The organism is Akkermansia muciniphila (genome assembly GCF_040616545.1).
Taxonomy (GTDB): domain Bacteria; phylum Verrucomicrobiota; class Verrucomicrobiia; order Verrucomicrobiales; family Akkermansiaceae; genus Akkermansia; species Akkermansia muciniphila_E.
In genome coordinates this window covers 2,073,828-2,304,513 of record NZ_CP156688.1, presented here as the reverse complement: position 1 = coordinate 2,304,513, position 230,686 = coordinate 2,073,828, and the positions used below count along the sequence as shown (strand labels likewise).

Genomic DNA, 230,686 nt, shown 5'->3' with positions numbered 1-230,686 from the left:
CGGACGTGGCAAAGGCACCTTCAAAAACGGCTTCAAGGGCGGCGTGCACGTCGTTGACTCCGTGGAAGAAGTGGAAGATGTGGCCGGCAAGATGCTGAACCAGGTTCTGGTTACCAAGCAGACCGGGGAAACCGGCAAGCTGGTCAGCAAGATCATGGTGGCGGAAGCCGTGGACCTGAAAAAGGAATGCTACTTCGCCATTCTCCAGGACCGCGCCCGTGAATGCCCCGTCATCGTAGCCAGCACGGAAGGCGGCATGGACATTGAAGAAGTGGCCGCCACCCGGCCGGAAGCCATCATCCGCGAACACATTGACCCGGCCCTGGGCATCCTACCCTTCCAGGCTCTCAAGATCGCCGTGGCCCTGGGCCTGACCGGCCCCCTGCTCCGCCAGGCCACCAAGCTCATCACCAACGTTTACAAGCTCTTCACCGCCCTGGACTGCTCCCTGGTGGAAATCAACCCCCTCGTGGTCACCACGGACGACCGCGTGTGCGCGCTGGACGCCAAATTCAACTTTGACGACAACGCCCTGTACCGCCACCCGGAAATCATGGAAATGCGGGATGAAACGGAAGAAGACCCCCGTGAAGTGGAAGCCGGCAAGTATGACCTGAACTACATCGGCCTGGATGGCAACATCGGCTGCATGGTGAACGGCGCCGGCCTGGCCATGGCCACGATGGACATCATCAAATACTACGGCGGGGAGCCCGCCAACTTCCTGGACGTAGGCGGTTCCGCCACGGAGGAAATGGTAACCAACGCGTTCCGCATCCTCACCAGCGACAAGAATGTGAAGGCCCTTCTGGTCAACATCTTCGGCGGCATCATGCGCTGTGACGTCATCGCCCAGGGCATTGTGGCCGCGGCGAAAAACATCGACATGAAAATCCCGCTCGTCGTCCGCCTGGAAGGCACCAACGTGGAAATCGGCAAGAAAATCCTCGCAGACAGCGGCATTGCCATCATCCCCGCCGACAACCTGGACGAAGCCGCCCAGAAAGCGGTGGCAGCAGTCAAATAACCCTCACCATTTATTACGACAATGACATCTCTCATTGACAAGAACACCCGTCTGGTCGTGCAAGGCATCACCGGCAGCGCCGGCGCATTCCACGCCAAAAACTGCATGGACTTCGGCACCAACGTCGTCGCCGGCGTAACCCCCGGCAAGGGCGGCCAGCTCTTTGAAGGCAAGGTCCCCGTCTTCGACACCGTGGCGGAAGCCAAAAAGGCCACGGACTGCAACGCCTCCATGATCTTCGTTCCCCCGCCCTTTGCTGCGGACGCCATCATGGAAGCCGCGGACGCGGGCGTGAAGCTCATCGTCTGCATCACGGAAGGCATCCCGGTACAGGACATGCAGAAGGTGAAAGCCTTCCTGAAGGACAAGGACGTGACCCTCATCGGCCCGAACTGCCCCGGCATCGTCAACCCCGCCGCCAACTGCAAGATCGGCATCATGCCGGCCTACATCTTCAAGCCCGGCAGAATCGGCATCGTCTCCCGTTCCGGCACGCTCACCTATGAAGCCGTCTGGCAAGTCACCAACATGGGCCTGGGCCAGAGCATGTGCATCGGCATCGGCGGCGACCCCGTCCACGGCATGACCCAGCAGCAGGCCGTTCAATTCTTCACGGAAGACCCGAACACGGACGCCTTCATCATGATCGGTGAAATCGGCGGTTCCGAAGAAGAAGAAGCCGCCGAATGGATCAAGAACAACTGCAAGAAGCCCGTCGCCGCCTTCATCGCAGGCGCCACGGCTCCCAAGGGACGCCGCATGGGCCACGCAGGAGCCATCGTGGCCGGAGGCAAAGGCACCGCCGCCGCCAAGCAGGAAGCCCTGAAGGAAGCCGGCATCGTGGTGGCCAAGACGCCCGCCCAGATGGGCGCCGCCCTGGCAGAAGCCATGAAGAACAAGGGCATGTAACCCATCCTCTTCATCAATTCACTAATTCACATCCAGGCGCCTTCCCTCACCGGAAGGCGCCTTTTTATGGAGGAATACGGCCATTGATCCCATAGCTCCGGTTTGACTTGGCCTCCAGCCGGAGCTATTCTCTCCGGTAAGGTTTTTTCAAAGAACAGTTATTCAAGCAGCCGTTATGAACATATCCGTTATTCTGGGGCATCCCTACAAGTACAGCTTCAATGCAGCGATTGCCGCAGCAGCGGCGGAGGCATTAAATAAACAGGGTCATCATGTCCTGTTTCACGACCTTTACGGGGAACAATTCAATCCCGTTCTTCCGGACACAGAACTGGTCAGCGACGTTCCGGAAGATACTCTCACGGCCCTCCACCAGCGGGAAATCAGGGAGGCAGACGGAATCGTCATCATCCACCCCAACTGGTGGGGGCAGCCTCCGGCCATCATGAAAGGCTGGATTGACCGCGTACTCCGGGAGGAAGTGGCCTATACCTTCCCCAAAGGAGACAACGGGGGAGGCGTGCCCATCGGCCTGTTAAAAGCAAAAGCGGCGCTCGTCTTCAATACCTCCAATACCCCTGCGGAAAGAGAGCGGCAAATCTTCGGTGATCCTCTGGAACACATCTGGAAAGACTGCGTCTTCAGTTTTTGCGGCGTCAACGTCTTTGAAAGAAAAATGTTCCGCATCATTGCCGACAGCACTCCGGACCTGCGCCGCAAATGGCTGGAAGAAGTCAAGGAAACCGTAGCTAAATATTTCCCGCATCATAAAGAATCTCCCAGCACTTAACCGGAGATCCCTGTAAAAAGTCAAAACTCCATTACGCCAGTCTTTCCATGTATGGAAACCGCCCTCACTGGAAGAAATAAGGGGAACAAAAGCGTTCATGCCCGGTCCCCGGGACATTGCCGATCATTAGAATTTCAACAAACCGGAGTGCTTCCTTATCGCAGCCATTAAACACGATTGCCGCTTCAGAATGCCGGGCTATCCGGAGAAACCTGAATTCCTGCATTGCAAGAAATAAAAAAACCTGATTTTATCAGGCTTTCAACGTTCAACATTATAAAAATAATGGCGGAGCGGGAGGGATTCGAACCCTCGGTACCGGTTTTGCCAGTACGTTCCTTTAGCAAAGGAGTGCTTTCAGCCTCTCAGCCACCGCTCCGTCTTGGGTAATGTGTGGAAAGGAAAGTACACACTTCTCAAAATGATGTCAATACATAAATAACACGGACAGGAATTACTCCAGGCAGTATACGGGTAAGCCAGTTTGTTTTCCTTCCCGGATTTGAGGACGGCTTTCCACTGGAATTTCCCATCCGGATTCATGGAACGCGCCCAGTTGGGGAGGCTGGTCATTTTCCCGCTTTCCGGCATGGAAACCGTACACAAACCGCCAAACAGGGAAAAGGAGGCTCCATCCCAACATGGCAGCCTACGCCGGACGCCCGCACTCCGTTACCACAGCTCAGCAAAAGCAGGGAGATGTTAAACCCCGCAATGCTCGGCAATCACTTCCAGGAAGTCATCCAGATACTTCGCGGCTTTTTGCTCCCCAATGCCATGTACGTTCATGGCCCCGCGACGCGTGGTGGGCTTCAGACGCGCCAACCCCTCCAGGGTGGAATTGTGGAATACGGCATAAGCGGGAATTCCCGCTTCACGGGCCAGTTCATTCCTGAGCTCCTTCAATTTCAAAAACAAGTCTTCGTCAAACTCGCCCAGGGACGTCAAATCCCCCGTGGAGCGCACCCTGGTCTGCCCTGAGGAGGCAGAATCTTTTCCCCTGCGGGCAAAAGGCCAAATCATGGAGGCTACCTTCCGCCCCATCATCACTTCATTACCTTTCGGACTCAGGGTAATCAGGGGACGGTCCGCCTCTCCGCTCATTTTGGTCAGCCCCGCCATCTGCATGGCGCGGAACAACTGGCGGATGTCGTCCTCGCTCCACCGGGCAAGAATCCCATAAGTGCTCAACCGGGACAGGGAGGTTTTCAAAAGTTCCTGGGTTTTCGATCCCTTGAGCATCTGGATGATTTTCGTCTTCCCCCATCTTCCCTGCCAGGAGCCGTCCCCCATGCGCACGGACGCGCGGGCAATTCCGCTCAAGGCCTGGCGGACTACCTTGTTTTCCTCCTCACCCAGGGACTGGCCCTCCTCCACACCCAGCGTCATGCACTGGTCACACCGGCCGCAGGGGGCGCTGTCCTCTTCTCCGAAGTAATTCAAAATCCACTGCTGGCGGCAGCCGGAGGAATAAGCGAATTCCGTCACCGCTTTCAATTTTTCCCGGTCCCTCACCTCCTTTTCCCGCAGGGACTGTTCGTCCAGAGGAATCTTCAAGCCGCTTACGGAGGGATCCGTCACTCTGGTAAGCTTCACCCGCTGTCCCGGAACGTCATGGCGGCTGATTACTCCATTGCGCATGAGAACGGACAAAGCCGCGCCCACCTGCATGGCATTCCGGCATTTAAGGCGTTCCGCCATTTCCTCCAGGGACCACGCCACATCATGGGTCTCCGCACTGCAATGCTTCCGCAGCAGTTCGTACAGCTCCACAATCAGCGGAACGCCGGGATTCACCCCTTCAATGAAAAACTCCTGGGTCCGCAAATCCGCATGGTTGAACAAAAGCTCGCAATAGGCGTCGTCTCCGTCACGGCCCGCACGGCCGGCTTCCTGGTAATAGGCCTCCACGCTGCCGGGAACCTCAAAATGGGCCACGAACCTGACGTCCGCACGGTCAATCCCCATGCCAAACGCATTCGTGGCAATGACAATGTCCGCGTGACGGTTCATGAAGGCGTTCTGGGCTTCTTCCCGCTGGGCATCCGTCATGCCCGCATGGTAGGCCGTCACATTCAGGCCAAGGTCGGAAAGGGCCTCATGCACCTGCTCCACCTTCTTGCGGGTGGAGCAATAAATAATTCCCGTCTTATGGAGCTTTACCAGCTCATACAGCCTCTTGTACTTATCCTTGTGCGTATCGCACGCCGTAATGCGGAAATGCAGGTTCTCCCGCGCAAACCCGCGCACGATCGTCACCGGATCATCCAGCCCCAGATGCACCAGAATATCCTCCCGCACACGGGGAGTGGCCGTGGCGGTCAGGGCCGCCACCTGGGGCTGTCCCATCGCTTCAATAGCCCGGCCCAGTTTCAGGTAATCCGGGCGGAAATCATGGCCCCACTGGCTCAGGCAATGCGCCTCGTCAACGGCCATCATATTGATATCCACCTCCGCCAGAGCGCGCATGAATCCCTCATGGCCGAAACGCTCCGGAGCCACGTACACCAGCTTGAACGCCCCCTCCTTCATGCCGGCAAGGCGCTCCTTCTGTTCCGGGAAGCTCAGGGAACTGTTAATCATGGTGGCGGGAATCCCCCTGGCCACAAGAGCGTCCACCTGGTCCTTCATCAGGGCGATCAACGGACTGACCACCAGGCAAACCCCGTCCCGGCAAAGGGCCGGAAGCTGGTAACACAGGGACTTGCCCCCGCCGGTGGGCATCACCACCAGTACATTGCGGCCTTCCATGATGGAGGAAACCACGCGGTCCTGCCCTTCCCTCAAGCCGGAAAAGCCGAAGTGCTCCTTTAATGCCTCCATCGGCGATCTGATCACCTTGAATCCACTCATTTTCTCCGTTCAGTGTGCCACAGGCCATTCCGGGACGCAACGCCTTTCCCTTTTTCCGGCCCCCGGAGTTAACGGACTGTGCATGAAAGGGTCATTTCCCGCGAAAAGAAAAAATGAGATTTTTTTCTCAAATCATCTTACAAACATCTTGACTTTCCCGAAGAAAAACCTATATTTCTTTCACCGCTTACGCGGTACACGACGCAAGTTAAAGCGCCCGTAGCTCAATTGGATAGAGCGTCTGACTACGGATCAGAAGGTTTGGGGTTCGAATCCCTACGGGCGTGCCACTTGCATCACCACCGGTAAATAAAATTGCTCCTGCCTGAACATCATGGCGGGATTTTTTGTCTCTACCGATACATACATATGGGGGCGCCATGGTTTCGACTGGAAGTCTGAGGTGCTGGCTGCATGTGAAGGTTAATCGGCTGGCCTTCTAAAAAGCCGATTAAAAAAATAAATGCAGAGTCTAACGACCTTGCTCTGGCTGCCTAATTAGTTCAGCCGCGTCAGAACCTCAACGCCTGCTAGAGGGGACGACGAATATTCAGCAGGCTGGTGCAATGCGGGGTTGCCGCGCAACGCACGAGACTTCCACAGGCAACTAGCGAGCTTGCCTAGTTGGCGCATGACGAAGCAGCCGCGAAAGCAGCAATATGCGTCTGAACATGGAGATGCCGGCATCAACGGCCTTCAGGACACGGGTTCGACTCCCGTCGCCTCCACCACTTCAAAACAACCGCAAGCGTTTGAAACAGAACGTTTGCGGTTTTTGTTTTTATGAAAGTGCAAGACATTAGGACGGCTTATTAGAAACAATGTCCTGCGGTAAATGGCTTTGTGCCGCGGGTGTGAAACAGCCATCCCCCGCGTAAGGAACCACATCACGAAGAGGACTTTCCACCCTCCAAAAACCGGTGATAAAAATATTTCATGTTTGCCGTATGGATTTTATATGGAAAGCAGCTCTCATGAAGTAAGCCGCCGGAGTTTCCTGAACCGTTTCGGCCTGGCGGCGGCAGGAGTGGCGGCGGCCAACACCGCCTTTTCCGCTACAGAACATGCGGCCGGTACTTTCCCGCATTCCGTCCCGGCGCTGGTTCGCGCCAAAAGAGCGCTCATGATCTCGCTGGACGGGATTTGCGTGGAGGGTTTTCAAAAGGCGCATGCACCCCATTTAAGGGAGTTGATGTCAGAGGGGGCGTTTTCCCTGGATACGCGAGTCGTGATGCCCTCCATCACCCTGCCCAACTGGACGAGCCACCTGACCGGAAGCGGACCGGAGCAGCACGGGGTTTTCGATAATAACTGGACACCGGCAAAGTCCGCCTACCCCGCCGTACGGAAAGACGGAGACGGCTATTACCCCTCCGTGTTCCAGGTTCTGAAGGAAAGCAACCCTTCCTGCAAAACGGCTTTTTATTATAATTGGAAACCTCTTTCCTATCCGTTCAATGAAAAATATCTGGATGAAACGGAGTTCCTGAAGAACGATGCCTATGCCTTCAATTACGAGCAGGCTTTCCGGTTCATGAAGAAACACCGTAACGCCCCTGCCGCTGTCTTTCTGTATTCCGTTCACACGGACCATGCCGGTCACAGGCACGGATGGATGTCCCCCGAATACCTTCAGGCCATTGAAGAGGCGGATCAGCAGATCGGAATCCTTTTTCAGAAATTGAAGCAGGAAGGGTTATACAGGGACACGCATTTTTTGTTTCTGACGGACCACGGAGGCATCGGAAAGGGACATGGAGGGACGAGCGCGGCGGAAATGATTGTTCCATGGGGAATCGCGGGACCGGGAATCAAGCGGAATTTCCAGATTTCCGAACCAAACAATACCACCAATACCGCTCCCATGCTTCTTCATTTATTCGGAGGGACGCCACGGCCGGAATGGACCGGAAAAGTCATTGAAAGCGTTTTTCTGCAGTAATCCCTTCCCACCGCCCGTGCCGGCCAGTGCTCCATGTTTCCAAACTGCATGCCGGCAATTCAGTTTTCCCGAGTTCCCACTCTCCCTTTTTGAATAGTGACGCCATTATCAACCCCAGTCCGTTATACAGGTTCCGGCAATCTTGAGGCGTCAGAAAAAACAGAAGGCGGTTAAAGACGGGGTTCATTCATGGAGACGGACCGGAGGGAACCTGCGGCAAACATTTCCTTTCCGCCACTCACCGGTTTTCTCCGCTTTTGGGCAAAGATCAGGTATTCCCAGCCGGGGTAATGCCGGACCACCTGCCGATGAAGAAAGAATGCTCCCGCAAATATCAGGACCGCCGCAATCATGGGGGAAGGAAGTGCTTCAGGAAGGATTCTCAAGAGGAGCGGCATCAACCAGGGAAGGATCAGGCAATGGACGGCATAAATGAAGAAGAAGAGGGGAGCGCATGCCCGCGCCACGTTACGAAAGAACTTCTTTTCCGCCAGCAGAACGCACAGGGAGCCCAGACCCAGAATCCCCGGAATCCAGCAAGGGATGGTGTGCAGGGTTTCCGTGGAAATGACGCCGCCATGGGTCATCCACGCTATTGCCGCCCACGCGGGGAGGGAAAGGCAACTTGTTTTTTTCAGGAACAGCTTGATTTCGCCCAGCGTCAGGGAGGAAAGGCAGAATCCCAGCATGAAAAAAGCCAGGGAGTCCGCCCAGGGAACCCGTGGAGGGTCGGAAAACAGCGCGTTAACCTCCGGGAACAGCACCACGGAGAAGAGAACGGCAATCGTCGCGGGAATCAGCAGCTTCCTTTTCCCGAGGGCGAATAAAAGCGGGGAGAGCAGGCTCAACGCCATCACATATTTCAGGAACCACAGGGGCCCGTCATAGGGAAAGGTAGTTCCCACCCCCGTCAGCTTCCAGGGGAGGCTGCTCCAGTCCCACGCGCTGGAATGGCCCAGTCTCAAATAAATCCAATGTCTGAAGAGAGCTTCCAAAAAAGCCGCGCCGTTCCACGCCAGATAAAATAGAACGTACCTGCACGGGGAATGGCGCCAGTCGAACATTTTCCTGCGTCCCACAAAGTAGGCTGCCGCCATGAACAGAAAAGGCACCCGCTGGAAGAAGAGAGGGAATTCCACACCGTTCCCGGCAGCATGAAAAAGGACAATGAAGAACAGGCCAACCACCCTGCCCAGGTCAAGCCAGCATTCCCTCGGCGGCGCCCCGGGAACGGGCGCCGGACGGAAAGCCTGCGCCCTTTCCGGTTCCCTGGCCAGACTGCATTCTTCAACCATGGACATTTTCTTTCCGAAAAAAGAATCAGAACGGGCTTTTACAATGCGGTTCCACGGCCCTCATGCCGTCATGCAGCCGCACCGCTCCGTCCCTGTCCTCCCGGGAATCGAACAGGTACAGGGCGTATCCGCCGAATCCGCCTCCCAGGTATTTCTTCGCCAGTTCATCCCCCATGACCGGGAGGGGGGCCATCCCCTCCCGGAGCTGCACGCTATGGTACAGCGCCACTCCCGCGGCCAGTTCATGAACGCTGCGCTCCATCACTCCGGCGCGGGCGATCAGGGAGGATTGGGCAATGCGGGCGTAGTCCCTGCACCCGTCAGCCATTCCCGGCGTATCATGGTCGTGTCCGGTGTGGAAGATCGCCATTTTTCCAGCCAGAAAATCGCCGGTGCTCTTGATGTCCAATACGGGAACGGCGCCGGAACGCCAGACGCACAGCCCCGTTTCCGCAATCACAGCCGGGTCCTGCCAGCCAACCCCCAGGGCCAGTTCAGACCGGACGGGGTCCCTGCCCTGCAGCATGGCCCAGGCTCCGCTGCCTCCCAGACCGGCCCGGAGTTCATAAGGCCAGTGGTCCAGGGAGACAAACGGACTGATGGCGCAGTTGACAATGTACGCCCCCTGCCGCGCATGCCTGGGAACGTCCAGCCAGCCTCCCGCAAAATCCACGCGCAGGGGCACGCTGAGCGGGGCCTTGATTCGGTTCACCAGCTGGGTGGTGGAAATCTGTTCGGAACAGGGAGGCGTCTTGGGGAGCACTACATACCGCGCACCAATCCTTGCGCACAGTTCCCTTTTAAGGTCACCGTAACAGTCATCTTCCGTAACGGCCAGGATGTCGGGCCGTTCTTTCAGAAAAACGTGCTTAAAATCCATTCCCGGTTCCGGATTTTCTCCGCAGACCACCTTGTCCACCATGCACAGGCTTTCCAGAATCACTTTTTTATGTTCGTCCGGAATGGACGGTTTTCTGCGCTTGCTCTTCCAGAGCACCTGCTCGGAGGCGAAGGAGACGATAAGGAAATCCCCCAGCGAACGCGCTTCGCGGAAGAACTGGATATGCCCGGCATGAATAATGTCGTAAAATCCGGAGACGAATATTTTGGTAGCCATCGTTGAAATGTATGAAGGTTGGGTTGTTGCTGTCTGGAGGGGGAAAAATATTAAAATGGAGCGGCGGGAACCGGTGCAGGGGAGGAACCGGCCTCCCTTTCCAGCGCCATTGTTTCCAGTTCCGGGCTCCCTTCCACATAGTCCTCAAACAGAACCGGATATTCCGGCAAAAGCGGCGGGAGGTCTTCCGGGACGTTGATTTTATGCCGTTTTCCCAGTTTTTTCCTTGCCAGGGACTGGAGTTCGCAAAAAGCCATCGGCACCAGGCTGGCGTTGGCGGGCAGGTTCCAGAACCTCGCATCGTCGCTGACAATGATGAATTTCCTGCCTTCTTCCCTGCCCCAGGCAGCCAGCAGGTCATCCATGTTGCCGGGAAGCCGGCCGAAACATGAAACCAGCGTGCAGGGAAGAGAGGGCGCCTTTTCTTCCCTTCCGGAGGCGGCAGCCGGCCTGGCCGCCTTCTGCCGTTGTTTCTCCCGGATAAAGATCCAGGGCAGAACAGAGATTATTTTCCAGCAGCGTTTCATTTGCTTGCGGGGTTCATTGAGAATGCGGTGGAGAAATTCCAGCCGGCACTCCACCATCCAGGCGGGGGCCCTTCTGATATGCCGCCCGGAGGCGAAGTTAAAGACGGCGCCCACGGCCACCATAATTCCCCGCTGAAGATGGGGGCACAGCCTGTTCATGAATATTTCCTGCTTGGGGGCGCCCAGGGAAACCCAGACGATGTCCGGCAGGTATTCATTAATGCGCCCGGCAATAGCCGCGTAGTCAAATTCATCCACGGAGCAGAACGGCAATTCCTCAAAAGGCATGTGCTTCACGCGGGGGTCTTCCCGTTCCAGGGTCCGGCGCAGGGCGTCCAGCGTCTCGCGGTTTCCTCCCAGGAACATCATTCTGTATTTTTTCATGCCGATGGCGTCGCTGAAAATCTGGGCGCCGCAGTATTGGGGCCTGTCCGCATGCAGCAGCCATTTCAGGTAGACGGGCACCCAGCCGCTGTCGCATATGGTCAGGAGCGCCCCGTTCAGCACATTCCTGTATTCCCGGTTGCGCTGCACCTCGGAAAGCACATGCCCGTCCGCCACGCAGATGTACCCCGCGCCTCCGGAACGGAGCACTTCATCCATGCGCCGGAAAACGCGTTCACGGTCAAATTCGTATCTGATGTTGAAGTAGGTCTCCATACGGTTTTCGCTCATGGCCGGTGTTGACGGTCCTTTAAAATTTCGCGGTAAATGCCGGCCATCCTTTCCGCCTTCCGGTTCCAGTCCAGCTCCCTCTGCCTGGCGTCAAACGCTTCATCCATATCCCGCAGAACCTGCCTGTGATGGAAAAAGAAGCGGATGCGTTCCGCAAAGTCCCGGGCGGACCGTCCGGGACGGGTCAGGGGTATCTTGCGTCCCACGGTTTCATCCACGATGGTTCCCATGCCGCAGGTATCAAAGCAGAGCACGGGCAGCCGGTTCATCAGGGCTTCCACAAGCACGGTTGAGGTAGCCTCCATGATGCTGGTAAAGAAAAAGAGATCGCTCTGCCGCATCATGGACAGGATTTCTGCATTGGGTACAATTCCATGCCATATGCACATATGGGAAACTCCCAGATTTTCAGCCTGTTTTATAAACCGTCTCCCCTCTTCAGAAGGGTTCACGCCACATATATGGAGACGCAATCCCTCACAGTCCTTCAACAGGGCAAGCGTAGAAACGGCCAGATGAAGCTGTTTCCGGAAATCTGCCTTGCCCACCCACAAAAGGCTGAACTCTCCCTTTTCATGCAGGATGCGCCGCCCGGAAAGATTGAGCCTGCAACCGGTCTCATTAATCACCACGGCCTGTTTCCCATAGACTTCTTCTATCCTGTTTTTCACCCCTTCCACTGCGGCAACAAGGACGGAGGACCTGGCAACCGCCCGCCTTACATGAGGCTGCCATCTTGACTGGAAGGAATTAATGGCATTTTTCACCCGCACGAAGATGCACTGCCTCCATCCCGCACAGCGTGCATAGGCGGCAGGCACATTTTCCATGCCTCCCACCGGTCCCCACACATAGGGCACGCCCTTGATTTTCCAGAGCAGGCCCGGCTCCCTGAACCCAATCATGTTCAGCTGGTGAATCAGATCAATACGGTTATCCTTCATGATTTGACGCGCCAGGCAGAGAGCTCTCTTCTGCCATTTTCTGTAATGGTAGTAAAAACGCCAGTCCCCCTGGTTCCAGCACATCCGGCGAACCTTTTCCGGCACGGGAAGATAATGGAACACGATGTTGCCCGCCTGGGGGAGGCGGACAAGCTCCCGTTCTATGTTTTCCCGCCATTCCCCTTCCGTAATCACCTGCACCTTGCAGTGCCTGGCCAGGTGGATGACCCAGTTCCACCCCATGCCGGGTTCGCTGCCCCAGTCCGGGTTGACGGCATAAGCGTTAATCAGAATTTGCATCATGGTCTGTCTATTTGATGGAATCAAGGTAGTTCCGGTGCCTTTCCTCTTCTTCCGGAGTGGGAAAGCGGCGGCGGATGACCCTGGCGGGATTGCCGCCCACCACGGTCATGGGCGGCACGTCTCCGGTCACGACGGCTCCCGCCGCGACAATGGCGCCGTCCCCCACGCGAACGCCTCCCAGGATGACGGCTCCGTGCCCAATCCACACGTCGCTGCCGATGACCGTCATGCCGTCCTCCCAGTTCCGGGGGGAATCCCAGACGGCGCATCCGGCCCGGTTAAAGGAATGGTCCCTTTTTCCGATGAATGAAACGCGGGCGGCGCACAACACGCTGTTCCCAAAACGTATATCGCAGGAGACATGGCAGTATGGCCCCAACTGCACCCTGTTCCCGAAAATGATCTGTTTGTGCGGGGAATTCAGATGCACATGCCTTCCTATCCTGGTCATTCCCTTCACGGTGACCCAGCGTTGAACCAGGCGGAACCGTATGAAACTGCGCACTCCGTTGGCCAGGGAACGCAGAAACAGGATGGGCCGGGACCTGCCCGGAGCTGCATTGGCGGAATCATTCATCATAAAATATGTTCCATGAGATGGTTGACGTATTCCCGGAATCCGGCAGGCATCAGGCATTCTTTCAGGCGCGGAGGGGACGGGCTGCCGCCGCGGTCCAGGCAGGTTTTCCGGAGAAGAGAGGCCAGCCCCTTTTCGTCTTCCGGATCAAACAATTCCCCGTTCCAGCCCCGGCGGATCAGGCAGGCGGAGCCGCAGCGCCCGGAAACCAGGCAGAAACACCCGGCAGCCAGCGCATCATTGACAACCGCCCCAAACGGTTCCACCAGGCTGGGCAGAACAAAGACGTCGGCCAGATTGTACCAGGCCGCCAGGCGTTCGCCTTCCAGCCAGCCGGTAAAAATGGCGCGGACCTTTAGCCGGACGGCCAGGTCCCGCAAGGCCGTTTCCAGGCTTCCCGACCCCGCAATCACCAGAACGGCGTCCTCCGGAAAGGCCGCAGCCGCCCTGACCAGGCATTCCAGATTCTTCTCCGGCGCCAGGCGCCCCACGTACAGGACCACCCGTTTACCGTGCAGACCGTATTCCCGCTGCATGGAAAGGCTCATGGGAAGCGCTTCGCGGCATTGTTCCCGGAATGCCCGTTCATCCCTGACAATCGGAAAAAAGACGCCCTTCCCATAATGTTCCCGGTACCAGCAGCAGGCCTCCATATCCGGGAGAATCACATCATCCACCACCGGCATCACCGCCTTCCGCGCCAGCGCATGCACGCGGGACAGTTCATTTCCGCGGATCATGTCCATGCTGTCGTCGCAAATGCTGATGATTTTGAATTTCCAGCGGCAGGCCGCGCGCAGCAGGCATACCTCCAGCGCCAGAATGGAAAACTCCGGAACGATCACCAGATCGGGCCGTCCCTGCCGCAGGATGCGCGCAAGGCCGGAGGGGATGCGCCTCCCCGCCACGCGAACATGGTTCAGGTAATGGGGGCGGAACGCGCAGCGGGCTTCCATTTCCGGCCTGTTGTAGTGGTGGTCCGGAGAATTTTCATATTCAAAAAACGCCTCCATCTCCCCCATCCGGGCCAGCGCATTGAAAAAATCAATGCGGTAAGGCGCCAGGTATTGATGAAAGACCATCAGTTTGCGTTTGTTGCCGTTCATGGTTCAGTGCCTTTTCCTGTAATGTTGCCACGCTTGCCTGAAGAAGCCGGAGGCCGTCTCCCGGACGCCCGCACACCGGAGGGAAAACCGCAAGGGATGTTGAACTGCGCCGCACAGCTCCAGCAGCTCTTGATCGGAACATTGGAAAAGACGGCTTAAACAGCATTTGAGGAAGGGAATTCCGTGGCGGCGGGAATGAAAGGGTATGACGTGCACTCCCTGGCAGCCGCCCAGAAGCTCCCTTTGCCTGCGGTCAATGGGAGAAAACAGGGAGTGGAAATAATAAACGGGGGTCTCCGCATGCAGAAAGGGGGCCAGGCGGTAAAAAGGCGCCCGTTCCGGGTCGTTCCCGTACCGTACCAGCAGGGGATTGATTCGGGCGGCGTCTTCCATTTCCGTTTCCGGAGCAAGGTCAAAATAGCCGTTGAAGGAGAAAACGCGTTCCGCATGCAGCAGGGAGCCGAAGAGAACGGCGGCATAGCCGCCCGAGGAACTGCCCACCATCGTTACCCGGCAGCCTTTCGTCTCGTTTTCAAGCCACCTCAGCACCTTTCCCGGAGAGTTCAGGCGGCTGTTGATGCCGCCCAGGTACCACTGCTTGAAAACGTCCCGGATGAAGATGTGCCTGCCGCAGCCCGGAACCCTGGTTCCGAACCATTCAAACGTATTCCGCAGGGTGACCCGTTCATGGAACCGGGCGCGGTTGTTGGGAAAGTACAGGTCGTTGCTGCTGAAATAAACGGCGCACCGCAAATCATCCCCCTCCGGAGAACGCTCCATGAGGTAATTGTCACGGGTCCGGTACGTCTCCAGCACCTCTTCGTCATCCGTCTGGAACACCCAGTCTATTTCGTTGCTGTCCATAAGAAAGGGAGGAAAACTCGTACATGCATGCAGATCATGGCCCTGCACGCGGCCAGAAGGCCGTCGTGCCTGCGGACGTAGTGGAAGTAATACCTGGGCTGGGCATTCCCCAGCGGGGAATACAAATTGCGGAGCCTGCGCATCAGGGGCACCTTCCGGTCCGTCCAGGCAACAGCCTTGTCATGCCGTTCGCAAGTCCCCATGTAAGCGGGAGCCACCCGCAGCTTTATTCCGCGTTCGCGCGCCGTACGGGAATAATCGTAATCCCCCAGCGCGTGCAGGTAGAACCCGTCCAGAATGCCTATGCGCTCCACCACCCGCCGCGGCACCCACAGAATGTTCCCGTGGCATAATTCGCATTCCCTCAAGGTTCCATCCGGAATAACGGGCTTCCCGCCCGCCGTGCCTCCATAAGTCCACTCATCCGTGCCGGGATGGCAGGTGGTACCGCAGATGACGGCAGCATGTTCCATCCAGCGGGAGGCTTCCAATAGATGGCTTACGGCAAACGGATGCAGCATGGTATCATCATTCAGCCAGAGGTAGAAATCCGCATCTTTCTTCAGGGCGTCCTCCCATGCCGTCCTCATTCCCCGGTTCCAGAACAGGGTTCCGTCCCCCGTGATGACGGAAACGGAGGGGTAAGCCCGCCGCACGGCGTCTCCGGTGCCGTCGGAGGAACCGTCATCCACCAAATGCACGGAGGACTCCAACCCCGCTTCCGGCAGTGCGGAGAACAGGGAGGCGAGGCAGCGGAGCGTTTTTTCCCTGCGGTTATGGCACGTCATCAGGACCGCAAGTTTTTTCCCGGAGGCAGCGTCAGTTTTCATGGAATGCGTATGGAAGGGAGGGGGTTGGAGGAACGGCGGCGGAAGATGCTTTGCACCCATTCGTGAAGCTCGCCGTCCGTCATGGCCCGGAAACGGCTGGAATAGCACATGGCGATCATCATCCACAGGGAGATGTTCATGATATCCAGATTGAAGTTGGTGTCCTCCAGCCATCCCCAGAGCCAGCGGAAGGCCACGAACACCCCCAGCAGCTTCATCCAGCGGTTGCCGGAGCGGTAAATGGCCAGGTAGGAGGCCTGCCAGTAAAATCCCGTGTAAAGGAAAAGCCCCGCCACCCCCGTCCAGGCGAAAATATTGAGGAGGACGGGCTCGCACCAGGCGCGGCGCTTCTGGTCATGGTAGGACTGGCGCTCATCCTGGGACATCTGGAAACTGGTTTCATAACCCTGCGCCGGGGTGCGCCCCAGCAAAATGCAGCCGTCCTTCAGGGAGGATGAGGCCACCTCTTCAAAGACGATGCTGCGGGAATCCGCCAGCAGATCGTCCTCCACGGAATTTCCCGCCGCTCCGGCGTAGGAGCCGACGTCCAGGACATTAAAGACACCGCCCAGCCCGAGGGCGAGAAAGAGGGAGGGAATGAAAAACAGGGCGTACCGCATCATCCTGTAAAAGCAGTCCTTGAGCAAATCCCTGCCGCAATAGACGGCCAGCAGGGACAAAGCCACCAGCGCCTTTAGAATCTGGCTCCTGGCCCCCATGCTGACGCACACCATCAGGCATGCCATGACCAGCACCACCAGCTTCCATTTCCGGGGCAGCAGGGGCAGCCACGGCACCAGCATCAGCAGGGGATTCAGCAGGGAGGCGTAAAAATCCGGATTGAGGGTGAACAGGAACAGGAAAAAAACGGGAATGAACACCTTGAACCAGACGGACAGGACCTGCCGCGTCACCTCCGGCAGGCTGAACACGTAAACCAGCACGGGAATGAAAAGCGTGGGGCCATTCGTCACGAGGGCCCGCGCGGACCAGTAGCCGTCCACGGCGAACACGCCCCGCACGCAGCAAATGAATACCCACAGGAAATAAATGGAGAAGAGGGGATAGACCGGAGCGTCCTCCCGCCGGAAGTACTTCCGCATGATCACGAAGGACACCGCCAGCAGGAGGGCTGAAGAAAGGGAAATGGCCTGTTCCGTACAAACCGGGTGAAGGACGGCGGCGGACGAGTACATGGACAACATGATCATGGCCTTCACCAGGATGACGAAGGGGAGCACCACCCGGATGCTTGAAGGAAGGCGGGATTTCCCGTCAAGGGGCCGGCCTTCATTCGCCTGACATGAAAGGTCCGTGTTACGCATGCGCGCTCCTTTCCATCACCGGGGAATCCTGGCCTTCCTCCGTCCTGCGGATGCGGCGCGCCGGATTTCCCGCCCATACTTCATTGGGAGGAATGGAACGCGTTACCACGGAACGGGCTCCTACAACGGCGTTGTCCCCGATGGAAACGCCTTTCAAAACGAAGGTTCCGGCCCCGAGGAATACGTTGTTCCCGATCCTGACGGGAGCGCACCGGCGCTGAAGCCTGTCCTCCGCCCCACGCCTGGCTTCCGGGTCCAATGCGTGGAAGTCCGTATCCATGATGTGGACGCCGAATCCGGCCTTTACATCGTCGCCGATGGTCACCGACTGCGTGCAGATGATCACGGTATTGCTGATGCCCACCCGGTCGCCGATGCGCAGCACGCCGTCCCGGTCCACGGAGATCAGGCACCGCTGGGAGGAGCGGGAGACGCCGTGGGAGCCGTTCCTCATGGTAAATTCCCTTCCTATGCGGCACGGAACGGAACGGCGGCGGCTTCCCCTGGATATCCTGACGTCCGGAATGCCGAACGAGCAGAGGCCGGGGCCGCAAACCGCGTTGCCGGCATATAGGAGCCACCTGGCATACCCATTGTGAAGCGGGTGCGCACAGACGGCCCAGCAGCGGAGCACGGCTTTTCTGGCCAGGTAAATCAGCTGCTGCATGCGGCGCCCTCCCTTCCCTTTTCTTCGTCCTCCTCCGTCCCGTTCCCGGCCTCTCCGGCGATGCTCCCGTAAATGCGCTTCAGTTGTTCCGCATTCACGGCACGGTCATGCCGCGCCAGGGAGGCCTGTCTTCCGCGGAAGGAAAGACGCCTGCACAGATCCATGTCCCCGAACAGGCGGCACACCAGCATGGCCAGCATTTCCGTCTCTTCAAACCGGTACAGGAAGCCCGTTTCCCCGTGGGACACGGAATCCATCATCCCCCCGGCATAGGACGCGATGCAGGGAGTGCCCACCATCTGGGCTTCCCCCAGGGAATTGGACTCATTTTCAATCATGGAGGGGCAAACGAAGACATGCGCCTTCCGGAACTGGCTGCACATCTGTTCCGCGTCCAGGCGTCCCAGCCAGCGGAAACGGTCCCGGACTCCAAGCCGTTCCATCAGGTTTCCCAAATAACGGGCGTAGCCGTTCCTGCGCCACGCAGGGACTGACAGGAAGTCCGGTCCGGCCACCTGCACCCTGGCGTCAGGATAATGCCGCAGAACCAGGGGAAGGGCTTCCACCACCTTGTGCAGCCCTTTCAGGGGATAGTGGGACTGGCTGAGAAAAATCGTATGCCTTTCGCACGTTCCGGCATCCCATTCATGAAGGTAAAAGGGCTCCCTGAGCGTAGGATGGAGAACATGGTACCGCGCCGCGGGATTCATGGCCCATGCGTGGGAACGGTCCCAGGCGGTACGCCCGATCACATGGCGCACCTTGCTGAACAGCTCCCGTTCATATCTTCCGCGCGCCTTGATCTTCCGCTGCTGGGCAAAAAGCGTGTCACGGCGCAGCAGATCCCGGAAGGCAACGGATTTCACGAGTTCCCGGGGAGGAATGCCGCCCAGATAGAACCCGGCGCAGACGGAAGACAGCCCCTGGATGGAAACGGCCGTGCGTTCCGCCCCGCAGGCATTCACCCAGGCCAGGGAATGCGGATATTCGGAACCGTGGATATGGACCACGTCCGGGCCGAATATGTCCCTGATTTCCCGGAAACAGGGTTCCAGCGCCTTCCTGTAAACTCCCATGTCGGCAGGGGCGGGAACCAGGTAATAGGTCATGGACTCCCCGTCCAGGCGGCGCAGGGTGCGGCCCGGATAAAACATGGCTGCGGCCAGCTTTAAATCCGGGGCGGCCTTCATCAGCTCCTGCGCCCCCGCGTACATCCAGCCCCCCAGGACCGGTTCCGGAAGTCCAAGCATCCGGCAGGGTTCAGGAAACAGGATATTGGACAGCCAGAGCGCTTTCATCCCTTTTTCCGGAGCGTTCATGTTCTTCACCAGTAGCACCCCCCCTCCACACGGCTGGCGTGGCTTACCGTCTCTTCCCTTCCCGGCCTGGCCCACGCGTCATTGAAAAGCCGGAAATAATCATATTTGGGAGCGCCGGGGTTCGCCCCGTAGGCCGGGTCTTCCCAGCGCCTGCCCCGCAAGCCGAACAGCAGTTGAAGGGCCCCGCCGAGATGCACGGCCTGCCTGCCGCGCCTTTTGACATGGGCCGCCAGATGAAAGCCGTAAGCCCCGCATCCGATGAGGCAGACGTCGTAATCCCGGCGGTCTACCTCCCCCTCCATCCATGCCAGGGCTTCAAACCAGTCGGAAAAACGGTCCGGCCCCGCGCCCATGCTCTGGACGGCGGCCAGCGTCTCCAGGGAGAAGGAAGGAAGAACCTCCGGGTTTTCAAAAATCCTTTCCCTGTTCCGTTCGTATTGGAGCGTGATGCTTTCCGCAAAAGGATGGGCCACCAGCACCTTCCTTCCCTCCAGGGCCCTGCTCCATGGCCGGGAAGACCAGTAAGGCTCCAGATTCAGCAGGCGCACGCGGGGAACGTCCCGGATCATGGGCATCACCTCCCGTTCGTACGGAAGCCAGCTTCCCAGGATATCCAGTTCCTTCATGTCGCGGAGCATCAGCTCGCAGAAGCGGGAGAGGCATTCCGGCGTGGCCGGGAAAAAGCCGGACCACTCCCGCATCTGCCTCATGATATTTTTATTCCACCACCACTGGTCCCTCCTGCCCGTGATGTAGTCCAGCGGATTCCTGCCCGCCTTTCCAATTTCCAGATAATTGTGCAGGCAGGACATTTCCGTGCAGCCAAACCGCCCCACCATGGCGGGACGGCCGGAGCGGAGAAGGCGCTCAATCATCGCGGATGCGGCATCCGCGTCCAGCTCGCAGGAAGGGGGGAGCATCTCCTCTCTCACGGAACAGCGGTCAAATACGCGGCGCAGCAAATGCAACCCCTGATACATCAGTGAAGTCATGGCATGAATGGGTTTAATTGCGTCCGCAGGGATTCTCTTCCCGGAGAAAGCGGCGTTTCATGGCCCGGAGTTCCAGCCGGCTGCGCCACGTCTTCCAATTCCTGGCGGCATTCCTGATTCTCGCGGAGCAAGGGAGCTTTTCCTCCGGATCAAAAAAACCCCTCCCGGAAAAATCCACGGATATGCCGTGCCGTTCAAACAGCTCCGCCACCGGCCCGTACCACTTGCCGTGAATAACGCCCGTGAAAATGTAGGGAATGATCTGGTATCCGTCCCGGGAAAACAGGGAGGGGTCCACCGTCAAGAACTCCATGCGGGAATACTTAGCCCTGCGGCTGCCGAAGCATTCGAACTTCCAGGCGGACTCCTCCTTCCTCAACAGGGAAAGCAGCGCCTCCCTGCGCCACAGGGCGCCCTGGCAGCACGCGTACCAGGGGTAATCCGGGTCACTGGTGTAAAGGCCTTCATACCGCGAAGGCTCGCGGGCCGGAATTCCCTCCGGCGTCAGCTGGATGCAGGGAATTTCCGGATGGGCGCGCATCAGCGCCGCGTACCTTTCCACCGCCTCGCCGTCCACCGGCCCCGTCAGGAAGTAATCCTCCTGCATGTACAGCACCGTGTCCGTTTCCAGGGCCTCCAGGGCCCATTTCAGGCATTCGCTCCACGTGGCCCTTCCGCGTCCCGGAATCATCCGGCCCGCGCAGCTCCTCAAGGAAACGACGTTCTTCTCCGGACCGGAGTAGGTCTTGTACTCCGTATTCAAGCAGACCCGGGCGGGGCAATCGGGCCAATAGAGGGACCAGAGCCTGAAAAAAGGCTCCCAGCAGTCCTCAAAGGAATCACAGGTATTGACGAGGATGGAATAGGATTTCATGGAATTATTTGGAAAACTGAATTTTCCTCCAGGCGCTTTTCAGGAAAAAAACAAAGGCGCCGCGTTCCCTGCCGCCCAGGGAAAAAACCCAGAGGAAAAGGAGGAAGACAACCAGGAGCGAGCAGGTGCGGAGCAATACCGGAACGGGAGAAAGCGACGCATCAAGCCGGGACAGGAGGATGCCCGCGGCAAACGTAGCCGCGCTGGGGACAAGGCACGGAGCCAGCACCTGGAAAGAAAAATCCCGCAGGCTGAGGCCAAGGCGCCGCACGCAGATGGAAAGGGCCAGCAGCCCTCCCGGCACGGTGACGAAAAGAATGGCGGCCACATACATCATGAAGGGAGGCCATCCCATCCGGTAGAAGCCCCACGTAGCGCCCAGGAAAAGAATTCCGGACCCGGTTTTCACCAGCGTGTACAGGCGGATGTTCCCCTCCGCGTAAATGGCGGACCCCAGGCTGAGGAAAAGCTGTTCCAGCAAGGTCCTGGCAAGCTGAAGCCTGCAGAACAGGACCGCCCAGGCGGGGACGGAATGAAGCCAGAGCGCCAGGAGCCCCGGAGCCTCCAGAATCAGGGGAATGGCGAAAACCGCCATGAGCAGGTAGGCGAATTTGCAGCCGGACAGGGAGGCCCGCAGCATGAGGCCGCGGTTGCCCGCCCCCTCGCTTTTTGAAATGACCGGATTCAGGGCCTTCAGCATGGTCCCGGAAAAAGCCATCGTTTGCCCGTTGATCTGCTGGGCGACGGCCTGCGCCGCATTGAGGGCAACGCCAAAAAAGTGGTTCAGCACGATGCCGACGCCGTATTCCGACAGCATGCTGCTGGCGGAAACCGTGAAATTCCACCCCGCAAAGCTGCCCATTTCCCGGAAAACGCCGCGTTTCCAGTAACGCCGCGGCGCAATCACGCACTCCGCATAGTTCCTGCGGCAATAAACAAGCATGGCCGTCATGGAAAGGATGGAAATTCCGGCCATCAACACCCCGTACAGAACCAGCTTGTCCGCCGGCACGTGAACGACCGCCAGGGCCGCCCCCAGTTTCAGGAAAGATTCCAGAACGCCTATGACGGCGAAATACAGCATGTTTTCATGGGCGTTCAGCATGGCTTCACAAGGAACGCCCAGGATGCCGAACACGGTGCTGGCGATCATGGCCCAGTAAACGCACCGGGCGGCAAAAACCCGGTCCTCCGGAATATTGAGAACATGCCCGAACAGGAAGGGTGCCGCCGCATACAGCAGGATTCCGACCGCCACGGCGATGGCAAGATGGAGCACCACGCTGATGTTGAACACGATTTTCTGCTTCTCCGGGTCCCCTTCCCCCTCCGCGTAGCTCATGAAGCGCTGGGTAGCCGCCGCCATGCTGGCGTTCAGAAAAGCCAGCATGGCGATCACGCCCGCCACCATGTTGAAAATACCGAAGTCGTCCACTCCCAGGGCATTCAGGACAAGGCGCGTCGCGTACAGGGAAATGAACAGGGTGATGCCCATTTTCATATACAGGAATCCTGTATTCCTGATCACTCTGGAGACGGTGTTCATGAGATGGGGGAAGAAGAAAAATACTGAAGGGCGAATGCCGGAGAAAAGGGGCGGATCAACGGCTCTATCCCTCAGTTTCGGAATACTCGCTGTAATAATGAAAACGGGAATTTTTGAAATTCTCCGCATTGAGGATAAGGGCGACGGCACGGAATTCTCCCTTGTCCGCCAGCCCCTGAATGGCGGGAACGTACTGCTTCTCGATCATTCCGCACCTGACGACATAAAGAACCAGGTCCGCATGGCGCGCCATGAGGGAGGCATCCGCCACGGCCTCATAGGGGCAGCCGTCCAGGATGATGCGGTCATACCGGGCGCGCCAGTACCGGAGCAGCTCTTCAAAACGGCCCTGGGTCAGCAGCGCAACGGGGTTGGGGGGAACGGGGCCTGCGGTCACCAGGTCAAATCCCGGGAACTTCCTGCCGGATTGCAGGACGGAATCCGGAGAAGCCTGCGGATTCATCAGCAGGTGCACGAGGCCCCTGCTGTTCTTCCCTCCGTAAATGGCGGAAAGGGAGGCCTTGCGCAGGTCCCCGTCAATGAGGAGGACTTTTTTTCCGGTCTGGGCATACGCGGCGGCCAGGTTCAGGGCCGTAAACGTCTTCCCCTCTCCCGTCCTTGTGGACGTCAGGAACAGCACCCGGGAAGCTTCCTCCGGGTTGGGCAGCAGCATCAGTTCCGCATTATTGCGGAGAATGTGAAAGCATTCTTCCATCAGGGAGCGGCCATTCATGACCACCAGGGGCAGCTTCGCCCGCTCTTTTCTGGAAAGCAGGGGCAGCGCTCCTGCCAGCGGCAGGTCCGTCAGTCCGGCAAGGTCCTTCTTGTCCCGCACCTTCGTATTCAGGGCGCTTCCGGCCAGCAGGGCCAACAGGCTCACCAAAGCGCCCCCGGCCATGCCGCCCACCGTCATCAGGAACAGTTTGGGCGCTACGGGGGCATTGGAGCCGAACGCAGGTTCCAGAATCCGGGCGCTTGGTTCCGTGGTGGCCAGGGCCAGGGCGTTCTCCTCCCGCTTTTTCAGCAGCATCAGGTAAAGCTCCTCCATGACCTTCTGTTCCCGCAGAAGGGGGACCAGGCCTTCGTCCTTGGAGGCCATGTCCGACAAAAGACGGTTGAGTTCATCCCGCTCCTTTTCCAGTTCGCCCATCCTCACTTCCAGCGCATTGCAGTAATTGGCGATGGAACGGCCAATGGACTCGCGCATCTCCTTCATGTTCTCCGCCAGGGAGGAGACCATGGGGTTCTGCCTTCCCGCGCTGGCGAACAACTTTTTATGCTGGAGGAAATTGTCGTTGAAAAGTTCAATCTGCTTGGCAATTCCCGCATCCTGAATGCCAATGTTGGCGGGAATCATGTCCTGCTCCCGGCTCCGGTCCGCCAGCAGGCCGGCAAGCACCTTCACCTGGATCAGCTCCGTCCTGGTGGAAAAAAGTTCCGTCCCTATCTCCTGCACCCTGTGGAACGTGGCATCCAGCGTCGTGTTCATGTCCTTGACGATCCGGCTGTGGCGCTTGTAGTCAATCACCCGCTTGTCTACGCCGCCGAGCTGGCCGCCGAGCTTTCCAATGCGCTTGACGATGAAATCCTCCGCCCGTGAGGCGGCCAATTGCTTCTCCCGCCGGGAATGGTCGTTGTACACCTCAATAAGGTAATTCAGGGCGTCTTCCGCCTTCTGGGGATGGGAAAGCTTCAACGTCAGCTCCAGCAGGCTGCTTTCCTTGGAATCAGGCCGCGTTACGTTCAGCCGGCCCAGCATTCCGGCGGTGGCTTCCTTCACGGAAACGCGCTCCACGAAAATGGTCCTTCCCACGCTGCCGGAAGAAAAATAAGAAGTAGGGGATACCTTCACCGTGGCGAAGGAAAGCTTCAGCGGGACGCCGAATTTTCCATGCATGACGTTGTCCGCGCCCTCCTTCTCCCGGCAGGACAGGGAAAATTCCCGGCCGTTCAGCGGAGTAACCGCCAGGGAACAGGGCTGAAACTCCCCCTCCCCGCTGAACTCCGCTTTCAGGGGAGTGGTATGGTAAAGTTCCACTTTCCGGATATTCCGCTTTTCCCAGTACGAGACGTCGAGCCCCAGCCCCTTCACCACACGGCCCATCACCTCCGAGGATTTGACCACATAGCTCTCATTCGCAAGATTGGCCTCCCCCGCCTTGAATCCCAGGTCGGAAAGGATGATTTCCGAAACCTGGGCGTTCTTCTGCTTGTCATCCCTCAGCATGATGCGGGCGGTCTTCTGGTACAAATACCCCTGACGGGCGGCGATGGAATAAGCCAGCCCCCCGCCCAGCAGGGCGCACGCCAGAATCCAGGGCCAGCGCCTCCTGGCCGTGGAAAAAATGAACCGGAAGGAAAAAATATCGTTATCCTCAGGCTGTACAACTGAAACGGGCATGGAAGGAAAAATCAGATGAAGCGGCTTACAGGCTGATGGCGATGACGGCAATAAGCAGGGACAGGCCGGAAAGGCCCCAGGCGTAATACTGGGCGCTTTCGCTCCTCATGTTGATCTTGCGGTCTGACGGAGTGACATAAATAATATCATTCTGCCGGATGTAGTAATAAGGGGAGGAGAAAATGGACTTGCTGCGCAGGTCCAGCTTGACGATCTTCCGGTCGTGCTCCATTTCCCGGATCAGCATGATGTCCCGGTTGCCGTCTATATTCAAATCTCCCGCCCGGCTGATGGCGTCAAAAATGGTGACGCGCTGGCCGTCCACCTGGTAGGAGCCGGGATGATTCACTTCCCCCAGCACGGAAAACTTGAAATTCATGATCTGGACATTGACGGAAGCGTCCTTGATGTAATCACTGTTGCGGAGCTTCGCGGAAATGTCGTGGGCAAGCTGGGAGCATGTCTTCCGGGCCGCTTTCATCCTGCCGATGACCGGCAGGACAATGTATCCCTCGTCGTCAACCAGATACCCTTTGGGCCTCGAGTTGCCGGCGTTGTTGGAAATGGAATTGCCCATTTCCGCCATGATGAAGGGAGTAGTGAGTTCCGGCTGCTTGCTGCTGACGGAAATGTAAAGCTGATCGTCCTTTTGAATAGTCGTCTGGTACCTGGTGACTATGTTTTGCCGGGTCTCGCCCGTAATGTCCTGGATATAGAGGACCTCTTTGGGATTAACGCAGGAGGCCAGCAGCACGGCGCACACAGCCAGGGAGGCCAGCCGGAAGATTCCGGAAGAAAAAAGGGAGAAACGGTTCATGATCATGAGGTGCAGGAATATGGATTTAAACAAAAGGGCAGTCAGGACTCTTCCAGCTTGGACGGAAAGAACACGGGCATGGAAGGATCGTTCCTGACGAGAATGTTGCCCGATATGTTCCTGAAAGCGTCCTCGCACTGCCGGATGTCCTTGTGTGCCAGCAACCGGACCACGGTTTGAAAAACGATCCTGGCATCCATGAGGAAGGATACATTCCGGGCATAAACGATGTCATAGCACAGCCGCCTGTAAAACGGGATTCCGTTCCTCCCGTATACCTGGGCCATGCCGGTCAATCCGGGCCGGACGGAACAGCGCGCCATGCGGCAGCGGCCGGTGAAAACATCCAGTTGCTCCGGGATCCAGGGCCGGGGGCCTACAAGGGACATGTCTCCCTTGAGAATATTGATCAATTGGGGCAGTTCATCCAGGGAATAGCGGCGTAAAAAAGTTCCCAGCGGAAAACACCTCAAGTCATCCGGAAGCAGGAGTCCTTCCGCATCACGGGCATCCGTCATTGTCTTGAATTTAAAAACCCGGAACAATTCTCCGCGGTACCCGACGCGCACCTGGGAAAAAAACGGAGACTTTCGCGTATGAGCCAGGAGTATTATGGATATAACGGCCAGAAGAGGCGATACGATTACCAATGCCCACAAGGAAATAATAATATCCAATACTCGTTTTCCAAAAAATTGATACATGGTTCCGGCCGCAAACTACCGGATTTCAAATCCGTTCTTTCCACGTCCCAGTCAAAACGTTATTCATCAATGGTTATAAAACACTTGCATGATGATAAAATTATCCTCCATGACTGCTTATGGAAGCCCTTTTACCTTTACATGCAGCCACAAGTAACTGATCCGCATGAAAAAGTATTAATTTGCCATTGACGGCGGATTTGAAATCCGCACTTTTCATGAACGCAACAACAACAAAACGGAAAAGAGAAAAATATCTCCGTTCTTGAAAAAGGAAGCCGTTTTCCACTCTTACAGGAACAACCAGAATATTCCGGCTCCATTATTCCGCAGTGGTACAGAAACGCAATGGCAAAACAGGAAAATTAAGGGAAAGTAAACCGGAATTTCCGCGAGCCGGGAAATTCTTCCGGAAAAGAATGGCCTTCCGAAGAAATGCATTTAACGCTTCTTCAGGACATGCACCAAAAAGGGTATTCCTTCACGGATCAGAAACCGCCTGAACAGGCCTCAAGACAAAAACCGCGCCTCTAATGGAGCCAGAGGCGGAATGGCATTCCCTGCCGGAGTTGAACCGAGCCTTTGCCGTTGGAGAGACGGCCTTCCTGACCGCTAGAAGAAGGGAACGTTACAGCCGGAATAAAACAGTCTGCTTTTCACAAGCCGCTGGAACTGGCATAGCACTTTCCCGGAAAGAGTCAATGATTTTACCGTATATTTCCTCTTTTTAATCAAACACGGGGTTCCAGCAGGGATCTTCCGCTGCCTTAAAACACAGAAGCGCCTGTTCCGGGGTATTCTTTTCCAGAGCCATGGGAGGAAGCTCATCCCGGCCGAACCAGCGGCTTTCAGAGGTTTCCAGATTGGGGCGGAAGGAACCTCCTTTCTCTTCACATAATACAAAGATTTTACAGACCCCGTAGGCATAGGGAGGCGGATTGTGCCTGTTGCGGTCATGCAGGGCTACCAACCGTACCGCTTCCACTTCCAGTCCGGCTTCTTCCCGTACTTCCTTGACCGTATTATCCCGTACGGACTGGTTCACATCCACCCAGCCGCCCGGCAGGGACCACAAGCCGGAACCTTTTTCCTTCACCATCAAAATTTTACCTTCCCGGAAAATGGCCGCACGGGTATCCATTTTCGGCGTTTGAAATCCGGTTTCACTGCAAAACAATCCCCGGACTGTATCCATATCCAGCCCGGATTTGGCGCTCATGATTTCCGCGGCAATTTCCCTCAATCGTTCGAAACGTTCCAGATCATAGGGGTCTTTCGCATACGTTATCCCCGCCTGGGCCAGGAACTGAAGTTCTACCGCCCATTCCAGCCATTTGGGCGGCAGCGCGTTACTAATCGTTTCACCAGCGTCATCCATGCGTCCACTTTATCACGGGGGGCTGTTCCGGCGAACCTTATTTTCCATCCGGCGCCTTTCCCTGGCGGATTGTTCAATTAAGCCCTCTGGACCATTCCCCGCCCCCATGGCAGATTTCCCCGCATCACCTGCATGATTGATTCATCCAGTCTTTCATGGACCAGGGTACGGGCATTTCCCAGGTTTGCCGTTCCGCATGAAAAAGGCGCCTCATGACGAACAAGACCGCATGGGGCGTTGATCATTTTTCCCCTTTGCTTCCGGCAGCGCCACGGGTTCCCCCAGGAACCGGGGTTCACGCCTCCACAGCCACAAATCCAGCGTCATCCAGATGCGCGCCGCACGCTCCCTGAACCAGCTTTTAATGCGTGAACGGCGGTTGGGAACATCCGGTGCGCTGACGGCCCACGCTTCCATTCCCTCATGTCCGGCAATCGCCAGGGCGCGTTCATTGTGAAAGCCCTGGGAAACGACGATCATGGTTGAAACGCCAAAGACTTCTTTCATTCTCACGACGGAATCCAGCGTCCGCAGTCCCGCAAAGTCACACACAATCCGGTCCTCCGGGACGCCGCGCTCCACCAGGGCCCGCTTCATCCATTCCGGTTCATTGTAGGCGTGGGAGCTGTTGTCCCCGGAAACGACGAAAACCGCCGCCTTCCCGGCCTTCCAAAGTTCCGCCGCCGTATCCATTCTATTATAAAAATATCCGTTGGGGCCTCCCATGAACGTAGGGGAGCACCCCAGCACCAGCGCAGGAGCGCGAACGGGTACGTCTGCGGAGCGCTCAAAAATCCTGCCTTCGGAAGCGGAAAAAATGTACCACTCCGCTGCGGCGGACAATAAAACCATTCCCACAAGAACGCCGCCCGTTATCTTCAACGCCAGCAAGACCGTTCTTTTTCCCCTTCGGCATGAACTGTCCGGCTTTCCAAACCGGCATCTATTGAAAAACTTCATAAGCAGCATTCAGATTTTCCAGCCAGGAATTACCTGCTTTTCCCACTTTCCATTCTTTGTCCGGGCACTCTTTTCACCCAGCGTCTTTCATTGTTTCCCGCATCATAAGCGGAACAATGGAACATAACCAACTTTATTTCTTCTTCAAAAGGGGGTTCAGAAGTTACTGGGGCAGCCACTCAAAAATCCTGATGGAATGCCATGAACAAAAAAGCCCGCTGGCAGCGGGCTTTTATCTACATAGATTTGTAATTTGTATTTAGCGGAGTACCCCCGACCGGACTCGAACCGGTACGTCCTTGCGGACAACAGATTTTAAGTCTGCAGCGTCTACCATTCCGCCACGAGGGCATTTACCGGACGGCACTCTACAGGAATGCCACAGGGATTCAAGCACGAATCCCTGTGGCCTTTAAATCCTAGCCGCAAACTTCCACGACCATGCTGATTTCCACCGCTACGTTGAGCGGAAGCGCGGACACACCTACGGCGGTGCGGCTGTGGCGCCCTATTTCACCGAAGGCTTCCACCAGCAGGTCGGACGCTCCGTTGAGCACCCTGGGATGGTCGTAAAAATCGGGGCCGGCATTCACAAAGCCATTCACGGCCACAATGCGGGAGACTTTTTCCAGGGAGCCCACCGCCTGGATAATGACCGCCAGGCGGTTCAGGATGGCGGCGCGCGCGGCGGCCTGCCCTTCTTCCACGGTTAAATCCTGCCCCACCTTGCCGAAGTATTTGTCCTCACCGTTGACGGAGATGCCGCCGGAGAGGTGAAGCAGGTTTCCCGTGTGCACGCACTGCACGTAGGAGCCTACGGGAGCGGGGGCATCATAGATGGCATAACCAAGGTCGGAAAGGCGTTGACGTATTTTATCCATAATCTAGAGAATTTGACAAAGGTTGGATTTGAAGAACGCACCGGGATTATTTGCATTTCCAGATGCATTTCATGACATTTTGAACAATTTTCAGCCTGTTTGCACGTAAAATGATTGCCATCTACCTCATTTAGTTGCTATTGAAACAACCCGTACATGATGACCGACGAAACTCCTTCCACAGACCCCAAGCAGCAAATTCCGGATCTTTCCGGCTTGGCCGATTTCCAATTCGGTCCGGCCTGGGCAAGACCGGGTGCCCGGCAGGAACGTGCCGCGTCTTATCCGGAACGCAGGTCCGGAGACAGGCAGGGAGGCGACCGCCGGCCGCGGCGGGACAGCCGTGAAGGAAGGCAGCCCCGCGGGGAACGCCGTTTTGACGGTCAGAGTGGCGAAAGAAGATTCAACCGGGATGACCGCACCCGCGGTTCCTTCCGCCCGCGGCGCGACGGAGACCGCCGGGAAGAAGCCCCCCGCCCCCCGATGCCGGAACCCGCAGAAGGCCTGCGCGTGGAGCTGCGCCCCGTGGATTCCGGCCTGGCCGCCCTGCACCAGGAAGTGCAGAAACACCGCCGCACCATCTCCCTGCTGGACCTGGCCAAGGTAGTCATGGGCGCCTATGACCGTTACGACCTGGTGTTCATGAAGCAGGAGAACGGCCCGGACCTGTACCACTGCAAGCACGGCGACGGAGCCTGCTTCATTTCCCGCCAGGAGGCCGTCAAGCATCTCTGGCAGTCTTCCTGGATGCCCAAGTATTATGAATCCGTGGAACAGGAAGTGGAAGCGCCCAAGGGAGATTTCAAGGCGATTGCCAAGTGCTCCCTGAATAATGAACTGGTGGGCCCCGTCAACTGGCACGGCTACCAGTCCGCCCTGATGAACCTGCACCGCACCAAGTTCGCCAACATGCCTTTTGAGGCGTTCCGCTCCAAGATCGTGACGGACAAGAGCGAAGAAGCCGTACAGGCCTGGCAGGACGCCGTCTCCAAGCGCACCGCCTGGAAGCCCGTGCGAGAAGGGGCCGCCGAGGTACTTCTGGAATCCCCCGCCGCCGTAGAGCAGGATTTTGAGTCCAACCATTTTGAGGATTGCTATGACGTCACGGACAAGGTGTTCGTCAACGGAGCCGTGAAGAAGAACCATCTTTCCCCCGGCCTGTGGGCGCACCTGGTCCAATTGTCCGGCACCACGCGCCGCCACCCCAGCATGCTGATCCCAAACCTCTGCCACGGGCTGGCGCGCCACCACATGCCCATTTTCAAATGGAAGGGCAACCATTACACCGGTCCGGCGCGTCCCAAGGCCATGGAGGAAGGCACCGTCCTGTCTGATTCCCTGATGTCCATCGCCACCTGGGCGGCCAGCAATCCGGGCAAGGGCGTGGACGCCATGCTGAAGGAGCTGGCTCCCGTTCCGGACCCGGAAAAAGCCACGGAAGAAGAAATGGCCCAGGCTACGGAAAAACAGCAGAATCTGGTCCGCGACCTGTTCTGGCTGTCCGAACAGGGGTACATTCTGGTTTTCTCCAACAACACCGTCAGCCGTCCGAAGGCCGTTCCGGCCCAGGCCCCCTCTCCCAAGAAGGCCGCCAAGGACAAGCAGAAAACGGAACAGAAACCGCAGGACAAGCCCGCGGAAGCCGCCGCAGAGCAGAAGGCCGATATTCCTTCTTCCGAACCTCCGGCAGCCAAGGAGGAACCGGCTGAACAAACTGACACAATAGCGGAACCCGCAGAAGCTCCCGCCGCTCCCGCGGAGGAAGAGGTTCCTGCGGAAAATGTTCCGGAGGCCGCCGCGGTAAAAGCCTGACGCGTTTCCCGAATTTCCCCGTCATACAGTCCGCAGGATTATCTTGATTCTGCGGACTTTGTCTTGTAGAAGAGAAGGAAATCAACAGGATTTTACATATGATCAGTACAACAATGGCAACCGCTCTTAATGAGCAAATCAAATGGGAAATGTATTCAGCCAACCTTTATCTGGCCATGTCCGCGTACCTGCAGGACGCCGGCCTGACGGGGTTTGCCCACTGGATGCGCGTCCAGTACCAGGAAGAAACCGCCCATGCCTTGAAATTTTACGATTTCCTGCTGGCTCGCGGAGGCCAGTTTACCATGCTGTCCATAGACGCTCCGGCCGCGAGCTGGTCCAACATTCTGGAAATGTTTGAAGAAACGCTGACCCACGAACAGGAAGTCACGCGCCGCATCAATGACCTGGTCCGCCTCGCCAAGGAGGAAAAGGACTTCGCTACGGATATTTTCCTTCACTGGTTTGTCAGTGAACAGGTGGAAGAAGAAGAAACCGTCAAGGACATCATCAGCAAACTGCGCATGATCAAGGGAGAAGGCCAGGGAATGCTGATGATGGACAAGGAGCTGGGCGCCCGCATCTTTACGCCTCCCCCCGCCAATTAACTCCTTCAGCCGCTTTCCCGGCCATTCTCCGGCATGTTTTTCCCATGAAAACGCTTTTCCGGAGAATGGCCGGCAGAATAGTCCGGTGATCAGGGGCGTATGGACATCAAGATAAGAGAGGATGCCGTTCCCGGGTTCATACATGTTGGAGAAAACGCGGCGCCCCCTATCCTTCCATATTTCCTCACGAATATGCCTGCGTCACGGCACAGGCTTTTTCGCCATAGGGTAGTACACGGGAAATGGAACAGGACGCCTGCTTTTGGATGAAGTCAAACGCTGGGCAGATCATGAAACCTGAAATACCCGGCACTCATGGTATTGGAGAATAACGGCATCGGCAGAAGGGTTTACGAGCGTAAACATTTGATAATAGCATCCCGGACAATGCGCCTGGGATATATACTGACTTTTTATTGTAAAAATGAATGATTTTGAAACAGCCCTGGTGAGCCCGGAGAAAAACAGCCTCATTCCGGAGGAGGACAACTGGTTCGGCCCCCTCGTCGGGACCTGGGATATTGAATGGGTGGACGGGCACGGCACGGAGCACGAACGCCACGTGAAAGGGGAATGGATTTTTTCATGGATTCTGGAAGGCATGGCCGTTCAGGATGTGTTCATCTGCCCTTCCCGGGAGGCCCGGAATATCAAAACATACCCGGACGCCGCCTACGGCACGACGATCAGAATTTACAATCCCCAGCACCGCACATGGGACATTTTTTACGGTGCGGCCGGAGAAGCCACGCGGCTGGAAGCGAGAAAGGAAGGCAGCCACATTGTCCTGACGGAAATTACCGGGCAAAAGATGAAATGGATTTTTTCCGAACTTACGGAAAATACGTTCCATTGGAGAAATATGGCCACGGAGGACGGGACGCATTGGTTCCTCCAAGGGGAAGCGTTCGCCTCCAGACGCATCTAGAACACGTTTGTTCACCGGGCATGATTCAATGCCGTCTTTCCCCTTTCCGCGCCCTTCCAGGCCCGTTTAAAGGGGGTTTTCGTCTTTACGCCTTGTCCACGGCACGTGAAGCGGTCCGCCGTAAAAACGTGCCATGGCCGCTGATGCCCGGCAGGCATCCATAAAAACTTCCCAGGAGGGAGATACTGCTCCCCTCTTTTCCGGCACTCCGGCACCGATGGAAAGGCCTCTTTCCAAAGGCGGCAGCATCCCTTTTTGCCTGCCGCCCAGCCTTATAAAACTTTCTTGAAACAGGGCGCCATTTCCCATGGAGAGCCCTTGCATGAGGCCTCTTTCCGGTCCGGGCTTGTCATACTGGCGCGCCCTTTTATGCCAGATTTATGCCGGTTTCCCGGCAGTTCCGGAAAAGACTTTCATTCATCAACAGCTTACGCCTATTTTTAACATGTTATTCACATTCTATCTTCAAAATACAACCATTCTATTAACAATCAACATATTGTATTCCAAATACCATCAAAAGGCTTATTATCTGCAAATGTAAAATTTTAATAAAAATTTATATTTTTGACTTGCCCGAGGAAGGTCCCGGCGGTAGGTTGGCCGAACCGCCGCCAAGCCTGCGGACGGCACCGTCATCAAACCTACCCCCCGACATTCACAACGACCATGAGCTCCATTTCCGAAGAAGCAAACAAGCTGGCGGATTTCATCCTGTTCACGCAGCGTTCCTGCATTCTGAATCTTTCTTCAGAATTGAATGAGGGCAAGGTTTCCTACCCCCAGTTTTTCCTGCTGACTTACCTGGCCAGCGAGGATTTTCTGAGCATGTCCAGCATTGCCCAGAAAATGGGGCATTCCACCGCGGCGGCCACCGGCATGGTGGACAAGCTTCAGGAGATGGGCTACCTGAAGCGCATGAGCGCGGCCAAGGACCGCCGCAAGATCATGGTCGCCATCACCCAGGAGGGGCGCGACCTGGTGGACCGCATGCGCCAGAACATCGTCCGGGACCTGGCCGCCCTGATGGCCGGAGCAGATCCGGACGCACGCCAGACGCTTGCCGATACCGGAAAGTCCATTAAAAAGCGCCGTCTGGCCTGATTTCAGGCTTTCATTGGTTCTTCACCGGGAAAAGGCAGCCGGTTTTTACTGGTTCAGGCGCCCTTTTTTATCAGTTCTCCGGCGTTTAATTGTTTTTTCCAGTTGCCGCAAGGACTTGCGGCGCTCCGGATGGTATCCGGTTCACGGTGTTTACACGGGCCGGGGTCCCTTGTTCCGACTGTGCTTCCATCAGAAGCTACGGCGGAAGGCCGGCATCCCGCGGCTTGAACAAAAACAGCCAGCCGGAAGCGGAGGCCCACGACCTTTGATGCCTGAATTTCTTCCGCAGCGCGGCAGAGGGAAAATTCACCCTTCCTAAAAAGACTTCCGGAGGAGATTGTTTTTGCCTGAATTGGGGCGGCATGCTAAATACTGTCAGTCACGAATGCAATAGACCATGGATCTCCATACTTATTTACGCAATTTTCCGGACGCCCAGGGCCGCTTTGGCGAATATGGCGGCGTTTACCTGCCGGACGAGCTTGTTCCCGCTTTTGAAGAAATTACGGAAGCCTACCAGACGATCGCCCATTCCGCGCAGTTTATTAATGAACTGCGCCGCATCCGCAAGCAGTTCCAGGGCCGTCCCACTCCGGTTTACCATTGCGAGCGCCTTTCCCGCCACCTGGGAACCTCCCAGATTTATCTGAAGCGGGAAGACCTGAACCATACGGGCGCCCACAAGCTGAACCACTGCATGGGGGAAGGCCTTCTTGCCAAGTACATGGGCAAGAAGCGCATTATTGCGGAAACGGGCGCCGGGCAGCACGGCGTGGCGCTGGCTACGGCCGCCGCCTTTTTCGGCCTGGAATGCGAGGTTCACATGGGCGCGGTGGATATTGCCAAGCAGGCTCCCAACGTCACGCGCATGAAGATTCTGGGCGCCAAGGTGGTGCCCGTCACGCACGGCCTCCAGAGCCTGAAGGAGGCCGTGGATTCCGCCTTTGATTCCTACCTGAACAATTACAAGGATTCCATTTACTGCATCGGTTCCGTGGTGGGTCCGCACCCCTTCCCTCAAATGGTGCGCGATTTCCAGATGTGCATTGGCGTGGAGGCCCGGGAACAGTTCCTGGAAATGACGGGACTTCTTCCGGACGCGGTGTGCGCCTGCGTGGGCGGCGGCAGCAATTCCATGGGCATGTTCACCGCCTTCCTGGGAGACCCGCTGGACATTTACGGCGTGGAACCGCTCGGCAAGGGGCCCACGCTCGGGGATCATTCCGCTTCCATTTCCTACGGGAGCAAGGGCGTCCTGCACGGGTTCGAGAGCATCATGCTTCAGGATGAGGACGGCAATCCCGGTCCGGTCCATTCCGTGGCCAGCGGGCTGGATTATCCTTCCGTGGGGCCGGAACACGCCTACCTGCACGACATCGGCCGCGTGAATTACGTCACCGCTACGGATGAAGAAGCCGTGGACGCCTTTTTCAAGCTTTCCCGTTATGAAGGGATTATTCCCGCTCTGGAAAGCTCCCATGCCATTGCCTACGCCATGAAGTGGGCCCGGGAAAACAGGGGAGGCGCCATCCTGGTCAACTGCTCCGGCCGCGGAGACAAGGACGTGGATTACGTCGTGGAGCATTACGGCTACGGGGAAGACCGCCAGTTCCCCGCCTGATTCCATCCCGTACCTCATTTTCAGCGGACGGAGAACGTCCCAACCCTCCGTCCGCTCCCTTCCGCAAGGCCCCACTGCCACGCCCTTTCATGAAAGAACTGTCCAGCCTGGTTCAACGGAGTTTTCACGCCGTTCCGCGGGAAGAAGATTTCCAGACCCTGGCTCTGGGGGCGTCCGGGCGCACCATTGTCCGCATCCGGCTTGACGGCCGCACCTGCATAGGCATCCGCTGGGGCAATGACCGCGCGGATAACGACTCCTTTATTCCCGCGGCCCGGCACCTGCGCGCCCATGGCGTCAGCGTGCCGGAGATTTACGATTATGAACCGCTCGGCCCCGGCTGCGGCGCCGCCCTGGTAGAGGACCTGGGGGATGCCAATCTTCTGGGCTTCCGGGGGGAACCCTGGCCCACCCTGCGCCTGCGCTACATCCGGGCCATGGAACAGCTCCATCTGCTTCATGACTGCCCGTTCCCGGAGGATTTTTCTCTTCAGCCCGCTTTTGACGAGGCCCTGTACCACTGGGAGCAGGCCTATTTTGCGGAACATTTGCTGGGAACCCATCTCGGAATGGAGACGGCCCCCTTCCTGAACCATCCGGCCCTGAAAGAACTGGCGCAGTTCCTGGCCTCCCTTCCTGCACGCCCCGTCCACCGGGACAGCCAGTCCCAGAACGTGCATATCCACGCCGGAAAGACGTGGCTGATTGATTTCCAGGGCATGCGCGGCGGCCGCCCGGAGTATGACCTGGCTTCCCTGGTTTATGACGGTTATGCCCATCTGTCCCCCGCACAGGCGCAGGAGCTGCTCCGGGAGTGGGAAAGGATTACCGGCCACCCCCTGGACGAGCGCATTTTCCGGGCATGCGCCCTGCAGCGGGTCATGCAGATGCTGGGGGCCTACGCCAACATCGGCCACAACCAGGGGAAAACCTGGTACCTCGCCCAGATTCCCGCCGGGCTGGAACACCTCCGGAGGCTTCTGCCCGGCTCCACGCTTGCAGAACCGCTGGCGGCCATGTTAGTATGATTTTTCATTCCGTACCCTGATGACGCTGACTCCCAGATTCCTGCTTGTTCTGTCCCTGTTCCAGATTTCCCTGGGCCTGGGCTGGATTCTGGGATACGTGTTTCTCCCCCCCACCGTTTTTTGTTATGAATGGGCGGCGGAACGTTCCCTGGCCGGAGAGTACCGGCATGTGCATCCGGAAGGACTGAATGCGGAAGACAGCATCGTCCTCCAGCCTTACGATTATTTCAACAACGGGCAGACGGCCCAGCTTCCCGTGGTTTCCCTTCACCGGGAATCCTCCCTGAACAGCTTTGCCACGTATCCGCCCAACCCCATGGATTACACGGTGCTGTTCCGCCACCTGTACGAGCAGGGGGCCAAGAATGTTTACGTGATGGCCCCCCTGGCCTGGGACGAGGAGCCGGACAGCATCGTGAAAGCCGCCGTGGGATATGAGCTGGACCGCTTTCCCCACAAGGCCCTGGGGCGGCAGATGAGCGAGTCCTCCCGCCACGCGCCGCTGCCGCCGGACTGGAAGAAGCTGGCCGTTCCCGCCGCCAACATTGTCGGGAAGGCGGACCGCTTTCCGCGTGCGGACAGACTGGTGGGAGAATCCCCCCAACTGGTGACGGCGGCACGCACCCTGGGCACCATTGTGGAAAATAATGAACTGTTTTCCCCTGCCCCGGAAGACCGGGTGTCTCCCCCTCTTTTTGTCCGCTGGGGCGGGGACATCATCCCCACCCTGCCGCTGGTCGCCGCCCTGAATGCGCTGGACCTGAAGCCCGGCGACGTGAAAATCATCCCGGGAGAAACCCTTTTCCTGGGCAATAAGCGCTCCATCCCACTGGACGAGTACGGCCGCATTCCGCTGGCGGAGCACAGCAGCCCCACCATGCTGGACACGAAGGAGGTGATCGTTCCCGTCATGTCCGGCCTGCGCCCGCCGGATACCACCGCCGTCAGAAAACTGCTTTCCTCCGCGGACGCGGTCATCGTTTCCGAGCCCTCCGCCCTTTCCGAGACTCCGGACGCGCAGGCCCTCCTGTCCGCCCAAACCATCCGCAGCATCATGGGCTCCCTGGCTCCGGCCCCTCCCGTCCTGATTCCGGCGGCTCCGGCCTGGGTGCAGTGGGTCATCGTGCTGGATGTCCTGCTCCTGGCCGTATGGGCCCTGCGTTTCCAGCGCCGCGGCCGCTTCATCATCTGGGGCCTCTGCATGCTGGCGGCTCCGGTTATCGCGTGGTACCTGTTCTCCGTGCATGATACCTGGTTCCCCGTCATGACACCCGTCACGGGGGTGCTGTGCGTAGCCCTGGCGGGGTGCCTGTTCCCGTGGCTCACGCCTCCCTCCGGTAATGCGGATGAAGAAGAGGAGGAAGACGGCGGAACGCCCCCCGCGGACGGCAGCGGAGCGGGCCACGTTCTCCCTCCGGACAACCTGTACCAGGAACCCAACGAGGTGCCTATCCCCCATCATTCCAAAAGATAACATCCCTCCCATGACACAGCGCAAACACATCCTTTTCATCTGCACCGGCAACACGTGCCGCAGCCCCATGGCGGAAGGCCTTTTCCGCAAGCTCTCCGCCGGCCACCCGGAATGGAAGGCCGGTTCCGCAGGAACCTCCGCATGGCACGGGCAGGAGGCCAGCCCGGAAACGCTCCACGTGCTGGAGGCGCACGGCGTCAACCTGTCCTGCCATGAAAGCCGCCCCGTCACGGATGAACTGATGGAGAACGCCACAGCCGTTTATGCCATGACGGAGAGCCACCTGGCCGCGCTGCTTGCCAATTTTCCCGAGCATGCGGATAAAATCAGGCTGGTCACCTGCTATACGGACAACCGCAACATTGCAGACCCGATCGGCTGCGGACAGGCCGCCTACAACAGCGTGGCGTGGCAGTTGACAGCCGCCATCCAGGCCATCATTGCCCGGATGGAGCAGGAGGCCTGACCATTCTTTCTCCTTTTTTCCGCCGTGTCCGCTCCTTCCATACGCATTGACCTGTCCCGGCAGGAGCTGGCGCTGGAAGCATCCGGAAAAGTGCTGTTCCGGTGCCCCGTTTCCAGCGGAAAAGCGGGAACGGGGTTTGAAGAGGGCTCCGGAAAAACGCCCACGGGCCGTTTCCGCATCTGCCGGAAAATAGGAGACGGGGAACCGGAGGATACCATTTTCCTCTCACGCCTTCCGGCCGGCCGCTACCCCGGCGCCATTCCGGAGGGCCTGGACGAACATTCTGACCTCATCCTGTCGCGCATCCTGTGGCTGGACGGCCTGGAGCCGGAAAACGCCAATACGCGGGAACGCTACATCTACATCCACGGCACCAACCATCCGGAACTTCTGGGAACGCCGGAATCCCACGGCTGCATCCGCCTTTCCCCCGCGGACATGCTGGCCCTTTTTGGCCTGGTGGAAGAGGGGACTCCCGTGTTCATCCTGCTCTAAACCATTCTTTTTTAGAGATAATCTAAAAAAGTTATTGGGCAAAACGGAAAATAATTGAACAAAGGAGCGTTTGGGATGTATAAATCATGAAGGTACCGGAATTTGGCTGCCGGCATCTTGTTCCATTAAAAACCACTCATCCCCAATCAATCATGGACGATCCGGTCTTATTATCCCGTATTCAATTCGCTCTCACCATCATGTTCCACTACATCTTTCCGCCGATGACCATCGGCCTGGGGGTGGTTCTGGTGGCTTTGGAAGGCCTCTGGCTGAAAACGAAGAACGAGCTTTACCACAAGCAGGCCAAGTTCTGGACCAAGATTTTCGGCATCATCTTCGCCCTGGGGGTGGCCTCCGGCATTGTGATGGAATTCCAGTTCGGCACCAACTGGGCGGATTATTCCCGCTGCGTGGGCGATATTTTCGGCAGCCCCCTCGCGGCGGAAGGCATTTTCGCCTTCTTCCTGGAATCCGGCTTCCTGGCCATCCTGCTCTTCGGCTGGGACAAGGTAGGGCCCAAAATGCACTTCTTCTCCTCCTGCATGGTCGCCCTGGGCGCCCATTTCAGCGCCATCTGGATCATCGTGGCCAATTCCTGGATGCAGACTCCCGCCGGGTACAAGCTGGTGGAGGTGAACGGAAAAATCCAGGCCCACATCACCAGCTTCTATGACGTGGTCTTCAACCCCTCCACCGTGGACCGCCTGACGCACGCGCTGGCCGGCTGCTGGCTGGCGGGGGCCACGCTCGTCCTCAGCGTTTCCGCCTGGTACATCCTGAAAAAACGTTTTACCGGAGGGGCTGAAAAGAGCTTCAAGGTAGCCCTGGTCATCGGCCTCATCGGCGTGGTGGGCATGGGCATCACGGGAGACTCCAGCGGTAGGGAAGTCGCCATCCACCAGCCCGCCAAATTCGCCGCCATGGAAGGCGTGATGGAAACGGGCGCCCCCCTGCCCCTCCACCTCGTCGGCTGGATGAACCCGTCCACCCATGAAGTCACGGGCATCTCCATCCCGTACCTGCTGACCTTCCTGACCCATCACGACCTGGATACGCCCATTACGGGCATGAATGACATTCCGCAGGACGAACGCCCGCCCATCCTGCCCGTCTTTTACTCCTTCCACATCATGATCCTGATCGGCTGCGCGCTGGCCGCGCTGTTCCTGGTGGGAATATGGGGCTGGAAAAAGGGCTGGCTTTTCCAGAAGCGCTGGCTTCTCTGGTGCTTCGTCTTCTCCGTGCTGGGCCCCCAGATCGCCAACCAGGTGGGCTGGGCCGTGGCTGAAATGGGCCGCCAGCCGTGGATTGTGTACGGCATCCTGAGGACGGAACATGCCGTCTCCCCCACCCTTACTCCGGCGGAAGCCCTTTCCTCCCTCGGCATGTTCGGCGTGATTTACACCCTGCTGCTGGCCCTCTTCCTCTATCAGATCACCCATAAAATCCGCAAGGGCCCGGACCAGGAAGCGGAAGAAGACGACGGAACCGGGGAAGGCAAGCTCCAGGTTCCCTTCATTAAAGACTAATCCCCCACCCCGTTAAAACCATGTTGGACAATCTCACTCTCACAGACCTGCAAATCATCTGGTTCATCCTCGTCGGCGTGCTCTTTTCCGGCTACGCCATCCTGGACGGCTTTGACCTGGGAACAGGAACCCTTCAGCTTTTCATCAAGGGAGATGAAAACAGAAGGCTCACGCTGAACGCCGTCGGCCCCGTGTGGGACGGCAATGAAGTCTGGCTCATCACGGGCGGGGGCGCCCTCTTCGCCGCCTTCCCGTACGTGTACGCCTCCGTTTTCTCCGGGTTTTACCTGGCCTTCATGCTTCTGCTGCTGACCCTGATCTTCCGGGCCGTCTCCATTGAATTCCGGAGCAAGCAGCCCATGAGGTGGTGGCGCAGGGGGTGGGACACCACCTTCTCCATCAGCAGCCTCCTGGCCGCCCTCCTCATCGGCGTAGCCATGGGGAACGTGACCAAGGGCATCCCGCTGGACGACCAGGGCAATTTCACGGGAACCTTCCTCAGCCTGCTGAACCCCTATGCCGTTCTCCTGGGGCTGACGACGGTGGCCCTGTTCGCCATGCACGGCGGCATTTTCCTGCTGATGAAAACGCAGGGGAATCTTCAGGATCAAATTAAAAAACTGCTCAAGCCCTGGATCATCATCTTCACGATTCTGATCATTCTTCACGGAGCGGCCACCCTGCTGTACGTGCCGCACGTAGCGGCGGCCCTGGAACGCTCCCCCTGGATTTACGGCATCGCGGCCCTGGCGGTCATTTCCATCACGGCCATCTGGATCTTCATCCACAGGAACCGTCCGGGCTGGGCCTTCATCGCCTCCTGCTCCACGATGGGCTGCATGATGGCCCTCTTCGGGGCGGCCATGTTCCCCAACCTGCTGTACTCCATGCCCAATCCGGAGAACTCCCTGACGCTCGTCAACGGCTCCTCCACGCGGGAAAGCCTGGTGGTGATGACGTACATCGCCATCCTGGGCGTACCGCTCGTGCTGGCCTACTCCGCCGCCATTTACTGGGTCTTCCGCGGGAAGGTCCAGCTTAACGAACACAGCTATTAATGCCCTGCGGGCAGAGAATAGCGGCCAGTGAACAGATAACAGTTTTAAATCCCGCCCTTCTACATGAACGCCTCCATCTTTTCCAGACTCGCGCCTGAAGAAATCACGGCGCTCCATGAAGCATGGAAGAATGATCCCCTGTCCGTAGATCCCCTGTGGGCAGCCTGGTTTGAGGGGTATGAACTGGGCAGCGGCGGCGCTCCGCAGGAACACGGAGGCGCAGGAAACGGCACGGACGCCTCTCCCTACACCGTGCCGCCGGAAAGCGCGGAATGCCGCGGGCGCGTCAACCAGCTCATCCGCGCGTACCGGGTCATGGGGCACCAGTGCTCCCACTTCAATCCCCTGGCCTCCCCGGACAAGGCGTGCACCCCCGTCAACCTGGAGGAGATGGGATTCCGGGAGGAGGACATGGACCAGCCCGCCAACATCGGCACGTTCATGGACGGCCGGACCTTCACCCTGCGTGAAATCATCAGCCACCTGCAAAAGACCTACTGCGGAGCCGTCGGGTTTGAGTACCACCACATCGACAATCTGGAAATCCGCTCCTGGATTGAAGAAAAGATCAAGCTCCGGGCGAACGGCGTGGATTACGGTCCGGAAGCCAGGCGGGACGCCTTCTTCCACCTCTGCAAGGCGGAACTGTTTGAGGAATTCCTTGGGAAGCGTTTCATCGGGGAAAAACGCTTCTCCCTGGAAGGGGGGGAAGGCGCCATCGTCCTGCTGGACGCGCTCGTCAAGCGGTGCCCCGCCGCCGGCGTCTCCCACATTGAAATGGGCATGGCCCACCGCGGGAGGCTGAACGTGCTGGCCAACATCCTCCACAAGCCGCTGAAAACCATCTTTCACGAATTCACGCCGGACTACCTGCCGGAATCCCCCATCGGCAGGAGCGACGTAAAGTACCACCTGGGCTACGCCACCAGGCGCCACGTGGACGGGCGGGAACTCCACGTGCGCCTCTCCTCCAATCCCAGCCACCTGGAAGCCGTCTATCCCGTGGTGGAAGGCAGGGCCAGAGCCATGCAGCACAATCTGGAAGACGCGGAGCGCAAGCATGTGCTGCCGCTGGTCCTGCATGGAGACGCCGCTTTTGCGGGACAGGGGCTCGTCGCGGAAGTGCTGAACCTCTCCCTGCTGAAAGGCTACCGGACGGGGGGCACCGTGCACCTCATTATCAATAACCAGATCGGCTTCACGACCGGCCCGGACGAGGCCCGCTCTTCCCGCTATGCCACGGACGTGGCGCAGATGCTCCAGTCCCCCATCCTCCATATCAACGGAGAAAGCCCGGAGGACCTGATCTGGGCGGCGGAATTCGCCCTCCAGTTCCGCCAGCAGTTCGGGCGGGACATCATTCTGGACATGTACTGCTACCGCCGCCTGGGACACAATGAAACGGACCAGGCCGCCTTTACCGCGCCCATGCAGACCAAACGGATTGAAGCGCGCCCCACCGCCGCCGCCCTGTACGGAAAGGAACTCAGGGAGCGCGGAGAACTGACGGAACAGCAGGAGCATGACATCCGGGAACACATCTGGAACGGGATGGAACAGGCCTTGCAGCAGATGAAGGAAAACCCGGCGGACTACATCCTTCCCGCCACCTCGCAGGATGCGGATGAAACGCCCATCCCGCGCACCAGCGTGCGCACGGGAATCAGCCCCGAACTGTTCCAAAACGTCGGAAACATCCTGACGGAACTGCCGGACGGATTCACGCCGCATCCCACGCTGGAAAAACGCTTCCTCTCACGCCGCCGGGAGGCCTTCCGCGAAGGCGGCCTGCTGGACTGGGGCATGGCGGAAGCCCTGGCCTGGGGCAGCCTGCTTACGGAAGACCACCCTATCCGCCTGTCCGGCCAGGACTGCCAGCGCGGCACCTTCTCCCACAGGCACGCCGTCCTGCATGATTTCAACGACGGCTCCCTGTACACGCCCCTGGAAAAGCTGAACCACGGCACCACCACGTTCCGCATTTACAACTCCTCCCTGTCGGAAGCCTCCGTCCTGGGCTTTGAATACGGCTACGCGCTGGACAGTCCGGACGCTCTGGTGATGTGGGAAGCCCAGTTCGGGGACTTCGCCAACGGGGCGCAGGTCATCGTGGACCAGTTCATTGCAGCCGCGGAGGCCAAATGGCACCAGAAGAACCGCATCGTGCTGCTGCTTCCCCACGGCTATGAGGGGGCGGGCTCAGAACATTCCAGCGCCCGGATGGAGCGCTATCTCCAGCTCTGTGCGGATGACAACATGCAGGTCATCAACCCCACCACCCCGGCGCAGTATTTCCACGCCCTGCGCCGCCAGGTTCACCAGAACGTGCACAAGCCGCTGGTCGTCTTCACGCCCAAAAGCCTGCTCTCCCGTGCGGAGGCCGTCTCCCCCCACCGGGAATTCCTGGCGCCGTCCCGCTTCCATGAAGTGCTTCCGGACCCGGACGCTCCCGCGCCGGACCAGGTGACGCGCGCCATTTTCTGCACCGGGAAAGTTTATTATGACCTGGCCGCCTACCGGAAGGAGCGGAACATTTCAGATACCGTCATCATCCGGCTGGAACAAATCTACCCGCTGGCCCAGGAACAGCTTACCTACCTGCTGGCCCCCTACCAGAAGGTGCGCGACTTCGTCTGGTGCCAGGAAGAACCTTCCAACATGGGAGCCTGGGGCCACCTGCGGAACAGGCTGGGGCGGCTCTTCGCCACCTCCTTCCGCTACGCGGGCCGCCCGCCCATGGCCTGTCCCGCGGAGGGAGCCAAGGCCCTGCATGCCGCCGCGCAAAAAAGACTTATCGCCACCGCTTTCGGGCCGCGGGCGCAATCCTGAACCATCCTTATCCCATGAGCGACATCCTGATCCCCAACTTCGGAGAATCCATCACCACCGCCACCGTAGCCGCGTGGCACAAGAATGCCGGAGACCCGGTAGCCAAAGGCGACACCCTGGTGACGCTGGAAACGGACAAGGTTTCCACGGACCTGGAAGCGGACGAAAGCGGCGTGCTGGAAATCCTGGTCCCGGAAGGAGCGGAAGCGCCCATCGGGGCGGCTCTGGGCCGCATCTCTCCAACAGCCGCGGCCCCTGCCGAACCGGAGAAGAAAGAAGCCCCCGCACCGCCGGAACCGGAGAAAACCGCCAGGCCGGATGCACGGGAGAAAACCGTTCCCCAGAAGCCCGCCCCCGCAACTGAATCCCCGGAACAAAAACCGGAAAAGGAACCCTCCGCCCCGGAACAGGCTCCCGCCGGGGAGAACAGGAGAGCTGAAAAGAAGGCTTCCCCGCGTTTCATCAGGAAACCCATGAGCCCGCTGCGCCGCACCATCGCGGCCCGGCTGGTGGAAGCCCAGCATCAGGCGGCCATCCTCACCACCTTCAACGAGTGCGACATGTCCGCCGTGATGGAGCTGCGCAAGCAATTCAATGCAAACTACCGGGAACAGTACGGAACCAAGCTGGGCTTCATGAGCTTCTTCATCAAGGCCGTGGTCAAAGCCCTCCAGGAGGTTCCCCAGGTCAACGCCAAAATTGACGGCACGGACATCGTGGAAAACCTGTACTACGATATTTCCGTGGCCATCGGCACGGACAAGGGCCTCGTGGTCCCCGTGCTGCGGGACTGCGACCGGAAAACGCTTCCGGAGCTGGAACTGGAGCTCGCCGCCCTGGCGGAAAAAGTGCGCCAGGGAAACCTGTCCATGCAGGACCTGCAAGGAGGCTGCTTCACCATCTCCAACGGGGGCACGTACGGTTCCCTGCTCTCCACCCCCATCCTGAACCCGCCGCAGAGCGGCATTCTGGGCATGCACGCCATCCAGGAACGCCCCGTTGTCCGGGATGGCCGGATCGTCGCCCGGCCCATGATGTACCTGGCCCTTTCCTACGACCACCGCCTGGTGGACGGCAAGCAGGCCGTGCAATTCCTCATTGCGGTAAAAAACGCCGTGGAGAATCCGGTGTTCGAGCTGTGAGGACCGGTGAGAAAAAGACTGAATACTAAAGAGGAAAGACTGAATGTCTTACCTGTTTTACAGGGGCTCTCCGGAATCAACATCCCTTCATTCCATGGAACGGGAGAACCACTCCTTGCCATAAGCATGGATATGACGCTCCAAATCAGGATTAGTGATTCTGTTACGAATAATCAAGTCCACCTCCACAGGCAGGTTCAACTCCGTGAGACGCGCCTGGAGAGTCAAAAGGAAGGATAAGTCCAGTTCCTCGCCCTCCAGGGCAAGATCAATGTCAGACGCAGGCTTCCACGTTCCCAGGGCGCGAGAACCGAATAAAACGGCTTTCCTAATCTGCGGAGACTGTGAAAGAACTTCCCGGATGCCTGAGCGCACCCTGGCCGTCAGGCCATCGCCCAGTTCCCTTTCTCCGCCGTCATGTTCAGATTTTCCGCACATTGGGCCAGCATGGGAAAGAATCGCTCCTTAATCAGGGAAACCGCCTCTTCCGCGATGGAATCATCATAAGTATGCACAAACAAGCTGCGGCTTTCCAACGCCTGAAGCCAACAATCAATATGACCTATCAAGCCTGCGCCGAACGCCTGCCTGATGGCTTCGCGGGGGCTGTTGACGCTGTAGCCGTCATAAACCAGCTTATCCTTCAGCGTTTTCCAGCACAGCGCAAACGTAAATTCATAAGTCTGCACCAGTCCGGCCATTTCCAGTTCATTGTATTCCGACAACGCGCAAGCATGGCGCAACCGGGAAAAAGCCTTATTCAGGTTTTGAAGCCTTTATTTCCAGCGCAGGTTATCGTTCATCTTTTTAACGGCACAGGAATGGAGAAAAAGAGCCCCGTTCCGGGGCTCTTCCCTTGAAAGCCGTTACATGTGGATGGCGATTCCCTCGGAAGCCAGCATGGATTCATGGATGGCCTCAGACAGCGTGGGATGGGCGAAGATAGTGGCGTGGATGTCCTCATCCGTCAGTTCCGCCTGGATGCCGACACCCAGCGTGGCGATCAGTTCCGTGGCTTCCGGCCCCACGATGTGGGCGCCCAGCAGTTCCCCGTTTTTGGCGCCGTACAGGGTTTTCACGAAGCCGTCCGTCTCTCCGGCGGCCACGGCCTTGCCGATGGCCTGGAAGGGGAACTTGCCCACCTTGTATTCCACGCCCGCTTCCTTGAGCGCGCGTTCCGTCTTGCCTACGGAAGCCACCTGCGGGTAACAGTACGTGCAACTGGGGAAGAAGCCGACCTGCCTGGGCTGGTAGTCCGGATTGAACATGCCTTCCACGGCCTGCACAGCTTCAAAGGTGGCCGTATGCGCCAGCAGCACGCCGCCAATCACGTCGCCCGCCGCGTAAACGCCGGGAATGGACGTGGCGTAGCGGTCATTTACCTTGATGAATCCCTTTTCCGTCAGCTCCAGGCCGGGAGCGGCGGGAACGACCGGCTTCACGCCGATGGCCACCAGGCAAACGTCCGCCGTGATTTCCTCTTCCTGCCCCTTGCTGTTTTTCACGTTGGCCTTGACCTTTCCGTCGCAGGTTTCCGTGACCGATTCCACGGAGGCTCCCGTCATGACCTTGATGCCCTGCTTCTTGAACGCGCGTTCCAGCGTCTGGCAGGAGTCGTCGTCTTCATTGGGAAGCATGCGCGGGAGCGCTTCAATGAGCGTCACCTTGGTGCCGAAAGAGTTGTAAATGTAGGCGAATTCCGTGCCGATGGCACCGGAACCGATGATGATCATGCTTTCAGGCCGCTTTTCCAGCACCATGGCTTCCCTGGAGCCGATGATGGTGGTGCCGTTCAGGGGCAGGCTGGGCACCGTGCGGGTAACGCAGCCGGTGCTGATCAGGATGTTCTTCCCTTCCAGGACGCTCGCCGTTCCATCGGCGGCTTTCACTTCCACCTTGCCGGGAGCGACGATGGAGGCTTCCCCCGCAACGGAGTCCACCTTGTTTTTCTTGAACAGGAAACCCACGCCTCCGGCCAGGCGGTCGCTGACCTTGCGGGAACGGCCGATCACTTCGCTCCAGTCCACGCTGACGCCTTCCACCGTCATGCCGAATTCCTTCGCCCGGCTCGTCACGGTCAGGTACGCTTCCGCGTTTTTCAGAAGCGCCTTGGTGGGAATGCAGCCCCAGTTCAGGCAGGTTCCCCCCACCCGGTCGCGTTCCACGCACACCACGGATTTTCCCAGCTGGGCGGCGCGGATGGCGCCCACATATCCGGCGGGGCCACCGCCAATGACGATGAGATCATATTGCATGAAGATACTATAAAGGCTTCCCCCCTTGCGGGTAAAGAAGGAATATGAACATGGGCCGACTCAAGGGACCGCCCCCAGAGAACAGTTAATAGGTAATAGTTAACTATTAACGGGCAACAGCACAACAACTATTAGCTAATCACTATTAACTCTTAACTATCATTGCTTCCCTTCACCCACTTCACCAGGTTCTGCATTTCTGCGGCAGTGTCCGCGTACAGGCCGTCTGCATAGGTTCCGTGGTCGTACAGGATTTTCCCGTCCACCATGGTGAACACGCAGTCCTTGCCGGAAGCGGCATAAACGGCATGGGACGCTTCGTTGAAGATCGGGCAGAGGTTCGGTTCATCCAGGTCCAGGGCAATCATGTCCGCGGGGGCTCCCGGAACCAGCGTTCCCAGCCCCGGCGTCCGGAAGATGCGGGCGCCCTCCGCCGTAGCCATCTTCAGCGCCTGCATGGCGGGCACCGCCGTGGCGTCCCCGCTATATCCCTTGGCAAGGATGGCAGCCAGCTTCATCGTTTCAAACATGTCCAGGCTGTTATTGCTGCACGCGCCATCCGTCCCCAGGGAGACGGGGATGCCGGCCCGCAGCATGTCCCGCACGCGGGCGAAGCCGGAAGCCAGTTTCAAATTGCTGACCGGGTTGTGGGCGATCGCCGCTCCGGAAGCGGCTACCAGTTCCAGTTCCCCGTCCGTCACATCCACCATGTGGGCCAGCACGGTGCGTTCATTCAGCAGCCCCATGTCCCGGGCATAGCCCACCGGGCGCCTGTCCCCGTGCAGGGAGCGGCACTGCTCCACTTCTCCGGCGGATTCGGACAGGTGGATGTGCAGCATCAAATCCAGTTCCTCCGCCAGCTTCATGGAACGCTTCAGCACGTCGTCACTGGTGGTGTACACGCTGTGCGGCATCAGGGCCACCTGCACCCGGCCACGGCCCGCAAAGCGCGCCGCCTGCTCCCGGTACAGGGCTTCCGCCGCATCCCAGCCGCCGTATGCCGGGGAAGGAAACGCAAAAAGAGCCTCCCCGCCCACACAGCGCATCCCCATGCGATCCGCCTCCTGAAGCACGTTGGTTTCCAGCAGGTAGGAGTCCACAAAAGCCGTCGTTCCCGTCCGCATCATTTCATACATGCCCAGCCGCGCCCCCAGGGAGACGATTCTGTCCGTCAGGCGGGCTTCCACCGGGAAAATATGCCCGGTCAGCCACTCCATCAGCGGCAGGTCATCCGCAAAACCGCGCAAAAAGGTCATCGGAACGTGCGTATGGGCATTGACCAGCCCCGGCATCAGCAGGGCGTTTCCCAGGTCCCTGCGGGAGGCCGGGCTCCATTTGGCTTCCAGCTCCGCGGCGCTTCCCGTTTCCAGAATTTTCCCGTCCCGGACGGCGACGGCCGCATTCCCCTCCGCCGCGGCCTGTTCCGCGCCTGTCAGCATACGGGAAGCGGTCACCAGCAAATCACACGCTTGTTGTTCCATGCCGCTGAATGTACTCCACCGGGTCCGTTCTGGCAACTTCATCTCCCGGTACAAGAGGATTTACCGCAATCAGGGCATTTCATGTTTGACTTCAAAACGGAAAACTGCCAAGAATGAGGGACCGTTAAATTCACCATTTATTCCATATGAACAAGACTATACTGTTAGGTCTGGCCCTTGCGGCCTCCGTGTCTGCCGCCAACGCCTACCACGCCGACAAATACGACGGCCAATTCGGCATGTCCCTGGAAGGAGCTTACGGCATCGCCACCAAGGATGCCATGCCCAACGTGGCCGGCGGCAATCTGAGCATTTTCAATTATATTGAAACCGGCAGCATTGTTCATCAGATTTCCCTGAACGGCGGCATTCTGGCAGGCTCCCACCATCCCAGCGTGCATGACCTGGGCATCAGCGGCCCTTATACCGCCAGCGTCCGCTCCACCTACGTTCCGATGATGGCCGGCTATACGCTGAACCTCCCCATCGGCGATTACACGATGTTCTATCTGGGCGGCAAGGCGGGCGCCACGTACGGAGACATTAAGACCACCATCCACGGCCTGGAAGACGGGAGCCGCTCCCACACCATTTCCACCACCAAGTTTTCCTGGGCGGCCCAGGCCGGCTTCAAGTTCAGCATCTCCAACAGCGCGGACTTCCTGATCGGCTACGAATACTACCAGATTCAGGGCTACAATGATCCCGGCTACCACACCATCAAGCTGGGCTTCTCCTGGAACTTCTAACAATCATTGAGTTCATCACTGCCTCACGGCGGCTCCGTTCACCACGGAGCCGCCTTTTTTTGCCGGGAACACCGTAGCCCGTGCGGCAACTGAATTCCCATGCGGACGGCGGGGCTCCGTGTTTTAAAGATTTTGGTTGCCGCAGGGCATGCGGCTCTCCAGACGCAAGAAGGCCGCTCCATCCTTTGGGAGGGAGCGGCCCCGGAAAGGTCAGGATTTCAGAGAATCCTTATTTGGCAGGCTTGAACGGCTTGGGCGAGGCATAGACTTCATAGTCCTTGATGCGGCCGTTTTCCCGGTTCTGGCGCGGCAGGTAGCGGAAGCCGGAGAGCTTCTGCACCTTGCCCAGGTCCAGCACGATCATGTGCGGGTGCGCGGGGTTGTCCCCCTGCCACTTGGTGTGCCAGTAGGTGGTGGGCTGGTTGTCCATCACCAGGCCCGCCTGGGCGGCTTCCCCCGCCGTCTCATGGGAGTCCGCATAGACCACGGACCACTGTTCACGGGGAAGCAGGTTGCCGGAGGCATCCAGGAAGTTCAGTTCCGCAATGGCGGCGTGGGGGCCGTTGTCATGGGCGTTTTTGCTGACGAGGGCGATGTAGCGCGCCTGGATGGGAGCGCGGAATTTGATTTCCTGCTGGTCCGCCCCCTTGGCGAAGGTTCCCTTGTGCACGAGCTGGCTGGCGGCGGGGGCCACGGGCTTGCCCACGCGGAAGACGTCCGCCATGGCGGGGTCCCTGTTGACTTCGTAAATGGCTTCCTTTACGCCTTTCACCGTGCCGGAACCGCCGTCCACGTCCAGCACCACGATTTCATTTTTCCCGGGTTTGAGGTATTCCCCGGGGCAGTAAAGGGCCTGCTGGGAGCCGATGAACCAGAAGCGGCCCAGATTGTGGCCGTTCACCCACACGACGCCCTTCTTCCAGCCGTCCCGCATGTCCAGGTAGGTATCCTTGGGGTTGGAGACGTTGAAATATCCACGGTGGAACACGGGCTGGTCGCCTCCCGGCTTCTTGCCGGAGAAGGACAGCAGTTCCACCCCCTTGCACGGGAGGTTGTAGATGAGGAAGTTTTCCAGCTTTTTCCCGTCCAGCGTGATGGGGCCGCGGATGCCCTTGCGTTCCCCCTGGATTTGTCCGCCGAAGTTGATGCGGCCCATGTTTTCCACAAAGATGTCCACCGTGTGGAGGCCGGCGGGAATGACCACGTCGCAGGCGTCCTGCTTGTAGCGGCGGTCGGCCGCCCCCTGCCTCTTGCCGTCCACGTAAACGATGGCGCGGTCCTGCATGTTGTTCATCTTCAGCTCGCCCTTCACCGGACCGTTCACCTTGGTCCGGTACAGGATGAAGCCCAGGCTCTGCCCCAGGGCTTCCATGTGCACGGGCTCCTTGCGGATGACGGGCTGCGGCAGGCGGTTGAACATCCCGGCCTTCTCCGTAAACGTGATGGGCGGCAGCTCCATCATTTCCGGCTGGGCGGGCGGTTCCGGGAGCTTGTACGTATCACCGTAATAGTCCTGAATGGTCTGGCGGAAGGTGCGGTAGCGGTCCGTCAGGGTGCCGTTTTCGGAGATGGGGGCGCCGTAGTCGTAATTGGTCACGTCCGGCGTGTAGGCCCCTTCCCAGTTCGCCCCGTTCATGAAGCCGAAGGAGGTGCCGCCGTGCGCCATGAAGAGGTTGGGGGAGACGTTGTTTTCCAGCATCCACTTCAGGTCGCGGTTGAAGCCTTCCGTACTGCCGCCGTTCTTGGGCTTGCCCCAGTGGTCAAACCAGCCCACCCAGAATTCGCCGTTAATGCGGGGCGTCTTGCCCTTGTGCTTTTCCAGGTTGGCAAAGGCGCCCTTGGCTCCGCCACCGAAGTTCATGGCGGGAACGATGCCGGGCAGCGTGCCGTTGTTGATCATCCAGTCGTTCGGGCCGTCCGAGGTGAAGGGCACCACGCCCGGAAGCTCCTTCTGGATGACTTCCAGGTGTTTTTTCACGTAGTCCTTGTCGGAGCCGTAGGAGCCGTATTCATTTTCCACCTGGGCCATGATGATGGGGCCGCCCTTGGTGATTTGCAGCGGTTCCAGCATGGAGCAGACTTTCTTGAGATAAGCCATGGCCGGTTCCAGGAAGCGGGGGTCCTGGGAACGGACCTTCAGGTCTTCATCTTTCAGCAGCCAGCCGGGGAATCCGCCGAATTCCCATTCCGCGCACACGTAGGGACCCGGGCGCACGATGACCCACAGGCCGGCTTTCTGCGCCTCCTTGATGAATTCCACAAAGTCCAGATTGCCGGAAAAGTCCCACTTGCCCGGTTCCGGTTCATGCACGTTCCAGAACAGATAGGTGCAGACGGTGTTCATGCCCATGGCCTTCATGCGCTGGAACCTGTCCTGCCAGTGTTCGCGCGGCACGCGCGGGTAGTGCATTTCCCCGGAGATGATTTTAACGGGTTTTCCGTCCATCAGGAAGTTTTCCTGGTTGGTGGCAAAGACATGCTTGGCGCCGTCATTGGATTCCGGCAGGGGCATGGGAGCGGCCATACACAGGTGGCCGGCCAGAAACAGGGCGGAAAAAAGTGATATTTTCATGATGATGGAGTCAATATACGGTTTTAGGGAATAATGAAGGGAATTATGATGAAAAAACCGCCTCCTTTCAATTTAAAAAGAGGCCGGAGAACTGGTTTTATTACGGGGCGGCGTCATCCGGTCTTTCAAGGCGTATCACCTGATGCCTTTCTTCAAACGGAACGCCGCGGCGCCGGGCCTCCTGCGTTTCCCTCTTCATTTTTTCATCCACCCAGTACAGGTGGGATTCCAGCGGATTGTAAATCCTGGGGGAACAAAACCGCGTGGGGGATTCCGGCCAGCGTATCCAGCGCCAGCAGGCGACGTATGTGTAGGGCTCCCGCCAGCCGGGAATCCAGACGCAGAGTTCATGGATGCGCTTTTGGGCGCGGTGAAGGGCTTTCTTCAAGGCAGCGTCATCCGGGGCATTCCGCTCCGCGTCCAGGGCCGCATCCAGTTCGGCGTCCGCCACGGCAAAGATATTGTTCGTGTTGCCCACGGGATTGCCGCGGGCATCGTACGCCAGTTCGGAAGCAAAGGTTTCATACAGCCGGGGAAACGGCGTCTGGAGCGGCCACGCCCACAGGGCGGCCTGGTACCGTTTTTCAAATACCTTCCGGGAACAGACATTATAGGTCAGGGGATCCAGGCGCAGGTCCACCCCGCATTTCAGGGCCTCCTGCCGGAGGATGGAACAAACGTTGGTCATCAGGGTGGAGGAGTCCGCGAAGGTCAGTTCCACCACCAGCCGTTCCCCCCGTTCATTTTTCAAAACACCGTCTTCCCCCATTGTCCGGTAGCCGGCGCGGGCAAAGTATTCCATGGCTTTTTTCTTGCCGTATTCCGGCGCTTTCAGCGGGAGCGTCAGATCGCCGTATCCCTCCATATAGGAGCCCAGCCTTCTCATATTCCCGCGGAACAGGGTGTCAATCACCATGCCCATATTCACGGAATGCGCCAGCCCGCGGCGGATGTCCGGATTTTTCAACAGCTTGTCCGAACAATTCAGGTACAGGCCGTACGGGGGGCAGGCATAGCCGGCTTCCAGGCTGTATTTGTCTATGTAGCCCTGGTGTACCTCCGGCAGTTCCAGCCTGGTTTCCCATACTTCCGGCTTGCGGACGTTCATCATGTCCAGCTCCCCGCGGCGGAACATTTCAACCGCCTTGTTTTCCAGGTTTACAAATACATGCTCCACCTGGTCCGCATTGCAGGAATGGCGGTAGTATTTCCTGTCCTTCGCCCACCAGTTCTTCACGCGGGCCAGGGTGATGCGCTCGCCTATGCGGATTTTTCCGGGAACCACCACGTAGCCCCCCGTATTCGGCGGCGCCTTCCACTGGTAGCGCTCCAGAAACAGGGAGTTGAAATCATGGTAAAAACCGGGATGGGCCGGATGGAAATCCACACAGGCCATGTAGGGCAACAGCGGCCCGGGGGACGGCAGCGCCAGGGCAATGACGGAATCCCCGTACACCGTAATCTGGTCGTACGTGGAGCGGAACAGAGTTGTCCAGAACGGGTCCCGGGCAAAGCCGGACGTGCGGAGGCAGATATTCAGAAGGAAGTCCTGCGCCTTCACGGGGCGGCCGTCCGAGTATGTGGCTTCCGGGTCCAGATGGTAAAAAACGGTTTTCCCGTCCGCGGATACGGCCCAGCGGTCCGCCAGCCCCGGAATGGGCCGGAAGGTTTCCGGATGCAGCCCCACGAGGGGAAGCCACACGTTGTCAATGGCGGAGTAGTTGAAAAAGTTTTCGCTTCCCGGCCCGAACGCCCGCAGGGTTCCGGGAAACGGCGTATTGATCCACAGCCGGACCTGCCCCCCTTTTACCGCGCGGGGGTCGCCCACGTCCGGCTCCTCCATGCCGGTCTGCCATTCCAATCCCGCCGGAACGTCTTCCAGCGGAAGCAGGCGGATATGGTCTTTCAATTCCAGCCTTTTCCTGATGCGTTCCACGGAACGCTCCTGTTCCGCCAAACGCCGCCCGTCCCCTGCCCCGCGGGAGACGGACAGCAGGCTTTTCTTCCGTTCGCCGCCTGCCAGTTCCCGAAGCAGTTCCCGCTCCACGGACCTGTTCCAACGTTCTACGAATCCGTCAAATACGGCAGGCATTCCCCTGCCGTCCGCCTGCGCGGAGGCTCCATGCCAAACGTCCGCCTCCCGCTGGGAGAAGTAGAATACCCCCCCCAGAAAGACGGCGAGGACCAACGCCCCCAGTATGGATACCCAGCGCAACACAGCTCAGATTACCGCCGCATGTTAACCGATTCCGGAACCTCCGGAAAACAAAAAGCCCATCTTCCGCCCGTGGCTGTTCCCTTCGCCTGAAACAGCCCGCAAGGCGGAAGATGGGGGTGCAATCAACAATTAGTCCTGAAAAGCAATTAGAATTCGACCGTCACGCCGCCAAAGACGCCCAGTCCCCGGGCCTGGCGGGGGCCGAAGTTATAGTCATTCGTGATGATGAAATTCTGGTCAAACAGGTTTTCCACCCGCACATGGAGGGCTACATTGTCCGTTACCTGGTAACGGGCGAACAAACGCGCCGTAAAGAAGTTGTCCAGCCGGGCATAGTTGTAGTCCGTGCGTCCCATGGCGGACGTTACGCCAAAGCCGACCGTCAGTTTTTCAACCGGAGAGGTATAAATCTCCGCGTTGATGGTGTGGCGGGCGGTATTGGCCATCTGGACGGTTTCATAGTTGCCGATGGAATCCCGCTTGGGCATCGTGAAGGTGTAGTTGGCATAATAGCCGCTGTTCCACGCATCCTTGAACTGCCCCTTGAACGCTACTTCCACGCCGTAGGAAGTGGCGTGGGAGAAGTTGTCGTAAGTCGTGTAGGAGTTGGGCCAGGTGCCTACGCTCTTGGTGCCGATTTCATCGTTGATGCGGGTCCAGAACCCGGTTACGGAAGCGTAATGGTTGTCCGCCAGGCGCTGTTCCACGCCCAGGTCTCCGCCCAGGGATTTGGATACGTCCAGGTCCGGATTGCCCACGTAGCCGTAATTGGCGGCGTACTGTTCAAAGTAGGTGGGGGCGCGGAAGCCGGAACCCACGGAACCGAAAATACGGGTGGGGGAGTCCTTGCCCGTCACCTTCCAGGAATTGGAATAACGCCACGTGAAGTGGTTGTTCCAGACGGAATCATGTTCCAGGCGCAGGGCCACGCTGGCGTCAAAGTTGTCCGTGGGCGCCCACATCTGTTCCGCAAAGAAGGCAAGCGTGCTCTGCCATTCATCCTTGGCCACGTAATTGTTTTCGCTCATGTAGTCGGAACGGTCCCAGGCCATGCCGGCGACTGTCTGCCACTTCTTGTTCCATGTCAGGGCATTGCGCCATTCCGTCTGGAAGCGGCGGTTGCGCATCACGTTGGGCTGGAAATCAAAGCCCGGCGTGTGCGTGGAATAATCCATGTTGTAATGCCCTACCATGAAGCTGGTGGACCACAACTTGGTAATTTCCGCATCCACGCGCCCCGTTACCAGGTTGCTGCGGTTCTTGTCTTCCGTGTTGTACAGGTGGGGGTCCGCCACGGCGGGCCACTGGTCGTAGTCCACATAGGGTGTGGGGTATTCAAAGTAGGAATCCAGGCGGCGGTAGGTAAAGCCCACCTTCACCTTGTCGTTGACGTCATAACCCAGGCGCACGGCTTCCTGCCACTGGCGGAAGTCGTTCATGCCTTTCCGGTTGTCATAAATGGCCGGATAAATGGTAGGATCATTTTCCGTGGATTCAAACCCCACGCCCACAAAGTAGGAAAGCTTCTTGATCTTGCCGGAGGAAGTCGCATAGCTGTTGAAGGAATGGAAAGAACCGGCTTCCGCAAAAATCCTGGTCACGGGATCGCCTTCCCCTTCCGGAGTATCCATGGCGACAACGCCGCCAATGGCGCCGGAACCGAAGACGGCGCCCTGCGCTCCCTTCACCACTTCCACATTGCCCACGGTAAAGAGGTTGGTGATGCCCAGCAGCTTGTTGCCGGACATGTTGACATCACTGATGCGCATGCCGTCAACCATGGTCAGGGTGTAGGTTTCCTTGTTCATCCCGCGGATGACGGTGTTGCTCACGGAACCGCGCTGCCAGGTGCCGCCGCCGTCCAGCGTGAAGACGCCGGGCGTCTGGGAAAGGGCTCCCGTCAGGGTTTCAATGCCCGCCTTCTGGAATTCTTCCGGATTGATGACGGAAACGGATACCCCGGACCGGTTGTACGGCACGCCCACAAAGTGGGACGCCATGGTCAGCTCCGGCATGACCTGCATGGTTTCCGTCCTGGTAGCGGGCGGGGAGTCTTCCTTTTTAGCGGACTCGGCAAGAGAGGACTGGCCTGCGAATGCGGCAAGGCCAACGGCAATAGCGCCCATCTGAAGGGCTTTTTTCGTATAAAGCATGGTTGTGGTGCCTTACGTTCGGTAACTCGCCGAACAGTTGGACAACCCCACAGGCTGGTCTTCTGGCTTGCGAGACAAGCTCGCTTACAGTGGCGGTACCGCTCCGGATTCTCACCGGTATTCCCCATCTATTTCCTGCCCGGCTACGGGCATCCCTGAGGTCTGTAACCCTTACCATAAGGGTTCATGGGACGGATGAAATACCAAAGGGGCCGGTATGACAAGCCAAAAAGAATTTTCTTTGAACATTCCGCGGCTTTGAGGGCGTTTCTTCTTTTCAGCCGCCGCGCGCCATCCCGTTTTTCCAAACGGAGCCTTCCATTTTTGTCTTGTCACCCCCGGCGCGTACAGGACATGATGCGCCCATGACGCGCCTTAACCCTTCCTTCCCGCAACGGGGAAGGATTGCCGTTTTCAGCGGAGGTTCCAACTTCCGGAAAAATCGTCCCTTCAAGGCGTTTCCTTCCTTTTCCCGGCACAGGCGCCATCCCGGAACGCCGGCCTCAATTACTACGGCATGAACAGTTTTTCACACGGAGGGGATTTAACATCCCTGGCGGCGGGCGCCGGACGGCCCGAACGGGAGATTCTGGATTTCAGCGTCAACCTGAGGCCGGAGGGAATGCCGGAGTTCATTACCTCCGCCCTGTGGAAGGCCATGGATGCGGCCGCACCCTACCCTTCTCCGGACATGGCGGAGCTGCGGGAACTGGCGGCGGACCATTACGGAGTGCCTTCCGGCTGCTTCGCGTTCGGAAACGGAGCCAACGAACTGATTCACGCCCTTCCGCGCGCGCTGGAGTTGAAACGGGCCGTCATTCCGGAACCCGCTTTTTCCGAATACAGGCTGGCCTGCCTGCGGCACGGCACGGACATTCTTTCTCCGCGGACGGAAGAACGGGATTCCTTCACGCCCTCTCCCTGCCGGCTGGCGGAACAGGCCGAAGATGGAAACGCCGTTTTCCTGGCGAATCCCTGCAATCCGTCCGGCAGCCTGCTGGACGTTCCGGCCCTGCGCCGGGCTGTGCAGTCCCGCCCCGGAGTCATCTGGATTATTGATGAATCCTTCATGGATTATGCGAACGGAACGGAATCACTCCTCCGTGAGGCGGCAGAGCTTCCCAATCTGGTGGTCCTGCGCTCCCTGACCAAATTTTACGGCATGGCCGGCGTCCGGTGCGGCTTTTCCGTCTGCGCCGCTCCGCTGGCGGAACGGCTGAGGCAGTCCCTGCCCGCGTGGAACGTGAATGCCTTTGCGGCGGCGGCTGTGCGGGCCGTGCTGGCACAGCCGGCTTCCTGGGCGGACGGGGAACGCGCCCTAAACCGGGAACGCCGGGAAGATCTGTTCCGCAGGCTTTCCGCCCTCCCGGGCGCCGCCGTGCTCCCGTCCGGAGCCAACTTCCTGCTCTTCCGCCTGGCGGAGGCGCCCTCCGGTCTGGCCGCCCGGCTCCTGAAAAACCACGGCGTCGCGCTGCGCGACTGCTCCAACTATCCGGGACTGGAATCAGGCGGCTGGTTCCGCTCCGGCGTCCGCACGCCGGAGGAACACGCCCTGCTGGAAAAGGCCCTGCGGGCCGAACTGAAGGGGGATAGCCCCGCCATTCTCCGCAAACTGCCCAAACCGGCCCTGATGGTTCAGGGCACCTGCTCCGATGCGGGAAAAAGCGTGCTCACCGCGGCCCTGTGCCGCATTTTTCTTCAGGACGGCTACCGCGTGGCCCCGTTCAAGGCGCAGAACATGGCTCTCAACTCCGGTGTGACCGCGCTGGGGGAGGAGATGGGCCGCGCCCAGATGGTCCAGGCCCAGGCTTGCCGCATTGACCCGGATGCCCGGATGAACCCCATTCTGCTCAAACCCCATTCCAACACCGGGTCCCAGGTGGTCGTGATGGGGCGCGCCGTGGGACACATGGAGGCGCGGGAATATTTTACGGCCAAAAGGCGCTTCTGGCCGGACGTGCGCAAGGCGTACGATTCCCTGGCGGAGGAGTACGACGTCCTCTGCCTGGAAGGGGCCGGCAGCCCCGGAGAAATCAACCTGAAATCCGCAGACGTGGTGAACATGAACATGGCCCGTTACGCGCGCGCCAAAGTTCTGCTGACCGGGGACATTGACCGGGGCGGCGTGTACGCCTCCTTCCTGGGAACGTGGATGACGTTCGCTCCCTGGGAAAAAGAGCTGCTGGCGGGCTTCGTGGTCAACAAATTCCGCGGAGATCCGGAACTGCTTTCCCCGGCGCACGACTACATGCTGGACCGTACGGGCAAGCCCGTGCTGGGCGTCATCCCGATGATACGGAACATCAACATTCCGGAAGAGGACCGGGCCGCGATGCCCTTTGAACAGGACGGGCATGCCAAGCACGCGGACTGCCTGGACGTGGCCGTGGTGATGCCCGCCCATGTCTCCAACTTCACAGACTTCGCCCCGCTGGCGGCGGAGCCGGACGTGCGCCTGCGCCAGGTGCGGACCCGGGAGGAATGGGGAAATCCGGACCTGGCCATCCTGCCCGGCACCAAGAGCGTGGCGGCGGACCTGGCCGGCCTGCGCGCCGCCGGGCTGGAAGAGCCTATCCGCCGGCACGCCGAACAGGGAAAGTGGATTCTGGGCGTTTGCGGCGGCCTGCAAATGCTGGGAATGGACATTCTGGACCCGCTGCACATGGAATCCGCAGAGGAACGAACGCCGGGACTGGGGCTGCTTGAGCTTTCCACCACCTTCGCCGCCGCCAAGACCCTGCTCAACGTGCGCCGGGCACGCACGCCGCTGGCCCCTCCCGCCGCTGGCTATGAAATCCACCACGGCGTTACCCGTCATCAAGGAAGCTGCGCCCCCATCATGTTCCGGGAGGACGGCTCCCCCTGCGGCTACGGCAAAGGCCGTATCTGGGCCACGTACCTGCACGGCGTGCTGGACGGGGACGAGTTCCGCCGCGCGTTCATCAACATGGTCAGGGAGGATTCCGGACTGCCCGCCAATCCCTCCCTGCACTTCTCCTATGACCTGGACGGCGCGCTGGACCGCCTGGCGGACGTGGTCCGGGAGCATCTGGACCTCAAGGCCATTTACCGTATTCTACAACTGAAACGCTGACCCATGCTCCCGTGCCCGTTCATCCTGCCTGCGGCCCTTCTGCTGGATATTCTGGCGGGAGACCCGCCCAACAGGTTTCATCCCGTCTGCCTGATCGGCTGGTGCGCGCGCCATATGGAACCCTTGGCGCGGCGGCTGTGGGGAGGAACGTTCACGGCGGGAATGGCGGCGGCTTTGGGAACCTGCGCCGCCGCATGGTGCGCCTGCGCGGCCTTCCTCCTTCCCTTTTCCTTCTTCCCTTCCCCGTGGATTCTCTGGATTCCCGCCGTTCTGGTCATTTACATCTGCATGGCCCCGAGCGGCCTGGCGGAGCATGCGCGGCTGGTGGCGAACGCCCTGCGGGCCGGGAACGACGGCGCGGCGCGGCACGCCGTCTCCATGATCGTGGGGCGGGACACGGAACGGCTGGACCGTCACGGCATCGCCAGGGCGGCCATTGAAAGCGTGGCGGAAAACCTGACGGACGGAGTCTTCTCCACCTTGTTCTGGGCCACAGCAGGCTGCCTGGCAGGGGGTGCCTCCGGGGCGGCCTTCGCCGCGCTCACGCACCGCGTTTTCAACATCCTGGATGCCATGTGGGGAAAGAAAAACGACCGGTACAGACACTTCGGCACTTTTGCCGCCCGTACGGACGATGCGCTCAACTTCATCCCCGCGCGCCTCATCCTGCCGTGTATTTCCCTGGCGGCCCTGCTGGTGAAAGGAGCCTCCGCCCGCAAGGCGCTCACCACGGGCTGGGCCTTCCGCCGCGCCCATGCCAGCCCAAACTCCGCCTGGAGCGAAGCGGCCTTTGCGGGCGCGCTGGGCCTCCGCATCGGCGGCCCGGTTTCCTACAAGGGGATTCCTGCGGATTACCCGTGGATAGGAACCGGGCGCACGGAAGCTGGCGTCAGTGACCTGGCCCTGGCCATACGGCTCATGTGGATGACCGCCGCCACGGGCACGCTGGTCTTCTCCCTCATTCTTTTCTTCATCCCACGCTTCTGACCATCATGAACAAACTGCATATCCCCCCGCTGGACGAACAGGCCGCCAAAGCCGCCCTGGAGCATCAGAAAATACTGGCCAAGCCCCCGCTCGCCCTGGGAAAACTGGAACCCGTGGCCATCCAGATTGCCGCCATGACCGGCAATCCTGCGCCGCGCCTGAAGGACAAGGCCGTGGTCCTCTTCGCCGCGGACCACCACATTGCCGACCACGGCCTCAGCCTGACGTCCACGGACGTCACCTACATCCAGACCCGCAACTTCCTTCAAGGCGGCGGCACCATCAACGCCTTTACGCGCAACGCGGGAGCCCGCCTTTCCGTGGTGGACGTGGGCGTGAATTACGACTTCGGCGACCTTCCGGGGCTGGTTAAAAGAAAAGTCATGCACGGCGCCAACGACTTCAGCAGGGGGCCGGCCATGACGCGGGAACAGGCGCTGGAATGCCTGCAAACAGGCATCGACATGGCCCGGGAGGAAAAAGCCAAAGGGCTGGACATCGTAGCCGCCGGAGAAATGGGCATCGGCAATACGACGCCCTCCTCCGCTATCGTGGCCGTGCTCACGGGCACCCCGGTGGAAACCGTGACGGGACGCGGTTCCGGCGTCAAGGGGGAAGTCATCCGTAAAAAAATAGAACTCATCGAACAGGGAATAGCCCTGAACAAGCCCGACCCTTCCGACGCCATCGACGTGCTGGCGAAGGTAGGAGGACCGGAAATAGGGGCCATGGCCGGGCTGATGCTGGGGGCGGCCTCACTGCGCGTCCCCATCGTCATTGACGGCTTCATTGCCGGGGCGGCGGCGGCCATCGCCCAGGGCATCCGCCCGGAAGCGGCGCAGTACTTCCTCGGCTCCCACAACTCCGCGGAACCGGGCCACAAGCTCATTATGGACCACATCGGCGTCACCATGTACATGGACCTGGGCCTCTGCCTGGGAGAAGGCACGGGGGCGGCCCTGTTCTTTCCGCTGCTGGACGCCGCCACGCGCGTACTCTCTGAAATGAAAACCCTGCCGGAGCTGGATATCACCGTTCCGCGCTGAATCCCCTCTTTCCTGCACCATGGCCGTCATCACCACCATCCGCTCCGCCTTCGGCTTCCTGACCCGGCTGCCCGTAGGGCCGTGGCCGCTGCAAAACGACCTGAACGGCATCTCCGCATGGCTCCCGCTGGTCGGCCTTGTCGTGGGGGGGCTGGCAGGTGGTCTGACCTGGGCGGCTACCCTGCTCTTCCCCCCGCTGGTCTGCGGCGTCATCGGCTGCGCCTGCTGGGTGGCCCTCACGGGCGGCCTTCATCTGGACGGAGTGGCGGACTGCGGGGACGGACTGCCTGTGGAAGTGCCCCGGGAGCGCAGGCTGGAAATCATGAAAGACTCTCGACTGGGCACCTTCGGCGGCACGGCCCTGTTCTTCAACCTGGCCTTCAAGGGCGCCGCGCTCGCGGCTCTGGCGGCCTGCGGTTCATGGGAGCTGCTGCTCACGGCGTGCGCGCTGGCCGGGCTGCTGGCCCGCAGCCAGATCTTCATCGCCATGCGCTTTCCGGGCGCGCGCCCCGGCGGCATGGGGGAAGCCTTCAAGCAGGGGACGCGCCCCGTTCATGCCCTGGCAGCCGCTGCCGTCACCCTGGCGGCCTGCGCTCTGGCCGGGTGGCACGGGCTGTACGCGCTGCTGGCCGCCCTGGCCGGCTCCACGGCCCTGCTCCTGTATGCCCGCCGCCGCCTGGGCGGCGTCACCGGGGACGTCTTCGGCTGTACCGTAGAATGCACGGAATGGATCGTCCTGCTCACCTTCTGCACCTTATGAAAATTCCGCAAAAATGCCGCGTTCCCGGCCTCAACATCGGCTGCACCTCCTTCATCATCCCGGACTACTACGTCCCCGCCATCAGGGAATGCGTCCATTACGCGGATGACATCGCCCTGCTCCTGCTGGAAGCCGGCGACCGCGGGGAGGGACTTATCACCCCCGCGGAAATACGGGAACTGGCCGCCATCGCCGCGGACGCGGGAGTCAAGTGGAACGTCCACCTGCCCACGGACGGAGGCTTCGCCACGGAGGAATCAGGCCGACGCTACACGGAAAACATCATCCGCGCCATTGACCTGACCCGGGAGCTGGAGCCGCACACCTGGGTCATGCACGTGGTTACGGACCACATTCCCGGTCCGGACATGCGCCCCCATCTTACGGAGCGGGAAACGGAACGCATCCTCCGCAGCCTGGAGCAAATCACGCCCCATTTGCCCGCGCCGGAATGCCTGGCCCTGGAAAATCTGGAACGCCACCCGGCCGACTATCTGGACAAGCTGGTCTCCGCCACGCCCCATTCCCGCTGCTTTGACATAGGCCATGTCTGGAAGGAAGGTCTAAGGCCGGAAAAACTGTTGCCGCTCTGGCTGCCGGACATACGCATGTGCCATCTGCACGGACTGGAAAAACGGGACCACAAATCCCTGCACCACATGCCCGCCGCCACGCTGGACGCCATCCTGCACCCCATGTGGGACATCCGGTTCTCCCCCACCATCACCCTGGAAGTCTTCAGCCTGGACGACTTCCTGAACTCCCACCAGGCCATGCTGGAATCCCATGAACGCTACATCTCCAAACACTGACGCCAACGCCGCACGCATGACGCTCGTCCTGGGCGGCATCAGAAGCGGCAAAAGCCAATACGCCGAACAAATAGCCGCCGGGTTCGGGGAAAAAATCCTGTACGTGGCCACGGCGGAGGTGTGGCCCGGAGCCGGCTCCCTGGAATACCGCGTGCGCAAGCACCGGGAACGGCGCCCAGCAAGCTGGCTTACGCTGGAATCCCCCCGCCATGTGGCCGCCGCCGTGCGGGAATCCGGCCTGCTGGACCAGGTGGACGGCGTCATTCTGGAATGCGTCACCCTGCTTGCCTCCAACACCCTGTACGCCCAGAAGGACCCCACGGACTACGAACCGTTCCAGGAAGCGCTGATTGAGGAAATAGAGGCCCTGAAAGAACTCATTTCCCGCTCACCCGCGCCCTGGGTGCTCGTCTCCTCTGAAACCGGCATGGGCATCAGCCAGGCGGACGCGGAAACGCGCCACTACTGTGACGGGCTGGGAATCGCCAACCAGCTGCTGGCCAAAAGCGCGGACGAAGTTTACTTCATGGTGGCAGGACTTCCCCTGGCCGTGAAAAAACGTTAGGACGTCGGGAGGCCAGCTTTTTCCATGCTTCCTGCGGTAAAAGGGGCCAGAAAATAATAGTTTGGCATTCAAGACCATGCGCATTTCCACATCAAGAAATGCGCCGGGGATTGACCGTGCCGTGCCCCTGTGGTAAGTTGGCCGGGCCTTCATGATTTACGGGAGGCGCTTCCGGGAAGCCCGTGGTGCGGGCAGGAAATAGATGGGGAATCCGGTGTGAATCCGGAGCGGTACCGCCACTGTATATTGCACGGCCTAAAAACCTGCAATGAGCCAGATCGCCAGCCTCGAAGTATTTTATGAACCGCCGGCGAGTATTCCGGCATTCAGACCATACACATGCATTCATCCAACACGCTCCGCTTGAACGGAGCAGACTATGATGGTCCGGCCTCCTTGCAGTCCGGAATGTTCAACACTCCTGAAAAAACACCGTGCCACGCCAGGCACTGGATGCAGGCAATCGCTATGACCCTGGCCTGCCTCGGCATGCTGGGAACGGTGCATGCCCAGGATACTCCCAAGGAAAACCTGGCTGGCGTTTATGACGCCACTGTAGCCAGAACCGCCTCAGATGCGGCCCTGGGAACGGTCTCCGCCACCTTCAGCGTGACGGGGTCCAGCAACGTGCGCGGAATATGGGGGAAATCCGGAACCCTCAGCATTGATGCCATTGGCGGGGATGCTGAATTCAACGTCTCATCCACGCGAAACAACGCCTTCGGCATTGACACCTCCTCCGGAGTCAATCTGGACATCGGCACCCTGGCAGGAACCTTCAACATCTCCGCAGCAAACACGAATGCCACAGGCATCCGGAGCTACGGCAAGATACTTTCCATCGGAACCATCACGGCAAATGCCCGTATCTCCATCACGGCCAATTTCTCCTCCAACGGCATCTATGCCTATCAGGGGCGGCTGGACATCGGCACGATGGCGGGCAACATCTCCGTAGAGCTGGGCACGGGAAATTTTGCCAGGGGCCTGTATGCCTACGGAAACACCATGGACTACCAGGGCCCGCGCTACAAGGACGTCAACATCGGCACCTTCTCCGCCACCGGCAGCATTTCCGCGGCGACGACCGGCGGCTACGGCGCCAGGGGCATCCAGTCCAACTACGGGCAGGTGAACATTACCCGGCTGGACGGTCAAATCACGGCAACCTCCGGTTCCAGTGATACAAGCGAGGACTTTTCCGCCATCGGCATTGAAGCCCGGGAAAACATCACGCTGGGCGACATGGGAGCAACAGGAAGCATTACCGCCACTACCAACGGCATGGATGCCTACGGCCTCTTTGCCGGAGAAGAAGGGGGTTACCAGACCCATTCCAACATCACCATCGGCCATGTGGACGGCGCCATCCGGGCGGAAGCCATGGCCGGAACGGCCGCCGGAGCACGTTCCACCGGTTCCCTGTCCGTGGGAGACATCAGAGGGACCATCTCCGCCTCCTCCACAGGAATTGCGGAAGCCTACGGGCTGCTGGCGGAATTCTCCCTGACCACAGGAATGATCAATGGAACCGTCAGCGCGGCGACTGCCGGGAACACGGCGGCAGCCCTGATGGGTGGCGCCGGCATTACGACGCTCATCGGTTCCACCGGCGTCATTGAAGCAACGGCAACGGGAGAGGGAGCAACGGCCTATGCCCTGTACAGCGGCTCCACGACGGGCTCCAGCTTTTATACGGAAAACACGGCGGACAACATCACCGTCCATGCCGGAGCTTCCATCAGCGGCATCTGGGAACTGGGCGGCTCCGGAGCGGAAGGTTCCGCGGACACCATCACACTGCTGTCCGGCACGGAAGCCGCACCGGGGCTGTTTGACTACACAGTCCGGACAACAGTTAACACCAACAAGTCTGATACGGCCACCCGCCATTCCTCCGTTACGCTCAACGTGGGCAGTGCGGACAACAAAGCCAACTGGACCATCTCCACGGAAAAAGCCGCAGTCCTGTTCAACCGGGTCAACGTGGGCTACGGCTCCACCGTCACCCTGACGGGCAATTCCCAGATTCTCCGTGACGGGGCCGTCATGAACAACATGGGCACCCTGTCCGGCAACGGCACGCTCACCATTGCGGAAGGCATGACGCTGCTCAACGGCACGCTGGTGCAGAACGCAGCGGGAACCGCCCTGGAAGTGGGCTTTGACGGCCTGAACGTGAATCTGGACCTGGCGCAAAACGCTACGGTGGGCACCACGGTGCTCAACACCACGGACTCCGCCTGGGTCGTCACGCTGGACCAGATCAAGGACGGCATCACCGCCATGTACGGAACTAGGGTGGACAACTTCCATCTGGAAAACTACCGCATGAGCTACCGCCTGCAAGGCCAGGTATTCCTGGGTGAAGGCACTCCCATCGTCGTCAAACCCGGAGAAAGCATCTATGTGGGTGAAGGTTCCAAGGTCATCATCGGGGAAAACCTGCCTGAGCACGGCATCGTGCTGGAAGGAGGGGAGGCTGACTTGAGCCAGTCGGACGCCGTCATTTCCTCCGGCGCCGTCAGAGGCGCTTCCGGCCAACTGACGCTGGCGGCCAAGGATGAAAAGGAACAGACCCTCAACTGGGAACACTCCGGCACGGTGGGCTACAACGCCTCCGCCGCTGACGGAGGCGCCTTCGCAAACCTCAACGTCACGGCACAGGATGTGAAGGTTGCCGCCAAGGGTTCCTATGCGGCGGAAAACGTTGTCATCAGCAACAACGCCACCCTCGTTCTGGATGGCAGGGACGCCAGCCTGGGCGTAGAAGGCGGAAGCATCCGCCTGGGTGAAGCCTTCGCTCATCCGGACAATCCGGGGCATCTGGTGCTGAACGGCTCCACTGTTCTGTCCGGCGTGGAAACCAACAGCGGCTCCACCGTCTCCGGTTCCGGCACCTTCAAGGGAGAGGTTACCTATTACGGTAGTGAAATCGTGATCGGCTCCGGCCCCTCCGCAGGCTACCACAACTATGAAGGCGGCCTGAACGCGTGGGGAGGAGTGCAGGAACTCACGTTCATCGTGAACGGCACGACCGCGGCTGACGCTACCAACGGAGGGTGGGACACCTACTCCCAGATGAACGTCTCTTCCTCCTACTATGTGGATGGGGCGCACGTCAATGTGGTCATCGGCGACAACCTGCTCTTCAGCAAGGAACAAAGCTTCTCCCTGTCCCTGGTCAACCTGGACCCGGACACCGTCATTGATCCGGACGGTTCCCTGTGGGACCTGACCAGCATCGACCCCACGCTGAAGGGCCGCACGGACCTGGTCACGGATACCGGCTTCACGGTTTCCGGCGACGGGCTGCACCTGATCTTCAACGGCAAGGTCAACATCAACGCCGTGAAAGCCCTGCGCGGAGAAGAAGCCTCCCGCATTGCCAACACGCTGTGGTCCTCGGTCCGGGTGGTGGACAGCTTCGCCCATACGGCAGCCTCCCAACTGGACTTCCGCGGACCGGGCAAGAGAAACCTCTGGTTTTCCGGACTGGGAGACTTCATGAACGTCTCCTCCGTGTCCGGAGCTTCCGGCTTTGACTACAAGGGCGGCGGTTACGCCGTGGGCGTGGACTATGCCTGGACGAAGAACTGGATATCCGGCGCGGCCTTCGGCCAGACCTTCGGCTCCTTCCACTCTGCGGACAAACAGTTCAAGGCGAACCAGGACGGTCTGATGCTAGCGCTCTACCAGCGTTACCACCACGGCCTGCGCAGCGGAAACAGCCTGGACATTGACGGCTACTTCACCTATGGCAACATGGACAACGATGCGGACGGCACGCTGGGCGGCAGCCCCACCACCGCCTCCTGGAACGATGACGTGTACGGCTTCGGCCTGAAGGGGACCTGGAATATCCGCCTGGGTAATACGGATGTGCTGAAACCCTTCGCAGGCATCGAATTCCTGCACGGTTCCCAGGGTTCCTTCGGAGAACATTCCGGTTCCGGCGCCGCCTGGTACCAGGATGGTTCCGTGCAAAACTGGAGCATCCCCGCCGGCGTCACCTGGCAGAAGCAGATCGCCGTCGGCAAGGGCCAGTACCTGCTGCCGCAGGTAACGGTAGCCTATGCCGGAGACGTCTCCCGCCGCAACGCTTCCGTGAAAACGGACGCCTTCGGCACGCCCTTCCGGGTAGACGGCGTCCATCCGGGACGCCACGCCCTGATTGTCCATGCGGGGCTGAACTGGATCATCTCCAGCGCCTGGAGCGCCGGAGCCTTCTATCATCTGGAACAGAGGGAACACATGACCAACCAGAGCGTTAACGCCACCGTGCGCTACTCGTTCTAAACGTTCTTCCCATTCGGAAACATTCCGGAGGGAATCCACTGCGGATTCCCTCCGTTTTTTTGCGAGGCCCTTATATTTCACAGTAAATTCTTGACTCCATGGCCCTCTTGACGCTTAATTTCACCACTTCACGTGCCGTCGTGGCGGAATGGTAGACGCGCTCGACTCAAAATCGAGTTCCAAAAGAGTGTGGGTTCGAGTCCCACCGGCGGTACCAATAAATAAACCCTGCAAGCTCAATGCTTACAGGGTTTTCTTTATACACTCGGTAGGAGGAAACTAAAATGCCTTTCCTTCCTTGCCATTAATCTTACCAAGCCGTACTCCATGGGATCTCAAGAAATATATTTCTCTTTAGCGTTGCTTCCCGTTTTTGTTCTCTTTTATTACGGTGGATTTTATCTTTCTTCACTTCTCCTCAGGATGCCATTGCCGTTTGCCCACAGAACAAAAAAGACTCGAGTGAAAATAGAAAAATTTTTCAGTTATTTTTTTATGATCACAGGATTTGCTGCTGCTCTGGATTCGTTTCTACTTTCAGTCTGGATGGGATGTTCCGTTAGCATGGCCATCTGTGTTGCAGCCTTTATCCGCCTCTTAATGGTGAAAAAAGAAGAAAAAACTATTTAATCTTTTTCTGCAAGGTAGCCAAGATTCCTATTCATCCTTGCGTGGATTACATCTTGCCACTAATTGCATCCCATTCTATTACCCAGTATACATACGGAAGTCATCCGGTTTCCAGAATCCTTCATTATTTCTCTTTTGACGCCGTAACACCCTTAGTATGATTTTTGAACATTCTTTTTTATGTTCAAAACTTTGTGTCGGTGAGAGTTAAACAAAACTTTCGTCTTTGTTTAACTCTAAAAAAAATACGGCAGTAGAATTACTCATTGTAACTATAGGTCTATTTGAATTCTCATAAATCTATTGTGATCTTTGCAAAATCTATGAAAAATATTGTTCTAATGCAACGTGCTATGCTCCCATAATTGAAAAGCCGCCTCTGGAAAATCAGAGGCGGCATAGATAAATCATTTTTTTTGAATAGTTTTAATGATATTCCTTATTAAAAATTTTATAACTAAACTTATAAGAAACAATATAACTATTAAAATAATAGATATAATGAAACCATTGAATATCCCCTCCATATCTATAATGGCCATTGATATAAAAAAGGAACCATTGAATACAGCTAATAGAGTGCAAAAGTAAGATATGATTTTATTTTTAACAAGTGCTGATATAATAGTAAAAATAAAGTATAAAAATATAATAACCATAATAAAGTTTAGTATGAAAAATAATATTTAGAAAAAACAATTAATAACAAGACATTTATGTCATAACGAAGGAATAGATCCAAAGTAATTAGAAGGTAAACGGACATCATTTGAATTCATATTGTACGGAAACGAATTCATCATTTTTTCTATTTCCTTATCAGCTTGAATTTCAACAGGTGTACGGTCTTCACAACAATTGATTTTTTCTTTCCATTCGTAGACTTGTATCCAATTATCCATGGGCCATCCATTCTCTAAGCTAGGTAGTAAATGAAGGGCAAACGACGTAAGAGAAGTAGTATTTGTGACCATATATGTCACGTCTATGTAATCTTCATCTTGTCCATGCACAACTTCCACATATACGTCACCACGACAACTTCCAACAAAAAAAACAATTCCGTTTTGCAAACTATCTAAAAACCTTGTAACCTCCCTTACTATCCGATCTTTTGAAAAGGAAAATATCATTTCCCATCCTGGAAACTCAATACCAATATTATTCATGTTTTCCCACATTCTACAATATTTCGCATCTTTATTTTTCTCTTTAAAATACTTTTCTATATCCTTTCCAATACTAGAATTCTTAATAGCTCTGGATTCTTCTGATCCATCTGGGTAATTGGTATAGGGTGGTACATTACCAATTAACCAACGTAAGAAATTCAACAAAGCCGTACCCCAGCCAGGGAGATCTGGAGGATGAGTATATCCAGGAACTCCCGTTCCACAGTGAATAGGCATAACACATTGAAGACCTAAAGCATCTATACCATCTACAACATTATTTCTGACGAAACTATATAAATTCCATCCTCCCTCTTCAGTAATAGGATCCCTGTTAATCCACCTGCCGTCAGCCAGATGAATTTCTTTGATTGAGCTCTACCAAATAATTCATAGCATCCAGAGAAATAAAGTATAGATCCCTAGCGGTTAGAAAATTCCCAATCATCCTTACTAGTTTCTCAAAATAGCATTCCCCTAAAAATTATCTACAAGATTATTCATATAATTGCGTAAAAAAATTTATGCGTAAATACTAATCTTTAAATTTATAAAATAAAAAAATCCGGCAAGTTGCAACTTGCCGGATTGTAATCTTAAAGAGATTTTCTCTTTCTCAAACAGCGTATGCCCATGAACACCAAAATTTTATTTATTATATTTCCATATTTATATTCATAATATTTTTCTCCATACCTAAATTTCGGATAGATAACCCGATCAAAGAAATCGACATGAAATTCCATAGATATTTTCACATCAAATTTTGTTAAAAAACTATTAATTTCATCAATATTTTTTTGGGTCACAATAATATCAATATCCTCATCTTCAAGCGAAAAAATAATATGCTGATTGCTATCAATATTTAAACTATCATCTTCCCACCATTCAACAATATACTTTATTCTCTCATTTCCAATTTTATTAATTAAATTCTCATCCATTTCATTTGCATATTTTATTAATAATCCATTCTCCTGTTTCTGATCCTGCCACTGCGCCAAGAAAAGCACCTATGGCAACTGTAACAGGATTAAACTCGCATGCTCCTAAAGCTGCTCCCGATGCCATCCCACCTAGAATACCTCCACCAAAACGACCTCCAGATTGTAACATCGCTTCTCCCCTTTGCTCGGCAGGGGTACTCAATATTGTATATATTTCTACGCCAGCAGAAAACAGAATCAACCCTCGACCTCCATGTTTCATAATTTTCCCGGCAGCAGTAATTTTTGTATTAGTTTTTGATGGATTGGATTTCGCATTAATGAATCCATTCGATTTTCGTTGATCTAAGATTAGTTGTGTAATCGCTTTACCAAAAATAGTTTGTTTTTTTCTAAATTCAAGTTTTATTGCTTCTCTGACGCTACTTGCTTCTTCTTTTGAAAAACCACCTGATTTTAACTGCTGAACTATTTTATCATAATCTACCCTTAAGGCACCAGTTCTTTCAACCTCAACCGCAACAGTAAAAACGATGGGATTACTTTTCTCAATTGCATTCTCAACCTTGATATTAACGTTACCTTTGATTGGAAAACTAATATTGTCCTGTTCAGTATTAGAGGGGGAAGAACTAGGATATGGATTAGAAGGCACGTTGAAAGGAGAAGATCCATATGTTCCATTGATAATACCACCCATTCCTCCATCTATTAAACCTAATAAATCAATAATTTTTATACTATTATTTTGTATAAATTCGTACAGGTTCCACTCTACTTCCTCAGCGATAGGATCCCTGTTAATCCATCTGCCGTCAGCCAGATTGTAATAGCGATAGTTGTAATAGATGAGTGCAAGTTCATCATCGCAATATTCGCTACTCCACTGCATAGGTTGAATCACGTCTCCTTGGGCTGTTACTGCACCATAGGGTCCATAACTATAGGCCGTAGCTATTGAACTATCAGCATTAAAGACTTCCCATACATTTTTAGTGAGATCAAAGCCATAGGTATACCACGTATCATCTTTCTGAATTGCCAGGGGACGAGTAGATACAGGCTCCGTAGGATTCCATGTGATCAGCCACAAGCAGGGATGGGAAGAGCGAGTTAGATCGCAACAGGCAATTTGAAGATACCCCCGGTACAGGTAACGCTGATGAAGAGTTACCGAAACCGTCTTTTCTCCGGACTGGCCGGCAGTAGTGACTTCCACTTTCTTTGTGGCACGGCGTCCCATGGAGTCGTAAGTGCAGGTGATGGCAGTTACCGTCTTTTCTTCCGTCTTCGTGAAAGTCACGGGGCGATTTGCCGCGTTGTATACCACTTTCCACGTACCGGTAGAAGTTTTCACCAGCGTCTGATTCCCGTCAGCATCAAAGGCAGGAATAAAAACTTCTCCTTCTCTTTCCTGAATGGACGTGTACTGGTTGAGGTTAGAAGCGCCATAGGAGAGTTCCTTCGTCGCTTCTTCAGCGCTCTTGCGGTTGCCTATATTGTCGTAATCGTAAGAATAAATTCCTTCATCCACAGTTGCCGCTGCCAGTTCACTGCGGGTATTGTAAACAAAGCTGTCATTCGTAATGGTGCCCTTGCGGGCAATCCTCCGTGTGAGCGGATGCCCCAGGCTGTCATAGGTATATTCCCGTTCTACGATTGCCGTACTTCCCTTTTTGTAATACATGCCCGTGATCAGATCACGCTTTTCTTCATAGGTCTGCGTGAACGTTATTCCATTTGGCTTCGTGAGTGCCTGCAGAAGGTTGGTTCCTTCAAGATAGGAAAAACCGAATTGTTTTTCTTCACCTTCGTGCAGGAATCCTGCGGTAGCAATAAGTCCATTCTCCCCATAGCCGGTGAAAACGGTTTGTTCCACAATTCCATCTTTGGCATAAGTGTAGCCGGTACTGCGTCCCAGTTGGTCACGCGTTTCCGTAACCAGGTGGGTTTTGCCTCCGGCTGCCAGGCTATCGGTTTTCTGCTCGCCGTATTCATTGTAACCGATAGTACGCGTTCCGGCAGCATCAGTTATTTGAATGAGCTGGCCGAGATGATTGTACGTATAGGTTTGACTAGGGGTAGAGCCATCATTGAAAGACACCCTGGTCAGTTGCCCCGTGAGGGTGTCGTATTCGCGGATTTCACTTGTTCCCCTCGCGTTGAAAAGACGCTCCGGCAGTCCGAGAACATTGTACGTTTTATCTACATGTGTCCCATCGGCATAGCTCTTGGAAATTTCCAGTCCGGAAGCCTCATGGTAGGTCCACATGGTGGTGTCGCCATCAGTCCTCCCTTCGGGATCGCTGGATACCGTTTCCGAACCGGCCCGGAAAGTCGTCAAAGAGATCAGATGATCCATGGAATCATAGTCAAAGAGAGCAGGTTGAATGGCCGTCCCCCATTCCGCAGCCTTGCGACCCCGACGGTCATAACGATAGTTGGCCGTACTGCCCAAAGAATCGGTAACAGTGGTTGGCTGATCAAAAGGTTGGCCATACATGTAACCGGTACTGTTGCCTGCAGCATTTGTAACTAAAATTTTACGGCCTGCGATGTCAGTCTGCGTCGTAGTTGTATTGCCCCTTGCATCCGTTTGTGCAAGGATCATTCCTGTAGACGTATAGCTCCGGCTTGCCGTAAAGGTTACCCCTGCATGATCCCTCTGAGAGAGCACAATCCCATCTATAATCACTGCTTCAGCCGTGATGTTAGAGGTAGGAATGACGCTCTTTTGGATTCTTTTCGTATTTTCAGCATACTCCTCCCATTCCGTGGAAGTCAAGTTGCGTTCATTGATGTTGACCGATTTTGATACCACTACGGAAGACATCCGAGAAATGAGCTGTTTCCTGATGGAGGTTAAAGGCGCTCCCTGGATATTATAACGGGTCATCACCGTCACCTGGAAAACCCCTTCGTCCGTGTTTTCTACACTATAGAAATATTTTTGCACGGGAGAGTTGGTTGGTCCCGGGTCTTCCACTAAAGCCAGGGTTTGCTTGGTAACGTTGCCAAAGGAGTCGTATTCATAGAGCGTGGGAGCCATGGAGACGGCGCCTTCATGTATTCCCGAATCCCGTTGCGTACGGATGAGCCGTCCCTTTTCATCGTATTCGGAACGATCATACAGGAAACCTACAGTAGTAGGCGTCATTTGTACGATGCTTTGGCCAAAGCCGTTGACGAGGGTCTGGGAAACAATGCTGGACTTGTCTGCCAACGTGACGGTTTCCCTCAGACAATTATTATGAATGTCATATGCATGGTAGAGCTCTCGCTGTCCCGTACCGTAGTCATGGAGTACGGAGCCATCGGGATGCCTTTCCGTGACAAAGACAGCCCCAGCAGGAGTGGTGACGGTTTTTGTCAATCCGTTGTCACTATATGCCGTCGTGGTCATTCGTCCCAGGGTATCCGTTTGGGAAATGGTTCGACCCAGGGCGTCGTATTCGTTGCTTTCCATAGTGGTCATGGGGCCAACATCCCGGCGCGTCTGCAAAATGCGGTCGGCCGCATCACGAATATAGGTGACGATAGTTTCCGGGGTGAGCACCGTATCTCCGTCACGTACTTCCGAACGAATGGTTTCCACAAGCTGATGGGCTGAATTGTAACCATAGGTAGTAATGACCCCATCTTCATCGGTTTCCGAAAGCTTGCCGCAGCACATCCATGTAGCCATACTGATGCGGCCATTGCCGTGTGTGGTTTTGATGCAGCGGCGCTCTTCGTCGTATTCATAGGATTCACTTGAGAGAAGGAGCCATTCCCGTCCATCCCAAATGAATTTCCGTTCGGAAATGACGGTATCGTCGGATGCCATGAAACTTTCTTCCTTCGTACTCTGCCCGGGAACAAGTTCAGCATTAACCTTCGTGATAACGGTACATTTGTGAGCGGCGCCATGCTCCTCTGCCACTTCATACTCATACCAGGCCTGTATCCCGGCCATGTTCTGCGTGAACTTCATTCTTCCGGCGGCATAGGGATAGGCGGCAGCTTCTCCGTAGGTTTCTTCTACACTTATCTGTTTCTGGCTGGAACCGGCAGCAGTAACAGTTTTAGTAACCTTTTCCACGAGAGGTGAGTCTTTATATTCATACGCTTCAGTACTCAACGTGACTTCCACGCCGTTGGTCTGGAGGTAGGACTTTGTCACCTGAACAGGACGATTGTCATAGAAACGCTTGTCGGCATAAGTGGTACGAATAATCTTTTCCTTCCCGCCAGCCCAAGGTTCCGCCTTCAGAATCATGCGGCCTTCGTCGTCATATTCGTAGCGTGTGTAGCCGCCATCCGGGCGGTTGACGCGGGAGACATGGTATTCACTGTTGTATTCATAGGTGGTGATACGTGCAAGAGGTGTCCTGAAGGCCTCCGTTTCACTCACCGTCAGCCAGCCGCCATCCGTGTATTGCTTCACGGAACGGTTGCAAGAGACAGGTTCTACATCGTTGATGCCCTTGATGGATTCTATGCGTTCCACCATCCCGCCGTAGAGTCGGTTGGTTTCAATGGTACGGATGATAGTGTCATCTCCCGTTCCCTTGGTGATAGTGACCCTGCCGGGTTCCTCCCTACGGGTAATAGTATGTGCGGGGAGCCCGCGCTGCTGGCGCGTGATGACGGTCGTACGTATACCTTCCGATTCATAGGTTTTATAGTAAGAAGTTTTGTAGGGAGAGCCCGAAACTTCATAACCGCCGTCTTCCAGTACCGTGACGGCAGAGGGAGCGTACCATTCCATGACGAGGGCGCCAGCCTCCCCTGTGCGGGTGCGCATCAAGCCTTCCACGGCGGTATAACTGCTCACCAGATTGCCCGCATCATCATAGGTATTTTTCACACTCTGGAAATAATCTTCAGCATGGACCACCTTGCCGGAAGCGGAGGCCATACTGACGACAGCGCCGGTTTCTACGGAGAAACGCACTTTCTGCCCATCAGAATCCACCAGGGTCAGAAAAGCAGGATTGCCCGTCGTGCAGGGACTGAATGCTTCATTCAACAACTGCACACGGAAATCACGCTTGCGGGAGATACCCACAGGCTTTGCCACATCAGAACCTGGGTGGATGTTGAAGTAAAGAGCAGCACCCGTGGGAGGCACGATGGTGATGAGGCCGGATGTTTCTTCCAGACTTGCACGCCATGCCCAGGGACTTACATATTTCAATCCCCCGCAAGCTTCCACTGTCTCATTAGCAGCTTTTGCGGAGCGAAAGCCGAAAGCAGCAGGAGTGGGGGAGGGGGTGCCCCCCATCTTCTGGAATTCGGACAGAGGCATACAAATTTTCTTACTGGGATCATCTGGCAATTTTTCCGTAGCAATGGTATATTCATTACCTTCCGAATCAGTACAAGAACCGCATTTGCAGCAGATTTCCTTATCTTCCGGCGGGATGTCGCTGGATGAGGAAGAATTGCTGATGCTGGACGACGAGCTGCTGCTCGAACTGGACGATGAACTGCTGCTCGAACTGGACGACGAACTGCTGCTCGAACTGGACGACGAACTGCTGCTCGAACTGGACGACGAACTGCTGCTCGAACTGGACGACGAACTGCTGCTCGAACTGGACGACGAACTGCTGCTTGAGCTGGACGACGAACTGCTGCTCGAACTGGACGACGAACTGCTGCTTGAGCTGGACGACGAACTGCTGCTCGAACTGGACGACGAACTACTATTGTTCGAAGACGAGGACGACTCGGACGAAGATGATGAATCTTCTCCCGAACTAGAGGAAGAAATCCCCCCACTACCGTCGGAAGTGCTCCAATCATATCCGTCATTTGAAGAACTGCTCGATGACGATGGTGTTAAACCGGTGTCCTCTTCATTGGCCGTCACTATTACAGAATAAATGCATACGGATTTGTTGGGTTCACCAGAAGGCAAGTCGGCATTTTCATGCGTTACCGTAAGCGTGTATACCCCGGGAATGAGCTTAAAGGAGCCGGTCTTGGAGCACTCCTGTTGGCCGCCCATCTCTCCGGGATCAGCGGCAGCAGACGTTAGATCAAGCTCAAATATTCCTCCGGGACCGGAGATAGAGAGCTTGCCCCAATCGTCCACGGTGAGGCTTACCTCGGCAGTAGCCCCTCCCTCTGGAACAATGAAAGAGTCAGTGACGGGAGACAACACATCTCCTGATGTGGCGTTCTCGGATTTGCTGTAACTGTCGGACTTCTCGTAAATAACGCGTCCGACATTCTTGTTTGCTGTAACCATGTTGTTTAGTTTTTTATTTGTTTGTTACTGAGTTAATGGTAGGAGAGATCAGCTTCTGAATGAGCTTGCCGCCCGTTTTCAGAAGAAATTCATTGTTGGATGAATTGCGCATGAGGCAGGGCCTCTGGAATCACATATCCCGTCCATGCCTTTTCCCTGGAGGAGCGGGTATGGACAAAAACAGACTATTTGCGGACAAGAGAAAATATCTCGGGAAAAAGTCCGGAGAGTTCAGAGTAATGAAGCAGATGTGCGCGGGGATGCTCCAACAGAGATTGCCGGTAAACGCCGGAAAGTTTTCCGTAATTGTTATCCAAAAAATATACCCGGCATCCGGCAAGCAGGCCTGCAATGCAGATGTGCAGACGGTCTGAAATGAGGATGTCCAATCCGGACAACACAGTGAGCAGACCCTGTATCAGAAAAACCTGCTCCTGGGAACCGTCCCCCGTGCCACTCCAGAGATCGGAAATATCCTGCCCCAGGACCAATTCCGCAGGCAGAGCGCTCTCCTTGCCCCGGCGCGGCAGGAAAACCCCACGCTGCCAGTAATTTTCCCGGAATACAGGGAAAGAGGATTCCTGCACAGCCTTCCGGATTTTTTCCACGAGAGAAGCAGCCCATGGTTTCAGGCAATGGGAAGCCCCCCCCTCTTCCGGATCAGAAGGTGGAGAATAATCCCGGCAGAAGTGAAGCGCCATGTCGTCTGCCGGAAGAAACTGCGCCCTTTCATTCAGGGAACGGCAGTAGTCCAGTGAGCGTTGTTCCCGGCAGAAAACCAGATGACGTTCATCCAGAACGCGGACGAAGGAATCCACCTGGTAAAAGCTGTGCGGGAGAATGATGCAGCGTTCCACCCGTGCGGAGGTCAACTTGGCCACTTGAACTTCAAGGGACCCATAAAAGGGCACAAACCGTCCTCCCCCGCCGTACACAACATGCTGATGGGATTCATGCCTCACCGGCAGGTGATGGCGGCGGAAAAACTGCCGTGTGGCAATGTCAATAAGCAAATCTCCTATATTACCCTCGTTAGCGCAGTATTGAAACTCACCCAGTTCTATAAGAGCAGGCAGAATGGAACAGGAACCGGTCATGGATGTAACAGGAATGAATTATTTGAGATGATAAGAACCATCCGTATTCCGGACGAAGACCTCTTCTCCCCATTTCTCCCAGCCCAGAGTGATGGAGGAATCCGTCTGCCTCACCACGCGGGCCCGGTCTCCATTGGAGACACGGTAGCCTGACCGACCGTAAATGCGCACCGTATCCATCCATTCCGGATGCATCAGCGTAAGCACCATTTCCCGCGGAGAGGAAGCATTTGCCACATCCACATGCTGCACGGCATCACCCGGTACCAGCCCTCCACGCGTGACGGAGGCATTGGAACGTTGGACCATCAGGAAATGTTTCATTCCTTTCCGGGAGACAAAAGGGGCTATATTGCTGCATCCCAATTCCATCATCAGTTTGTGCAGGAAATTGTCCTCAGACCACGCAATGCGGCTGTGCCCTTCTCCGCCGTAGTATTTCGCCATAATCCGGCGGATGATCTCCGGCTCTGCCTCGCTTTTCCACACCTGTTCCATCACTTCGCGCGACATCACCAGGGAAGAGCCGAACACATAAAAAGGTTCCTTCTGGGGAGAAACTACCCCGCCGTGCTTATAAAGCACCCAGCTCCAATCGCTGTAATAGCAGGAATACCCGTCAGGCACGGTTTCACAAAATTCGTTGATGGTTTTCAGGTAATCCCGGCAGTAAAAATCGTCATCGTCAATCTTGAGGAAAAGCTCAAATCCGGAGGTATCAACCTCTCTTACCGTATCCAGCAGATTGGAAAGCTGGTTGCCGTTGGGAAAACAGCGGATGGTAAGCTTTCCCGCCTCAATGAAATGCTGGAACTGGGGAATGATGAAGGTGTTGACAAAGAATTCGGGAATCCCCTTGACGGCCACAAACAGGTGGAAGTTTCCATAACTCTGGTTCATCATGGAAAAAATTTGGCGCTGAAGATCCTCCGGCCTCTTGTAGGAAGCCAGGCAAAGAGCCATGCGGCGGTTCCGGCCCGGTTCCTGAGACAAATTGATGGGGGATGTACGGGGCTTCTGGTAAAAAAGGTTATGAGGAGTAATGCGCATGCTGAGCTTTCCTTCCGCGCAGGCTGCCTCCATCGTGGTGTCTATAGGCAGCCGCCAGTCCAGAAAGAGGTCGGCAACCTTCTGCCGGCTCCGCACCGGAATAACGACCGCATGTGTTCCCCATACATAGGGGGAATCCAGCGTGCGCGGAGAAGTATGGAGCGGCTCAAAACGCAAATGAGCCGGACAAGTGGGAGGCAATGACGGGCCGGTAGCCAGCTCCAGAAATGGACGCAGTATATCCACTTCCGGATGCCGCAGGAATTCTTCTTCCACAGCTTGCCGTAGTACGGAAGCCTCAACGGTAGGGGTGGAGTCACTCTCACCGAAGATGATGAAATCATCATCTTCAAAAGCAGGATCCAACAGCATCCGGGCAAAGGAAGCGCGCAGAGAACGGACCTTGGGCGTATCCGTCCAGTCCGGAACGCGGCCCAGGAAAGAGGCAAATTCTTCATAGCGCGTATCGCGCAGGGAACTGGTATCCTGCGTGGAGGGATAGGCCACGCACTCAAACCCAAGACTGCTCATTTCCGCGAGACCTTCCATGGTCTCCCCCGGAGTTTGGAGAAAAACGCATTTCATAATGGTCAGGCATGGGTGGAGGTTAATACAGCCAGGAGAGAAGGCTGTCCCGGAGTGGGAGAAAGGCTAAAGCCTCCCTGGCGGAAAACTCCGCCGTCCCGGAAAAGGGATTCCTCCGGCCAGTTATCCCACTTAAGAATCAAACAGGCCTCACCGTTGAGAAAATAACGGCCCGTGCAGCCGCTCTCCTTGCGCAGAAAGCGCCCGTTGCGGAAGAAAAGAACCTCGTCTTCCCAATCAGGGTGGCAACCTTTAAAAACACCGATGGGGGTATCATGGAACAGCATCTCTATATCATGCAGACGCACCGGAGAATACCAGTGGGCCGTAACCAAGTCGTTCTCCCTGTGCGGTGCAGGGGAGGAACTCATGACCAGCCGCCGGGAGGCCATCATCGGGACGCCAAGTTCCACCGCCAAGGCTCCAAAAATAAGGTCTTCACAACCGGTATCCGGCACCTGGGAAGCATGGGTGACAAAAAGCTCCACCAGATGGCGGCTCATCAGGTACCCTGCTCCTCCGCTGGGTGATTTACGTGACTCCACGCACATGTCCCCAATGAGATCATAACGGTCGTCGCACAAGCTTTCCAGACGGTCGAGCGCCAGATAAGTGTCGTCATCACACTTGAAAAGCCAGTCGAAATCATAGTGCTCCAGCGCATACTTATAGAACGCCAGTCCCTTGGACGGAAGATGAGCGTAATCGTCATTCACCCACAGGGCAACCACGTCATCTTCTCCCTCAATGGGTTTCCTGCGGCCAAGGAAAAACTTGCACTCAATGCCGGGAACGGGATGGGAGAGCCACGTCTCCCGGCACGCCTTGCGCCGGTTGGCAGCGTTATTGCAGCTGCAAATGCCTACCAGCACCTTGACTTTCTTCCTTGGTGCAGGAGCCGTCCCTGCCGGATGTTCCGGCAGATGCCTGTCCAGCAGTTCTCCCACAACGCTGTTGCGGGACACATTTTCCCATGCATCCGGCTCCCGGCGCAGCATCTCTCCCCAGAGATGGATGGCCCAGGCGTTGGAGAGTTCCGGACTGCGCAAATTGCAGTCTCCGTTGTAGCATTTGCGCCAGACGGTATAATGCAGCGGATAAAGCCGCGAGGGCTTGGCTGCTTGTTCCAGCAGCCCAAAGTGCTTGAGAGCGCGGGTAAAACCTTCCGGGCCGCAATGCCCCCATGGAGCCTTGCGCCGGCGTTCCGCCACGTCGGGAACGGATCTGGCAAAAACTTCCCTGGCATGAATTTCCTCCGGGGAATCCCAGGGAGCCGGAGATGCCGGATCTTCCGCAAGTCCCCGTAATGCCTCCATCATGGGATGCCGGGGAGGGAAGGCAATGACTCCTACCGCCACCAGCCCCGGCTCCTGCATGCAGAACCACGGCATAACGTCCGGAAACTCGTCGCTCAGGCACGCCACGTCCAAATCCGTCCAGAAACCGCCCTCCCGCACCAGGAATTCATTGCGGAACCAGTCGGCAAAAGGCGCGAGGCTTCCATTCTCATGATGAAACACGGCTTCTTCCGGCAGAATCTCGCGTGCATCCCGGACAAGCGTGCCTTCGAGAACATTGTCGTAATGCTTATAGGTGAAAAGCTGGAAGGAATGGCCGTGATCCAAAAAGGACTTAATGCAAAGCTGAGCCATCAGCGGGAGATTTCCTCCCACCCATAGTCCGGTGATTGTTTGTATCTTCATTTTATTTTTCAGTGGGTTGTGTATGAAATTTATAGTTTTATCCAGTGAGGAAGGTAGACATCCTGGTAGTTTTCAATCACACCGGAGAACCAGTTGCGCGGAGCAACTACCTTGCGTGTTTGCCCCAGCCAGGCGCCCCACCAGGAAAAGGAGGAGCAGGAGATGATAAGTTCCTCCATGGCCGTCATGCGGCGCAGGGCTTTACAGGTATCGTTGCGGTCAATCTCCAGAGAGAAACGTCTGAACTCCGGCACGCGTACAAGCATGTCCGCCGCTGCCGCCGGTTCATCGCTGAATAAAATGAGCCGGTTCACATCCGGGGAAATGTGGGCAAAGGCCCGTTGTAAAAAATCAATGTCGTGGACACGGTGCTTATGGCGGAGCTGCTTGTAATCCCCCAGCCGGATGTGGAGGCCCGCCGTGCGCGGCTCCTTTTCCGCAATGAAGGGGTATGGGGTGGTAGGCAAAGGAGGGCTCCTGCCATGCCGCAGGCTCGTTCACTCCGCATGGAGTGGAGGGCAGAACCCAGTCCCCCAGACGGGAGCGCAACAGGAGCGTAGCATCATTATAATTCCACGGGACGTGACACGGCACTCCCACGCGCAAGGCATGGGCGCAAGCCGCCGCCAGGGTAAACATGACGTTGCCCAGACGCGTACCGGGGAGAAAACAGGGAGAAACATGAAGTTTGTCCATACCTTGAATTTCCCGTTAAGCATTATTCCGGAAGCCTGCCCATCATCTCAAAAACTTCCTTCCAGCTCTCCATGGAGACCTCCAAACCACCCAATTCCAGACCTCTTAACCGTGCCTCCTCCGCCATGTCATCACGCAGATGCGGTTCATACGCCATTTTAGACGCGTAGTAGATGAAGTCCCTCTCGTTGTCGCACAGCCATCCCGTCTTTCCGTGCTCCACCATTTCACGCCACCCTCCACGGTTGTCCACAATAAGCACGCTGCCGCTCGCCATCGCCTCAAAGCCAACCCGCGGCCAGTTTTCCGTGGTGTCCGTAGGTTGCAGTACAATTCGGCAGTGCCGGTAGAAAGCCTGCTGGGAAACCTCCCTCTGGTTATGGGCTATCTGGATCCAGTCAAAGGGGCGCCCGATTTTATTTTCGCTACGCTGGTCAAAACCCAGGAAAAGGCCGTGCTTCAACACGGGAGACACGAAAGTATCATAGATATGCAGTGTGCTGGCCGCGAATTTGTCCGCATCCTGACGCGAGATGCGGCCGCAGCCGAAGAAGTCCGTATCACGCTCCCGGACAAAGGGGAAGGCCTCCGCATGAAAATAGGGGCTGAAGGTCAGGAACTGTATTTGAGAATCACCGTTCAGTTGGCGCAGTACGGGCATAACGTTCCGGCGCACGGCTTCGTTCTGGTAGAGAAACATGGCAATCTCCCCCTTTTGCATGGCTTCCTTTTCTTTGTCAAAGAGCCAGGTCATGCAGTTGACGAAGACGGTTCGTTTCGTGCGTTTACGGATCTCCGGCAGGGCCTGGAGGAACTCGGCATTGCAGAAGCCGAGCACGGGATCGCCGGGCTGAACGGCTGACCAGTCACCCGGGGCATGCATGATAACGCCCAGGGTGGCCATTTCATTGTAGAGGGGCTCCTGGTGGTACTCCCATGAAGGGATAAGGTGGACCTCCATACCCAGTTTGCGCCAGACGATGATTTGATGGTGGAGTTCTGTTCCCGCGCCTCCGTAAAGGCTGGGAAACCCGTTGACAAATAAACGCTTGATTTGAGTGGCCATGATTGTTGTATTGGTTTTCAGTTAGGTAGGGGAAAAGGATAACCGGGGTTCTGTATTTGACTTCCTATATCCGTCCCACAGAACAGATGAGGAAGCCTGGTAAACCGGATGATGGAAACTCTCCCTGCACATCCATGTCCGTGGACGTAGAGCCGGAAAACATCCACCATCCGGGATTGCCTCATGCGGAAACGGATGGACTGTCCGTAAATTGCCTGAAAAACTCCACTGCCGCCGCTCCGGGAATGGTAAACTCCGGATAGTCCGCGCTGGTGAATAATTTGCGGGCCCTGCGGGGATTGACAGCCTCCACAGTCAAAACAACCTTCTCAATCGTTTCAACGGCTTCTGCCCCATTCTCCGTGGAGGATTGGGCGGCAACCGGGACCAGCCGTGCCCAGGCCTGAGTGGCTTTCCATTCATCAGACAGAACGGCAAGGATTGCTACTACCCCGGAGAAAGCCTCCAGCTGCTCCGCAGACAAATCGCGGGCCCTGTAGCGCTGGTTCTGAATAAATCCTGACTCATCCGGAAAAATGGCGGTCAATGTGAACTCTCCCCACTTGCCGGGTTTTGGAAAATAGAATTGAAGCTCCTTCATCATTGTAATATTTCCCTGTTAAGGCTTGCGTCCGGATTGGCTCCATGACGGCCGCCCTGGGCAGACAATCCCGGGGCGGCCGCTTTAAAAGTCTGCGTCACCAGCGCATATTCATCGGAAACCTCCACAGCATCCGTAGGTGCCACAAAAATATATTGGCCGGGATTTCCGGCCTCCAGAAGGGTCACGGTGGAGGCGTCACCAAGGACTGCCTGGACAGTGCATGCTGCCGTACATGTCAACGCATAGGATGCGCCCGGTATGGTATTTACTTTCATCACGCAGATTTAGTAACGGAAAAAAGCGCAAGTCATCCATGTTGATACGTGCAAGTTCCCTGCCTGGAAAACGGAGAAGGCACAGGCCCTAGCCCGGGGAACCGGCATCAAAAATGACACCACCGATAAGAACAACGTACAAACTTGTTTATTTTAAATATTTTATAAAACAATTACAACCACTCGCCACATATTGAAAAATAATCATAACCAATTGATTATGAATCATAATGAACAGACCAACAACCCCAACTCCGGCATCGAAAAAGACCAGGAGTATAAAATTCACCATATATTACAGAATGCCAGTCACTTACTTCTCCAATAACATTTATATGAAAATTGACCACGGTCCGGTCCCCTACAATTGGCTCGAATTTCCGCAGGCCAATACGTATATACAAGAATATGACCTCGTTGCCCGCATCTTCATTGGTTGAAACCGTAGCCAATAAAATCAAACAGATGATTCTCAGCGGCAGCCTGGTCAACATTCTCCCCGGAGAACGGGAACTTGGGAACAGGTTGTCCGTGGGGAGAGAAACCGTGAGAAAGGCCCTGGCCCTTCTGGAGCGGGATGCCTGGATAGCCCCAGCGCGCATCAAGGTGCCGCGGCGCATCCTGAAAACCACGGAAGAAGGGGCGGACTGGAATGTTCCCGCCCATCCTGTTCAGGAGAAAAGGGGCATCATCGGATTCCTGACGCCCCAGCCCCTTAAAAGGCTGGCGCAAAGCGTACTGGCGGAAATCTATACCATCTCCAAGATTCTGGAGGAAGACGGCATCAGCGTCCGCATCTTTGAAGCTCCCTGGATTTTAGGCAACAACCCGGACAAACGGCTCGCCAAGCTGGTGACCAAATCCGAATGCGTCTGCTGGATACTCCACCGCTCCTCGGAACAAACACAGCTCTGGTTCAAGACGCACGGCATCCCCTGCATCGTACGCGGCACTTCCTACCAGAGCAGCAACCTGCCCTATCTGGACCGTCACTGGGCTGCCACCACGCACCATGCGGCGCAGCACCTCTGGAACAAAGGCCACCGGACGGTCGGCCTTTGCCTGCCTCCGGATCCGCTGAAAGGCCATCAACTGATGCAGAAAGGCTTTTTCAGCTTTACGGCACAGGGCTGGAATCCCGTGCTGATCCCCACCCCGTTTGAAACGCCTCTTTTCTTTGAATACCTCGCCAAGGCATTCAGGGAACATCCGGACATGTCCGCCCTGGTAGCCACACGTGGCAACCAGATTGTCCCCCTCCTTTCCTGGGTTGAAGCCCGCTCCCTGAGCATCCCGAACCAGCTCAGCCTTGTAAGCCTGACGTATGAGCCCTTTATGGAGCGCCTGCTCCCCCCGATCACCTATTATGAGGAAAACCAGACAAAAACGGTCCACAAGCTCATCCGGATGCTCCGTGCCCTGACCTCCGGCAAAAGCATCAAGAGCATTTCCGTCATTCCGGAAATCTACCCGGGACAGTCCGTCTCCGTGCGCCATCCCTCCCCCTCCGCTTAATGCGTTTTCAGGAAGGGCCCCCCCGGAACATGAAAATGCCGCAAAAAGGGAAAACGGGGGAACAAACGGAAAACGGCAGGAAAAAAGATAAACTTCCTCTCCGGAGAACGTATGAGGAATACCTGAATCATTAATCCACCGCCCTCTCTCCGTCCATGCGCACCTTCATCTTCTTTCTGCTGGCGCTCCTGGTGCCTTCCCTCCACGCAAAAGAAATCAACGTCATCCTCATTGGCGGACAATCAAACGCCACAGGCCAGGGTTATGTCAAAAACCTCCCGGCCTGCTTTAAAACGGATGAACGTGTTCTCCTGTATTATTCCAGATACCTGAAAGGAACGAAACCCACCGAACAGCTCATTCCCTTGAGCCCGGCATCCGAATCCCCCGACCGCTTTGGCGTGGAATTAAGCCTGGGAACGGCGTTGCAGAAAAAATTTCCTCAGAAGAAATGGGCCATCATCAAGCATGCCTTGAGCGGAAGCAACCTTTTCTGCCAATGGAACCCCGGAAAAACTCCGCAGGACAAGCCGGGGGAAGAATACGTCAAATTTCTCCGCACCGTCCGCAACGGCCTGGAAACTCTGAAAAAACAGGGCCATACCCCCGTCCTGAAGGCCATGGCATGGCAGCAGGGGGAGGGAGATGCCAGGGACATCGCGGGAAAAGAGAATTCCCGAGCCTACGGCAAAAACCTGAACCACCTGATTAACCGCATCAGGGCGGATCTGAATGCGCCTGACCTGGTATTCGTTTACGGCAGCGTTCTTCCCGTGCCCATTCCGGCCCGCTTTCCGGGCAGGGACGAGGTGCGCCAGGGGCAAAAAAATGTAGCGGAACACGCCCGTACCCCGCTTTCCGTCAGCAATGCCGTCTACGTCCCTGCGGATGACCTCCAGCTGCGCAGCATGGATTTCCACACGCCTTATCCCACGGATACCCTGCATCTGGGCACGCACGGAATCCTGACCCTGGGGGAACGCTTTGCCGCCGCCATGGAGAAGGCATGGGGGCAAAAACCCTGATATCTGCGCTCCGGCCTTTCGGACTGGGGACGCCGCCCGGAAGGCCAATAATGTTTGACATCCCTCCGGGCTGCGGATAGGGTCAACTCTGATTTCATCCCCGGTCCGCCCGCACCGCGGAACGGGGCGCGGCAGAACACTCTCTCATCCATCATTACCCATGAACCCACTGAAAGGAGCATGCATCATCGGGCAATCCGGCGGTCCCACTGCCGTTATTAACGCCAGTGCGCTGGGGGCCATCCAAACGGCCCTGCAATGCGAACAGGTCACCCGCGTGCTGGGAGCTGCCAACGGAATTGAGGGGGTGCTTCAGGAACGCCTGTTTGACATGGCCCGGGAAGACCCGGAGGAACTTGAGCTGCTTAAGTACACGCCGGCCTCCGCCTTGGGCTCCTGCCGCTACAGGATGGCTGACCCGGCCGTGGATGATACGGATTACCGCCGCCTGCTGGAAGTGTTCCGGAAATACGGCGTACGTTACTTTTTTTACAACGGCGGCAATGATTCCATGGATACCTGCAACAAGATATCCAAATTCATGCAACAGTCCGGTTATGAATGCCGCGTGATTGGAATCCCCAAAACCATTGACAATGATCTTTACGGCACGGACCACTGTCCCGGCTTCGGCTCCGCCGCCAAATTCATCGCCACCTCCTGCATGGAGGTGCACCAGGACCTCCGCGTGTATGACAAGGGGCGCGTCACCATCGTGGAAATCATGGGCCGCCATGCCGGCTGGCTGGCCGGTTCCGCCGCGCTCGCCACTTATGCAGGCGCCGGGCCGGACCTCGTTTACCTGCCGGAAGTACCCTTCCGCATGGAGGAATTCTGGGAAGACGTGGACCGTATTTACAAGAGGAAAGGAAGTTGCATGGTTGCCGTCTCGGAAGGGGTGCAGTATGCGGACGGTCGCTTTGTGGCGGAATCCGGAGACCGGGACGTCTTCGGCCATATGCAGCTGGGCGGCCTGGGAGCCATGCTGGCGGAATCCGTCAAGCGCCAGACGGGAGCCAAGGTCAGGAGCATAGAACTCTCCCTGCTGCAGCGCTGCGCCTCCCACGTCGCTTCCCGGACAGATATTGATGAAGCATATATGGCCGGTAAAGCCGCCGTGGAAGCCGCCATCTCCGGAGAGACGGACAAGATGGTCGCCTTTGAACGGAACACGGAAAACGGCCAGTATTCCTGCAGGACCAAACTGACCAGCCTGACGGACGTTGCCAACGTGGAAAAACTCGTTCCCCGTGAATGGATCAATGCCCGCGGCAATGGCGTGGAACAGCCGTTCATTGACTACGTGCTGCCGCTGATCCAGGGAGAAACCGCCATGCAGAAGGAATGTTCCCTCCCCCGCTTCGCCAGGCTCAAAAAAGTGCTGGCGGAACCGGAACAGGCCTAACCTTTTCCCTGGGAAAGCAGGCGCCCGGCTTTCCGCATATCCCGGCACTTCAACCATGAGGCGCGGCAAGTTTCATTCCGCCTGCCTGCAAACATCCTTTCCCTTTGAGGGATAAGGATTCAAGAATCCATCTTGAATGAAGAACCGGGGTATTCCATCACACCCCTTTTTTCACTCAAAAGGCTTCCCCTGACTCCCTGTTTTTATTTTCTGAATTGCCACCCGGGCAAACGCGGGGAATATCCGGTTTTTCACGCAAGCGCCCTATTTCAGGGAATCATTTCAGGGGCTGCAAAATGGCAATATACATTTTCAGACTGGGTCCCGTCATTAATCATGTGATTTCAAACATCGCCTTCCCAGACTTCACAAATTTATTTGATTTCCATATATAAATTTTTGGATAAAAATTTATATCCCATTTAAATTCATTTTCTATTTTTACATTAATTTTTAGGAAGAACGTTTTTTCCGGATATTTTTTCTCTATTTAACTGGCATTCCGCTCCTGTGTTCCGGGCAGCTCCCCCCCTGCACCAAGTATAATCCCATAAGGACGGCAAAGCACAAAAGACACATCAATTTTTCTTTTTAAGAAATTCCCTATCAACTTCATATGATAAAGACCATAACTGAAAACAAAGTAAACAAGTTGCCATTTTAATTAACCGTAAAAACAACTCTCTGCACTTCCTTATTTTGCAGTAAAAGAAACCGACTCCGGAAAAAAGTCATGTGCCTGTCCCTCCATTCCGTTACCGACAGGTACTTCACCCTGCTTACAGAAGCTCCCGGCTCCAGTCCCATGAATATGATGAGCCTGGTTTTCCTTTCATACATCATTGTGGAACAGCGTCTTATTTATCCTGTGAAATCAGGTGGCAGGAAACAAGGAAATGAAAAATCTTGCAAACAAGGATGAAAAAAGGCTAAAATGATAAAGAGGTCCAAAATTCGGCACCCTTCTTCCACAGCGCACGAAACAGCCAGGTGCATACTCTTTTTTCCAGCAACCGGAATAGAGACAGCCCGGCCGGTCAATATCCAAATTTTCCCCGCAGGACATGCTTGATTATTTATTTCAACATTTCTATTCCACGCTGGCAATCCTTGCCTTTCTCCTTGTCATCACCATTCTGCGTGCGTGCGGCAAGCAGGGCAGAAGCTGGATTCCCGTCACCACGGCGCCTTTCGGATGCGTGGCCTTCCTGGCCGTCTTCCTCCTGCTGACCGCACTCATCACCTGGATATTCGGCTTTTTCACCGCAGGGTCCACACTGGAGGACATCGCCTTCACCCTGGGATGGCTGCTGGCCGTGGCCGCAGCCCTGGCCGTTATTTTCCGGCTCACTGCCTATTACCTGCGGCGGGATAAGATTGCCAACAGGGGTTACCCGGGAGAATCCCGTAAATTGCTGACTGACCAGCTCCGGAACAAGGGCCTCCTGCTCTTCGTACTGATCGGCGCCATCAGTTGCGCCATTGATATCATCACGGTTCCCTTCCCGGTCCCGGAACTCCCCCCGGGCTCCGCGCTTTCAGCCTCCACCCGCATTCCCCTGCCTCCGGAGATACCCCTGGATGTCCGCATTTCCTCCCGTGTCACCAACAGGTTCTTCGGAGAATGTGATTTTGACCTGACCGTCCGGGAAAAAGACGGGCGCAAACACATCTTTCCGGCCGTCCTGATCAATCCCGGGGGCGGAAGCGCCATCACCATCTACAGGCTGAGGGCGCAGAATAACCGCCAGTATGGCAGCCTGGTGCTTACCAATGAAATAGAAAGCTGCCTGCTCAACCTGGATACCATGCAGATGAAATCCCTGAGCGGCCCCGCTTCCAACTATCCTTTTCCTACCCGGGAAGACCTGCATGGTCCGGACACGGACCTCCGCCTGGAAATCGTGGGGCTTTACCGTGGGCTTTCCTGCACGCGCGGCGTAGAACATACGGAAACCACGCGCGCCAATGTGCTGAAAAACCTGAAGGAGATCCAACCATGACCGGAACGCCCTGAAAGGGGCGTTGACACGGGCTCTTCCGCTACCTTACTGTGGAGCAGTTAAACCAGCCACAGTTATGATCAAAATTACCGCCAAAAGCATTGTCAAACCCGGAGCCAGGGAAGAATTCATCGCTACCGCCCGGGAACTGGTGGAAAAAAGCCGTGCGGAAGCCGGCAATATTTCCTACCACCTGTATGAAGATATGGATGATCCCGATATTCTGACCTTTATTGAAGAATGGAAGGACCAGGCAGCCGTGGACGTACATGCGGATTCAGAGCACTTCCAGCGCATCATTCCCCTCCTGAGCGACCTGACGGAGGAAGCCATTGAAATTTCCCTGTACCGGGAAGTGCTGTAACTCCGGGAAAACGCAGTCTCATTCCCGCCGGAGAAACACAGTGCGCCCCGTCCTCCCGGCGGAGGCGGGGCGCGGGAAGCTTCGCGTCATTTACCGTCAGAACGCAAAGCAACCACACCCGGACCCCCAGAAATCGGAATACCTGGGCCGCGGCGCATTCGCCGCGCCTTCCATCAGCATGAATGCGGAATGCAGGCAGCCGTGCTCATGGCAGTGTGAGGAATGCCGGTGCTCCGGCTGGAAAGGAACGCCCGCCCTGGCCGCCTTCTTCGGGTCCAGGGGCGCGCCGTAACCGCCGAACGCCGCAATGGGGGACCACTCCGGCAGTACCGGAATGGGCGCCGGGTCCAAATCCTTGAACGGTCCCGCGGCATAAACAATCCTGCCGTCCATGATGGTCAGTACGGATTCAATCCCCTTGATCTCCTCCTCCGGAACGGTGAAATAATCTTCGCTCAGCACGGCCATGTCCGCCAGTTGTCCGGGAACAATCGCGCCCTTTCTGCCCGTTTCTGAGGAAAACCAGGTGCTTCCCTGCGTATAAAGCCGGAGGGCTTCTTCACGGGAAAGGCAGTCCTCCTCACGGTACATCGGCTCTCCCCCCACGGTCTTCCCGGTGGTCAGCCAGTACAGGGAAACCCAGGGATTATAGCTCGCCACGCGCGTGGCGTCCGTTCCGGCGCCCACGGGAATGCCCATTTCCAGCATCCTGCGCACGGGCGGCGTATGTTCCGCCGCCTCCTTTCCATAACGGTCCATGAAGTATTCCCCCTGGTACGCCATGCGGCACTGCACGGCAATGCCGCCGCCCAGCGCCTTGACGCGTTCCAGGTTCTTCTCGTCAATAGTCTCGCAGTGGTCGAAGAACCAGTGCAGCCCGTCAAAGGGAATCTCCCGGTTCACCTCCTCATACACGTCCAGAAAACGGGAGATGCTTTCATTGTACGTGGCGTGCAGCCGGAAGGGCCATTTGTTGGCGGCCAGCAGGCTGACCACTCCCTTGAGCTCGGACTCCATGTCTCCGGGAAGGTCCGGACGCGGCTCCAGAAAGTCCTCAAAATCAGCGGCGGAAAAGACGAGCATTTCACCCGCTCCGTTGCAGCGGTAATAATCGTCCCCCTCTCCCGGCTTGGTCATCCTGATCCACCTGGCAAAATCCTCCTTCTCTTCCCTGGGCCTTTGGGTAAACAGGTTGTAGGCAATCCGCACGGTCATTTCCCCGCGCTTGTGCAGCTCTTCAATCACCTGGTAGTCCTCCGGGTAATTCTGATAGCCGCCTCCTGCGTCAATGATGCTGGTCAGGCCCAGGCGGTTGAGTTCTTTCATGAAGTGCCGGGTGGAATTGATCTGGTGCTCCAGGGGCAGTTTGGGGCCCTTGGCCAGCGTGGCATAAAGAATGGTGGCGTTTGGCCGCGCAATCAGCAGGCCGGTGGGATTTCCCTCGCTGTCGTGCTGGATTTCCCCGCCCGGAGGATTGGGCGTATCCTTCGTATACCCGCAGGCGCGCAGGGCGGCCTTGTTGAGCATGGCGCGGCAGTACAGGTGAAGCACAAAAACGGGCGTATCCGGCGCTGCTTCATTGATCTCCTCCAGCGTAGGCATCCGGCGTTCCGCAAACTGGAACTCGCTCCAGCCGCCCACCACGCGCACCCACTGTCCCGGCGGCGTTCTGCGGGCCTGCTCCTTGAGCATGCGCATGGCGTCCGCCAGGGAAGGCACGCCGTCCCAGCGCAGTTCCATATTGTAATTCAGGCCGCCGCGGATCACGTGAAGGTGGGAATCATTCAGGCCGGGAATGACGGTCCTTTTCCCGGCGTCAATTACCCGGGTATCCGGCCCCTTGTACTTGGCCACATCCTCGTCGGAACCCACGGCCAGTATTTTTCCATCCTTGACGGCTACGGCGCGGGCCATCGTGCCGCGTTCATCCAGCGTCGCTACATTGCCGTTTGAAATCATCAAATCGGCGTAAACCTTATCATTGTTTTTCATCGTTTTCCTCATGGTTTGGGGTTGTTCCCGGAACGGTTCCGGCCTGCGTCTTGAAAAGCCAGGGAGACAGCATGCCGCTGATCAGCGGCATGAACACCCAGGTGAGCAGAGCCACCACACAGGCATTGAACAGGAAAAAGGAAAGCCACGCGGGAAGCAGGGCGCGGATGGGCCCTCCCACGGTGACGTTCAGGAGAAAGATGACCAGGCACACGCCCAGATAGGTAGCCGCCGCCGTCTTGTAGCGCGGCGGCGTCATCATCGGGGTGCCCGGCTGGTTCAGCCAGGCGTCCAGGCCGTTCATCTCCTGGATATGGACTTCCCCCTCCGTATGGGCTCCAAGCAGCTTCATCCAGCGTTCGTACTCCGGGGAGGAAACCAGGGCCTTTCTGGCGGTGGCGCTCGCAAAACGGTCCACCACCACATACTCCCCGTTTCCGTCGGAGGGCCGCAGGACGCTGATGCCCACATGCCCGGGACAGCTCAGCACAAAATTGACGAAATCCCGCATGGCGTGCTCAAACTGGCCTTCATGCCCCGGCAGAATATGCCGGCGCACCACAACGGTCACCTCTTCTGAAGGATTCATGGCGTTCATGCCTGAGGTATATTCAGGATTTTTCCTCCGGCGCACGCTCCGCGTCAACGGAAGGCACGCCGGAAAAACGCTGCGGGCATTCAGGCGTCATGCTTCACTACCTGAGGGGACAGGGCGGACTGGGGAGCATGGTGAACCATCGTGTAGGCGTACTCCACGCCCACGCCGTAAGCGCCGCCCTGCTGCTTGAGCAGATTCATCAAGGCATCGTAATGTTCCTTGTTCTTCCAGTCGCGCTGGAACTCCAGAAGAGCGCCGATGGTCGTCAGCCGCGTGCCGCCCGCCTGGACAATGCGGGAAAGGGCCGCCTTCTGGGCGTCCTTGGAGGTGGCGCCGCAGCAGTCCTCCACCACGTAAATATTATAGCCGTCGCCGATCATTTCAATGGCGGGCCACGCGACGCACACTTCCGTCCAGAGTCCGGTAAGGAGGATATTCTTGCGGCCCGTGGCCTTGATGGCCTTCCGGAACTCATCTGAATCCCAGGAATTCATGGACGTGCGTTCAATAACATGCTGGCCCGGAAAAACATCCAGAAGCTGGGGCCAGACATAACCGGAAAAAGCCTCCGTTTCCACGGCTGTAACCACGGTGGGCACCTGGAACAGCTTGGCGGCCTTCGCCAGCAAAATGACGTTATTGATCAGGTCGGCACGGTTGATGCTGGCTACGCCAAAGGTCATTTGCGGCTGGTGGTCAATGAAAACTACGGCAGCGTCTTCCGGCGTGTAAAGCTGATGATAATGTGAGGATATCAAGGACATCGTCTTATTCTCCTTATAATCTTATTTAATTGGTAAAAGCGGGACATCGGCAGGTCTTGAAACTGCTGGCCCATGGTTGGTTGGAGGCCGGTTTCCCCGTTTTTGTTGACGCCATGGCAGAGTGAGCCAAACCGTTAAAAGCGGCAGGCCTCCTGAAAAGAGGCTCCGTTCCCCGCCGGACCGGAGTTGAAGCGGTAACGGTCCCTTCGGAAAAAAGACAGTCATCGCCCCGTGCAAGACGCCCTCATCTCCGGAAATCACGCCCTTGCCATTCGCGAGCACCCGGAATGGCGCGGAACAATCGCCCGGGCACAGGAGCCCGGCCCCGCCGGAGAGGAAAACCCAACACGCCCCTGCCGGAAGAAACGCCGCTGCGCCACGGGGCGCGAGCCGCTGCGGCGTGATTTAAACTACTTCCCTTCCCCGTGCTTGATGCCTACGGCGTCCAGAATCTTCTCATAACCCGGCAGACGCCTCTGGAAATCCTGAAAATCCTTGTCCTCCTTCCGGCTCCAGCCCGTCTCCGCATAAGCGGCAATCCGGGGGAACACATGACGGTGCAATTTCTCCGCATCCGCAATCCATTCCGTCCAGACCTGGCAGCCCAGGCCGATGACATTCTTCTGATGTTCCGGCTTCAACCCTGCAAAAACGGGTTCAAAGGAATAGGATTTGGACAGGGGGAGCTTGTCGTAACCCTTGTTCATATAAGTCATGTGGGAAGTGGAATTGACCACCTGGTGGCCGTCTTCAACCGCCTTGGCGGCAATCTTGTCGGAGCCGTACCAGAAATGGATAATGGCCTTCCCGTCCAGCTTGCCGAGCGCGGCCCCCTGGCCGCCGTCATTGTGCACGTCGGACCCCAGAATCTCATTCCATCCGATCATCCTTATTCCCTTCTTCGCCAGCATGCCGGAAATCCGGTTCGTAAACATGATCTGAAGGTCCGGGAAATTCCTGATGCCCTTCTTCTTCATGAACTCCTCAATGTGGGGGACGCCCGCCCAGTACTTCTTATAACGCACCTCGTCGCCGCCAATGTGGATGATGCCGCCGGGAAACAGGGCCGCCAGCTCCGTCATGATGTCTCCTAGAAACTGATAGGTCCGCTCGTTGGTGGGGTCAAAGGCGGTTCCGTCATTGAAGCTGACGGGAACCTCCGTCACGGGCTTGGCGGACAACTTCAATTCCGGGTAGGAGAACGTGGCCGCGGCAGAATGCCCCGGAATATCTATTTCCGGTACAATCGTTATATTCCGGTCGGCCGCATAGCGCACGATGCGCCTGATCTGCTCCTGCGTATAAAAACCTTCATGGGGCTTGCCCTCATACTTGCCGCTCCCCCACGTCTCTATCTCCGTATCCCTCCGCTTGCCGCCGATGGACGTCAGCCTGGGATACTTTTTAATCTGGATGCGCCATCCGGCATCGTCGGACAAATGCCAGTGCAGGATATTCATCTTCAGAAGCCCCATCTGGTCAATCAGCCTCTTCACCTCCTCCTCTCCAAAAAAATGCCTTGCTTCATCCAGCATGAAGGCGCGCCACGCAAACCGCGGGTAATCCAGCATGGAAAAAGGCTTCTCCGCCACCGTCCAGCTTACGGCTCCCTTGTCCGCGCCATCGTCAAAAAACGCGGCAGGCAGCATCTGCGCCAGGCTCTGCCCGGCATAGTACACTCCCCTGGGAGCTGCGGCCTTGATCACGATGCTTCCGGGCGCCGCTTCCAGGCGGTACGCCTCCGGCCCGTACTGTTTCAGGGAAGCGTCCTTTTCAATGCGGATGATTCCTGCGCCCCCCTCCCCCGCCAGGGAAAGTCCGGTTCCGCGTGATAAAAACTGCTGCAAAAGACGGGCCTGCCGCAAAAACCCGGCGTCCTTCTCCCGGCACACGATGCGCGTGCCTCCATCCAGCCTCACGGGCTTTGCCGCGTTCCCGTCCGCAACCTTGACGGATACGGGACGGGGAATAATCCGGTCCTGCGCATTCGCGGACAGGCAGCACATTCCGGAGAACAGGAAAAGGAATAAAGGGAAAACACGGCGGAACATCATGTCCAGTATACACCCTTTCCCCCGGGAGTCTTTCTTTTCCTCCCGCCTTTTCCTCAATCCCGTCAAAAGCGGCCCGCAAGCCTCCCGCTCCATGACACGCCATCCCGCCCCGTCCGCCTGAAATGCCATAATGCGCCCCTTGCCTTCCTTTTTCCCGCGGCGTATGATGGAGAACATGAAAAAAGACGATACGCCGGGCCTCTTTGCCGCCTTCGCGGACCGGCCGCTGGCGGACCGCCTGAGACCGATCGCCCTGGAGGAAATCGTGGGCCAGGACCACTTGCTGGGGGAAGGCGGCCCCATCCGGCTCATGGCGGACTCCGGCAAGCTGACCAGCTTTGTCCTGTGGGGACCGCCCGGCTGCGGAAAAACCACGCTGGCGCGCATCCTGGCCACGCGCACGTCCATGCACTTCGTCGCGCTCTCCGCCGTCTTCTCCGGCATGGCGGATTTGAGAAAAGCCTTTGACGAAGCCGCCAAACGGCGGGAATACGGTCAGGGAACCCTCCTGTTCGTGGATGAAATCCACCGGTTCAACCGCGCGCAGCAGGATGGCTTTCTGCCCTACGTGGAAAACGGAACCGTCACGCTGGTGGGGGCCACCACGGAAAACCCCTCTTTTGAACTGAACAGCGCCCTGCTGTCCCGCTGCAAGGTCTTCGTCATGCATTCCCTGGACGCTCCGGCGCTGGAAAGCATCATTGAGCGGGCGGAATCACTTCTCCAGCGCAAGCTGCCGCTCGCTCCGGAGGCGCGCGCCACCCTCATTGAACTGGCGGACGGGGACGGCCGCTACCTCATCAACCTGATGGAAAGCGTCTTTGACCTCTGCAAGCCTGATGAAACGCTGGACACGGCAGCCCTGCTGAAAATCGTCCAGCAGCGCGCCCCGGTTTACGACAAGGACCGGGAAGGCCATTACAACCTCATCAGCGCCCTGCACAAATCCCTGCGCGGCTCTGATACGGACGCGGCCCTGTACTGGGCCGCACGCATGCTCCAGGGCGGAGAAGACCCGCTCTACCTGCTGCGCCGCCTGACCCGCTTCGCCATGGAGGACATCAGCCTGGCGGACCCCGCCGCGCTGCAAATGGCCATTGCCGCGTGGGACACCTATGAACGCCTGGGCTCCCCGGAGGGAGAACTGGCGATCGCGGAACTGGTCATCTACCTGGGCTGCGCCCCCAAATCCAACAGTGCCTACACCGCCTGGGGCGCGGCGCGGAAGGCGGCTAGGGAACACGGCTCCCTGATGCCTCCGGCGCACATCCTGAACGCGCCCACCAAACTGATGAAGGAGCTGGGCTACGGGAAAAATTACGCGTACGACCACGACGCGCCGGACGCCTTCTCCGGCCAGAATTACTTTCCGGACAAGATGCCCCGCCGCCAGTTCTACAAGCCGCCGGAACGGGGCTTTGAGCGGGAAATCAACAAGCGGCTGGCGTACTGGGACAAGCTGCGCCGCCAGCGGGCGGAAGAGGATTCCGGCGGCTCCGGCACGCGGAGAGGCCGGAAAAAGCCCCCCGCTCCGGAGGAACGGGAGCCCTCATGAGGCATCCGCCGGCCATACGGCCACTTCCGCAATCCCCTGCCCCGGCGACAGCCGGATGCGGACATACCTGGCTCCGGCGTCCTCCGGGCACGCTGCGGTCAGCCCCGTCCCATCCTTGTTCAGAACGGTTTTGACGTCCTTCCAGGTGTTGCCGTCCCTGCTGACCTGCACCACGGGGGGCTGCCCCTTCCAGTTTCCGGCGGCCTTCGCCTCCACCCGGTCCAGGCGGAATTCAAACTCCATGTCCAGCTGCCACCACGGCGCCTTGTCATCCGCGGACGGCTTCCATGCGGAAGCGCCGTCCCCGTCGGACGCCTTCATCGCGTCCTGGACATTGGATGAAGCGGAACAGGGCCTCAATGCCGCCAGATTGGCTTTTTCCCCGGTTCCGGACTGGCCGTACCGCGCCAGCTGGGCATCCCTTTCCTGTGCGGTAAAACGCTTGTAGGGCCTGTCCGCCGTTTCCGCGCTCCTGCCCGCCGCGTACGCCGGAGCCTTCCGGGAAACGATTTGGAGGCTGTCCCCCTTCAATCCGGGGGAAGAGGCCTTAATGACCGTTTTCCCGGCATAATAGGACCGGAACTCAATAGCCGCGCAGCCGTCAATGAGGTCAATGTCCGTTCCGGGCGTGAACGTGATGCTCTTGCCGGTGGGGAACTCCCCGGGGCCGGACTCCACCGTGAGCGTCACCGGAACGGCATTGGCTATCTGCCTGCCGGAGGCGTCCGCTACCTTCACGGTCACGTGCACGTCGTCCGTGCCGTCCGCCGGGCTGATCACCTTCTTGTCCGCGGACAGCTTCACCTGCGCCGGAGTTCCCTTCACGGGCCATTCCGGCGGGGGAATGCGTTTGAACTCATTTCTGTACCAGTACCAGGCGCGCTTGGGGATGCGGAAATAATCCACAATGCCCATGCGGCCGCCGGAGGGCCAGATGCTGCCGTGGTCAAACCCGCACCAGACCGCCTCGCCGATGCGCCAGGGATAGCGGACGCCGGCGTCCTTGTCCTTCTTCATGTCCCCCCAGCCCGGCGCGTACGCTCCCGGCCTCTTGCAGCTCACGGAACCGTATTCCGTCACCATGCTGGGCCTTCCGGGCGTCTTCACGCGTGAGCCGTCCCCGTTGAAAGCGGCCAGGTCCCCCAGTTTGTCAAAATTCCCGCGCTGGCCTCCCCCCGCGCACACGGGGCGCGTCGGGTCCAGCTCCTTCACCAGCGCAATGAGCCTGGCGCACAATTCCCTGGACTCCTGCGCATGCTGGGTGAAAAACGGCTCGTTGCTGATGCTCCAGATGACGATGGAAGGATGGTTCCGGAATTGCAGCACCATTTCCCTCACCTGGCGCATGCAGCTTTCCTCAAAAGCGGCCCGGTCCTTTTCATCGGAGGGATAGGCGTCGCAATTCCAGTAGCGGTTGTCCTTCTTAAACCCGCCCATGCCCCAGAAAATGCCTTCATTCAGCATGCACATGCCCTCCCGGTCGCAGGCGTCCAGAAAAGCCTGGGAATGGGGATAATGGGAGCCGCGGATGAAATTAAACCCGGCGTTCTTCATCAGCAGCACGTCACGGCGCGCCCCGGCATCCGTCACGGCATCCCCCCACCCGGCATGGTCCTGGTGCACATTGGCCCCTTGCAGATAAACGGGCTTCCCGTTAATCAGCATCCCCTTGTCCGCCGTCAGCTCCAGAGAGCGGAAACCCAGGGGACTTTCAGTCCGGTCCAGCGTCTTCCCCTTCTCGTCCACCAGCTCCGTCGTCACGCGGTACATGTTGGGCGCTGCCGGACTCCACAATTTGGGTGCGGCCAGCGGAGGCAGGTCCGTCTGAATGCGGTCCGCCCCTCCCGCGGCCAGTTTCACGGGCTTCTCCCCGCGCAAAACCACACGGCCGCCCTTCTCCTCGCGCACGGTGTGGCGCACGGAAAACTTCTTCATTTCCGCGGAATCATTCTTCACCTCCGTCAGGATGCGCACCTTCCCGCGGGAGGGAGTCACTTCCGGCGTCTGCACCCAGACGCCGCAGGCCGGAATATGCACGGGGGAACACACGTGCAGATGCACGTTCCGGTACAGGCCGCCGGAAAAAGTATGCTCCCCGGCCCGCGGGGCGATGCGGGGATTCCAGCGGTTGTCCACGCGCACCTCCACCCAATTCTCTCCGGGCTTCAGGAAAGGCGTCAAATCCGTACGGAATGCCGTATACCCCCCCTCATGGCCGCCCGCGGCCTTCCCGTTCACCACCACCTCCGCTACCTGGAAGGCAGCCCCGCAATCCAGAAAAACCTTTTGCCCCTTCCATTCCTCCGGCATCACCAGCTTCTTGCGGTAGGCTCCCCGGCCCGTGTAAAAGGAGTCGGACATGAAATAGGGCAGGCTGAACGTATGGGGCAGATGCGCCGTCTGCCAGCCGCTCTTTCCGGGTTCGTCTTCCAGCCGGAACTCCCAGCCGCGGTTCCAGACCATTCTCTTGCAGGGGGGGGAAGCTTCCCCAGCGGTAGAAACGCCTTTTTCCGCACCAGCCGCGGAGAGGCTCAGAACGGCGGCGCCCAGCATGCAGGCAACAATCTTGAACATGTGTATGCTACCACTCCGCTGTACTCTTTCTTTCAATCAAAAAACATTTCCGCGCCTTGAAGCGTCCACAACAACAAGCCGTGCACCCCTTCCGGGCTGCACGGCTGGAAAAAGCCTTCATTCGGGAAAAAGGCGCTCCCGCGGATCCGTTACTGCGTAATAATATTCAGTTCCGCCACGGTGGCGCTCTGCTCGCCGCCCTTCACCGGGGACCGGGCGTCCAGCTTGAAATAGCGTGCCTCCACAGGCTTGCCGAAGTCGATGCGCTGAACCGCGGGGTCTTTCCTGATATAATGGTACGTGAACTGGCCTTTCTTCACTTCCTTCCAGTTCTGGCCGTCATCGGAAACGGAGAACGCGTACTGGCTGATCAGGCCCTTGTCCTTGTCCATTCTGGGCGTGTAGATGAACCCGGTGAACTTCATCCTGGTTCCCATGTCCACGGCAATGGAGTGGGGGAAGCCCGGCAGGCCGTTCGTGTACGACGTGTGCCAGTAGGTATCCGGATTCCCGTCAATGGCGAAGTGGGCAAACCCGGTATCCGGCTCTTCCGAGGAAGCGCTCAGAACCTTCCATTCGCCCTGCCCCTTGACGAGGGGGAATTTCCGCTCGCCGGGAGACGTGGGCAGCGTCTTGCCGGACTTCCCGGCGGCGGCCCAGGCCCTGACTTCCCCTTCGGGAAGCTTGAAGGGCTTCCGGTACGTTTTCTCCGACCCCTTGTTGACGGAATACTTCATCTCCGCTCCGGGCGTGGAGGAAACCAGGCTGACCATGCCGTCCCCGTCCCGTTCAATCACGGGGGAATGGGGCACGCCCAGGCCCGCGCGCGCCAGGTTCAGCAGGGCGGGCGTGGGGGCCAGCACAAAGCCCAGGGGGGTGGCCTCGCTCAGCGTCTGGTACTTCGCCAGGGGGCGCGGCCCGCAGGAGGAACCGCCCAGCCCCATCTGGAAGGCGTCCAGATTCACGATCACCTTGTCCTTTTCCGGCAGCTTGTCCAGGCTTTTGGCGTTGTTGAGCTCCTTAGGCGTATAGCGCAGGACGGACACCTCCAGCGGAGCCCTGGGAGAGGCGGAACCCACCCATAGCGCGGGAGCCGCCTTGGGTTTGGACAGAGCCACCCAGTCCGTCTCCATGCGGTTGCCCATGTCCTGGGGCCGGGAATAGGCAAAAAACATATCGTCCACGGAAGTGCGGAAGACGTCCTTCCAGCAGCTCGTGCGGCGGTCCCGGTAATTGTCCCACGGCCCCAGTCCCAGGTACTCCACCTGGTCATAGGCGGCAGGCATCCCGAAAGTGACGCCCAGCCGCAGAAGCTCTTCCCCCTTGGCGGAAGGATACATTCTGACGGAAGCATTGATGATGCCGTTGCCGAACACCGTCCAGGCAACCTCCCCGGAGAAGGAAAGGTCGGAGCCTTTCGTCCGGAATTGCGCCGTGATGCGGGCCACGCCGGGGGAAATGACGGCGGCCTTCACGTCGGAATACTCCGCCTTCATGTTCTGCATCTTCATCTTCCCTTCCACCTTGCCCCTGATCCAGGCGTCGTTGTCCACCGGGGAACGGTACGCCTGGAGCGCCACCGGACAGCCGGGCAGAATCAGGTCCTGGCTGCCGTACCGGAGGGCGGAAAGCATCCCGTCCTTGAAGGAGGCGGAAAAGCCCTTCCCCTGCACCACCACGGGATCGCCCTGGCGCACGGAGACGGCGGGAAGAACCGCCGGAGCCTTCACGGAGGCCTCCTTCTCCACGGTCGGCGGGAACCACTCGTAAGCTTCGCACTCGTCCGCCACGTGCTCCAGTTGCTTGGCTGAAAGCTCCTTCACGTCTTCCGGCAGCTTGAACCGGGCGTCCGCCAGAACCATCAGGGAACACGTCAGCATGGCGGCGGAAGGCAGTTTCACCGTTACGGACTTGCTGGGAGCTATTTCCGGCAGCGCCATGCGCTCCACGGCATGATTGCCGCCGGGCGCGAGGGACACCAGGTAAAGCGCATACCCCTTCAACGGCTTGTGGAAATACTTGTTCAGCACGGTCAGCGAGCCGCCCTTGCGGTCAAAGGCCATGTACTGGTACACCTTCTTCACCTCCTTCGTCTTGGCCGTGGTGTTCCGGTTACCCAGGATAATGCCGTTGTCACAGAAATTGGCCTGGTTGGGCCTGTCCCCGAACATGCCGCCGTAAGCCTGCGTCACGCCCTTGAAGGGCGCGGGCTTGTAAATGCCGTTTCCGGCAGGGTTGGCGCGGAGGGACTGGTCCACAAAATCCCAGATGGCCCCGCCCACCATGCGCGGGGAGGACTCAAAGGCTTCCATGTACTCCTTGAAATTGCCCAGGGCATTCCCCATGGAATGAGCGTACTCGCACACGAAGAAGGGGCGGGAGGTCTTCTGCTTCCCCCAGTTTTCCACCCGGTCCACGGGCGGATACATGGCGGAATCCATATCCACGGCCTTGTGGCCGTGCGGGAATTCGCAGTAATGGAGGGGGCGCGTATCGTCATAGGCCCTGATGGCTTCCGAGGCCGCCACAAAGTTGGGGCCGTTGCCGGACTCGTTGCCCAGGGACCAGAACACAATGGAGGGATGGTTCTTGGAACGGTGCACCATGCTCATGTTGCGCTCCACATGGGCCTTCTTCCAGGAAGGCTTCCGGGAAATATCCATGCCGCTGTTGCGGATGCCGTGGGCTTCGCAGTTGGCCTCGTCCATCACGTACAGGCCGTAGCGGTCGCACAGCTCATAGAAATAGGGATGGTTGGGATAGTGGGAGCAGCGGACGGTGTTGATGTTATGCGCCTTGATGATCTGCACGTCCTTTTCCATCACCTCGCGCGGAATGGCGCGCCCGTAATCCGGATGCGCTTCATGGCGGTTGACGCCCTTGAACTTGACGGCCTTCCCGTTGACCAGCACCGCCCCGTTGTCAGCGATTTCCACGGAACGGAACCCGATGTTGACGGACCGGGGATCCTTCCCGTTCAGGGAATAAGTCACCTTGTACAGGTTGGGCGTTTCCGCCGTCCACGGCTTCACGCCGGGATACTCCTTCTTCAGGGAAACCTGCGCCTCGCCTCCGGCGGGAATGGCGGGGACCTCAAGCGTGCCGGAATCCAGCTTTCCCTTGTTGTCCGTCTGCACGCGGCCGGAGCCGCTCCCGCCCTCCCAGTTCAACCTGGTGGAAACCCCTTCAATGGAATAATCCAGCTTCATTCCGGCGGGGATGTCCTTATTGCCGGAATTGCGGATGGTGAACGTTCCGTCCAGCGTCCCTGCCGCGTAATCCTTCCTGTCCAGTCCTGCCTTCAGAAACAGGTCGCGCACGTGCACCTGCGGCTGGGCAAACAGGGTCACGTCCCGGAAGATGCCGGAAAGGCGCAGGAAATCCTGGTCCTCCAGATAGGAGCCGTCGCTCCAGCGGTACACCTCCACGGCAATCGTGTTCCTGCCCGGCTTCACGTAGGGAGTAAGGTTGAACTCGGCGCCGGTATAGGAATCCTCGGAATAGCCGACTTTGCGGCCATTCACCCACACGTAAAAGGCAGACTCCACTCCGTCAAACCGGATCATCACCTGCTCCCCCTTCCAGGAGGCGGGAAGGTTGAAATCCCGGCGGTAGGAGCCTACGGAATTGCGCTCCTTGTATACCGGCCAGTTCTTGGGCGGTTCCCCCATCACTTTGGGCGGATTCGGCTTGAAAGGATACGGAACGTTCGTGTAAATGGCCGTTCCATAGCCCGCAAGCTGCCAATTGGAAGGCACCTTGATCGTATCCCATCCGGAAACGGAATAGGAAGGCTTGAAGAAATCGGCGGGCCTGTTGTCCGGCGTCATGGAAAACTTGAACTTCCAGTCGCCGTTCAGGCTCAGCGTTTTGTCTGCCGCCGGGAGAACGGAGGCACGGGGAGCCTCCTTGTTGATTCCCGTCACCTCTTCATTTTCCCAGTCCGGGGCCTCCCCCAGCAGGGGAAGGGCCGGGGCCAGGCACATCATGGAAAACAGGAATGCTCGTGCCGTCTTCATCTCTGGATGGGGCTGAAATGCTTACTTATACTTCTTGATGGACGGGTCCTGATAGCGCTCGGAACCCTTCTTCTCTTCCTCACCGGAAGGCTTCAGGGTCCATTTGCAGGAATCCGTATACGTCTTCCCGCCCATGGAGGCCGTGGCCGTGATGGTGTTGACGCCGGGCTTGAGAGTTACTTCAGGCCAGACGGCGCGCTTCAATTCATCCGGCTTGACGCTTCCCGCGGCCTTTCCGTTGACAGTCAGCCTCACCGTTGGGGCATTGCTGTAAACCTTCACGGGCACCGTCTTTTCCGTGCGCTCCGCAAACCTGCGGGACGTAATGTACACGGTCGGCTGCGGGCTCCAATTGGCCCTGTAGAAGAAATAGGCGTCCTTGGGCGTCTTGCGGTCATAGGTCACCAGCCCCTTGTCATTGATGCCGGGGTTTTCCCCCTCAAAGCGGGAGGCGGAGCCGAAGTCAAACATGTTCCAGACGAAGGAGCCCCACACCTCGGGCCTCTCCCTGATGCACTTGTAATTGATCTCATGCGCCTGGGACTGCCATTCCTCCGGATGCCAGAACCCCGTGGGGGACGGCCTCTTTGCCGGATTCTCATGCATGCCCGTGCTGGCGCCATGGCCGTACTCGCTGACGGCGATGCCCATCTTGCCGCCGTAGTCGCGGATGTAGCCGTTCAGGTTGCCCTTCATGGTTTCAGGGCCTCCCCCGTACCAGCCGGGATACGTATTAAACGCGATGTGGTCCGGAATATTGTTCAGTTTCCTGCGGCCCGCCTGGTTGCTGGCCCCTACCGTCATGCGGGAGGGGTCCGTCTCCTTCACGAACTTGTTCAATTCCGTTAACTCGGCCTCCATGTCCACCCCTTTGGAGGAAGACTCCGGCTGGTGGCCTATTTCATTGAAAATACCCCACATGCAGATGGAGGGATGGTTCCAGTGCTGGTAAATCATCTCCCGGGCCTGGAGGCGGTTATTCTCCCGGAACTCCGGCGTATCACGCACCAGGTTGACGTTGGGCACCTCGGACCAGACAACCAGCCCCGTCTTGTCGCACAGGTCGTAAACGTTGCTGGAGGCGGGATAGTGGCCCGTTCTCAAACCGTCCGCCCCCATGTCCGCAATCAGCCTGATATCCCGCGCCTCATCCTCCGGGGAGAGCGCCCAGCCCTTCCCCTTCACATCCTGGTGGCGGCTGACTCCCCTGATCTGCATGGGTTTTCCGTTCAGGACAAAACCTTCCTTGGGATTGATGGAAACGGTCCTCAGCCCGAGCGGCTGCACCATTTCATCCGTCTGGCCGTCCGCCGTCCTGACGGAGGTCTTCACCTGGTAGAGGTAGGGATTCCTGACACCGTTCCAGAGCACGGGATTGGGAATCGCCAGCGTTACGGGAACTTCCAGATTCTTCTTTTCCCCGGCGGCGGCCTTCACTGTCTTTCCGGCCACCTTCCTGCCCTTCATGTCCAGAATTTCCACGGCCACATCCACGTCCCCCGCCTTCCCGTCCGAATTCAGAAGGGTCTTCACCTCCACTTCCGCTTTGGATTTGTCCAGGGACTTCGTGGTAATGAAAACGCCGGGAGAGGCGTAAAAGAGGGGGTCAATGCAGACGCCGTCCGTCTCAATCAGTTCAATGGGCCGGTACAGTCCGCCGAACATGGAAAAATCCCCGCGCTGGGGCGCGATGTGGTCCCGCTGCGTATTGTCCACCAGGACGGAAACCGTATTGGCGCCTTTTTTCAGGAGAGGGGTGATTTCATAGCAAAAGGCGGTGAACGCCCCCTCATGCCTGCCGGCAGGCTTCCCGTTGACGGAAACCTCGGAAACGATGCTGGCGCCCCCGCCGCGGATGAAATACCTCTTGCCCGGCTTGGGAGCCACCGGAAGGGTGCGGGTATAAACGGCGGGGCCGCGCCGGTAAACCTCGCTGTTGACGGACTTGGCGTCTCCGCGCTTCCCCTTCACGCCGTCCGCGGCGTCTTCCGCGTTCCAGGTGTGGGGCACCGTCACTTTCACGGAGGGGCTCCCGTTGAAGCTGTAGTCCCAGGAACCGTTCAAAGGATGGACTTCACGGGCATCAGCCGCCAGGATGGAGCCCAAGGCACAGCACAGCCCGGCACATGATACGTTGAAAGAGAGGATTCTGATGTTCATGATATAGTAGAATAGTGTACCTCATACGTGCAGGCATGTAAAATACTTTCATCCTTCCGGGGGCTTCTTTCCGGCCTAACAAAAATTTAATGATGCCTGGCGGATAGCGTTCATTTTGATATTCAATGCGCGGAATCATGCTTTCTAACATTTTCGGTCCCTGCACCATCAGAAACTTTGATTTTCCGATCGGATCAAAGAAAACATAAGTTACAACATATCCTTGACGGATACGCGTTTTCCGATGGAAAGCATAAGTTTTCTTTACTATAAGGATGGCCTTTTTCATTAAAACCGTGTTTGTACAAACACGATGAACCTGTATGAGAAAAGTACCGAAAACGAATAAACTAAAATATGTTGGAACCGCACTTCTGGAAGGGGAATCAGTCACCCTGACCCAGGCGGCACGGCTTGTATTGGAAATCAAGGAAGCCCTGGGGGATGAAATCTGCACCATCAACCGGTGCAGGGAAGTCGTCACCCTGGGGCTGAACGCCATCAAAAACAAACACCATACCGTCAGCTTCGGTACGGCGGCCACGGAATGCCTGCGTTCCAAAAGCCACCGCCGTCCCCGGACGCTGACGGACATCAAGAGCATCATTCACAAACTCAAAAAGAGCAATCCGGAACTGGAGGAGACTCCCCTCAGGAACCTCACCGTGGAAGAATGCCAGAGCATTCTGATGAACACGTTCACCACGTCGCGCCAGCGGCACAAGGCACGGCTGATCCTGAGCGGCATTTTCTCCTTCTCCGTCAAGCGCGGCTGGTGTGATGAAAATCCCATCCTCCGCGTGGACACCCCGTTCCTGCGGGAACAGGAAATCCCTGCCCTGGGACTGAAGGACGTGACCCTGCTCCTCAAGACGTGCATGGATGAATTTGACGGGAGCTGCGTGGCTGGCGCGGCCCTGATGATTTTTGCAGGCATCCGCCCGCAGGAAGTGGAACGTCTGCTCTGGGAGAACATCGCCATCCGGGACGGCTGCGTGATCCTGAACTCCAAGCACACCAAGACAGGAGGCGCCCGGCACGTCACCATCCTGCCCGTGCTTGCCAAATGGCTCAAATTCTGCCGTGACAGGACCAAGCCGGGGCCGAATACGCCCATCTGCCCCAAGGGCTGGACGATCAAGTGGCGCAAGATCCGCAAAAATGCGGGCTGGGGCGGGAGAAAAAGATCATGGGTGCCGGACTGCCTGCGGCACACCTATGCCAGCTACCATGCCAAGCACTTCAAGGACTACAACCTGTTGCAGATGGAAATGGGGCACCGCTCCTCCTCCCTGCTCCGCACCCGATACCTGAACATGAAAGGGATTTCCCCGCAGACGGCCACGCGCTTCTGGGGACTCACTCCCGCCAAGGTGATTTCAGAAACGGAACCGCCGGAGGAACAGACGCCATAACGGAGAGGGGATGGAGGCTCCGGCTGAGGCGGCCTCCCCCCTTTTCCAGGCAGGCCTGCCCCTATAATTCATAATAGGTGTAGCCGTTCAGTCCGGAACGGAACACTTCCAGCGCCCTCCGGCGTTCGGACGGGGATATTTTCCCATCCGCCACGGCCTGTTCCGCAAACGTGCGGAACTTGTTGATCAGCTCCTTGGGATCATACTCCACGTAGGAAAGGACGTCGGCCACCGTGTCCCCCTCCACCTCATGGGTGTAAACGGGGCGGCCGCCTTCCAGATGCACGCCCACCACGTTTGTATCCCCCAGCAGGTTGTGCAGGTCCCCCAGGGTCTCCTGATAGGCGCCCACCAGGAACACGCCGATGTAGTAATCGTCCTCCCCGGGCTTGATGGCGTGCAGGGGCAGCGCAGTAGCCACGTCCTCCCGGTCAATGAAATGGTCTATCTTCCCGTCGCAGTCGCAGGTAATGTCCGCCAGCACGGCCTTGTTCGTGGGCCGTTCATTCAGGCGGTGCAGAGGCATCACGGGGAAAAGCTGGCGTATGGCCCAGGAATCCGGCAGGGACTGGAACAGGGAAAAATTGCCGTAATAAAAGTCCACCATGGAGCAGGAAAGCTCCCGGAGGTCTTCCGGAATGGTTTCCATCTCCGCCAGCATGCGGGAAATGCGGCTCAGGATGTGCCAGTAATAGGCCTCTCCCAGCCCGCGCTGCCGCAGGGTGGCGTTCCCGTAAAAGAACTGGGCGCGCAGCTGGTCCCGGTAGTAGCAGGCGTCATTGTAGCACTCCTGCATGTTCTTCCTGGCCAGGGTCCGGTCCGTATCCGCAAAAGCCTTCAGCAGCTCCGGAGCATCCTCCGGCAAATCCGGGGGAGGTTCCTCGCCCGGCGCGCTGGTTACATCCAGCACGTTGAACACCAGCACGGAATAATACGCCACCACGGCGCGGCCGGACTCCGTCACCAGCGTGGGGTGGGGCACCTCGTACTTGGTGCACATGTCCCCCACCACCTCCACCACGTCACGGGCGAACTCCGCGATGGAATAGTTGCAGGAGGAATGGAAATTCGTCTTGGACCCGTCATAATCCACAGCCAGGCCCCCGCCCATGTCCAGCGTGCCCAGCGGCGCGCCTTCCTTCACCAGGTCCACGTAAATGCGGGCGGCTTCCGTCAGTCCCTCGCGCACCACGGAAATATTCGGAATCTGGGACCCCTGGTGGTAATGGAGCAGCTTCAGGCAGTCCAGGGAATCCATCTGCTTCAGCTTGTCCACCACCTCCACCACCTGAGCGGCGTTCAGGCCAAAGACGGACTTGTCCCCCGCGGACTCCTGCCACAGGCCGGAACCCTTGGCCGCCAGCTTGATGCGCACGCCCAGATTGGGGCGGATGTCCATCTTCCGGGCGCGTTGCAGGACGGCGTCCAGCTCGGAAGGCATCTCCAGCACGATGAAAATATTCAGCCCCATTTTCTGGGCCGTCAGCGCCAGGTCAATAAACTCGTCATCCTTGTAGCCGTTGCAGATCAGGTAGGCGTTGGGATTATGCATGTGCGCCATGGCCGCAATCAGCTCCGGCTTGGAACCGGCTTCCAGCCCATAATCATACTTGGTGCCGAACTCCGCAATCTCCTCCACCACCTGCCGCTGCTGGTTCACCTTGATGGGATATACGCCCTGGTACTTGCCCTGGTAATCCGCCTCCTTGATCGCCTTGCGGAAGCTCTCGTTCAGCTCCGCAATACGGCTGCGCAGCAGGTCGCGGAAACGGAACAGCACCGGAACGGTAGTGCCGCGCTCATTCAGGCCATCCAGCAGGTCGCACAGGCTGATGTCCTTCTTCCCGCCGTCCTCGTCATTCAGGCGTACGGTGACCTCCCCTTTCTTGTTAATCCGGAAATATCCGTTGCCCCAGTCGTCAATGCCGTACAAATCTGCGGAATCATGATGACTCCAGCCCCGGACTTTCTGCTTGATGCCTTCTTTGGATGCTGCCATGTCAATCTGTCTGGTCAAATGTTCTAGCCCAGGCGGGCCTCAAAATCTTCATAGGAAAAACGGCGTACCGTCTCCACGGAACCGTCCTTTTTCTGGATAGCAATATCCGGATGGCGCACGCCGTTGAAAAACGTCGTCTTCACCATCGTATAATGCGCCATGTCGTCAAAAACAAGCTCGTCGCCCGCGGCGAGGGGTTCCGCAAAGGAATAATCCCCCAACAGGTCTCCCGCCAGGCAGGTGGGCGCCCCCAGGCGGTACGTATGCGCGCCTTCCCCGGCATTCCCCGCCAGGGCGTAGCTTTCTCCCTCCATCCGCACGGCGGGCTGCTGCCCGGAACGCAGGGAGGCGTCCTTTAAAATCTGGAACACGTCCGGACGGTAGGGCATCTCCAGCGTATCCGGCATGTGGGCGGACGCGGAAACGTCCAGAATGGCGTGCTCCACCCCTTCCGAGGAAAAAACATCCAGCACCCTGCACCGGAGCACCCCCGTATGAATGGCGGCGGCTTCCCCCGGTTCCAGCCACACGTCCACGCCGTAGCACGCGCGGATGCCGCGGACAAGCTCCGCCAGCAGATTCCGGTCATAGCCGGGCTTGGTGATCCAGTGGCCGCCGCCCATGTTCAGCCACGTAATCTCCGGGCGGGACAGGATGTGGCCGAAGTGGCGCTCCACCGCGCCGAGCGTAGCCGCCAGGTCTTCCGCGCCCTGCTCGCACAGAGTATGGAAATGAAGGCCGGAAATTCCGGTCAAATCCGCCCCCTGCATCACGTCCGGCGCAATGCCCAGGCGGGAGCCGGGCGCACAGGGATCATACAGGGGCGTATGCCCGGTGGAAAACCGGGGATTGACGCGCAGGCCGCACTTCAGCTCTCCGGAAAGAAAGCGGGGATGCCGCATCACCTCCTCCCGGAAACGGGCCCACTGCGTCAGGCTGTTGAAATCAAGGTGGCTGGAAATCTCCGCCAGCTCCGCCATCTCCTCCGGAGCATACGCCGGGGAATACGTCAGCACGTGTTTTCCGAACCTGCGCCGGGCCAGCCGGGCCTCCCACAGGCCGGACGCGCAGCAGCCGTCCAGCAGGGGCTCCAGGACGTCAAAACAGGGCCAGCAGGAAAAACCTTTCAGGGCCAGCACGATGCGGCACCCCGCAGCCTCCGCCACGTCCCTCAGGATAAGGGCGTTGCGTTCCAGGGCAGTCTGGCTGATGACGAAGGCGGACATAAAGCAACGACAACCTAAGCGATTCCCAACGATTTGCGAGTAAAATTTGAGTAATCCCCCTTCATACCTTCCGGGAGGCGCACGCTGGAGCCTCCCCGGTCCGGCAGAGCGCGCCCTATCAAACGGAAACGTTAAAAAACGCCACAAATCGCCTCTTCCTGCATTCTTTTCCTTGAAATGGGATGTGTTTTCCTCTTTTATAACGTAACCATTGCGATTGCCATGACTAACATTCATCCCTTCACCACCGCAGCAGCCTGCCTCCTGACCGCCGGAGCAGCGCTCTTCACCAGCTCCTGCCAGCCTACCTCTCCGCAGAGCTACGCCCGCCAATTCGCTACCGCCCAGAACGTCTCCGTACACGGGTATAACGGCCGTGAAACGCTGACCAGCAGGGTTTATGCCGACTGGGGCGGCATGCCGGCCAACGCGCGCCGCGCCATGGAGGAATACATCAAGGGGGCTGAATGGAAGACGATGGACTACATCCGCCCGCAATACTTCATCCAGGTGGACCGCTCCTACTGGGCGCTCTGCATTGACAATGACGGCAACCTCATCGGCATTGTTCCCTTCCGCAACGGCAGGGACGCCCGCAAGATGTCCGTCAACAACCACTTCAAGATGCTGGTCAACACCACGGACCAGGCTCCGGCCCTGGGCTATGCCATCCTGAAAAACCTGGCTTATGCGGACGGCCTGCGCGTCAGCACCCGCAAGGCTGACGGCCTGAACACGCCCGTCCCGGCGCCGCCCGCCGTGAAGGTGGTTGTTCCGCCCAAGGAAACCGCTCCGGCAGCCGGAGCCGCCAAGCCTGCGGCCGCTCCCGCCACGGAACCCGCCGCTACGGAAGAAACGCCTGCCGATGACGCAGACTCCGCCGGCACGGAAGAAACGCCCGCTGCGGACAACGCTGCTGAAGACACCGACGCTACGGCGACGGATGACGCCGCTACGGACGACTTTTAAGATGCCTGCCCCTTCCGGGGACACCATCGCCACCATTTCCATCACGCCCCGCCGGCATGCACGGCGGGGTGTTTTTTATCCCTGTTCTTCCGGAACAACGGCAAGTTTCCTGTTACTTTTAAACCATTCCCCATGATGGGGAAAACACCTGTAACCCTTGTGAACAGCCCGGTTCTGAAATTGGTATGCGCTTCGTAAGCCGGGCTGGAAGAGGCTCACATCCCCGTTCATCCCGGTTTGCGGGAAAAACCACGGGAAAGGAGGACACTCTTCCGGTCTCAGCCTGCTGCCGCCAGCGGAAGAAACCCGGCCGCCGGGAAAGACGCAAAGACTCACTCACACATTCAACCGCGGGAAACGGGCATCACTCGTACCCCCTTTGCCAGGCGCTCCGCACGGCGGGGACGGCAAAAAGCCGGATGCCCTGCCAAAAGCGGGACATCCCAATTCGCCTCCTTTCACCGGAGGCACATTCGCCGGGGCCTGGAGGAAAGGAACCGCAGACTCTGCGGCGGAATCTCAATTCCCGGTCTTCTTCACCTGGTCCGGCCACGGAACGGAGCTTCCTTCCGGCGCGCCCAGCTCGTTGCCTTTCTTGTAAGTAGGCATCTGCGCCTTCCGCTCCCGGAGCAATTTACCCATGACGGCGGCCATTTCCTTCGTCTTACGCGGCTCCCTGGAAGCCAGGTTTTCCTTTTCGCCGATATCCTTCTTCAAATTGTACAGTTCGAAGCTCTGGTTCAGGTGGCGGTAAATCAGCTTCCAGTCCCCCTGGCGCAGCGCGGTGGAAGAAGTGTACTGCGGCGCCTGCCGGCTGCCTTCCCCCCAATTGTTCGGCTGGTGGAACAGAATGGGACGGTCCGCGGGGAACCGGGCTCCCTTGAGCAGCGGCACCAGGCTGAGGCCGTCCAGCTTCTGCGGAACCTTTGCGTTCCGGCATCCGGCTATATCCAGAAGGGTGGGGAAAAAGTCGTCAATGACTACCGGAACGGCGCACCGGGAACCGCCCTTGGTCACGCCCGGCCAGGAAACGATCATGGGCTCCCGGATGCCGCCCTCCATGCAGGAGCCCTTGCCGAAGGAAAGGGGATAATTGGCATCCTCATTGCCCAGCCTCCCGGAAATGGCCAGGCCGCCGTTGTCCGACATGAACACCAGCACCGTATTCTTGTCCAGATTGTGCTCCCTGAGGTACTTCATAATATCACCCAGGCTCTTGTCCATCCCCTCGATCAGCCCGGAATAATGCTTCTCCACCGGAGACCACTTGTGACCGTCCGCCGGGTCCTTGTAGGCGTCCGCAAATCTCTTGTCATAAGCGCGCTCGTCCAGCGGGGAATGCAGGGCGTACTGGGCCATGTACAGGTAAAAGGGCTTGTCCGCTTCCTTGGGATTGGTCCTGATGGCCTCCAGGCGTTTGATGGCCTCCAGGGTCAGGGCCTCCGTCAGGAACACGTCGTCCTGGTAGTAATTATTCTCATCCAGCCCGCGCACATGGTTGAACCCCTTCCCGTAATGCTTGGAACCGCGGTAATCCGCCGGGTGGCCTATCTCCGTGCCCGCGATATTGTAATCAAACCCCATATTCAGCGGATTGGACCCCGGCGTTCCCTGGGTGCCAAAATGGGCCTTCCCGCAGTGCACGGTGACGTAGCCGCACTTCTTCAGCATCTCCGGCAGCGTAGCCGCCGTGACAAAGGGGCGCGTCATGTTATAACGCATGTCCTCCCCGGAAATGGGGCGTTTCGTCGTTCCCCTGGCGGGAATCCCTACGGGCTGGAGGCCGTTGAGGGCCCAGTCCGGCGGCTGGAGGCTCTTGCTGTTGCGGTCCGTCGTACCGTTCTGCTCCCGCACCCAGCAGGTCACGCGGTGCCGCGCGGGATTCATGCCGGACATCAGGCTCACCCGGGAAGGCGTGCAGAGGGGGTGGGCGTACGCATCCGTAAACGTCATGCCCTGGGCGGCCAGCTTCTCCATGTTCGGCGTGCGGTAGCGATTGTTCAGGAACGTCTTCTTCGGATTGCCCCGGCTGTCGGACCAGAACGGGTGGGACGTATCCTGCCAGCCCATGTCATCCACCAGGAAAACGATGATATTGGGCTTCTTTCCGGAAACGGGGCGGGAAACATTGCCCTGCGCGAATGCCCCGGCAAGCAGGGAAACCGCGCCGCAGGCGGCGGAGAGGAGACAGGCGGTGAACTTCATGGTTGCAGCATATTTAATACAATCGGCAAAAACCTTTCAACCTAAAAGTACGCACAGGCCACCTCTGGTCTTTCCTCTTTTTTCCGGAAAACGGCATCATGCCCGCGGAAGCGTTGGAAGCGCTTGCAGGCCGCCGGGTTTAGGCTTGATTGGCCCGCTGGCGGAGTATACATTCCTCCCCATCATGTCCGAGCGCAAGAAACCATACCCCTTTGACGTTTTTGAACCCAAGTGGCAGCAGATCTGGGACGAAAGAAAAACCTTCAAAGTAAACAACCCCGGAGAAGAGGGCTTTGACGCGTCCAGACCCAAATACTACGTGCTGGACATGTTCCCCTACCCCAGCGGCGCGGGCCTGCACGTGGGGCACCCGGAAGGGTACACGGCCACGGACATCGTGGCGCGCTTCAAGCGCATGAACGGCTTCAACGTGCTTCACCCCATGGGGTGGGACTCCTTCGGCCTTCCGGCGGAGCAATACGCCATCAAGACCGGGCAGCACCCCTCCGTCACCACCTTCCAGAACATTGACAACTTCCGCCGCCAGCTCAAAATGCTGGGCTTCTCCTATGACTGGGACCGGGAAATAGCCACCACGGACCATGAATACGTGCGGTGGACCCAGTGGATCTTCCTCCAGCTCTACAACTCCTACTACAACAAGGAACTGAAAAAGGCGCGCCCCGTCTCCGAACTGGAGGAACAGGGGATGAGCCGCGAGGAAATCGACCAGCGGCGCCTGGCCTACGTGGCGGAAGCCGCCGTAAACTGGTCCCCGGACCTGGGCACCGTGCTTGCCAATGAAGAAGTGGAGGAATGGAAATCCAAGGGACACCATGTGGAACGCCGCCCCCTGCGCCAGTGGATGCTGCGCATTACGGACTATGCGGAACGCCTGATTGACGAACTGGAACCCCTGGACTGGCCGGAATCCATCAAGCTGCTTCAGCGCAACTGGATCGGCAAATCGGAAGGCGCGGAAGTGGACTTCACCCTGAACGGGGAAACCATCACCGTTTACACCACCCGGCCGGACACCCTCTTTGGCGCCACTTACATGGTCCTCTCCCCGGAACACCCGCTGGTGGACTCCGTCACCACGCCGGAACAAAAGGAAGCCGTGGAACAGTACCGCACCCAGTGCGCCACCAAGAGCGACCTGGAACGCACGGACCTGTCCAAGGAAAAGACGGGTGTCTTCACCGGCGCATACGCCGTCAACCCCGTCAACGGGGAACAGATTCCCGTCTGGATTGCGGACTACGTGCTGATGGGCTACGGCACCGGAGCCATCATGGCCGTGCCGGCCCACGATGAGCGTGACTTCGCCTTCGCCCAGGTCTTCGGCCTGCCGGTGCTCCAGGTGGTCCGGCCCCCCAGTGAAGACATGGACTGGCGCGGCTTCTGCGGCTATGAAGGCACCAGCGTGAACTCCGGCTTCCTGACCGGACTGCCCACCCCGGAAGCCAAGGAAAAAATGACCCTCTGGCTGGAGGAAAACGGCAAGGGGCGCCGCAAGGTCAACTACAAGCTGCGTGACTGGCTCTTCTCCCGCCAGCGCTACTGGGGCGAACCCTTCCCCATCGTCTGGGAAAACGGCCGCCACCGCGCCCTGCCGGAAAACGAACTTCCCCTGCTCCAGCCGGACCTGGACGACTTTGCCCCCACGGGCGACCCGCGCGGCCCGCTGGTCAAGGCCACGGAATGGATTGCCTACACGCCCACGGCCCACCGTGAAACAAACACCATGCCCCAGTGGGCCGGCTCCTGCTGGTACTACCTGCGCTACCTGGACCCGAACAACACGGAACGCTTTGTCAGCCGGGAAGCGGAACAATACTGGATGGGCTCCACCGGAACGCCGGGCGGCATTGACCTGTACGTGGGCGGCACGGAACACGCCGTGCTCCACCTGCTCTACGCCCGCTTCTGGCACAAGGTCCTCTTTGACCTGGGGCACCTCAGCACCAATGAACCGTTCCAGAAACTCGTCAACCAGGGACTGATCCTGGGAGAAGACGGGCAGAAAATGTCCAAATCCCGCGGCAACGTCGTCAACCCGGACGACATCGTCCGTGAATACGGAGCGGACTCCCTGCGCATGTATGAAATGTTCATGGGACCGCTCAAGGACGTGAAGCCCTGGGCCACCAAGGGGGTGGAAGGCATCTCCCGATTCCTGGCCCGCGTCTGGCGCGTGGCCTTCCGCGAAAACCAGGAAGGCGAATGGGAAATCAACCCCAAGCTGGTGGCGGACGCTCCGGAAGCCGACGTGCTCCCCGTGCGCAAGGAACTGCACAAAACCATCCGGAAAGTGACGGACGACATCAATGAAATGTCCTTCAACACCGCCATCGCCAAAATGATGGAATGCACCAACGCCATGACCTCCGCGGACGTGGTGGACGTGCAGGACTACGACACCTTCCTGACCCTCCTGAACCCGTTTGCCCCGCACATCACGGAAGAAATCCACAGCCTCCTTAAAAAACGCTTCCCCACCCTGGCGGAAACGCAGCTCTGCCAGAAAAACTGGCCCGCCTGTGATGAAGACCTGCTGGTGGAAAACACCATCCCCATGGTCATCCAGGTAAACGGCAAGCTCAGGGACAAGCTGGAAGTGGCCCGGGACATCTCCCGTGAAGAACTGGAAAAACTGGCCCTGGCCTCCTCCAAGGTAAAAGTCTTCCTGGACGGCGTCACCGTGCGTAAAGTAATTGTCGTGCCCGGACGCCTCGTCAACATCGTCGCCAACTGAACAACATCTGGAAAGGAACACCCCCCATGACCATGATCGCCCCGTCCCTGCTGGCGGCAGACTTCTCCCGCATTGGGGAGGAAGCGCGCCGCGCCTTTCACTCCGGAGCAGACTGGCTGCACCTGGACATCATGGACGGCCACTTTGTGGACAACATCTCCTTTGGCCCGGAAATATGCGCCGCCGTCAGAAAAGCGGTGGGGCCGGACCACTTTCTGGACGCGCACCTGATGATCGAACGGCCGGACCACTACTTTGACCGATTTGTCAAAGCGGGCGTCAACCTCATCTGCTTCCATGTGGAGCTGGGGGACGAATACTACATTCGCGACACCCTGCGCCGCATCCGCAGGGCCGGCGTAAAAAACGGACTGGCCATCAACCCGGCAACTCCCTTTGAAGCGGTAGCCCCCTTCCTGGGGGAAATAGACCTGCTCCTGGTCATGTCCGTAGTTCCGGGCTTCGGCGGGCAATCCTTCATGCCCTCCGTGCTGGACAAGGTGGAAAAAGCCGCCGAATGGCGCACGGAACACAAAGCGGAATTCCTCATCCAGATGGACGGCGGCATCGGTAAAAACAATGCCGCGCAGTGCGCCCTGGCGGGAGCTGACGTACTGGTGGCGGGTTCCTCCACCTTCAAGGCTCCGGACATGGCCCGCGCCATTGCGGAAATGAAATAACCTGCGGACAGCCCGGCGGCGGCCTATTATTCCGAAACATCAAAAAAATCCGGCATTCCCCTGGGAGTGCCGGATTCTTTCATTCGTGATTTCCTGGTAATCACGCTCTGCGGCGGCGCAGCATCAATGCGGACAGCCCCAGCAGGCCCAGGGAGGCGGCTGACGGTTCCGGAACAGCGGCCAGCGTCACCTCCGCTTTCAACACCGGGCCCCATACGGAACTTTCCGTACTGGTAAAGCCTGTATTCTTATACACATCCCCGATGTCCACACCATCGGCCTCCTTGCCGAGCCTCAATCTGGCGGAGGAAAAACTCACATCAGCCCAATTTGTGGCATCCGTAACCTGAGTCGTTGTAAAAGCCGCGTAATAAGTCACGCCGCTATCAAGCTGCAAATTATTGAACACGGCTTTCTGCCAGGAGGCAGCCCCATCCGCCGCTCCTTCGCCCGCCATGTCAATAGTGGTGGTGGACTGTCCTACAAACGTCGTGCCGTCCTTGGTGGTGGCGGAGGAAAAAATCGTCACATACAGGCCGTCGGTGGCATCCGCCCGGTTCGTCGCCTTGGCAATATCCAGCGATTGCAGGAAAACCGTGGAATTCTGTGAAATGCCCTCTCCGGAAGAAAGCAGCATGTGATCCAGATCAAAGGAAAAACCGTAGTAGGCACCATACCCCCCGGAGGTAAGGGTGGAAAGGTCTTCCTTGGTCGTCGTGCTCAGCACAGTGGCCGCCTGTGCCGTTGCCAGGCCGGCGAGAACACCAAAAATACATAGGAACTTCATAACTTTATTCTTATTATGGATGAAACACGGAAAAGAAAACCGCTACCTGAAAAATAGCGGATTAAGAATCCGGATGGAATAATCAACAATACGAAAATAAACAAACATCTATTATATTCAAGAATATATGCTTATTTCTAACAAATATTTTCTTCAACGGCAATATACGGGGAAATAATGGGTAGGGTTGGAGAAATGCATTTGTTATGAAAAAGTAGTATTGACTCCGGATTCTTAATCCGGGTAAACGCGGGCCGCACCTTCCCTACCCCGCAATTACTGCGCAGCCGTCCCCATCGCATCCCCCTGGCGGGCAAACAACTCCATCCCCTCCGCCGTCTTTTCCAGCAGGTCGGGAGCCAGCCTGACTCTGCCCGGTTCAAAAAAGCACATCACGGTGGAGCCGCCAAAGGCAAAATACCCCTTCTCCGCCCCCCGGAGAGCGGGAGTTTCCGGAAGGTACGTCTCCTCAATCCGCCCCACGCCGGTGGCCCCCACCTCCAGCATGGCCACCTGCCCCCATAACTCCGACTGGACCAGGGTCAGATTCCTCTTATTGGTCCACAGCCACGCCAGCCGGTGGCGCAGGCAGTACGGAGACACGCTCGCCAGCGGACCGCCCAGCTTCTCCCACGCGCCGGGCACGCCGGACACCGGAAAATGAAAACGGTGGTAATCCGTAGGGCACAGGCGGGACAGGACAACGGCGCCTTCCGCATACCGTTCAGCCAGGGCCGCGCTCCCCAGCAAGCCCGGCAGGTCAAAACTCTGCCCCTTTACAAAAACGCCACTGATCCGGTCAGCGCGTTCCCAGCCCATATGCCGGGCATCAGCCGGAAAAACAGCCGTTTCCTCGCCTCCGGCCAGGGGACGCGCGCCCGGCTTCAGGCGGCGGTAAAAAAAATCGTTGAAATGCCTGAACTCCGGAATCCCCTTGAGGGATTCCTCCATATTGATGCCGTACTCCTCCACAAAGGCGGGAATGGAACGCGCGCTGGCAGGCCGGTTCTTCATCCACCCCAGCAGGGAGGAAAACACGCCGCGCTTGATCAGGAGATGCAGGGCCGCCCTGCCCGTGGAAGTACCGTAAATCCATTTAAGGTACTTCTCTCCCAGCACCTGCTCCCGTTCTTCCCTGCCCGTGTAGCGGTTGTAATAGCGTATGCCCTCCATGAAGCACCTAGAGTGTCGTCCGCCTCCCGTTTTGTCCAGCCGAAAGACGGTTCCCCCGGTTTCCTACTTCCCCGGTGCGCGTTCCAGGCCGTCCTCCTCACCGGAATCCTTCTTCTCCGCCGCCCGGTCATACCATTCCTGGGCAAGGTCCAAATTCCGGGCAACTCCGTTGCCGTGTTCATAGCAGGCGCCCAGCAGGTACTGGGCATCCCTGTCATCCTCATGCGCCGCCTTCCGCAGCCAATGCATGAACAAATCTTCATTCTTCTCCACCATCCCTCCCTCCCGGTACTCCAGCGCCAGGGCAAACATGGCTTCCGGTTTCCCCCCGGCCGCCGCGCGCTGTAGCCAGCGAAGGGCCTCGGCATCATCCTTCTCCACACCCAGCCCCTGATGAAAACAATCGTAAAGATAAAAAGCCGCGTCCATGTCTCCTGCCTCCGCCTCCTGCTTCAATCCTGGCAACGCCTTGTGAAACCACTCCTCCGCCCGGTCCGGATCCTTCTCCACGCCGTCCCCCTTCCGGTAAATGCGCCCCAGCTGGAACTGGGCGGCGGGATGGCCCGCCTCCGCCTCCCGGACCAACTTCCGCTTCCATTCCTCCACGGACTTCTTCAGCCTCCCGCTTCTCCATTTCAACGCAGCCAGAAAAACAACCGCCACCAGTACCATCAGAAGAATAGGCGCCCATTCCAGAAAATCATTCAACCAGTCTATGTGCATTTTATCTCTATATTGGATTCCTCCCGCCTTATCCATCACCAACTGTGAACGCGGAAAAATGCCCCATGCCGCAGGAAACTTACCGGACAACTCTTCCTGTTCTAAAAACAGGCTGTCCGTGCATCATCATGAAACCACCTGAAAGCTATTCATCCGGCGCCTTCGGCACACGAAAGCCTCCTTTAAAAATAATAATCAACAAAGAACCATTTAAATCCATCTATTGAAATGAAAAAACCGCCGTTATTTTAGTATCCGCTATATAACTTCATATTCATCCTGCTCACCCATGAGGGTCAACTGCTGTGCCACAAGGCATGGAAGCTGGAGGTGCCGTTTAATCTACGCACCCGTGAGGGTACGACTGACTCCTGGACAGAAGGCTTTTTACGAGTACGGGTTTCAATCCACGCACCCGTGAGGGTGCGACGCCGGTAATTGGATATGGCATCTACCCCGGAAATGTTTCAATCCACGCACCCGTGAGGGTGCGACTAATTTGCAGCCTCATACGTCAACGCCACGGAGCGTTTCAATCCACGCACCCGTGAGGGTGCGACTCTTTAACCTTGTAGCGGACCTGAACAACAACCTGCGGGGTTTCAATCCACGCACCCGTGAGGGTGCGACTACAATCCCTACAAGCAAGGAACCAAGCAGGGAAAGTTTCAATCCACGCACCCGTGAGGGTGCGACCATCATCAGCCGCCCCACGGACCGCAAAAAGCAGTTTCAATCCACGCACCCGTGAGGGTGCGACATGATCCGAGCCATCCTTTGCATGAGGCGTTTATGTTTCAATCCACGCACCCGTGAGGGTGCGACCAGGGCGGAACGCAAGGTGATGGGGCCGGACGGCGTTTCAATCCACGCACCCGTGAGGGTGCGACGCAGGACTATGAACACCAATGATCAACGTTTGATTGTTTCAATCCACGCACCCGTGAGGGTGCGACCCGCCGCAAACGGGGCAAAGTCCATTTACGGGGAGTTTCAATCCACGCACCCGTGAGGGTGCGACAGCCTGGAAGCATACGGGTTGAGTATCAAGCGTGCAAAACGGGATTTGCGCCAACCTGATTCGGAGACCGGATACTGCCAGGTTCAATAGTAGGTGGTTCTTTTGTCAATATTCGTTTCCCAATTACTTACAGCGAGCGCCGGTCTCCCGGGAATTTTCTGTGAGCTTGGGGTTGGCGCAAGGCGGCATCAGATATGGGCCCATGACGGAACATTCCTTGTCCGGTACCTCTCGCTTCCAATTTGATTTATTCATGCTAGCCGTTCCAGCCTGCCGCGTCCAGCAACATCTTTCACGGCTCTTCATACGATGAGCAGCACCATGGCTCCGGCAACAATCAATACCCATCAACTTCTTCCTTATGGAAGCCCCGGCCCTCATTCCCCATATGGGGAAAGCTCCCTCCGCTCCACTTCCGCCATCATTAAAAAAGGGAGCCGCCCTTTCGGACGGCTCCCTCCATAGATGGATAACCGGGAATTCCGAGTCTTACAGGGCCGTCGGGATTTCCTTGCCCAGTTCGGACGCCTTTTTGGCGGAGCCGTCACCGGCAATGCGTTCCAGAATCACGTCCTTGTAGCTCATACCGCCCAGGATGATCGGAAGCACGTGCACGTCATGGGGAACCATCACGTCCAGCACGTAGGCTTCCGGAGATTCAATCATGCGGGTAATGGCCGCCGGAAGTTCTTCTATGCGGAGCACGCGCTCGCACTTGACGCCGAATCCGGCGCAGATGAGCGGATAGTTCGGGTAAATGACGTCTTCCGTCTTGTGGGTGGGATCATAGCTGTCGTGCGGGTCCGCCAGGAAGGTCTGGGCCCGGTTGGAGTCATATTTCAGGTCTTCCCACTGCACCACCATGCCCAGGTGCTGGTTGTTCAGGATGATGCATTTGACGGGCAGGCGCTCCACGTGGATGGTGGCCAGCTCCTGAATGTTCATGAGCATGGAGCCGTCCCCGTCTATGTTCACCACCAGCTTGTCCGGACAGGCCAGGCACACGCCCATGGCGGCGGGAAGGCCGTAGCCCATGGTTCCCAGGCCGCCGGAGGTAGCCAGGCGCCGGGGTTTGTCAAATTTGAAGAATTGGGCGGCGAACATCTGGTGTTGGCCCACGCCCGTGCAGATGACGGGGTCCTTGTCCGCAGTCTGGCGGTAGAGCTCCTCAATGACGGCTTGCGGGGAGATGTAGCCCTTGCGGTCTTCATAGGAGAAGGGGTACTGGGCCTTCCAGTCTTCAATGGTGCGGAACCATTCCGGCGTGCGGGTGAAGCCGGAGGACTTGCGGTCCCAGCCCTTCGCGGCCAGGGCGGCATTGAGAACCTTCAGGGCGTCCTTCACGTTCGCGCGGATGGGGTGCGCCACCTTCTTGTTCTTGTTGATTTCACTGGCGTCAATGTCAATGTGGACGATGGTGGAGTCCGGGCAGAACATGTTCACGGCTCCGGTCACGCGGTCGTCAAACCGGGCGGCCAGGGCGATGACCAGGTCGGCTTCATTCACGGCGTTGTTCGCAAACACGGCTCCGTGCATGCCCAGCCAGCGCAGGGAGAGGGGATGGGTTTCCGGCATGGCCCCGATGCCCATCAGGGTGGTTGCCACGGGGATCTGGGTGCGTTCCGCAAATTCCAGCAGGTCCGCGGAGGCTTCCGCGGAGATGATGCCGCCGCCGGCGTAAATGACGGGACGGCTGGCGTTTTCAATCAGCGGAAGGAGCTCTTCCAGCTTTTCCGTGGGAACGGGCAGCACCGGATTATAGCCGGGCAGGTCCATTTCCATGTCAAAGTCCGGGGAGAACACGGCTTCCTGCACGTCCTTGGGCATGTCAATCACCACCGGGCCGGGACGGCCAGTGGAGGCGATGTAAAAGGCTTCCTTGATGATGCGGGGCAGTTCTTCCGGATCCGTCACCAGATAGCTGTGCTTCACGATGGGGGCGGTCATGCCGAACACGTCCGTTTCCTGGAAGGCGCCGCGGCCGATCAGGGAGCGCATGACCTGCGCCGTGATCGCCACCAGCGGGGTGGAATCCAGATAGGCGTCCGCAATGGAGGTGATCATGTTGGTGGCGCCGGGGCCGGACGTGGAGATGCAAACGCCCACCTTGCCCGTGACGCGGCCATAGCCTTCCGCGCCGAACGCGCCGCCCTGTTCATGGCGGGGCAGGATGGTCCGGATTTTGGGCTGGTGGCTCAGGGCCTGGTGAATCGGCATGCTGGCGCCGCCGGGATAGGCAAAGACGACGTCTACACCTTCACGCACGAGGCATTCCACGAGCACTTCGGCTCCTGTCATGCGGGTTTTCGTCGGGGCGGATGATGTTTTGTCGTTTGTACTCATGTGCAAATAATATTTTATTTGTTCAATAGGAAAACAGGTTCTAGCGCATTCCGCGCGCAATGTGAAGCCTTTTCATTAAAATACGGGAGCATGCCCCGGCATGGCCGGAAGCCCGGAAAGCAGGCCCCGTGGGAAGCCCCGGCGCGGAATCAGGCCAGGGAGGGGCGCCGGACCAGCACGCAGTCCATTCCGGCGGCGGCGGCGGCCTTGATGCCGGGCGCGGCGTCTTCAAAAACCACGCAGCGGCCCGGGTCTGCGCCCAGCAATTCCGCCGCCTTCAGGAACATGTCCGGCGCGGGCTTGCCGTTCTCCACGTCCTCCGGCGTCAGAATCACGTCAAAAAGGCCGGACAGCCCCGCTGCGGCCAGCGTGCGGGAGGCGCCCGGAATGGCGCTGCCCGTGGCGATCGCCTTGGGGGCATCCCCCAGGGAACGGACAAATTCCACCACTTCACGGATAGGCTCCATCCCTTCCTCCTCCAGCATTTCCAGATAAATGCGGCGCTTGTCCGCGGCGGTGGACGCAGCGTCCATCACCAGACCATAGCGGCCGTTTAAAAAACTTACCACGTCATTGGCGGACTTGCCGCCGCAGGAATAAAACTCATCTTCCCGGAACACGGAATCCGGAGCGCCTGCGCGGGCCAGGGCCTTCCGCCATGCCTTGTAATGGAGCGGCATGCTGTCCACCAGGGTGCCGTCCAGGTCAAAAATATACCCTTCATATTTTTTTTCAGGCAAATCCACGCGCTTCTTCATGTCGGGGGCATTTATGCCACATCCCCCTTTTCCGGTAAAGCCCGCAGTCTGCCCGCGCTTAGGAGGAATGCCTTAAAAATTATATCCGGAGCTTGACATTTTGTCCTGTTATTCTAATGTTTCTGCCACCTCGAAACGGAAACCGAACCTTTTTTAGAACATGGCCAATACCAAATCCGCACTCAAGCGCATCCGCCAGACCGCAACCCGCACCGCCCGCAACCGCGCCGTCTCCTCCAAGCTGAAGACCCTCCGCAAGAAGATTGCCACCGCGGTGGAAACGTCTGACAAGGAAGCCGCTACCGCTGCCTACAACACGTTCTCCTCCGCCGTTGACAAGGCCGCCAAGGTAGGCACCATTCCCGCCAACCGCGCCTCCAACTACAAGAGCAAGGCCGCCAAGGCCATCGCAAAAATCGCCTAAGTTTTCACTTCGGTTTTCTGACGATCTTATGGCAAGCCGCTCTGTTCTGCTGAGCGGCTTGTTTTATTTTCCCCTCCCATGCAGCAATCCCGCCTGGATAAAGCCAAACTGATCATTGACCGCCCCGGGGACTTCAAGGTTTGTGAAGCCTGCGGCTCCATCGTGTCCCTGACCACCGCGGTGTGCCCCAACTGCAACGCCTACCGTTTTGACGCCAACGCGGAATACGTGGTGGAACAGGCCGTGCTTCTCGCTTCCCGGGAACAGCGTTCCGTCACTCCGGAAGACCTGGAAAAGTAAGGCGCCCTGTTCCCGCCGCTCCCCGGCGGGCTTCTTGTTACGCCATCCTGCCCGCCGGACCGTTTTAATGATAAAAGCGGCCTCCGCTTTTACGGAGGCAACGCGCGTTCCCTCTTTCCGCCTTCACCGGGCGGCATGGTTCCCCGCTACTTGCGCAGGTCCGCAATGCGCAGGATAGTGGCCTCAATCAGATTGGCCGGGCAGGAGGCCCCCGCCGTTATCCCCACCTTCAGGGATTTGCCCAGATTCTGCACAACCGGCTCCGTGGTCATGCGGCGCACTTCCCGCGTCTTCGTGTCAAACGCGTCCACGTACTGGATGGACTTGATGCACTCCGCGGATTCAATGAAATACGTGGGCACATGCTCCCTGGCAATATCCACCAGGTGCGTGGTGTTGGAACTGTTGTAGCCGCCCACCACGAACATCACGTCCAGCGGATTCTTCAGCAGCTCGTACAGGGCGTCCTGACGGTCCTGGGTGGCGCCGCAGATCGTGTCGAACACGTAAAAATTATCATCGTCCCCGTCCCGCTGGACGACGGCGTCCTTCACCATCTTCTGGAGCGTCTGCGTCTCCGTCTTCAGCATGGTGGTCTGGTTGGCGATGCCCACTTCCTCCAGGTCCCGGTCCGGATCAAAGCCGGGGGAATAGCACCCTTCAAACCGTTTCAGGAACGCCTCGCGGTCTCCGCGGCCCAGAATGTAGTCGCACAGGATGCGGGCGTCCTCCAGGTCATAGACCACCAGGTATTTCCCCTTTCCCTTTTCTCCCAGGGCTCGGGAGGCCGTGGCGCTGGTTTCCTCATGGGTGGCCTTGCCGTGGATGATGGAGGTAATCCCCATGGCGGCGTAATTCTTCACTCTTTTCCAGACCTTCATCACGTCCCCGCAGGTGGTGTCCACGATCTGCACGCCCTTTTCTTCCAGCGCTTCCATGAAGGAGGTGGGAACGCCGAAGGCCGGAATAATCACCACGTCATCCGCGGCAATCCGGTCATAGGAGGAATCAAGCTGTTTCCAGGGAAGTTTTTGAATGCCCATCTCCTCCAGCTGGCGGTTCACTTCCGGATTGTGGATGATGTCCCCGATCAGGTAGATATTCCGGTCGGGGAACACCCTGCGCGCCGCGTACGCAATGTCAATGGCGCGGCGCACGCCGTTGCAGAACCCGAACTCCCGGGCCAGGAAGAATTCCGTATGGCCCAGGTTGTATACGTTGCCCGCAGACCGGATGTGGGAAATCAATTCACTCTGGTAGTGCTGCTGGATTTCCTTCTCCACCTGTTCCATTACCTCGGCTCGTCTCACATTCACTCTGGCTTTGCGGGTTGAGTCCTGATTCATGCCCACAGCTTCCACACTTTCCTCCTTTCGTCAAGACAATCACAGCTTGCCATCCGGGGCTTTTCACGGTATGCACAGGCCCATGCTGCTGGCGCTGGCCCCCATGAAAGATGTGACGGATCTGGCTTTCCTCAAGACGTTGAAGGACTTGAATTCCCTACCGGATTACTTCATCACGGAGTATTTCAGAACGGTGGCCCACCATAAAAAGATGTCGCCATACATCCTGCGCTCCATTGATGAAAATCCCACGGAACGCCCCATTTACGGGCAGCTCGTAGGCCATGAGCCGGAGTACCTGGCCAGGGACGCGCTGAACCTGATGAAACACGCCTGCGCCGGAGTAGACCTGAACATGGGCTGCCCGGCCCCCCTGGTGTGCAGAAGGAACGCGGGGGGAGGCATGCTGCGCTCCCTGAAGGATATGGACGCGGCCCTGGGAGCCCTCCGGGACGCCCTGCCCGCAGGAGCCTTCACCGTTAAATGCCGCCTGGGATACGAGACTCCGGATGAGTTTGAACGCATCCTTCCCGTGATTGCCGCGCATTCTCCGGACCGGGTGTGCATCCACGCCCGCACCGTGCGGGAAGGCTACCGCTCCCCCGTCCATCCGGAATGGGTGAAATGGGCCGTGGAAGTCCTGGACTGCCCCGTAATCGCCAACGGCAACATTGTGGATGCCGCCACGGCGGACGCCTGGGTGCGGCTGGCGCAGCCCGCGGGCCTGATGATCGGCCGCGCGGCTCTGCGCAATCCCTGGATATTCTCCCAGCTTCACGCCCGCTTCCGGGGCGCTCCCAGGGTCTCCCCCACCTTCCGGGACGTGCTGCACTACATCCACCGCCTTTATGAACGCACGCTGGAAATGCAGGAACATTATGTGGAGGAGAAACACATCCACCGCATGAAAAAATACCTGGTTTACACGGCGCGGGGACTTCCGGATTCCTTTGACCACCACATGAAGAGGGCTAAAACTTCCCATGATTTCATGCGTCTTTGCGAGGATATTCTGGACAACGACACGCCCTTCGCGCCTACGCCGCCGGAGGACACGCACCTGTTTGCCCATTTCCATACCCTGCTTGCGCAAGAGGAAGCTTGTCTACCGCCCGGAATTCGGGTATGAATGCCAGTGTTCATGAACCTGCTGCCTTCTGCCCTTCTCCTGGGACTGACCGCCGCCCTCTGCGCCGCCCATGACGCCATCCCGGACGGCGTGGATTTTTTGCGCGCCTACATGCCCGCGCAGGACAGGGAAACCATCACGGAAGAGCGTCTGGACCGGGAAGTACGGCTGGCGCTGGCGGTCCGCGCCCAGTTTCCCTGGGCGGGCAAGGTGCCGTGGGAGCTTTATGAGAACGACGTGCTCCCGTATGCCGTGGTCAATGAACCGCGGGACGAATGGAGGGAGCAGTTCCACAACCTGTTCGCCCCGCTGGTTTCCGCGTGCAAAACGGGGCGGGAAGCCGCCCTCACCATCGCCTCCAGCATCCAGAAAACCCTGAATGTCCGCTACTCCACGGAAAGAAGGGTTCCCCACCAGGGCGTGAAGGAGTCCCTGGAATCCGGCAAGGTCTCCTGTACGGGCCAGAGCATCCTGCTCGTCTGCGCGCTCCGTTCCGTAGGCATTCCGGCCCGCATGGCCGGAGTCCTTACCTGGAACCACGTGCGCGGCAACCACAACTGGGTGGAAGCCTGGTGTGACGGGGAATGGCAGATGCTGGAATATAATGAAAAGGATTTCAACACCCCGTGGGTGATGTCCGCCATCAGCATGCTGGACCCCCGCAAGCCGGAAAACGCCATTTACGCCACGTCCTGGAAAAAAGAGCCTTCCGGCGAGTTTTTCCCCCTGGTCTGGGAAGCCCGTTACGACGAAAAACGGCGCGCCCTGACCTTTCCCCCGGAAAGCCGGACCGTTCCCGCCGTCCGGATCACGGACCGCTATATGAAACTGGCGTCAGACTGGGTGGCGGCTCAGCCGGAATATGTGCCGGGCAGCAAGCTGATGCTGGACATCAGGGAGGAAAACGGCCCAAAAAAACGCCGCCTGCCCCTGCGCGTGGTCCTCAAGTCGGAAGAAGGGAAAATCCTGGCGGAGGGCACCACCCCAGGACCGTCCGACGATATGAGGAAATTCCTGGAGATACGCCTGCCGGATAACGTCTCCCGGGGCTTTCTGGAATTCATGATGCCGGACGGGACGGTACGCCATGAACCCGTGGCCCATACGGAAGCTCCGGTGCAGATTTTGAATTTCTCCGTAAACGCCCGATGAGGATTCCCCTTTTTTTCAATAATACGGCGCGCAGCGCCAGGGCGGACCGCTTCCGCCGCTGGCTGGACAGGCGCCGGGACCTTTTTGACGTCATTGAACCGGAGAGCCGTGCGGACATGCTGCACCATCTGGCTGCCCGGGCGGCTTCCGGGGCCACCGTCGTAGCCGTGGCGGGAGGGGATGGTACGCTGGGAGCGGCCGCGGAAGCCCTCTGCAATACGGGGACGGCGCTGGCCCCCTTCCCTGCGGGAACCATGAACGTCTTTTCCCGGGAAATAGGAGTACGGCAGGATTTTGACCACGCCCTGCACGTTCTGAACACGGGGCGTTCCAGGGAGGTGGACCTGTTTGCCTTCAACGGACGCCCTTTTCTCCAGATGGCGGGCATCGGCGCGGACGCCCGGGCCGTGGAACTGACCACCTGGGAGATGAAGAAAAAATGGAAGGCCTTCGCCTACGTGATTGCCGGAGCCAGGGTCTGTACGGAACGGCAGCCGCGCCTGACGCTGGCCACGGATGACGGGCGGGTGCTGGAAGGCGGCGCCATCCTCTTCGGCAACGGGCGCAGGTATGGCGGGCCGCTGAATTTCTTTGCGGAAGCAGGCAATGATGACGGACTTCTGGATGCAGTGGTATTCCAGCACTCCATTCCCTCCATCATCGGGGAATGCCTGATGGCCGCTGTCCATGGCGGCTTCCATTCCCGGAGGCACGGCCGCTTTGAATACATCCAGATGACCGGGGGAACCGTCACCTCCGCCGGGCAGGCCGCCTGTGAACTGGACGGGGATTACGCGGGAAACGCGCCGGTCCGGATCACGCGGCACGGCACGCTGAAGGTCCTCGTCCCTTGAAACGGCCCCATTCAGGCGGCCATTTCCTGTGCCGCTTCAACTCAGTAAAAAGTTGGCAAACGTATTCAGCATGCAGGAAAGGCGGTCCATCTGACTTGCCGGAAACCCGGTAAAGGCCAGGATAATGGCAATATCCATCAGCCCCGCCACGGCAATCCATTTGATGATGGCCGGCAAAGGAGACAGAGAGGGTTGATATATATTCCATTCTTCCGCTACAAAGGAAAAATCCTCCCCCGAATCAAAACGGCGGAACTGCTCCTTTAATTCCTCAACCATCATTTCATGCGGGCACACAAACCCATGGGTGGAATCCCCCACTTCGCAATAATACAACCCGTTGCCCACGGGAACGGACTGTATGTGCATTCCATTCCTGCCATCAAGGGAAATATGGGCGTTATGAGAAGCGTCCCCGTACCGGAGGAACATTTCATCCAAGCTGCCGCACGTTTCTCCGTTAAACAGATAACGATGGGAGGCTGTCATTTTTTTATTTATAAAAATGAAACCCCGCAAGGCAAGATTTTTTGACAGGGGAAACAGGGCATCCCTGTCATACCGGCGGAGGCGGCGCAAAAAGGCCGTACCGCAAGCGGTACGGCCTGAAAGGAAGGAGGAATCTTCCGCAAGGAAAACGTTACATGCCCATGATCTGATAGCCGCCGTCCACGTAAATCACCTGTCCGGTGATTGCGGCGGAGCCATCGCTGGCCAGGAACACGCCGGTGGCGCCCAGTTCCTCGCCCGTGCAGGAACGGCCCAGGGGGGCGTGTTCCTCATACACCTTGAACATGGTGCTGAAACCGGACACGCCGCGCGCCGCAAGCGTCTGCATGGGGCCGGCGCTGATGCAGTTGACGCGGATGCCGCGGGCGCGGCCCAGGTCGTACGCCAGATAACGGGTGCAGGCTTCCAGAGCGGCCTTGGACACGCCCATCAGGTTGTAATTCGGCACCACCTTTTCTGAACCCAGGTAGGACATCGCCAGAATACTGCCGTTGTCGGACATCATGGGCTCCACGGCGCGGGAAAGGGCCACCAGGGAGTAGGCGGAAATATCCAGGGAAATCTTGAACGCGTCGCGTCCCGTTTCCAGGAAACTGCCGCCCAGGGCTTCCTTCGGGGCAAAAGCCACGGAATGCAGCATGCAGTCTACCTTGTCCGTATGCTTCCGGACATTTTCAAAGAATGCATTGATGGATTCATCATCGCTGACATCCAGATCGTAGACGGGGGCATCCTCGCCGAAGTTTTCATGGACCAGCTTGAGCACGCCGTCCTTGAGGCGTTCACCCTGGTAATTGAAGATGAGCTTTGCGCCCGCTTCATGCCATGCCTTGGCAATTGCGAACGCGATACTGCGCTTGTTCGCCACGCCGACTACGACACCAACTTTGCCTTCGAGTAATTTACTTGACATAATGGTAAGTGGATACTGCCCTATTTTCCTGCTTTTGACAAGAAAAACGGACGTCACCTGCGCTTCCTCAGGCGCCTGTCTGCTGGCGGCAGGCCTTGACCGTATTGGCCATCAGCATGGCGATGGTCATCGGTCCCACGCCGCCGGGCACGGGAGTGATGGCCCGGCATTTGGGAGCCACTTCATCATAGGCCACGTCCCCCACAATCCGGTAGCCGCGCTTGGCAGCGGCGTCTTCCACGCGGTTGATGCCCACGTCCACCACCACGGCGCCGTCCTTCACAAAATCAGCCGTTACAAAAGCGGGCCTGCCAATGGCCGCCACGATGATGTCCGCAGAGCGGCAGATCTCCGGCAGATTCTCCGTACGGGAATGGGCCACAGTCACGGTAGCGTTCGCCTGCTTGGACATCAGCAGATGGGCCATCGGCTTGCCTACGATCATGCTGCGGCCAATGACCACGGCATTCGCCCCGGCTGTTTCAATACCCGCCGCCTGCAGCAGCCTGATGCAGCCCAGAGGGGTGCAGGGCACAAACCCGGTTTCATCCTCCAGCACCAGCTTGGCGACGTTTTCCGGATGGAAGCCGTCCACGTCCTTGGCAGGGTCAATTTCCAGCACCACGGCCGCCTCGTCAATATGGGGGGGAGGCGGGCTCTGCACCAGGATGCCATGGATGGACGGGTCCGCATTCAAGTCACGGACCACCTGCAGCAGTTCTTCCTGGGAGGCGTCGGAAGGCAGAACGATTTTCCGGGAATTCATTCCCAGTTCCGCGCATTTCTTTACCTTGGAATTAACGTACACCTGGGAGGCGGGGTCTTCCCCCACCAGCACCACGGCCAGACCGGGAGTGATTCCCTGTTCCCTGAGCCGCTCAATATCCCTTCCAACCTCTTCCAGCACCTGGGAGGCTACTTGTTTTCCGTCGATGATTTGCATAATAATGATTCTTTAAGTGGTGGAAAATCCGGAAGCCCCTGCCGCATCAGCCCGGCCAGCAGGCTCGCATACTCCGCCACCTGCTCCTCCGTTACGTCCGGAGGAATGAACAGGCGCTTTTTCCATAAAATGTTCACGTTGGAGCACGGCTTGGGAATGGCGTAACGGTCCCAGGCCTTGTTCAGCCGCCAGCAGCTTTCATACTCTATGCACACGGGGACGATGGGCAGGCCGGACTGGGAGGCCATTTTAATGATGCCGTGGTGCACCTCATAAATGGGGCCCTGGGGGCCGTCCGGGGTAAGGCAGAAACAGACGTCGCCTTCCTGAAGCTTCCGCATCATCTCTATATAGGCCAGGGCGCCGCGCCGTCCGGAAGAACCGCGCACGGAGTCCAGGCCAAAGTGCCTGCAAATGGACTCCACCAGGGCCCCGTCCTTGCTGGCGCTGGTCAGCACGCACATCTTGAGCGGCTTCTGGGCCAGGGACCAGGCATAACCCGGCACGGTCGTGCGGTTGTGCCAGAGGGCCACAAGAAAAGGCGTCGTGTAGACGTCGTCGTGCTCCTCCTTGATGGAACGGATATTAAGGCTCATGCAAAGAGGCTGGAGCACGGACCACAGGCCGAAGCCGGCCAGCCTGGTCCACCAGCGGGAACGCTTCTCGGATGTTTTGCGAACAGTAGGTTTGAGTATGAACATGAATCCTCGGCAATATCACATGAATCCGTCCACAGTAACCCGGGCCGGAGAAGGTGTTGAGGGGGCGGGATGGACCATCCCGCGGGAGGGGGCGGCCTGCATTCCCGGACGCTCCGCACGCGGCTCCACTTCCTGGAGCATGGGACCGGAACTGTCCTGGGGGGATGACGGGGAACCGGAAATTTTTACGGAAAGAACGATGTCACGACCTTCCTGCGTGGCGCCGGACGGGATGCGGACTCCGTTCACCATGTAGGAGGGAATTTTGAAGACCAGTTCTCCCGCCAGTTCAGTTCCGTCGCTGGCCACGAAGCCCGTCACTCCCAGGAAGCCCTGCTCAAACAGGGAAATTTCCGTCAGGGAAACGGAGCGGTCCGTGCCGTCGCTTTCCAGAAGGAAGGAGCCGGACGTAAAGACGGGGGAGGAATAAGGAAGCTTTATTTCCGAGTTCTGGGCAGTCATGGCCGCCAGCAGGCGGAAGACGGGCAGCCTGAGCATGTTCGCCTTGACGACGGAACCGCTGTACCCCTTCACGGAAGGCCTTTTTTGCTCCGCCATGACGGGCAGGCCGAAGTCTACCTTCAATTCATGCTTTTCATCCACTTCCTGGTCCCCCATCTGCACCTTGAGGAAGGAGGAAAAATCGTTCCCCACCAGGGAATGGAGTTCAAAATTCCTCCCCGTGAGGGTCCACGCCTGGTGGCGGAAATCAATGCCAAGGGGGAAATTCCCCGTAATCATGAAGGTACTCACCTCCGCAGGCTTGTTGAGCAAGCGCCCCTTGTCCAGAAAGCCGGAAAAGGTAAGCTGCCTGATGCCGTTTCCGTTTAAAATAAGGGAACCGGCATCCATGCTCATCAGCGGCCAGCCCTTGATTTTCAGTTTCTGCTGTGACAGGTCCAGCACGTATTCCGGTTCCGCGCCGGCTCCGGACGTGCGGATATAGGCCTCCGCCGTCAGGAAAAAGGGCCCGTCATTACGTTCCAGGGTGAATTCCTCCGTCTGGTGGGCATAACCTACTTCCAGGCGCGGAGCGGTATAACGCCGGAAGACGAAAGGCAGCTCCCTGCCCGTCTGCGGCACGGCAAATTTGGCGAATCCGGGACGCAGGGCCACCACGGCCTTGGCCACGTTCATGCTCTCCCCCTTGATTTTCCCCATGAACAGGGAGGTGGCGGAGATTTCCCCGGAGATGCCTTCCAGAATTACGAAGGACAGGCAGGAATCCTCCGGAAAGGCTACCTTGATACGGGAGGCCTTCATGGAAAGGCCGTCCATCGCCATGCCGGAGATTTCCACCTTCCCCCCCCACGCGGCGGAAAGGTCCGATTGCAGGCGGCTGGTGAATTCCTCCGTGTTGAATGACGTCAGCCGGTACATGTACGTTCCCGCCAGAGCGCCCACGGCCAGCAGGACCGCAATGCAGAGGGCGATCAGAAAACGCTTGTTTTTCAGCACAGCCTGTTTGGCGTCATTACGGTCGTCATGATAGGTGCGGCGGCGTTTTTCCACCCGGATGACCTTGGTGCCGTCCGGGCGCACCACCACTTCCCTTTTCCGCTCCACGCCCCGGGAGTCCGAGGCATGCAGCTGGCGCATGATATTGTCGGTCCCCTGGGAGGAAGAAGAGGACTCAGGATCGGAATCGCTGTTCTTCAATGATTATAATCCGGTTTAAGGTTATTCGGCATTGCTCAGGGCGGGAAGGGGCGCCAGACCTGCCGGGACATCCCCGTCTGGAACGGAGGTGCTCGGCGTGTAAAGCTGCTTGCCGCCCGGGTCCACCACTTCCGCCTTCACCATGATGATGATGGCCTTGCGCTGTTCCTTGGCGCCCTTGGAGCGGAACAGGCGTCCCACCCAGGGAATATCGCCCAGAATGGGGATTTTATCCTCATACGTGATGGACGTGGATTTTTTCAGGGAGCCGATGACGAGCGTGCTGCCGGTGGCGATGCGCACGGGAGCGGTCAGGCGGCGCGTGGAGAATACGGGCTGCAGGATAAAGTTGTCGGAAGCTTTCACCATGACGATGTCTTCCTTCGGGTTCTTCTCCCGGGAGGCCACAGGAATGAAGAGCGGCGTGCCGTAGTTGATGAAGCCGTCAAATTCCACGATTTCAGGCACAACCGTCATTTCCACGATGGACTTGTCATCACTGATGCCGGTCACTTCCACGTTGAACAGCGTGCCAAGCTGCCTTGTTTCAAAGGCGGAGGGATGCGCCGGGGTCATGGGCATGACCTGGAGGCGGTCCCCGTTGTCGTCGTCATAGTTGCCCCAGTCGTCGCCGTTATTGTTATTATTGTTGCCCGTGCTGTTGGGGACTTCGGGCGGATCATATTCCGTGGGATAAATCAGTTCCCTGCCGCTGAAGAACGTGGCTTTTTCACCGGGCCGCACAATGACGGAAGGATGCTGCATGATGTCCGTGCCCTTCTTCTGGCTCAGGCCGCGCATAATCATGGTAACGTCCGCCTGGCTCCACATGCCGCGCATGGTGAGGATGCTGGGGGCGCCGCCGGGAACGTAGGCCACGCCCGTGCTTCTGGCGGAAGAACCGCGCTCAATCATGCCGTCAATGCTGTCTTCCGTAAAGACCTGGTTGCCGGACCTCAGACCGCCCACCACTCCTCCGGGAACGGCGGCTCCCGCCACCTGGGCGGCGCTGTCCAGCACGGTGTTGTTATAGTCGTTCTTGTTGGTTCCCGCACCGCCCATGAACCATTTGGACGGGTCCAGGTTCAGGTTCACGATCCAGTTGAAGCCCAATTCTTCCAGGTCCGTCTGGTTCACTTCCAGGAACGTGGCGCTGACAACCACCTGAAGGGGCTGTTCCGCGCTCTTGGAGGCCACCAGCTCCTCCAGCAGGCTCAAGTCCCGGGGGGTCCCATGGAAAAGGAGGGTGGAGTTGCCTGAATTGTACTTGATGAAGCTGCCCTCCGGGAATTTCACCCCCAGGGAGGCCAGGGCCTTCTGCGGGTCCACCCGTTTCAGGGTCATGCCGGAGGAGCCTGAATCCCCGGAAGCGAAGGGGTCCGCATTTTCCGTATCGGAGGATTCGGACAAGCCGGAGAAGAAGCCCGGCGGAAGGGTGATGGACTTGGTCACCATGTAGGTGGTGCCGTCCGCACTGGATACCAGTTCCGCGCCAAAGGCGTTCGTGCGCAGCAGGAGGCCGGAAGCGCGCGCCACATATTCCAGGGCGTCGCGGAGCGGCACGTTTTGAAGATTCAGCGTAATTTTCTTTTCAGCGACTTCCCTGGCGGAACTGCTGTCCGGCGGCCCCGGGTCCACGGAGATGTTCACGCCGCGCTCCGCCGTGGTCATGGCCGTGGTGTCATGCGTCCTGGCCTGGCTGCGCAGGTAGTCCACGGCTTCCTCCACCGTAGCGCCGTCCAGCTGCACGCGCGGCAGGCGGATCATGCCCAGCTTCTGGTCCACGTTCACCACGGGATTGTCCAGCGGCTCGGAGAAGGAGGAAGGTTCCTCCGGCGTTTCCGTCAGGGGCGCGGGCCGCTCCCACAGCCGGGAGACCTCCGCCAGCGCGTTCCCGCGCATTTCATCCCGTGCGGCGTCAAAGTAAGTGGTTCTGGCGCGGTTCACCAGCTCCATGCCGCGCCGCGCCGCCGTATTGTAGGGGTCCGCCTGGAGGACGGAGGTGAATTCCTTCAGGGCCGCATCATACTGGCCCAGTTCATAATAACCGTAAGCCAGATGGAGCAGGCGGTTCACCTCCTCCACATTCTTGACGTGTTCCGGGGAAAGGGCCGGATTCGTCCTCACCGGGTCCTGGGCCATCTCCAGCGTACGCTTGGCGAGCGCATGCGTCGGGGTGGTTTTCAGGGCGTCCTGCAGCAGCTTGACGGCCTCGTCATAACGCCCCACCTTGATGTACTCCTGGGCCACCGCCACGCTGACGTCCGCAATGCTGGTTTCCAGAAAACGGCGCCGCTTCTCCATGTTGGGGGACTTGGGCAGCGTGGAAAGGCTCCTGCGGTAATTTTCCAGGGCTTCCTGATACTTGCCTTCGGAATACTGCTGACGTGCCTGCCCCAGCAGCAGCATGGAAGCCTGGGCCTGCTCTTCCATCCGGGCCGCGGCCCGCCGGGAGGCCCCTGCCCCTTCCTGCGCCAGCCCCTGGCCGGCGCCAATACCGGCCACGGCAAGAGCCAGAGCAATTTGCTGAATGGCAGACATGGAGTGAGGGAAACGTCTAGTCATAGGAATTTCCGGGACTATACAGAATTAAAAACGGCCCGTCATTATAAAAACGCCCAGCAGAGCAAAAAATATCGGAAAAGGCGCGCGGGCCTTTCCATGAGGATGCCCCTTTAAACGGGAGACAGTTCCAGCACGCCCACATGCCCCGGTTTCAGGGGGTGCGGAAGCCCGCGTTCCATCAGTTCCTTCCGGTCAAATTCCTTCTCCTGCGCCTGCCCGTCCATCAAGTCCCTGACCCGCACCCGGTCCGTCTGGATGCCGCACCAGCCAAAGGCGTGCTGGGGGATGGAAATGCGCAGATTGTAGAAGTTGATGTCCGGTGAAAGGTTGCCCACGACCAGCACGGTGGCCTTCGCATGGGCATCATGGCGGAGCATGGCGTATACCCAGTGGCCGGAGGTGTCTTCCGCAGGTTCCCTGCCGAACGTGGTATTCTTCATGTTGGCCCAGTTCAAGCCGTAAAAATCCCCCCGGTCCAGCGCCGGATGCTGGATCAGGGGAAGCAGGCGCCGGTGGAAGTCCCTCAGTTCCGCGGAATCCTCCGGCAGCAGGGAGGCGTCAAACCGCCCGTCCGCCACCCAGGGCTGGAGCTGCGGCAGGCAGGTATAGTCAAAAATGCTGGTGCGCCCGTCATGGCCGCCGTAACCGCCGGGGCTTTCCGCCCGTTCCCCCACTTCCTGCCCGTTGTACACCAGCACGGGACCGCGGCCGGAAGCGTACACCAGCGTCATGACCGCAGGCAGAATGACGCGCCCCACGCCACCCCAGGAGAGCGGGGAGCACACGCGCGTTTCATCATGGTTCTCCACATAGCGGACGCCGTTGGTCATGTACTTGGGGTTGCTGCGGAAAAGACGGTCAAAATCGTTGGCCCAGTTATTCTCCGTGTACATATGGAGCGCCAGATGGTAGCAATCGGAATCGTAAACGGCATTGAACCCGGCTTCCAGCAGCGCGGCGCAGGGATCGCCGGGAGTGGTCTTCATGTGGTCGTTGTACGCCTCCGCCATGAAAAACACGTCCGGCAGACGGACGCGGGAACGGGAAATGGCCCATTTCCAGAAGGCCATGGGGATCATTTGGGCCATGTCGCACCTGAAACCGCCGATGCCCAGGCCCTGCCAGAAGGAAAGGATGTCGTCCATGATGCGCCACGTCTTGGGCACGTGCTGCTTGGGGCTGGTCCAGTCCGGCAGCAGGCGGAGGGCCGGCAGTCCGGCCATGAAGTTATAGCCGTAGTTGAGCTTGACCGTCTCGTACCAGTCGTACTTGCTGGGGTTCCATGTCACGGCATTGTTCCCCGTCACGCGGCCGAAGGTCATTTCCCCTTCAAACAGGCCGTCCGGCAGATGCAGGGGGGGGCCGTCCCCCGGACTGTTGGAGGTCAGGTAAAAATACCCCTGCTCCGGAGAGAAAAACGTATGGTGGTCGTCCCCTTCCCCGAAATCGTCATGCCCGTCCCAGTCCGCCAGGTACGCGCGGGAAACATGGTTGGGGATAAAGTCGATCAACGGCACCAGCCCCACCGTCCGGCAGCGTTTCACGAGTGCCTTGAACTCCTCCATTCTTTTTTCCGGCGTGGAGGCCAGGTCCGGGTCCACGTCAAAATAATCCACTACCGCATAGGGACTGCCGGCCAGGCCTTTTACGATGGATTCCGGCTGGGCGGGCAGCTCGGGATAGGCCGTCTGCGTGGCGTGCCTCAGCACCCCGGTCAGCCAGATATGAGTAAAGCCCATCCGGGCTACTTCCCTCAGGGCCCTGTCCGTCACGCCGTTGAACGTTCCGCACCCGTTCGTCTCCCGGGTCCCCCAGTCCACTCCATGGGTTTCCATGTTGGAAAAATGGCGGACAAACAGTTGATAAATGACCGGGCGCATGAGCTGAAAGGTTGAGGTCTTGCGGCCTATAATGCTAACTTTTCCAGGTACTCTGCAAGTGTATTCTGTTCCACCGGGGCAATTTGCCCCAGAAGAAGAAGGGCCTCCTTCCGCGTCCGGAGCGTTCCCTCCAACTGAAGTTCCTGCAAACGGGACAGCCAGTTTTTGAAACCGGGCCCCGGGGGCAGGCCCAGGTTCACCAGGTCACGGCCAGTCACCAGCGGAGGAGGCACCAGGGGAGCGTTCCGGTAGGAATCCATGGCGTCCCTGACAAACTGCCAGTTGTCCATCAAGCCGTTGGAGGAAAGGCAGTCCAGGCGGTGAAGCTCCAGTTCATCCCGGAAACGGGGGGCGCTCATGAACATCCGCAGGGTGGATTTTTTCATCTGCTGCACATTCATGAAGCGCATGTGGCGCTCCACCATGGCGCTCACCGCATCCACCACGGCGTTGGAATACTTCAGCCGCCTTAAAATCTCCCGTGCCATGACAGCCCCCTTTTTGTCATGGCCGGAAAAACGGATGCGCCCCGTTTCATCCACCTGGCGGCAGGGGGGCTTCCCTACATCATGTAGCAGCACGCCCAGCGCCAGCTCCAGGGAGACGGGGGCGCCGTCCTTCCCCAGCGCGTCCAGCATCATCAGGGTATGGGTGTACACGTCCCCCTCCGGATGCCACTGGGGGGGCTGCGTGCAGCCGATCATGGCGTACAGCTCCGGAATGGCATGCTTCATCAGCCCCGTTTCCACCAGCATTTCCACGCCCCTCCTCCTTCCGGGCGACAGGAGAATCCTGTCCAGCTCTTCCCGGATGCGCTCCGGAGCAATGCGGGCCAGCAGAGGGGCGTTCCTGCAAATGGCGGCATAAGTATCCGCCTCCACCTTCACTTCCCTGGTAACGGCAAAACGGACGGCGCGCATCAGGCGCAGGGAATCCTCCTCAAAACGGAGATCCGGCTCACCGATGCACCTCAGCACCCGGTCCCTTATGTCCGCCACGCCGCCCACATAATCCACCACGCGGCCCGGAGGATTGGAAAAAGGCTCTTCAAACAGGCCGTTCATGGTAAAATCACGGCGGCGCGCGTCTTCCTCCGCGTCCGTGAAGCAGACGGATTCCGGACGCCTTCCGTCACGGTAGAGGCCGTCCCTGCGGAACGTAGCCACTTCAAAGCAAAAGCCGTCACGGCGCACCAGCACCACACCGAAGGCGGCGCCCACCTCCCAGGCTCCGGGAAACAGGCGCAGCACCTCCTCCGGACGGGCGGAGGTGGCAATGTCAATATCCTTTACCGGGTACCCCAGCAGCCGGTCCCGGACACAGCCCCCTACAAAGTACACCGTATGCCCGGCCCCGGCCAGCACGCGCGCCACAGCCTCAGCGGCCTTTCTCAACGGAAGATTCTCCATGAAGAGGGCTATTCGGGCATGGGCCGCAGGGGCGGCGCGGCAAGAGGGGCGGCCGGCGCGGCAGCGGGTTGCGGCACAGCCGGAACGCGCGTCTCCGGAGAATTGATTTTGGCAGGCAGCGGCGCAGGCCTGGCGGCGGGAGGAGCGGCGGGGGCCTTTTTATCCTCCGCCTTTCCATTCTTTTTCCCTTCAAACTTGCCCATGACGGCGTACAGGTTGGCGTCAAACAGCATGTCCGGCGTGCCGCGCATCAGGATTTTTCCCTTGGGGTCCAGCAGGTACACCTGCGGCGTGTGCCTCACGCGGTAATCCTTGAATGCCGCCGCTTTCTCATCAATCAGGGAGGGGATGTCCAAATTCAAATTCAACAGGGCCTTCTTCACATTCTCACTGCTCCCCGGAGCCACCGGCATCACCGTCAGGCCCGGAAATTCTCCCCGGAGGGAAGCGGCCTTCCCCAGAAACTGGACGGAACGCGCGTCCCTCGGGTCCCAGAACACCACCAGAACGGGCTTCTCCCCGCCGGGGAGCTTCACTTCCGCCCCCGTGGTGGAGGAAGGCAGGCTGATTCCGGGTCCGGTCTGCCCGATGTTGAGATTGCGTATTTCATACAGCTCCTCCTGCACCAGATTCCGGACCGGAACCGGGCCGAAGCTGGAATCATAACACTTGATGATGGCATCCTTCAACAGCTTTCCGCGGGCCGCCACCAGCCGGACGTCATCCTGGAGCATCCCCGTCGTTTCCTTCATCACCATGGCCAGCCCCAGGGCTGCCAGCCCCTGGTCCTCCGGGAACTGGCTGTAGTCCTTGATCTGTTCCAGAATGACCCGGCAGCGCAACTCGCGGGAATTGCTCAGCGCATACGCCGCCTTCCCGGCCCCTTTTTCCCGGAACAGGGTGTTTTCCAGGGCGTCCAGGCAGAGCACCACAATCTTCCTGGCTGACTCTCCGTTGGGAAACGCCTGCGCCACAGCCTCCGGATGGTCCAGAAACCAGAGCACGGTCGGAAGCAGGTAGGGCTTTTGAGTCTCCGGCTTTTGCAGATCCCGGCCCACCTGCCTCCACAATTCCCGCGCCACCGGAACGGCGTCCGGACGGCTCTTCATCAGTTCCTCTCTTTTACCATCGCTTTCAGCCGTCTTGAATGCGGACTCCCAGTCGGACTGCCTCATTTGCCAATCCGCCAGCGCATTCTTCATGCCGGCTTCATCCGCCGGAGCCCATCCAAGCAGGCTGCATGCACCGGCTATCACGCAAAACGCTCTCTTCATACCCAGCCACTATGCCCTGACGCGCGCGCGCCGTCAATCAAACCCCGCGGCAAACCGTCAAACATTCTTCCTTCCAGCCTTTTACGGCGCGGAACGCGCCATTTGAAGACGAACAAACCCCGGCGAATCCCTTCGCCGGGGCTGCTGTTCAACTAACTACCTATGAAGACGGTTGAATCCTTTAGTGGATGAAGTGCTCTCTCTTTCACTGCACCCGGATCATAACCGTTATGGGTGAGACAGCCGGGCCGGAAATACGTTCAAACATTCCGTTTTTGTATGACACAAGGCTGGAAACACCTCTGCTCCCCTGCATGAAAAAGCGGCTGCGGAATTCCTTCCGCAGCCGCTCCAACTAACTACCTATGAAATCAGGGTTATTCCTGATGGCCAGGAAGGCTCTCGTTCCTCCCTTGCCGGACAACCCTGTCCTTTAAACATACCTGCATCCGGAGCACGCTCAAGGTTTTTCTTTCCTTTTCCCGCAAAATTCCGGATTCCCGCCGCCTTACGCGGCCACAAAGTTCCGTTCGTCGTTCGTCAGGGCGCGCACCTGCACGGCCATGAACCTCATTTCATTAAGCATGTTCAGGTAAAGCAGGGAGGAACGGGTGCGCGTCTGGTTGCGCTGGGCGCGCTTGATCTGCCGCTTGGTGGCTCTTGCCACCAGCTGAAGAAGCTGTTCCTGCGCCACCATCGTATAATCAAACTGGATATACGTTCCCGTCTGGAGCATCTTGCAGTACTCGTCCAGCAGCTTCATCAGGGCCGTATGCACCTCCTTCAGGTCATCCACCTGGTCAATGGTGAACGGCGTATGGTTGTTGTCCACATAAGTGAAAATGGACTCGGAAAACTGCGCCAGGCTCTGCGTGGCTTCATTCAAATGCTCCAGGGCCTGCACGAAATGGTAGCCCATGTCCAGGGAGCGGGACTGCATTTTGTACAGGATGGGGAGAATGTCGTACTTGTGGTGCTCGCTGCTGGAGAGGGCCAGCCGTTCCGCGGCGTCCGCCAGTTCCTTCAGGGCCTTCCGGTCACTCTGGAAGAAGTTTTCCATGGTGTCATTGTAAATCTCCCGCAGCTTCAGCGTGCTGTCCACCACCTGGTGGCTGCACACGTCCAGAATATTTTCTTCCGTAATCTGGTCAAAGCGCTCCACGGAAAGCTTGTTTTCCCGCTTGCGGTGCATGATGGTGGATTTCACCAGGATGACGACTACCAGGGCCAGAAGCCCGAAGATGGCGTACACCTGCCCGTAGTGCAGGACGGTGGCCATGACGGCGGCCAGCGTAAAGGCGGCCAGGCCGGTCATGAACCAGCCGGAAATTACCGTCAGTACGCCGGTCACGCGGTAAACCGCGCTTTCCCGGCCCCACGCCTTGTCCGCCAGGGAGGAACCCATGGCTACCATGAACGTCACGTACGTGGTGGAAAGGGGGAGCTGCTTCCCGGTGGCCCACGCGATCAGCAGGGAGGCCACCGTCAGGTTCACCGTGGCGCGGATCAGGTCAAACGCCACGCGGTCCTTGGGATTCAGAGGCTGGGGGGCCGCATCCCACTGGTGGTTCATGCGCACCAGCATGCGGGCGGGTATGAGCTTCTTCACCCCGCGCCCAAGCGCAATGGCGCTGCGCACGATGGCGCGTGCCGGGGGAACGGAGCCGAAGCGTTCTATGCCGCCTTCACCCTGCCGGGAAAGCTCCACTCCGGTGGCGATTACCGTCTTGGCCTTTTTAGAGAACCACAGCGCGAAGATCATCATGCAGCCCGCGGCAAAAAGAATATAATGGTTCACCGGGGCTCCCTGCCCGGGCATCAGGCACTCCATGGCGGTGATGGAAGAGGCGGAGCCCCCCGCCGCCACCACGCCGCTGGCGTACTGGAAGGAATCCAGGCCGCCCATGAACACGCCGATGAAGTTCACCAGGTCGTTCCCCGCAAACGCCAGGGCCAGGGAGAAGGTGCCCGCCAGTACGGTCAGGCGCAGGATGTTCGTCATGAACAGGTGCTGAAGCAGGAACATGAGCACGGAAAAACCGCCGAAGGCCGCCAGCAGGGACATGCCCAGGTTCTGGTCCACATACTGAATAAATTCAGGTTCCATCAAGGTGGACTCCTTCAAGCCCTTGAACACGGCGAAGTAGGCTATCGCCGTCATGGCAATGCCGCACCAGAAGCAGCCGAACCATTTGAACCGGGACTGGTACTTGAACGTGAACGCCAGCCGGGAAATCCACATGACGATGGTGCCCACCGTAAAGGCGATGGCTACGGAAAGAAGAATGCCGGTGACGATTTCAAACGCCTTGTCCGTGTTGATGAAGTCCCACACGGACTGCGTCATGTGGAACTGGGAAATCTTGAAGATGGCGGTGGCTACGGCGGACCCCAGAATGCCGAACACCAGGGAAACGGTGGTGGACGTGGGAAGGCCGAAGGTATTAAAGGTATCCAGGAGAATCACCTCACTGATCATCACCCCCAGGAAGAGCAGCATCACTTCGTGATAACTGAACATGTCCGGGTGGAAGATGCCGTTCCGGGCCACTTCCATCATGCCGCCGGAAAAGCAGGCGCCCACCAGCACGCCGATGGAGGCCACGGTCAGGATCACCCGTACCGGGGCAGCCTTGGAACCAATGGCGGAGTTGAGGAAGTTGACGGCATCATTTGCTACGCCGTTGATCAAGTCAAATGCCGCCAGAAGCAGCAGGGCTACGATGATAATCCAGTAAATTGAGTCCATAACTGTCTCTTGTGATCGGTGGGCGGAGGGCGTCCGCGAGCTGCACCACCGCCTCTTTACACGGAAACGGACGATTTTGCCACTGTTTTGTTACAGAAAAATCCTTTCGCCTTTTCAACGGGAACGCGGGAGGAAATCCAGCTCTCCGGGATCAGGCCAGCGGTGCCGCGGGTAACGCCCCGCCAGGTCTTTTTTCATCTGCCCGTAGCCGTTCCGCCAGAAGCTTTCCAGGGACCCCGTCACCTGCCACGGCCTCTGGCTGGGGGCCAGCACCTCCACCTTCACGGCCATGGCCCCGTTGGCAATGCGCGGGGATTCCGCCACGCCGAACAGGCGCTGCACCGTCAGGCCGATCACCGGCGTGGAATCCTCCCCGTACCTGACCTTGGCGTGCTGGCCGTTGGACAGCGTCATGCTTACCGGGGCATAATCCTCCAGCGCCTTCGCCTGCCAGCCGGAAAGCCAGTCCTGCAGTACCGGAAGAATCTCCCTCTCCTTGATATCCTTGTAGCCCACGGCCCCCTCGCAAGCCAGGGAGATGGCCACCAGCTTGTCCTCCTCTGAAAAACGGGGCAGTTCCAGCTCCGGCATCCACACGCTCAAACCGTTCAGGCGGCGGATCCACTGCTCCACGGAATCATCCCACTTCACCAGCTTCAAGGTGCCGTCCACCACCTTCTGCGCCAGGATGGGTGCGGCCAGTTCCGGGGGCGCGTCTCCGCGGTCCCGGTCTTCCAGCACCAGGTCCTCATACATCAGCCTCCGGCGCAGGCGCACGCGGCGCAGCACGGCGTCAAAGACGGCCTCCTCCCCGCCGGAAAAACGTTCCGGCCAGACGGCGCGCAGCTCCTCCGGGTCAATGAGCGTGCAGCGGCCCACTCGGGTTTCCACCGCCTTTCCGGACAATTCCGCTACTTCCGCGGCCACAAAATGCTCCCCGTGGAAAACCACGCTGCCCTCCGCCAGCCTGCCCCCCACGCCTCCGGTGATGCGGCACGTGTTGGCGGCCACGCCGTTCCGGACGCCCACATGGTCCGCAAAACTCTCCATCATCGCGCGGACCACGGCGGGACGCGCCGCCGTGAAATCCGGCTCCGGCACGTCACGGAACTTTCCCCGGCTGCCGATGGACAGAAGCTGCCTGTACGCCATCCACGCCTCCCGCGCTCCGCGGGCGGAGATTCCCCAGCGGGTGCAGGCCCCCGCATCAAACCCGGCGGCCACGGCCTTTTCCACCGCGCGCCACTCCGCCTGAAAATCCGTATAATCCCCGGAATCCCGCAGATTGTCATTCAAGCCGCCCTTCATCGCTACTCCCTCCCCCTGCATCAGGGCCGCAATGGCGGCCAGCTCCACCACGCACTGTTCATCCTGCCCGGCCACAATCAGGCGCGCCAGCCGCGGCGGCAGGGGAAAAGCCGTCATCCTCCTTCCCACGTCCGTCAGGCTGCCGTCCTCCTCCGTGGCGCCCAGGGCGGCAAGCAGGTTCACGGCACGCCGCATCACCAGCTCATCCGGCGTATCCAGCCAGCGGAAGCCCTCCGGCGCGGTAATGTCCCATGCGGCCAGATTCAGCACGGCTCCCGCCAAATCCACCCGGAAACATTCGGGCGGGTCAAAATCCGCCTTCCGCGCCTGCTCCGCCTCACTCCACAGCCGGAAGCAGCGGCCCGGGGCCACGCGCCCGGCACGGCCCATGCGCTGGGCGGCGGACGCCTTGGAAATCTTCGTCAGGTGCAGCGTATCCATGCCCCGGTACGGGTCCCAGCCGGACCGGCGCACCAGCCCGGAATCAATCACGGTGCGCACCCCCTCAATCGTCAGGGAAGTTTCCGCCACATTGGTGGAGACGATGACGCGGGGATTCTCCCCCTGCTCCACGGCGCGGTTCTGCTGTTCCGGGGTCAACGCTCCGTAAAGGGGAAAAACGTCCCGGCCGCCCATCCACGGCCTGCCCGCCAGCAGCTCCGCCGTCTTCCGGATTTCATACACGCCCGGCATGAACACCAGCACGTCCCCGCAGTCCCCGGCCTTCACCGCCTCCCGCACGGCGTCCGCCGCCTGCTCCCAGACGGGAGGGGGAGCCACCCTGCCCCTTCCATCGCTGACCAGGCGGGGAGCGCGGTACACGGTTTCCACGGGGTACTGCCTGCCGTGCGCCTCCAGCACCTGGCAGGAATCCCCCATATACTCCCGCAGGCCGGATATTTCCAGCGTGGCGGACATCACCACCACGGCCAGGTCCCGGCGCGGGCCTTCCTGCAAATCCAGCACGCGCCCCAGGGATAAATCCCCGGAAAGGCTCCGCTCATGAAATTCATCAAACACCACGGCGCTCACCCCTTCCAGGCCGGGCCGCTCCGTCAGCCAGCGCTCCAGCATGCCGTCCGTCACGTAGGCAATGCGGGTCCGGGAGGAAATGTGCCGTTCAAAACGCACCACGTACCCTACTTCCCTCCCCAGCTCCGCCCCGCGCAGACGGGCCACATGGCGCGCCAGCAGGCGCGCGGCCATGCGCCGCGGCTGAACCACCACAATGAGGCCGCGCTCCCCAAGCCCGGCGTCATCCAACATGGGAGGAACGCCGGTGGACTTGCCGGAGCCCGTGGGCGCTTTCAGCAGAATGCGCGGCGAGGCGGCCTGAAGCGCATCCAGCAATTCTGCGCGGATTTCCTCAATGGGAAGGGATGGAGGAACCATACCGGCTTTTACAGGGGAATCCATTCCGCCGGGACGGTTCAGCCGATGAAGGCCAGCAGGAGCCAGAAGAACGGAATGGTAAAGGAGGGGCTGTCAATCAGGTCAAACATGCCGCCAATCCCCGGAAGCAGGGAGCCGGAATCCTTGATAGCCAGGCTGCGCTTGACCAGGGAGCCTGCCAGGTCCCCGTAAACGGACAGCAGGAAAATGAAGGAGGTGCAGCCCGCCAGCACCAGCACCTGGGCCGTGGACAGGGCGGAGACCCTGAACATCGGGAAAACCAGCCCGATGGCCGCCGCATTCGTCAGCACCCAGGAGCCCAGGATGCCCTCCCACGTCTTCTTGGGGCTGATATGGGGGATGAGCCTGCGGGAGAACAAGCGCCCCCCCAGCAGGAACCCGCTGACATAGGCAAAAATGTCCGCCAGCTTCGTCACCAGGATGACCCACAGCACGCACATGACGATGGCCGGATAAACATACCCTACCCTCATATAAGCCAGATGCAGGGCCAGGATGGTAAAGGCGAACAGCCAGCCGGGATAAATGAAAGAAAGCAGCGTGGTGGCCACGGAACGGAGCGCACGGCTGCCCACCACCGGATTCTTCATCTCACGGATGAAGGAAATCACCACCAGGAGAACAGGAGCGCCAAGGGCCAGCATCAGGGGGAAAGGAATAAGGAAAGGCCCCTCCTGCATGGTGGCGGTGGCCCGGAACTTGGTCATCCAGCACGCCAGGGACAGGAGCACCGGATACGCCGCGCCAAAGAAAAAGCTCAAATTCGGCTGGGACGCCTTTCTGGAACGCAGCAGCATATGCCGCCACTCCCAGGCGGACAAAATGCAGAAAATGCAAACGAGCCCGTAATAACCAAGTTCATTGTCCCACCACAGGGCGCCCGCCAGCAAACCCAGCAGAATCACGGTGCTGAACGAACGCTTCAGCAGAACGCCCATGTTGCTTCCGGAAGGGTTCTTGTCCTGATCTGGTGTTCTCATCTCACGCGAAGTGTACAGAAAACCTCCGTGACCTCAACACTGAAATGCTTCTTTCCGCCGCCTCCGCGGCAGGAAACGCCCGCTCCCCTTCCTGTCAGCCGCGCCGCAAACACGGGAAAAGCTCCTTCCGCCCCTTTCACCCCTGAACCGCCATGGCGGAAGGGATCAGGAAACCGCTGTTAAAAAGCTCCGCGGCATGCGTAAACACGCCGCCCCGCCTCCCGGCAGCCTTAATATGACAAATGCCGGACTTCCTCACAGAAATTCAAACTTTATGGTGTACAGGTTCTCCAATGAATTTACCCCTTTTCCCTCTCCTCCTTTCCGTGCTCCCCCAGACGGTTTCCGGCGCGGCGCGCGGCATTATTTCCGGACGGACGAAGCCTCTTCCCCCCGTCCGGCTTCTCTTTTCCCCATCCGGAAACCCGGCGCATCAAATAGCGTCATGTAGACGTTTTATAAGATAGACAAACACCTCCAAATCAGTAAAAATTACATCCCAGCACTAGCTTTTCTCCCTGAGGGGGAAAACTGCACCATTTTCCGTTATGAACATGCACTCATTCCGTTGGATTCGACTCACAGCATTCTCGGCCCTGGCCGCGGCAGCCATCACCTCCTGCGCCTCTGCGGCCACGGATTTCAACCAGGTGGGCAAGCAAATGTCCCTCCTGCTCCAGAACTTCCACTTCTCCCGCAAGGAATTCAGCGACGAACTGTCCGGCAAATTCCTGGAAACCTACCTTCGCAAGGTAGACCCCAACAAGATTTTCTTCACTCAGCAGGACGTGGACGCCCTCAAGAAAAAATACGGCAAGGAACTGGACGACTACCTGATGTCCGGCCAGATGATGGACGCGGCACAGGCCATGCACGCCCTGTACCGCCAGCGCGCCATGCAACGCATCGCCTATGCGCGGGACCTGCTGAAAAAGGGCGGCTTTACCTTTGACAAGGACAGGAGCATTGAACGCTCCCGCCGCAAAACCGCCGCCTGGCCCAAGGATGAGGCGGAAATGCAGCTGGTCTGGAAAGACATGGTGGAGGAACAGCTCCTGTCTGAAATCCTGCGCCGTGAAACCGTGGCGCGCCTGGCCAAGGAACAGAACAAGCCGGACCCCCTGGCCAATGAAAAGCCCGCGGAGGAAAAACTGCTCATGCGTTATGAGCGCATCCAGCGCAACATCCAGGAAACGGATCTGGAAGACGTGGCGGAAACCCTGCTCAGCGCGGTGGCCATGACCTATGACCCCCATACGGACTACATGGGCGCCCGCCAGGTGGACCGCTTCAAGATTTCCATGGGCACGGAGCTCACCGGCATCGGCGCCCTGCTGGGCAGCGAGGACGACGGCTCCACCAAAATCACCGGCATCGTCGTGGGCGGTCCGGCGGACAAATCCGGGGAAATCAAGCTGAATGACCGCATCGTGGCCATTGACTCCAACAACTCCGGGGAAATGGTGGACATCCTGTTCCTGAAGCTGGACAAGGTGGTGGACATGATCCGCGGGGCTGAAAATACGCAGATGCGCATGAAGGTGGAACCTGCGGACGCCCCCGGACAGGCCAAGATCATCACGATGACCCGGTCCAAGGTGCCGTTGAAGGATGAACTGGCCAAGGGAGAAATCATTGAACTCTCCGGAGCTCCGGAAGGGCAGAACCGCATCGGCGTGCTGAGCCTCCCCTCTTTTTATGCGGACATGGAAGGCGGCGACCGCCGCTGCGCCAAGGACGTCAAGAAAATCCTGGAACGGATGAACAAGGAAAACGTGGACGGCCTGGTCATTGACCTGCGCAGCAACGGCGGCGGCTCCCTGGAAGAAGTGCGCCTGATGACGGGCTTCTTTACCGGAAACGGTCCCGTGGTGCAGATCAAGGACACCCGCGGCAACGTGGACATCAAATCCGCCCACAACCGCCAGAAGCTCTTTAACGGCCCCATCGTGGTGCTCATCAACAAGCTCAGCGCCTCCGCCTCTGAAATTCTGGCGGCGGCCCTCCAGGACTACGGCCGCGCCGTCATCGTGGGGGATGAATCCACCTTCGGAAAAGGGTCCGTGCAGCAGCCGGTGGACATCGGCCAGTACCTGCCCTTCTTTGCCGCCAGGGACCGCGCCGGCCTCCTGAAAGTCACCACGCAGAAATTCTACCGCGTGGCGGGCGGCTCCACCCAGCTCAAGGGCGTGGAAAGCGACATCCAGCTCCCCACCGCTACGGCGGCGTTTGAACTGGGGGAAGACATCCTGGACTACGCCATGCCCTATGACCAGATCACGCCCTGCACCAACTACAAAAAGGACTCCTCCATCGCGGCCATGCTGCCCGAGCTGAAGGAAGCCAGCGCAAAGCGCGTGGAAAAAGACCGCGACCTCCAGCTTGCCAAGGAAGACATCTCCATGATGAAGCAGCGCATCAAGGAAAACAAGCTCTCCCTGAACAAGAAAGCCAGGGAGCAGGAAAACGCCACCCTGGAAGCGCGCCGCAAATCCATCAACAAGGAACGCAAGTCCCGCTTTGCGGAAATGGCCAAGGAAGACGCCACCAGGTACAAGATTTACCGCCTGACGCTGGATGACGTCAACGCCAAGGAACTTCCCCTGGCGGACCCTGAAAAGGACAATGAACAGTTCATGCACCTGGCGGAAGACCCCACGGCGGAACTGGATGATTCCCCGGAATATCCCTCCGGCCTGGATCCCGAACTCCGGGAAGGCATCAACATCGTCCAGGACATGCTGAAGCTGGAATCCGCCGGAAAATAACGGCCATTCCACATCCCTCTCCAGGCGCCCCGGTTTTCTCCAGAAACCGGGGCGCCTCTTTTTCCGGGGAAATACCGGGCCCGGTACATCCTGAAACGGTCCGGAGTGAATCCGGGGCTTGCCAGCCGGGGTGAAATAAGGCAGAATCCCTGCCCGTCAGCAATGAGCACCACCATGAATACGACATATAAAATTGCCATCGGCGCAGACCACGCCGGAGTCGACCTCAAGGAAACCGTAGTAGAACTCCTCAAGGCATGGGGCCATGAAGTGACCGACATGGGTACCATGACCAAGAATTCCTGCGACTATTCCGACTACGCCAATGCAGTCGCAAGCAGCATTGCTGACGGTACCAACGACCGCGGCATCCTCATCTGCCGGTCCGGAATCGGCATGAGCATCGCCGCCAACCGCTGGGTGGGCGTGCGCGCCGCCCTCTGCCGCACGGCTCCCGCCGCGGCCCTCTCCCGCCAGCACAATGACTCCAACCTGCTGTGCCTGGCCTCCGCCTATGTGGACAATGAAAGCGTGGAAGACGTTCTGGACGCATGGCTGCACGCAGACTTTGAAGGCGGACGCCATGAACGCCGCGTCGTCAAATCCTCCGGCAGCCCCCTGCAGTGGACGGACCCGGAACTGGCCGCGTTCATCCAGGAGGAAGGCCGCCGTGAAAGCAACAACATTGAGCTGATCGCCTCTGAAAACTTCGCCTCCCCCTCCGTCCGGGAAGCCCAGAGCTCCCTGCTGACCAACAAATATGCGGAAGGCTACCCCGGCAAGCGCTGGTACGGCGGCTGCGAGGTGGTGGACAAGGTGGAACAGCTCGCCATTGACCGCGTGCTGAAAATCTTCGGCGGGGACCATGCCAACGTGCAGCCCCACTCCGGCTCCCAGGCCAACATGGCCGTTTACTTCTCCGTGCTCAAGCCTGGCGACACCATCCTGACGATGGACCTTTCCCACGGCGGCCACCTCACCCACGGCCACCGTGCCAACTTCTCCGGCAAGCTGTACAACGTGGTTCACTACGGCGTCTCCCAGGAAACGGAAGCCATTGACTACGATGCCCTGGAAAAACTGGCCATGGAAGTGAAGCCCCAGATGATCACGGCAGGCGCCAGCGCCTACTCCCGCACGATCGACTTTGAACGCATGGGCCAGATCGCCAAGGCCTGCGGCGCGTACCTCTTTGTGGACATGGCCCACATCGCCGGCCTGGTGGCCGGGGGCCAGCACCCGAACCCGGTCCCCTATGCGGACTTCGTCTCCTCCACCACGCACAAATCCCTGCGCGGCCCGCGCGGCGGCTTCGTGATCTGCAAGGAGGAATACGCCAAGAAGCTGGATGCGGCCGTGTTCCCCGGCATGCAGGGCGGCCCGCTCATGCATGTGGTCGCCGCCAAGGCGGCCTGCTTCGGTGAAGCGCTCAAGCCGGAATTCAAGGACTACGCCGCCCAGGTGGTGAAAAACGCCAAGGCCATGGCGGACAAGATGACGGAGCTCGGCTTCCGTGTCGTCTCCAACGGCACGGACAACCACGTATTCATGGTGGACCTCCGCAACAAGGGCATCAACGGCGCGGACGCCCAGGAAGCCCTGGACCGCGTGGGCATCACCGTGAACAAGAACGCCATCCCGTTTGACACGGGCTCCCCCATGAAGCCCTCCGGCATCCGCATCGGTACGCCCGCCGTAACCACCCGCGGCATGAAGGAAAAGGATGTGGAACAAGTGGCGGAATTCATCGCCCGCGCCCTGGCCCTGTACGTGGGCGACCAGGTCTGCCCGAATCCGGACGGCTTTGCCCAGCTCAAGGAAGAAGTCTCTGCCTTCAATCGCAACTTCCGCCTGCCTCATTAAGAGAATTGCCTTTTCACGTTCAAGCCGTCCCATTGCTGGCAATGGGACGGCTTGCGCTTTTCATGGGAATAATGAGAACGGGAGGGGACTGCATCAAAGGGCCTTCCGGTCCGGCACCCAGCGCTCTGCTAACGGGGATCTGCCGGAATGTTTCCTCCTCCCACTGTAGCCGCCATATAACAGGCGGCTACATCGGCAATGCCGTGGCCGTTGGAAAGAGGCGCATTCTGCCTGGGGATGCGGTACCGGCCGCCCACCAATCCTCCGCCATACGTACTGACCCGATCACAGTAAGTGGTTATATGGTCCAGCACGCCGGCAGCGGCCGTCAAATGGGCTGCACCCAGCACCCGCAAGGAATTACCGGATAAACCCGCAGCATTGACCGCAACGCCGCCAACCAAGAGAGGAGACGGTACATTGGCCGCCACACCGAATTGGGCCATGCCGCCGCCCAGGGAATGCCCGGTGGCCCGCAAGGACACTATTCCCGGCACATTATTCAACAAATGGCGGATCAGCCCCGCCGCCCTAATGTAGCAAATATCACAGGAATACAACTGGAAAATATCCGTCAATACATTGGGGGCAAAGACACCCCAATGTCCCGTATCCGTCCCGCGAAACGCCACATACACATTGCAGCCACCGTTCCCGTCGGCCTCTTGCTTGATGTAGCCATTAAACCCATGGCGCACATGGACATGCCCGCTGGCGGGATCGTAGCCGGTTGCACCGCCAAAAGGAGAGAAAGCATGATTCAGGGAGGCCAATGGAACGCCCGGCAGAAGGGCTGCGTCAGGATGCGGCGCCATTCCCATCAGGTACCCTCCAGCACCCGGATTAAGGTAGGCGTACCGGGAAAAAGTGACCCAAGTGGGAATGCGGGCAGGATAATGCGTATTATCCCTGTAATGAAGGCGGCAACTTAACCTGGCCGTGACAATGCCGGCCAATATCTGGACCAGAGCGGAATGCCGGGTCAGAGGCAACCCCGAAATTCTTTCCATGATGTAATTATAATGAGGAAGCGCCGCATGGCCTTCCTGAACGAGAAAGGCATCCAGCCTGCGTCTCCCATCCCGGTGGGAAAAATACCTGGTCGCAATAAAATCAAGCAGGTGCCTGAGATGAAGTAATGGAGTCATGGTATTTATCGAATTGAATTTTGAACATAATTCAGCACATCACGTTCTTCATCCGTGAGTGTGCCTCCCAGCTCCTCTTTCCTTGACAAAATCTCCCGGGAGAACAGGAGAACATCCTGATACAGGGACGCGATCTGGTTCTGTTCCAGTTGGTCCAGGGCTTCAAACCCCTTCAGCTTGCCCAGCTGGGTTTCCACCCACTCCCGGATTTTCCCTTCGTCGGGTTCAGACGCGGAGTCCGCAAACTTTTCCCACTCCTCCAGCCAGGTATTCGGGATTTCCACTTCAGCCAGAGCCTGGAGCACTTGCTGCTCCAGATCATCCAGCTTGCCTTCCAGCCGTTCCATTTTTTCCAGGAACTGCTTTTCATCCGGTTCCGGAAAATGGAAGGATGAATCATTATTTTTCTCGTCAGACATGATGTTTCAACATGGGTTGCGGTTTACCGCCGCATCCGGAAGGGATGCGTCCAACGGCAAACGCTGCATGGATACCCTGGCCTCCTGCGTCCGGAAAGAAAACAGGGGCTTTCCCAATACGGGGAACCATCATTCACAACAGCCATGCGCGCCTTGCAGCGGCATGGAGAGGCACGGCATGAACAAATGCCATTTACAAAGCCATGCGGGAAGCCGGCTATTTCCCCTCCCCGCCCAAACGGCTTTCCATGGACATCAGGGTGCACTTGGCGGCAAGCCATGCGTCCCGGGCCCTGAGAACCTCCATTTTATCACCCGTATTGGAGGCGCAGGCTTTTTCCGCCAGCCGGAAGGCCTGTTCCAGAGACTTGGCCAGCTCCTTCTGGATGGCAATGGCATCTTCCGGAGAGGCGGCATTGTCACGGCGGAATTCCAGCAAATTCACGTTGGCCCGGATTACGGCATCCCAGTGGGCAAGGCCGGACTTGTACTGTTCCTGCGCCAGTTCAGCCATGCTGGACAAAAGCTGTTCCCTTTCCTTGAGGAGGGAATTCAAGGTTTCTTCCGCCGGAGAAGCGGACGAAAAGCAGGCAAGACAGAGTATGGTCAGGGTAGTTTTCATCATTCCCCTTTTATCCCCACCGTCACCCTTGTCAAGATGGAAATGAACGTATCCTTCTGAAACAGAGAAGTTCCTGCGGAAGACAAGCAGCTTGTCGCGAACAAACACGCTTACCGCCCGGAAGAATTTCCCCCACGGGGACTCTTCTCCTTATCCTGCCTTTCTCCATCTTCCGGGACCGCTCACGCACCGCCAGCCTTCCGGACCGGAGCGGACCATTCCTTGCCGCTCACGTCCGTCAGCACCACAGAGACCGGACCTTCCGGAACCACGGGCAGCGCGGCGGGGAGCGTCACGCCGGCCTTCGCCCCCAGCGGAATAACCAGACCGAAAGCTCCCGGCTTGATCCGCGCGATATAACTATTTTCAATAGCGGAAGGAGGGAGGGCGGAAAGCTCGTCCGCCTCCATCTTCCACAGGGTATTTCCCTGTCCGTCCGTCAGCCGGACGCGGACCAGGAAGGAACCGTAGGTGTCCACGCCCTCCGTGCGGTATACGTTGAAGCGCAGGCCATCCTCGGACAGGGAAGCCCCGCTTACTTCCAGCAGAGGCTTCACGGACTTGTTATGGAGCGGCCCCCAAACCCCGCCATGGAAGAACTGGTTGGTTCCCAGCGTGACGAACATCATGAACACGGCGGACCAGATGGAAACCTTAGCCAGCTTCCGGTACCCCAGCGGCAGCGGACCGGACGCCACCCACGCAAACAGGGAGGCCCGGCGAGTGCAGCATGGGAGCTGCGCCAGCTTGCGGTCCAGGGAGCAGGAACCGCCACCCGTCAGGAAGAGGAGAAGCCCGGCGCACATTCCCAGAATGCCTATCTGCCATTCATCCAGGCAGGTGGTCCCCAGCCACCCGGAACCCAGCAGAATCCCCAGCGCCAGGGAGAAAACGCCTACGGCCGCCAGACGCGTCAGCAGCCCCAGCATGAGCATTAGCCCTACCAGGAATTCAATGATGGTGAACGCCGCCATGAACCACCAGAGTTCAGACGGGTGCGTCACCAGATACTCAATGACCGGCTTGATTCCCAGAGCATTGGGCAGAAAATGGTTGAATTTGACGCCGATGTAGCCCGGGTCTTCCGGGATCAGCTTGTTTTCCAGAACTAGGCGGCGCCAGAAAGCGGAGAAATACGTCCAGCCCACCACCAGGCGGAGAGGAAGGGCTATCACCGCGGCCCAGCGGTAGGCCTCAGGCTGGAGGGAGGAATCATGGAAACGTTCTTCTTTCATCTGGTCAAATTCTACAGTATTCTGTTATCCTATTTCCACCGGGAAAAAATCAAAGGATAAAATGCGCGTCCGTGACAGCGGACGTGTCAGCGCCTACCGCGCGGCCATGCCGTCCCACACCGGAAAGTAATAATGCAGGGAGGGCGCCGGTTCATTCAGCAGGCGGTAGTGCCACCATTCCGGGGAATAATTGGCAAACCCCTGTTTTTCAAATGCCTTTTTCAGAATCATCCGGTTCCGGTGCTGGACCGGAGTCACCAGGGGGCTGTCCGTAGCGGAGCTGGGGTCCAGCAGGTCATGATGGCCGCCCATGTCCACAGGCTTTCCGGTTTTGGCGTACAGCAGGGAGACGTCCACGGCCACGCCGCGGGAATGTTCCGAGAAATCGCGCACATAGTGGTCCCCGAATACCTTTGCCTTGTCAATGTTCGGGTAATACCTGGCCTTCATCTTCTGGTCACCCGCGTCCGCGCCCCATTTGCAGATGTCCAGCACGGCGGTATGGGGACGGTAGGCGTCATAAATTTCCAGCACATAGCCCTGCCTGTACAGGTCTTCCGAGACTTTTTTCAGGGCGCGCGCCGTCTGCGTGCGCAGGATGGCGCGCCTGCCGTGGTAGCCGTCCAGCGGACGCCCCACAAAGTTGTCATAACCGGCATACTTCAGGTTGGTTTTCACCAGCGGGGCCACCTGGTCCACATAAACAAAGCCCGGCTGCATCACGGGCTGGAGCGGCTGGTTGAACGCGGGCTTGAAGTCCCCGGTGCCGGAACAGGAAGCCAGTAACATAAAAATGCCGCATGCCGCGGCCACGCAGGTCTTCATGACCCTGGAGCGTAGCACGGCATGCGGCGTAAATCCGGTCAGGATTCCGTCATTTCCAGGAATCCCTTGATCTTGCTGATGCGCGTGGGGTGGCGCAGCTTGCGGAGGGCCTTGGCTTCAATCTGGCGGATACGTTCGCGCGTGACGCTGAACTGGCGGCCCACTTCCTCCAGAGTGCGAGGGCTGCCGTCCCGGAGGCCGAAGCGCTGTTCAATGACCTCGCGCTCGCGGTCCGTGAGGGTGTCCAGCACATCCTTGATCTTTTCCTTCAGGAAGGAGAAGGAGGCTTCCTCCATGGGGTTTTCCGCTGCCTTGTCCTCAATGAAGTCGCCAAAGGAGGTATCGTCGGAATCCCCTACAGGGGCTTGCAGGGAAATGGGCTGCTGGGCCATCTTCAGCACGGAACGCACGCGTTCCACGGGAAGGTGGATTTCCTCCGCGATTTCCTCCGGCGTGGGTTCGCGCCCGTATTCCTGCACCAATTGTTTCTGAACACGCATCAGTTTGTTGATGGTTTCAATCATGTGCACGGGAATGCGGATGGTGCGGGCCTGGTCCGCAATAGAACGGGTAATGGCCTGGCGGATCCACCAGGTGGCGTACGTGGAGAATTTGTAGCCGCGGCGGTATTCAAACTTTTCCACCGCCTTCATCAGGCCCATGTTGCCCTCCTGGATCAGGTCCAGGAAGGAAAGGCCGCGGTTGGTATACTTCTTGGCAATGGAGATGACCAGGCGCAGGTTGGCTTCCACCATCTCGTCCTTGGCCCTGCGGGCTTCGCGGAGCCATTTGCGGAGTTCCTGGTAGGCTTCCGTCATTTCATCCGCCGTCATCCACATGCGCAGTTCCAGCTCCGCAAGGTGTTCCTTCTGTTCCTTGTTTTCCGGGTCCTGGGCCACCTTCTTCTGCATGCGGAGCACGCGGTCGCGGGCCTCGTCAATCATGGAGCAGAAATCTTCAATCACCTTGTGCTTGAAGTACAGGCGGCCGAAGAGCTTCACCAGCACGCCGGCAATCTTGTCAAACTCCGCCTGGCGCGCTTTCACGGATTTGGCGGCCTCCCGGCTGCGGTACAGCTTGCGGAAGGCGCTGGAAGCGTCCTGATGGGTCTGCTGGATCTGGGCGCAGAGCTGGGCGAGGCCCTTCATGTAGCGTTCCCGCGAGTCAATCTTCTTGTCCAGGATGACGCGGTCAAAGCGTTCCTCGTTGTCAAGCAGGCGGTAGGCCACGTCCAGATAGGCGTTCGCAATGAAGCCGAAGCGGTGCACGCAGCGCTGGACGTTCTGTTCCGCGTCCTCAATCCTCTTGGAGATGGCCACTTCCTCTTCACGGGTGAGCAGGGAAACCTGGCCCATCTGCTTCAGGTACATGCGGACGGGATCGTCCAGAATGTCCATCTTGGCTTCCAGCTTTTCCTCTTCGTCCTCTTCCTCCGTGTTGATGCGGGTGCGGTCCGTGTAGCTGTCCACGTCGGACGCGTCAATGATGTCAAACGCCATGCTGCGCAGGCGGTCCATGATGGCCTCGTAATCCTGCTGGTCAACAATGTCGTTGGGAAGGGAGTCATTAATGTCGTCAAAGGTCAGGTATCCCTGCTCCTTGGCAAGCTTGATCAGTTCACGGATTTTTTCCTGGATTTCCGGGGCGTCAATCGGATTCGTGATCTTGCGGCTGGCAGCCCTCTTGCGTTCCTCTTCCAGGATTTCGCTCAATTTCTTGGGAGCTTCCGCCTTGGCGGACTTCTTCTCCGCAGGTTTCTTTTCCGCAGGCTTGGCCGGGGTCTTCCCGGCTGCGGCAGGGGCAGCCGTTTTTTTGGCCGGAGCGGCGGCGGGGGCCTTTTTAGCAGGTACCGCAGTCTTCTTGGCCGCAGAGGCCGGGGCAGCCTTTTTCACCGGGGCCTTCTTTTCCGCAGCGGGCTTGGCGGCTGCGGGCTTTTTGGCCGCCGGAGCGGCAGCCTTGGCGGGGGCTTTTTTGGCAGGTGCCGCCTTGGGAGTGGTTTTGGAAGTTTTTGCGGCAGGCTTGGCCGCTATTTTTTCCTTGGATTCAGAAGCTTTTTTGCTGGCGGAAGTCTTCTTGGGAGAAGAGGAGGATGGGTCACCGGATTTGGACATATCTTGAAAAGAAGAGGGCACAATTCACCATTATACAATACCCGGAGGTATCGAAGCACTACATTGTACCTAGTAAACGCTTCAAGTCAACACTAAGTTTGGATAACTCCAGCTTTCTGGCGGCATCCGTGGAGGGGTCCGCAATCTCCGCTTTCAGGGAGGCGATGTGCCTTTCCAGCGCAGCCTTCGCAATGCCGGAACAGGCCTCCTGAACGCTCCTGTCCACATCCGGAATGGGCACCGGGTCCAGATTCAGCAGGTGCAGGGCGTCCCGTTCCGGCTGGGGAAGGGACGCCAGAAAGGCCTGGATGGCCGCGGGACTGTCCGGAGAAGGCAGCCGGGCCAGGATTTTTTTCAGGATTTCCCCGCCTTGCAGCATCCGCATGGGTTCCAGCAATTCCTCAATGCGGTCCACGATGAGGCTTTGCGCCCGCGCGTTCTGAAGGGACAACTCGCAGAGCACGGCCACCGCCCGGTTCATCTTCACGGGAGGCAGCACCTGCGGAACATCCTGCTCCGGCGCGGAACGGCCCGCGGACTGGGTCTTTTCCCTCTCCCGGCGCCTGCCCGCCGTTCTCACCGCGCCGCGCAGGTTGTCCGCCGTCATGCGCATGCGCGCGGCGATGTCCGCCGTGGCCAGGTCACGCGCCACAGGGTCGCTCATGCAGGCCAGCAGGGACGTCAGCTCACGGGCAAAGGCGGCGCTGGAGCCGGCGTCATTCAGCAGCCCCCGTTCCCGGGCGCGTTCAATGCGGACTTCAAAGAAGGAATGAGCCTGCTCCACCATTTCCGAAAAAACTTCCTTCCCTTCCCTCTTCATGAAGGAGTCCGGATCATCCCCCGCGGGCAAATTCACCAGAAAAATATCCTTGCCGAAGGGGGCCAGTTCCCTGAACGCGCGGTCCGCCGCCGCCATGCCCGCCTTGTCCGCGTCAAAGCACAGCACAATCCGGGAGGCATAGCGTGAAAGAATCCTGGCGTGCTCCGGCGTGAACGCCGTCCCCAGCGGAGCCACGGCAAAGGAAAGCCCCGCTTCATGGCAGGCGATGACGTCAATCTGCCCTTCGCACAACAGGGCCTTTCCCGTCTTCCCCATGGGGCCGCGCGCCCTGTCCAGCGCAAACACCACGTCCCCTTTCTTGAAAATGGCCGTCTCCGGGGAGTTGACATACTTGCCCACGTTTTCCTGGGCGCGCAGGATGCGGCCGGAGAACGCCACGCACTCCCCGTACACGTTGTTGATGGGGAACATCAGCCTGTCCCGGAAACGGGCGTACAGGTCCCCCCTCTCTCCGCGGTTGGCAAGGCCCGCATCTATCAGCACCTGGTCCGGCAGGCCCTCCGTGCCTGCCCAGGCCAGGAACTCCCGGGAGGAATCCGGCGCCCAGCCCACCTGCCAGCGCTTGGCCATGTCCGCCCCGTAGCCGCGGGAATTCAGGTAGGCCCTGGCCTCCGCCGCCTTTGGCGAACGGAGCAGAAGCTTGTGGAAAAATTCAGCCGCCTTCTTGTGGGCTACCAGCAGGGCGGTGCGCGCCTTGCGCCGCTTTTCCTCCGCGGCGTCATACACCTCTTCCGCAATGGTGATTCCGGCTTTTTCCGCCAGACGCCGCACGGTATCCGCAAAGCCCAGGTTCTCCATCTTCATCACGAAGGTGATGGCGGACCCCCCTTCCCCGCAGCCGAAGCATTTGAAGTTCTGCCGGGTCTGGTCCACGATGAAGGAAGGCGTTTTCTCATTGTGGAACGGGCAGCACGCCTTCCAGCGGGACCCTGCCCTTTTCAGGGAAAGGTAGGAACCCACCACATCTACAATGTTCGTGGCTTCCAGAACGCGCCGGATGCTGTCTTCATCAATCCTTCCCATAAGGCGCGGTCAGTTTATCACAGAATTCCTATAAGGACAATTAGTAGTTGAAATATTAGCAATGATTACTACCTAAAAATCACCATATAATTACTATTCTCTTTCTTCTTCTCCATTTTCAAACCATTTAAATTCCGATTTATTTTTTGTTTTATCCAATACAACATGAGCACCTATTCGGTAGTGATATTTAGCTTTCTTACATGTCAAATATTTCAATTTATCATAATCATTTTTATAATAATTTTTATTTGGTTTTAATTTTTTAACTTCAATTACAATCAAATTTGAGTATTCATCATTATTCCCTCGAATATGAATCACTAAATCAGGTCGTATACTTTTATTATAATCAACATCTCCTAAACAACTTTCCCTTTTTCCACATTCTTCACATTCTTTAAATGCTTTCTTTGGATCATCTTCAAATCTATTATATTCAGAATCAACTACATAACCTTTTAATACAATCAATTTCTCAATTTCTAATGCACGTTGTAAATAATATCCTAAACGAAAAGTAATAGTCCATTCGGATTTTTCAAACAGATCGCTATCATTTTCCCATATTTTATCCACACATCCATAAATAATTTTTTTCAATTTTTCGAAAATTTCAGAATCTTCCATAATAACATATTATGGAATAAAAAAGATCAACAATCAACTATTAAATAGCTAACTTCTTTTAATAAAGATAGAAAATCATCCACTCATGGCAAGGCGAATGTATTTCCCCATTGAGCGCGGGCGCGGAACGTGTTAGCTTGCAGGCATGAAGCATATTCACCTTCTGTTGCTGGCTCTGCTGGCCCTGTTTGCCGGGTCCCCGTTCCGGGCGGCCGCGGAGGAATCCTTCCGCGACCGGGTAGTAGTCATCCCCGTGGGAGAAGACTCCCTGACCAGCAAGCAGAGCTTCGGCTTCATGAACCGCATCCTGAAGCGTGCGCAGGAGGAACAGGCGCGGGCCGTGGTGTTTGACCTGAACACGCCCGGCGGCCTGGCCTGGGAAACCAGCGAGATGATGATGAAAAGCATCCAGCCGCTGACCATTCCCACCTATGCCTATGTGAACCCCAAGGCCATGTCCGCCGGAGCGCTTATCTCCGCGGCGTGCGACAAGATTTACATGGCGCCCGTCTCCTCCATCGGCGCGGCGGGCATCATCACCTCCTCCGGGGAGGAAATGGACCCCGTCATGCGCAAGAAGGCGGAAAGCGCCTTCTGGGCCTTCACCCGCTCCGTAGTCACGGAAAAGGGCTACCGCCCGGAGGTGGTGAAGGCCATGATGATTCCGTCTGACAAGGACCAGCAGTTCGGCCCCGTCAAGCTGGAAAAAGGCGCGCTCCTGACCCTGACGGGCAAGGAAGCCGCCACGCGGCTGGAAGACGGCAAGCCCCTGCTGGCCCAGGGAACGGCCACCTCCGTCACGGACCTGCTGGCCCAGGAGAAGGTGGACGCCCCCGCGGTCACGGCGGAGCCCACCGCCTTTGAACGCATCGGCCTCTGGATTGCATGGGCCTCCCCCGTGTTGATCCTGCTGGGCATCGGCGGCATTTACATGGAATTCAAGACTCCGGGGTTCGGCATCGGCGGCATCGTGGCCATTGCCGCGTTCGCCCTCTTCTTCTTCGGCAATAACATTGCGGGGAACCTGGCGGGGTATGAAACGGCGGCCCTGCTCATTCTGGGCGTGGTCCTGCTGTGCGTGGAATTCTTCGTCATCCCCGGCACCTTCATTGCGGCCATTGCGGGCGGCATCTGCATCTTCCTGGCCCTGTTCGGCGGCATGATCAGCTCCTGGGAATGGGACCACGTCATCCGTGACGGACAGTGGGACGACGTTAACACGCTGGCAATGGTCCTGGGCATTCCCCTGCTGAAACTCGCCCTGGGCCTGACCGGGGGAGCCATCCTCATTGCCGTGCTGATGAAGTACCTGCCGGATTCCATCCTGATGCGCCGCGTGACGAACGCCACGGTCAGCGGCGGCCCCGCCGGGGAGGCCGTCAACCTTCCGCGCGTGCAGGTAGGCGACCGGGGGAACGCCGTAACGGAGCTGAAGCCCAACGGCAAGGCCATGATCCATGGCGAAATATGCGAGGTTTTCTCTCGACAAGGCATACTGATTAAGGGTACCCCTGTGCGCGTCGTGGACATCCGTCCGTTCGACCTCGTCGTCGTCAGGGACGACTCCCCCGCCGGGGACTGACTTCACCACGCTCTTCACTCACTGCCATGCCTCTCACCGTTGGACTCATTTCCCTGGGCTGCCCCAAGAACCTGATCGACTCTGAAATCATGATCGGCCACATGCAGAAGGCCGGCATGGCCATGACCCCGGAGCCGGAACTGGCGGACGTGATGGTGGTCAACACCTGCGCCTTCATTGACCAGGCCAAGCAGGAAGCCATCGACGCCATTCTGGACGTCGTGCGCGCCCGGGAAAGCGGAGCCTATCCGGAAAACCAGAAGCTGATTGTAGCGGGCTGCCTGTCCCAGCGCTTCCAGAAGGAACTCCCTGCCCTGCTGCCGGAGGTGGACGCCTTCATCGGCCCGGACCAGATCACCAAACTCCCGGAAATCATCACGGAAGTAATGGAGCGGACCGCTCCGGACAAAAATTTTATTGAAGGCAAATGCAAGTACGTGCCGGACTGGGACACGCCGCGCTACCGCCTCACCCCCTCCCATACGGCCTACATCAAGATAGCGGAAGGGTGCAACCACGGCTGCGCCTACTGCATCATCCCCATGATCCGGGGGCGCCACCGCAGCCGTTCCCAGCAGGACGTGGTGCGTGAAGCGGAAGCCCTCATCCGGTCCGGAGTAAAGGAAATCTGCCTGATTGCCCAGGACATTACCTATTACGGCATGGACAAATGGACGGACGCCCGCCCCAACCGCCGCAGCGCGGTGGATTCTTCCCGCGGGGAATCCCTGGCCACCCTAATCCGCGCCCTGAACGCCATTGAAGGGGAATTCTGGATCCGCCTGCTTTACACCCATCCCGCCCACTGGGGCGACGAGCTGACCGCCGCCATTGCGGAGAGCCCCAAGGTGGCCCGCTACGTGGACATCCCCCTCCAGCACATTTCCAACAACATGCTCAGCGCCATGCAGCGCGTGACGGACGGGGACTACATCCGCAACCTCCTGCGGGACATCCGGAAAGCCGTTCCGGGAATCGCCATCCGCACCACCTTCATCACCGGATTCCCCGGAGAGACGGAGGACGACCATCAGGAACTGATGGAGTTCATTGAAGAATTCCGCTTTGAACGGGCCGGTATTTTCACCTTCTCACGGGAGGAGGGAACCAAGGCCTACAAGATGCCCAACCAGGTGCACCACCGCACCAAGGCGCGCCGCTATAATGAGGCCACCCTGCTGCTGACCCGCATTGCCTCGGAAACGGGCCAGGACCAGATCGGCAAAAAAATCCGCGTGCTGGTGGACGCGCCCGGCGTCGCCAGAACGGAATGGGACGCCCCGGACATTGACGGAACCGTCTCCGTCCCCCTCACCCTGCCCGTCGGTGAATTCGCCACGGTCACTGTAACGGACGCCGTGGCGTATGAGCTGACGGCGGAATAGGCATCAGCCAATCAGACAGGGGAGAACAAGGTTCAAAGAAACTAGCGCAAGCGGGTAATAAATCCATCCCCGCTCTCCGGCGTCTGCGCCCAAGGCGCGCTTATTGTTTCACGCTGGATTCCGGGAGAGGCGCACTGACCGGAGGGGGTTCCTGCGGCGCGGCTCCCGAAGGTGACGGGGAAGCGGAGGCCGGCACCGGAACCAGGGAGGTATCCATGCGGGACATATCCAGCTCACGGGAAGCCGCTGCGGCTTCCGGGCTGACGGCGCCCATATTGGCGGGCAGCGGAAGCAGGGCTCCGTCCGGCCCTACCATGTCTGGAGCGGTGACGGGATAAAAGCCCATCATTTCCTGCGGATTGACTACTTCGGACAGGCTTACGTATCCCTGGCTGCCGTCCTCAAATTCCACCTTGGCGAACAAATCTCCGCAAACCAGCACCTTGGCTGTTTTCACGCCTCCCTTGACGGTTCCGCTCGTGGAAAAATTATTCTCCGGATTCTGCTCGAACACCATCAGCTTCTCCTTCTTGAACGTGACGGATTCCCCCGGCTTGTAAGAAGCCTGGTCCGCCCTGTGTTTGGCCGCCATTTTCTTGGACGTGATGCCCACGGGGTCCAGCGCCGAACTCTGGCGCTCCCAGGCATTCATATGCTTGTTCGGGCCGCAGGAGGCCAGAAGCGCCAGCAGGGCGGAAGGGAGAAGTGCCAATTTCATTTGCGTATGATTTTAACTGCCACAGATTGCGGATGGAAGCAGAATTTGCGCCTGTTTGCGCAGGATGCCATTTCAAAAAGAAAAATCCCGTCTTTCATGCCTATGCGCGTTCCGTTCATGCCAGGCAGCCAGGAAAACTTCTGTGCGCTCTTCCTGCGGAAACCCCGGAATCATGGCGCAAAGGCAACGTATTAGGCTTGCCGCATTCCTCCGGGAGATGCTATTCTGCCACTCACGGTTTCCACGGCTGGCACAGGTCCATCCGGGAAACCGTTCAAGCATGCGTTCTGATATGGATGAAAAGAGATTAGCCGGCGTAGTTCTGCCATTGTTCTCCCTGCGCCGCAACAACGACCACGGCATCGGGGACCTGACGGCCCTGCGCCAGTGGATTGACTGGGCGGCAGACGCCCATGTGGGATTTCTCCAGCTCCTGCCCGTCAATGCCCTGGGGCGGGACGAATGCCCTTCCCCCTATTCCGCCATCAGCTCCATTGCCCTGGAGCCCCTGTACCTTTCCCTGGAACCCTGGACCATCCCCGGCCTGGAAGAACGCGTCTTCAATGAAACCGGGGATACGCTGCCGTGGGAACAGCCCTCCGGCCCCAACCTGGTGGACTACCCCAAGGTCAGGTTCTGGAAAATGTGGATTCTGCGGGAAGCGTGGAACAATTTCAAGACCAAGCCGGAATATGAAGGCATCATGCCCAAGTTCCGGGAATGGGTGAAGGAACAGGGGAGCTGGCTGGAAGACTTTGTCTGCTTCCAGGTTCTCTGCGACCTGTTCGGCACGGAGATCTGGTGGCACTGGCCAGAGCAGGACCCCGCGCGGGCCAAGGCCATCGCCGCCGATTACGAGGAGGAAAAGGACTTTGCCCGCTGGCTTCAGTGGCTCTGTGAAAAGCAGTGGGAATTCATCCGGATTTACGCGGACGAACGCAACGTGAAACTGATGGGGGACATCCCCATAGGCGTTTCCCTGAGCAGCGCGGACGTCTTCTTTGAACGCTACCTGTTTGATACGGACTGGTGCGGCGGCGCCCCGGCGGAAGGCAATTACGCGGAGGACCCGTTCACGGGAAAATGGGGGCAGAACTGGGGCATTCCCCTGTACAAATGGGACGTCATGGCCCAGGACAATTTTGCCTGGTGGAGACGCCGGGTGAAGTACTGCACCAAGATTTTCAGCATGTACAGGATTGACCACATCCTGGGCTTTTACCGCATTTACTCCTTCCCGTGGAAACCCACGGAAAACGGGGTTTTCCTGCCCCTTACCCTTGAACAGGCGGCCCAGAGAACGGGCGGCAGGCTCCCCGGCTTCAAGCCGCGCGGGGATGACAACGCCGTGGAGCGCAACCTGAACCTGACGGACGGAGACCTTTACCTGCGCCTCCTGCTCTCCGCCGCCCCCGGCGTCAGCGTGGTGGGGGAAGACCTGGGATGTGTGCCGGATTACGTGCGCCCGAACATGCGCCAGCTTAACATTCCCGGCTTCAAGATACCCCACTGGGAAATCAGGACGGACGGCACCATCACTCCCGGAAAGGAATACCATGAATGCTCCTTTGCGGCGTTCGGCACGCATGACTTTGAAACCATCATGCGGACCTGGAATGACAGCTACGCCAAGATTGAGCGTGCACGGAAACTGGGCCTGTGGGAGGGCACCTCTCCCAAAACGCCGTCCGGACCGGAGCAGGAAAGCATTGTGCACCAGGCGGAAGACGGAGCGCGCCTGCTGAAATGGTTTGCGGACTTCGCGGGCATGCAGCCGGAAACATGGCTCTCCTACTGGAACCTGGAGATCAAGACGGCCATGTACAATGCCCTGTTCCGTTCCAACTCCCGTTATGCGGCCATCCTCTGGCCCGCCCTCTTTGACGTCAACAAGCGCCTGAACATTCCCGGCACCACGGGAGGCTCCAACTGGCGGGAGCGCATGCCCTTCAAGGCCGTGGAAGCCTATGACATGCCCCAGACCGCATGGCTGCGCAACGTGATCGGCGGCTCTGACCGCACGCCGCTGCAGGGGGAAGACGCCATCAGGGCGCTCAAGGAATCCAGCAGGCGCCTCTTCCCGAAGGTCACCGTCAACAATGAACGCTTCCTGAAACGGATGCTGATGTGGCCCAACGGAAAATCCCTGTAAGTTCCGGCCAGTTTCCGGAGGGCCCTCAAGACCTTGCAGCGCTTCACGGCCTTTAAGGGAATAATCCCGGAAATGGATAATCCCCGGAGCTTCCTTTAACTGTTCCTTCCTTTGCATCCGTCCTTGCCTCCTGCCGGAAAAGCTTCCATACTCCCCGCATGACCTGGAGCTGGAACAAACTGTCCCCCGCCAAATGGGAAGACGCGTGGAGCGAACGCATTGCCGGAAATCCCAATGCCTCCATCACCATCATCAAGGGGGGCAAGACCATCAGAATTACCGTTTACTGTGACCAGGAAGAAGACGCCCTGACCCTGAAGCAATATTTTGGCGGCTCCGTCCGGGAAATCAAGACGCGGGACTGGGTAGCGGCCCAGAACCGGGAGGAACGCGCTCCGCTCAAAATAAGAAATTCCCTGGTCATCACGGAACAGAGCTCCGCAGAAAAGCTTGCCGCCCTGCGGCAACAATTCCCCGGACGCCGTATTCTGAGCGTTCCGGCGGAAATGGCCTTCGGCACCGGAGACCATGCCACCACGTCCGCCTGCCTGCGCTTCATTGCCGACTTTGCGCACTCCCGCAAGGGAACAGCCTGGACCATGACGGACATCGGCTGCGGAACCGCCGTACTGGCGATTGCGGCGCTGAAACTGGGGGCGGAGCACGCCGCAGCCTTCGATTTTGACCCCATGGCGGTTGAGGTGGCCCGGCACAACATGGAACGCAACGCCGTCACGCCTGAACAACTGGATTTATTTGTCGGAGACGTTTTTGAATGGACGCCCACAGCCCGGCAAAAGGGTAGCCTGGTCGTCGCCAACCTGTTTTCCACCATCCTGCAAAAGGCTTTTCCCCATATCATCGCGGCCATGAAGAAGGATGCCGTGCTGGTCATTTCCGGGATTCTGGCCTCCCAATGGAAAGAAACGAAGGCGGCGGCGGAACATCACGGCCTCTCCTTTGATCGGGTCATCAAACGCGGCAAATGGGTCACGGCCAAAGGCGGAATGGCGAAGTAGGGCGTTCCTTCACGGGCGCTGGAATAACGTTTGTCCCGGCAGGACGTACCTTCACAAGCCAGCGGAATACATCTTTCCCCTGCACAAAATCAATCCGTCCTGCGGGCTTTACACTTCACCTTCACCCCTCCCGGAAAGCCTCACTCCTCCGCGTTTTCGCGGGCAGTAAACAGCTTCTCCACGTACTTGGCCAGCATGTCCACTTCCAGATTTACCGGCTGGCCGGAGACGGCGCGTTGCAGGTTCGTGCGGCCAAAGGTATGGGGCGTAATCCAGAATTCCAGCAGGGAGCCGTTCAGATTGGCGATTGTCAGGGAAATGCCGTCAATGGTGATGGAGCCCTTGTCAATGCAGTAGCGGGCCAGTTCATCCGGAATGCGGACTTCCAGGCGGTGGTCCTGTCCCACGGGTTCCAGAGCCGTAACCGTCCCGGTATTGTCCACATGCCCCATCACAAAGTGTCCGCCGAAGCGGTCCATGGCGGACATGGCGCGCTCCAGGTTCACCAGGCCCCCGGGCTGGAGGTTCCCCAGGCTGGTGACGCGGAGGGTCTGGGAAAGCAGGTCAAAGGAGACCCGCTCCCCGTCCAGCGCGTCCACGGTCAGGCAGCAGCCGTTGACGGCTACGGAATCACCCAGGGAAAGTTCACGGCCGAACGGAATTACCAGCGTCAGCCTGGCTCCGCCGTTGATGGGCGTAAACCCTTCCACGGTTCCTGTTGTTTCAACGAGTCCGGTAAACATAAAAGTAACGTCCGGCTCCGGCCCTTAATGGCCGAAGCAGGTGAAGAAGATGAACACGACAGCCGTCGGGAAGGCCGCCCAGGCAAACAGCCACAGGGGATTGATGCCCTTGAAGTACTTGCCCAGAATAGCCTGCCCCGCCGGGTTGGGGGCGTTGGCGATGACCGTCAGGCCGCCGCCCGTCACGGCGCCGGCCACCACGGAGTATTTGACGGCTTCCGGCAGGTTGGGCACCGTGGACGCCAGGAAGGTGACGGCGGCGTTATCATTGAACGCCGTCAGCAGCGTGGCGCCGATCATGGCGTAGTCCCCCAGGCGCGTCAGCACCGGTTCCAGCCACCAGGCCTGCACGCCGCCCAGAATGACCAGGCCCGCCAGGAAGAAGCCCACCATCATGGGAACACGCAGGGACATCTGGTTCTGGTACTGGGGGGTGGCCACCGTAAAGCCGATGAAGAAGAGGAAACTGCCGATGAACATGACCGGTTCATGGGCAAAGAGGACCGTCCAGGTCAGGAAGCAGACGTGCGCCAGCGTCACCCACGCCGGAATCTTGTCATTGCGGTCTTCCCAGGACTGGGGAACGGCGTCGTCAAACTCGTTGAACTCGCGCTGCTGGGCGGCCAGGCGGCCGAACTCCTTGCGGAAGAGGAAGAAGTAGGCCAGGTTGGAAATGATGATGGCGGAAACAGCCTTCCAGCCGAAGTGCTGGATCATGTGCGCAAGACCCCAGTCCCACTTTTCCGCCACCATCACCACGGGCGGCGCGGCAAAATGCGTCAGGGTGCCGCCTATGGAGATGTTCACGAAGAGCAGCCCCAGCGTTGCGTACATCAGGGTCTTCTTCGGCTTGAGGTCGTAAAACTTCTTGCTCAGGATCAGGGCGCCGATCGTCATGGCGGCAGGTTCCGTAATCAGGGAACCGAGCAGGGGAGCAAGGGTCATCACAGAAATCCACCAGGCCCCGGGCGAAGATTTTCCGAGTTTGGCGCCGTAGTTGACCACGGATTCCGCCAGCTTGAAGATGGGCCGGGAAGAGGCGATGATCATGATGATCATCACGAACATGGGCTCCGTGAAGGAGCAGTCGTAATTCAAATAGGCTGAGAAGTCCTCAAAGGAATAATACTTCCAGCACACGAACATGAAGGGGATGATCCAGATGCCGAACACGGCTTCCACCTCCCCCAGGAAATGGAAAATGGCGGAGGCGAAGGAGACCGGCAGGCGCTCCTCCGGGTGCATCACACGGAAGTTGGTTTCCTTGAGCTTTTCCTTGTAGCGCAGCGCCAGCTTGTGGGAATAGCGTTCAAAGCGCCCTGCCAGGAAGGTATGGATAATGGCGCCCATAAAGACGAGCGTCACGGCCAGGTTGAAACCGCCGGACTGCTCGTTGCGTTCGGTAAGCACCTGCATCAGGCTGGCATCCGGCGGAGCGGGCTTGTACTGGTTCAGGGGAATGGGAAAATGGCTGTACTGGGACTCTCCCCCCACTTCCGTGGCGGGATACGCGGGTTCCGTCACTCGTACAGAAGCCTCGGCGGCCGATGCACCCAGAAAAAAGGCGGCGGCGGCCACGGTAGTGAGCAGCCCCGCACGGCGCGCCAGAACTTTGAAGAAATGACAAATACAGCTCATGTCTGCGGACACACTAAACACCTCCCCTTTTTTCGGCGAGCGGAAAATGAGTCTGTATGCTTTTTAACGGGAACGGGTTCAGTCCGGAAAAATCCGTACGGAACTGAAAGGGAGCGCATGCGGCAGGGAAAGCCTGTCATGCCTGCCTGAGTTTAAGGTTGAACAGGAAACTTAAAAATAGTAGTTGCAGGTATGCGCTCCGTCTCAGGCCTCCTTTCCATTCTCATGATTGCAGCCGGTGCCGCATGGGCCGAACTTCCTCCCGACCTGCCACCTGCCGCGCCCCTGCCCCTGGCGCCCGGCCCGGTCATCGGAGGCTCCATCAAGGGAGACCCGGCTGCCGGCGTCGTTCCCGTGCGGGAACTGATTGAAGCCAACCGCAGGGATGAAAACATCCCCATGGCGGAACCCATTCCCGGAGAAACGGGAGCCTCCATTCCCTCCGCGGAATCCATCCCGAATGCGGAGCCTATCCCCGGAGAAACGCACCTGCGCGCCCCGGTCCAGCCCGCGGGCCCGGCCCCGGTCATCCCTCCCACGGCTTTCTCGCCCGTTCCGGTTCCCCAGCATGAAACCCGCGTTGCCATCCTGGGCTATCATGACTTCAGCCGCACCCTGCCCGCTACGGAAATGCGCATGAATACGGATGTGTTCCGCGCCCAGATGCAGGCGCTGAAAGCCAGCGGCGTGCCCGTCATTTCCATGAAGGAGTTCCTGGAATGGAAACTCGGCAGCAGGCAGCTTCCCGCCAAATGCGTAATGATCACCATTGACGACGGCTGGAAGAGCGTCTACACGGACGCCTACCCCATCCTGAAGGAAACGGGATTCCCTTTCACCGTTTTCCCTTACACCAAATTCATTACGGGCCGCGGCTCCGCCATGAGCCATGACCAGATCCAGGAAATGCTGGACAACGGCGCCACGCTGGGCAGCCACTCCGTCAGCCACCTGTACCCCAAATCCTGGCGCGCCGCCCAGCGGAAGGGAACGCAGGGCGTGCTGGACCTGGCGGAGGCGGAAATAGCCGCTTCCCGGAAAATCCTCCAGGAAAGGTTTCCCGGCTCCGCCGTGGAGGCTTACTGCTATCCGGGCGGCTTCGTCCTGCCGGACATGATCACGAAAGCGGAGGAAGCCGGATTCCAGGCGGCCTTCACCGTCATTCCCAAAAAAGTGACCAAGGACACGGACCGCTGGCGCGTGCACCGCTACATGGTCTTCGGCAAGGATCCCAAGACCTTCACCAGGGCCCTGAACTTCAATGCCCCCACCGCTCCGGAAACTCCGTCGGCCACGCCCGGCAACAATCACGGAAACACGCTGGATTCCTATCCCGCTCCGGCCCAGCCCGTCTATCCGGCGGCCAATACCGTGGTGAAGAGCCAGAGCCCGGACATCTCCATTTCCCTGGCCCGTGAACCCGCCTTTGACCCCAAGCAGGTGGAAATGCGCGTCTCCGGCTTCGGCCTAGTCAACGCCCAGTTTGACCCCAAGGAGAAAATCCTGAAGTGGACGCCCTCCCGCCCCCTGCGCCTCAGCCCCGTAACGGTGCAGGTACGGTGGAAGAACCTCTCCGCCAACCTCTGGCAGACGGCCACCTGGCAATTCGGCATTGCGGAGCAGGAAATGCACTTCATTCCCCAGAATGTCGTGAAGTAAATAAATAACCGCAGGAGTGCCGCGACCTCTTGCGGCAAATCCTGTTCCCCGGCCCTCGTAAAACCCTGGAGGCGGAAAAATCCCCCCTGATTCCCCGGCTGCGCTTTGAAAAACCTTCTCCTTGCTCCGGAAAGGCTCTTCCTGAAATAAAGCCCCGTCTTTTCCGCCATCCACCGGAGGGGCGCATCCCGTCGCGGGATTAACCACACCCCCGCGGACTGCATCCGGATTCCAAATTCCTCCCGCTCCGTATTCATTACCGTCCCCTGCGGGATTCATTGTTAGAATTAACTAACATTCATAAGTTGAGGAGACTTCCGCATCAACACGGAAAGCTCCCCCGGAATGCCAAAAAAACTGACATTTGGCTTGCCCGCATGGTGTGAAGTGGCATAATCATTCGGCACCATTATCAGGTTCAGCCAGGCACGGACATCCACATGAAGACGAGCACTAAAACTTTCGCCATTGCAGATACAGCCGCTAACGCAGACTATCTCACCAATACTTCCGAACCGCTCGGAGAAACGATGACCCTGAATGTGGGCCCCTCCCACCCCGCCACCCACGGCGTGCTGCGCCTGGTGCTGGAACTTGATGGTGAAGAAATCATTACGTGTGATCCCGTACTGGGCCACCTGCACCGCGGCATGGAAAAGATCGGGGAGACCATCCAGTACAACCAGTTCGTCCCGTACACTGACCGCTTTGACTACCTGGCCCCCCTGTCCAACAACATCGCCTATGCCTGCGCGGTGGAAAAACTGCTGGGCTGGGAACTGCCGCCCCGCGGGCAGGCCCTGCGCGTGCTGGCCCTGGAGCTTTCCCGCTTTTCCTCCCATATCCTGGGCGTGGGCGTGTACGGCATGGACGTAGGCGCCATGACCGTCTTCCTGTACTGCTATGAGGAACGTGAAAAAATCCACAACTTTTACGAACAGCTCACCGGGGCGCGCTTCACTTCCTCCTACACCCGCATCGGCGGCCAGACGCGCGACGTGCCCAATGAAATGCTGAAGGAAGTGCTGGTGTTCTGTGATGAAGCCGCCAAGACCCTGGATGAAACGGAAGCCCTGCTGCTCCGGAACAAGATTTTCATTGACCGTCTCCAGGGCGTGGGCACCATCAGCCGTGAAAAGGCGCTCTCCTGGGCCCTGACTGGGGCCAACCTGCGCGCCAGCGGCATCAAGCGGGACCTGCGCAAGACCAATCCCTACCTGGGTTACGAAAATTACGAGTTTGACGTCCCCGTGGGGGAACACGGCGACTGCTACGACCGCTTTACCGTGCGCATTGAAGAAATGCGCCAGTCCCTGCGCATCATCCGCCAGGTGATTGAAACCATGCCGGACGGCCCCATCAACATGGTGGACACCAAGGGCACGCTGCCTGAAAAGAAGAAGGTGATGACGGACATGGAATCCCTGATCCGCCAGTTCATGACCACCACCATGGGCGTGAACGCTCCCGCCGGGCAGGTTTACTTTGCCGCGGAAAACCCGAAGGGGGAACTGGGCTTCTTCCTGGACTCCAAGGGAGGCGGCCTTCCCAACCGCCTGCGCATGCGCTCCCCCTCCTTCTGCAACCTGTCCATCCTGCCGGAACTGCTGAAAGGCCACCTGGTTTCCGACGTTCCGGCCATTCTCGGCTCCTTCGACTTCGTGATGGGCGAATGCGACCGCTAAACACACGCTCCCTTTTTCCTTTCCAACTCAAACACCAAATTTCCTTCCCATGTCCGATTACGCTGAAAACGCCATCGACGCGACTATTGCCCACCAGCCCAGCCCGGGCGAACGGTTTTACCCGCCTTTTGAAGTAACGCCGGAGCTTGACGCCGCCGCAAGCGAATACATCACGCATTATCCGGAAGGCAAGCAGAAGTCCGCCGTGCTCCCCATCCTGCATGAAATCCAGAAAAAATTCGGCTTCATCTGCGCAGACGCCATCACCTGGACGGGGGAAAAGCTGAACATTTCCGCCGCCCACGTGCTGGGAGTGGTCACCTTCTATCCCGGCCTGCGCCAGATGTGCCCCGGCAGGACCCACTTCCGTGTATGCCGCACCCTTTCCTGCGCCATGGCGGGAGCGGACAGCCTGTTTGACACCATCTGCACGCGCCTGGGCATTGACAAGAGCGGCATTGACCACCACCACCCCATCGGCGTCAGCCCGGACGGCCTGTGGAGCGTGGAGGGAGTGGAATGCCTGGCCAACTGCGGCTTCGGACCCAACATGATGGTCAACGACCTCCTGTATGAAAAAGTCACTCCGGAACTGCTGGAGGAAGTGATCGCCAAGCACCAGAACGCCTAACCCTTTCCACCCCGCACCAGATTTTCGCCATGAGCATCACCTATCTTCCCGGTAAAGAACCCCACCCCAGGGAAACGCGCCGCATCCTGAAAAACGTCAACCGCGAAGGCTGGAACACGTCCATTGACTGCTACCTGGCCGACGGCGGCTATGAAGAACTGAAAAAGGCGCTCGGCATGGAGCCGAAGGCCGTCATTGACGAGGTGAAGAAATCCGGCCTGCGCGGCCGCGGCGGCGCGGGCTTCCCCACCGGCGTGAAATGGACCTTCATCCCGCCGAACAACACCAAGCCCGTTTACCTGGTCTGCAACTGCGACGAATCCGAACCCGGCACCTTCAAGGACCGCTACATCGTCCACCAGGACCCCCACCAGCTCATTGAAGGAATGGTCATCTCCAGCTACGCGGTGGGCGCGCATCTGGCTTACATCTACATGCGGGAGGAATTCCCCATTGCCGCGGAAATCATGCTCAAGGCCCTTCAGGAAGCGCGTGAGCGCGGCTTTTTGGGCAACAACATCCAGGGGGCCGGCTACGATCTGGAAATCCACCTGCACCGCGGCGCGGGCGCCTACATCTGCGGCGAAGAAACGGCCCTGCTCAACTCTCTGGAGGGGGTCCGCCCCTACCCGCGCATCAAGCCCCCCTACTTCCCGGCCGCCATCGGCCTGTACGGCTGCCCCACCATCGTGAACAACGTGGAATCCCTCTGCCAGGTAAAGCACGTCATCGCCATGGGTGGAGAAGCCTACAGCCAGGAAGGCGCCAAGCGCTCCCCCGGCACCCGCATCATCGGCGTTTCCGGGGATGTGAAACGCCCGGGATTCTATGAAATCGTCTCCGGCTCCATGACCTTCGGCGAACTGCTGTACGACGTCTGCGGAGGCCCCCGGGACGGCCGAGAATTCAAGGCCGTGATTCCCGGCGGCTCCTCCTCCAAGGTCATGCGCACGGATGCGGAATACAAGGTGCAGAACCCGGACGGCACCGTGGGCAAAATCTCCTTCTTCGACATTCCTCTGGACCTGGACAGCATCGCCCAGCACGGCTCCATGTCCGGCTCCGGCGCGGTCATCGTCATGGATGACTCCCGTTCCATGCCCTGGGCCATGAACAACATCAACCGCTTCTACGCCCATGAATCCTGCGGCCAGTGCACCCCCTGCCGGGAAGGCTGCCCGTGGATGATGAAGCTCAGCACCCGCATTCTGGAAGGCAAGGCCGCCCCGTCAGACGTGGACCTGCTCATTGAAGTGGCCAACCAGATTGAAGGAAAAACCGTCTGCGCCTTCGGCGAAGCCGCTTCCTGGCCCACCCAGGCCATGGTTTCCAAGTTCAAGGAGGAATTCGTGGCCTTGACGGACCCCTTCAACGCCTGCCTGCCCCACACCAGGGAAGGCAGGGAGCAAACCCGTTTCCTCACCCGCTAACAGCAGCACGCAACACCAGTTTTCAATACCATTTCCCTCCCATCCGTCATCATGAGTGAAGAAGCTTCCAAACTCCCCAAAGACATTGCCGCCGCTGAAGGCAAGGTGAACGTCCAGATCAACGGAACGTGGCACCGGTTCCCGCGCGGCACGCGGATTGCAGACGCCTGCCGTTCCGTAGGCGTGCCCATCCCGTGCTTCTGCTACCACCCCAAGCTGGCCGTCGTCGGCTCCTGCCGCATGTGCATGGTGGAACAGGGAATGCCGCCCAGGCTGGCTCCGGGCCAGACGCCCTCCTATGACGAAAACGGCTACCAGCGCATCCAGTGGATGCCGCGCCCCATCATCTCCTGCGCCAATACGGTGGCGGAAAACATGGGCATCCGCACGGACAGCCCGCTGGCCAGCGAGGCGCGCCGCGGCGTGATGGAATTCCTGCTCACCAGCCACCCGCTGGACTGCCCCATCTGCGACCAGGCCGGAGAATGCAAGCTCCAGGAATACTCCAACGACTACGGCCAGGTGGAAGGCCGCTATGAGGAAAAGAAAACCAAGAAGGGCAAGAACCTGAGCATCGGCCCGCGCGTGAACCTGGACCAGGAGCGCTGCGTGCTCTGCGGCCGCTGCGTGCGCTTCATGCGCGACATCATGCACGACGAGGTGCTCACTATGTCTCAGCGCGGCACCTTCAACGCCATCACGGTCTATCCCGGCCGCGAACTGGACAGCAACTACTCCCTGAACACCGTGGACATCTGCCCGGTGGGCGCCCTCACCTCCAAGGACTTCCGCTTCAAAATGCGCGTCTGGTTCCTGAAGGAAACCAAGACCATTGACGTGGACTGCGGCACAGGCACCAACATCACCCTCTGGACGCGTGAAGAAAAGGTGTACCGCATCACCCCGCGTCCGAACGACGCCGTGAACTCCTGCTGGATGCCGGACTCCCACCGCCTGAACTACAAGTACATCAACGCGGAAACGCGTATTCCCCAGCCCGTCATCCGCACGGACGCGGGGGCGCCGCACCGCCCGTCCACCTGGGAACCCGCCCTGGCCTCCGTCACGGAAGCCGTCAAGCGCGTCGCCCCGCACCAGATCGCCATCATCGCCTCCGGGCGCATGACCAATGAAGAACTTTACATGGTCCGCCACCTGGCCGCGCAAATAGGCACGGACATGGTGGACATCGTCCCCCGCATGGGCGAAAGCGACGGCATGCTGATCGCCGCGGACCGCAACCCGAACACGAACGGGGCCAAGCTGGTGCTGGGCATTGAACCCGGTTCCAGGCTGGCCGCCATCCGCGACGGCGTGCGCAACGGCTCCGTCAAGGGCATCCTTGCTCTGGGGGAAGACCTCACCGCTCCGGAAGCCGGCTTCACGGCGGAAGACCTGAAAAAGCTGGATTACCTGTTCATGACCGCCCACAGCGCGAATGAAACGGCGCGCCATGCGGACCTGGTTCTTCCGGGCGTCACCTACGCTGAAAAATTCGGCACCATGATCAACGTCACGGGCCGCATCCAGCGCCTGAACCGCGCCATCCAGCCCGTGGGCTACGCCAGGGATGACTGGCAGATTCTCCGGGACATCACCCTCCTGCTGGGCGGCAACCCCGCGCTGAAAGACTTCAACTCCGCCCTGGATGTCCTCACCGTCATGAGCACGGAATACGACGCCCTCAACGGCGTCACCTGGGGCTCCATCGGAGACGGGGGCCAGCCCATTCTGGAAACCGGCGTCACCATCCCCGTGGTGGAACGCGAACAAAGCCAGGGCCGCTAATCACACTTCACACGCACACAACCCGTTAATCCGCCATGTTTGATTCGATTCTAACCTTTTGCGACGAGGTGCTCAGCAACCCTGTGTGGTTCTACATCATCACCCTGCTGATCAAGATCGTCATCTGCTTCGCCATCACCATTCTGTTCATTCCGGTCTGCGTGTACATTGAACGCCGGGTGGCCGCCTGGATCCAGGACCGCGTGGGCCCCAACCGCGCCGGCATCCCGTTGAGCATCTTCCGCCGCTTCGGCGCGAAATCCGACCTGCCGTTCAAAAAGACGCTGGACTACTTCGGCCTGCCCCATGACGGAAAAATCGCCAACCTGTGCCGTTTCTTCCGCCTGGACCGGGACATCCCCATCTTCGGCCTCGTGCAGCCCATGGTGGACGGCGGCAAGCTGTTCCTGAAGCAGGACTTTACGCCCCCCTTCGTGCGCCGCGTGTACTTCTGGATTGCTCCCATCCTGGTGCTGGCCCCCCCGCTGATGACGGCGGCCGTGGTCCCCTTCGCCGGAGACCTCCACACCTCCTACGGCAACGTGAACATGGCGGTGGCCAACCTTAGCGTAGGCCCCCTGTGGATGTTCGCCATTTCCTCCCTCTCCGTATACGGGCTGGTGCTGGCCGGCTGGTCCTCCAACTCCAAATTCCCCTTCCTGGGCGGCGTGCGCTCCTCCGCCCAGATGATCTCCTATGAAATCAGCATGGGCCTGTCCATCATCCCCGTGCTGATGATTTACAGCACGCTGGACCTCTCCAACATCGTGGAATACCAGGCCGCCAACGGCTGGCTCATGCTCCCCGTGTGGGGCGAGGGCCTGAGCTGGCAGCGCTGGATCCTGCTGGTTCCCATCGCCATCAGCTTCATCATCTTCCTGACCTCCATCTTCGCGGAAGCCAACCGCACGCCCTTTGACATGTCCGAATGTGAAACGGACCTGGTGGGCGGCTACCACACGGAATACTCCTCCATGAAGTTCGCGCAGTTCTTCATGGGCGAATACGCCGCCATGGTGGTGGGCTCCTCCCTGGTCATCACCCTGTTCCTGGGCGGCTGGTCCATCGGCTTCGGCCTGGACGGGTGGCTGAACGAACATGTGGCCAACTGGGTGGCAGTCATCTGCCAGCTCATCGCGTACGTGCTCAAGCTCCTCTTCTTCGTCTTCTTCTTCGTCTGGGTGCGCTGGACGCTTCCCCGCTTCCGTTACGACCAGGTGATGAAACTCGGTTGGATGGTCTTCTTTGAACTGGCCGTCATCAACATCTTCATCACGGCCGCCATCCTTTACTTCGTCAAGTAATCACTTCATCCCGACAACATCACTATTATGGCCTTCAAAACGATCAAGCGCCCGAAGATTTCCCTCGGAGAGCGGTTCTACTTGCAATCCATCCTTGGCGGTCTCTGGATCACCATCAAGCACCTTGTTCTGGCCCTGCTGGGCAAATCCCGCAACAAGAAGGAACTGGCCGGTTCCGGCATCGGCGTCACGATGCAGTACCCGGAATTCCGCTGGGACAAGCACCTGCCTGAATACTACCGCGGGGCTCCCGTCCTGGTGAAGGGGGAAGACGGCCGCGAACGCTGCGTCTCCTGCCAGCTCTGCGAATTCATCTGCCCGGCCCGCGCCATCACCATCACCCCCGGAACCATCAAGGAAGGCCCCTGGGGCAAGGTGGAAAAAGCGCCCAAGGAATTCCAGATCGACATGCTCCGCTGCATCTACTGCGGCATGTGCGAGGAAGCCTGCCCTGAACAGGCCATCTTCATGAGCCAGGACTACCTGTTCACCCCCACGGACAAGGCCCAGGCCATCCACAACAAGGCCAAGCTTTACGAAATGGGCGGCACCCGCAAGGGGCTGGTCAACAAGTGGAACCAATACAAATAACTTACCCCGAAACCCTCACTCCAATTTCCGTACGTTATGAACATTTTTGCCAGTGACATACTCTTTTACATCTTCGGGGCCTTGGCCGTGATCCTGTCCCTGATGGTCGTCTTCATGCGCAACCCCGTCTCCTCCGCCATGATGATGGCCCTCTCCTTCGGAGCCACGGCCGCCATCATGATCGGGCTGGGCGCCCACTTCCTGGGCATTCTCCAGATTCTGGTCTACGCCGGAGCTATCATGGTGCTCTTCGCGTTCATCATCATGCTGCTGAACGTAAAGCGGGAAACCTCCCCCTTCCGGCGTCCCGTTTCCGTCGCCATCGGCGTCATCATTGCCGCCCTCTTCCTCGGCCAGCTCATCGGCATCATCTACTCCCTGCCCGGCGCGAAGGAAACGCACCGCTGCCCGATGGCCACCGCGGAACAGGCATGGAACGATCTGAAGATCGGCCGGGACAGCGCCAATTCCGGGAAAACGGGAACCAACGGTCTTCCCGGGGAATGCGCGCAGAAACCCTGCGTTGCTTCCGGCGGATGCACACGAGGATCGGACTATGCCATCACCAAGGCATCTCTTGACCAATTGCTCCATTCCACCTGTGGCATAGCACCGTCCATCACCCTCCCTCCCCTCTCCCCCCAGTGTTCCGCGCACCTCTACCCGGAAGGCACCACCATCCGCGCGGAAATAGACAACGGGGAATTCCCGGACACCGCCCTGCTGGGCCGCACCCTGTTTGACAAATACAACCGGAGCCTGGTCATTGCCGGGCTGGCCCTGCTGGTGGCCTCCATCGGCGTCGTGGTCCTGAGCCGCCGCCCCTCCGGAAAATAAAAGAACCCTTATCAAGCCTAATCATCATGATACCTCTTACGCAATACCTGATCCTCTCCGGCGTCCTGTTTGCCATCGGCCTGCTGGGGGTGATTGTCCGGCGTGACATCATCGTCATCTTCATGTGCCTGGAAATGATGCTCAGCGCGGCCAACCTCTCCCTGGTGGCGTTTTCACGCGCCCAGGGCACCATGGGGCTGCCCAACTATGACGGCCAGGCCCTGTCCATCTTCATCCTGACCATCGCCGCGGCGGAAGTAGCCATCGGGCTGGCCCTCATCGTCTCCCTGTACCGGGCCCGGCGCACGGCCAGCACGCAGGACCTCAACACGCTGAAAGACTAAGAGCAACACACCACTCCACGAACATGTTTAATATTGATATTCAATACACCTGGCTTCTGCTCTTCTTGCCGCTGGTCGTAGCCGCCTTTGACTGGTTCCTGCTGACCAGGCGCCCGAACGTCGCGGCGCTCACCTCCACCTTCTCCTGCCTGGCGACCTTTGTCCTTTCCCTGGGCCTGCTGGACCAGACCGGCTCGGACTCCTTCTCCTGGCTTCCGATCTCCGACGTCTTTTCCGTTGACCTGGGCTTCGTGCTGGACCCCCTTTCCACCCGCATGATGCTGGTAGTCACGGGCATCGGCCTGCTGGTCCACATCTTCTCCCTGAGCTACATGGCGGACGACAAGGCGAAAACGCGCTACTTCGCGTGCCTGAGCCTCTTCATGTTCTCCATGACGGGCATCGTCCTGGCGAACAACATCGCCATGACCTTCATCTTCTGGGAGCTGGTGGGCCTTTCCTCCTACCTGCTCATCGGCCACTGGTACACCAGGGACGCCGCCGCGAACGCCGCCAAAAAAGCCTTCATCTGCAACCGCGTGGGGGACTTCGGCTTCCTGATCGGCATCCTGACCCTCTGGGCGCTGACCAATACGCTGGACTTCAGCCTGATGGAAATGCCCGCGGGCCTCAGTGAAACCCTGCTGAACATCACGGTGCTGTGCCTCTTCTGCGGGGCGGTGGGCAAATCCGCCCAATTCCCGCTGCACGTCTGGCTGCCGGACGCCATGGAAGGCCCCACCCCCGTTTCCGCCCTGATCCATGCCGCCACCATGGTGGCCGCCGGGGTGTACATGATGGTGCGCGTCCAGTATTCCATAGGCGTGGAAGCCTTCCCCGCCCTGGCCTGCAACGTCATCGCCATTATCGGCGCCGTCACGGCCGTCATCGCCGCCTTCATGGCCACCCAGCAGAATGACATCAAGCGCGTGCTGGCTTACTCCACCCTCTCCCAGCTGGGCTACATGGTCATGGCCCTGGGACTGCTGGCCGGGGAAGCGGCCATGTTCCACCTCTTCACCCACGCCTGGTTCAAGGCCCTGCTCTTCCTGGGCGCGGGCGCCATCATCTTCGCCTGCCACCATGAGCAGGACATCTGGAAAATGGGCGGCATCATGAAGCGCATGAAGCTGACCTCCCTCACCTTCATCATCGCCACCATGGCGCTGGTCGCCATTCCGTTCACGTCCGGCTTCTTCTCCAAGGAAGCCATCCTGGAAGCCGCCCTGCACAAAAACCCGGTCTTCTTCTGGATCGGCGCGGGCGTGGCCCTGCTGACCACCTTCTACATGATGCGCGTCATCTTCGTGGTCTTCTTCGGCAAGAGCCGCAGCCACAGCTCGGAACACGCCAGGGAAGTGGGCGGCCTCATGCTGGTTCCCCTGCTGATTCTGGCCGTGCTGGCCCTTATTTCCGGTTACGGCTTCATCGCCGACAGGCTGGTCCCCTTCAACGGATTCGTTTCCGAAAGCTTCCACATGGGCATGCCCTTCTATGTCTCCATGGGCGCGCTGGTGCTCGGCATCCTGCTGGCCGCGGTCTTCTATGCGGGCTCTCCGGCCTCCGACAAGCTCTCCGGCAATGCCGTCTCCCGCGCCCTCGCCAACCGCCTCTACATTGACTGGTTCTATGACAAGGTGCTGGTCAGGGGCATCCAGGGCACCCTGGCCGCCATCATCGACTTCATGGACCAGTTCATCATCTCCGGCCTCATCGTGGGCGGCCTGGCGCGGCTGACCGCCGCCGCAGGCTCCCTGCTGCGCCGCCTTCAGTCCGGCAGCATGGCCGCCTACACGGCCCTCTTCGGCATCGGCCTGCTCCTGGTCATCTACTTCACCGTCTTCTATTCCTGCTAACCTACCAACCAATCACACACCATGCTTATCTGGCTTGTTCTCATTCCTCTGATTGCCACGGCCCTCATCGGCCTGTGCAAGGCGCCCGCACGCCCGACAGCCCTGCTCAGCGCCGCGCTGACGCTGGCCCTCGGCATCTGGGCCCTGGTTAGCTTTGACGGCTGTCCCTCCTGCTGGTCCCGCTTTGAGGGGATGGACCTCCAGCTCACGCTGGCCCCGGCCCTGGCCAAAGTGATGCTGCTGCTGACCATCCTGGTGACCTTCGCCACCGTACTGGGCACCAACCCGCCCAAGGGGGGGGAAGCCTCCTGGTACAACTCCGCCCTGCTGATTTCCGCAGGCGCCACCGGAGCTTTCCTGTCAGACAACATCATCTCCTTCTTCGCCTTCCATGAGCTGGCCCTGATCCCCACCTTCGTGATGATCGGCCTGTACGGGCGGGGCGACCGCCGCACCACGGCCTGGCGCGCCACGCTTTACCTGGGGCTTGCCTCCATGGTGCTGCTGGCGGCCCTGCTGATGATCGGCACGCAGGCGGGCTTCACCTTCTCCGGATTGAAAGACTTCATGGCCGGCGGCCGGGAACTCGCCCACGCGGAACTCATCGGCGCCCTGCTCATCGCCGGCTTCGGCACGCTGATTTCCCTCTTCCCCTTCCACTCCTGGGCAGCTCCCGCCTATGCCTCCGCCCCCGCTCCGGTGGCGATGATGCATGCGGGCGTGCTTAAGAAGTTCGGCCTGTACGGCCTCTTCATGTTCCAGCCGCTGATGGAAACAGGCTTCCTTCCCTGGACGAACATCCTCCTTGTCCTGCTCGTCTGCAACGTCATCTGGGTGGGTTACGTGACCGTCAACCAGAAGAGGCTGGACCTGCTCCTGGGCAACTCCTCCGTGATGCACATGGGCTACATCTTCCTGGCCTTCGCCGCCCTGGTGGCCTCCGGTTCCGCGCAAGCCAATCCCTGGGCGCTGAAAGGGGCCGCCCTGCTGATGCTGGCCCACGGCCTGACCATCGCGCTGCTCTTCCTGCTCTGCGGACAGATTGAAAAGCAGACCGGCACGCTGGAAATCAACTCCCTGGGCGGCCTGAGCGTTAAACTGCCGCGCATGGCCTTCGTCTTCGGCCTGGCGGGCATGGCCTCCATCGGCCTCCCCGGCCTCGCCAACTTCCCGGGGGAATTCATGGTCTTCTTCTCCGGATTCGCCGGATTTAACGACAGCTTCGGCCCCGTCCAGATCGCCACCATCCTGTGCCTCTGGGGCCTGGTCATCGGCGCCGTGTACATGCTGAGGGCCTACCGCAACATCTTCCAGGGGGATCTCTCCAAGGCCGCAGCCTACGCCACGGAACTGCTGCCTTCCGAACGGGCGGCCAACTACTTCCTGACCATCACCCTGGCGGTCTTCGGCTTCTTCCCCACGCTGGTGCTCCAGTTCTTCTCCTGATTCCCCTTCCGAATACAATTCAAGTTTAACCTGACCTTCTTTTACCCATGCAAGCGTATATTCCGGAATTCATCCTGGCCGGCCTGGCGATGCTTCTGCTCCTGGCCGAGACCTTCTGCAAAAAGACGCCCAAATTCGTTTTCGGGCTGATTGGCGCGGCGGGCGCCCTGGCGATGCTCCCCTTCTACATGGGGGGGCTCTATGACAACGTCTACATCATCCTGGCGCTTGTCGCCACGGCAGTCACCCTGCTGCTGTCCGTGGACTTCCGGGCCGTCATCAACCTCTCTTCCAATGACTCCAAGTCCCAGGACGGCACGGGGGAATTCTACATCCTGCCCCTGCTGGCCTGCGTGGGCATCACCTCCCTGTGCAAGGCTTCCAACCTGGTGGAACTGTTCGTTTCCCTGGAAGTGCTCACGCTGAGCTCCTTCATCATGGTGGGCTACTTCCGCCGGAACCTGGGCTCCACGGAAGCGGGCATCAAGTACCTGATCCTGGGCGCCGTCAGCACGGGCTTCCTCGTCTTCGGCCTGGCCTGGTACTTCGGCGTTACGGGTACCTTCATCTATGACGGAGCGATCGTCAACCAGGCGCTGGCGGGCCAGACGGCCCCCGCCATGTACCTGGCCCTCGCCATGCTGCTGCTCGGCACGGCCTTTAAAATCGGCGCGGTCCCCATGCAATTGTGGATTCCGGACGTATACCAGGGTGCTCCCACTCCGGTGACGGCTTTCCTCTCCGTGGCCTCCAAGGTGGCCGGCTTCGCCCTGCTCAGCATCATCCTGGCTCCCTTCGCCTCCCTGCCTCCCGTTGAATTCGTCATAGCCCTGATGGCTGCGGCTACGCTGCTGGTGGGCAACCTGGGCGCCATTCCGCAGACCAACCTGAAGCGCATGATGGGTTACTCCTCCATCGCCCAGGCCGGCTTTATCCTGCCTCTCTTCATCGGCACCGTGGACGGCCGGCTTGCTCCAAACGCCCCGTTCTACCTGGCCGTGTACCTGGTCATGACCTTCGGCGCCTTCTTCGCCCTCGCCATGATCCGCATCCAGCGCGGGAGCGAGGAAATCTCCGCCTTCCGCGGCCTGGGCAAGACCAATCCCCGGCTGGCGCTGGCAGTCACCATCATGTTCGCCTCCCTGGCGGGCGTGCCGCTGACGGCCGGCTTCTTCGCCAAAATGATCTCCTTCGTGCATGTCATCAACACTGGCCTGTACCTGGGCTGGATGCTCCCCATCATGATCATCTGCGCGGCCTCCGGCTTCTATTACTACTTCAAGGTCATCCGCTCCATGTACTGGGACAAGCCCGCGGAAGACGCGGAACCCGTGCAGGTGCCCGTCATTTCCGGCGTCATGCTGGCCGCCTTCTCCGTCTTCATCGTGCTGGGCGGCCTGATGCCCCTCTTCATGAATCCCATCCGGTAAAGAAAAATCCCTTTCCGTTCATCATCCCGAAGGCCGTCTCCGCATCCCGCTGGGGCGGCCTTCTTTTTCCCGTACGCCTCCCGGAACGCCGCAGACATTGGCGGGACCTGAAATAAATTGACCGGCAGCGGACAAATGGGAGGAGGAGAGGAACAGCCTGCCGGGCGTGGTATTTTAATTGCCTCCAGGGCTCGCGGCGCGCCTCTGGTCTTATCCCGTTCTCCGGGGGATTCCAGCCAAAAAATCTTGCAAAAAATGCTGCTTCCATGTGAGATTCCTTTCGTCCCGGACGTAATTAGTCCGTACTAATCATTTGCCTGCCTTTCCACCGGACGGGGCACGGCCAACCATTAAACGACCATTCAAAAACCATGCGCCTTTTCTCCGCCACAGCCGTCATCTGCGCCGCCCTGCTCTCCGGCGCCGCCTTCCTGCACGCCCAGGACCCGGAACTTCTGATGAAACGCCAGTGCCGTTCCGTCCATGTCATGCAGCAGGGCCATCCCGCGCAGGCAAGCGCCCTGTACAATGAAGTAAAGGCCAAGACGTCCGTTCCCGGCACCTACTTCTGCGCCATGAACTTTGATGACGGCTACATCGGCTTCCAGGAGCAGTCCAACGGGAAAAAAGTGATTATCTTTTCCATCTGGGACCCGGTGGCCCATGGGGACAACCCCAACAGCGTGCCGGAAGAGGAACGCACCAAGCTGGTGAAACTGGGTGAAAACGCACGCGCAGGCCGCTTTGGCGGAGAGGGAACGGGCGGCCAGAGCTTCGTGGACTATCCCTGGACCGTCGGGGAGAACATGCGCTTCCTCGTCTGCGTTAAAAAGATGGGGAAATTCAAGGAAATCAGCGGATTTTACTATAACAACAAGGACAAGGCATGGGAGCTCATCTCCAAATGGAAAACCCATTCGTCGGAAAAGGAACTCTCCTTCTCCGTCGGCTTTGTGGAAGACTTCATGCGCAACTTTAAATCCGCCAAAAAAGCCCGCGGCGCCTTCTTCGGCCCCAGCTTCGCGTACAAGGACGGCAAATGGTTCCCCAACACCAGCGTCACGTTCACGGGAGACCCCACCCCCTCCACCAACGTCATGGCGGACATCCAGCCCAACGGCTCCGTGCTGCTCCAGACGGGAGGGGATACGAAAATGACGGATTTCAAACTGTTCCAGAACCGCCCCCTGCCCCAGGATGCAAACCCTGTACAGCCTGATGAACAGGTCACCCGGCTCGTTCAGGAAAACACCAAATAATCATGTCCCTCACCGGCTGGCTAACCATGATCATTTCCATCGGCGGCGTCCTGGCCGTCGCCGCATGGGCGTACTACAAGGTGCTCTCCACACCCCGGGAGACGGAGCACCTGGGCAGCCCCACGCCGCCCATGCCGGAAGACGAGGGAGAATAAGATTCCCATCACCGGAATTCCTCCGGAACCGCCAAATCCGCTCACGGAACGCACTCCTGCCAAAAGCCCGGAATTCCGTGCCCGGTTTTTCTCTTACCCGTCAGTCGGAGGAAGGATGAAGCCCAGCCGGTCAATGCCGTACCTGGCGCATTCCTGCCACAGGGATTTTTCCAGAGCTTCCGCGGTCTGGCGGCGGTCTTCCTCCGGCATGTTTTCAAAATATTCCGGCCCCAGATGTTCGCTGATGGCCTTGTCCGCCATGCGCGTCACCAGGTCAGCCCAGAAAATATTGTCGCGGTATTCGTCCAGGCAATCCTGGTAGAAAGCGTTTTCCTCATATTCCCGGGTAAAGGCATAGCCCCCCAGATCGTCCGCATAGGCAATGCGGCCTTTCAGCCTGGGCGTGGAGGAAAGCTCCTCCATCAGGCGGGAGATGAGTTTTCCCCATGCGGCCAGGCGCGCTTCCGCCCCGTCCTGCTGGTTGGCTGCGGCCACGGCGGCGGCCATGGAAAGCATTTCCGCCAGATCGCGTGCCTCGTCGTCGGAGAATCTCAATGTCAGCGGCATGGAATCAGATCAATCCGAGTTTCATCCTGCCCTCCTCACTGACCATCTCCTGGTTCCAGGGGGGGTCCCACACCATTTCCACATCCGCGGCTTCCACGCCTTCCAGGGCTTCAATACGGTCCTTGGCCTCCATCACCAGATGCGGGCCCATGCCGCAGCCGGGAGCCGTCAGGGTCATCTTGACCGCCACGTGGTGCAGGCCGTTTTCCAGTTCAATTACGGTCACGTCGTAAATCAGGCCCAGGTTGACGATGTCCACGGGAATTTCCGGATCGTACACGCATTTCAGCGTATCCCAGACGCGTTCTTCAAGCGTGGCGTTCTCGTCCAGCGCGGCTGTCTCCGGAGTGGGTTCCGCCGCCTCCGCACCCAGGGCGTCCGCGTTCTCCCTGGAGATGCGGGCCAGGCCATGATCCGTAGCCACAGTATAGGAGCCGCCCAGGATCTGGGTGATGTACACGCGTTCCCCTTCCGGCAGCGTGAGCACATCCCCACTGGGGATCTGCACCGCCGTCACTTCTCTTTTGAGTTCTACTACCTGGTTCAGCATAAATCCTTGCGATTAAAGGAACATCCGGCTACGGACATGCGCCGGAAGGAACGGCAGCCGCAGGAGCAGTGCGCCCCCGGCATCCGGAATCTTCCGCGCAGGAGCAACATAAGGCGTATTTGCATCACCGTCGAGGTCAAAAACTGTTCTGCCCCGACCGGAAACGCCCTTCATGACAGGAAAGCGCATGCCGCAATGTTTTGGAAAAGCCGCCGGAAGCGTAAAGCTTCGTTCTTGCCTAGCGGCGGGAAAAGGTGTAAAAGGTCCGGGCTGTCCAGGCTGCCGTCAGTCAGGGACGGGCTACACGCGCATCTTCAACCTACCATTCCATGTTAGATTACTTACGTAAACATACAATTGTCATCATGGCAGCCATGGCCCTGGTGTTTGTGGGCCTCATGTTCATCGGCGGGGACGTAAGCGGCGGCTCCGTGACCGGCATGTTCAAGCAAACCTTCGTTTCCGTGGACGGCAAGTCTTACGGAGAAAAGGATTACAATAACATGGGCAAGACCGGCCTGTCCGTGGCTTTTTCCTTCCCCACCACCTTCGGCCCGCTGCTCCAGGACAATTTCAGCTCGGAAGACAATTTGCGCGAACTCTGCCACCTGCTGAAAACGAATAATCCCAACGCCGCTTTCCTGGCCTACCGCGGCATCATCCGCAGGGAGGCGAGCCGCCTGGGCCTGACGCCCAGCACCACGGAGATTGACGACGCCATCTGCAACATCCCGGAATTCCAGGATGAAAAGGGCGTCTTCGATCCCCGGAAGTATGACAACTTCATTTCCATGCGCGGCAACATGGGCAAGAAGATTCAGGAGGAACTTCTGCGCGGCCTGATGGAAGACACCATCAGCCTGGTGCGCATCAAGGACGTGCTGACAGGAGGAATCTCCGTGGAAGCCGGTTTTTCCGAAGCCGTGGCGGAGTCCAACAACCAGCAGATCACGGTCAATACCGCCTTCCTGGAAAAGAGCGCCTTCCGCCCCAAGACAGACCCGGGAGAAGAGGAAATCAAGACCTTCTGGGACAAGCACAAGGAAAATTACAAGAATGAGGAAGCCCGCTTCTTCACCGTTTATACTTTCACCCCCGCCGGCGACACGCAGGCGCCCAAGTCCGGGGACATTTCCAACGCCACCATGGAGACCATGAACCTGGTGGAAAATGACATCTGGGAACCGCTGAACGCCACCAACGGCAGGAACATGGACCAGGTCATTGCAGAAGCCCTGGCCAAGACTCCCGGCGTCTGCAAGATGGAGAAGAAGTCCTATGCGGCTGTCACGCGCAAAAACGCGCCCCAGGAAATCAACCAGCCGATCAACCAGTCCGCCTCCGACGGACGCAGCGCCACCCTGCTGGACGTAACCTTTTCCCTGGCGGACGCCCCGGCCCTGAATGCGGACGCGGACGCCAAGGCCATTGAAGAAGCGCGCGCCAAGACCGGAGCCGAACAGATCAGCACCATGCAGGTTCTGGAAAACGGCCAGGTGGTCCTGGTCCGCCTGGAGGGCATTACCCCGGTGAAAGCCCTTCCTTATGAGACCGCCCGCAACAACGCCCGCGCCGACCTGCTGGAAAGCATGACCGTGGAATCCATGAACAAGGCTGCCGCAGAACTCAATACGGAGCTGCAGAAGGCGGAGAAACCCGTGGAACAATTCAATGCCATCGCCGGGAAAGCCGGGGCCAAGACCGCTACTTACGGCCCCTTCATCCATCCGGACGTCCTCCTGAGCGGCGTCAACATACAAAACGCCAAAAGCCAGGAAGAACTCCAGGCCATGCTGGAACGGGCCATGAATTCCCGCCTGGCTCCGCCCAGGGAACTTCCGGATCCTAAAAAAGTGTTCCTGGCAACCTCCGTCATCAACCCCGGCCAGATGGCCCAGCCTATCTACACGGGGGACGGCATCCTGCTGACCCAGCTCGTCAAGCGGGAACTGGAGGATACGCCGGAGTTCCAGATCAAAGCCACCCAGCAGATTGCTCCGGACCTGACCGCCCAGGCCAAATCCATGATCATGCTGGACTGGCTGAAGGCATGCATCGCCCAGTACAAGGTGGAGATAGCCCCCATCCTGAACCAGGAACGCTAAAGCCACCCTTTTCATGGCAGCCGTCATCCCGCCCGTGTCCGATTACACAGGTGGAATGTCGCCAAATCCCCTTTCCCATGATGGCCCGGCACCGGGCCATCATTTTTATTGCCCTTTTTTCCAGCACTCCTGACCCACGCCCTCTTCATCCATGAGCGCCCTCCCCTCCCAGTCCAGGTACATCATCGGAACGGAAGCCTGTGAACGCTTCAGTTTCTACGGCATGAAGTCCATCCTCATGCTGTACATGACGGGCCACCTGCTGATGAGCGACAACTGGGCCACCGCCACTCTTCATGTTTTCGTGGGGATGGTTTACCTGCTTCCCCTGGCGGGCGCATGGCTGGCGGACAAGGTATGGGGACGGTACAGGACCATTCTTTATATTTCCCTGCTTTACTGCGTAGGCCACGGCGTCCTGGCGACGGCGGACCTTTTCCATACCATTGAAGCGCGCCGTTACATTCTGATGGCAGGCCTGTTCATCATCGCGCTGGGGGCCGGAGGCATCAAGCCCTGCGTCTCCGCCTTCATGGGGGACCAGATTCCAAACAAATCCCCGCAGTTGATGACCAAGGCCTTCAACGCCTTTTACTGGGCCATCAACCTGGGTTCCTTCTTTTCCTTCCTGGTTATTCCGGCCATGGAACAGCATTACGGCTACAGCTGGGCATTCGCCGTTCCGGGCATTTTCATGGGCATCGCCACCTTCGTCTTCTGGCTGGGCCGCAGGAAGTACCACAAAACGCCCCCAGCCCGGAACAGCGGCCATGCCGGCTTCTGGAAAGTTCTTTTTACCATCCTCTTCCGCGGAGGCTGGAAAAGCGCAGAGCAACGTTACGGGTCCTCCGCCGTAGAGGATAGCCGCCATATCCTGAAGATTCTTTCCATTTTCGCCTTCGTCATCCCGTTCTGGTCCATTTTCGACCAGACGGCTTCCTCCTGGGTAGCCCAGGGGAACGCCATGTCCCCCATCCCCATTCCCCTGCCGGGAGGAAAAACCTGGTCCATCGGACCGGAAGAAATCCAGGCGGCGAATCCCGTGTTCGTGATGATTTTCATTCCGCTCATCACCGTGTTCGTCTATCCCCATGTCGTCAGGCTGGCCAAGCCCCTGGTGCGGCTGGGCACGGGCATCGCGCTGAGTTCCGTCACTTTCCTGATTGTGGCGTGGCTGCAGTACAGGCTGGAAACGGGCGCCTCCATGTCCATCGCATGGCAGTTGATTCCCTACTGCGTACTCACCATTTCCGAGATTCTGGTCAGCACCACGGGCCTCGAATTCGCCTATACACAGGCCCCGGCGCATTTGAAAAGCGTCATCACCAGCTTCTGGAACCTTACCATCTTTGCAGGCAACATGCTGGTGGCCGCCATCACCTTTTTCCTGTCCAATGGAGAATCCGCCAACGCCATCTCTACGGACCGCTTCATCCTGTACGCCGTACTCGCCGCCGTGGTGGCGGTGGCCTACTCCTTCCGGGCGCGCAGGTACGGGAAAACGGAATAAGGGGAAACATTCCGCGCGCGGAAATGACAGGGCTTTTCCGGCTCCGGGAAACAGCAGACACAATAATGTCTTGAAACAGACAGCCGGACCGTGCGAAATCAAGACACGGCCCGCCCACCGCTGTCAGCGGGCATACTTTCGGGAAAGTATTGGAAATACAAATTACAGAAAAGATATGAGGCGAACGGGGGATTTGCCCCTGTTCCCTGCCTTGACGGAAAAGTTGCTTCCGAACAACCTTATCGGCAGCATATTTCCAGTCCGGCACAAGACGAGATATCTTTGCTTCATGTTTAATACTTCATTTAAATCGGCCTCGGTCTTGTAAACGACCGGTACTTTACGTACCGGTTGTCCCCTTTTTGTTTGCTCCCGGATGATTCCTTCCGGGAGGAAGTTCCGTATTATTGGAATTTCAACGTTAATCTACCTGCCGCAATGATGGCGCCACTGTGCCCTCACGGCACACAACATTTACTAAGTTAATGAGTAACAAAAATAAAACAATTCACGAATTCGATTTCAATTTCATCTGCGATTATTTCTCCCGCCTGGAACGGCAGGGCCCCGGAAGCCCGGAGGCGACCCTCAAGGCTCTCAGCTTCATTGGCAATCTGACCGGGCAATCCCGCATCGCCGACCTCGGCTGCGGCACGGGCGGACAGACCATGACGCTGGCCGCACATGTCCAGGGCAGCATTACAGGGCTTGACCTGTTCCCGGATTTCATCCGCATCTTCAACCGTCAGGCAAAACGCTCAGGCTTGCAGGACAGGGTAAAAGGCATCGTCGGTTCCATGGACAACCTTCCTTTTGCAGAAGAAGAGCTGGACCTGGTCTGGTCGGAAGGGGCCATTTACAACATCGGCTTTGAACGCGGGCTGAACGAATGGCACAAGTACCTGAAACCGGGAGGCTACCTGGCCATTTCCGAAAGCTCGTGGTTTACCGCGGAACGTCCGGAAGAGATTCATCGCTTCTGGATGGATATGTATCCGGAGATAGACACGATACCCAACAAGACAGCCCAGATACAGAAGGCAGGGTACGTTCCCGTGGCTTCCTTCATTCTGCCGGAAAACTGCTGGACGGAGCATTATTACGCCCCGCAGCCTCCGGTTCAGGAGATGTTCCTTCATCAATATCCTGAAAATGAAGCCGCCGCGGAATTAGTCGCATCCCTGCGCCATGAAGCGGAATTATACCGCAGGTACAAGGAATTCTACGGCTACGTGTTTTACATCGCAAAGAAGACGGAACAATGATTCCTCTACATGCTTACGGCTGGAATGACCAGTTAGAGCGGCTCAAGCAGGCATCAGCGTACCGCGCCCTGCCCCATGGCCGCATCGCCATCGTGCACAGGACGTGTTATGAAATCGTTGCTGAAAATGGAGTGTTCCAGTGCGAATTAAGGGGAAACATGATGTATGAAAAATCAGCCTTTGAACTGCCCTGTACGGGTGACTGGGTGATTTTCCAGCCCTTCGATGAAACGAAGGGAATCATCGTCGATTTACTGCCCCGTGAACGGACCTTGCACCGCAGGAAAAGCGGAACGGTTTCCGACAGGCAGGCCATCGCCTCTTACGTGGACAGGGCATTCATTGTGCAAAGCCTTGATGATAATTTCAATATCCGCAGAGCCGAGCGTTTCATGGTTCAGATATTGGAAGAAGGGATCAACCCCGTATTGGTGCTGAACAAGGCCGATTTAGGGTTTGACAGGCAGGGCATTGAAGAACAGGTCAAACGCCTGGGGCGCCGGATGCCTGTATTTTTTACAAGCATCCATGAACCCCATACGATTCTCCGGCTCCGGGAATTCATCCCGGAAGGGGAAACGGTCGTGTTTGTGGGTTCTTCAGGCGTCGGGAAAAGTTCCCTGGTGAACGCGCTGTGCGGAAAACCGCTCCTAGCCACGTCCCACATAAGCTCGTCCACAGGCAAAGGGCGGCATACGTCCACACGCCGGGAGATGGTGCTGATGGACGGTTCAGGCGTTTTAATAGACACTCCAGGCGTCCGGGAATTCGGCCTGGCCACCGGCCAGTCCGGTTCTCTTGCAGAAGCGCTGGATATTTCCTATTTCTCGGCGGCGTGCCGTTTCAAGGATTGCGGGCATATCCATGAACCCGGCTGCGCCGTTCTGGAAGCGGTGAACAGCGGCCTGCTGGACCGTGAGGTGTATGAAAGCTACCTGAAACTCCGGAGAGAAGCGGAGTACTTTTCCACTTCGGAACATGAAAAGCGCAAGAAGGGAAAATCCCTTTCCAAACTGGTAGAGGAAGTGAAGAAGCGGAAACCCAAATTCTAACTTCCACTGGAACGGTGCAGGCATTCCTGAAACGGGAATGCCTGCACTCCTTGTTTTACCCGCAATGGCGGTCAAACCAATATTCCATTAAACAGCTCCCGCGGGCCTACCCCCTGATGTCAATGTCCAGATGGGCGAGCAGCCCTTCCAGACCATGCCGGGAAAAGACCGCCTTTTTCAGCTTGCACATGGAGGGATTGATCGAAAAATTGAAGGAGGTTGTAAAATCGGCTTTCTCCAAATTGGTTCCGACAAAAGAAACCCGTTCCAGGTCACAGCGGTCAAAAACGGATTCCGCCATGTCGGCGTCATTAAAGTACCCCTCATACATCTTGCAGCCGCGGAAAACGGTTTTCCGCAATCTGGCCTCTACAAAGCTGGCATAATCAAGACGCGAGTTTTCAAAGACCAGGCTGTCCGAAAACCTGTCAATGTCCGTAAAGTCTGCGCCGGTCATCTTGCAATCCGTAAAGGCAACATCCCGGAGGGCTTCCTTGAAGCAGGCCAACGTGAAATTGCACGCCCTGAACTCGCACTTCTCAAAATCGGTATTCCGGATGACCAGCTTTGAAAAGTCACACGCAATGAATATGCAATCATAATATTCATCATCCAGCTCCATCTCATGGAAATCCACTTTTTCAAAGGTCTCGTTTTCAGTCATATCATGTTGATGGGAGTTGCCGCGCCATGTTGTTTCCATGTTCCGTAATCTCCAGTTTCCGGGAAGCAAAAGGCAGGAGAATCATTCCTCCACGCCTTTCCGCATTACTTCAGTTTTCTTCCTGCTTTTTAGCAGAAAAACTGCCTGCCCGCAAGCGGTCCCGCCTCCGCGTATGAATGCAGGTTCGGCTGACGCCCTGCGGAAAAAGGTAAAACCATTCCGGATGCTCCCTGCCGCCGCCAAAACACGCGTTGCCCTATCCATTTGCTATCCACCTGTTCCCATCCGTATAGTTCCAAACAAGCCACCGCTACACCCCGAATCTTGAATACGGCGCCCTTTTCCAACATGGTTTAGGCGCCTTTAAAAACCGGATGCCTCCTCCCGCCAAGACAGCCTTTCCGGAATTCTCCTCCAGCCGTATATCTTCATTCACCGGCTTCATGAACCCCGGTAATAAATATGACACAGAACCAAAATATACTCGCCTACTCCTCAGCCCATTACGGAGGTTACGTCATGTGTACCGTTCCCAATACCTATCGGGATGAGATGGACAGGCAAACGTCCCACCCCTCCTGCGGGTTTTACGCAGCTTCCTACGTCCTTAATTGCTTCAATCCTGATGCCGCATGGACAAATATGGAGCTTTTTAAATTGGCCGTTCAATATCCCCTCACCAATCGTGCAGAGGGCTGTTTAAGCGAGGTAGGGGAAGTTTTCCATCCCCACGATTTTGCCCGTTTCATCAATAAGAGAGCCAAAGGAACCTGCTCCGCCGCCTGCCAGTTATTTCATGAACAAACCATCTGGGGCACCATTAATCAGGGAGGGTATGCACTCGTTCCTTTTCAAGTTATCAATGATAAGCAAAACGAAAAACACGGTTTCCCCAAAACTGGCGTCCAGTGGACGGACCTTCCGCATGCACATTGGTGCGTTATTGCCGGATATGCAACAACGGATAACTCCAAACTGCTCGCCAAGCACTGGGGAGAAAACCGGTTATTTGATATAGATGAACTCGGTAACAGCAATCAAGGGTGTTATCCCCCCCAGCAAACCAATAACATCACACCACAGCGTGCCTCCAAAGTGCATTTGCTGCAGAGCCAAATCATCACCATCCTGCCCGCACAAGCTTCGCCAAGCCGCCAGAGAGGCTGCGCCTGCTGACCTGCAAGGCATCTTCATCGGTCTCCCGCTCTAAAAAAGCCAGCCCATGGAAACGGATTTTCCATCCAGTGAAGCAGGGGGGCATGCAGGCCCGGATAGAGGGACCGTTTCATGAGGAAGGAGCCCTGGGAAACGGTCCCGGTTTAAAAAATGCCACGGCGCCTGCCTTCGTGAACAGCGTTCTGGATTCCAGACAGGTTGCCGAAGGCCATTTCCGGACACTGCCCCCCCTTCCATAGAAGGAAAGGATATGGACGAAGGTCAGGAGATACGGCAGTCGTTGAGCAGCTCGTCCATGTAGAAGGTCATTTCCGCCAGGGCCTCACGGTATTCCGTCTGGGGGAGGAGCCACAGGATTTCACGGGCAGCCTCGTTTTTCTCCAGGGCCACCTGGATCGCCTTGTCCAGGGCCTCTGCAAAAACGGGGTTGTCCTGAAAGGCGGAGTAATCAATCACTTCACGGTTTTCAATGGCGTCCCTGAGGGTGGCTTCCACGTTCCTGTCCCCGCATTCCAGCAGATTGAAGATGGGGAGAGTCAGCTTGCCCTTGGTGGCGTCCGTGTGGAGCGTTTTGCCGGCGTCGTCTTCATCGCCCACCATGTCCAGGCAGTCGTCGTAAATCTGGTAGGACACGCCCAGCAGGTCTCCCAGCTGGTACAGGGATTTTTCCACTTCCGGGGCCACTCCGGAGATCCAGGCCGCGCCGCCCGTAGCGGCGGAGAACAGGGAGGCGGTTTTTTTCCGGATGATTTCAAAGTATTCATCGCGGGTCATGCTCAGGTCATACAGGCGGCTGGACTGGGCCACTTCCCCCTGGCACACGTCCCTGACGGTGTTCGCCAGCCTGCGGCAGAATTCCGTGCTGCCGAATTCGGTGCCCAGCACCATGGCATGGGAAAAGAGCACGTCCCCCAGCAGTACGGCCAGGCTGTTGCCCCACAGGGCATTGGCGGTGGCCTCGTCACGGCGCTTGTCGGCCTCGTCAATCACGTCATCGTGCACGAGTGAGGCCAGATGCACCATTTCCAGCAGGGCTCCCAGCCGGATGTGGGCTTCCTTGACGCCGCCCGTGGCGCCGGCTACCAGCAGAACCAGGGCAGGCCGGAGCATTTTCCCCTTGGATTGGCACACTGTTTCCATGTAGTCGGTGACTTCCGGGTCAAAACAGGATGCCTGGGCTTCCACAAACTCAGAAACCTGCTTCAATTCCGGTTTGACCAGTTGAAGATAGTGCTTCTGGGATCGTAATTTGGAAAAGAACGGGATAGACATGATATGGGACGAGGGCCGGCGCTGGTCAGCGCCGCACGGATTGTGACATATTTGGAGTTCTCTAGCAATGTATTTCACAGGTCATCTCTGCATGGCTGCGCGCCAGGCCATTAAAGCAGCGCCGCCGGATGCAGGGAAGTCTCCGGAGATAGGGCTCACTTTGGCCTTGAGCCGGGAGGTTTTCCTCCTACACTGCCCATCATGAAAGCCTTGGTCTATGATTGCAGCGCAGGCATCAGCGGAGACATGAACCTGGCCGCCCTGATTGATCTGGGCGTGGACCGGGAAAACCTGGAACGGGAGCTGTCCAAACTGCACGTGCACGGGGAATGGAGACTGGAGTGCAGGCGGGCCGCGCAGTCCGGCATCCAGGGAACGCGGGTTGACGTGGTGACGGAGGAGGAAAGCCATTCCGGCCACGGGCACGCACATCATCACCGGACCATGGCAGATATCCGCAAACTTATTGAGTCAAGCGGCCTTTCAGACGCCGTGAAGCGGACGGCCCTTTCCATTTTCACCCTGCTGGCGGAGGCGGAAGCCCAGGTGCACGGCACCACGCCGGAGGAAGTCCATTTTCATGAAGTGGGTGCGGTGGATTCCATCATTGACATCACGGGCGCCGCCATCTGCCTGGAGCTGCTCCGGGCGGACGCCATCTTCACCGGCCCGGTGGAGCTGGGCTCCGGCACCGTAAGGTGCCAGCACGGGACAATGCCGGTTCCGGCCCCCGCCACGGCCCTGCTGGCACGCCATTTCCAGGCCACCCTGAACGGAACCGCCCATGAGGCCACCACCCCCACCGGAGCCGCTTTCATCGCCGCCATGGCACAGCCCGTCCCCGCCCCGCTGGCTGGCCGCATCACCGGAACCGGCTACGGCATAGGCCACCGCGAGGGGCTCCCCCTGCCGAATATTCTCCGGGTAATGCTGGTGGAAACGGAAGAAGCGGAACCCGCTCCGGAATTGCTGACGGAGCTGTGCGCCAATATAGACGACATGACGCCGGAACAGACCGCCTACCTGGCGGAAAAGCTGATCGACGCCGGCGCGCTGGACGCCTGGCAGGAGTCCATCTGCATGAAGAAGGGACGCCTGGCGGTGAAGGTCTGCGCCCTGTGCCTGCCGGAACAGGCGGACCGCGTGCGGGAGACATTCTTCCTGCACAGCAGCACGCCGGGGATACGCCAGCACGCGGCAAGCCGCCACATTCTGCGGAGGGAGAGCGCCCCCGTGGGCACTCCGCACGGAACAGTCCACGTAAAGACCTCGTTCATGAACGGACGCCCCCATCACAGGAAGGCGGAATTTGAAGATTGCCGGACTCTGGCGGAAGCCACCGGGTTGTCCCTGGAACAGTGCCAATTGATGGGGCTTTTTCCCCCTCCCTCCCATGACGACGCCTCCACAGACCCCGTTTGAACGGCTGCGCTCCGTCCTGCTTCCCAGGGAGCGCATCGCCGTGGCCCTGTCCGGCGGGCTGGACAGCAGCGTACTTCTGGCCGCCGCCGCAAAGGTGCTGGGGCCGGACCGCTGCCTGGCCCTGACCGCACAAACGCCTTACGTAATGGAAGAGGAAATGCGGGACGGCACGGAGCTGTGCCGCAGCCTGAAGGTCAGGCAGGAAAAGCTCACCTTCCCCATCCCCGCCTCCATTGCGGACAATCCTCCCCTGCGCTGCTACCTGTGCAAGCACGCCCTGTTTTCCGCCCTGAAGGCCAGAGCCGGGGAAGCGGGCTTCCCCCTGCTGGCGGACGGCTCCAACATGGATGACCTGGGCGACTACCGCCCCGGGCGCAAGGCCCTGCAGGAGCTGGGCATCCTGAATCCTTTTCTGGAAGCCGCCATGGGCAAGGCGGACATCCGCCAGCTGGCACGGGAACTGGGCCTGCCGGAGTCCGTCAGCGGAAAGCCGGCCTACGCCTGCCTGCTGACCCGGCTGGAGCACAACCGTCCCGTCACTGAAGCCATGCTGAGACGCGTGGACAAGGCGGAAACGTTCCTCCGTTCCCTGGGGCTGAAAGGCTGCCGAGTCCGAGTCCACGGGGATGACCTGGCGCGCATTGAACTTCCGGAGGCGGAACGCCGCCTGTTCCTGGACACGGAGCTTGCCGGGCCCGTAGCCCGCCGCCTGCGGGAACTGGGCTTCCGCCACATTACCCTGGACCTGGAAGGGTATTCCAGAGGCAGCATGAATGAACCGTCATGAACGAGATTACCGACATCCTGCATCAGCTTAAGGAAGGACGCCTTTCCATGGAGGAAGCGGCGGAAAGAATCCGGAGCGCCACAGCCCCCGCCGCCGCCCATACGGATATTGATTATGACCGGCTGGCGCGCACCGGATGCCCGGAAGTGATTTACGGCGCCGGAAAGACTCCGGGCCAGATTGAAGAGATAGCCCGCAGCCTGCTTGCCGCCGGGCAGAACGTGCTGGCCACGCGCCTGGACGGGGAAGCCCAGGACCATCTGCGCCGCGCCTTTCCGGAGGCGGACATGCGCCCGGAAGCGCGCCTCATGCGCATCATCCTGCGGCCTGCACCGCAGACGGCAGGCTTCATCGGCATCGTCAGCGCGGGCACCTCTGACCAGTCCGTGGCGGAGGAAGCCGCGCTGACGGCGGAGTTCCTGGGCAGCCGCGTGCTCCGGTACCGGGACTGCGGCGTGGCGGGGCTGCACCGCCTGGTTTCCCACCTGGATTCCATCCGCCGGGCCACCGTGCTGGTAGCCGTGGCGGGCATGGAGGGGGCGCTCCCCAGCGTGCTTGCGGGCCTGGTGAAGTCCCCCGTAATCGCCGTGCCCACCAGCGTGGGGTACGGAGCCAATTTCCGCGGAGTCACCACCCTGCTCGCCATGATGAATTCCTGCGCCAACGGCGTGTCCGTGGTCAACATAGACAACGGCTTCGGCGCCGGGTTCAACGCCCACCTGGTGAACAGCCTCGCGTCCCCTTCCCGCTGAATGCCGCACCTGGGCACCCTTCCATGACGGAACCTCCGGTATCCGCCATGGACAGAATCCCCCAATAGGGGTTAAATGGCCCGGAAGCATCCCTACCATCCCGTCATGACCAGATTTCCCCTTTTCCACGCCCTTTCCTGCTCCCTGCTGGCCCTGGCTTCCCAGGCGCTGGGGTGGCAGCCATCCGGAGAGGCCGTGCCCGCCGCTCCCCAGGAATTCCGCGCCGCGTGGATTTCCACCGTCCACAATATTGACTGGCCCTCCCGTTCCGGACTTTCCGGAGCGGCCCAGCGTGCGGAACTGCTGACGATCCTGAATACCTGCGCGCAGTTGAAGCTGAATGCCGTGTTCCTCCAGGTGCGGCCGAACGCGGACGCCCTGTACCAATCCTCCCTGGAGCCGTGGAGCCAGTGGCTCTCCGGTCCCGGCGTCAATCCGGGGTATGACCCTCTTGCTTTCGCCATCCAGGAGGCCCACCGCCGCGGCATTGAACTGCACGCCTGGTTCAACCCCTTCCGGGCGAAGGCCAATGTGAAGCACGCCGTGGGGCGCAACCACATTTCCCTCACGCGCCCGGACCTGATGAAGCGCCACGGCTCCGTGCTGCTGATGAATCCCAGCGCCTCCGCCTCACGGGACCACGCGCTGAAGGTCATCCTGGACGTCGTGCGCCGCTACGATGTTGACGGCGTACACCTGGACGACTATTTCTATCCTTATCCTTCTCCCGGCCATCCCTGGTCCCCCCGCAGTTTCAGTGACGGGAAGACACCCTCCCAGCGGCGGGCTTATATTGATGACTTCGTGGAGGACATGTACAAGTCCGTCAAATCCTCCAAGCCCTGGGTGCGCGTGGGCATCAGCCCGTTCGGCATCTGGCGCCCCGGCGTTCCCGGCGGCATTGAGGCCGGAGTGGACGCCTACGAACACCTTGCCTGCGACGCCCGCAAGTGGCTTTCCAAAGGCTGGGTGGATTACCTTGCCCCGCAGCTTTACTGGCGGTGCAGCCCGTCCAAGCAGAGTTTTCCGGCCCTGATGCAGTGGTGGGCCGCCCAGAACACGAGCCGCCCGGTGTGGCCCGGCATCGCCACCGCGCGCATCATGAGCAGCGAGGACCCGGGGCGCCCCGCCTCTGAGATCGCCGCTCAGGTCAACTATTCCCGCTCCCTGGCCAGAAGCGCCCCCGGGCAGTGCTTCTGGAGCGTCAAATCCATCATGCGGAATGCCGGAGGCATCCAGAAATACCTGAACAGGCTGTACCCCTCCATGGCCGTTCCGCCCGCCATGCCCTGGTGCGGGACCGGCGCTCCGGGACAGCCGCGGAACTTTTACGTGGCGGACAACGGCTCCACCGTCACCCTTTCCTGGCAGCCGTCCGGCAGTCCTTCCCGGAAATGGGCCGTCCAGGCGCGCTACGGCAGCCAGTGGGCCACGCGCATCCTGCTGCCGGGCAGCCAGACCCGGGTGACATTGCCCAAATCCTTCCTGGGGGATGCGGGGTCCGTCGCCGTCAGGGGCATCAGCGCCTACGGGGCCCAGGGCCCCGCCGCGGCCGCCAGAAGGTAGAAAACTTCCCCCCTCCGGTGAAAAAGAGTAAAAAATGCCCGATGCTCCAGGTTTTTTGAACAACTCCAAATCCATCCATGTCCAAACTTCCATGAATTCCCGTGGCGCGGACATGAACAGAAGGCGTTTCATCGCCCTTTCCTCACTGGCGGCGCTGGGAACAATCAGCCAGGCCCGGGCAACAGGGCCATCCATACAACCACAGCACAAGATGACTAAAAAGCAAGATCCCTCCACGGTCGGCTATGCCGACGGCAAGTACGTGTTACCGCCCCTTCCGTACGCCTACGACGCGCTTGAACCCATGCTGGATGAAAAGACCGTGCGCATCCATCATGACAAGCACCATGCGGCCTATGTCGCCGGCGCCAACGCCGCGGCCGAAAAACTCCGTGAAATTGCGGACGGCAAGCTGGACGCTTCCGCCACCACCAACTGGGTGCGCAACCTGTCCTTCAACGTTTCCGGCCACGTTCTTCACACCATTTACTGGACCAACATGACGCCGGACCCCAAGAAGGAGCCGCAGGGCCCCCTGGTGGACGCCATCAAGGAAAAATTCGGTTCCCTGGAAGCCATGATGAAGGAATTCAAGGCCGCCTCCCAGGGAGTGGAAGGCTCCGGCTGGGGCATCCTGGGCGTGGACCCCATCAGCAAGACGCTGGTGATCTGCGGCGCGGAAAAGCACCAGAACCTGGAAATTCCCGGCCTTGTCCCCATCCTCGTCTGCGACGTCTGGGAACACGCCTATTACCTGAAGCACCAGAACCTCCGGGCGGACTATATTGAAGACTTCTGCCGCCTCATCAACTGGGACGACGTGGAACGCCGCTACCAGGAAGCCATGGCTTCCTGACCGGTTCCGGCAGACATTGATTTTTCTTTTTCCCAACGGCACGGGCCTTCTGCGGTCCGTGCCGTTTTTTAGCGTACTTCCACCCGGCTCTTGCATCCGGCGGAGCAATAGGGCATACTGCCGTGGACTAATTATCTATCACCACGCGCATGAAAAAAGTTTTCGTCTCGGGCTGTTATGACATCGTCCACGCCGGTCACATCCAGTTTTTTGAAGAAGCCCGCGCCCTGGGGGACTACCTGATCGTCTCCTTCGCCTCGGAACCCGTGCTGTGGCACCACAAACAGCGCAAGCCGTCCATTCCGGACGAGCACAAGAAGGTGCTGCTGGAGAGCCTGCGCATGGTGGACAAGGTCATTCTGGGCACGGGCATGAAGAAGGGCCTGGATTTTGAAGAGGAATTTCTTCAGGAAAAACCGGACGTCCTGGCCGTGACGGAGGACGACCTTTACAGCGGCATCAAGAAGGAGCTGTGCGCCCGCGTGGGCGCGAATTACGTGGTGCTTCCCAAGACGCCTCCCAAATTCGCCCCCGTTTCCACCACCATGCTGGTGAACCGGATCAAGGCCCCTTCCTCCGTCCCGCTCCGCGTGGACTTCGCCGGAGGCTGGCTGGACGTTCCCCGCTACGCCAGAAAAGGCTCCTATGTGGTCAACTGCGCCATCACCCCCATGGTCTCCCTCTGCGAATGGCCGTATGAAAAACGTTCCGGGCTGGGCGGCAGCGGCGCGTGGGCCATGCTGGAGGGGCGCGACCCGGTCGCTTCCGAGCTCGCCCTGGGCGTCGGCTGGCAGGACCCCGCCGTCATTGCGGAAACGGGTCTGTGCGTGTGGCGCTCCGGCAGTTCCCCCGTGCTGGACGTGAAGGGCACGGGCGACTTCCTGGAAGGGAGAATGGCCATTCTGTACACGGGCGAGGAACATGACACGCCCAGAATGGCGGACGAACAGCGGGACTACGTGCGCATCTCCCAATCCTCCCTCATTGCCCGCACCGGCGTGCTGGAACGCAACATCAACACCCTGGCCGCAGGCGTGGCCCTGTACTACAGCGTTCAGCTTGACGAAGGAATGCAGCCCCTGCCGGACATCCCGAACGCCCTTGCCAAAAAATACCTGGGCGGCGGCTACGGAGGCTACGCCCTGTACCTCTTCTCCTGCCGGGACGACCGCGACCAGGCCGTCAAGGACCACCCGGCCATGAAGCGCGTGGAGCCGTACTGCCGCCAACTGTTCAAGTAAGCCGTCTTTCTTCATGTCCCTGATGCGGAACAGCCTGGTAGCCTCCGGCGCCATTTTCGCCTGCCGTCTGACTGGCATGGCCAGGGAAATCGTGTATACTTCCCTGTTCGGCGCCACGGGAGTGCTGGACGCCTTTTACACGGCCTTCCGAATCCCCAACCTGTTGAGGGACCTGTTTGCGGAAGGAGCCCTGTCCCAGTCCTACACCAGCGTGGCCTCCAAAACACGGGAGGCGGAAGGGGACTCGGCCGCCTGGGAACTGACCAACAAGGTGGCCACCCAGCTTTCCACGCTGATGGTCGCCATCGTGACGCTGGGCATCCTGTTTGCCGGGCCCGTCATGGAGGCCCTTTACAGCGGGGACCATTCCCTGACGGACCAGCTGTTTGCCACGGACTTGAGCCGCATCATGTGGCCCTTCATCGGCTTCGCCTCCCTGTCCGCCCTCGTCATGGGGGCGCTGAACATGGTTGGGGTGTTCGGATTGCCCATGCTGGCCTCCGCCGCCTTCAACGTCACCTCCATCCTGTTCGGCCTGCTGATCGGGTACTTCATTGACCCCACTTTCGGCCCCAGGGCTTTGTACGGTTTTGCCTGCGGCGTCACGATCGGTGGGGCGGCCCAGATTGCCGTGCAGCTTCCCAAACTGCGCAAAACCGGCTTCCGGTGGAAGCCCAATTTCCATTGGGACGATCCGCGCGTGCGTAAAATCTGGGGGCTCATGCTCCCCTCCGTGCTGGCTTCCGGCGTTACGCAATTCACCATCTTCATCAATACGGGCTTCGCCCTGGACCTCCAGAAAGGCTCCGTCACCGCCCTGACCACGGCGTTCCGCCTCTGGCAGCTTCCCGTGGGCCTCTTCGGCGTGGCTACGGGCATGGTGGTTCTCCCCGCCGTTTCCCGCATGATGGTGGGGGACGGCAGAAAGGAAGTGGCCGTCCACATCGCCAAGGGGCTGCGGCTGGTGGCGTTTTTTGCGGTGCCCGCCTTCCTGATCCTCTTCATCCTGGGAACGGAATTCGTCTCCTCCGTGTACCAGTGGGGCCGCTTCAACCAGGAGGCCGTGCGCTACACCGGGGAGGTACTGGGCGCCTACTCCCTGGGCCTGCTGGGCTATGCCGGAACCAAGGTGGTGCAGCCCGTCTTCCTGGCTCTGGAAAAACGCTGGGTTCCCCTGATTGCCGCCGCCGTGGCGCTGGCCATCAGCATCGGCCTCAACTACTGGTTTGTCTACGGCCTGCATAAAAACGCGGCGTGGCTGGCGCTGACCACCTCCGTGGTAACCACCTTCAACTTCCTCTTTTACTTCCTTTACCTGCGCCGCCAGCTGGGCGGGGTGGACGGCCGGACGCTGGTTTCCGGCCTGGGCCGCATCCTGGCGGCGGGAGCCCTGCTGGGAGCCGTGTGCTGGGTGGGTAAAACGTGGTTCCTCCAGGGTTTCCTGGACTGGTCCTTCCCGGCCAGGCTCCTAGGCATCTCCCTGGTCTGCGGCTGCGCCGGAATTGTTTACCTGGCGACGGCCTTCCTGCTGAAAACGCCGGAACTGGACGCCGTGCGCGCCAAATTCATGAAACGCTGACGGGAAACTTCCCTTCCGTGAAAGGAGGCACCCTCCCAGCAAGAAAAAGAATGGCCTCATCAAGCATTCTCCTTGCCAGGGGTGCGCTCACTTAGTAAAGTTTTTCCGCCTGTGCGGGGAATAGCCTGTTTTCCGCCAGGGCATTCAAAATTCTACGATCGCACCACAACAATGGACATGATTTCCCCCAGCATTGCTGCATTGACCCCTTCCCTGACCCTCAAGGTGACCAACCGGGCCAAGGCTATGAAGGCCGCCGGTGAAGAAGTTTACGGTTTGGCAGGCGGTGAACCGGAAATGGACACCCCTGAAAACATCAAGCAGGCAGCCATCACGGCCCTGAATAACGGAGCTACCAAGTACACTCCTTCCGCCGGCCTGCCCGCACTCCGCCAGGCCATTGCCGACAAGCTCAAGAGGGAAAACAACCTGGAATACGATCCCAGCCAGATCACCGTGGGCGCCGGAGCCAAGCACGCCTGCTTCAACGCCATCATGGCGACCGTCTCCGAAGGGGACGAAGTCATCATTCCCTCCCCGTACTGGGTCAGCTATCCGGAAATGGTCCGCATGTGCGGCGGCATCCCCGTCATTGTGGAAACCACGCCGGAAAACGGCTGGAAGCTCACTGCGGAACAGTTTGAGGAAGCCATGACCCCCCGCACCAAGATGGTGATCCTCACCACGCCGAACAACCCGACCGGAGCCGTTTATTCAGAAGAAGAACTGCGCGCCCTAGGTGAAGTGGCCCTGAGCGAAGACATCCTCATCCTGGCCGACGAAATTTACGAACACCTCGTGTACGGGGACACCAGGCACGTCAGCATCGCTTCCCTGAGCCCGGAACTGTACGACCTGACCATCACCATCAACGGCTTCTCCAAGGGCTATGCCATGACCGGCTGGCGCATGGGCTACTCCGCCGCTCCGGCCCCCATTGCCAAGGCCATCCAGATGATTCAGGACCACACCACCTCCAACGTCTGCACCTTCGCGCAGTACGGAGGCATTGAAGCCCTCACGGGAGACCAGAGCTTCATCAGCGACATGCGTGACGAATACGACATGCGCCGCCAGTACGTCCTCTCCCGCCTCAACGCCATTCCCAACGTCAGCGTCGTGGAACCGCAGGGAGCCTTCTACTTCTTTGTGGACACCAGCAAGCTGGGACTCACCTCCCTGAACCTGTGTGACAAGCTTCTGGAACGCTACAAGGTGGCGGCCGTCCCCGGCATCGCCTTCGGCAATGACAAGGCCATCCGCATCAGCTACTGCACCACGCTGGACATTCTGAAGGAAGCGCTGGACCGCTTTGAAGAATTCTGCAAGGCACACTAAGCTTCAAATACTAACCTTTCCAACCTTCAGGACCGCTTCATGAATGAAGCGGTCCTTTTTTATTCCTCATGAGAAGGCTTTCCGCCCATCCATGAGAAACCGGAACTCTCACTCCAACAGGAGGCATCCCGGCTCGGCGCCAGCAAGGGGGGGACCCGTCGGCAACGGGATGGCATGGCCCCATTCCGCGTCCGCCAGCTACGTCCCCCACGTTTACCGTAAAAACCCGGAGACATGTGCCGTTCGCGACCGGTCCGCGGAAAAAGCCGCCTATTTTTACGGTCCCCCTGTTTCCTGGAATGGATTCCCCTACCAGGGTAAATGAATAAGCAGGAAAGCCTTTCCGGGAGGACCAGCAGAAACGGAACACCCGGCAAGCGGAAACTTGCCGGGTGGAAGAAGAGAGATGAAGTCTTTTGTGCTTAAAAGCTCCGCGTGTACCCCAGATTGATCGTCCAGGGACGATCGTATTTGTCCCCGTAGACGTATTCGTAATCCAGGTGCACCTGATCGCGGGCGCTGAGCTGCCATGCCACGCCGCAACCGGCCATGCCGCGGATTCCATCCGTATTCGGACGCCACTGGTTGCCGGCGGCCTTTACTTCACCGCCATTGCTTGCTTGCTGCGCAACGCCGGTTTTCACGTAGCCCTGCACCAACTGGCAGCCTCCGTTGACGCTCCATGTGCGTCCGGCCCGCAGACGTCCGGCAAATTGCCAGATGTCAGCTGCGCTTCCCGTCACATCCAGGCCTGCGTTCGTGACGACATGCGTAGAACCGGAGTGGAGCCATGCGATTTGCACGGAGGGTTCCAGGAACCATCCTTTGGCGCAGCTCCACTGCCGCCCGGCTTCCAGGCTCATTCCCAACCCCCAGTTGTCGTAGCTGCCCCGTTCCGTGCCTCCGGGCTGGACCGCGGTCCATGAAGCGTTGTAACCCGTCCCTTTGAGAACCGCGTCCGCAAACCACCCCCTGCTGTGCAGCCATGAGGCGTAAAGGCCTCCGTAGCCGCTGTCCGTGCTGCCCTTGCTTCCCCAGCCATCATGGAAGCTGCGGTCACTTCGACGATAGCCTCCGAAGAGGCCGGCGGCCAGCATGCTGTTTCTTCCGGACGCAACAATCCAGTCCGCGCCGCTGTCTGCCCCATAATGGTATTCCGTAAAGCCGCAGACTCCGGCAATGCCCAGGTCCGTATCCGTGCGCCCGGAAGCCGTGCGCGCCCAGTAGTGCCCCCTGGGAGCCTCTCCGGCATTCTTGTCCTGTTGGGCCTGCTGCCTGTAAAAGTCCGCTCCCATGCGCAGGTCTCCCATGCGTTTGGAAAGAGTGTCAAGCTGTTCGAACCATCCCGTACTCATGCACCCAAGCACATTGAGCAGCACACCGCCCAGGTTGTTATATCCCTGCGGCGACAGGTCGTACCCATTGCCTGTAGCGTTGATTTTAAGACCGTAGGAGTAGAAACCCGCATCCAGCGTTCCGGTGAAGAGCGTTGCCGCATCACTGCCTTCCGCCAGGCTGCCCCATGTGACCATGTCGGATATGAAGGACGGGGAGGAGGGAATGTCGCCTTGCAGGACGAAATGAACCGTGTGCGTGCCGGAAGCCTCCCCGGCTATGGCGATGCGGTCGCTTGTCCCGGCGACCAGATTGATGTTCATTGTAAAGGCCTGCGAGCCGGAGAGGGAGCCGAGCTTCAATGTGTCACGTCCGGTTCCTTCAAAGGCCACATGTCCTCCGTCGCCGTTCAGGCCTCCCGAAAGCAGGAAATCCTTCCCTGAATTCGAGGTATTGGTCAATCGGAGCGTTCCGGTGTTGGCTAGTGCCGATTCCACCTGTGCGCTGGTGGAGACATGCATGGCGCCCGTGTTGGAGAACGCCTGGTCGCCCTTGAGCAAACCTTGCAGAATAAACCCTTCGCTGTTGGTTTGTGCGGTGGCGCCCGTGTCGAACGCTGCGCCTTCTTTGACCTCCAGGATTCCGGCGCTGAAGAGGTTGTCCGCACCGGCAGTAACCAGGCCGGAGTTGATGAGGGTCCCCCCCGTGTGGTTCGCGGCGGAGGTGATGGTGATGCCGGTCGCGTCGCTGTTCAGTTGCAGCGCGCCGCTGCCTGTGATCCGGGCGCTGAGCGTCCGGTCGCTGTTCGGATCGGCCGGAGCGGCCAGAATCCAGGTTTTCCCATCGTGGATACTCAATTCCTTGAGCCCGTAGGTGAGGTGGATCCCCGTCTGGCCGCTGTGCTCGTTGGTGCCGGCTACGGCAATATAGCCGTAGGTCGCGGTAACGGTATCCTGATAGGCGACTTCGCGTTCCTCTCCACTGGTGATGGCTTCGCCCGTATCAGCGTCCACCAGGTCCAGAATAGTTGTGTTCGCGACATTTCCGGCTTGTACCACCAGCAGGGCGTCTGCGTTGATGGTGCCGTCCAGGGCCAGTTCCTGAAGATCGCGGTCCAGGAAGCCCGGCTGAGGAGTGATGCTGTCCAGACTGTCTTTCAGGCCGGAGACGGCCAGCGTGGATGCCGACGTGATGTCAAGACTGCCGGAGACGGAAAGCTGGTGTTCCAGCCGGGAGGCGTCACCGTCTACATGGACAGTAAGCGTTCCTCCGGCCAGATGCAGCTTGCTGATGGAGAAGTTTTCCGTGACGGAGAGTTCGGAGCCGCTTCCAAGGCGCAAAGTTGCGGTGCCGAGCACGGCCTGCCCCGTGGCGTCCGGACGGAGCCGGGTATCGGTCAAGGAGATGGTTCCGGCAAATCCGGTCAGCGAATCCGAGAGGGCTACGACGCCGGCGGACTGAATGTCCAGCGTGCCGGAACCAGTGATGTACGCGCCAGAGCCGGTCCGTATCTGTTCCATGCCGTTAATCAGGATGCTGCCTTCGTTGAGAGCCACTCCGTTCGTGAACAGATTGGTTCCGGTATTCCTCAGGTCGAGGGCTCCCTGTCCGGTTTTGAGCGTCGTGTCGGCGGCTGTGACGTTTCCATTCAGAACAAGTGTGCCACCGGTATCTACCGTGCCGTTGAGGACGATAGAGGCGGCGTTGATCTCACTGGCGGCGCCTTTGCTTCGAAGGGTGGCTCCGGTATTGAGCGTAAAGGAGGTTACCATATCCGTCATGCTCCCCGTGCGTCCGAAAATGACTCCGTCCCTGAGTTCCAGCATACCTCCGCAGACAGTGGTCTTTCCCCGGAAGTCGTTGTAACGGCTGGCGACCAGATGGGCATCCGTACCCTGATAGCGTGTTCCGCTGAAGACGACTGTTCCGGAGGTGTCTTGATCAGCCCCTCCGTCATCCGTATACCGGTTGATCGTGAGCATGATCGAATAATTCCCTGCGGTGATCGGGTCGTCAAATTGGATGTTCCGTCCTTCTCCGGCCGCCAACTGCAAAGAGCCTTGCGTTTCAAAATGAATGGCGTTGGCTGTTCCTCCGTCTACGGTAAATGTTCCGTTATCGCTGCGCGTGAAGGTTCCCCCTGTCATGTTGCCGCTGAAAAGCACGTCGCGGGTCTGCGCCAGGAATTGGTGGGTGGGGTTGGACGTATTTTTGATCAGGATGGCTCCCCCTGCCGTGGGCGCGTAATTGTCCGTGAAATTCGCCCCGTCCTCAATGGTCAGCTGTTGATTTCCCAGGTAAATCGCGCCGCCGCGGCCGGAAGACGCCTGAATGTAATTCCCGATGAAGGAAACGTTGGCTCCCAGAATGCAGGTGCCACCTGAAGACATCCAGATTGCGCCTCCGTCACCGGATGATGCGGAGATGTAATTGCCCGTAAAGCTTGCATCAGCACCAACGGTGAGGGACGCAGGCCCCGCATTTGCCCGCACCGCAATCGCTCCTCCGGCCCCTTTTCCCGTTCCGGCGGCCGAGATGTAATTCCCGGTGAAGGAGGCCCTGTCTCCCAGCGTGACGGAGGCGTCTCCGATCGTGATGTAGGTACTGACCGCTCCCCCTTCGCTGGCAGCTCCGTCCGCCGAGGTGGAAATATGGTTGCCGCTGAAAGTCGCGCGGTCTCCCAGGGTAATGGAAGTGGCGTTTCTGTCGGCTCCTATCGCTCCTCCGTAGCTGGACTTGCCGGCCTGGACGTAGTTGTCGGTAAACGTGGCATCATCGCCTATTTCAATGGAGGAGGAACCGCCCTTGGTGAATATTGCGCCGCCACAGCCGCCTGCCGTGGCTGAAGCCAAAACATAGTTGGCATGGAAAACGGCGCCGTTGCCCAGAGTGATGCGGGCGTCGTTGGAGAACGCCAGAATCGCGCCTCCTGTGACGGTTCCGCTTGAGGAAGATGCGTAATTTCCAGTGAAGACAATATGATCAGCCAGCGTGACTGAAGCGAGACCCTGGCCCTGAACGGCAATCGCGCCGCCGCCCGGAGCGGTGGAACCATCGTAGATTCCCGTATTGTTGCGGAACGTGACCGCTCCGGTAAGATTCAGGGTGGCATTGCTGCCGAATCCCTCCACACGCAGAACCCGGTTGCCCGCATTCTCCCAGATGATGGAATTCATGTTCGCGCTATGGTCTCCTTTCTTCAGGAAAAACATGGGAGTTGTTCCCAGTCCAGCCAGATCCAGCGTGCGCGCTACCGCCGCGTTGCCGGACTGAACGCTAATGAGAAGATTCAAGCCTCCGGTCAGCGTGGAGTCGTCGTTATGCAGGACAACCGTGTCTTCGGCACGCAGCAAACCGGATGCCCTCAATTCTTCAAACGTGCCGTACAGGTTGCTGCCCGGCATGGTGGACTGGGTGTTGTTCACAGAGTAGTCCGCACCGGATGCGGCCGGGAAGGTGCAGATGAACAGGCCGGCAAGCAAGTAGCGGAGCAAAGAGGAAGGAAGGTGTGGTCTCATGGTATTGAATGGATGTGGAACGGATGAGTCGATTTGGAGCAATTTTCAGAAGTTATACGCGTGAAAGGCTATATTCGGCTATGGCCGGGGAATCGGCAGCGGCACGCGGAGAGGAAGTGGTCATGGAGGATGAATGTTCTTCAGGGAGGGGAACTGCAAGCGCAGCAAAACAGGATAAGTTTAGCATGAGGAAAAATATTGACGCTGAGTTGTTCATGGATACAAATGTCATGTTTTCCAGTAAGGAATGAATGCAAATTAGCGGATTTCCAATCCGGAGACAGGGCCCATACGCCAACAGCCTGAAAGAAGAATCGTCCCTGGAACGGGAGATAATATCAATGCAACTAACCCACAACATTTTGAGGACAAGCTTTTTTGTTCCTTGAAAAATCCTGATGCCAACAGGAAGGATAGGAAAATTCCCATCTGTTTCTTTCCCGGAGGCACGTCTTCCGGCTATTCAAATTTTCTGTCTATGGCGGAAAGAATTTTGTATTAAATGCTTTTTTTCAAATTTATAGCTTGTCTCCGGATTGGAAATCCGATTTTGACACAAATAATTGATTTTGAGATGCATAGACATCGTTTCAACACGGAGGTAGAAAGAAACAATGAAAATGAAAGCAAAAGGGAAAGAAGAACCTGCAGAACAAACCCCCGCGCCATAGTCCCAAGCGTAAAATCAGCGCAGAACTCTCCAAACTGGTTATGGAGCTCCGAAGAATTAGCAACACTGGAACCCGGCGGCTCAATGTGGACTTCCCTTGAATCATGGCATCAGGCTCGCTCTGGGGACAATCCACAAAATACCTATTATCTCCGGAGCAAAGCCTCTTTTGAAGCAGGGGAAGAAAAGTCATTGGCCCGTCATGAACGCATCTCTTCCTGCGGAAGGAATTCAAAGGGATACCTGAAAAATCACCCCGGGCGCGGATCAAGATACAGCAACGGGCGACTGCTCAAGATACAGGGTCATGAAACTCTATAAAAGTTAAACAGCGGTCAATACGCCTCTATTCTTAAAGTGCCTTTTGGCAGAAATGCCATTCCCCATTCGGCATATTCAGGCAGACGGTTCTTGGCAGCACCGGAACTTTCCCGGCTCAAAAAACTGTGGGACGAAGGCCTGATTATCCCGTTCTACCAAAACGCAGACAAGATACGGAAAGAAGCCGGACACTGCCGGAAAAAGAACGTCCTCACCCCGCAACATGAGAGCTTTCCTCCCTGAAGAATTTGTACCGGGATGCCAAAAGCATGGAACGGTGAAGTAAGCCGTATTTCATTCCCAGGAGAGGCCCATCCATGGGGCGGTCCTTTTATTCTTCAGAGGACGGCCTGTTTTCCGCTTCCGACACCCGGCACCAGAATTCCCCCTTGTCCAGCCCCGGCATCAAGGGCTTATAGCCGTGCTGCCGCAGAAAAGAATCATCATCCCGTGAACTGGTGTGGATGATATCCGGCAGACCCTGCTCAATGTAATTATATTGCTCCCTGACCATTTCTTCCGACGGGAAATTCTGGAGGAACCAATATCTTCCGCAGGGCTTCCAGTCCCAGGTAATGCCGAAGCCCCTGTCCAGCCAGCCCAGATACAGGACGGAGGCTCCGGAAAACGGGGCCAGCCGTTCCCGGACGGCGGGGGAATGAAGATCCCTGCCGTTCCAGACAAAATCTCCTTTCCGGACGGCCCCCGTCAGCCCGGCAGCCATTCCGGCTCCCGTGAGGCAGACAATGGCCAGCGTTCCGGCCGCCATCCGCGGCAGGCGCAGGGAAAAGCGCCGTTCCGCCTGGGCCACGAAGAAGATGGTCACCCAGATCATCATGGGTGAAAGGATGGAGTTGTAATAGTAGTTGTACACGCTGAACATCTCCACCTTGAAGAAGATATACAACAGGGCCGTGAACAGGAGCGCTTTTTGCGTTTTTAACTGACGCCATCCCGCTATTGCCAGAGCCCAGATGACAGCCGCCCACATCAATATGTCGGACAGGCAGCGGACCGGAGCCGGCCTCAGGAGTTTGGCCCACCACGTAGCCTCCTGGGCCACCGTTCCATAACGCACGGAGCACAACAGGTATTCATTCATCGCTTCTTTCCAAACGCCGTGGAATACCAGCCAAGCCGAACAGGGAACCACCACGGCCAGGAGCCCGGCTGCCGTCATCCCCAGAGCCGCCGCCGCCTCTTTTTTCCATCCGTTCCACCACAGCCACAGGCACAGAACCCCGCTTAAGGCGCACACGGGAAAGGCTATGGAAAACTTCATCATGAAGGCAGCCCCGGCAAATACCCCGGCTACTCCGGACAGGAACAGCAGGCTGCGCCTGTCCCGCATCCGGAAATACCGCACCAGCCCGTAAACCACGGCCGCCATCCCTGGCCAGCACAGTTCCTCCACCCCGCCCCCGCGCTGGAAGGGGAATGAATCAAACAGAAACAGGCACAGCAGCATGGAAGCCAGCAGGCTGCCGCGCCGTGACAGATAAAAGCGCGCCGTCCTGCAAGCCAGTAAAAGCGTCGTAAAAAGGGTTACGCACTGAATGAGGAATATTCCGGCAAATGAATGTCCGTCAATCCAGGCGGCGGCGTAATAAATCCACACCAGCAGGGGACCCTTGCTGTCCGCCATTTCCACATAGGGGAGAAGGCCATGAAGGAGTCCGCGTCCGAACATGAAGAAAATGGAAGGGTCCGGAGAAGGATAAAAGGAATACAAGGGGGACGTATCCGAACACGCACCCACCACCATAACAGACCAAATAAGGAGCGCTAACGGAATTTTCCACCCCAAGGGAGCTAAGGGATTATTTTTTCCTGCCATAGGCTGAACAACAAACGGGATTGTGCGGATTAGGAATCCGAAGTCAATATTACTTTTTCATCACAAATACATTTCTCCAATACTATCCATTATTTTCCCGTATATTGCCGTTGAAGAAAATATTTGTTAGAGAAGTATCATATACTCTTGATTATAATATATTTTTGTTTACTTTTTGCGTTGTTGGTTATCGCATTCGGATTCCTAATCCGCGAACACCCTGACACGAAAATGCACGCCATGCCTCGCAACCGGGTTGCCCTGCGTTGAAAGCCATGATTAAATGGATTTCATATGAATACCCCCGTTCTCAATGACAACCTGCGCACTGCCACGGAAGCCCTCTGCAACATGCTTGCCAAGGAAGACCAGGTTGTGGCCGCCAAGGCGAAAATCGGCCTCTTTTTCCAGAACCCCGAGGCAACCAAGCTTTTTGAAGAAGTGAATGCCTACGGCGAAGAACTGCGCAACAAGCACCTGGCCGGCATGCCCCCCACGGAAGAAGAAATTGCCAAGTTTGATTCCCTGCGTGAAAACGTGATCAAGAACGACGCGGCACGCGGCTTCCTGGAAGCGCGCCAGACCATTGACGAACTCCTGAACACCATCAACCAGTACCTGGGCATGTCCATTGATCTTGGCCATGCCCCCACTCCGGAAGAAATTGAAGAAGCCCGCCAGCGCGCGATGAGTTCCGAGTCTTCCTGCTCCTGCGGCGGCAGCTGCGACAAGGATAGCTGCGACTGTGACGGCAATTGCGATCATGACCACGATCACAAGGACGGCGGCTGCGGGTGCGGCCACCACTAAAACGACGCTCTTTCCATTTGACGCCAAACGGCTTCACTCCCGGAGTGAAGCCGTTTTTCTATTTCCGGAGCCGCCAGAGAACACCCTTCCTTTTCTGTCAGGGCGGCCAAGACGCTTGAACGGGATACGGGGGCATGTTAGCCTCATTCTAAGGAATCATGACTTTCTCCAACCGCACAACTTCCCTTCCGTTTTTTAAGACGGATTTTCCCTTGTTCCTGGCCCCGATGGCCGGGGTGACGGACCCTGTTTTCCGCACCATCTGCAAGGAACTGGGGGCTGACGTGATGGTCACGGAGTTCGTCTCCGCGGAAGGCATTCTCCAGGCATGGGAAAGAAACCGCCGGTACACGAAGATAGAAGACGCCCACCGCCCCATAGGGATTCAGCTTTTCGGCGCGGACGGAGAGCACATGGGAGAAGCCGCCCGGATTATTCTGGACCATGATAAGCCGGATTTCATTGACATCAATTTCGGCTGCCCGGTTCCCAAGGTCGTGGGCAAGAATGGCGGCTCCTCCCTGCTGAAGGACCTGCCCCTGCTGGCCTCCGTAGCGGCAGGGGTGGTGAAAGCGGTAGGGGACCGCATTCCCGTCACGGCCAAAATACGCATTGGCTGGGATTTCCAGAATTTGTGCGCCATGGACGCGTGCCACCTGCTGGAGGAAGAGGGCATTTCCATGATTACCATCCATGGGCGCACCCGCTCCCAGCAGTATTCCGGCACGGCCAACTGGGACATTATTGACGAATGCGCGCGGGCCATCTCCGTTCCCGTCATCGGAAACGGGGATATTTCCACCCCGCAGGGGGTGGCCTATGTGAAGGAAAATACAGCCGTGAGCGGCGTGATGATTGGCCGGGCGGCCATGGAGAACCCATGGATTTTCGGAGACGCCAGGTATTACCTGCTGCACAGGGCCATGCCCCCGGCTAGGGACCCGCAGGAAAAGACGGCCCTGATCCTGCGCCATACCCGCATGGCCCTGGATTCCGGCCATTACGGGGATGAGCTCCACACCATGCGCCACATGAGGTCACGAATTCTGGCTTATACCAAGGGCTTTCCCGGCGCCAAGGAAATGCGCGCGCGCCTGGTGCGCGTCTCCAGCATGGCGGAACTGGAAGACCTGCTCTCCGCCATGCCGCGCCAGCGGTCCTGAGAGAAGGAGAACTCCCGCACGCCAGGATATTCTACAGGCCCGGAAAGCGGCGCGCATGGAATTTCCTTTTCCCCTACTCCTCTTCCTCCTGAAAAAAAATGCCCTTTTGAGGGAAGCTAAGTTGACTTTACGGCGCGAACCTGTCAGAAATAGGGGAGTATCCTGCCGCTCCGTTTCGGCAGACTTCCAACCATAGACTCCAGAGATCGACGTGTACTCCAACGAATCATATCTCATCGAACTTCTTACGCAGGCCGGCTATCTGAATGAAGAGATTCTTCAATATGCGCGCAGTCAAAAATCTCCCACCCAGGATCTGGTTGATTTCCTTATCCAGGCCAATTATCTTACGGAAGATGTCATCGCCCAGGTGGCGGCGTCCAATTCCCTGCTGCCCGTCGTGGATCTGGGGCCCATGCACATTCCCCAGGAAGTGCGCGAACTGATCACGCCGGAGCTGGCGCGGCGCTTCCGGGCCATTCCCATTTCCGACGACGGTTTTTCCATCAACATCGCCATTGACGATCCGCTGAACCTGGAGACCATGGACAGCCTGCCCCAGCTGATGGGGCGCGACATTATTTTCAGCGTAGCCACCCACAGCGCGGTGGAAAGCCGCCTGAAGGAGTTTTACCGCGACCTGACCGTTCCGGCGGACGCCGCCGGCAGTGAGGGGGAAGACGGAGACGCCCCCATCATCCGCCTGGTGCAGCAGATGCTGACGGACGCCTTCAAGATGCGCGCGTCAGACATTCACATTGAGCCCATGGAAAACCGGCTCCGCATCCGCTACCGCGTAGACGGCAAGCTGGTGGAAGTAGCCACCCACCCCAAGAAGCTGCTCAGCCCCATCATCGCCCGCCTGAAGGTGATGAGCACCACCATGAGCATTGCGGAAAAGCGCATGCCCCAGGACGGCCGAATCCAGATGAACATCGGCGGCAAGCAGGTTGACCTTCGTGTGTCTTCCGTCCCCAGCAACCACGGGGAAAGCATCGTCATGCGTATTCTGGACAAGTCAGCCCTGGTGCTGGGCCTGCCCCAGCTCGGCTTCTTCTCTGATGATGAAGCCGTGTTTGACCGCCTCATCACCCTGCCGGACGGCATCATCCTGGTGACGGGCCCCACCGGGTCCGGTAAGACCACCACCCTTTACGCGTGCTTGAACCACATCAACCGTCCGGATAAAAAGATCATCACGGTGGAAGACCCCGTGGAATACGAGCTCTCCGGCATCAACCAGGTGATGGTGAAGGCGGACATCGGCATGACCTTCGCCGCCGCCCTGCGCGCCATGCTCCGCCAGGCCCCCAATATCATCATGATCGGGGAAATTCGAGACATGGAAACGGCCAGCATCGCCATCAACGCCTCCCTGACGGGCCACCTGGTGTTCTCCACCCTTCACACCAATGACGCTCCCAGCGCCGTGGCCCGTCTGGCGGACATCGGCATCAAGCGCTTCCTGATCGCCTCATCCGTCCGCGCCATCATGGCCCAGCGCCTTGTCCGCAAGCTGTGCGACCGCTGCAAGGTGGACGGCGTGCTGACGGAGAAGCAGGCGCATACGCTGAACATTGACATGTCACGCCTTACTCCGGGACAGATCAAGGCCCCCCACGGCTGCGACTTCTGCCGCGGCGGCGGGTTCAAGGGACGAATGGGTCTCTTTGAAATTTTTGAGATCGACGACGAAGTGCGCCGCATGATCAACGAGAACCTGACCTCCCCCCAGCTGCGCAAGCGCGCCCGGGAACTCGGCATGAGAACCCTGAGAGAGGACGGCGTGCGCAAGGTGCTGGCCGGGCTGACCTCTCCGGAAGAAGTCCTCAATGTCACCATGGGAGACGCCAACTGATTTTTCCCCGCAATTCATTCTGATTATTATGGACACCAATCTTACACTGGAACTTTTCATCGGCCGGGGAATGATCGACAAATCCCTGGCGAAGGATATCAAGGAGGAAATGACCGTCTCCGGCAAGGAGTTGCCGGAAGTGCTCGCGGATTTCGGCATCATTGGCAGCAAGGACGATATCTGGCAGATGATCGCCAGCGACCTGGGCACGGAATTCATCACCCTGGACAATTTCAAACCGGACCCGAACGTGCAGAATATGATGCCGGCCACACTCGTGCGCCTGCACGGCGCCCTGCCCGTGCGGCACGGCCCGGAAGGCCTGTACGTTTGCCTGGTGGACCCCCTGAACCCGCAAACGGTGGAAGACCTGCGCTTCGCCCTGGGCCAGAACATCCACGTTCTCATAGCTCCGGATTACCAGATTTCCGAACGCATCAATGAGCTGTACGGCGGAGAAACCGCCGCCATGAAAGACCTGATGCAGGAACTCAACAATCTGGAAGTCAGCAACGAGACGGAGGATTCCGCCGCAGCGCCCGTTATCCGCTTTGTGGACCTGGTCATCACGCAGGCCATTAAGGAAAAAGCCTCCGACATTCACTTTGAGCCTTTTGAAAAGGAATTCAAAATCCGCTACCGCGTGGACGGCTCCCTGTATGAAATGCAGCCTCCCCCCGTGCACCTGTCCGTGCCGGTCATTTCCCGCGTCAAGGTCATGGCGAACATGAACATCGCGGAACGCCGCGTTCCACAGGACGGCCGAATCGTCAAGCAGATAGGGAACCGCTCGGTGGACATGCGTGTTTCCTCCCTCCCCACCCAGTACGGGGAATCCGTGGTGCTCCGCGTACTGGACCGCTCTTCCGTCAACCTGAACCTGGATAACCTGGGGCTGCCCACCCACATTCACGAATATATTCTGGACACGGTTCGCAAGCCTAACGGTATTTTCATTGTCACCGGTCCTACCGGCGCTGGCAAGACCACCACGCTGTACGCCGCCCTGCGGGAAATCAATACTATTGATTCCAAGGTGCTGACGGCGGAAGACCCCGTGGAATATGACATTGACGGCATTATCCAGATCCCGATCAATGAAGCCATCGGCCTGGATTTCCCGATGGTCCTCCGTGCCTTCCTGCGACAGGACCCGGACCGCATTCTGGTGGGGGAAATGCGAGACATGGCGACCGCCCAAATTGCCATCCAGGCATCCCTGACGGGCCACTTGGTGCTCTCCACCCTGCACACGAACGACTCCGCAGGCGCCATTACACGACTGGTGGACATGGGCTGTGAACCTTTCCTGGTGGCGGCCTCCCTGGAAGGGGTGCTGGCCCAGCGCCTGGTGCGTACCATCTGCCCGGACTGCCGCACGCCGTACGAACCCTCCTCCTCCATCCTCTCCCAGCTTGGCGTATCTCCCTATGAACTGGGAGACAAGCACTTTTACACGGGCCGGGGCTGTGACAAGTGCTCCAATTCCGGTTACAAGGGCCGGCAGGGGATTTATGAGCTGCTGGATATCAACGACACCCTGCGGGACATGATCACGGACCGCGCTCCCTCCGTGGTGCTGAAGCAGAAGGCCATTGAAATGGGCATGTCCACCCTGCGTGAAGACGGTTTGAGAAACATTTACAACGGCAATACCACCATTGAAGAAGTGCTGAAGTACACTTAATGGACAGCCGGACACCGCACTCCCATTTCAACCACCAAGCAGAAAACACTTAAAACACCACATATATGCCTAAATATCAATATACAGCACTTGACCATAAAGGCGACCAGAAAACGGGTACCCTGGAGGCCAATTCCGAAGCGGAGGCCATGGAATCCATCCGGGCGCATGGCCTGTACCCCACCCAAATCGTAGAAGCGGGCAAGGGCAAGATCCAGCAAACAGCCGCCGCCAAGAAGAAGGCCACGGGAGCCAAAAAACAGAAAGGCAGGGTAGGCGCCAGGATCAAGGCGAAGGCCCTGATGATTTTCACCCGCCAGCTGGCCACCCTGATTGACGCCGGGCTGCCCCTGCTCCAGAGCTTGAACGTGCTGGCCAAGCAGGAAGCCAACCCCAACCTGCGTGTGACCATTGAAGCCCTGGGGGATTCCGTTCAGGGCGGCTCCACCTTCTCGGAAGCCCTGGCCCAGCACCCCAAAATCTTTGACCGCCTGTTCGTGAACATGGTGAAGGCCGGTGAACTGGGCGGTGTGCTGGAAGTCGTGCTGAACCGCCTGGCGGAATACCAGGAAAAGGCGCAGAAACTGAAGAGCAAGGTAATCACCGCCATGGTGTACCCCTCCATCGTCCTGTTCATTGCGGTAGGCATCGTGATCTTCCTGATGCTGGTCATCGTTCCCAAGTTCAAGGCCATGTTCGCGGAACAAGGCAGTGAGCTTCCCGCCATTTCCGAGTTCGTGTTCGGCATCAGTGACTGGTTCATGGCCGCTCCGTTCTTTGTGCCGAATGCCGTTATTCTGGCCGCCGTCATCGCCATCCTGTACGCCGTCTTCACGGCCATGAGCAAGACGCCCAACGGACGCCGCAAGATTGACACGGCCCTGCTGACCATGCCCGTCATCGGTAACGTGCAGAGCAAAAGCGCCATCGCCCGCTTCGCCCGTACCTTCGGCACGCTGGTCACTTCCGGCGTTCCCATTCTCCAGGCGCTCACCATCACCAAGGACACTGCCGGGAACATGATCGTGGGAGACGCCATCGGCCTTATCCATGATTCCGTGAAGGAAGGTGAATCCGTGGTTACGCCCATGTCTTCCTCCAAGCTTTTCCCGCCCATGGTGATCTCCATGGTGGACGTGGGTGAAGAAACCGGGCAGCTTCCGGACATGCTCCTCAAGATTGCGGACGTTTACGATGATGAAGTGGACAACGCCGTGGGGGCCATGACCTCCATGCTGGAACCCATCATGATCGTGTTCCTGGCCGTGGTTGTGGGCGGCATCGTGTTCGCCATGTTCCTGCCCCTTCTGCAGGTCATTGAGAAAATGGGTTAACCCTCCTCCAGAAGCAGACCAGATGAAGATTCGCTCCGCATACAGCCGCCTCCGGGCGGCACAGGGCTTCACCCTCATGGAAATCCTGGTGGTGATGGTCATCATCGTGGTGCTTGCCACGCTGACCATCTCCATCTACACCTGGCTTGAAACCCGGAAGAACGAACAGGCCACGGAATCCATCGTCCGCAAGATTGAAATGGGGCTGGAGAGCTACCACAGCGACCATGACCGCTACCCCTACGGTACGGAAGCCCCCTTCAACAACCACGGAGTAGCCGTGGCGAACGGCGAGGAGTACAGCTCCAACGTGGTATACATGGCCCTCTTCGGCGACCACAAGAATGAAGGCATGCCTTCCAGGGATACCACCATTTACAATGATGAGCTGAATCCCGCCACCCAGCCCAAGAGCAACCCGACCGTCCGGGAAGTCCATGTGAAGGGCAAGGACGGCAGGCCCGTCACGCTTTACATCCTGGCGGACCCGTGGGGCTCCCCCTACCGCTACCGCCTGGGCAGCGAGCAGGCCATCCCCTCCAAATCCGCCAGCGCAAAGAACCTGAAAATGGGCAACGGCATGAATCCGGATTACGATTTCTGGTCCTTCGGCAAGGACGGAGACAGTGACCTGAAAGACCCGCACGCCCCTGAAAACGAGGATGACATCGGCAACCTGCCGAAATTCTGATTCTTCCGTTTTTTCCACGCGCAGCGCCTTTTTCAGCGGCCTTCCCTTCCGCCCTGCGGAGGGAAGGCCGCTCTGCGTACAGGGCACTATTTTCTGGCATCCGGAAAGCCCCTGGCGTATGATGCGGGCACTGCCATGAAACGAATTTCCCTGATCGTTCCCTGCCTGAATGAAGAGCAGGCCATTCCGGCGTTCAAACAAGAGGTGGACCGGGTTTTCAAGGAACACCTGGAGGGATACGCCCTGGAACTTATCTTTGTGGATGACGGCTCCACAGACCGCACCCTGGAGATAATCAAGGAGCTGGCGGAACATTCCCCGGAGGTGAAGTTTATTTCCTTTTCCCGCAACTTCGGGAAGGAAGCGGCCATTTACGCGGGGCTGGAAGCGGCCACGGGTGATTATGCAGCCGTCATGGACGTGGACCTTCAGGACCCGCCCTCCCTGCTGCCGCAGATGGTGAAAGCCATTGACGAGGAAGGGTACGACTGCGCCGGAACGCGCCGCGTCACCCGGAAGGGGGAACCGCCGCTGCGTTCTTTCTTTGCGCGCGCCTTTTACAAGACGATTCACCGGATATCGGACACCCACATCGTGGACGGCGCCCGGGATTACAAGCTAATGACGCGCCCCGTGCTGGAGGCCCTGCTTTCCCTGAAGGAGTACAACCGCTTTTCCAAAGGCCTGTATGAATGGGTGGGCTTCCGCACCAAATGGTTTGAGTATGAGAATGTGGAGCGGGTGGCGGGAGAAACCAAATGGTCCTTCTTCAAACTGTTCCTTTACTCCATTGAAGGCATTGTGGCCTTCTCCACAGCCCCCCTGGCCCTGGCCTCCATCATGGGGGTGATGCTTTCCTTCATTTCCTTTCTTGCCATCATCGCGCTGACGGTCCGGGAGTTGATCTGGCCCCATTCCGCCTATGGCTGGACTTCCATGGTCTGCGTTTTCTGCCTGATGGGCGGCATCGTCCTGCTGTGCCTGGGCATCCTGGGCCAGTACCTGGCCAAGACCTATACGGAGGTCAAAAAACGCCCCATCTACATCGCCAGGGAACGCTCCATCAGTCCCTCCAAATAAAATTTCCATGGATACCGAGCCTGATTTCAGCATCGTTACGCCCAGCTATAATTACGCCAGCTACGTGCGGGAGTGCATTGAAAGCGTCAGGAACCAGGAAGGCGCCACGTTTGAGCACATCATCCAGGACGCCGGCTCCACGGACGGAACGCTGGACATCCTGAACTCCTACCCGCACCTGAAATTGCATGTGGAGAAGGATTCCGGCATGTCTGAGGGCATCAACCGCGGCTTCCGGAGGGCGCGCGGCAAGTGGGTCATGTGGCTGAATACGGACGACAGGCTGCTGCCTGGGGCTCTGGCAGCCGTCAAGGCCTTTGCGGATTCCCGCCCGGATGCGGACATCGTGCACGGGGCCTGGAACTTCATTGATGCGGACGGGGCCGTCCAGCGGCCCATGAAAGCCCTGCCCTACAGCCTCCGCATGCACATCTGGTACGGCACGTACCTGGCCTCCACCGCGCTGTTCCTGCGCAGGAGCACCACGATTGAGGAAGGATTCCTGCTGGACGAACGGTTCCGGTACGACATGGACGGGGAGTATTACGCCCGCCTGGGCCGTGCCGGAAAAAAGTTCGTCCATTACAACAGGCTGCTGGCGGATTTCCGCTGGCACGGCGACAACCTGAGCGCCCCCAATGTGGAGCTCCGGGACATGGACGCCGAATTAAAGCGCCAGAAGCAGCACAGCGAGGACGCCGCCATCAAGCGCATTTACGGTTATTCCTTTTCCAGGCACAGCTGCAACAATATCCTGGACGGCCTGATGCGCGAGGCCTACCGGATGAAAAAAGCCTTCCTGTACCTGACCACTCCCTGGGAAAAATAATTTGCCTTTTCCCGGTTTTCCTCCCTTCCCTGCGGCCGCGGGGCATGCCTGCCCCATGGAGGCTCATCCTTCTGCGGGGCATACCCCAGGCAAGGCAAGAGCCGCAGCCTTATCACAAGCCGCGGCTCTGGCAAACCGGAGGTAAAAAGGGCAACGCCTCAGTTAAGGCTGTCAAACAGCTCTTCTTCACGGAAGAACCGTACCAGTTCCACGGCGGCGGATTCGCGGCTGTCGGAAGCATGGCAGATATTCATCATGCTGTCCGTTCCGTAATCCCCGCGGATGGTGCCCTTCTGCGCCTTCTGGGAGTTGGTGGGCCCCAGCAGCTCACGCACGCGCACGATCACGCCCGGTCCCTTCAGGGCGATGGCGATAACCGGGGAGCTGGTCATGAAATCAAGCAGTTTCGGGAACAGCAGTTCCCCGTTGACCACAAGGTCCAGAATATGGGAGTAATGTTCCCGGAGAATAGGCTCGTCAAGCTGGATCATCTTAATGCCGCGCAGGCGAAACCCCTCGGACAAAAAACGTTTTAAAATGGTGCCGGAAAGGTTTTTCCGCACGCAATCGGGTTTGAGCAGAACCAGCGTTGTTTCTTCTTGAGTGTTTGGCATAAAATTAGCGAAGTTTCAGGATGAAGTGAGGGAATTACACCCTAATCCCCGGCAGGTCAAGGATAATTGCGCAACTGGTCTTCTCCGCCGGGCGGGGAATTCGTCACAGGCTTCTCTTGTAGGAATCGCACCGGTTCTTCCATCCGGCAAGCCAGCGGGCCTCCCCGCGCCCTGCCGGACTGTTGTCCACGCGCCGCTGAAGCACCCTTTTAGCCGCCTCCGCAAACTCCGCAGCAGCAGGCTGTCCGGGAGCAGCGGGGCGCATCTCTTCCAGCACCTGCATGAGCCCCCAGCCCTGGCCGCGGTACCTTTCTGCGGGATTGGTCCCCTCCCCCTTGAAATTCACGTAGTCAATCAGCGCATACATGCCGTTGGGCGCCATCGCCACGGCATTGTACCGCGCCGCCATCTCCGCCGGACGCCGGGACTGGCTCTTGATGCGCCCCAGGGCGGCCACGGACCTGCTGATGATAAAATCCGCCTGCATCTGAAGGGCCGCGGGACTGGACAGCCACTGCCGCATCCGTTCGGGCAGGCCGCCGCGGACGTCCGCCGCTTCAAACTCCCCCCTGGTGCGCCACGGGGCCGCGCCGGAAAACCATTCCGGCACGCGGGCGCCCCTTTTCCGGCAAAACCGGACAAAGGAAGGGAAGCTTTCCTCAAACCTTTCCCTGACTCCGGCGGGGAACCAGATGAAATGCCCGATGCCCAGCGAGGGGAACGCCTCCCCCCGGTTCCAGGAGACCAGCCCCCTGACGGTTCCGGCACATTCGTTCTGCCAGATTTTCCGCGCGATTTTCGCCTTCACTTCCCCCGCGTCCGGAGCTGCCTGCACCCAGCCGGGCAAGCAGCACGCCAGCATCAGAATACCGCCTGCCATTTTTCCATGCATGGAGGTACTTTCCTTCCCCGGCGGGGACAAGTCAAGCCGCTTCAATTTCTCGTGCCAAGGACGGAGGCTCATGCTATACTTGCTCCGCACGGCATGATTCTGGCGTTCAACAAACCTTACGGAGTCCTTTCCCAATTCACGCGGGAGGCGCCCCACCACCGGACACTGGCGGAATTCGGCTTCCCCTCCGGCGTGTATCCCGTCGGCAGGCTGGACGCAGATTCTGAAGGCCTTCTCCTTTTGTCCGATGAGAAATCCCTGGTGGACCGCCTCCTGAACCCCGCCAACCGGCACCCCCGAACTTACTGGAGCCAGGTGGAAGGCACCCCTTCCGCCGCGGACCTGCTCCCGCTGGAACGCGGGGGGCTCTCCATCCAGGGGTACCGCACGCTCCCCTGCCGGGTGCGCCTCATGGGCAGGGAACCGGACGTGCCGCCACGGAATCCCCCCGTGCGCTACCGCGCCGCCATCCCTACCTCCTGGCTGGAGCTGACTCTGGTGGAAGGTAAAAACCGCCAGGTGCGGCGCATGACTGCCGTCATCGGCTTTCCTACGCTCCGGCTCCTGCGCGCCAGGATAGGCAGGTTCCCGCTGGACGGCTTGGAACCCGGCTCATGGAAGGAGCTGACTTCCCGTGAACGAAGGGAGCTCATGCCGTAATATAGGCTTGCTTATGGACAGGGGGAGCCTTTATATGTCTTTCCGCATCAGGAGATCCTATCCAAACATTTTTACATGAAAGCCGAACTCGTCGAACAAGCCTCCAAAATCATTTCCGAGCCCCAGATGCTGATCAACGTGGTTTCCCGCCGCGTCGCCCAGCTCAATAATGGCCGCGCTCCCTTGGTCCCCACCACCCCCCACATGGGTAACGCGAACATTGCCCTGACGGAAATCGTTGAAGGCAAGCTTGTCTACCATGCAGAGTCAGACAGCCTTGAAGAAGGCAACCAGTAAAAAGCATACCCTCCCTACTGCCGTTCCGGCCCGGATTTCCGCACGGAGCATTCCATTTCAACCAGGCCCCGGCTCTTCCAGCCCGGGGCCTTTTCATCCCTCCCCCTCTCCGCCATGAGTTCCGACATCTCCACCAACAAGAAAGCCCGCCGGGATTATGAAATCCTGGACACCTACGAATGCGGCATGGAGCTCAAGGGAACGGAGGTCAAATCCATCCGCTCCGGCAAGGTGAACATAGCGGATTCCTTCGCCAGGGTGGAAAACGGCCAGATGCTCCTGTACGGCTGCGACATCCAGCCGTGGGAAACCGCCGGAGAATTCTTCCAGCACCAGTCCCGCCGCCCGCGCCGCCTGCTGCTCCACAAACGGGAAATTTTCAAGCTGGAGCAACAGACCTCCCAGAAAGGGTGCTCCCTGGTAGCCCTGAAACTGTACTGGAAAAACGGCAAGGTAAAACTGGCCCTGGGCCTGGGCAAGGGCAAGACCCACCGCGACCAGCGCTATGACCTGAAAGCCCGCGTGGAAATGCGGGAGGCCCAGCGGGAAGTGGCGCGCATCAACCGCCGCTGATTCAAATGGCGCCCAAACGGCCCCTCTTTCCGGAAGCGTCCTTTAGAGCTTCCAGTCCACAGGCAGTTCCACCGTACCACCTTTCTTGTCGTCATAACGGATGAAGCCGTGCTCTGCCCCGTACCAGTGCACGTCCCGCGTCACCTTCACATCAAAGCAGCAGTAGCGGGCAATCTCCATCAGTACATCCGTATTGCCCGTCTGCACGTACTCCGCCCACCACTTGAGGGCCTGGGTGCCTACGGCCGTTTTTGAAGAACCGATGGAGGCGGCCGCTACGGAATCCAGCTTCACGCGCACGCCTCCCCGCTGTTCGATGTCCCTGCAAAGGTCCAGATTGTTGGTGATGTCCACCAAGTTCCACATCGTATAGCGCTGAAGCACGCCGTAGTCGAAATGCTCGTGATTGTACCCCACCACCAGGTCGGCCTGGCGGAGCTGGAGGATCAGGTCATCAACCATCTCCTCGGAATAAATCGTGTACTTGCCGGAGGCCGTGGAATAAGTCACTCCCACGGAAACGCGCATGTCCGCCGTATTGTGCCAGCCGCCCACCTCCGCCGCGGAATGACGGGTTTCCAAGTCAAAATACACGATATCTCTCATCGGAAGGAAACGTACATGATTTGCCACTTTTGGACAAGTCTCACTTGAACGGAAGGCGCGTTTGTGGTGAGAATAGGTGCATGCACCCCCGTTTCCACATCGTCATGTTCCATCCGGAAATTCCGCATAACACGGGAGCGGCCGGGCGGCTGGCGCTGGCTACGGGGTCCAGGCTGCACCTGATCAGACCGCTGGGGTTCAGCCTGGATGAAAAGCACGTGCGCCGCACGGGCCTGGACTACTGGGCCAAAGTGGACCTCCGCGTATGGGAAAGCCTGGAGGAGCTGCAACGGGCGGCGGCCCCCGGCGCGCGGTTCTGGTACCTGACCACCAAGGCGCGCCGCTCCCACTGGGATGCGGAGCTCCGGGAGGGGGATTACCTGGTCTTTGGCCCGGAATCCCGCGGGCTGCCGGAAAGCCTGCTGAAAGAACACGCTGACACGGCCCTGACCATTCCCATGCCCGGGGAAGGCTCTCGCAGCCTGAACCTCTCCACTGCCGTAGCCATTGTCCTTTACGAAGGGCTGCGCCAGGCGGGCATTTAATACGGAAAACACCGGGGGCCTCCCTATTGCCCGTTCCATTCCGGCAGGCTGGGAACATGAATATCCCGGTCAGGAAGAAGCGGAATCCGCGCCTTTCCGGCGCCAGGGGCGCACCAGGTAAAAGAGAACCAGGGAGGCCACGGCCCCGCAGGTATCGCAGAACATGTCCTTCTGGGCATCCCAAATGTCTCCCTGGGAGCCGAGAAAGTCATTGGCGTCATTCCCGCCCACCATAACCGCGTACTGCCATTCAATGATCTCATAGGCAGCCGCCACGGCCATCACGAAGAAGAGGCCGAATATCCCCGCAAGCACCTTCCCCGCATATTGCCTGCGCACCAGGTATTCCGCCACGGGAAAAGCATAAAACCCCACCGTGAAGTGAGCCACGCGGTCAAAAGGGTTCCGGTGCGCCCCGACAAGTTCCCGGAACCATTCGAAAGGCACTTCCGCAAAGGTGTAATGCGCGCCCACCGTGTGGCACGCCAGCCAGAAAAACATCAGCGTATAGGACCAGTTGCTGAAGCGGAATTTCCGGAATCCCGCCGCCAGGAAAACCACCACCAGCGCCACGGGAATCACCTCCGCCACCCAGACGGAACGGGAGCTGGGTGAAATCCCCAGAGCTATGAACAACAGGGCGAATACGGACAGCAGGTAGAATGGATAGTTTTTCATGAGAGAGAAAGGGAGCGGGAATGATGCAAAAAAGGCGCCGGAGATGAACATCCAGCGCCTTTTCCGTTAAAAAACCTTGTTACCGCATATCAATAGTAGGAACAGGAATGCGGTCCTTGGGCCCCGTGTAGAGGGTCAGCGGCCTGTACAGCGTGTTGTCCTCCATCTGCTCCAGCACCTGGGCCACCCAGCCGCAGCAGCGGGCGATGGAGAAAATGGCCGTGAACAGCCTGGTGGGAATGCCGATGCTGTAATAAACCGTGGCGGAATAAAAATCCACGTTCGCATTAAGTCCCTTCCGCTCGCGGACGAGCTTGGCGATGCGTTCCGACATGCGAATCCACTTGGGCTCCCCGATTCTGGAGGAAAGGCGGATGGCCATGCGGCGCAGGTGCGGAGCGCGGGGGTCCAGCACGCGGTACACGCGGTGCCCCATGCCCATGATTTTTTCCCTCCGCGCCAGCTTGTCCTCAATGTAGGGGTCCACCTTGTCCTCCGTGCCTATTTCCTTGAGCATTTCAATCACGCCTTCATTGGCGCCCCCGTGAAGCGGCCCCTTCAGCGTGCCGATAGCCGCCGTAATGGCGGAATACATGTCTGAAAGAGTGGCGATGCAGACGCGCGCCGCAAAGGTGGAGGCGTTCATGCCGTGGTCCGCATGCAGGATGTAGGCCACGTCCAGGATATGGGCTTCATCCGGGTTGGGCTCTTCCCCTTTCAGCAGCCACAGGAAATGTTCCGACTCGCTCAGATCCTCCCGCACGGGCGGAAGGTCCAGCCCCTGGCACAAACGGTAATAGTACGCCACCATCACGGGAACCTTGGCAATCAGGCTGAGGCCTATTTCCTTCAACTGTCCGGCGTCCTTCGTCCGGTCGTCATACATGCCGAGCATGGACACCGCCGTACGGAGGGCGGACATGGGCCGTGCGGATTTGGTGGCCGTTTTAAAGAAATCCAGAATGGGCTGGGGAAGGTCGCGGTCGGAACGCAGGCGCTTCTTGATGGCCTCCAGCTCCTGCCGGTTGGGCAGACGCTTGTTGAGAAGCAGGTAAACCACTTCCTCAAAACAGCACATCTCCACCAGATCATCAATATCGTAGCCCAGATACAGCAACCGTCCTTCCTCACCGCGCACATCACTCAAGGCGGATTCATTGGCGATGATTCCTTTTAAACCTTTGGGATATGTGGGCTGTTGCGAAGAAGTGTCATTACTCATGTTAAAAAAATGCTACTGGGGATGAAGATTACCGATTAAAAGTCTAACAATCTTCCAGAAAGTCAAACCTTAATTACGCCTTCACAGCCCAGGCGGGACGTTTGGCGCAAGTGATGTGGGGAGCCCTTACATACAACGGCTCCGCCGGCCCTTTCAGAAATTTCTCCCGGTGGTCCGGGGCCAGGGCCTGCCATGCGGTCCCCAGCGCCTCCGCGTCGGGAACCGCCGGAACGGTGCCCGCCATCTCCCTGGCAGC

General features: G+C 58.5%; 176 protein-coding genes, 4 tRNA genes, 1 other RNA gene, 1 CRISPR repeat array and 2 riboswitches (2 of these 184 only partly in view). Of the genes, 90 read left to right on the top strand and 91 right to left on the bottom strand.

All coding sequences use genetic code 11. The annotated features are described in order from the left end of the window. The 3 genes from sucC to ABGM91_RS09430 form a co-directional block, all read left to right on the top strand. Window positions 1-1,027 carry the 3' portion of an ADP-forming succinate--CoA ligase subunit beta gene (gene sucC, locus ABGM91_RS09440; protein ID WP_215428685.1) on the top strand. Its footprint begins 155 nt before the window's first position, so only the last 1,027 of its 1,182 coding nucleotides appear in the window; the start codon falls outside the window, past its left edge; its stop codon occupies window positions 1,025-1,027. 21 nt (window positions 1,028-1,048) lie between these two features. Further along, window positions 1,049-1,936, top strand: a complete 888-nt coding sequence (sucD, locus tag ABGM91_RS09435; RefSeq protein WP_022397860.1) for a succinate--CoA ligase subunit alpha — start codon at window positions 1,049-1,051, stop codon at window positions 1,934-1,936. A 175-nt stretch (window positions 1,937-2,111) separates the two neighbouring features. Further along, on the top strand, window positions 2,112-2,726 hold the full coding sequence (locus ABGM91_RS09430) for an NAD(P)H-dependent oxidoreductase (protein ID WP_354831795.1): 615 nt from the start codon (window positions 2,112-2,114) through the stop codon (window positions 2,724-2,726). Window positions 2,727-3,012: 286 nt separating this feature from the next. Here ABGM91_RS09430 and ABGM91_RS09425 read toward each other — a convergent pair. After that, window positions 3,013-3,105 (bottom strand) — tRNA-Ser (locus ABGM91_RS09425). Window positions 3,106-3,428: 323 nt separating this feature from the next. After that, a complete protein-coding gene (locus ABGM91_RS09420; protein WP_354831793.1) occupies window positions 3,429-5,579 on the bottom strand; it encodes an ATP-dependent DNA helicase RecQ in 2,151 nt (716 codons plus the stop codon). Window positions 5,580-5,792: 213 nt separating this feature from the next. On the opposite strand from ABGM91_RS09420, the gene ABGM91_RS09415 reads away from it, so the two are divergent. From ABGM91_RS09415 to ABGM91_RS09405, 3 genes are all read left to right on the top strand, one after another. Then, window positions 5,793-5,869: transfer RNA gene (locus ABGM91_RS09415), tRNA-Arg, on the top strand. 81 nt (window positions 5,870-5,950) lie between these two features. Then, window positions 5,951-6,310, top strand: a transfer-messenger RNA (tmRNA) gene (gene ssrA / locus ABGM91_RS09410). Window positions 6,311-6,537: 227 nt separating this feature from the next. Further along, complete coding sequence (locus ABGM91_RS09405; protein WP_354831791.1) at window positions 6,538-7,521, top strand: alkaline phosphatase family protein; 984 nt, start codon at window positions 6,538-6,540, stop codon at window positions 7,519-7,521. A gap of 170 nt (window positions 7,522-7,691) precedes the next feature. On the opposite strand, the gene ABGM91_RS09400 is transcribed toward ABGM91_RS09405, so the two are convergent. The 21 genes from ABGM91_RS09400 to ABGM91_RS09300 all read right to left on the bottom strand — a co-directional run bounded on the left by ABGM91_RS09400 (window position 7,692) and on the right by ABGM91_RS09300 (window position 29,623). After that, window positions 7,692-8,822 (bottom strand): acyltransferase, encoded by a 1,131-nt coding sequence (locus tag ABGM91_RS09400; protein WP_354831788.1) that lies wholly within the window; start codon window positions 8,820-8,822, stop codon window positions 7,692-7,694. A 19-nt stretch (window positions 8,823-8,841) separates the two neighbouring features. Beyond that, window positions 8,842-9,933, bottom strand: coding sequence for an adenylyltransferase/cytidyltransferase family protein (locus tag ABGM91_RS09395; protein ID WP_354831785.1), 1,092 nt, complete (start codon window positions 9,931-9,933; stop codon window positions 8,842-8,844). Window positions 9,934-9,983: 50 nt separating this feature from the next. Continuing rightward, entirely contained in the window at window positions 9,984-11,135 is a 1,152-nt protein-coding gene (locus tag ABGM91_RS09390; RefSeq protein ID WP_354831782.1) for a WecB/TagA/CpsF family glycosyltransferase, read from the bottom strand. Then, window positions 11,132-12,382 (bottom strand): glycosyltransferase, encoded by a 1,251-nt coding sequence (locus tag ABGM91_RS09385; RefSeq protein WP_354831779.1) that lies wholly within the window; start codon window positions 12,380-12,382, stop codon window positions 11,132-11,134. The genes ABGM91_RS09390 and ABGM91_RS09385 overlap by 4 nt, the downstream gene beginning before the upstream one ends. A gap of 7 nt (window positions 12,383-12,389) precedes the next feature. Continuing rightward, window positions 12,390-12,962 carry a CatB-related O-acetyltransferase gene (locus tag ABGM91_RS09380; RefSeq protein ID WP_354831776.1) on the bottom strand — a complete coding sequence of 191 codons (573 nt, stop codon included), beginning with the start codon at window positions 12,960-12,962 and terminating at the stop codon, window positions 12,390-12,392. Further along, entirely contained in the window at window positions 12,959-14,065 is a 1,107-nt protein-coding gene (locus ABGM91_RS09375; RefSeq protein WP_354831773.1) for a glycosyltransferase family 4 protein, read from the bottom strand. The genes ABGM91_RS09380 and ABGM91_RS09375 overlap by 4 nt, the downstream gene beginning before the upstream one ends. Before the next feature lie 3 nt (window positions 14,066-14,068). Continuing rightward, the gene (locus ABGM91_RS09370) at window positions 14,069-14,929 is read right to left on the bottom strand and encodes a hypothetical protein (protein ID WP_354831770.1); all 861 of its coding nucleotides are present in this window, start codon (window positions 14,927-14,929) and stop codon (window positions 14,069-14,071) included. Continuing rightward, window positions 14,911-15,759 carry a glycosyltransferase family 2 protein gene (locus tag ABGM91_RS09365; protein ID WP_354831767.1) on the bottom strand — a complete coding sequence of 283 codons (849 nt, stop codon included), beginning with the start codon at window positions 15,757-15,759 and terminating at the stop codon, window positions 14,911-14,913. Before ABGM91_RS09365 ends, ABGM91_RS09370 begins: the two co-directional genes overlap by 19 nt. Then, complete coding sequence (locus ABGM91_RS09360; RefSeq protein WP_354831765.1) at window positions 15,756-17,084, bottom strand: hypothetical protein; 1,329 nt, start codon at window positions 17,082-17,084, stop codon at window positions 15,756-15,758. Before ABGM91_RS09360 ends, ABGM91_RS09365 begins: the two co-directional genes overlap by 4 nt. After that, window positions 17,077-17,751, bottom strand: coding sequence for an acyltransferase (locus tag ABGM91_RS09355; protein WP_354831762.1), 675 nt, complete (start codon window positions 17,749-17,751; stop codon window positions 17,077-17,079). The genes ABGM91_RS09360 and ABGM91_RS09355 overlap by 8 nt, the downstream gene beginning before the upstream one ends. Then, window positions 17,739-19,049, bottom strand: coding sequence for a glycosyltransferase (locus ABGM91_RS09350; protein ID WP_354831759.1), 1,311 nt, complete (start codon window positions 19,047-19,049; stop codon window positions 17,739-17,741). The genes ABGM91_RS09355 and ABGM91_RS09350 overlap by 13 nt, the downstream gene beginning before the upstream one ends. Before the next feature lie 26 nt (window positions 19,050-19,075). After that, window positions 19,076-20,062 carry a hypothetical protein gene (locus tag ABGM91_RS09345; protein ID WP_354831757.1) on the bottom strand — a complete coding sequence of 329 codons (987 nt, stop codon included), beginning with the start codon at window positions 20,060-20,062 and terminating at the stop codon, window positions 19,076-19,078. 13 nt (window positions 20,063-20,075) lie between these two features. After that, entirely contained in the window at window positions 20,076-20,936 is an 861-nt protein-coding gene (locus ABGM91_RS09340; protein WP_354831754.1) for a hypothetical protein, read from the bottom strand. Between the two features lie 4 nt (window positions 20,937-20,940). Continuing rightward, complete coding sequence (locus tag ABGM91_RS09335) at window positions 20,941-22,482, bottom strand: MATE family efflux transporter (protein WP_354831752.1); 1,542 nt, start codon at window positions 22,480-22,482, stop codon at window positions 20,941-20,943. A gap of 64 nt (window positions 22,483-22,546) precedes the next feature. Then, entirely contained in the window at window positions 22,547-24,883 is a 2,337-nt protein-coding gene (locus ABGM91_RS09330; RefSeq protein WP_354831749.1) for a polysaccharide biosynthesis tyrosine autokinase, read from the bottom strand. Between the two features lie 25 nt (window positions 24,884-24,908). Next, complete coding sequence (locus ABGM91_RS09325; RefSeq protein WP_354831746.1) at window positions 24,909-25,700, bottom strand: polysaccharide biosynthesis/export family protein; 792 nt, start codon at window positions 25,698-25,700, stop codon at window positions 24,909-24,911. Window positions 25,701-25,741: 41 nt separating this feature from the next. Next, window positions 25,742-26,404, bottom strand: coding sequence for a sugar transferase (locus ABGM91_RS09320; protein WP_354831743.1), 663 nt, complete (start codon window positions 26,402-26,404; stop codon window positions 25,742-25,744). Between the two features lie 727 nt (window positions 26,405-27,131). Beyond that, window positions 27,132-27,782, bottom strand: a complete 651-nt coding sequence (locus tag ABGM91_RS09315; RefSeq protein WP_354831741.1) for an NUDIX hydrolase — start codon at window positions 27,780-27,782, stop codon at window positions 27,132-27,134. A gap of 210 nt (window positions 27,783-27,992) precedes the next feature. Next, complete coding sequence (locus tag ABGM91_RS09310) at window positions 27,993-28,634, bottom strand: ElyC/SanA/YdcF family protein (protein ID WP_354831739.1); 642 nt, start codon at window positions 28,632-28,634, stop codon at window positions 27,993-27,995. A 376-nt stretch (window positions 28,635-29,010) separates the two neighbouring features. Next, window positions 29,011-29,093 (bottom strand) — tRNA-Leu (locus tag ABGM91_RS09305). 68 nt (window positions 29,094-29,161) lie between these two features. Beyond that, complete coding sequence (locus ABGM91_RS09300) at window positions 29,162-29,623, bottom strand: RidA family protein (RefSeq protein ID WP_354831737.1); 462 nt, start codon at window positions 29,621-29,623, stop codon at window positions 29,162-29,164. Between the two features lie 156 nt (window positions 29,624-29,779). Here ABGM91_RS09300 and ABGM91_RS09295 point away from each other — a divergent pair, with 156 nt between their 5' ends. From ABGM91_RS09295 to sucB, 13 genes are all read left to right on the top strand, one after another. Continuing rightward, window positions 29,780-31,435, top strand: coding sequence for a hypothetical protein (locus tag ABGM91_RS09295; RefSeq protein ID WP_354831735.1), 1,656 nt, complete (start codon window positions 29,780-29,782; stop codon window positions 31,433-31,435). Window positions 31,436-31,533: 98 nt separating this feature from the next. Beyond that, window positions 31,534-32,043 carry a ferritin gene (locus tag ABGM91_RS09290; protein ID WP_343206609.1) on the top strand — a complete coding sequence of 170 codons (510 nt, stop codon included), beginning with the start codon at window positions 31,534-31,536 and terminating at the stop codon, window positions 32,041-32,043. Between the two features lie 424 nt (window positions 32,044-32,467). Then, on the top strand, window positions 32,468-32,971 hold the full coding sequence (locus ABGM91_RS09285) for a hypothetical protein (RefSeq protein WP_354831733.1): 504 nt from the start codon (window positions 32,468-32,470) through the stop codon (window positions 32,969-32,971). 669 nt (window positions 32,972-33,640) lie between these two features. After that, the gene (locus ABGM91_RS09280; RefSeq protein WP_215428716.1) at window positions 33,641-34,075 is read left to right on the top strand and encodes a MarR family transcriptional regulator; all 435 of its coding nucleotides are present in this window, start codon (window positions 33,641-33,643) and stop codon (window positions 34,073-34,075) included. Window positions 34,076-34,472: 397 nt separating this feature from the next. Beyond that, window positions 34,473-35,696, top strand: coding sequence for a tryptophan synthase subunit beta (trpB, locus tag ABGM91_RS09275; RefSeq protein ID WP_215428717.1), 1,224 nt, complete (start codon window positions 34,473-34,475; stop codon window positions 35,694-35,696). A gap of 89 nt (window positions 35,697-35,785) precedes the next feature. Then, entirely contained in the window at window positions 35,786-36,724 is a 939-nt protein-coding gene (locus ABGM91_RS09270; RefSeq protein ID WP_354831729.1) for a phosphotransferase, read from the top strand. 19 nt (window positions 36,725-36,743) lie between these two features. After that, entirely contained in the window at window positions 36,744-38,198 is a 1,455-nt protein-coding gene (locus ABGM91_RS09265) for a hypothetical protein (protein WP_354831726.1), read from the top strand. Window positions 38,199-38,208: 10 nt separating this feature from the next. After that, on the top strand, window positions 38,209-38,664 hold the full coding sequence (locus ABGM91_RS09260) for a low molecular weight protein arginine phosphatase (protein WP_354831723.1): 456 nt from the start codon (window positions 38,209-38,211) through the stop codon (window positions 38,662-38,664). 24 nt (window positions 38,665-38,688) lie between these two features. Continuing rightward, window positions 38,689-39,159, top strand: coding sequence for a L,D-transpeptidase (locus ABGM91_RS09255; RefSeq protein ID WP_354831720.1), 471 nt, complete (start codon window positions 38,689-38,691; stop codon window positions 39,157-39,159). A 152-nt stretch (window positions 39,160-39,311) separates the two neighbouring features. Then, a complete protein-coding gene (locus tag ABGM91_RS09250) occupies window positions 39,312-40,691 on the top strand; it encodes a cytochrome ubiquinol oxidase subunit I (protein WP_354831717.1) in 1,380 nt (459 codons plus the stop codon). Between the two features lie 20 nt (window positions 40,692-40,711). Continuing rightward, complete coding sequence (gene cydB, locus ABGM91_RS09245; protein WP_354831714.1) at window positions 40,712-41,749, top strand: cytochrome d ubiquinol oxidase subunit II; 1,038 nt, start codon at window positions 40,712-40,714, stop codon at window positions 41,747-41,749. A 63-nt stretch (window positions 41,750-41,812) separates the two neighbouring features. After that, the gene (locus ABGM91_RS09240) at window positions 41,813-44,578 is read left to right on the top strand and encodes a 2-oxoglutarate dehydrogenase E1 component (protein WP_354831711.1); all 2,766 of its coding nucleotides are present in this window, start codon (window positions 41,813-41,815) and stop codon (window positions 44,576-44,578) included. 14 nt (window positions 44,579-44,592) lie between these two features. Continuing rightward, on the top strand, window positions 44,593-45,720 hold the full coding sequence (gene sucB / locus ABGM91_RS09235) for a dihydrolipoyllysine-residue succinyltransferase (protein WP_354831708.1): 1,128 nt from the start codon (window positions 44,593-44,595) through the stop codon (window positions 45,718-45,720). Window positions 45,721-45,807: 87 nt separating this feature from the next. Here sucB and ABGM91_RS09230 read toward each other — a convergent pair whose 3' ends face one another. The 4 genes from ABGM91_RS09230 to ABGM91_RS09215 form a co-directional block, all read right to left on the bottom strand. Next, window positions 45,808-46,158, bottom strand: coding sequence for a nucleotidyltransferase domain-containing protein (locus ABGM91_RS09230; protein WP_354831706.1), 351 nt, complete (start codon window positions 46,156-46,158; stop codon window positions 45,808-45,810). Next, window positions 46,104-46,484, bottom strand: coding sequence for a nucleotidyltransferase substrate binding protein (locus tag ABGM91_RS09225; protein ID WP_354834849.1), 381 nt, complete (start codon window positions 46,482-46,484; stop codon window positions 46,104-46,106). Before ABGM91_RS09225 ends, ABGM91_RS09230 begins: the two co-directional genes overlap by 55 nt. Before the next feature lie 102 nt (window positions 46,485-46,586). Continuing rightward, window positions 46,587-47,975, bottom strand: coding sequence for a dihydrolipoyl dehydrogenase (gene lpdA, locus ABGM91_RS09220; protein WP_354831703.1), 1,389 nt, complete (start codon window positions 47,973-47,975; stop codon window positions 46,587-46,589). 152 nt (window positions 47,976-48,127) lie between these two features. After that, entirely contained in the window at window positions 48,128-49,456 is a 1,329-nt protein-coding gene (locus tag ABGM91_RS09215; RefSeq protein ID WP_354831701.1) for an amidohydrolase, read from the bottom strand. Window positions 49,457-49,602: 146 nt separating this feature from the next. On the opposite strand from ABGM91_RS09215, the gene ABGM91_RS09210 reads away from it, so the two are divergent. Next, window positions 49,603-50,205 (top strand): porin family protein, encoded by a 603-nt coding sequence (locus ABGM91_RS09210; RefSeq protein ID WP_215428729.1) that lies wholly within the window; start codon window positions 49,603-49,605, stop codon window positions 50,203-50,205. Between the two features lie 229 nt (window positions 50,206-50,434). On the opposite strand, the gene ABGM91_RS09205 is transcribed toward ABGM91_RS09210, so the two are convergent. The 3 genes from ABGM91_RS09205 to ABGM91_RS09195 form a co-directional block, all read right to left on the bottom strand. Next, window positions 50,435-52,777, bottom strand: coding sequence for a beta-galactosidase (locus ABGM91_RS09205; RefSeq protein ID WP_354831700.1), 2,343 nt, complete (start codon window positions 52,775-52,777; stop codon window positions 50,435-50,437). Between the two features lie 100 nt (window positions 52,778-52,877). Beyond that, complete coding sequence (locus ABGM91_RS09200) at window positions 52,878-54,992, bottom strand: extracellular solute-binding protein (protein WP_354831699.1); 2,115 nt, start codon at window positions 54,990-54,992, stop codon at window positions 52,878-52,880. Window positions 54,993-55,141: 149 nt separating this feature from the next. After that, window positions 55,142-57,148, bottom strand: a complete 2,007-nt coding sequence (locus tag ABGM91_RS09195) for a TonB-dependent receptor (RefSeq protein ID WP_354831697.1) — start codon at window positions 57,146-57,148, stop codon at window positions 55,142-55,144. Between the two features lie 34 nt (window positions 57,149-57,182). Next, window positions 57,183-57,322: riboswitch (cobalamin riboswitch) on the bottom strand. Between the two features lie 343 nt (window positions 57,323-57,665). Here ABGM91_RS09195 and ABGM91_RS09190 point away from each other — a divergent pair. The 9 genes from ABGM91_RS09190 (at window position 57,666) to ABGM91_RS09150 (ending at window position 69,341) form a co-directional block, all read left to right on the top strand. Then, window positions 57,666-60,242: a cobyric acid synthase gene (locus ABGM91_RS09190; RefSeq protein WP_354831696.1), complete on the top strand. Its 2,577-nt coding sequence runs from the start codon at window positions 57,666-57,668 to the stop codon at window positions 60,240-60,242. A gap of 3 nt (window positions 60,243-60,245) precedes the next feature. Next, entirely contained in the window at window positions 60,246-61,229 is a 984-nt protein-coding gene (cbiB, locus tag ABGM91_RS09185) for an adenosylcobinamide-phosphate synthase CbiB (protein WP_354831693.1), read from the top strand. A gap of 5 nt (window positions 61,230-61,234) precedes the next feature. Next, window positions 61,235-62,275 (top strand): nicotinate-nucleotide--dimethylbenzimidazole phosphoribosyltransferase, encoded by a 1,041-nt coding sequence (cobT, locus tag ABGM91_RS09180; RefSeq protein ID WP_354831691.1) that lies wholly within the window; start codon window positions 61,235-61,237, stop codon window positions 62,273-62,275. 19 nt (window positions 62,276-62,294) lie between these two features. After that, the gene (cobS, locus tag ABGM91_RS09175; protein ID WP_290564919.1) at window positions 62,295-63,035 is read left to right on the top strand and encodes an adenosylcobinamide-GDP ribazoletransferase; all 741 of its coding nucleotides are present in this window, start codon (window positions 62,295-62,297) and stop codon (window positions 63,033-63,035) included. Continuing rightward, window positions 63,032-63,847 carry a cobamide remodeling phosphodiesterase CbiR gene (gene cbiR, locus ABGM91_RS09170; protein WP_354831688.1) on the top strand — a complete coding sequence of 272 codons (816 nt, stop codon included), beginning with the start codon at window positions 63,032-63,034 and terminating at the stop codon, window positions 63,845-63,847. Before cobS ends, cbiR begins: the two co-directional genes overlap by 4 nt. Beyond that, window positions 63,822-64,412 carry a bifunctional adenosylcobinamide kinase/adenosylcobinamide-phosphate guanylyltransferase gene (locus tag ABGM91_RS09165; protein ID WP_354831686.1) on the top strand — a complete coding sequence of 197 codons (591 nt, stop codon included), beginning with the start codon at window positions 63,822-63,824 and terminating at the stop codon, window positions 64,410-64,412. The genes cbiR and ABGM91_RS09165 overlap by 26 nt, the downstream gene beginning before the upstream one ends. 166 nt (window positions 64,413-64,578) lie before the next feature. Continuing rightward, a riboswitch (cobalamin riboswitch) is annotated at window positions 64,579-64,717 on the top strand. Window positions 64,718-64,751: 34 nt separating this feature from the next. Continuing rightward, a complete protein-coding gene (locus tag ABGM91_RS09160; protein WP_354831684.1) occupies window positions 64,752-68,711 on the top strand; it encodes an autotransporter outer membrane beta-barrel domain-containing protein in 3,960 nt (1,319 codons plus the stop codon). 134 nt (window positions 68,712-68,845) lie between these two features. Continuing rightward, a tRNA-Leu gene (locus ABGM91_RS09155) sits at window positions 68,846-68,928 on the top strand. A 110-nt stretch (window positions 68,929-69,038) separates the two neighbouring features. Next, window positions 69,039-69,341: a hypothetical protein gene (locus ABGM91_RS09150; RefSeq protein ID WP_354831681.1), complete on the top strand. Its 303-nt coding sequence runs from the start codon at window positions 69,039-69,041 to the stop codon at window positions 69,339-69,341. A 719-nt stretch (window positions 69,342-70,060) separates the two neighbouring features. Here ABGM91_RS09150 and ABGM91_RS09145 read toward each other — a convergent pair. The 3 genes from ABGM91_RS09145 to ABGM91_RS09135 form a co-directional block, all read right to left on the bottom strand. After that, window positions 70,061-70,750, bottom strand: a complete 690-nt coding sequence (locus tag ABGM91_RS09145; protein WP_354831678.1) for a hypothetical protein — start codon at window positions 70,748-70,750, stop codon at window positions 70,061-70,063. Window positions 70,751-71,109: 359 nt separating this feature from the next. Beyond that, window positions 71,110-71,460, bottom strand: a complete 351-nt coding sequence (locus ABGM91_RS09140) for a hypothetical protein (RefSeq protein WP_354831676.1) — start codon at window positions 71,458-71,460, stop codon at window positions 71,110-71,112. A 1-nt stretch (window position 71,461) separates the two neighbouring features. Further along, window positions 71,462-76,753, bottom strand: coding sequence for an RHS repeat-associated core domain-containing protein (locus ABGM91_RS09135; protein ID WP_354831673.1), 5,292 nt, complete (start codon window positions 76,751-76,753; stop codon window positions 71,462-71,464). A gap of 85 nt (window positions 76,754-76,838) precedes the next feature. On the opposite strand from ABGM91_RS09135, the gene ABGM91_RS09130 reads away from it, so the two are divergent. Beyond that, a complete protein-coding gene (locus ABGM91_RS09130) occupies window positions 76,839-77,333 on the top strand; it encodes a hypothetical protein (protein ID WP_354831670.1) in 495 nt (164 codons plus the stop codon). Between the two features lie 553 nt (window positions 77,334-77,886). Here ABGM91_RS09130 and ABGM91_RS09125 read toward each other — a convergent pair. From ABGM91_RS09125 to ABGM91_RS09095, 7 genes are all read right to left on the bottom strand, one after another. Continuing rightward, on the bottom strand, window positions 77,887-78,798 hold the full coding sequence (locus ABGM91_RS09125) for a polysaccharide pyruvyl transferase family protein (RefSeq protein WP_354831667.1): 912 nt from the start codon (window positions 78,796-78,798) through the stop codon (window positions 77,887-77,889). Between the two features lie 18 nt (window positions 78,799-78,816). Next, window positions 78,817-80,397, bottom strand: coding sequence for a hypothetical protein (locus ABGM91_RS09120; RefSeq protein ID WP_354831664.1), 1,581 nt, complete (start codon window positions 80,395-80,397; stop codon window positions 78,817-78,819). A 41-nt stretch (window positions 80,398-80,438) separates the two neighbouring features. Continuing rightward, complete coding sequence (locus tag ABGM91_RS09115; RefSeq protein ID WP_354831661.1) at window positions 80,439-82,136, bottom strand: hypothetical protein; 1,698 nt, start codon at window positions 82,134-82,136, stop codon at window positions 80,439-80,441. Window positions 82,137-82,165: 29 nt separating this feature from the next. Further along, window positions 82,166-82,603, bottom strand: a complete 438-nt coding sequence (locus ABGM91_RS09110) for an alpha-1,2-fucosyltransferase (protein ID WP_354831658.1) — start codon at window positions 82,601-82,603, stop codon at window positions 82,166-82,168. A gap of 251 nt (window positions 82,604-82,854) precedes the next feature. Next, window positions 82,855-83,898 carry a glycosyltransferase gene (locus tag ABGM91_RS09105; protein ID WP_354831655.1) on the bottom strand — a complete coding sequence of 348 codons (1,044 nt, stop codon included), beginning with the start codon at window positions 83,896-83,898 and terminating at the stop codon, window positions 82,855-82,857. Window positions 83,899-84,079: 181 nt separating this feature from the next. Next, window positions 84,080-84,502, bottom strand: coding sequence for a hypothetical protein (locus ABGM91_RS09100; protein ID WP_354831652.1), 423 nt, complete (start codon window positions 84,500-84,502; stop codon window positions 84,080-84,082). Then, entirely contained in the window at window positions 84,499-84,777 is a 279-nt protein-coding gene (locus tag ABGM91_RS09095; RefSeq protein WP_354831649.1) for a hypothetical protein, read from the bottom strand. Before ABGM91_RS09095 ends, ABGM91_RS09100 begins: the two co-directional genes overlap by 4 nt. A gap of 408 nt (window positions 84,778-85,185) precedes the next feature. Here ABGM91_RS09095 and ABGM91_RS09090 point away from each other — a divergent pair, with 408 nt between their 5' ends. From ABGM91_RS09090 to ABGM91_RS09070, 5 genes are all read left to right on the top strand, one after another. Then, complete coding sequence (locus ABGM91_RS09090; protein WP_354831646.1) at window positions 85,186-86,292, top strand: substrate-binding domain-containing protein; 1,107 nt, start codon at window positions 85,186-85,188, stop codon at window positions 86,290-86,292. 155 nt (window positions 86,293-86,447) lie between these two features. After that, window positions 86,448-87,317, top strand: coding sequence for a sialate O-acetylesterase (locus ABGM91_RS09085; RefSeq protein ID WP_354831643.1), 870 nt, complete (start codon window positions 86,448-86,450; stop codon window positions 87,315-87,317). A 160-nt stretch (window positions 87,318-87,477) separates the two neighbouring features. Next, window positions 87,478-88,722 carry a 6-phosphofructokinase gene (locus tag ABGM91_RS09080; protein WP_354831641.1) on the top strand — a complete coding sequence of 415 codons (1,245 nt, stop codon included), beginning with the start codon at window positions 87,478-87,480 and terminating at the stop codon, window positions 88,720-88,722. A gap of 1,064 nt (window positions 88,723-89,786) precedes the next feature. After that, window positions 89,787-90,725: a hypothetical protein gene (locus ABGM91_RS09075; RefSeq protein WP_215428745.1), complete on the top strand. Its 939-nt coding sequence runs from the start codon at window positions 89,787-89,789 to the stop codon at window positions 90,723-90,725. 76 nt (window positions 90,726-90,801) lie between these two features. Further along, window positions 90,802-91,089 carry a putative quinol monooxygenase gene (locus ABGM91_RS09070; protein ID WP_290566714.1) on the top strand — a complete coding sequence of 96 codons (288 nt, stop codon included), beginning with the start codon at window positions 90,802-90,804 and terminating at the stop codon, window positions 91,087-91,089. 96 nt (window positions 91,090-91,185) lie between these two features. Here ABGM91_RS09070 and ABGM91_RS09065 read toward each other — a convergent pair whose 3' ends face one another. From ABGM91_RS09065 to ABGM91_RS09050, 4 genes are all read right to left on the bottom strand, one after another. Then, window positions 91,186-93,081 carry an amidohydrolase gene (locus ABGM91_RS09065; RefSeq protein ID WP_354831636.1) on the bottom strand — a complete coding sequence of 632 codons (1,896 nt, stop codon included), beginning with the start codon at window positions 93,079-93,081 and terminating at the stop codon, window positions 91,186-91,188. Beyond that, entirely contained in the window at window positions 93,068-93,670 is a 603-nt protein-coding gene (locus tag ABGM91_RS09060) for an antibiotic biosynthesis monooxygenase (protein ID WP_354831634.1), read from the bottom strand. Before ABGM91_RS09060 ends, ABGM91_RS09065 begins: the two co-directional genes overlap by 14 nt. An 89-nt stretch (window positions 93,671-93,759) precedes the next feature. After that, window positions 93,760-94,443 (bottom strand): isochorismatase family protein, encoded by a 684-nt coding sequence (locus ABGM91_RS09055; RefSeq protein ID WP_290565118.1) that lies wholly within the window; start codon window positions 94,441-94,443, stop codon window positions 93,760-93,762. Window positions 94,444-94,853: 410 nt separating this feature from the next. After that, window positions 94,854-96,449, bottom strand: a complete 1,596-nt coding sequence (locus ABGM91_RS09050; protein WP_354831631.1) for a beta-N-acetylhexosaminidase — start codon at window positions 96,447-96,449, stop codon at window positions 94,854-94,856. A 223-nt stretch (window positions 96,450-96,672) separates the two neighbouring features. Here ABGM91_RS09050 and ABGM91_RS09045 point away from each other — a divergent pair, with 223 nt between their 5' ends. Then, window positions 96,673-98,052 (top strand): replication-associated recombination protein A, encoded by a 1,380-nt coding sequence (locus tag ABGM91_RS09045; RefSeq protein WP_354831628.1) that lies wholly within the window; start codon window positions 96,673-96,675, stop codon window positions 98,050-98,052. On the opposite strand, the gene ABGM91_RS09040 is transcribed toward ABGM91_RS09045, so the two are convergent. The 3 genes from ABGM91_RS09040 to ABGM91_RS09030 all read right to left on the bottom strand — a co-directional run bounded on the left by ABGM91_RS09040 (window position 98,047) and on the right by ABGM91_RS09030 (window position 106,805). Next, window positions 98,047-100,626, bottom strand: a complete 2,580-nt coding sequence (locus ABGM91_RS09040; protein WP_354831625.1) for a glycoside hydrolase family 2 TIM barrel-domain containing protein — start codon at window positions 100,624-100,626, stop codon at window positions 98,047-98,049. The two genes, ABGM91_RS09045 and ABGM91_RS09040, sit on opposite strands and share 6 nt — an antisense overlap. A gap of 149 nt (window positions 100,627-100,775) precedes the next feature. Further along, window positions 100,776-104,645, bottom strand: a complete 3,870-nt coding sequence (locus ABGM91_RS09035) for a glycoside hydrolase family 2 TIM barrel-domain containing protein (protein ID WP_354831622.1) — start codon at window positions 104,643-104,645, stop codon at window positions 100,776-100,778. A 21-nt stretch (window positions 104,646-104,666) separates the two neighbouring features. Then, entirely contained in the window at window positions 104,667-106,805 is a 2,139-nt protein-coding gene (locus tag ABGM91_RS09030) for a glycoside hydrolase family 2 TIM barrel-domain containing protein (RefSeq protein ID WP_354831619.1), read from the bottom strand. 323 nt (window positions 106,806-107,128) lie between these two features. Between ABGM91_RS09030 and ABGM91_RS09025 the strand changes: the two genes are divergently transcribed. Further along, the gene (locus tag ABGM91_RS09025) at window positions 107,129-108,220 is read left to right on the top strand and encodes a site-specific integrase (RefSeq protein WP_354831616.1); all 1,092 of its coding nucleotides are present in this window, start codon (window positions 107,129-107,131) and stop codon (window positions 108,218-108,220) included. Window positions 108,221-108,281: 61 nt separating this feature from the next. Here ABGM91_RS09025 and speA read toward each other — a convergent pair whose 3' ends face one another. Both speA and nspC read right to left on the bottom strand, forming a co-directional pair. Continuing rightward, window positions 108,282-110,219 (bottom strand): biosynthetic arginine decarboxylase, encoded by a 1,938-nt coding sequence (gene speA, locus ABGM91_RS09020; protein WP_354831613.1) that lies wholly within the window; start codon window positions 110,217-110,219, stop codon window positions 108,282-108,284. A 23-nt stretch (window positions 110,220-110,242) separates the two neighbouring features. Continuing rightward, on the bottom strand, window positions 110,243-111,445 hold the full coding sequence (gene nspC, locus ABGM91_RS09015) for a carboxynorspermidine decarboxylase (protein WP_354831610.1): 1,203 nt from the start codon (window positions 111,443-111,445) through the stop codon (window positions 110,243-110,245). A 222-nt stretch (window positions 111,446-111,667) separates the two neighbouring features. Here nspC and ABGM91_RS09010 point away from each other — a divergent pair, with 222 nt between their 5' ends. Next, complete coding sequence (locus ABGM91_RS09010) at window positions 111,668-112,414, top strand: hypothetical protein (protein WP_354831607.1); 747 nt, start codon at window positions 111,668-111,670, stop codon at window positions 112,412-112,414. 519 nt (window positions 112,415-112,933) lie between these two features. Here the strand turns inward: ABGM91_RS09010 and ABGM91_RS09005 are convergent. Then, window positions 112,934-114,619 carry a sulfatase gene (locus ABGM91_RS09005; RefSeq protein ID WP_354831604.1) on the bottom strand — a complete coding sequence of 562 codons (1,686 nt, stop codon included), beginning with the start codon at window positions 114,617-114,619 and terminating at the stop codon, window positions 112,934-112,936. Window positions 114,620-114,803: 184 nt separating this feature from the next. Between ABGM91_RS09005 and leuS the strand changes: the two genes are divergently transcribed. Together leuS and rpe are read left to right on the top strand one after the other, a co-directional pair. Further along, window positions 114,804-117,377, top strand: coding sequence for a leucine--tRNA ligase (gene leuS / locus ABGM91_RS09000; protein ID WP_354831601.1), 2,574 nt, complete (start codon window positions 114,804-114,806; stop codon window positions 117,375-117,377). 26 nt (window positions 117,378-117,403) lie between these two features. Further along, window positions 117,404-118,057, top strand: a complete 654-nt coding sequence (rpe, locus tag ABGM91_RS08995; protein WP_354831599.1) for a ribulose-phosphate 3-epimerase — start codon at window positions 117,404-117,406, stop codon at window positions 118,055-118,057. A 100-nt stretch (window positions 118,058-118,157) separates the two neighbouring features. On the opposite strand, the gene ABGM91_RS08990 is transcribed toward rpe, so the two are convergent. The 5 genes from ABGM91_RS08990 to ABGM91_RS08970 all read right to left on the bottom strand — a co-directional run bounded on the left by ABGM91_RS08990 (window position 118,158) and on the right by ABGM91_RS08970 (window position 124,862). Then, on the bottom strand, window positions 118,158-118,844 hold the full coding sequence (locus tag ABGM91_RS08990; RefSeq protein ID WP_354831596.1) for a hypothetical protein: 687 nt from the start codon (window positions 118,842-118,844) through the stop codon (window positions 118,158-118,160). Window positions 118,845-119,120: 276 nt separating this feature from the next. Next, window positions 119,121-120,017 (bottom strand): phosphatidylserine decarboxylase, encoded by an 897-nt coding sequence (locus tag ABGM91_RS08985; protein ID WP_354831594.1) that lies wholly within the window; start codon window positions 120,015-120,017, stop codon window positions 119,121-119,123. A gap of 63 nt (window positions 120,018-120,080) precedes the next feature. After that, the gene (locus ABGM91_RS08980; RefSeq protein WP_354831592.1) at window positions 120,081-120,740 is read right to left on the bottom strand and encodes a tetratricopeptide repeat protein; all 660 of its coding nucleotides are present in this window, start codon (window positions 120,738-120,740) and stop codon (window positions 120,081-120,083) included. A gap of 334 nt (window positions 120,741-121,074) precedes the next feature. Beyond that, window positions 121,075-121,761: direct repeats of the CRISPR family, unit length 31 nt; unit sequence GTTTCAATCCACGCACCCGTGAGGGTGCGAC. 489 nt (window positions 121,762-122,250) lie between these two features. Then, a complete protein-coding gene (ilvB, locus tag ABGM91_RS08975; RefSeq protein ID WP_215428944.1) occupies window positions 122,251-124,104 on the bottom strand; it encodes a biosynthetic-type acetolactate synthase large subunit in 1,854 nt (617 codons plus the stop codon). 149 nt (window positions 124,105-124,253) lie between these two features. Further along, the gene (locus ABGM91_RS08970; protein WP_354831589.1) at window positions 124,254-124,862 is read right to left on the bottom strand and encodes an HAD family phosphatase; all 609 of its coding nucleotides are present in this window, start codon (window positions 124,860-124,862) and stop codon (window positions 124,254-124,256) included. A 160-nt stretch (window positions 124,863-125,022) separates the two neighbouring features. On the opposite strand from ABGM91_RS08970, the gene rpsT reads away from it, so the two are divergent. Both rpsT and ABGM91_RS08960 read left to right on the top strand, forming a co-directional pair. Further along, window positions 125,023-125,286, top strand: a complete 264-nt coding sequence (gene rpsT, locus ABGM91_RS08965; RefSeq protein WP_102714128.1) for a 30S ribosomal protein S20 — start codon at window positions 125,023-125,025, stop codon at window positions 125,284-125,286. Between the two features lie 78 nt (window positions 125,287-125,364). After that, window positions 125,365-125,586 carry a hypothetical protein gene (locus ABGM91_RS08960; RefSeq protein ID WP_102714130.1) on the top strand — a complete coding sequence of 74 codons (222 nt, stop codon included), beginning with the start codon at window positions 125,365-125,367 and terminating at the stop codon, window positions 125,584-125,586. A 146-nt stretch (window positions 125,587-125,732) separates the two neighbouring features. Here the strand turns inward: ABGM91_RS08960 and ABGM91_RS08955 are convergent, their stop codons facing one another. Further along, a complete protein-coding gene (locus tag ABGM91_RS08955) occupies window positions 125,733-126,932 on the bottom strand; it encodes a 4-hydroxy-3-methylbut-2-enyl diphosphate reductase (RefSeq protein ID WP_290565102.1) in 1,200 nt (399 codons plus the stop codon). A gap of 70 nt (window positions 126,933-127,002) precedes the next feature. On the opposite strand from ABGM91_RS08955, the gene ABGM91_RS08950 reads away from it, so the two are divergent. Genes ABGM91_RS08950 through ABGM91_RS08940 form a run of 3 tightly spaced genes read left to right on the top strand, consistent with a single transcriptional unit; the run spans window position 127,003 to window position 130,067 of the window. Beyond that, window positions 127,003-128,061 (top strand): tRNA-dihydrouridine synthase, encoded by a 1,059-nt coding sequence (locus ABGM91_RS08950; protein ID WP_354831586.1) that lies wholly within the window; start codon window positions 127,003-127,005, stop codon window positions 128,059-128,061. Window positions 128,062-128,073: 12 nt separating this feature from the next. Then, on the top strand, window positions 128,074-129,213 hold the full coding sequence (locus ABGM91_RS08945) for a transglutaminase-like domain-containing protein (protein WP_354831583.1): 1,140 nt from the start codon (window positions 128,074-128,076) through the stop codon (window positions 129,211-129,213). Continuing rightward, a complete protein-coding gene (locus tag ABGM91_RS08940; protein ID WP_354831580.1) occupies window positions 129,210-130,067 on the top strand; it encodes a diacylglycerol kinase family protein in 858 nt (285 codons plus the stop codon). Before ABGM91_RS08945 ends, ABGM91_RS08940 begins: the two co-directional genes overlap by 4 nt. Before the next feature lie 36 nt (window positions 130,068-130,103). Here the strand turns inward: ABGM91_RS08940 and ABGM91_RS08935 are convergent, their stop codons facing one another. The 12 genes from ABGM91_RS08935 to ABGM91_RS08880 form a co-directional block, all read right to left on the bottom strand. Further along, window positions 130,104-130,436, bottom strand: a complete 333-nt coding sequence (locus ABGM91_RS08935) for a hypothetical protein (protein ID WP_354831578.1) — start codon at window positions 130,434-130,436, stop codon at window positions 130,104-130,106. Between the two features lie 271 nt (window positions 130,437-130,707). Continuing rightward, window positions 130,708-131,490, bottom strand: coding sequence for an enoyl-ACP reductase (locus ABGM91_RS08930; RefSeq protein ID WP_102714142.1), 783 nt, complete (start codon window positions 131,488-131,490; stop codon window positions 130,708-130,710). A 67-nt stretch (window positions 131,491-131,557) separates the two neighbouring features. Then, the gene (gene folD, locus ABGM91_RS08925; protein ID WP_354831575.1) at window positions 131,558-132,433 is read right to left on the bottom strand and encodes a bifunctional methylenetetrahydrofolate dehydrogenase/methenyltetrahydrofolate cyclohydrolase FolD; all 876 of its coding nucleotides are present in this window, start codon (window positions 132,431-132,433) and stop codon (window positions 131,558-131,560) included. Next, entirely contained in the window at window positions 132,406-133,134 is a 729-nt protein-coding gene (locus tag ABGM91_RS08920) for a lysophospholipid acyltransferase family protein (RefSeq protein ID WP_354831572.1), read from the bottom strand. The genes folD and ABGM91_RS08920 overlap by 28 nt, the downstream gene beginning before the upstream one ends. A 15-nt stretch (window positions 133,135-133,149) precedes the next feature. Next, complete coding sequence (locus ABGM91_RS08915) at window positions 133,150-134,793, bottom strand: hypothetical protein (RefSeq protein ID WP_354831570.1); 1,644 nt, start codon at window positions 134,791-134,793, stop codon at window positions 133,150-133,152. Between the two features lie 21 nt (window positions 134,794-134,814). After that, on the bottom strand, window positions 134,815-137,334 hold the full coding sequence (locus ABGM91_RS08910; RefSeq protein WP_354831568.1) for an Amuc_1098 family type IV pilus outer membrane protein: 2,520 nt from the start codon (window positions 137,332-137,334) through the stop codon (window positions 134,815-134,817). Between the two features lie 134 nt (window positions 137,335-137,468). After that, entirely contained in the window at window positions 137,469-139,238 is a 1,770-nt protein-coding gene (locus tag ABGM91_RS08905; RefSeq protein WP_354831565.1) for an alpha-amylase family glycosyl hydrolase, read from the bottom strand. 26 nt (window positions 139,239-139,264) lie between these two features. Beyond that, complete coding sequence (locus ABGM91_RS08900) at window positions 139,265-140,647, bottom strand: CCA tRNA nucleotidyltransferase (protein ID WP_354831563.1); 1,383 nt, start codon at window positions 140,645-140,647, stop codon at window positions 139,265-139,267. Window positions 140,648-140,655: 8 nt separating this feature from the next. Further along, window positions 140,656-141,921, bottom strand: coding sequence for a redoxin domain-containing protein (locus ABGM91_RS08895; RefSeq protein WP_354831561.1), 1,266 nt, complete (start codon window positions 141,919-141,921; stop codon window positions 140,656-140,658). Between the two features lie 508 nt (window positions 141,922-142,429). After that, window positions 142,430-144,670 carry an inorganic phosphate transporter gene (locus ABGM91_RS08890; RefSeq protein ID WP_290565090.1) on the bottom strand — a complete coding sequence of 747 codons (2,241 nt, stop codon included), beginning with the start codon at window positions 144,668-144,670 and terminating at the stop codon, window positions 142,430-142,432. Window positions 144,671-144,784: 114 nt separating this feature from the next. Further along, window positions 144,785-147,370, bottom strand: coding sequence for an ATP-dependent helicase HrpB (hrpB, locus tag ABGM91_RS08885; protein ID WP_354831558.1), 2,586 nt, complete (start codon window positions 147,368-147,370; stop codon window positions 144,785-144,787). A gap of 38 nt (window positions 147,371-147,408) precedes the next feature. Beyond that, window positions 147,409-148,371 carry a phosphatidate cytidylyltransferase gene (locus ABGM91_RS08880; protein WP_354831555.1) on the bottom strand — a complete coding sequence of 321 codons (963 nt, stop codon included), beginning with the start codon at window positions 148,369-148,371 and terminating at the stop codon, window positions 147,409-147,411. Between the two features lie 554 nt (window positions 148,372-148,925). On the opposite strand from ABGM91_RS08880, the gene ABGM91_RS08875 reads away from it, so the two are divergent. Continuing rightward, window positions 148,926-151,139: a carboxy terminal-processing peptidase gene (locus ABGM91_RS08875; RefSeq protein WP_354831553.1), complete on the top strand. Its 2,214-nt coding sequence runs from the start codon at window positions 148,926-148,928 to the stop codon at window positions 151,137-151,139. Window positions 151,140-151,313: 174 nt separating this feature from the next. Beyond that, window positions 151,314-153,002: a ribose 5-phosphate isomerase B gene (gene rpiB, locus ABGM91_RS08870; RefSeq protein ID WP_354831550.1), complete on the top strand. Its 1,689-nt coding sequence runs from the start codon at window positions 151,314-151,316 to the stop codon at window positions 153,000-153,002. A gap of 128 nt (window positions 153,003-153,130) precedes the next feature. Here rpiB and ABGM91_RS08865 read toward each other — a convergent pair whose 3' ends face one another. The 8 genes from ABGM91_RS08865 to ABGM91_RS08830 form a co-directional block, all read right to left on the bottom strand. Further along, entirely contained in the window at window positions 153,131-154,012 is an 882-nt protein-coding gene (locus ABGM91_RS08865; RefSeq protein ID WP_354831548.1) for a hypothetical protein, read from the bottom strand. Between the two features lie 143 nt (window positions 154,013-154,155). Next, the gene (locus tag ABGM91_RS08860; RefSeq protein ID WP_354831545.1) at window positions 154,156-154,569 is read right to left on the bottom strand and encodes a hypothetical protein; all 414 of its coding nucleotides are present in this window, start codon (window positions 154,567-154,569) and stop codon (window positions 154,156-154,158) included. 217 nt (window positions 154,570-154,786) lie between these two features. Next, complete coding sequence (locus ABGM91_RS08855) at window positions 154,787-155,194, bottom strand: hypothetical protein (RefSeq protein WP_354831543.1); 408 nt, start codon at window positions 155,192-155,194, stop codon at window positions 154,787-154,789. 179 nt (window positions 155,195-155,373) lie between these two features. Next, window positions 155,374-156,426 carry a TQO small subunit DoxD gene (locus tag ABGM91_RS08850; RefSeq protein ID WP_354831540.1) on the bottom strand — a complete coding sequence of 351 codons (1,053 nt, stop codon included), beginning with the start codon at window positions 156,424-156,426 and terminating at the stop codon, window positions 155,374-155,376. 93 nt (window positions 156,427-156,519) lie between these two features. Next, a complete protein-coding gene (locus ABGM91_RS08845) occupies window positions 156,520-157,215 on the bottom strand; it encodes a M15 family metallopeptidase (protein WP_215428965.1) in 696 nt (231 codons plus the stop codon). A gap of 74 nt (window positions 157,216-157,289) precedes the next feature. Further along, window positions 157,290-159,362: an RNA polymerase sigma factor RpoD gene (rpoD, locus tag ABGM91_RS08840; protein WP_354831538.1), complete on the bottom strand. Its 2,073-nt coding sequence runs from the start codon at window positions 159,360-159,362 to the stop codon at window positions 157,290-157,292. Window positions 159,363-159,420: 58 nt separating this feature from the next. Next, on the bottom strand, window positions 159,421-161,226 hold the full coding sequence (gene dnaG / locus ABGM91_RS08835; RefSeq protein WP_354831536.1) for a DNA primase: 1,806 nt from the start codon (window positions 161,224-161,226) through the stop codon (window positions 159,421-159,423). A 93-nt stretch (window positions 161,227-161,319) separates the two neighbouring features. Beyond that, window positions 161,320-161,856 carry a hypothetical protein gene (locus tag ABGM91_RS08830; protein WP_354831534.1) on the bottom strand — a complete coding sequence of 179 codons (537 nt, stop codon included), beginning with the start codon at window positions 161,854-161,856 and terminating at the stop codon, window positions 161,320-161,322. 145 nt (window positions 161,857-162,001) lie between these two features. On the opposite strand from ABGM91_RS08830, the gene ABGM91_RS08825 reads away from it, so the two are divergent. Continuing rightward, complete coding sequence (locus tag ABGM91_RS08825) at window positions 162,002-163,438, top strand: hypothetical protein (RefSeq protein ID WP_354831531.1); 1,437 nt, start codon at window positions 162,002-162,004, stop codon at window positions 163,436-163,438. 26 nt (window positions 163,439-163,464) lie between these two features. After that, a complete protein-coding gene (gene rimO / locus ABGM91_RS08820; RefSeq protein ID WP_354831528.1) occupies window positions 163,465-164,823 on the top strand; it encodes a 30S ribosomal protein S12 methylthiotransferase RimO in 1,359 nt (452 codons plus the stop codon). 100 nt (window positions 164,824-164,923) lie between these two features. On the opposite strand, the gene ABGM91_RS08815 is transcribed toward rimO, so the two are convergent. After that, window positions 164,924-165,541, bottom strand: coding sequence for a hypothetical protein (locus tag ABGM91_RS08815; RefSeq protein ID WP_215428970.1), 618 nt, complete (start codon window positions 165,539-165,541; stop codon window positions 164,924-164,926). Between the two features lie 280 nt (window positions 165,542-165,821). On the opposite strand from ABGM91_RS08815, the gene ABGM91_RS08810 reads away from it, so the two are divergent. Together ABGM91_RS08810 and ABGM91_RS08805 are read left to right on the top strand one after the other, a co-directional pair. Then, window positions 165,822-167,693 (top strand): 4-alpha-glucanotransferase, encoded by a 1,872-nt coding sequence (locus ABGM91_RS08810; protein WP_354831524.1) that lies wholly within the window; start codon window positions 165,822-165,824, stop codon window positions 167,691-167,693. A 158-nt stretch (window positions 167,694-167,851) separates the two neighbouring features. After that, window positions 167,852-168,712: a 50S ribosomal protein L11 methyltransferase gene (locus ABGM91_RS08805; protein ID WP_354831521.1), complete on the top strand. Its 861-nt coding sequence runs from the start codon at window positions 167,852-167,854 to the stop codon at window positions 168,710-168,712. A gap of 140 nt (window positions 168,713-168,852) precedes the next feature. Here the strand turns inward: ABGM91_RS08805 and ABGM91_RS08800 are convergent, their stop codons facing one another. Both ABGM91_RS08800 and ABGM91_RS08795 read right to left on the bottom strand, forming a co-directional pair. Beyond that, entirely contained in the window at window positions 168,853-169,455 is a 603-nt protein-coding gene (locus ABGM91_RS08800; protein WP_354831518.1) for a riboflavin synthase, read from the bottom strand. 24 nt (window positions 169,456-169,479) lie between these two features. Further along, window positions 169,480-171,093, bottom strand: coding sequence for a putative Na+/H+ antiporter (locus ABGM91_RS08795; protein WP_215428974.1), 1,614 nt, complete (start codon window positions 171,091-171,093; stop codon window positions 169,480-169,482). Window positions 171,094-171,318: 225 nt separating this feature from the next. Between ABGM91_RS08795 and ABGM91_RS08790 the strand changes: the two genes are divergently transcribed. From ABGM91_RS08790 to ABGM91_RS08725, 14 genes are all read left to right on the top strand, one after another. Then, window positions 171,319-172,752 (top strand): polysaccharide deacetylase family protein, encoded by a 1,434-nt coding sequence (locus ABGM91_RS08790; RefSeq protein ID WP_354831514.1) that lies wholly within the window; start codon window positions 171,319-171,321, stop codon window positions 172,750-172,752. 440 nt (window positions 172,753-173,192) lie between these two features. Continuing rightward, window positions 173,193-174,437 carry an NADH dehydrogenase (quinone) subunit D gene (gene nuoD, locus ABGM91_RS08785; RefSeq protein WP_290565075.1) on the top strand — a complete coding sequence of 415 codons (1,245 nt, stop codon included), beginning with the start codon at window positions 173,193-173,195 and terminating at the stop codon, window positions 174,435-174,437. Between the two features lie 49 nt (window positions 174,438-174,486). Beyond that, the gene (locus ABGM91_RS08780; protein WP_290565074.1) at window positions 174,487-175,068 is read left to right on the top strand and encodes an NAD(P)H-dependent oxidoreductase subunit E; all 582 of its coding nucleotides are present in this window, start codon (window positions 174,487-174,489) and stop codon (window positions 175,066-175,068) included. Window positions 175,069-175,097: 29 nt separating this feature from the next. Beyond that, the gene (nuoF, locus tag ABGM91_RS08775; RefSeq protein ID WP_354831509.1) at window positions 175,098-176,498 is read left to right on the top strand and encodes an NADH-quinone oxidoreductase subunit NuoF; all 1,401 of its coding nucleotides are present in this window, start codon (window positions 175,098-175,100) and stop codon (window positions 176,496-176,498) included. A 51-nt stretch (window positions 176,499-176,549) separates the two neighbouring features. Continuing rightward, entirely contained in the window at window positions 176,550-178,286 is a 1,737-nt protein-coding gene (locus tag ABGM91_RS08770) for a molybdopterin-dependent oxidoreductase (protein ID WP_354831506.1), read from the top strand. A 35-nt stretch (window positions 178,287-178,321) separates the two neighbouring features. Further along, window positions 178,322-179,590, top strand: coding sequence for a complex I subunit 1 family protein (locus ABGM91_RS08765; protein WP_215428979.1), 1,269 nt, complete (start codon window positions 178,322-178,324; stop codon window positions 179,588-179,590). 27 nt (window positions 179,591-179,617) lie between these two features. Continuing rightward, window positions 179,618-180,181 (top strand): NADH-quinone oxidoreductase subunit I, encoded by a 564-nt coding sequence (locus ABGM91_RS08760; RefSeq protein ID WP_215428980.1) that lies wholly within the window; start codon window positions 179,618-179,620, stop codon window positions 180,179-180,181. A gap of 36 nt (window positions 180,182-180,217) precedes the next feature. Next, window positions 180,218-181,018 carry an NADH-quinone oxidoreductase subunit J gene (locus ABGM91_RS08755; protein ID WP_290565070.1) on the top strand — a complete coding sequence of 267 codons (801 nt, stop codon included), beginning with the start codon at window positions 180,218-180,220 and terminating at the stop codon, window positions 181,016-181,018. A 26-nt stretch (window positions 181,019-181,044) separates the two neighbouring features. Then, window positions 181,045-181,362: an NADH-quinone oxidoreductase subunit NuoK gene (nuoK, locus tag ABGM91_RS08750; RefSeq protein WP_215428982.1), complete on the top strand. Its 318-nt coding sequence runs from the start codon at window positions 181,045-181,047 to the stop codon at window positions 181,360-181,362. A 23-nt stretch (window positions 181,363-181,385) separates the two neighbouring features. Further along, window positions 181,386-183,218, top strand: a complete 1,833-nt coding sequence (nuoL, locus tag ABGM91_RS08745; protein WP_354831501.1) for an NADH-quinone oxidoreductase subunit L — start codon at window positions 181,386-181,388, stop codon at window positions 183,216-183,218. A 21-nt stretch (window positions 183,219-183,239) separates the two neighbouring features. Continuing rightward, window positions 183,240-184,664, top strand: a complete 1,425-nt coding sequence (locus tag ABGM91_RS08740; protein ID WP_215428984.1) for a proton-conducting transporter membrane subunit — start codon at window positions 183,240-183,242, stop codon at window positions 184,662-184,664. A 47-nt stretch (window positions 184,665-184,711) separates the two neighbouring features. Further along, window positions 184,712-186,094, top strand: a complete 1,383-nt coding sequence (locus ABGM91_RS08735) for an NADH-quinone oxidoreductase subunit N (protein WP_215428985.1) — start codon at window positions 184,712-184,714, stop codon at window positions 186,092-186,094. A 371-nt stretch (window positions 186,095-186,465) separates the two neighbouring features. Next, window positions 186,466-187,353 carry a DUF3472 domain-containing protein gene (locus ABGM91_RS08730; RefSeq protein ID WP_354831498.1) on the top strand — a complete coding sequence of 296 codons (888 nt, stop codon included), beginning with the start codon at window positions 186,466-186,468 and terminating at the stop codon, window positions 187,351-187,353. Window positions 187,354-187,355: 2 nt separating this feature from the next. Then, a complete protein-coding gene (locus ABGM91_RS08725; protein WP_215428987.1) occupies window positions 187,356-187,508 on the top strand; it encodes a hypothetical protein in 153 nt (50 codons plus the stop codon). Window positions 187,509-187,601: 93 nt separating this feature from the next. On the opposite strand, the gene ABGM91_RS08720 is transcribed toward ABGM91_RS08725, so the two are convergent. Then, complete coding sequence (locus ABGM91_RS08720) at window positions 187,602-188,075, bottom strand: hypothetical protein (protein ID WP_354831495.1); 474 nt, start codon at window positions 188,073-188,075, stop codon at window positions 187,602-187,604. A gap of 4 nt (window positions 188,076-188,079) precedes the next feature. Continuing rightward, window positions 188,080-188,625, bottom strand: coding sequence for a putative Fe-S cluster assembly protein SufT (gene sufT / locus ABGM91_RS08715; protein ID WP_215428989.1), 546 nt, complete (start codon window positions 188,623-188,625; stop codon window positions 188,080-188,082). Between the two features lie 329 nt (window positions 188,626-188,954). On the opposite strand from sufT, the gene ABGM91_RS08710 reads away from it, so the two are divergent. The 4 genes from ABGM91_RS08710 (at window position 188,955) to rsgA (ending at window position 194,557) form a co-directional block, all read left to right on the top strand. Continuing rightward, complete coding sequence (locus tag ABGM91_RS08710; protein WP_290565065.1) at window positions 188,955-190,730, top strand: SurA N-terminal domain-containing protein; 1,776 nt, start codon at window positions 188,955-188,957, stop codon at window positions 190,728-190,730. Window positions 190,731-190,881: 151 nt separating this feature from the next. Further along, window positions 190,882-192,240, top strand: a complete 1,359-nt coding sequence (locus tag ABGM91_RS08705; protein ID WP_354831491.1) for an MFS transporter — start codon at window positions 190,882-190,884, stop codon at window positions 192,238-192,240. 485 nt (window positions 192,241-192,725) lie between these two features. Next, window positions 192,726-193,505 carry a methyltransferase domain-containing protein gene (locus ABGM91_RS08700; RefSeq protein ID WP_354831489.1) on the top strand — a complete coding sequence of 260 codons (780 nt, stop codon included), beginning with the start codon at window positions 192,726-192,728 and terminating at the stop codon, window positions 193,503-193,505. Then, window positions 193,502-194,557: a ribosome small subunit-dependent GTPase A gene (gene rsgA / locus ABGM91_RS08695; RefSeq protein ID WP_354831486.1), complete on the top strand. Its 1,056-nt coding sequence runs from the start codon at window positions 193,502-193,504 to the stop codon at window positions 194,555-194,557. Before ABGM91_RS08700 ends, rsgA begins: the two co-directional genes overlap by 4 nt. 106 nt (window positions 194,558-194,663) lie before the next feature. On the opposite strand, the gene ABGM91_RS08690 is transcribed toward rsgA, so the two are convergent. Then, complete coding sequence (locus ABGM91_RS08690) at window positions 194,664-195,221, bottom strand: pentapeptide repeat-containing protein (RefSeq protein ID WP_354831484.1); 558 nt, start codon at window positions 195,219-195,221, stop codon at window positions 194,664-194,666. Window positions 195,222-195,740: 519 nt separating this feature from the next. On the opposite strand from ABGM91_RS08690, the gene ABGM91_RS08685 reads away from it, so the two are divergent. After that, window positions 195,741-196,397 carry a hypothetical protein gene (locus tag ABGM91_RS08685; protein ID WP_354831481.1) on the top strand — a complete coding sequence of 219 codons (657 nt, stop codon included), beginning with the start codon at window positions 195,741-195,743 and terminating at the stop codon, window positions 196,395-196,397. 261 nt (window positions 196,398-196,658) lie between these two features. Here the strand turns inward: ABGM91_RS08685 and ABGM91_RS08680 are convergent, their stop codons facing one another. Further along, window positions 196,659-197,669, bottom strand: a complete 1,011-nt coding sequence (locus tag ABGM91_RS08680) for a polyprenyl synthetase family protein (RefSeq protein ID WP_290565059.1) — start codon at window positions 197,667-197,669, stop codon at window positions 196,659-196,661. Window positions 197,670-197,870: 201 nt separating this feature from the next. Between ABGM91_RS08680 and larC the strand changes: the two genes are divergently transcribed. From larC to ABGM91_RS08640, 8 genes are all read left to right on the top strand, one after another. Then, window positions 197,871-199,091, top strand: coding sequence for a nickel pincer cofactor biosynthesis protein LarC (larC, locus tag ABGM91_RS08675; protein ID WP_354831478.1), 1,221 nt, complete (start codon window positions 197,871-197,873; stop codon window positions 199,089-199,091). Then, window positions 199,063-199,878, top strand: a complete 816-nt coding sequence (gene larE / locus ABGM91_RS08670; protein ID WP_354831475.1) for an ATP-dependent sacrificial sulfur transferase LarE — start codon at window positions 199,063-199,065, stop codon at window positions 199,876-199,878. The genes larC and larE overlap by 29 nt, the downstream gene beginning before the upstream one ends. Then, complete coding sequence (gene larB, locus ABGM91_RS08665) at window positions 199,875-200,630, top strand: nickel pincer cofactor biosynthesis protein LarB (protein ID WP_354831472.1); 756 nt, start codon at window positions 199,875-199,877, stop codon at window positions 200,628-200,630. The genes larE and larB overlap by 4 nt, the downstream gene beginning before the upstream one ends. Window positions 200,631-200,735: 105 nt before the next feature. Continuing rightward, complete coding sequence (locus tag ABGM91_RS08660; RefSeq protein WP_354831469.1) at window positions 200,736-202,196, top strand: family 10 glycosylhydrolase; 1,461 nt, start codon at window positions 200,736-200,738, stop codon at window positions 202,194-202,196. 91 nt (window positions 202,197-202,287) lie between these two features. After that, window positions 202,288-203,052 carry a superoxide dismutase gene (locus ABGM91_RS08655; protein ID WP_354831466.1) on the top strand — a complete coding sequence of 255 codons (765 nt, stop codon included), beginning with the start codon at window positions 202,288-202,290 and terminating at the stop codon, window positions 203,050-203,052. A 149-nt stretch (window positions 203,053-203,201) separates the two neighbouring features. Further along, window positions 203,202-204,293 carry an adenylyltransferase/cytidyltransferase family protein gene (locus ABGM91_RS08650; RefSeq protein ID WP_215429002.1) on the top strand — a complete coding sequence of 364 codons (1,092 nt, stop codon included), beginning with the start codon at window positions 203,202-203,204 and terminating at the stop codon, window positions 204,291-204,293. A gap of 13 nt (window positions 204,294-204,306) precedes the next feature. Next, window positions 204,307-205,872 carry a murein biosynthesis integral membrane protein MurJ gene (gene murJ / locus ABGM91_RS08645; protein ID WP_354831462.1) on the top strand — a complete coding sequence of 522 codons (1,566 nt, stop codon included), beginning with the start codon at window positions 204,307-204,309 and terminating at the stop codon, window positions 205,870-205,872. Between the two features lie 171 nt (window positions 205,873-206,043). Then, the gene (locus ABGM91_RS08640) at window positions 206,044-207,210 is read left to right on the top strand and encodes a pyridoxal phosphate-dependent aminotransferase (protein ID WP_022396643.1); all 1,167 of its coding nucleotides are present in this window, start codon (window positions 206,044-206,046) and stop codon (window positions 207,208-207,210) included. 422 nt (window positions 207,211-207,632) lie between these two features. Here ABGM91_RS08640 and ABGM91_RS08635 read toward each other — a convergent pair whose 3' ends face one another. Further along, window positions 207,633-212,063, bottom strand: coding sequence for an autotransporter outer membrane beta-barrel domain-containing protein (locus ABGM91_RS08635; RefSeq protein ID WP_354831459.1), 4,431 nt, complete (start codon window positions 212,061-212,063; stop codon window positions 207,633-207,635). Between the two features lie 1,322 nt (window positions 212,064-213,385). Then, window positions 213,386-214,744 (bottom strand): glycosyltransferase family 39 protein, encoded by a 1,359-nt coding sequence (locus ABGM91_RS08630; RefSeq protein ID WP_354831456.1) that lies wholly within the window; start codon window positions 214,742-214,744, stop codon window positions 213,386-213,388. 441 nt (window positions 214,745-215,185) lie between these two features. On the opposite strand from ABGM91_RS08630, the gene ABGM91_RS08625 reads away from it, so the two are divergent. The 8 genes from ABGM91_RS08625 (at window position 215,186) to ABGM91_RS08590 (ending at window position 224,343) form a co-directional block, all read left to right on the top strand. Then, window positions 215,186-215,701 (top strand): YlbF family regulator, encoded by a 516-nt coding sequence (locus ABGM91_RS08625; RefSeq protein WP_102714264.1) that lies wholly within the window; start codon window positions 215,186-215,188, stop codon window positions 215,699-215,701. A 212-nt stretch (window positions 215,702-215,913) separates the two neighbouring features. Next, the gene (gene dusB / locus ABGM91_RS08620; protein WP_354831452.1) at window positions 215,914-216,864 is read left to right on the top strand and encodes a tRNA dihydrouridine synthase DusB; all 951 of its coding nucleotides are present in this window, start codon (window positions 215,914-215,916) and stop codon (window positions 216,862-216,864) included. A 211-nt stretch (window positions 216,865-217,075) separates the two neighbouring features. Next, window positions 217,076-218,722, top strand: coding sequence for a GspE/PulE family protein (locus tag ABGM91_RS08615; RefSeq protein WP_290566630.1), 1,647 nt, complete (start codon window positions 217,076-217,078; stop codon window positions 218,720-218,722). A 28-nt stretch (window positions 218,723-218,750) separates the two neighbouring features. Next, window positions 218,751-220,409, top strand: coding sequence for a GspE/PulE family protein (locus ABGM91_RS08610; RefSeq protein ID WP_290566629.1), 1,659 nt, complete (start codon window positions 218,751-218,753; stop codon window positions 220,407-220,409). Between the two features lie 65 nt (window positions 220,410-220,474). Continuing rightward, window positions 220,475-221,743, top strand: a complete 1,269-nt coding sequence (locus ABGM91_RS08605; RefSeq protein WP_354831448.1) for a type II secretion system F family protein — start codon at window positions 220,475-220,477, stop codon at window positions 221,741-221,743. Window positions 221,744-221,765: 22 nt separating this feature from the next. Further along, window positions 221,766-222,434: a prepilin-type N-terminal cleavage/methylation domain-containing protein gene (locus tag ABGM91_RS08600; RefSeq protein ID WP_290566627.1), complete on the top strand. Its 669-nt coding sequence runs from the start codon at window positions 221,766-221,768 to the stop codon at window positions 222,432-222,434. Between the two features lie 135 nt (window positions 222,435-222,569). Continuing rightward, a complete protein-coding gene (locus tag ABGM91_RS08595) occupies window positions 222,570-223,514 on the top strand; it encodes a glycosyltransferase family 2 protein (protein ID WP_354831445.1) in 945 nt (314 codons plus the stop codon). Window positions 223,515-223,521: 7 nt separating this feature from the next. Then, on the top strand, window positions 223,522-224,343 hold the full coding sequence (locus tag ABGM91_RS08590) for a glycosyltransferase family 2 protein (RefSeq protein ID WP_354831443.1): 822 nt from the start codon (window positions 223,522-223,524) through the stop codon (window positions 224,341-224,343). A 158-nt stretch (window positions 224,344-224,501) separates the two neighbouring features. On the opposite strand, the gene ABGM91_RS08585 is transcribed toward ABGM91_RS08590, so the two are convergent. Both ABGM91_RS08585 and ABGM91_RS08580 read right to left on the bottom strand, forming a co-directional pair. Then, window positions 224,502-224,957, bottom strand: coding sequence for a nucleoside-diphosphate kinase (locus ABGM91_RS08585; protein WP_215429275.1), 456 nt, complete (start codon window positions 224,955-224,957; stop codon window positions 224,502-224,504). Window positions 224,958-225,060: 103 nt separating this feature from the next. Then, entirely contained in the window at window positions 225,061-225,837 is a 777-nt protein-coding gene (locus ABGM91_RS08580) for a hypothetical protein (RefSeq protein WP_354831440.1), read from the bottom strand. Window positions 225,838-225,942: 105 nt separating this feature from the next. On the opposite strand from ABGM91_RS08580, the gene ABGM91_RS08575 reads away from it, so the two are divergent. The 3 genes from ABGM91_RS08575 (at window position 225,943) to smpB (ending at window position 227,379) form a co-directional block, all read left to right on the top strand. Next, window positions 225,943-226,509 carry a pseudouridine synthase gene (locus ABGM91_RS08575; protein ID WP_354831438.1) on the top strand — a complete coding sequence of 189 codons (567 nt, stop codon included), beginning with the start codon at window positions 225,943-225,945 and terminating at the stop codon, window positions 226,507-226,509. Between the two features lie 75 nt (window positions 226,510-226,584). Continuing rightward, a complete protein-coding gene (locus tag ABGM91_RS08570) occupies window positions 226,585-226,806 on the top strand; it encodes a DNA-directed RNA polymerase subunit omega (protein ID WP_102714286.1) in 222 nt (73 codons plus the stop codon). A 114-nt stretch (window positions 226,807-226,920) separates the two neighbouring features. Beyond that, window positions 226,921-227,379 carry an SsrA-binding protein SmpB gene (gene smpB, locus ABGM91_RS08565; RefSeq protein WP_102714758.1) on the top strand — a complete coding sequence of 153 codons (459 nt, stop codon included), beginning with the start codon at window positions 226,921-226,923 and terminating at the stop codon, window positions 227,377-227,379. Between the two features lie 42 nt (window positions 227,380-227,421). On the opposite strand, the gene ABGM91_RS08560 is transcribed toward smpB, so the two are convergent. Continuing rightward, a complete protein-coding gene (locus ABGM91_RS08560) occupies window positions 227,422-227,985 on the bottom strand; it encodes a ribonuclease H-like domain-containing protein (RefSeq protein ID WP_215429281.1) in 564 nt (187 codons plus the stop codon). A gap of 80 nt (window positions 227,986-228,065) precedes the next feature. On the opposite strand from ABGM91_RS08560, the gene ABGM91_RS08555 reads away from it, so the two are divergent. Beyond that, complete coding sequence (locus tag ABGM91_RS08555) at window positions 228,066-228,530, top strand: tRNA (cytidine(34)-2'-O)-methyltransferase (protein WP_354831435.1); 465 nt, start codon at window positions 228,066-228,068, stop codon at window positions 228,528-228,530. A gap of 69 nt (window positions 228,531-228,599) precedes the next feature. Here ABGM91_RS08555 and ABGM91_RS08550 read toward each other — a convergent pair whose 3' ends face one another. The 3 genes from ABGM91_RS08550 to tsaB form a co-directional block, all read right to left on the bottom strand. Next, window positions 228,600-229,208 carry a DUF2238 domain-containing protein gene (locus tag ABGM91_RS08550; RefSeq protein ID WP_290566621.1) on the bottom strand — a complete coding sequence of 203 codons (609 nt, stop codon included), beginning with the start codon at window positions 229,206-229,208 and terminating at the stop codon, window positions 228,600-228,602. 79 nt (window positions 229,209-229,287) lie between these two features. Further along, the gene (locus tag ABGM91_RS08545) at window positions 229,288-230,430 is read right to left on the bottom strand and encodes a citrate/2-methylcitrate synthase (protein ID WP_215429287.1); all 1,143 of its coding nucleotides are present in this window, start codon (window positions 230,428-230,430) and stop codon (window positions 229,288-229,290) included. Between the two features lie 73 nt (window positions 230,431-230,503). After that, window positions 230,504-230,686, bottom strand: the 3' end of a protein-coding gene (gene tsaB / locus ABGM91_RS08540; RefSeq protein WP_354831431.1) for a tRNA (adenosine(37)-N6)-threonylcarbamoyltransferase complex dimerization subunit type 1 TsaB. The gene runs 486 nt beyond the window's last position; 183 of the gene's 669 nt are visible here — the last part of the coding sequence; its start codon lies off the right edge, out of view; its stop codon occupies window positions 230,504-230,506.

Bases quoted from the DNA above. Each gene is read 5' to 3' on its own strand.
- ABGM91_RS09430 (WP_354831795.1), top strand. From the start codon at position 2,112: ATGAACATATCCGTTATTCTGGGGCATCCCTACAAGTACAGCTTCAAT.
- ABGM91_RS08755 (WP_290565070.1), top strand. From the start codon at position 180,218: ATGAACATTTTTGCCAGTGACATACTCTTTTACATCTTCGGGGCCTTG.
- ABGM91_RS08830 (WP_354831534.1), bottom strand. From the start codon at position 161,856: ATGGAAGATTCTGAAATTTTCGAAAAATTGAAAAAAATTATTTATGGA.
- ABGM91_RS09250 (WP_354831717.1), top strand. From the start codon at position 39,312: ATGGACGATCCGGTCTTATTATCCCGTATTCAATTCGCTCTCACCATC.
- ABGM91_RS08895 (WP_354831561.1), bottom strand. From the start codon at position 141,921: ATGAAGAGAGCGTTTTGCGTGATAGCCGGTGCATGCAGCCTGCTTGGA.
- ABGM91_RS09285 (WP_354831733.1), top strand. From the start codon at position 32,468: ATGAATGATTTTGAAACAGCCCTGGTGAGCCCGGAGAAAAACAGCCTC.
- rpiB (WP_354831550.1), top strand. From the start codon at position 151,314: ATGAATACGACATATAAAATTGCCATCGGCGCAGACCACGCCGGAGTC.
- ABGM91_RS08865 (WP_354831548.1), bottom strand. From the start codon at position 154,012: ATGGAAAGAATTTCGGGGTTGCCTCTGACCCGGCATTCCGCTCTGGTC.
- ABGM91_RS09060 (WP_354831634.1), bottom strand. From the start codon at position 93,670: ATGAATCCTTCAGAAGAGGTGACCGTTGTGGTGCGCCGGCATATTCTG.
- larB (WP_354831472.1), top strand. From the start codon at position 199,875: ATGAACGAGATTACCGACATCCTGCATCAGCTTAAGGAAGGACGCCTT.
- nuoL (WP_354831501.1), top strand. From the start codon at position 181,386: ATGTTTAATATTGATATTCAATACACCTGGCTTCTGCTCTTCTTGCCG.
- ABGM91_RS09280 (WP_215428716.1), top strand. From the start codon at position 33,641: ATGAGCTCCATTTCCGAAGAAGCAAACAAGCTGGCGGATTTCATCCTG.
- ABGM91_RS08960 (WP_102714130.1), top strand. From the start codon at position 125,365: ATGCAGCAATCCCGCCTGGATAAAGCCAAACTGATCATTGACCGCCCC.
- sucB (WP_354831708.1), top strand. From the start codon at position 44,593: ATGAGCGACATCCTGATCCCCAACTTCGGAGAATCCATCACCACCGCC.
- ABGM91_RS08970 (WP_354831589.1), bottom strand. From the start codon at position 124,862: ATGAAGAAGCGCGTGGATTTGCCTGAAAAAAAATATGAAGGGTATATT.
- nuoD (WP_290565075.1), top strand. From the start codon at position 173,193: ATGAAGACGAGCACTAAAACTTTCGCCATTGCAGATACAGCCGCTAAC.
- ABGM91_RS08555 (WP_354831435.1), top strand. From the start codon at position 228,066: ATGCACCCCCGTTTCCACATCGTCATGTTCCATCCGGAAATTCCGCAT.
- cydB (WP_354831714.1), top strand. From the start codon at position 40,712: ATGTTGGACAATCTCACTCTCACAGACCTGCAAATCATCTGGTTCATC.
- ABGM91_RS08625 (WP_102714264.1), top strand. From the start codon at position 215,186: ATGAATACCCCCGTTCTCAATGACAACCTGCGCACTGCCACGGAAGCC.
- ABGM91_RS09030 (WP_354831619.1), bottom strand. From the start codon at position 106,805: ATGAACATCAGAATCCTCTCTTTCAACGTATCATGTGCCGGGCTGTGC.
- ABGM91_RS08940 (WP_354831580.1), top strand. From the start codon at position 129,210: ATGAGGATTCCCCTTTTTTTCAATAATACGGCGCGCAGCGCCAGGGCG.
- leuS (WP_354831601.1), top strand. From the start codon at position 114,804: ATGTCCGAGCGCAAGAAACCATACCCCTTTGACGTTTTTGAACCCAAG.
- ABGM91_RS08545 (WP_215429287.1), bottom strand. From the start codon at position 230,430: ATGAGTAATGACACTTCTTCGCAACAGCCCACATATCCCAAAGGTTTA.
- ABGM91_RS09115 (WP_354831661.1), bottom strand. From the start codon at position 82,136: ATGAAGATACAAACAATCACCGGACTATGGGTGGGAGGAAATCTCCCG.
- ABGM91_RS08725 (WP_215428987.1), top strand. From the start codon at position 187,356: ATGTCCCTCACCGGCTGGCTAACCATGATCATTTCCATCGGCGGCGTC.
- ABGM91_RS09315 (WP_354831741.1), bottom strand. From the start codon at position 27,782: ATGGATGACGCTGGTGAAACGATTAGTAACGCGCTGCCGCCCAAATGG.
- ABGM91_RS08860 (WP_354831545.1), bottom strand. From the start codon at position 154,569: ATGTCTGACGAGAAAAATAATGATTCATCCTTCCATTTTCCGGAACCG.
- ABGM91_RS09395 (WP_354831785.1), bottom strand. From the start codon at position 9,933: ATGGCTACCAAAATATTCGTCTCCGGATTTTACGACATTATTCATGCC.
- hrpB (WP_354831558.1), bottom strand. From the start codon at position 147,370: ATGGTTCCTCCATCCCTTCCCATTGAGGAAATCCGCGCAGAATTGCTG.
- speA (WP_354831613.1), bottom strand. From the start codon at position 110,219: ATGGCAGCATCCAAAGAAGGCATCAAGCAGAAAGTCCGGGGCTGGAGT.
- cbiB (WP_354831693.1), top strand. From the start codon at position 60,246: ATGCTCCCGTGCCCGTTCATCCTGCCTGCGGCCCTTCTGCTGGATATT.
- ABGM91_RS08950 (WP_354831586.1), top strand. From the start codon at position 127,003: ATGCACAGGCCCATGCTGCTGGCGCTGGCCCCCATGAAAGATGTGACG.
- ABGM91_RS09100 (WP_354831652.1), bottom strand. From the start codon at position 84,502: ATGATGAAGGAGCTTCAATTCTATTTTCCAAAACCCGGCAAGTGGGGA.
- ABGM91_RS09210 (WP_215428729.1), top strand. From the start codon at position 49,603: ATGAACAAGACTATACTGTTAGGTCTGGCCCTTGCGGCCTCCGTGTCT.
- ABGM91_RS08655 (WP_354831466.1), top strand. From the start codon at position 202,288: ATGAATTCCCGTGGCGCGGACATGAACAGAAGGCGTTTCATCGCCCTT.
- ABGM91_RS08825 (WP_354831531.1), top strand. From the start codon at position 162,002: ATGAAGCATATTCACCTTCTGTTGCTGGCTCTGCTGGCCCTGTTTGCC.
- ABGM91_RS09370 (WP_354831770.1), bottom strand. From the start codon at position 14,929: ATGGACAGCAACGAAATAGACTGGGTGTTCCAGACGGATGACGAAGAG.
- ABGM91_RS08730 (WP_354831498.1), top strand. From the start codon at position 186,466: ATGCGCCTTTTCTCCGCCACAGCCGTCATCTGCGCCGCCCTGCTCTCC.
- ABGM91_RS08930 (WP_102714142.1), bottom strand. From the start codon at position 131,490: ATGTCAAGTAAATTACTCGAAGGCAAAGTTGGTGTCGTAGTCGGCGTG.
- ABGM91_RS09260 (WP_354831723.1), top strand. From the start codon at position 38,209: ATGACACAGCGCAAACACATCCTTTTCATCTGCACCGGCAACACGTGC.
- ABGM91_RS09040 (WP_354831625.1), bottom strand. From the start codon at position 100,626: ATGTTCAAGATTGTTGCCTGCATGCTGGGCGCCGCCGTTCTGAGCCTC.
- ABGM91_RS09300 (WP_354831737.1), bottom strand. From the start codon at position 29,623: ATGGATAAAATACGTCAACGCCTTTCCGACCTTGGTTATGCCATCTAT.
- ABGM91_RS08920 (WP_354831572.1), bottom strand. From the start codon at position 133,134: ATGTTCATACTCAAACCTACTGTTCGCAAAACATCCGAGAAGCGTTCC.
- ABGM91_RS08985 (WP_354831594.1), bottom strand. From the start codon at position 120,017: ATGGAGGGCATACGCTATTACAACCGCTACACGGGCAGGGAAGAACGG.
- larC (WP_354831478.1), top strand. From the start codon at position 197,871: ATGAAAGCCTTGGTCTATGATTGCAGCGCAGGCATCAGCGGAGACATG.
- ABGM91_RS09035 (WP_354831622.1), bottom strand. From the start codon at position 104,645: ATGAAGACGGCACGAGCATTCCTGTTTTCCATGATGTGCCTGGCCCCG.
- ABGM91_RS08680 (WP_290565059.1), bottom strand. From the start codon at position 197,669: ATGTCTATCCCGTTCTTTTCCAAATTACGATCCCAGAAGCACTATCTT.
- ABGM91_RS09420 (WP_354831793.1), bottom strand. From the start codon at position 5,579: ATGAGTGGATTCAAGGTGATCAGATCGCCGATGGAGGCATTAAAGGAG.
- ABGM91_RS08740 (WP_215428984.1), top strand. From the start codon at position 183,240: ATGCTTATCTGGCTTGTTCTCATTCCTCTGATTGCCACGGCCCTCATC.
- ABGM91_RS09075 (WP_215428745.1), top strand. From the start codon at position 89,787: ATGCTTGATTATTTATTTCAACATTTCTATTCCACGCTGGCAATCCTT.
- ABGM91_RS09140 (WP_354831676.1), bottom strand. From the start codon at position 71,460: ATGGATGAGAATTTAATTAATAAAATTGGAAATGAGAGAATAAAGTAT.
- ABGM91_RS09360 (WP_354831765.1), bottom strand. From the start codon at position 17,084: ATGCGTAACACGGACCTTTCATGTCAGGCGAATGAAGGCCGGCCCCTT.
- rimO (WP_354831528.1), top strand. From the start codon at position 163,465: ATGCCTCTCACCGTTGGACTCATTTCCCTGGGCTGCCCCAAGAACCTG.
- ABGM91_RS09045 (WP_354831628.1), top strand. From the start codon at position 96,673: ATGAAAAAAGACGATACGCCGGGCCTCTTTGCCGCCTTCGCGGACCGG.
- ABGM91_RS08700 (WP_354831489.1), top strand. From the start codon at position 192,726: ATGAGTAACAAAAATAAAACAATTCACGAATTCGATTTCAATTTCATC.
- smpB (WP_102714758.1), top strand. From the start codon at position 226,921: ATGAGTTCCGACATCTCCACCAACAAGAAAGCCCGCCGGGATTATGAA.
- ilvB (WP_215428944.1), bottom strand. From the start codon at position 124,104: ATGAGTACAAACGACAAAACATCATCCGCCCCGACGAAAACCCGCATG.
- ABGM91_RS09215 (WP_354831701.1), bottom strand. From the start codon at position 49,456: ATGGAACAACAAGCGTGTGATTTGCTGGTGACCGCTTCCCGTATGCTG.
- ABGM91_RS09380 (WP_354831776.1), bottom strand. From the start codon at position 12,962: ATGATGAATGATTCCGCCAATGCAGCTCCGGGCAGGTCCCGGCCCATC.
- cobS (WP_290564919.1), top strand. From the start codon at position 62,295: ATGGCCGTCATCACCACCATCCGCTCCGCCTTCGGCTTCCTGACCCGG.
- trpB (WP_215428717.1), top strand. From the start codon at position 34,473: ATGGATCTCCATACTTATTTACGCAATTTTCCGGACGCCCAGGGCCGC.
- ABGM91_RS09095 (WP_354831649.1), bottom strand. From the start codon at position 84,777: ATGAAAGTAAATACCATACCGGGCGCATCCTATGCGTTGACATGTACG.
- ABGM91_RS09135 (WP_354831673.1), bottom strand. From the start codon at position 76,753: ATGCCTCTGTCCGAATTCCAGAAGATGGGGGGCACCCCCTCCCCCACT.
- ABGM91_RS08875 (WP_354831553.1), top strand. From the start codon at position 148,926: ATGCACTCATTCCGTTGGATTCGACTCACAGCATTCTCGGCCCTGGCC.
- sufT (WP_215428989.1), bottom strand. From the start codon at position 188,625: ATGCTGAACCAGGTAGTAGAACTCAAAAGAGAAGTGACGGCGGTGCAG.
- ABGM91_RS09330 (WP_354831749.1), bottom strand. From the start codon at position 24,883: ATGCCCGTTTCAGTTGTACAGCCTGAGGATAACGATATTTTTTCCTTC.
- ABGM91_RS08760 (WP_215428980.1), top strand. From the start codon at position 179,618: ATGGCCTTCAAAACGATCAAGCGCCCGAAGATTTCCCTCGGAGAGCGG.
- ABGM91_RS09375 (WP_354831773.1), bottom strand. From the start codon at position 14,065: ATGAACGGCAACAAACGCAAACTGATGGTCTTTCATCAATACCTGGCG.
- ABGM91_RS09160 (WP_354831684.1), top strand. From the start codon at position 64,752: ATGCATTCATCCAACACGCTCCGCTTGAACGGAGCAGACTATGATGGT.
- ABGM91_RS08735 (WP_215428985.1), top strand. From the start codon at position 184,712: ATGCAAGCGTATATTCCGGAATTCATCCTGGCCGGCCTGGCGATGCTT.
- ABGM91_RS09405 (WP_354831791.1), top strand. From the start codon at position 6,538: ATGGAAAGCAGCTCTCATGAAGTAAGCCGCCGGAGTTTCCTGAACCGT.
- ABGM91_RS08605 (WP_354831448.1), top strand. From the start codon at position 220,475: ATGCCTAAATATCAATATACAGCACTTGACCATAAAGGCGACCAGAAA.
- ABGM91_RS09385 (WP_354831779.1), bottom strand. From the start codon at position 12,382: ATGATGCAAATTCTGATTAACGCTTATGCCGTCAACCCGGACTGGGGC.
- ABGM91_RS08690 (WP_354831484.1), bottom strand. From the start codon at position 195,221: ATGACTGAAAACGAGACCTTTGAAAAAGTGGATTTCCATGAGATGGAG.
- rpe (WP_354831599.1), top strand. From the start codon at position 117,404: ATGACCATGATCGCCCCGTCCCTGCTGGCGGCAGACTTCTCCCGCATT.
- ABGM91_RS09080 (WP_354831641.1), top strand. From the start codon at position 87,478: ATGAACCCACTGAAAGGAGCATGCATCATCGGGCAATCCGGCGGTCCC.
- ABGM91_RS09325 (WP_354831746.1), bottom strand. From the start codon at position 25,700: ATGAACCGTTTCTCCCTTTTTTCTTCCGGAATCTTCCGGCTGGCCTCC.
- ABGM91_RS09350 (WP_354831759.1), bottom strand. From the start codon at position 19,049: ATGAAAGCGCTCTGGCTGTCCAATATCCTGTTTCCTGAACCCTGCCGG.
- ABGM91_RS08765 (WP_215428979.1), top strand. From the start codon at position 178,322: ATGTTTGATTCGATTCTAACCTTTTGCGACGAGGTGCTCAGCAACCCT.
- rsgA (WP_354831486.1), top strand. From the start codon at position 193,502: ATGATTCCTCTACATGCTTACGGCTGGAATGACCAGTTAGAGCGGCTC.
- ABGM91_RS09345 (WP_354831757.1), bottom strand. From the start codon at position 20,062: ATGACTTCACTGATGTATCAGGGGTTGCATTTGCTGCGCCGCGTATTT.
- ABGM91_RS08845 (WP_215428965.1), bottom strand. From the start codon at position 157,215: ATGTTACTGGCTTCCTGTTCCGGCACCGGGGACTTCAAGCCCGCGTTC.
- ABGM91_RS09085 (WP_354831643.1), top strand. From the start codon at position 86,448: ATGCGCACCTTCATCTTCTTTCTGCTGGCGCTCCTGGTGCCTTCCCTC.
- ABGM91_RS09150 (WP_354831681.1), top strand. From the start codon at position 69,039: ATGGGATCTCAAGAAATATATTTCTCTTTAGCGTTGCTTCCCGTTTTT.
- ABGM91_RS08815 (WP_215428970.1), bottom strand. From the start codon at position 165,541: ATGAAATTGGCACTTCTCCCTTCCGCCCTGCTGGCGCTTCTGGCCTCC.
- lpdA (WP_354831703.1), bottom strand. From the start codon at position 47,975: ATGCAATATGATCTCATCGTCATTGGCGGTGGCCCCGCCGGATATGTG.
- ABGM91_RS08575 (WP_354831438.1), top strand. From the start codon at position 225,943: ATGATTCTGGCGTTCAACAAACCTTACGGAGTCCTTTCCCAATTCACG.
- ABGM91_RS08800 (WP_354831518.1), bottom strand. From the start codon at position 169,455: ATGTTTACCGGACTCGTTGAAACAACAGGAACCGTGGAAGGGTTTACG.
- ABGM91_RS08880 (WP_354831555.1), bottom strand. From the start codon at position 148,371: ATGAGAACACCAGATCAGGACAAGAACCCTTCCGGAAGCAACATGGGC.
- ABGM91_RS09355 (WP_354831762.1), bottom strand. From the start codon at position 17,751: ATGCAGCAGCTGATTTACCTGGCCAGAAAAGCCGTGCTCCGCTGCTGG.
- ABGM91_RS09070 (WP_290566714.1), top strand. From the start codon at position 90,802: ATGATCAAAATTACCGCCAAAAGCATTGTCAAACCCGGAGCCAGGGAA.
- cobT (WP_354831691.1), top strand. From the start codon at position 61,235: ATGAACAAACTGCATATCCCCCCGCTGGACGAACAGGCCGCCAAAGCC.
- ABGM91_RS09050 (WP_354831631.1), bottom strand. From the start codon at position 96,449: ATGTGCTGCCTGTCCGCGAATGCGCAGGACCGGATTATTCCCCGTCCC.
- ABGM91_RS08805 (WP_354831521.1), top strand. From the start codon at position 167,852: ATGACCTGGAGCTGGAACAAACTGTCCCCCGCCAAATGGGAAGACGCG.
- ABGM91_RS08600 (WP_290566627.1), top strand. From the start codon at position 221,766: ATGAAGATTCGCTCCGCATACAGCCGCCTCCGGGCGGCACAGGGCTTC.
- ABGM91_RS08910 (WP_354831568.1), bottom strand. From the start codon at position 137,334: ATGTCTGCCATTCAGCAAATTGCTCTGGCTCTTGCCGTGGCCGGTATT.
- ABGM91_RS09125 (WP_354831667.1), bottom strand. From the start codon at position 78,798: ATGACCGGTTCCTGTTCCATTCTGCCTGCTCTTATAGAACTGGGTGAG.
- ABGM91_RS09205 (WP_354831700.1), bottom strand. From the start codon at position 52,777: ATGAAAATATCACTTTTTTCCGCCCTGTTTCTGGCCGGCCACCTGTGT.
- ABGM91_RS08990 (WP_354831596.1), bottom strand. From the start codon at position 118,844: ATGAAGTTCCTATGTATTTTTGGTGTTCTCGCCGGCCTGGCAACGGCA.
- ABGM91_RS08585 (WP_215429275.1), bottom strand. From the start codon at position 224,957: ATGCCAAACACTCAAGAAGAAACAACGCTGGTTCTGCTCAAACCCGAT.
- ABGM91_RS08905 (WP_354831565.1), bottom strand. From the start codon at position 139,238: ATGCGCCCGGTCATTTATCAACTGTTTGTCCGCCATTTTTCCAACATG.
- ABGM91_RS09390 (WP_354831782.1), bottom strand. From the start codon at position 11,135: ATGAGCGAAAACCGTATGGAGACCTACTTCAACATCAGATACGAATTT.
- ABGM91_RS08560 (WP_215429281.1), bottom strand. From the start codon at position 227,985: ATGAGAGATATCGTGTATTTTGACTTGGAAACCCGTCATTCCGCGGCG.
- larE (WP_354831475.1), top strand. From the start codon at position 199,063: ATGACGACGCCTCCACAGACCCCGTTTGAACGGCTGCGCTCCGTCCTG.
- ABGM91_RS08955 (WP_290565102.1), bottom strand. From the start codon at position 126,932: ATGAATCAGGACTCAACCCGCAAAGCCAGAGTGAATGTGAGACGAGCC.
- ABGM91_RS09230 (WP_354831706.1), bottom strand. From the start codon at position 46,158: ATGTGCGGAAAATCTGAACATGACGGCGGAGAAAGGGAACTGGGCGAT.
- ABGM91_RS08640 (WP_022396643.1), top strand. From the start codon at position 206,044: ATGGACATGATTTCCCCCAGCATTGCTGCATTGACCCCTTCCCTGACC.
- ABGM91_RS08810 (WP_354831524.1), top strand. From the start codon at position 165,822: ATGCGTTCTGATATGGATGAAAAGAGATTAGCCGGCGTAGTTCTGCCA.
- ABGM91_RS09195 (WP_354831697.1), bottom strand. From the start codon at position 57,148: ATGCTTTATACGAAAAAAGCCCTTCAGATGGGCGCTATTGCCGTTGGC.
- ABGM91_RS08685 (WP_354831481.1), top strand. From the start codon at position 195,741: ATGTGTACCGTTCCCAATACCTATCGGGATGAGATGGACAGGCAAACG.
- ABGM91_RS08650 (WP_215429002.1), top strand. From the start codon at position 203,202: ATGAAAAAAGTTTTCGTCTCGGGCTGTTATGACATCGTCCACGCCGGT.
- ABGM91_RS09055 (WP_290565118.1), bottom strand. From the start codon at position 94,443: ATGTCCTTGATATCCTCACATTATCATCAGCTTTACACGCCGGAAGAC.
- ABGM91_RS08945 (WP_354831583.1), top strand. From the start codon at position 128,074: ATGAACCTGCTGCCTTCTGCCCTTCTCCTGGGACTGACCGCCGCCCTC.
- ABGM91_RS09010 (WP_354831607.1), top strand. From the start codon at position 111,668: ATGACTAACATTCATCCCTTCACCACCGCAGCAGCCTGCCTCCTGACC.
- ABGM91_RS09090 (WP_354831646.1), top strand. From the start codon at position 85,186: ATGACCTCGTTGCCCGCATCTTCATTGGTTGAAACCGTAGCCAATAAA.
- ABGM91_RS09290 (WP_343206609.1), top strand. From the start codon at position 31,534: ATGATCAGTACAACAATGGCAACCGCTCTTAATGAGCAAATCAAATGG.
- ABGM91_RS08705 (WP_354831491.1), top strand. From the start codon at position 190,882: ATGAGCGCCCTCCCCTCCCAGTCCAGGTACATCATCGGAACGGAAGCC.
- murJ (WP_354831462.1), top strand. From the start codon at position 204,307: ATGTCCCTGATGCGGAACAGCCTGGTAGCCTCCGGCGCCATTTTCGCC.
- ABGM91_RS08855 (WP_354831543.1), bottom strand. From the start codon at position 155,194: ATGATGAAAACTACCCTGACCATACTCTGTCTTGCCTGCTTTTCGTCC.
- ABGM91_RS09240 (WP_354831711.1), top strand. From the start codon at position 41,813: ATGAACGCCTCCATCTTTTCCAGACTCGCGCCTGAAGAAATCACGGCG.
- ABGM91_RS08795 (WP_215428974.1), bottom strand. From the start codon at position 171,093: ATGAGCTGTATTTGTCATTTCTTCAAAGTTCTGGCGCGCCGTGCGGGG.
- ABGM91_RS08635 (WP_354831459.1), bottom strand. From the start codon at position 212,063: ATGAGACCACACCTTCCTTCCTCTTTGCTCCGCTACTTGCTTGCCGGC.
- ABGM91_RS09400 (WP_354831788.1), bottom strand. From the start codon at position 8,822: ATGTCCATGGTTGAAGAATGCAGTCTGGCCAGGGAACCGGAAAGGGCG.
- ABGM91_RS09335 (WP_354831752.1), bottom strand. From the start codon at position 22,482: ATGAACACCGTCTCCAGAGTGATCAGGAATACAGGATTCCTGTATATG.
- ABGM91_RS08570 (WP_102714286.1), top strand. From the start codon at position 226,585: ATGAAAGCCGAACTCGTCGAACAAGCCTCCAAAATCATTTCCGAGCCC.
- ABGM91_RS08630 (WP_354831456.1), bottom strand. From the start codon at position 214,744: ATGTTCGGACGCGGACTCCTTCATGGCCTTCTCCCCTATGTGGAAATG.
- ABGM91_RS08850 (WP_354831540.1), bottom strand. From the start codon at position 156,426: ATGAAAGAAGAACGTTTCCATGATTCCTCCCTCCAGCCTGAGGCCTAC.
- ABGM91_RS08770 (WP_354831506.1), top strand. From the start codon at position 176,550: ATGAGTGAAGAAGCTTCCAAACTCCCCAAAGACATTGCCGCCGCTGAA.
- cbiR (WP_354831688.1), top strand. From the start codon at position 63,032: ATGAAAATTCCGCAAAAATGCCGCGTTCCCGGCCTCAACATCGGCTGC.
- nuoK (WP_215428982.1), top strand. From the start codon at position 181,045: ATGATACCTCTTACGCAATACCTGATCCTCTCCGGCGTCCTGTTTGCC.
- dnaG (WP_354831536.1), bottom strand. From the start codon at position 161,226: ATGGGAAGGATTGATGAAGACAGCATCCGGCGCGTTCTGGAAGCCACG.
- ABGM91_RS08780 (WP_290565074.1), top strand. From the start codon at position 174,487: ATGTCCGATTACGCTGAAAACGCCATCGACGCGACTATTGCCCACCAG.
- ABGM91_RS08660 (WP_354831469.1), top strand. From the start codon at position 200,736: ATGACCAGATTTCCCCTTTTCCACGCCCTTTCCTGCTCCCTGCTGGCC.
- ABGM91_RS08580 (WP_354831440.1), bottom strand. From the start codon at position 225,837: ATGGCAGGCGGTATTCTGATGCTGGCGTGCTGCTTGCCCGGCTGGGTG.
- sucD (WP_022397860.1), top strand. From the start codon at position 1,049: ATGACATCTCTCATTGACAAGAACACCCGTCTGGTCGTGCAAGGCATC.
- ABGM91_RS09120 (WP_354831664.1), bottom strand. From the start codon at position 80,397: ATGGAAGGTCTCGCGGAAATGAGCAGTCTTGGGTTTGAGTGCGTGGCC.
- ABGM91_RS08720 (WP_354831495.1), bottom strand. From the start codon at position 188,075: ATGCCGCTGACATTGAGATTCTCCGACGACGAGGCACGCGATCTGGCG.
- ABGM91_RS08550 (WP_290566621.1), bottom strand. From the start codon at position 229,208: ATGAAAAACTATCCATTCTACCTGCTGTCCGTATTCGCCCTGTTGTTC.
- ABGM91_RS09265 (WP_354831726.1), top strand. From the start codon at position 36,744: ATGACGCTGACTCCCAGATTCCTGCTTGTTCTGTCCCTGTTCCAGATT.
- ABGM91_RS09365 (WP_354831767.1), bottom strand. From the start codon at position 15,759: ATGAAAACTGACGCTGCCTCCGGGAAAAAACTTGCGGTCCTGATGACG.
- ABGM91_RS09165 (WP_354831686.1), top strand. From the start codon at position 63,822: ATGAACGCTACATCTCCAAACACTGACGCCAACGCCGCACGCATGACG.
- ABGM91_RS09295 (WP_354831735.1), top strand. From the start codon at position 29,780: ATGATGACCGACGAAACTCCTTCCACAGACCCCAAGCAGCAAATTCCG.
- ABGM91_RS09310 (WP_354831739.1), bottom strand. From the start codon at position 28,634: ATGGTTTTATTGTCCGCCGCAGCGGAGTGGTACATTTTTTCCGCTTCC.
- nuoF (WP_354831509.1), top strand. From the start codon at position 175,098: ATGAGCATCACCTATCTTCCCGGTAAAGAACCCCACCCCAGGGAAACG.
- ABGM91_RS09270 (WP_354831729.1), top strand. From the start codon at position 35,786: ATGAAAGAACTGTCCAGCCTGGTTCAACGGAGTTTTCACGCCGTTCCG.
- rpsT (WP_102714128.1), top strand. From the start codon at position 125,023: ATGGCCAATACCAAATCCGCACTCAAGCGCATCCGCCAGACCGCAACC.
- ABGM91_RS08900 (WP_354831563.1), bottom strand. From the start codon at position 140,647: ATGGAGAATCTTCCGTTGAGAAAGGCCGCTGAGGCTGTGGCGCGCGTG.
- ABGM91_RS08610 (WP_290566629.1), top strand. From the start codon at position 218,751: ATGGACACCAATCTTACACTGGAACTTTTCATCGGCCGGGGAATGATC.
- ABGM91_RS09340 (WP_354831754.1), bottom strand. From the start codon at position 20,936: ATGAAATCCTATTCCATCCTCGTCAATACCTGTGATTCCTTTGAGGAC.
- ABGM91_RS08790 (WP_354831514.1), top strand. From the start codon at position 171,319: ATGATTGCAGCCGGTGCCGCATGGGCCGAACTTCCTCCCGACCTGCCA.
- ABGM91_RS08935 (WP_354831578.1), bottom strand. From the start codon at position 130,436: ATGCACATACAGTCCGTTCCCGTGGGCAACGGGTTGTATTATTGCGAA.
- ABGM91_RS09145 (WP_354831678.1), bottom strand. From the start codon at position 70,750: ATGCCTATTCACTGTGGAACGGGAGTTCCTGGATATACTCATCCTCCA.
- ABGM91_RS08590 (WP_354831443.1), top strand. From the start codon at position 223,522: ATGGATACCGAGCCTGATTTCAGCATCGTTACGCCCAGCTATAATTAC.
- ABGM91_RS09065 (WP_354831636.1), bottom strand. From the start codon at position 93,081: ATGAAAAACAATGATAAGGTTTACGCCGATTTGATGATTTCAAACGGC.
- ABGM91_RS08980 (WP_354831592.1), bottom strand. From the start codon at position 120,740: ATGCACATAGACTGGTTGAATGATTTTCTGGAATGGGCGCCTATTCTT.
- ABGM91_RS09320 (WP_354831743.1), bottom strand. From the start codon at position 26,404: ATGTATCAATTTTTTGGAAAACGAGTATTGGATATTATTATTTCCTTG.
- ABGM91_RS09190 (WP_354831696.1), top strand. From the start codon at position 57,666: ATGAACAGTTTTTCACACGGAGGGGATTTAACATCCCTGGCGGCGGGC.
- ABGM91_RS08710 (WP_290565065.1), top strand. From the start codon at position 188,955: ATGTTAGATTACTTACGTAAACATACAATTGTCATCATGGCAGCCATG.
- rpoD (WP_354831538.1), bottom strand. From the start codon at position 159,362: ATGTCCAAATCCGGTGACCCATCCTCCTCTTCTCCCAAGAAGACTTCC.
- ABGM91_RS09025 (WP_354831616.1), top strand. From the start codon at position 107,129: ATGAGAAAAGTACCGAAAACGAATAAACTAAAATATGTTGGAACCGCA.
- ABGM91_RS09105 (WP_354831655.1), bottom strand. From the start codon at position 83,898: ATGGCCACTCAAATCAAGCGTTTATTTGTCAACGGGTTTCCCAGCCTT.
- folD (WP_354831575.1), bottom strand. From the start codon at position 132,433: ATGCAAATCATCGACGGAAAACAAGTAGCCTCCCAGGTGCTGGAAGAG.
- ABGM91_RS08890 (WP_290565090.1), bottom strand. From the start codon at position 144,670: ATGGACTCAATTTACTGGATTATCATCGTAGCCCTGCTGCTTCTGGCG.
- ABGM91_RS08595 (WP_354831445.1), top strand. From the start codon at position 222,570: ATGAAACGAATTTCCCTGATCGTTCCCTGCCTGAATGAAGAGCAGGCC.
- ABGM91_RS09005 (WP_354831604.1), bottom strand. From the start codon at position 114,619: ATGAAGTTCACCGCCTGTCTCCTCTCCGCCGCCTGCGGCGCGGTTTCC.
- nspC (WP_354831610.1), bottom strand. From the start codon at position 111,445: ATGTCCGCCTTCGTCATCAGCCAGACTGCCCTGGAACGCAACGCCCTT.